The 230686-nt window shown below is 42.0% G+C and carries 212 protein-coding genes, 1 tRNA gene, 1 other RNA gene, 5 pseudogenes and 2 riboswitches (1 of these 221 cut by a window edge); of the genes and pseudogenes, 160 read left to right on the top strand and 59 right to left on the bottom strand.

Annotation, left to right across the window (positions count from 1 at the left end; translation table 11 throughout):
* Nucleotides 1–601, top strand: the 3' portion of a protein-coding gene (locus GOM48_RS07405) for a cation diffusion facilitator family transporter (RefSeq protein WP_235097011.1). The gene continues 290 nt to the left of window position 1, outside the view; the window shows 601 of its 891 coding nt (coding positions 291–891); its start codon lies beyond the left edge, outside the window; the stop codon is at nt 599–601.
* Nucleotides 602–634: 33 nt separating this feature from the next.
* Here GOM48_RS07405 and galR read toward each other — a convergent pair whose 3' ends face one another.
* Nucleotides 635–1639, bottom strand: coding sequence for a DNA-binding transcriptional regulator GalR (galR, locus tag GOM48_RS07400; protein WP_235097010.1), 1005 nt, complete (start codon nt 1637–1639; stop codon nt 635–637).
* A gap of 164 nt (nt 1640–1803) precedes the next feature.
* On the opposite strand from galR, the gene GOM48_RS07395 reads away from it, so the two are divergent.
* The 10 genes and pseudogenes from GOM48_RS07395 (at nt 1804) to pyrE (ending at nt 11069) form a co-directional block, all read left to right on the top strand.
* A complete protein-coding gene (locus GOM48_RS07395; RefSeq protein WP_235097009.1) occupies nt 1804–2982 on the top strand; it encodes a galactokinase in 1179 nt (392 codons plus the stop codon).
* Nucleotides 2983–2993: 11 nt separating this feature from the next.
* The gene (locus GOM48_RS07390) at nt 2994–3653 is read left to right on the top strand and encodes an HAD family hydrolase (RefSeq protein WP_235097008.1); all 660 of its coding nucleotides are present in this window, start codon (nt 2994–2996) and stop codon (nt 3651–3653) included.
* Nucleotides 3650–5137, top strand: coding sequence for a UDP-glucose--hexose-1-phosphate uridylyltransferase (locus tag GOM48_RS07385; RefSeq protein ID WP_235097007.1), 1488 nt, complete (start codon nt 3650–3652; stop codon nt 5135–5137). The genes GOM48_RS07390 and GOM48_RS07385 overlap by 4 nt, the downstream gene beginning before the upstream one ends.
* Before the next feature lie 69 nt (nt 5138–5206).
* Nucleotides 5207–5611 (top strand): PaaI family thioesterase, encoded by a 405-nt coding sequence (locus GOM48_RS07380; protein WP_000651199.1) that lies wholly within the window; start codon nt 5207–5209, stop codon nt 5609–5611.
* 70 nt (nt 5612–5681) lie between these two features.
* Nucleotides 5682–5855, top strand: a pseudogene (locus GOM48_RS07375) (ABC transporter ATP-binding protein); the annotation flags it as partial.
* 106 nt (nt 5856–5961) lie between these two features.
* Nucleotides 5962–7314: a UDP-N-acetylmuramoyl-L-alanine--D-glutamate ligase gene (gene murD / locus GOM48_RS07370; RefSeq protein WP_125416232.1), complete on the top strand. Its 1353-nt coding sequence runs from the start codon at nt 5962–5964 to the stop codon at nt 7312–7314.
* 1 nt (nt 7315) lies between these two features.
* Nucleotides 7316–8374, top strand: a complete 1059-nt coding sequence (locus GOM48_RS07365) for a UDP-N-acetylglucosamine--N-acetylmuramyl-(pentapeptide) pyrophosphoryl-undecaprenol N-acetylglucosamine transferase (protein WP_125416230.1) — start codon at nt 7316–7318, stop codon at nt 8372–8374.
* A gap of 9 nt (nt 8375–8383) precedes the next feature.
* The gene (locus GOM48_RS07360; protein ID WP_235097006.1) at nt 8384–9502 is read left to right on the top strand and encodes a cell division protein FtsQ/DivIB; all 1119 of its coding nucleotides are present in this window, start codon (nt 8384–8386) and stop codon (nt 9500–9502) included.
* A gap of 190 nt (nt 9503–9692) precedes the next feature.
* Nucleotides 9693–10394 (top strand): orotidine-5'-phosphate decarboxylase, encoded by a 702-nt coding sequence (gene pyrF / locus GOM48_RS07355; protein WP_235097005.1) that lies wholly within the window; start codon nt 9693–9695, stop codon nt 10392–10394.
* Nucleotides 10395–10436: 42 nt separating this feature from the next.
* Entirely contained in the window at nt 10437–11069 is a 633-nt protein-coding gene (gene pyrE, locus GOM48_RS07350; protein WP_235097004.1) for an orotate phosphoribosyltransferase, read from the top strand.
* Nucleotides 11070–11128: 59 nt separating this feature from the next.
* On the opposite strand, the gene GOM48_RS07345 is transcribed toward pyrE, so the two are convergent.
* Genes GOM48_RS07345 through GOM48_RS07330 form a run of 4 tightly spaced genes read right to left on the bottom strand, consistent with a single transcriptional unit; the run spans nt 11129 to nt 14083 of the window.
* Nucleotides 11129–11995 carry a cysteine ABC transporter substrate-binding protein gene (locus GOM48_RS07345; RefSeq protein WP_235097003.1) on the bottom strand — a complete coding sequence of 289 codons (867 nt, stop codon included), beginning with the start codon at nt 11993–11995 and terminating at the stop codon, nt 11129–11131.
* Between the two features lie 11 nt (nt 11996–12006).
* Nucleotides 12007–12765, bottom strand: a complete 759-nt coding sequence (locus tag GOM48_RS07340) for an amino acid ABC transporter ATP-binding protein (RefSeq protein ID WP_235097002.1) — start codon at nt 12763–12765, stop codon at nt 12007–12009.
* Nucleotides 12766–13443 carry an amino acid ABC transporter permease gene (locus tag GOM48_RS07335; protein ID WP_235097001.1) on the bottom strand — a complete coding sequence of 226 codons (678 nt, stop codon included), beginning with the start codon at nt 13441–13443 and terminating at the stop codon, nt 12766–12768.
* Nucleotides 13403–14083, bottom strand: a complete 681-nt coding sequence (locus GOM48_RS07330) for an amino acid ABC transporter permease (protein WP_235097000.1) — start codon at nt 14081–14083, stop codon at nt 13403–13405. The genes GOM48_RS07335 and GOM48_RS07330 overlap by 41 nt, the downstream gene beginning before the upstream one ends.
* Nucleotides 14084–14292: 209 nt before the next feature.
* On the opposite strand from GOM48_RS07330, the gene lctO reads away from it, so the two are divergent.
* From lctO to thiE, 8 genes are all read left to right on the top strand, one after another.
* Nucleotides 14293–15429: an L-lactate oxidase gene (lctO, locus tag GOM48_RS07325; RefSeq protein WP_235096999.1), complete on the top strand. Its 1137-nt coding sequence runs from the start codon at nt 14293–14295 to the stop codon at nt 15427–15429.
* A 148-nt stretch (nt 15430–15577) separates the two neighbouring features.
* Nucleotides 15578–15666: riboswitch (TPP riboswitch) on the top strand.
* Nucleotides 15667–15824: 158 nt separating this feature from the next.
* On the top strand, nt 15825–16385 hold the full coding sequence (locus GOM48_RS07320; protein WP_000915272.1) for an ECF transporter S component: 561 nt from the start codon (nt 15825–15827) through the stop codon (nt 16383–16385).
* Nucleotides 16386–17771 (top strand): ATP-binding cassette domain-containing protein, encoded by a 1386-nt coding sequence (locus GOM48_RS07315; protein WP_235096997.1) that lies wholly within the window; start codon nt 16386–16388, stop codon nt 17769–17771. It abuts the gene before it with no gap.
* Between the two features lies 1 nt (nt 17772).
* Nucleotides 17773–18423 (top strand): energy-coupling factor transporter transmembrane component T, encoded by a 651-nt coding sequence (locus GOM48_RS07310; RefSeq protein ID WP_235096988.1) that lies wholly within the window; start codon nt 17773–17775, stop codon nt 18421–18423.
* A gap of 10 nt (nt 18424–18433) precedes the next feature.
* Nucleotides 18434–19126, top strand: a complete 693-nt coding sequence (tenA, locus tag GOM48_RS07305) for a thiaminase II (protein WP_235096973.1) — start codon at nt 18434–18436, stop codon at nt 19124–19126.
* A gap of 3 nt (nt 19127–19129) precedes the next feature.
* A complete protein-coding gene (gene thiW, locus GOM48_RS07300) occupies nt 19130–19654 on the top strand; it encodes an energy coupling factor transporter S component ThiW (protein WP_235096957.1) in 525 nt (174 codons plus the stop codon).
* Nucleotides 19654–20457, top strand: a complete 804-nt coding sequence (locus tag GOM48_RS07295; protein ID WP_235096944.1) for a hydroxyethylthiazole kinase — start codon at nt 19654–19656, stop codon at nt 20455–20457. Before thiW ends, GOM48_RS07295 begins: the two co-directional genes overlap by 1 nt.
* Nucleotides 20450–21082 carry a thiamine phosphate synthase gene (thiE, locus tag GOM48_RS07290; RefSeq protein WP_235096943.1) on the top strand — a complete coding sequence of 211 codons (633 nt, stop codon included), beginning with the start codon at nt 20450–20452 and terminating at the stop codon, nt 21080–21082. The genes GOM48_RS07295 and thiE overlap by 8 nt, the downstream gene beginning before the upstream one ends.
* A gap of 45 nt (nt 21083–21127) precedes the next feature.
* On the opposite strand, the gene thiD is transcribed toward thiE, so the two are convergent.
* Nucleotides 21128–21919 carry a bifunctional hydroxymethylpyrimidine kinase/phosphomethylpyrimidine kinase gene (gene thiD, locus GOM48_RS07285; protein ID WP_235096937.1) on the bottom strand — a complete coding sequence of 264 codons (792 nt, stop codon included), beginning with the start codon at nt 21917–21919 and terminating at the stop codon, nt 21128–21130.
* Between the two features lie 83 nt (nt 21920–22002).
* A riboswitch (TPP riboswitch) is annotated at nt 22003–22101 on the bottom strand.
* A gap of 183 nt (nt 22102–22284) precedes the next feature.
* Between thiD and GOM48_RS07280 the strand changes: the two genes are divergently transcribed.
* From GOM48_RS07280 to manA, 7 genes are all read left to right on the top strand, one after another.
* Complete coding sequence (locus GOM48_RS07280; RefSeq protein ID WP_235096928.1) at nt 22285–22680, top strand: CopY/TcrY family copper transport repressor; 396 nt, start codon at nt 22285–22287, stop codon at nt 22678–22680.
* Nucleotides 22681–22690: 10 nt separating this feature from the next.
* The gene (locus GOM48_RS07275; protein WP_235096920.1) at nt 22691–23062 is read left to right on the top strand and encodes a cupredoxin domain-containing protein; all 372 of its coding nucleotides are present in this window, start codon (nt 22691–22693) and stop codon (nt 23060–23062) included.
* A 9-nt stretch (nt 23063–23071) separates the two neighbouring features.
* On the top strand, nt 23072–25315 hold the full coding sequence (locus GOM48_RS07270; RefSeq protein ID WP_235096912.1) for a heavy metal translocating P-type ATPase: 2244 nt from the start codon (nt 23072–23074) through the stop codon (nt 25313–25315).
* Between the two features lie 213 nt (nt 25316–25528).
* Complete coding sequence (spxB, locus tag GOM48_RS07265; RefSeq protein ID WP_007520383.1) at nt 25529–27304, top strand: pyruvate oxidase; 1776 nt, start codon at nt 25529–25531, stop codon at nt 27302–27304.
* A gap of 110 nt (nt 27305–27414) precedes the next feature.
* Nucleotides 27415–27762, top strand: coding sequence for a VOC family protein (locus GOM48_RS07260; RefSeq protein ID WP_235096906.1), 348 nt, complete (start codon nt 27415–27417; stop codon nt 27760–27762).
* A gap of 217 nt (nt 27763–27979) precedes the next feature.
* Nucleotides 27980–28240, top strand: coding sequence for an SWEET family sugar transporter (locus GOM48_RS07255; RefSeq protein WP_235096904.1), 261 nt, complete (start codon nt 27980–27982; stop codon nt 28238–28240).
* A gap of 251 nt (nt 28241–28491) precedes the next feature.
* Nucleotides 28492–29436: a mannose-6-phosphate isomerase, class I gene (gene manA, locus GOM48_RS07250; protein ID WP_235096890.1), complete on the top strand. Its 945-nt coding sequence runs from the start codon at nt 28492–28494 to the stop codon at nt 29434–29436.
* Nucleotides 29437–29476: 40 nt separating this feature from the next.
* Here the strand turns inward: manA and GOM48_RS07245 are convergent, their stop codons facing one another.
* Nucleotides 29477–30817 carry a sodium-dependent transporter gene (locus GOM48_RS07245; protein ID WP_235096881.1) on the bottom strand — a complete coding sequence of 447 codons (1341 nt, stop codon included), beginning with the start codon at nt 30815–30817 and terminating at the stop codon, nt 29477–29479.
* Nucleotides 30818–31068: 251 nt separating this feature from the next.
* Here GOM48_RS07245 and GOM48_RS07240 point away from each other — a divergent pair, with 251 nt between their 5' ends.
* From GOM48_RS07240 to GOM48_RS07205, 8 genes are all read left to right on the top strand, one after another.
* Nucleotides 31069–31809, top strand: a complete 741-nt coding sequence (locus GOM48_RS07240) for a MerR family transcriptional regulator (RefSeq protein WP_235096873.1) — start codon at nt 31069–31071, stop codon at nt 31807–31809.
* 242 nt (nt 31810–32051) lie between these two features.
* Entirely contained in the window at nt 32052–32615 is a 564-nt protein-coding gene (locus GOM48_RS07235; protein ID WP_235096870.1) for a TIGR01440 family protein, read from the top strand.
* Between the two features lie 2 nt (nt 32616–32617).
* Nucleotides 32618–38782 (top strand): ZmpA/ZmpB/ZmpC family metallo-endopeptidase, encoded by a 6165-nt coding sequence (locus tag GOM48_RS07230; protein WP_235096864.1) that lies wholly within the window; start codon nt 32618–32620, stop codon nt 38780–38782.
* A gap of 66 nt (nt 38783–38848) precedes the next feature.
* Nucleotides 38849–40564: an aminodeoxychorismate synthase component I gene (pabB, locus tag GOM48_RS07225; RefSeq protein ID WP_235096857.1), complete on the top strand. Its 1716-nt coding sequence runs from the start codon at nt 38849–38851 to the stop codon at nt 40562–40564.
* Between the two features lie 118 nt (nt 40565–40682).
* Complete coding sequence (locus GOM48_RS07220) at nt 40683–42314, top strand: Ltp family lipoprotein (protein WP_235096853.1); 1632 nt, start codon at nt 40683–40685, stop codon at nt 42312–42314.
* Between the two features lie 125 nt (nt 42315–42439).
* Entirely contained in the window at nt 42440–43399 is a 960-nt protein-coding gene (locus GOM48_RS07215) for an ROK family glucokinase (RefSeq protein ID WP_000078548.1), read from the top strand.
* 93 nt (nt 43400–43492) lie between these two features.
* Nucleotides 43493–43927: a GTP pyrophosphokinase gene (locus tag GOM48_RS07210; protein ID WP_235096845.1), complete on the top strand. Its 435-nt coding sequence runs from the start codon at nt 43493–43495 to the stop codon at nt 43925–43927.
* 52 nt (nt 43928–43979) lie between these two features.
* Nucleotides 43980–44819, top strand: a complete 840-nt coding sequence (locus tag GOM48_RS07205) for a thymidylate synthase (protein WP_235096843.1) — start codon at nt 43980–43982, stop codon at nt 44817–44819.
* Nucleotides 44820–44861: 42 nt separating this feature from the next.
* Here GOM48_RS07205 and GOM48_RS07200 read toward each other — a convergent pair whose 3' ends face one another.
* The gene (locus GOM48_RS07200; RefSeq protein WP_001051782.1) at nt 44862–45032 is read right to left on the bottom strand and encodes a DUF3042 family protein; all 171 of its coding nucleotides are present in this window, start codon (nt 45030–45032) and stop codon (nt 44862–44864) included.
* A 120-nt stretch (nt 45033–45152) separates the two neighbouring features.
* Between GOM48_RS07200 and miaA the strand changes: the two genes are divergently transcribed.
* The 18 genes and pseudogenes from miaA to GOM48_RS09785 form a co-directional block, all read left to right on the top strand.
* A complete protein-coding gene (miaA, locus tag GOM48_RS07195; protein ID WP_235096834.1) occupies nt 45153–46037 on the top strand; it encodes a tRNA (adenosine(37)-N6)-dimethylallyltransferase MiaA in 885 nt (294 codons plus the stop codon).
* A complete protein-coding gene (hflX, locus tag GOM48_RS07190) occupies nt 46030–47268 on the top strand; it encodes a GTPase HflX (protein ID WP_235096829.1) in 1239 nt (412 codons plus the stop codon). Before miaA ends, hflX begins: the two co-directional genes overlap by 8 nt.
* Complete coding sequence (locus tag GOM48_RS07185; RefSeq protein ID WP_235096821.1) at nt 47261–47884, top strand: cystathionine beta-lyase; 624 nt, start codon at nt 47261–47263, stop codon at nt 47882–47884. Before hflX ends, GOM48_RS07185 begins: the two co-directional genes overlap by 8 nt.
* Nucleotides 47885–47898: 14 nt before the next feature.
* The gene (rnz, locus tag GOM48_RS07180; RefSeq protein ID WP_235096819.1) at nt 47899–48828 is read left to right on the top strand and encodes a ribonuclease Z; all 930 of its coding nucleotides are present in this window, start codon (nt 47899–47901) and stop codon (nt 48826–48828) included.
* Nucleotides 48829–48848: 20 nt separating this feature from the next.
* Nucleotides 48849–49604 carry an SDR family NAD(P)-dependent oxidoreductase gene (locus GOM48_RS07175; protein ID WP_235096812.1) on the top strand — a complete coding sequence of 252 codons (756 nt, stop codon included), beginning with the start codon at nt 48849–48851 and terminating at the stop codon, nt 49602–49604.
* 246 nt (nt 49605–49850) lie between these two features.
* Complete coding sequence (gene bgaA, locus GOM48_RS07170; protein ID WP_235096804.1) at nt 49851–57092, top strand: LPXTG-anchored adhesin/beta-galactosidase BgaA; 7242 nt, start codon at nt 49851–49853, stop codon at nt 57090–57092.
* A gap of 677 nt (nt 57093–57769) precedes the next feature.
* Nucleotides 57770–59029 (top strand): preprotein translocase subunit SecY, encoded by a 1260-nt coding sequence (locus GOM48_RS07165; RefSeq protein WP_000680146.1) that lies wholly within the window; start codon nt 57770–57772, stop codon nt 59027–59029.
* Nucleotides 59030–59035: 6 nt separating this feature from the next.
* Nucleotides 59036–60634, top strand: a complete 1599-nt coding sequence (gene asp1, locus GOM48_RS07160; protein ID WP_061419228.1) for an accessory Sec system protein Asp1 — start codon at nt 59036–59038, stop codon at nt 60632–60634.
* A complete protein-coding gene (gene asp2, locus GOM48_RS07155) occupies nt 60621–62198 on the top strand; it encodes an accessory Sec system protein Asp2 (protein WP_125425076.1) in 1578 nt (525 codons plus the stop codon). The genes asp1 and asp2 overlap by 14 nt, the downstream gene beginning before the upstream one ends.
* Nucleotides 62195–63229, top strand: a complete 1035-nt coding sequence (asp3, locus tag GOM48_RS07150; RefSeq protein ID WP_125425077.1) for an accessory Sec system protein Asp3 — start codon at nt 62195–62197, stop codon at nt 63227–63229. The genes asp2 and asp3 overlap by 4 nt, the downstream gene beginning before the upstream one ends.
* The gene (gene secA2, locus GOM48_RS07145) at nt 63219–65606 is read left to right on the top strand and encodes an accessory Sec system translocase SecA2 (protein ID WP_000851050.1); all 2388 of its coding nucleotides are present in this window, start codon (nt 63219–63221) and stop codon (nt 65604–65606) included. The genes asp3 and secA2 overlap by 11 nt, the downstream gene beginning before the upstream one ends.
* Nucleotides 65607–65674: 68 nt before the next feature.
* The gene (locus GOM48_RS07140; protein ID WP_235096797.1) at nt 65675–68104 is read left to right on the top strand and encodes a hypothetical protein; all 2430 of its coding nucleotides are present in this window, start codon (nt 65675–65677) and stop codon (nt 68102–68104) included.
* Nucleotides 68105–68155: 51 nt separating this feature from the next.
* Nucleotides 68156–69331: a family 1 glycosylhydrolase gene (locus GOM48_RS07135; protein ID WP_235096777.1), complete on the top strand. Its 1176-nt coding sequence runs from the start codon at nt 68156–68158 to the stop codon at nt 69329–69331.
* Between the two features lie 255 nt (nt 69332–69586).
* Nucleotides 69587–70273 (top strand): hypothetical protein, encoded by a 687-nt coding sequence (locus GOM48_RS07130; protein WP_004246484.1) that lies wholly within the window; start codon nt 69587–69589, stop codon nt 70271–70273.
* Between the two features lie 14 nt (nt 70274–70287).
* Nucleotides 70288–71817, top strand: coding sequence for an accessory Sec system glycosyltransferase GtfA (gene gtfA, locus GOM48_RS07125; protein ID WP_235096760.1), 1530 nt, complete (start codon nt 70288–70290; stop codon nt 71815–71817).
* 27 nt (nt 71818–71844) lie between these two features.
* Entirely contained in the window at nt 71845–73173 is a 1329-nt protein-coding gene (gene gtfB, locus GOM48_RS07120; RefSeq protein ID WP_235096750.1) for an accessory Sec system glycosylation chaperone GtfB, read from the top strand.
* A gap of 68 nt (nt 73174–73241) precedes the next feature.
* Entirely contained in the window at nt 73242–73418 is a 177-nt protein-coding gene (locus GOM48_RS07115) for a hypothetical protein (RefSeq protein WP_000066117.1), read from the top strand.
* A gap of 438 nt (nt 73419–73856) precedes the next feature.
* A pseudogene (locus GOM48_RS09785) lies at nt 73857–73958 on the top strand (KxYKxGKxW signal peptide domain-containing protein); the annotation flags it as partial.
* A 340-nt stretch (nt 73959–74298) separates the two neighbouring features.
* Here the strand turns inward: GOM48_RS09785 and GOM48_RS07110 are convergent.
* Both GOM48_RS07110 and GOM48_RS07105 read right to left on the bottom strand, forming a co-directional pair.
* A complete protein-coding gene (locus GOM48_RS07110; RefSeq protein ID WP_235096740.1) occupies nt 74299–74484 on the bottom strand; it encodes a hypothetical protein in 186 nt (61 codons plus the stop codon).
* A gap of 28 nt (nt 74485–74512) precedes the next feature.
* The gene (locus GOM48_RS07105; RefSeq protein WP_235096733.1) at nt 74513–74902 is read right to left on the bottom strand and encodes a hypothetical protein; all 390 of its coding nucleotides are present in this window, start codon (nt 74900–74902) and stop codon (nt 74513–74515) included.
* A 1139-nt stretch (nt 74903–76041) separates the two neighbouring features.
* Here GOM48_RS07105 and GOM48_RS07100 point away from each other — a divergent pair.
* A complete protein-coding gene (locus GOM48_RS07100) occupies nt 76042–76197 on the top strand; it encodes a hypothetical protein (RefSeq protein WP_235096725.1) in 156 nt (51 codons plus the stop codon).
* A gap of 249 nt (nt 76198–76446) precedes the next feature.
* On the opposite strand, the gene GOM48_RS09780 is transcribed toward GOM48_RS07100, so the two are convergent.
* The 26 genes from GOM48_RS09780 to GOM48_RS09820 all read right to left on the bottom strand — a co-directional run bounded on the left by GOM48_RS09780 (nt 76447) and on the right by GOM48_RS09820 (nt 86752).
* Nucleotides 76447–76569, bottom strand: coding sequence for a hypothetical protein (locus GOM48_RS09780; RefSeq protein ID WP_265324767.1), 123 nt, complete (start codon nt 76567–76569; stop codon nt 76447–76449).
* A gap of 51 nt (nt 76570–76620) precedes the next feature.
* The gene (locus GOM48_RS07095; protein ID WP_235096709.1) at nt 76621–76779 is read right to left on the bottom strand and encodes a hypothetical protein; all 159 of its coding nucleotides are present in this window, start codon (nt 76777–76779) and stop codon (nt 76621–76623) included.
* A 370-nt stretch (nt 76780–77149) separates the two neighbouring features.
* Complete coding sequence (locus GOM48_RS07090; RefSeq protein WP_235096705.1) at nt 77150–77800, bottom strand: hypothetical protein; 651 nt, start codon at nt 77798–77800, stop codon at nt 77150–77152.
* On the bottom strand, nt 77800–77928 hold the full coding sequence (locus GOM48_RS09775; RefSeq protein WP_265324766.1) for a hypothetical protein: 129 nt from the start codon (nt 77926–77928) through the stop codon (nt 77800–77802). The genes GOM48_RS07090 and GOM48_RS09775 overlap by 1 nt, the downstream gene beginning before the upstream one ends.
* Nucleotides 77929–77971: 43 nt before the next feature.
* Complete coding sequence (locus GOM48_RS07085) at nt 77972–78121, bottom strand: hypothetical protein (protein WP_235096683.1); 150 nt, start codon at nt 78119–78121, stop codon at nt 77972–77974.
* The gene (locus tag GOM48_RS09770) at nt 78121–78249 is read right to left on the bottom strand and encodes a hypothetical protein (protein ID WP_265324766.1); all 129 of its coding nucleotides are present in this window, start codon (nt 78247–78249) and stop codon (nt 78121–78123) included. The genes GOM48_RS07085 and GOM48_RS09770 overlap by 1 nt, the downstream gene beginning before the upstream one ends.
* A 43-nt stretch (nt 78250–78292) precedes the next feature.
* Complete coding sequence (locus GOM48_RS07080; RefSeq protein ID WP_235096683.1) at nt 78293–78442, bottom strand: hypothetical protein; 150 nt, start codon at nt 78440–78442, stop codon at nt 78293–78295.
* Nucleotides 78442–78570: a hypothetical protein gene (locus GOM48_RS09765; protein ID WP_265324766.1), complete on the bottom strand. Its 129-nt coding sequence runs from the start codon at nt 78568–78570 to the stop codon at nt 78442–78444. The genes GOM48_RS07080 and GOM48_RS09765 overlap by 1 nt, the downstream gene beginning before the upstream one ends.
* Nucleotides 78571–78613: 43 nt before the next feature.
* Nucleotides 78614–78763, bottom strand: a complete 150-nt coding sequence (locus GOM48_RS07075) for a hypothetical protein (protein WP_235096683.1) — start codon at nt 78761–78763, stop codon at nt 78614–78616.
* Entirely contained in the window at nt 78763–78969 is a 207-nt protein-coding gene (locus tag GOM48_RS07070) for a hypothetical protein (protein ID WP_235096703.1), read from the bottom strand. The genes GOM48_RS07075 and GOM48_RS07070 overlap by 1 nt, the downstream gene beginning before the upstream one ends.
* A 39-nt stretch (nt 78970–79008) precedes the next feature.
* Nucleotides 79009–79161 (bottom strand): hypothetical protein, encoded by a 153-nt coding sequence (locus GOM48_RS07065; protein ID WP_235096691.1) that lies wholly within the window; start codon nt 79159–79161, stop codon nt 79009–79011.
* A gap of 43 nt (nt 79162–79204) precedes the next feature.
* Nucleotides 79205–79354 (bottom strand): hypothetical protein, encoded by a 150-nt coding sequence (locus GOM48_RS07060; RefSeq protein WP_235096683.1) that lies wholly within the window; start codon nt 79352–79354, stop codon nt 79205–79207.
* Nucleotides 79355–79431: 77 nt separating this feature from the next.
* Nucleotides 79432–79698, bottom strand: coding sequence for a hypothetical protein (locus GOM48_RS09885; protein ID WP_321159609.1), 267 nt, complete (start codon nt 79696–79698; stop codon nt 79432–79434).
* 201 nt (nt 79699–79899) lie between these two features.
* Nucleotides 79900–80052, bottom strand: coding sequence for a hypothetical protein (locus tag GOM48_RS09880; RefSeq protein ID WP_321159608.1), 153 nt, complete (start codon nt 80050–80052; stop codon nt 79900–79902).
* A 43-nt stretch (nt 80053–80095) separates the two neighbouring features.
* Nucleotides 80096–80245, bottom strand: coding sequence for a hypothetical protein (locus GOM48_RS09875; RefSeq protein ID WP_321159607.1), 150 nt, complete (start codon nt 80243–80245; stop codon nt 80096–80098).
* On the bottom strand, nt 80245–80523 hold the full coding sequence (locus tag GOM48_RS09870) for a hypothetical protein (protein ID WP_321159606.1): 279 nt from the start codon (nt 80521–80523) through the stop codon (nt 80245–80247). The genes GOM48_RS09875 and GOM48_RS09870 overlap by 1 nt, the downstream gene beginning before the upstream one ends.
* Before the next feature lie 201 nt (nt 80524–80724).
* Nucleotides 80725–80853: a hypothetical protein gene (locus tag GOM48_RS09865; RefSeq protein ID WP_321159605.1), complete on the bottom strand. Its 129-nt coding sequence runs from the start codon at nt 80851–80853 to the stop codon at nt 80725–80727.
* A 21-nt stretch (nt 80854–80874) separates the two neighbouring features.
* Nucleotides 80875–81003, bottom strand: coding sequence for a hypothetical protein (locus GOM48_RS09860; RefSeq protein WP_321159604.1), 129 nt, complete (start codon nt 81001–81003; stop codon nt 80875–80877).
* Nucleotides 80957–81115, bottom strand: coding sequence for a hypothetical protein (locus GOM48_RS09855; protein ID WP_321159603.1), 159 nt, complete (start codon nt 81113–81115; stop codon nt 80957–80959). The genes GOM48_RS09860 and GOM48_RS09855 overlap by 47 nt, the downstream gene beginning before the upstream one ends.
* A 209-nt stretch (nt 81116–81324) precedes the next feature.
* Nucleotides 81325–81483: a hypothetical protein gene (locus GOM48_RS09850; protein WP_321159602.1), complete on the bottom strand. Its 159-nt coding sequence runs from the start codon at nt 81481–81483 to the stop codon at nt 81325–81327.
* Entirely contained in the window at nt 81437–81595 is a 159-nt protein-coding gene (locus tag GOM48_RS09845; RefSeq protein ID WP_321159603.1) for a hypothetical protein, read from the bottom strand. Before GOM48_RS09845 ends, GOM48_RS09850 begins: the two co-directional genes overlap by 47 nt.
* Before the next feature lie 209 nt (nt 81596–81804).
* A complete protein-coding gene (locus GOM48_RS09840) occupies nt 81805–81963 on the bottom strand; it encodes a hypothetical protein (RefSeq protein WP_321159602.1) in 159 nt (52 codons plus the stop codon).
* Nucleotides 81917–82165, bottom strand: a complete 249-nt coding sequence (locus tag GOM48_RS09835; RefSeq protein ID WP_321159601.1) for a hypothetical protein — start codon at nt 82163–82165, stop codon at nt 81917–81919. Before GOM48_RS09835 ends, GOM48_RS09840 begins: the two co-directional genes overlap by 47 nt.
* 1007 nt (nt 82166–83172) lie before the next feature.
* Nucleotides 83173–83313 carry a hypothetical protein gene (locus GOM48_RS09830; RefSeq protein WP_321159600.1) on the bottom strand — a complete coding sequence of 47 codons (141 nt, stop codon included), beginning with the start codon at nt 83311–83313 and terminating at the stop codon, nt 83173–83175.
* Nucleotides 83314–84942: 1629 nt separating this feature from the next.
* Nucleotides 84943–85083 carry a hypothetical protein gene (locus GOM48_RS09825; protein ID WP_321159599.1) on the bottom strand — a complete coding sequence of 47 codons (141 nt, stop codon included), beginning with the start codon at nt 85081–85083 and terminating at the stop codon, nt 84943–84945.
* A gap of 43 nt (nt 85084–85126) precedes the next feature.
* Entirely contained in the window at nt 85127–86752 is a 1626-nt protein-coding gene (locus GOM48_RS09820) for a hypothetical protein (RefSeq protein WP_321159598.1), read from the bottom strand.
* A gap of 16 nt (nt 86753–86768) precedes the next feature.
* Here GOM48_RS09820 and GOM48_RS09815 point away from each other — a divergent pair, with 16 nt between their 5' ends.
* The 19 genes from GOM48_RS09815 to GOM48_RS06965 all read left to right on the top strand — a co-directional run bounded on the left by GOM48_RS09815 (nt 86769) and on the right by GOM48_RS06965 (nt 107695).
* On the top strand, nt 86769–87671 hold the full coding sequence (locus GOM48_RS09815; protein WP_321159618.1) for an LPXTG cell wall anchor domain-containing protein: 903 nt from the start codon (nt 86769–86771) through the stop codon (nt 87669–87671).
* 458 nt (nt 87672–88129) lie between these two features.
* Nucleotides 88130–90088: a peptide ABC transporter substrate-binding protein gene (locus GOM48_RS07050; protein ID WP_143989834.1), complete on the top strand. Its 1959-nt coding sequence runs from the start codon at nt 88130–88132 to the stop codon at nt 90086–90088.
* A 145-nt stretch (nt 90089–90233) separates the two neighbouring features.
* Nucleotides 90234–91328, top strand: a complete 1095-nt coding sequence (locus GOM48_RS07045; RefSeq protein WP_235096681.1) for a cystathionine gamma-synthase — start codon at nt 90234–90236, stop codon at nt 91326–91328.
* Between the two features lie 7 nt (nt 91329–91335).
* Complete coding sequence (locus GOM48_RS07040; RefSeq protein WP_235096677.1) at nt 91336–92502, top strand: MalY/PatB family protein; 1167 nt, start codon at nt 91336–91338, stop codon at nt 92500–92502.
* Between the two features lie 92 nt (nt 92503–92594).
* Complete coding sequence (locus tag GOM48_RS07035) at nt 92595–95690, top strand: DEAD/DEAH box helicase (protein ID WP_235096669.1); 3096 nt, start codon at nt 92595–92597, stop codon at nt 95688–95690.
* A gap of 47 nt (nt 95691–95737) precedes the next feature.
* On the top strand, nt 95738–96349 hold the full coding sequence (locus GOM48_RS07030) for a cystathionine gamma-synthase (protein ID WP_235096658.1): 612 nt from the start codon (nt 95738–95740) through the stop codon (nt 96347–96349).
* An 11-nt stretch (nt 96350–96360) separates the two neighbouring features.
* Complete coding sequence (murC, locus tag GOM48_RS07025) at nt 96361–97695, top strand: UDP-N-acetylmuramate--L-alanine ligase (protein ID WP_235096650.1); 1335 nt, start codon at nt 96361–96363, stop codon at nt 97693–97695.
* 9 nt (nt 97696–97704) lie between these two features.
* Entirely contained in the window at nt 97705–98172 is a 468-nt protein-coding gene (locus GOM48_RS07020; protein WP_235096643.1) for a GNAT family N-acetyltransferase, read from the top strand.
* Nucleotides 98169–98657 (top strand): GNAT family N-acetyltransferase, encoded by a 489-nt coding sequence (locus GOM48_RS07015; protein WP_235096633.1) that lies wholly within the window; start codon nt 98169–98171, stop codon nt 98655–98657. Before GOM48_RS07020 ends, GOM48_RS07015 begins: the two co-directional genes overlap by 4 nt.
* A gap of 62 nt (nt 98658–98719) precedes the next feature.
* Entirely contained in the window at nt 98720–100417 is a 1698-nt protein-coding gene (mltG, locus tag GOM48_RS07010; RefSeq protein WP_235096627.1) for an endolytic transglycosylase MltG, read from the top strand.
* 63 nt (nt 100418–100480) lie between these two features.
* A complete protein-coding gene (gene greA / locus GOM48_RS07005) occupies nt 100481–100963 on the top strand; it encodes a transcription elongation factor GreA (protein ID WP_038805600.1) in 483 nt (160 codons plus the stop codon).
* 77 nt (nt 100964–101040) lie between these two features.
* Entirely contained in the window at nt 101041–102405 is a 1365-nt protein-coding gene (locus GOM48_RS07000; protein ID WP_235096619.1) for an amino acid permease, read from the top strand.
* 98 nt (nt 102406–102503) lie between these two features.
* Nucleotides 102504–102914, top strand: a complete 411-nt coding sequence (locus GOM48_RS06995) for a GNAT family N-acetyltransferase (RefSeq protein WP_235096612.1) — start codon at nt 102504–102506, stop codon at nt 102912–102914.
* Nucleotides 102915–102973: 59 nt separating this feature from the next.
* Nucleotides 102974–103570 (top strand): HAD family hydrolase, encoded by a 597-nt coding sequence (locus GOM48_RS06990; protein WP_235096611.1) that lies wholly within the window; start codon nt 102974–102976, stop codon nt 103568–103570.
* A 146-nt stretch (nt 103571–103716) separates the two neighbouring features.
* Nucleotides 103717–103926: a helix-turn-helix transcriptional regulator gene (locus tag GOM48_RS06985; protein WP_001107495.1), complete on the top strand. Its 210-nt coding sequence runs from the start codon at nt 103717–103719 to the stop codon at nt 103924–103926.
* Nucleotides 103916–104404, top strand: coding sequence for a DUF6773 family protein (locus GOM48_RS06980; RefSeq protein WP_235096610.1), 489 nt, complete (start codon nt 103916–103918; stop codon nt 104402–104404). Before GOM48_RS06985 ends, GOM48_RS06980 begins: the two co-directional genes overlap by 11 nt.
* A gap of 116 nt (nt 104405–104520) precedes the next feature.
* Complete coding sequence (locus tag GOM48_RS06975; protein ID WP_235096609.1) at nt 104521–105981, top strand: nicotinate phosphoribosyltransferase; 1461 nt, start codon at nt 104521–104523, stop codon at nt 105979–105981.
* A complete protein-coding gene (gene nadE, locus GOM48_RS06970; RefSeq protein WP_235096608.1) occupies nt 105978–106802 on the top strand; it encodes an ammonia-dependent NAD(+) synthetase in 825 nt (274 codons plus the stop codon). Before GOM48_RS06975 ends, nadE begins: the two co-directional genes overlap by 4 nt.
* Nucleotides 106803–107149: 347 nt before the next feature.
* On the top strand, nt 107150–107695 hold the full coding sequence (locus GOM48_RS06965; protein WP_235096607.1) for a GNAT family N-acetyltransferase: 546 nt from the start codon (nt 107150–107152) through the stop codon (nt 107693–107695).
* Nucleotides 107696–107754: 59 nt separating this feature from the next.
* Here the strand turns inward: GOM48_RS06965 and GOM48_RS06960 are convergent, their stop codons facing one another.
* The 4 genes from GOM48_RS06960 to GOM48_RS06945 are packed head-to-tail and all read right to left on the bottom strand — an operon-like array spanning nt 107755 to nt 110840.
* Nucleotides 107755–108210 carry an 8-oxo-dGTP diphosphatase gene (locus tag GOM48_RS06960; protein ID WP_235096606.1) on the bottom strand — a complete coding sequence of 152 codons (456 nt, stop codon included), beginning with the start codon at nt 108208–108210 and terminating at the stop codon, nt 107755–107757.
* 10 nt (nt 108211–108220) lie between these two features.
* Nucleotides 108221–108742, bottom strand: a complete 522-nt coding sequence (locus GOM48_RS06955; RefSeq protein WP_235096605.1) for a DUF1697 domain-containing protein — start codon at nt 108740–108742, stop codon at nt 108221–108223.
* A 13-nt stretch (nt 108743–108755) separates the two neighbouring features.
* Nucleotides 108756–109937, bottom strand: a complete 1182-nt coding sequence (locus GOM48_RS06950; RefSeq protein WP_321159597.1) for an NAD(P)/FAD-dependent oxidoreductase — start codon at nt 109935–109937, stop codon at nt 108756–108758.
* A gap of 57 nt (nt 109938–109994) precedes the next feature.
* Nucleotides 109995–110840, bottom strand: a complete 846-nt coding sequence (locus GOM48_RS06945) for a DegV family protein (RefSeq protein ID WP_235096603.1) — start codon at nt 110838–110840, stop codon at nt 109995–109997.
* Between the two features lie 124 nt (nt 110841–110964).
* Here GOM48_RS06945 and GOM48_RS06940 point away from each other — a divergent pair, with 124 nt between their 5' ends.
* From GOM48_RS06940 to metK, 23 genes are all read left to right on the top strand, one after another.
* On the top strand, nt 110965–111522 hold the full coding sequence (locus tag GOM48_RS06940; RefSeq protein WP_084946898.1) for a TetR/AcrR family transcriptional regulator: 558 nt from the start codon (nt 110965–110967) through the stop codon (nt 111520–111522).
* Nucleotides 111523–111540: 18 nt separating this feature from the next.
* A complete protein-coding gene (locus GOM48_RS06935) occupies nt 111541–112008 on the top strand; it encodes a deoxycytidylate deaminase (protein ID WP_235096602.1) in 468 nt (155 codons plus the stop codon).
* A gap of 88 nt (nt 112009–112096) precedes the next feature.
* On the top strand, nt 112097–112726 hold the full coding sequence (upp, locus tag GOM48_RS06930; RefSeq protein WP_025169005.1) for a uracil phosphoribosyltransferase: 630 nt from the start codon (nt 112097–112099) through the stop codon (nt 112724–112726).
* A 178-nt stretch (nt 112727–112904) separates the two neighbouring features.
* Nucleotides 112905–113495: an ATP-dependent Clp protease proteolytic subunit ClpP gene (clpP, locus tag GOM48_RS06925; protein ID WP_000613467.1), complete on the top strand. Its 591-nt coding sequence runs from the start codon at nt 112905–112907 to the stop codon at nt 113493–113495.
* Between the two features lie 79 nt (nt 113496–113574).
* Complete coding sequence (locus GOM48_RS06920) at nt 113575–113844, top strand: YlbG family protein (RefSeq protein ID WP_093586633.1); 270 nt, start codon at nt 113575–113577, stop codon at nt 113842–113844.
* Nucleotides 113845–113931: 87 nt separating this feature from the next.
* Nucleotides 113932–115092 carry an ABC transporter substrate-binding protein gene (locus GOM48_RS06915; RefSeq protein WP_235096601.1) on the top strand — a complete coding sequence of 387 codons (1161 nt, stop codon included), beginning with the start codon at nt 113932–113934 and terminating at the stop codon, nt 115090–115092.
* 119 nt (nt 115093–115211) lie between these two features.
* On the top strand, nt 115212–116081 hold the full coding sequence (locus GOM48_RS06910) for a branched-chain amino acid ABC transporter permease (RefSeq protein WP_235096600.1): 870 nt from the start codon (nt 115212–115214) through the stop codon (nt 116079–116081).
* Between the two features lie 3 nt (nt 116082–116084).
* On the top strand, nt 116085–117041 hold the full coding sequence (locus GOM48_RS06905; RefSeq protein ID WP_235096599.1) for a branched-chain amino acid ABC transporter permease: 957 nt from the start codon (nt 116085–116087) through the stop codon (nt 117039–117041).
* Nucleotides 117041–117805 carry an ABC transporter ATP-binding protein gene (locus GOM48_RS06900; RefSeq protein WP_235096598.1) on the top strand — a complete coding sequence of 255 codons (765 nt, stop codon included), beginning with the start codon at nt 117041–117043 and terminating at the stop codon, nt 117803–117805. Before GOM48_RS06905 ends, GOM48_RS06900 begins: the two co-directional genes overlap by 1 nt.
* On the top strand, nt 117805–118515 hold the full coding sequence (locus GOM48_RS06895) for an ABC transporter ATP-binding protein (RefSeq protein WP_235096597.1): 711 nt from the start codon (nt 117805–117807) through the stop codon (nt 118513–118515). Before GOM48_RS06900 ends, GOM48_RS06895 begins: the two co-directional genes overlap by 1 nt.
* A gap of 353 nt (nt 118516–118868) precedes the next feature.
* Complete coding sequence (locus GOM48_RS06890; protein WP_235096596.1) at nt 118869–120647, top strand: phosphotransferase; 1779 nt, start codon at nt 118869–118871, stop codon at nt 120645–120647.
* Between the two features lies 1 nt (nt 120648).
* On the top strand, nt 120649–120834 hold the full coding sequence (locus GOM48_RS06885) for a hypothetical protein (protein ID WP_000805401.1): 186 nt from the start codon (nt 120649–120651) through the stop codon (nt 120832–120834).
* Nucleotide 120835: 1 nt separating this feature from the next.
* Nucleotides 120836–122263 carry a cytosine permease gene (locus tag GOM48_RS06880; protein WP_235096595.1) on the top strand — a complete coding sequence of 476 codons (1428 nt, stop codon included), beginning with the start codon at nt 120836–120838 and terminating at the stop codon, nt 122261–122263.
* Between the two features lie 460 nt (nt 122264–122723).
* Nucleotides 122724–124151, top strand: a complete 1428-nt coding sequence (locus tag GOM48_RS06875) for a cytosine permease (RefSeq protein ID WP_235096594.1) — start codon at nt 122724–122726, stop codon at nt 124149–124151.
* Between the two features lie 132 nt (nt 124152–124283).
* The gene (locus GOM48_RS06870; RefSeq protein WP_000268641.1) at nt 124284–124940 is read left to right on the top strand and encodes a CBS domain-containing protein; all 657 of its coding nucleotides are present in this window, start codon (nt 124284–124286) and stop codon (nt 124938–124940) included.
* Between the two features lie 110 nt (nt 124941–125050).
* Nucleotides 125051–126146, top strand: a protein-coding gene (gene prfB / locus GOM48_RS06865; protein ID WP_235096593.1) for a peptide chain release factor 2 whose coding sequence is annotated in 2 segments (ribosomal slippage) — nt 125051–125122 and nt 125124–126146 — 1095 coding nt in all. Because the reading frame shifts where the segments join, the coding sequence is not laid out codon by codon here.
* An 18-nt stretch (nt 126147–126164) separates the two neighbouring features.
* Nucleotides 126165–126857: a cell division ATP-binding protein FtsE gene (gene ftsE, locus GOM48_RS06860; RefSeq protein ID WP_000022257.1), complete on the top strand. Its 693-nt coding sequence runs from the start codon at nt 126165–126167 to the stop codon at nt 126855–126857.
* Entirely contained in the window at nt 126850–127776 is a 927-nt protein-coding gene (gene ftsX, locus GOM48_RS06855) for a permease-like cell division protein FtsX (protein WP_235096592.1), read from the top strand. Before ftsE ends, ftsX begins: the two co-directional genes overlap by 8 nt.
* A 218-nt stretch (nt 127777–127994) precedes the next feature.
* Complete coding sequence (locus GOM48_RS06850; RefSeq protein WP_235096591.1) at nt 127995–130181, top strand: PTS transporter subunit IIBC; 2187 nt, start codon at nt 127995–127997, stop codon at nt 130179–130181.
* A gap of 51 nt (nt 130182–130232) precedes the next feature.
* Nucleotides 130233–131048, top strand: coding sequence for an endonuclease/exonuclease/phosphatase family protein (locus tag GOM48_RS06845; RefSeq protein WP_235096590.1), 816 nt, complete (start codon nt 130233–130235; stop codon nt 131046–131048).
* A gap of 202 nt (nt 131049–131250) precedes the next feature.
* Entirely contained in the window at nt 131251–137544 is a 6294-nt protein-coding gene (locus GOM48_RS06840; protein ID WP_235096589.1) for an SHIRT domain-containing protein, read from the top strand.
* A 273-nt stretch (nt 137545–137817) separates the two neighbouring features.
* Nucleotides 137818–139161, top strand: coding sequence for a DEAD/DEAH box helicase (locus GOM48_RS06835; RefSeq protein WP_038804977.1), 1344 nt, complete (start codon nt 137818–137820; stop codon nt 139159–139161).
* Nucleotides 139162–139504: 343 nt separating this feature from the next.
* Entirely contained in the window at nt 139505–140695 is a 1191-nt protein-coding gene (metK, locus tag GOM48_RS06830) for a methionine adenosyltransferase (RefSeq protein WP_235096588.1), read from the top strand.
* Between the two features lie 66 nt (nt 140696–140761).
* Here metK and GOM48_RS06825 read toward each other — a convergent pair whose 3' ends face one another.
* From GOM48_RS06825 to GOM48_RS06810, 4 genes are all read right to left on the bottom strand, one after another.
* Nucleotides 140762–141061: a DUF1827 family protein gene (locus GOM48_RS06825; protein WP_173258722.1), complete on the bottom strand. Its 300-nt coding sequence runs from the start codon at nt 141059–141061 to the stop codon at nt 140762–140764.
* 58 nt (nt 141062–141119) lie between these two features.
* The gene (locus GOM48_RS06820) at nt 141120–141572 is read right to left on the bottom strand and encodes an NUDIX hydrolase (protein WP_000013078.1); all 453 of its coding nucleotides are present in this window, start codon (nt 141570–141572) and stop codon (nt 141120–141122) included.
* A gap of 131 nt (nt 141573–141703) precedes the next feature.
* Complete coding sequence (locus tag GOM48_RS06815; protein WP_235096587.1) at nt 141704–143962, bottom strand: ATP-dependent Clp protease ATP-binding subunit; 2259 nt, start codon at nt 143960–143962, stop codon at nt 141704–141706.
* 237 nt (nt 143963–144199) lie between these two features.
* Nucleotides 144200–144430: a DUF1797 family protein gene (locus GOM48_RS06810; RefSeq protein WP_000443579.1), complete on the bottom strand. Its 231-nt coding sequence runs from the start codon at nt 144428–144430 to the stop codon at nt 144200–144202.
* A 190-nt stretch (nt 144431–144620) separates the two neighbouring features.
* Here GOM48_RS06810 and GOM48_RS06805 point away from each other — a divergent pair, with 190 nt between their 5' ends.
* The 21 genes and pseudogenes from GOM48_RS06805 (at nt 144621) to GOM48_RS06705 (ending at nt 177565) form a co-directional block, all read left to right on the top strand.
* Complete coding sequence (locus GOM48_RS06805) at nt 144621–145304, top strand: amino acid ABC transporter permease (RefSeq protein WP_235096586.1); 684 nt, start codon at nt 144621–144623, stop codon at nt 145302–145304.
* Nucleotides 145304–146038, top strand: a complete 735-nt coding sequence (locus GOM48_RS06800) for an amino acid ABC transporter ATP-binding protein (protein WP_235096585.1) — start codon at nt 145304–145306, stop codon at nt 146036–146038. The genes GOM48_RS06805 and GOM48_RS06800 overlap by 1 nt, the downstream gene beginning before the upstream one ends.
* Before the next feature lie 33 nt (nt 146039–146071).
* A complete protein-coding gene (locus GOM48_RS06795) occupies nt 146072–146392 on the top strand; it encodes a TfoX/Sxy family protein (protein ID WP_235096584.1) in 321 nt (106 codons plus the stop codon).
* A gap of 149 nt (nt 146393–146541) precedes the next feature.
* On the top strand, nt 146542–147399 hold the full coding sequence (locus GOM48_RS06790; RefSeq protein WP_235096583.1) for a bifunctional methylenetetrahydrofolate dehydrogenase/methenyltetrahydrofolate cyclohydrolase: 858 nt from the start codon (nt 146542–146544) through the stop codon (nt 147397–147399).
* Between the two features lie 4 nt (nt 147400–147403).
* Complete coding sequence (locus tag GOM48_RS06785; protein ID WP_000673624.1) at nt 147404–148177, top strand: HAD hydrolase family protein; 774 nt, start codon at nt 147404–147406, stop codon at nt 148175–148177.
* A gap of 353 nt (nt 148178–148530) precedes the next feature.
* Nucleotides 148531–155847: an SIALI-17 repeat-containing surface protein gene (locus GOM48_RS06780; protein WP_235096582.1), complete on the top strand. Its 7317-nt coding sequence runs from the start codon at nt 148531–148533 to the stop codon at nt 155845–155847.
* Nucleotides 155848–155991: 144 nt separating this feature from the next.
* A pseudogene (locus tag GOM48_RS09760) lies at nt 155992–156078 on the top strand (YSIRK-type signal peptide-containing protein); the annotation flags it as partial.
* Between the two features lie 321 nt (nt 156079–156399).
* Nucleotides 156400–160902 (top strand): annotated as a pseudogene (locus tag GOM48_RS06770) (SIALI-17 repeat-containing surface protein); the annotation flags it as partial.
* A 126-nt stretch (nt 160903–161028) separates the two neighbouring features.
* The gene (locus GOM48_RS06765; protein ID WP_235096581.1) at nt 161029–161880 is read left to right on the top strand and encodes an NAD(P)H-hydrate dehydratase; all 852 of its coding nucleotides are present in this window, start codon (nt 161029–161031) and stop codon (nt 161878–161880) included.
* Nucleotides 161881–162079: 199 nt separating this feature from the next.
* Nucleotides 162080–164569 carry a bifunctional DnaQ family exonuclease/ATP-dependent helicase gene (locus tag GOM48_RS06760; RefSeq protein WP_414930191.1) on the top strand — a complete coding sequence of 830 codons (2490 nt, stop codon included), beginning with the start codon at nt 162080–162082 and terminating at the stop codon, nt 164567–164569.
* Between the two features lie 5 nt (nt 164570–164574).
* Nucleotides 164575–165798 carry an FtsW/RodA/SpoVE family cell cycle protein gene (locus tag GOM48_RS06755; protein WP_235096577.1) on the top strand — a complete coding sequence of 408 codons (1224 nt, stop codon included), beginning with the start codon at nt 164575–164577 and terminating at the stop codon, nt 165796–165798.
* A 10-nt stretch (nt 165799–165808) separates the two neighbouring features.
* Complete coding sequence (locus GOM48_RS06750; protein ID WP_235096575.1) at nt 165809–166363, top strand: DJ-1 family glyoxalase III; 555 nt, start codon at nt 165809–165811, stop codon at nt 166361–166363.
* A gap of 84 nt (nt 166364–166447) precedes the next feature.
* Entirely contained in the window at nt 166448–167011 is a 564-nt protein-coding gene (locus GOM48_RS06745; protein WP_321159596.1) for an HAD-IA family hydrolase, read from the top strand.
* A 13-nt stretch (nt 167012–167024) separates the two neighbouring features.
* The gene (gene gyrB / locus GOM48_RS06740) at nt 167025–168971 is read left to right on the top strand and encodes a DNA topoisomerase (ATP-hydrolyzing) subunit B (protein ID WP_235096570.1); all 1947 of its coding nucleotides are present in this window, start codon (nt 167025–167027) and stop codon (nt 168969–168971) included.
* Between the two features lie 80 nt (nt 168972–169051).
* Complete coding sequence (gene ezrA / locus GOM48_RS06735; protein WP_125450234.1) at nt 169052–170779, top strand: septation ring formation regulator EzrA; 1728 nt, start codon at nt 169052–169054, stop codon at nt 170777–170779.
* 105 nt (nt 170780–170884) lie between these two features.
* A complete protein-coding gene (pgdA, locus tag GOM48_RS06730; protein ID WP_125453978.1) occupies nt 170885–172276 on the top strand; it encodes a peptidoglycan-N-acetylglucosamine deacetylase PgdA in 1392 nt (463 codons plus the stop codon).
* Between the two features lie 81 nt (nt 172277–172357).
* Nucleotides 172358–173200 carry an aldo/keto reductase gene (locus GOM48_RS06725; protein WP_235096569.1) on the top strand — a complete coding sequence of 281 codons (843 nt, stop codon included), beginning with the start codon at nt 172358–172360 and terminating at the stop codon, nt 173198–173200.
* Between the two features lie 269 nt (nt 173201–173469).
* Nucleotides 173470–173841 carry a GFA family protein gene (locus GOM48_RS06720; protein ID WP_235096568.1) on the top strand — a complete coding sequence of 124 codons (372 nt, stop codon included), beginning with the start codon at nt 173470–173472 and terminating at the stop codon, nt 173839–173841.
* A gap of 208 nt (nt 173842–174049) precedes the next feature.
* Nucleotides 174050–174967 (top strand): glycine--tRNA ligase subunit alpha, encoded by a 918-nt coding sequence (gene glyQ, locus GOM48_RS06715; protein ID WP_000038739.1) that lies wholly within the window; start codon nt 174050–174052, stop codon nt 174965–174967.
* A gap of 261 nt (nt 174968–175228) precedes the next feature.
* Nucleotides 175229–177265, top strand: a complete 2037-nt coding sequence (gene glyS, locus GOM48_RS06710) for a glycine--tRNA ligase subunit beta (RefSeq protein WP_235096563.1) — start codon at nt 175229–175231, stop codon at nt 177263–177265.
* Nucleotides 177266–177307: 42 nt separating this feature from the next.
* A complete protein-coding gene (locus GOM48_RS06705) occupies nt 177308–177565 on the top strand; it encodes a DUF896 family protein (protein ID WP_000371291.1) in 258 nt (85 codons plus the stop codon).
* 82 nt (nt 177566–177647) lie between these two features.
* On the opposite strand, the gene GOM48_RS06700 is transcribed toward GOM48_RS06705, so the two are convergent.
* Genes GOM48_RS06700 through GOM48_RS06690 form a run of 3 tightly spaced genes read right to left on the bottom strand, consistent with a single transcriptional unit; the run spans nt 177648 to nt 180463 of the window.
* Nucleotides 177648–178892 (bottom strand): NAD(P)H-dependent oxidoreductase, encoded by a 1245-nt coding sequence (locus GOM48_RS06700; protein WP_000673672.1) that lies wholly within the window; start codon nt 178890–178892, stop codon nt 177648–177650.
* A gap of 17 nt (nt 178893–178909) precedes the next feature.
* Complete coding sequence (locus GOM48_RS06695) at nt 178910–179515, bottom strand: NADPH-dependent FMN reductase (protein ID WP_000915929.1); 606 nt, start codon at nt 179513–179515, stop codon at nt 178910–178912.
* Between the two features lie 18 nt (nt 179516–179533).
* A complete protein-coding gene (locus GOM48_RS06690; protein ID WP_235098758.1) occupies nt 179534–180463 on the bottom strand; it encodes an FAD:protein FMN transferase in 930 nt (309 codons plus the stop codon).
* A 297-nt stretch (nt 180464–180760) separates the two neighbouring features.
* Here GOM48_RS06690 and nox point away from each other — a divergent pair, with 297 nt between their 5' ends.
* The 3 genes from nox (at nt 180761) to pdxT (ending at nt 183750) form a co-directional block, all read left to right on the top strand.
* Nucleotides 180761–182140, top strand: coding sequence for a H2O-forming NADH oxidase (nox, locus tag GOM48_RS06685; RefSeq protein WP_235096556.1), 1380 nt, complete (start codon nt 180761–180763; stop codon nt 182138–182140).
* 152 nt (nt 182141–182292) lie between these two features.
* Nucleotides 182293–183168: a pyridoxal 5'-phosphate synthase lyase subunit PdxS gene (gene pdxS, locus GOM48_RS06680; RefSeq protein ID WP_235096547.1), complete on the top strand. Its 876-nt coding sequence runs from the start codon at nt 182293–182295 to the stop codon at nt 183166–183168.
* Complete coding sequence (pdxT, locus tag GOM48_RS06675; RefSeq protein WP_235096529.1) at nt 183169–183750, top strand: pyridoxal 5'-phosphate synthase glutaminase subunit PdxT; 582 nt, start codon at nt 183169–183171, stop codon at nt 183748–183750.
* Between the two features lie 19 nt (nt 183751–183769).
* On the opposite strand, the gene trhA is transcribed toward pdxT, so the two are convergent.
* Together trhA and GOM48_RS06665 are read right to left on the bottom strand one after the other, a co-directional pair.
* Nucleotides 183770–184417: a PAQR family membrane homeostasis protein TrhA gene (trhA, locus tag GOM48_RS06670; protein WP_001097971.1), complete on the bottom strand. Its 648-nt coding sequence runs from the start codon at nt 184415–184417 to the stop codon at nt 183770–183772.
* A complete protein-coding gene (locus GOM48_RS06665) occupies nt 184414–184860 on the bottom strand; it encodes a DUF1836 domain-containing protein (RefSeq protein WP_001087578.1) in 447 nt (148 codons plus the stop codon). The genes trhA and GOM48_RS06665 overlap by 4 nt, the downstream gene beginning before the upstream one ends.
* A 134-nt stretch (nt 184861–184994) precedes the next feature.
* Between GOM48_RS06665 and GOM48_RS06660 the strand changes: the two genes are divergently transcribed.
* The 7 genes from GOM48_RS06660 (at nt 184995) to trxB (ending at nt 189349) form a co-directional block, all read left to right on the top strand.
* Entirely contained in the window at nt 184995–185489 is a 495-nt protein-coding gene (locus tag GOM48_RS06660) for a GNAT family N-acetyltransferase (RefSeq protein ID WP_235096525.1), read from the top strand.
* Complete coding sequence (locus tag GOM48_RS06655) at nt 185486–186001, top strand: methylated-DNA--[protein]-cysteine S-methyltransferase (RefSeq protein WP_235096524.1); 516 nt, start codon at nt 185486–185488, stop codon at nt 185999–186001. Before GOM48_RS06660 ends, GOM48_RS06655 begins: the two co-directional genes overlap by 4 nt.
* Before the next feature lie 12 nt (nt 186002–186013).
* Nucleotides 186014–186370 (top strand): arsenate reductase family protein, encoded by a 357-nt coding sequence (locus tag GOM48_RS06650; RefSeq protein WP_000889070.1) that lies wholly within the window; start codon nt 186014–186016, stop codon nt 186368–186370.
* A gap of 156 nt (nt 186371–186526) precedes the next feature.
* On the top strand, nt 186527–187327 hold the full coding sequence (locus GOM48_RS06645; RefSeq protein WP_235096523.1) for an amino acid ABC transporter permease: 801 nt from the start codon (nt 186527–186529) through the stop codon (nt 187325–187327).
* The gene (locus GOM48_RS06640) at nt 187327–188070 is read left to right on the top strand and encodes an amino acid ABC transporter ATP-binding protein (RefSeq protein ID WP_235096522.1); all 744 of its coding nucleotides are present in this window, start codon (nt 187327–187329) and stop codon (nt 188068–188070) included. Before GOM48_RS06645 ends, GOM48_RS06640 begins: the two co-directional genes overlap by 1 nt.
* A 77-nt stretch (nt 188071–188147) precedes the next feature.
* A complete protein-coding gene (locus GOM48_RS06635; RefSeq protein WP_000926603.1) occupies nt 188148–188372 on the top strand; it encodes a DUF4059 family protein in 225 nt (74 codons plus the stop codon).
* Nucleotides 188373–188437: 65 nt separating this feature from the next.
* Nucleotides 188438–189349 (top strand): thioredoxin-disulfide reductase, encoded by a 912-nt coding sequence (gene trxB / locus GOM48_RS06630; protein WP_235096521.1) that lies wholly within the window; start codon nt 188438–188440, stop codon nt 189347–189349.
* 38 nt (nt 189350–189387) lie between these two features.
* Here trxB and rlmB read toward each other — a convergent pair whose 3' ends face one another.
* Complete coding sequence (gene rlmB, locus GOM48_RS06625; protein ID WP_084972590.1) at nt 189388–190116, bottom strand: 23S rRNA (guanosine(2251)-2'-O)-methyltransferase RlmB; 729 nt, start codon at nt 190114–190116, stop codon at nt 189388–189390.
* A gap of 44 nt (nt 190117–190160) precedes the next feature.
* The gene (gene def / locus GOM48_RS06620; protein ID WP_235096520.1) at nt 190161–190772 is read right to left on the bottom strand and encodes a peptide deformylase; all 612 of its coding nucleotides are present in this window, start codon (nt 190770–190772) and stop codon (nt 190161–190163) included.
* A 154-nt stretch (nt 190773–190926) separates the two neighbouring features.
* On the opposite strand from def, the gene GOM48_RS06615 reads away from it, so the two are divergent.
* The 4 genes from GOM48_RS06615 to ssrA all read left to right on the top strand — a co-directional run bounded on the left by GOM48_RS06615 (nt 190927) and on the right by ssrA (nt 194130).
* Nucleotides 190927–192234 carry a CapA family protein gene (locus GOM48_RS06615; protein WP_235096519.1) on the top strand — a complete coding sequence of 436 codons (1308 nt, stop codon included), beginning with the start codon at nt 190927–190929 and terminating at the stop codon, nt 192232–192234.
* Between the two features lie 23 nt (nt 192235–192257).
* Nucleotides 192258–193085: a Cof-type HAD-IIB family hydrolase gene (locus GOM48_RS06610; RefSeq protein WP_235096518.1), complete on the top strand. Its 828-nt coding sequence runs from the start codon at nt 192258–192260 to the stop codon at nt 193083–193085.
* Nucleotide 193086: 1 nt separating this feature from the next.
* Nucleotides 193087–193722: an SGNH/GDSL hydrolase family protein gene (locus tag GOM48_RS06605; RefSeq protein ID WP_235096517.1), complete on the top strand. Its 636-nt coding sequence runs from the start codon at nt 193087–193089 to the stop codon at nt 193720–193722.
* Between the two features lie 60 nt (nt 193723–193782).
* Nucleotides 193783–194130, top strand: a transfer-messenger RNA (tmRNA) gene (gene ssrA, locus GOM48_RS06600).
* A 134-nt stretch (nt 194131–194264) separates the two neighbouring features.
* Here the strand turns inward: ssrA and GOM48_RS06595 are convergent.
* A tRNA-Ser gene (locus tag GOM48_RS06595) sits at nt 194265–194352 on the bottom strand.
* A gap of 161 nt (nt 194353–194513) precedes the next feature.
* Between GOM48_RS06595 and GOM48_RS06590 the strand changes: the two genes are divergently transcribed.
* From GOM48_RS06590 to GOM48_RS06575, 4 genes are all read left to right on the top strand, one after another.
* Entirely contained in the window at nt 194514–195254 is a 741-nt protein-coding gene (locus tag GOM48_RS06590) for a DeoR/GlpR family DNA-binding transcription regulator (RefSeq protein WP_235096516.1), read from the top strand.
* Nucleotides 195251–196162 (top strand): 1-phosphofructokinase, encoded by a 912-nt coding sequence (gene pfkB, locus GOM48_RS06585; protein ID WP_235096515.1) that lies wholly within the window; start codon nt 195251–195253, stop codon nt 196160–196162. The genes GOM48_RS06590 and pfkB overlap by 4 nt, the downstream gene beginning before the upstream one ends.
* Nucleotides 196159–198111, top strand: a complete 1953-nt coding sequence (locus GOM48_RS06580) for a fructose-specific PTS transporter subunit EIIC (protein ID WP_235096514.1) — start codon at nt 196159–196161, stop codon at nt 198109–198111. The genes pfkB and GOM48_RS06580 overlap by 4 nt, the downstream gene beginning before the upstream one ends.
* 86 nt (nt 198112–198197) lie before the next feature.
* Entirely contained in the window at nt 198198–200504 is a 2307-nt protein-coding gene (locus tag GOM48_RS06575) for a DNA translocase FtsK (RefSeq protein ID WP_321159595.1), read from the top strand.
* A gap of 44 nt (nt 200505–200548) precedes the next feature.
* On the opposite strand, the gene GOM48_RS06570 is transcribed toward GOM48_RS06575, so the two are convergent.
* Entirely contained in the window at nt 200549–200974 is a 426-nt protein-coding gene (locus tag GOM48_RS06570) for a DUF6556 family protein (RefSeq protein WP_235096513.1), read from the bottom strand.
* A 137-nt stretch (nt 200975–201111) separates the two neighbouring features.
* Between GOM48_RS06570 and GOM48_RS06565 the strand changes: the two genes are divergently transcribed.
* The 10 genes from GOM48_RS06565 to GOM48_RS06520 all read left to right on the top strand — a co-directional run bounded on the left by GOM48_RS06565 (nt 201112) and on the right by GOM48_RS06520 (nt 211012).
* The gene (locus GOM48_RS06565) at nt 201112–202254 is read left to right on the top strand and encodes a cysteine desulfurase family protein (protein WP_235096512.1); all 1143 of its coding nucleotides are present in this window, start codon (nt 201112–201114) and stop codon (nt 202252–202254) included.
* Nucleotides 202255–202262: 8 nt separating this feature from the next.
* Entirely contained in the window at nt 202263–203477 is a 1215-nt protein-coding gene (thiI, locus tag GOM48_RS06560; protein ID WP_235096511.1) for a tRNA uracil 4-sulfurtransferase ThiI, read from the top strand.
* 136 nt (nt 203478–203613) lie between these two features.
* Nucleotides 203614–204438 carry an alpha/beta hydrolase gene (locus tag GOM48_RS06555; RefSeq protein WP_235096510.1) on the top strand — a complete coding sequence of 275 codons (825 nt, stop codon included), beginning with the start codon at nt 203614–203616 and terminating at the stop codon, nt 204436–204438.
* Between the two features lie 20 nt (nt 204439–204458).
* Nucleotides 204459–205202 (top strand): esterase family protein, encoded by a 744-nt coding sequence (locus GOM48_RS06550; protein WP_235096509.1) that lies wholly within the window; start codon nt 204459–204461, stop codon nt 205200–205202.
* 12 nt (nt 205203–205214) lie between these two features.
* Entirely contained in the window at nt 205215–206381 is a 1167-nt protein-coding gene (locus GOM48_RS06545) for an ATP-grasp domain-containing protein (protein WP_235096508.1), read from the top strand.
* 156 nt (nt 206382–206537) lie between these two features.
* Nucleotides 206538–207407, top strand: a complete 870-nt coding sequence (gla, locus tag GOM48_RS06540; protein WP_235096507.1) for an aquaglyceroporin Gla — start codon at nt 206538–206540, stop codon at nt 207405–207407.
* 123 nt (nt 207408–207530) lie between these two features.
* Nucleotides 207531–208256, top strand: coding sequence for a CppA family protein (locus GOM48_RS06535; protein ID WP_235096506.1), 726 nt, complete (start codon nt 207531–207533; stop codon nt 208254–208256).
* Nucleotides 208253–209188 (top strand): serine hydrolase domain-containing protein, encoded by a 936-nt coding sequence (locus GOM48_RS06530; RefSeq protein WP_235096505.1) that lies wholly within the window; start codon nt 208253–208255, stop codon nt 209186–209188. Before GOM48_RS06535 ends, GOM48_RS06530 begins: the two co-directional genes overlap by 4 nt.
* 9 nt (nt 209189–209197) lie before the next feature.
* Nucleotides 209198–210109: a DMT family transporter gene (locus tag GOM48_RS06525; protein ID WP_235096504.1), complete on the top strand. Its 912-nt coding sequence runs from the start codon at nt 209198–209200 to the stop codon at nt 210107–210109.
* Nucleotides 210110–210253: 144 nt separating this feature from the next.
* Nucleotides 210254–211012 carry a CPBP family intramembrane glutamic endopeptidase gene (locus GOM48_RS06520; RefSeq protein ID WP_235096503.1) on the top strand — a complete coding sequence of 253 codons (759 nt, stop codon included), beginning with the start codon at nt 210254–210256 and terminating at the stop codon, nt 211010–211012.
* 49 nt (nt 211013–211061) lie between these two features.
* Here GOM48_RS06520 and GOM48_RS06515 read toward each other — a convergent pair whose 3' ends face one another.
* On the bottom strand, nt 211062–212345 hold the full coding sequence (locus tag GOM48_RS06515; RefSeq protein WP_235096502.1) for a uracil-xanthine permease family protein: 1284 nt from the start codon (nt 212343–212345) through the stop codon (nt 211062–211064).
* Between the two features lie 235 nt (nt 212346–212580).
* Nucleotides 212581–213294, bottom strand: a complete 714-nt coding sequence (gene rsmG / locus GOM48_RS06510; RefSeq protein WP_235096501.1) for a 16S rRNA (guanine(527)-N(7))-methyltransferase RsmG — start codon at nt 213292–213294, stop codon at nt 212581–212583.
* 93 nt (nt 213295–213387) lie between these two features.
* Here rsmG and GOM48_RS06505 point away from each other — a divergent pair, with 93 nt between their 5' ends.
* The 4 genes and pseudogenes from GOM48_RS06505 to GOM48_RS06490 form a co-directional block, all read left to right on the top strand.
* A complete protein-coding gene (locus GOM48_RS06505) occupies nt 213388–213948 on the top strand; it encodes a LemA family protein (protein WP_235096500.1) in 561 nt (186 codons plus the stop codon).
* A 1-nt stretch (nt 213949) separates the two neighbouring features.
* A complete protein-coding gene (gene htpX, locus GOM48_RS06500) occupies nt 213950–214849 on the top strand; it encodes a zinc metalloprotease HtpX (protein WP_235096499.1) in 900 nt (299 codons plus the stop codon).
* A gap of 108 nt (nt 214850–214957) precedes the next feature.
* Nucleotides 214958–215557, top strand: coding sequence for a CPBP family intramembrane glutamic endopeptidase (locus tag GOM48_RS06495; RefSeq protein WP_235096498.1), 600 nt, complete (start codon nt 214958–214960; stop codon nt 215555–215557).
* Nucleotides 215558–215644: 87 nt separating this feature from the next.
* Nucleotides 215645–215767: pseudogene (locus GOM48_RS06490) on the top strand (zinc metalloprotease HtpX); the annotation flags it as partial.
* Between the two features lie 44 nt (nt 215768–215811).
* Here GOM48_RS06490 and GOM48_RS06485 read toward each other — a convergent pair.
* Both GOM48_RS06485 and GOM48_RS06480 read right to left on the bottom strand, forming a co-directional pair.
* Nucleotides 215812–217371 carry an ATP-binding cassette domain-containing protein gene (locus GOM48_RS06485; RefSeq protein ID WP_235096497.1) on the bottom strand — a complete coding sequence of 520 codons (1560 nt, stop codon included), beginning with the start codon at nt 217369–217371 and terminating at the stop codon, nt 215812–215814.
* A 331-nt stretch (nt 217372–217702) separates the two neighbouring features.
* Entirely contained in the window at nt 217703–218032 is a 330-nt protein-coding gene (locus GOM48_RS06480) for a helicase BlpT (protein ID WP_235096496.1), read from the bottom strand.
* Between the two features lie 156 nt (nt 218033–218188).
* Between GOM48_RS06480 and GOM48_RS06475 the strand changes: the two genes are divergently transcribed.
* The 7 genes from GOM48_RS06475 (at nt 218189) to GOM48_RS06445 (ending at nt 227187) form a co-directional block, all read left to right on the top strand.
* A complete protein-coding gene (locus GOM48_RS06475; RefSeq protein ID WP_235096495.1) occupies nt 218189–218731 on the top strand; it encodes a YceD family protein in 543 nt (180 codons plus the stop codon).
* The gene (nth, locus tag GOM48_RS06470; protein ID WP_235096494.1) at nt 218731–219360 is read left to right on the top strand and encodes an endonuclease III; all 630 of its coding nucleotides are present in this window, start codon (nt 218731–218733) and stop codon (nt 219358–219360) included. Before GOM48_RS06475 ends, nth begins: the two co-directional genes overlap by 1 nt.
* 208 nt (nt 219361–219568) lie before the next feature.
* Nucleotides 219569–220090: a bifunctional pyr operon transcriptional regulator/uracil phosphoribosyltransferase PyrR gene (gene pyrR / locus GOM48_RS06465; protein ID WP_061416553.1), complete on the top strand. Its 522-nt coding sequence runs from the start codon at nt 219569–219571 to the stop codon at nt 220088–220090.
* A 22-nt stretch (nt 220091–220112) separates the two neighbouring features.
* Nucleotides 220113–221036, top strand: a complete 924-nt coding sequence (locus tag GOM48_RS06460) for an aspartate carbamoyltransferase catalytic subunit (RefSeq protein WP_001293858.1) — start codon at nt 220113–220115, stop codon at nt 221034–221036.
* A 49-nt stretch (nt 221037–221085) separates the two neighbouring features.
* Complete coding sequence (locus GOM48_RS06455) at nt 221086–222168, top strand: carbamoyl phosphate synthase small subunit (RefSeq protein WP_235096493.1); 1083 nt, start codon at nt 221086–221088, stop codon at nt 222166–222168.
* Between the two features lie 291 nt (nt 222169–222459).
* Entirely contained in the window at nt 222460–225636 is a 3177-nt protein-coding gene (carB, locus tag GOM48_RS06450) for a carbamoyl-phosphate synthase large subunit (RefSeq protein WP_235096492.1), read from the top strand.
* A gap of 216 nt (nt 225637–225852) precedes the next feature.
* Nucleotides 225853–227187 carry an Nramp family divalent metal transporter gene (locus GOM48_RS06445; RefSeq protein WP_235096491.1) on the top strand — a complete coding sequence of 445 codons (1335 nt, stop codon included), beginning with the start codon at nt 225853–225855 and terminating at the stop codon, nt 227185–227187.
* A gap of 115 nt (nt 227188–227302) precedes the next feature.
* Here GOM48_RS06445 and GOM48_RS06440 read toward each other — a convergent pair whose 3' ends face one another.
* Nucleotides 227303–227545, bottom strand: a complete 243-nt coding sequence (locus GOM48_RS06440) for a type B 50S ribosomal protein L31 (RefSeq protein WP_000710762.1) — start codon at nt 227543–227545, stop codon at nt 227303–227305.
* Between the two features lie 92 nt (nt 227546–227637).
* Nucleotides 227638–228576, bottom strand: a complete 939-nt coding sequence (locus tag GOM48_RS06435; RefSeq protein WP_235096490.1) for a DHH family phosphoesterase — start codon at nt 228574–228576, stop codon at nt 227638–227640.
* Nucleotides 228577–228679: 103 nt separating this feature from the next.
* Here GOM48_RS06435 and GOM48_RS06430 point away from each other — a divergent pair, with 103 nt between their 5' ends.
* From GOM48_RS06430 to rplS, 5 genes are all read left to right on the top strand, one after another.
* Nucleotides 228680–229123 (top strand): flavodoxin, encoded by a 444-nt coding sequence (locus GOM48_RS06430; protein ID WP_001162125.1) that lies wholly within the window; start codon nt 228680–228682, stop codon nt 229121–229123.
* A 115-nt stretch (nt 229124–229238) separates the two neighbouring features.
* Nucleotides 229239–229505, top strand: a complete 267-nt coding sequence (locus GOM48_RS06425) for a chorismate mutase (protein ID WP_235096489.1) — start codon at nt 229239–229241, stop codon at nt 229503–229505.
* On the top strand, nt 229502–229876 hold the full coding sequence (gene crcB, locus GOM48_RS06420) for a fluoride efflux transporter CrcB (RefSeq protein ID WP_235096488.1): 375 nt from the start codon (nt 229502–229504) through the stop codon (nt 229874–229876). Before GOM48_RS06425 ends, crcB (GOM48_RS06420) begins: the two co-directional genes overlap by 4 nt.
* Nucleotides 229870–230199: a fluoride efflux transporter CrcB gene (crcB, locus tag GOM48_RS06415; protein ID WP_235096487.1), complete on the top strand. Its 330-nt coding sequence runs from the start codon at nt 229870–229872 to the stop codon at nt 230197–230199. Before crcB (GOM48_RS06420) ends, crcB (GOM48_RS06415) begins: the two co-directional genes overlap by 7 nt.
* 118 nt (nt 230200–230317) lie before the next feature.
* A complete protein-coding gene (rplS, locus tag GOM48_RS06410; protein ID WP_001068669.1) occupies nt 230318–230665 on the top strand; it encodes a 50S ribosomal protein L19 in 348 nt (115 codons plus the stop codon).
* Nucleotides 230666–230686 lie beyond the last annotated feature (21 nt).

The following is a 230686-nucleotide window of genomic DNA, read 5'->3' as shown; positions in this document are numbered from 1 at the left end:
AAAGATCGCTCACCCGCAACCCGTTAATGAGGAAGGGATTCTCTGGCTGGGAATCATTGCGGTAGCTATCAATGTGCTAGCTAGTCTGGTAGTTCGTAAGGGAAAAACAAAGAATGAATCTATTCTTAGCTTGCATTTTTTGGAAGATACTCTTGGTTGGTTGGCTGTCATTCTAATGGCGATTATTCTTCGATTTACGGACTGGTATATCCTCGATCCGCTTTTATCTCTGGTCATTTCCATCTTTATTCTGTCGAAAGCCATTCCACGCTTTTGGAGTGCACTAAAAATTTTCCTAGATGCTGTGCCAGAAGGGGTCGAGACAAGTGATTTGGAGAAAGATTTAGAGGCTCTACCCAATGTCAAAAGTGTTAATCAACTTAGCATTTGGTCCATGGACGGTCTAGAGAACAATGCTGTTGTCCACATTTGTATCTGGGATTGGGAACAGATGATGGAAACCAAAGAAGTGGTGCGACAATTTTTAGAAGAAAGAGGCGTGCAGAATATCACTATTGAAGTAGATAGCAGTCAAAGCAATCATGCGCAACATAGGCGGAAGGTGAGAGAGTTAGAGCAGAGGCATGGGCATCATCATTAGAAAAACGACCTCGCTAGAGGTCGTTTTGTTATCCTATTCATTCCTTGTACTTTCTCTCAATGTCAGTCTGGTTCCCAGCATGGTTAGGCTGGGAATTTTGCGACCGTGGAGAACTTCCTTGTTAAGAATATCCATACCTGCTCGGCCCATTTCTTCGGTATAAACGGTAATGCTAGAAAGAGGAGGATAGACCTGCTTGGTCAGGCTAGTGTCGTTAAAAGAAATGAGGCTGACGCGGTCTGGTAGGCTAATTCCAGCTTCTTGAAGGGCACGGAGGGCGCCGATGGCTAAACTATCGCTGGCTGCGAAAAAGGCTGGTGGGAGTTTATCACCCAACTTGTGAATGGCCTCCTTCATCAAGTCATAGCCAGACTGGGCAGTAAAGCTCCCTTGAAAGACCAGTTCTTCATGGTAGATTCCATTTGCTTGGGTATAGTCTTTGAAATTTTCTAGCCGCTTATCTTGGATAATTTCTTCTTGGTCGGTTGTTTCCTCAAGACCTGTGAGAATTCCGATACGGTTCATCCCTTGGCTGAGGAAATGGTCTACAACTTGTTTCACAGCAGTGTAAAAGTCAGTGATAATACAGGTATGACCTAGTGAGAGGGTATCGCTGTCTATAAAGACTAAAGGTTTTTGGTATTCTTCAAAGGCAGAAATCTGAGCTCGGCTGAACTTTCCAATACAGAGTATCCCGATTACTTCCTCACTCAGTGTAAAAGGATGGTCGTTAAAATAGCGCAAGATATCATAGTCCAACTCTTGGGCTCTTTTTTCAATACCAAGACGAATCTGATAGTAGTAGAGATCGTCCAGCTCCCCTTGTTCGCTGACCCATTGGATAATGGCAATCTTTTGCTTGGGTTTGTGGGATTCGCCTGTCTTGAGGTGCTTAGTATAGCCCAGCTCTTCAGCGACGGTTAAAATACGGTGTCTGGTTTCTTCTGTAACAGATAGACTCTGGTCGCGATTGAGGACACGAGATACGGTCGCGATAGAGACAGAGGCTAGCTGTGCGATGTCTTTTAAGGTAGCCATAAATCCTCCTTCTTTTAGGTTAGTATATCATATTTTTCTTCTTTTTACCTGTTGTTTAGTAAAATTTTAGTAAAAAGGATTGACCTTGGCAAATGCCTTGGATACAATAGAAGAAAACGATTACACGTTAAGGCGACTTAACGGACAGTCAAAGGAGAATTTATATGACACAAGATCTTACTACTGAAGCCCTTCGCAAAGACTTTCTTGCCGTTTTTGGTCAAGAAGCAGACCAAACTTTCTTTTCACCAGGTCGTATCAATCTGATTGGTGAACATACAGACTACAACGGTGGGCACGTTTTTCCGGCGGCTATTTCTTTGGGGACATACGGTGCAGCGCGCAAGCGTGACGACCAAGTCTTGCGTTTCTACTCAGCCAACTTTGAGGACAAGGGTATCATCGAAGTGCCTCTTGCTGACCTCAAATTTGAAAAAGAGCATAGCTGGACCAACTATCCAAAAGGGGTTCTACATTTCTTGCAAGAAGCTGGGCATGTGATTGACAAAGGGTTTGATTTTTATGTTTATGGGAATATCCCAAATGGTTCAGGTTTGTCTTCATCAGCATCTTTGGAACTTTTGACAGGGGTTGTGGCAGAGCATCTCTTTGGTTTAAAACTAGACCGTTTGGATTTGGTTAAAATCGGAAAACAAACAGAAAATAACTTTATCGGAGTCAACTCTGGTATCATGGACCAGTTTGCTATCGGTATGGGTGCTGACCAACGTGCCATTTACCTGGATACCAATACGTTAGAATATGACTTGGTGCCACTTGATTTGAAGGACAATGTTGTTGTTATCATGAACACTAATAAACGTCGTGAATTGGCGGACTCTAAGTACAATGAACGCCGTGCTGAGTGTGAAAAAGCTGTGGAAGAATTGCAAGCTGCCATGGATATTCAGACCTTGGGTGAATTGGATGAGTGGGCCTTTGACCAATACAGCTATCTGATTAAAGATGAAAATCGCTTAAAACGTGCTCGCCATGCTGTGCTTGAAAACCAACGTACTCTTAAAGCTCAAGCAGCACTTCAAGCAGGTGATTTGGAAACATTTGGTCGCTTGATGAATGCGTCACACGTTTCTCTAGAACATGACTATGAAGTGACTGGCTTGGAATTGGATACCCTTGTTCACACAGCTTGGGCCCAAGAAGGTGTTCTTGGTGCTCGTATGACAGGGGCAGGATTTGGCGGATGTGCCATTGCCTTGGTTCAAAAAGACGCTGTTGAGGCCTTTAAGGAAGCTGTAGGCAAGCACTACGAGGAAGTCGTTGGATATGCTCCAAGCTTCTATATCGCTGAAGTTGCAGGTGGCACTCGCGTTTTAGACTAGGAGAGAAGTAAATGGACGCTGTAATATTTGATTTAGATGGCTTATTAGCTGATACTGAGATCATTTCTCTAAAAGTTTATCAAGAATTGCTTAAAGATTTTGGAATTCCTTTCACAGAAGAAACATATTCTAGAGAATACAGTGGACATAGGGAAGAGGAGAATGTTCAACGATTTTTGGATACCTATGATTTACCTTGGAACTTTGATCAAACCTTGGAAAAAGTTTATGAACTGGAAGCTCGAATATTAACCAAAGGTGTAAATTTAAAAAAAGGTGCTAAAAATTTGCTTGCTTTTTTGCAAAGAGAAGGTATTCCAATCGCTCTAGCAACTTCAAGTGTTGAATCTAGAGCTAGAATGATTTTGGATAGTAATGGGATACTGTCCCTATTTGACCATCTAGTTTTTGCAAAAGATGTAAAGCGAAGCAAACCTTACCCTGATATATTTTTAAAGGCCTGTAGTGATTTGAATGTTTTACCAGAGAATTGCTTAGTATTAGAGGATAGTGAAGCAGGGATTGAAGCAGCGTATAGAGCTGGGATACCAGTTATTTGTATTCCAGACTTGAAAATGCCAGCACAGTCTTTCTTAAATAAAACAGAACAAGTTTTTCAGGATTTAGATGATGTCAGAGACTATTTAGAAAGTAAGAAGGAGAATCAATGAGTCAGGGAGTTCTAGATGCATTCATCACGGAAGTCATTGCTGAAAGTTCATTTGAGGAAATGGATCGAATCTACCTAACCAATCGTGTCTTGGCACGAGTGGGGGAAGGTGTTTTGGAAGTTGAGACGGATCAGGATGACTTGATTGACCTCAAGGACCAGCTTGTCGAGGAGGCCGTTCGATTAGAGACGATTGAGGATAGTCAGACTGCGCGTGAAATCCTTGGTGCTGAACTGATGGACTTGGTAACCCCTTGTCCAAGTCAGGTCAATCGTGACTTCTGGGCAACCTATGCCCAATCTCCTGAGCAGGCAATTGCGGACTTCTATCAACTTAGCCAGAAAAACGACTACATCAAGCTCAAGGCTATTGCTAAAAATATTGCTTATCGTGTACCATCTAACTACGGTGAACTGGAGATTACTATCAATCTGTCTAAACCTGAAAAGGATCCAAAGGAGATTGCGGCGGCCAAGTTGGTGCAAGCTAGCAATTATCCCCAGTGTCAGCTTTGTCTAGAGAACGAAGGTTACCATGGTCGAGTTAACCACCCAGCTCGCAGCAATCACCGCATTATCCGTTTCGAAATGGCGGGTCAGGAGTGGGGCTTCCAGTATTCGCCCTATGCTTATTTTAATGAGCACTGTATTTTCTTAGACGGCCAGCACCGTCCCATGGCCATTAGTCGTCAGAGTTTTGAGCGCCTGCTGGCGATTGTAGAGCAATTTCCAGGCTATTTTGCAGGTTCGAATGCCGACCTTCCAATCGTGGGAGGCTCTATTCTGACTCATGATCACTATCAGGGAGGCCGTCATGTATTTCCTATGGAATTGGCTCCCTTGCAAAAGACTTTCTCTTTTACTGGTTTTGAACAAGTCAAGGCTGGGATTGTCAAGTGGCCTATGTCAGTTTTGCGTTTGACTTCGGATTTCAAAGAAGATTTGATCAACTTGGCTGACAAGATTTTACAGGAATGGCGCCAGTATTCAGATCCTGCAGTGCAGATTTTGGCAGAGACAGACGGGACACCGCATCACACCATCACACCGATTGCTCGTAAACGCGACGGTCAGTTTGAGTTGGACTTGGTCTTGCGGGACAATCAGACATCGCCAGAGCATCCTGATGGCATTTATCATCCCCACAAGGATGTCCAACATATCAAGAAGGAAAATATCGGCTTGATTGAGGTCATGGGCTTGGCTATTTTGCCACCACGTCTGAAAGTAGAAGTAGAGCAAGTTGCCAGCTACCTCGTGGGAGATGGTGATATAGTTTCCGACTATCATCAGGAATGGGCAGACCAGCTTAAAGCCCAACATCCAGACCTAAAAGATAAAGAAAAAGCCTTTGAAATCGTCAAGGACTCTGTTGGTGCTATCTTTGCGCGTGTACTTGAGGATGCAGGAGTTTACAAGCAGACGGAGCAAGGACAGACAGCCTTTATGCGCTTTGTAGAACAGGTCGGAATTTTGTCAGACTAGGAGCTTTCTCCTTGCACAGTCCTATAAAAAGTAGTATCATAGTGTCGTTTGAAATATCAGGAGGAAACGATGAAAGATTTTCATTTTGACGCTATATCTGCCTTTGAAAATTACGAAATAGAAAAAATGAGAGATGGTCATGTTGTGGTGACGACGAAAGTGGTGGACTCGTCGCTCAACTACTATGGCAATGCCCATGGTGGCTATCTCTTTACCCTTTGTGACCAAATCAGTGGTCTAGTGGTTATCTCGCTGGGGCTTGATGGAGTGACGCTCCAGTCCTCTATCAACTACCTCAAGGCAGGAAAACTCGACGATGTACTGACCATTAAAGGAGAATGCGTCCACCAAGGACGTACCACTTGTGTAGTGGATGTCGATATTACCAATCAAGAAGGCAGAAATGTCTGTAAGGCAACCTTTACCATGTTTGTCACAGGACAAAGGTCAGAAGAAAGACAGGTGAGGATATAAAGTATTGAGAGTTGACCTGCACTCTAAGGGTTAGATATTTTTTGTCGAACTTTTGGAGTGCAGGTTAGTCTTGATTCTCGCAGATGAAGCAACCGCTTCACTAGACCCTAAAAACTCTGAGGAGCTACTTTCTATCCTAGAATCTCTAAAAAATCCGAATCGGACCATTATTATTGCGACCCACAATCCTCTTATCTGGGAGCAAGTGGATCAAGTCATTCGAGTTACCGATTTATCTCATTGATGATAAGAGAACATTAAGTTAGAAGAAAGAGTCACAAATACACTTTGTGGCTTTTTTATTTCCGTAAAAATGGTAAAATAGTAGGAGTAGAAATGGAGTTTGAGACATGAAAGTAATCGATCAATTTAAAAATAAGAAAGTCCTTGTTTTAGGTTTGGCTAAGTCTGGTGAGTCTGCAGCCCGTTTGTTGGACAAGCTAGGAGCCATTGTGACGGTAAATGACGGTAAGCCTTTTGAGGAAAATCCTGCTGCGCAAAGTTTGCTAGAAGAGGGAATCAAGGTTGTCACTGGTGGCCATCCTTTGGAGCTCTTGGATGAAGAGTTTGCTCTGATGGTAAAAAATCCAGGTATCCCGTATAGCAATCCCATGATTGAAAAGGCATTGGCAAAGGGGATTCCAGTCTTGACTGAGGTGGAGTTGGCTTATTTGATTTCAGAAGCGCCGATTATCGGTATCACTGGTTCAAATGGGAAAACAACCACAACGACCATGATTGGGGAGGTTTTGACTGCTGCAGGCCAACATGGTCTCTTGTCAGGGAACATTGGCTATCCTGCTAGTCAAGTGGCTCAAACTGCAACAGCCAAGGACACGCTTGTCATGGAACTTTCTTCTTTCCAGTTGATGGGTGTTCAAGAATTCCAGCCTGTGATTGCGGTCATTACCAACCTCATGCCAACTCATATCGACTATCATGGTTCTTTTGAGGAATATGTAGCAGCCAAGTGGAATATCCAGAACAAGATGACAGCAGATGATTTTCTTGTTTTGAACTTTAACCAAGACTTGGCAAAAGAATTGGCTACTAAAACACAAGCCACTGTTGTTCCATTTTCAACACTTGAAGAGGTTGATGGAGCTTATCTGGAAGATGGTCAACTCTACTTCCGTGGGGAAGTGGTCATGGCAGCTAGTGAAATCGGTGTTCCAGGTAGCCACAATGTAGAAAATGCCCTTGCGACCATTGCAGTAGCTAAGCTTTGTGGTGTAGACAACCAGACCATCAAGGAAACTCTTTCAGCCTTTGGTGGTGTCAAACACCGTCTCCAATTTGTGGATGAAATTCAGGGTGTCAAATTCTATAATGATAGCAAATCAACCAATATCTTGGCTACTCAAAAAGCCTTGTCAGGATTTGACAATAGCAAGGTCATCTTGATTGCAGGTGGTTTGGACCGTGGAAATGAGTTTGACGAATTGGTGCCAGACATCACAGGGCTCAAGAAGATGGTCATCCTTGGTCAGTCTGCTGAACGTGTCAAACGGGCAGCAGATAAGGCTGGTGTGACTTATGTAGATGCGACAGATATTGCTGATGCGACTCGCAAGGCTTATGAGCTAGCGACTCAAGGAGATGTGGTTCTTCTCAGTCCTGCCAATGCTAGCTGGGATATGTATGCTAACTTTGAAGTACGTGGCGACCTCTTTATCGACACAGTAGCGGAGTTAAAGGAATAATATGAAAAAAATTGTCTTTACAGGTGGGGGGACGGTTGGACACGTCACCCTCAACCTTTTGTTAATGCCCAAGTTCATCGAAGACGGCTGGGAAGTCCACTATATCGGAGATAAGCATGGAATCGAACACCAAGAAATCCTCAAATCAGGCTTAAATGTTACCTTCCATTCTATTGCGACTGGGAAGTTGCGTCGCTATTTCTCTTGGCAAAATATGCTGGATGTCTTTAAAGTTGGTTGGGGAATTGTCCAATCGCTCTTTATCATGTTAAGAGTTCGGCCGCAGGCCCTCTTTTCTAAAGGAGGATTTGTCTCTGTACCACCGGTTATCGCAGCATGTGTGTCAGGAGTGCCTGTCTTTATCCACGAATCGGACCTGTCTATGGGCTTGGCCAATAAAATTGCCTATAAATTTGCGACCAAGATGTACTCAACCTTTGAGCAGGCTGCTGGTCTTGCAAAAGTCGAGCATGTGGGAGCAGTGACTAAAGTTTCAGACCAAAAAATTCCTGAACCAGATGAATTGGTGGATATCCAAACCCACTTTAATCCTAAATTGCCAACGGTATTGTTTGTCGGTGGTTCTGCAGGTGCCCGTGTATTTAACCAATTGGTGACAGATCATAAGCAAGAACTGACCGAACGCTACAATATTATCAATCTCACTGGAGATTCTAGCCTCAATGAGTTGAGTCAAAATCTCTTTCGTATTGACTATGTGACGGATCTCTATCAACCTTTGATGGAGATGGCAGATGTGGTGGTGACGCGTGGTGGTGCCAATACGATTTTCGAGCTCTTGGCTATGGCGAAACTTCATCTCATCGTACCATTGGGTCGTGAAGCAAGTCGAGGAGACCAGATTGAAAATGCAGCCTACTTTGTTAAGAAAGGCTATGCAGAAGAGCTTCAAGAAAGTGACTTGACCTTGGAAAGCTTGGAGGAGAAACTCAGCCACCTGCTTAGTCACAAGGACCAATACCAAGCTAGCATGAAAGCTTCAACTGAATTGAAATCTCTTGCGGATTTTTACGATCTATTAAGAAAAGACCTATCATAAGGAAAACCAATGTCAAAGGATAAGAAAAAAGAATCAAACCAGAAGAAAGAATTGTCTGAATGGCAGAAACGAAACCAGGAATACCTGAAGAAGAAGGCTGAGGAAGAAGCTGCCCTAGCTGAAGAGAAGGAAAAGGAAAAACAAGCTCGAATGGGGAAAAACTCTAAGATGTTAGAGGAAGCCAAGAAATCATCGAGTGAGTCAGACGAGGAAGCCGCAAGTCCGAGCAAGGAACCATCCGAAAAAGAAGAAAAATCTCAAAAGGATGACCCTAAAGTCAAAGAGGAAAAAGAAAAGAAGAAAAAAGAAAAACCAGAAAAACCTGCCAAGCCTAAAATTGCTCCTATTCATATTTGGCGAGCTGTGAGTATCTTGGTACCGAGTGTTCTGGTTCTCCTCCTTTCTATCTATCTCTTGACCCCTCTTTCGACTATCAAGCATATCGAGGTTAAGGGAAATGTCCAGACTCAAGCGGATGACATTAAACAGGTTTCTGGCATTCAGGACAGCGACTATACCTTGTCTTTGTTATGGAACAAGGACAAGCACGCTGAGCAGATCAAGTCTAATCACTGGATCGAGTCAGCAAAGATTGACTACAAATTTCCGACTGACTTTACGATTGAGGTCAAGGAATTCGATATTGTTGGTTATTATGTGTCTGGTGAAGAACATTATCCTATTCTTTCTAGTGGTACAGTAGAGTCAACTCCTGTTGATCGCTTAAACCTGCCTGAGACCTACCTAACAGTCACCTTTAACGATGAGCAGCAGGTGAAGGATTTGATGACGGGTCTTTCTAGCATTAGTGAGGACATAAAGAGTCAAATTCAGAAGATTGAACTAGCGCCAAGTAAGGTAACTGCCGATCTTTTAAAAATTACTATGCAGGATACAGATGAAATCTTGGTTCCCTTGTCAGAATTGAGTAAGAAATTGCCTTATTACAGTAAAATCAAGCCACAGTTAGCAGAACCGAGCTTCATCGATATGGAAGCAGGAATCTATAGTACTAGCTTAGCTGATAAACGTTTAGAAGAAGCAGAGGAAAAAGCTAAACAAGAAGCTAAAGAAGCAGAGAAGAAAAAACAGGAAGAAAAAAAAGCTGAAGAAAGGAAACAAGAATAAGAATCTTCAGTTTTTACTTGACAAGTATCGTTATAAATAATAGAATAGTAGAAAACTTTTAAAGCAGTCCAGAGAGGCAGCTAAGGTTAGACAGTGAAAGGGTGGAGACTACCCATTTTTCGTGGAACCTAGCTGCTAGCAGGTTCCTTTTTTTGAGCAATGGACTGTCAGCAAAGAATAGGAGAAAAGAATGCGTGAGAGTCGCCCGGTCATTGCTCTGGATTTTCCAAGTTTCGAGGAAGCCAAAGAATTTTTAGCCCTTTTTCCAGCAGAGGAAAAACTCTATGTCAAAGTTGGAATGGAGATCTACTATGCAGTAGGTCCCGAGGTTGTGCGTTATTTAAAATCATTGGGACATAGTGTTTTTTTGGATCTCAAGCTACATGATATTCCAAATACGGTTAAATCAACCATGAAAATCTTGTCAAGTCTGGGTGTCGATATGACCAATGTTCAGGCTGCAGGTGGACTTGAGATGATGCAGGCTGCGCGTGAAGGCCTTGGTGATCAAGGGATTCTTATTGCGGTAACCCAATTGACCTCAACATCCGAGGAACAGATGCAAGACTGTCAAAATATCCAAACTAGCCTGCAAGAATCAGTAATTCACTATGCTAAGAAAACAGCTGAAGCTGGATTGGATGGAGTGGTTTGCTCAGCCCAAGAGGCACAGCTTATCAAAGAAGCTACAAACGAAGATTTTATCTGCTTGACACCAGGTATTCGACCAGCAGGTGCCGAAGCAGGGGATCAAAAACGTGTAGTGACCCCTGGTCAAGCCTATCAAATCGGTAGTGACTACATTGTAGTAGGCCGTCCAATCACACAGGCAGCAGACCCTGTAGCCGCCTACCATGCTATCAAGGAAGAATGGACACGCGACTGGATCTAAAGCGTATTTGATTATAGATTTAAGGATAAGAAGGAGTATACCATGACACTTGCTAGAGACATTGCTAGCCATCTATTGAAAATTCAAGCCGTTTACCTCAAACCAGAGGAGCCTTTCACTTGGGCATCTGGTATCAAATCGCCGATTTATACTGACAACCGTGTGACGCTTGCCTATCCAGAAACTCGTACCTTGATTGAAAATGGTTTTGTGGAAGCTATTAAAGCAGAATTTCCAGAAGTAGAAGTGATTGCAGGAACTGCGACAGCAGGAATTCCACACGGAGCTATCATCGCTGATAAGATGAACTTGCCTTTTGCCTACATCCGTAGCAAACCAAAAGACCACGGAGCTGGTAATCAAATCGAAGGTCGTGTAGCTCAAGGTCAAAAAATGGTAGTGGTTGAAGACCTCATTTCAACGGGTGGGTCTGTTCTTGAAGCCGTAGCAGCTGCAAAACGCGAAGGAGCCGATGTTCTTGGTGTCGTAGCGATTTTCAGCTATCAATTGCCAAAAGCAGATAAGAACTTCGCAGACGCAGGTGTGAAATTGGTGACTCTTTCAAACTACAGTGAGCTGATTCACCTAGCCCAAGAAGAAGGTTACATCACACCAGAAGGACTCGCTCTCCTAAAACGCTTTAAAGAAGATCAAGAAAATTGGCAGAATGCCTAAAATATTGAAAATCAGGTAGTCACTAGGATTACCTGATTTCTTTTTATTTTCGGGAAATATTAGTCAACTTTTCCATCTTCAACAACTAGATCATCTGCTTTAGCAGCGTCACCGTAGGTTGGGTGAAGTGTTTTTTCATAAGCCTTGTGGAAGAAGTTTTCTTTGCCTAATTTTTCAATATCTTTATTGATGAAGTCTAGCAATTCTTGGTTACCTTTTTGAACTGCTGGCGCAATGGTGTCTGGATCACCGAGGGAAGTAATTCCTACTTCAAACCCTTTATTTTCGAGAGCCCATGCTAGGACTTCCGTATTGTCAGTTGAGAATGCATCTCCGCGTCCATCAAGAAGAGCTTGGTAGGCATCGCTATATTGGTCGTATTTTTGAAGTTTGACTTCTGGGTGATTTTTCTCAAAGTAGGTTTCAGCAGTGGTTCCTTTTGTGACAATCAAGGTTTTGCCTTCCAGCTCTTTAACGTCTTTGATGACTTTATCTTTTGGTGACACAACACCGAGGGAAACTTTCATGTAAGGAAGGGCAAAATCAACTTGTTTCTTACGTTCGTCGGTAACTGTGAAGTTGGCAAGTGTGATATCCACCTTGTTTGAAATCAAGTATTCCGCACGGTTGGCAGCATCAACAGAGACGTATTTAACCTTTACTCCCAAGTCTTGAGCTAATTGGTTACCCAATTCGATATCGTAGCCTTGGTAGGAACCGTCGTTGTCAACATAACCAAATGGCTTTTTGTCTCCAAATACGGCGATTCGTAACTCACCGCTTTTTTTGATTTCTTCAATAGTTCGAGCTTTAGCAGTGGTTTTACCTGATGAAGCATCAGAGTTTCCACCTGAACTACAGGCTGTGACAAAGATAAGCGTAAAGGCAAGGGCAAAAACAGTTAAGAGTGGTTTGAGTAGTTTCATAAAAATCTCCTTTATAGATATGAGCCGAACTGGCTAAAGTCAAAGACGTTTAAAAATTCCTGTGCTCGTTTGGTTTGAGGATTAGTGAAGAATTCCTGAGCCGTTCCTTCTTCGGCAATTTTCCCTTGGTCAAGTAAGATAATGCGGTTCGCAATGGCTTGGGCAAACTGCATTTCGTGGGTTACCAGAATCATGGTACGCCCTTCTTGAGCCAAATCATTGATGAGTTCGAGAACTTCACGCACCATTTCTGGATCTAGTGAAGCCGTCACTTCGTCAAAGAGGATAATTTCTGGATGCATGAGAAGGGCACGGACAATTGCCACTCGTTGCTTTTGTCCACCAGATAATTGTCGAGCAAAGCTGTCTTTTTTATCAAGTAGTCCGACGCGTTCCAGTAATTGCAGTGCTTCTTCAGTCACCTCTTTCTTGTCCCGTCCTTGTGCCTTGATAGGACCTAGGATGAGGTTTTGCAGGACGTCCAGATGGGGAAAGAGTTCATAACTTTGAAAGACCATCCCAATCTTTTGGCGAACTAAGTGAAAGTCTTTCTGGTTTCCAATAATGGACTGGCCATCAAGAAGAATATCTCCACCTTGAATGGTTTCTAAGCCATTGAGACAGCGAAGTAGGGTACTTTTCCCGCAACCAGATGGTCCTAGAATGACGACAACTTCCCCCTTTTTGATATCCAGGGAAAGCCCTTGGAGGATGGGATTATCTCCGAAGGATTTTTTCAGATCCTTGATTTCTAATATAGTATCAGACATTTAGTTCCTCCAGTGTTTTTCTAAGTGAGTAGATAGTTTGGAAATGGGGAAGCAAACTGCGAAATACAAGACCAGAATGGTTCCGTAGATCCAAAAGGAAGCAGTTGGGATGGTCAAGCGATTACTATCGATGATTTGCTGTCCCACCTTGGTAACTTCAACGACCCCAATCAAAACAACCAAAGAGGTGGTTTTGATCATCCGAGTGACAAGGTTGATGGCTTGTGGTAGTAGTCTTCTCAAGACTTGTGGAATGATAATGTGATAGTAAAGTTGCAAGTTAGTTAAGCCCAGTGCCTGTCCGCTTTCAAACTGATGTTTAGGGAGGGAAGTGATGGCTCCACGTACCAAGTCTCCCATTTCAGCTGTTCCCCAGAGAGTAAAAACGATAACGGCAGAAGTCTCTCCAGAAATGTTGATATTAAAGTTTCGAGCTAATCCAAAGTATACGATGAAAAGTAATACCAGCTGGGGCATGATACGGATAAATTCCAGATAAAAGCGTGTTAAAAAACGAATAACTCTAGAATGGGAAGTCATGATGATTCCCATGACTGTTCCGAAAATCATTGATAGAAGGACAGAGAGAATGGAAATTCCAATCGTGACACCCAATCCTTGTAAGATTCGCAGGAGATTATTTCCCTGAAAGAGTACTTGCATTCCCGAATCCTGCATGGCGGAGCCTCCTTTCTATCCAGCTAAAGACTAGCGAGATGGGTAGCAGCATGATCAGATAAGCAACTACCAACATGGCCAGTGCAATGTCTGTCTCATAATAGAGTCCAATCAAGTCCTTGGCGACGTACATGAGATCGGCTAAGGCTACTGCAGAGAAAACTGAGGTTTCCTTAATCAAGAAAATCACGTTGGCACTGAAGGACGGCAGAGCCACTGCTGTAGCTTGTGGCAAGACTACGTAGCGAAAAACCTGAACGGGTGTCAGACCGATAGCTAAGCCAATCTCATGCTGGGTTTGACTAACTGCTTCTAGTCCGCTTCGGAAGGATTCCGCCATATAGGAGCCTCCTAAAAAGATGAGGCCAAGAGTTGCACAGACCTCTGAGGAGAGGACAATTCCTATTCGAGGCAGCCCGAAGTAGAGAAAGAAAAGTTGAATCAAAAGGGGTGTGTTTCGAGATAGTTCAATGTAAGCTGTCGCTAGTTGTGCCAAAACAGGGATGCGATAATGGCGGATGATACTAACGATTAGACCAACAAGAAAGGATCCCATAATTCCCCAAACTGCGATATGCAGGGTCAGAAAAAAAGCCTTTTGATATAGTGGTAGATATTGTTCAACAATGGACCAATCCAAAATAGAACCTCCTATCTAGGAATAATATAGCTATTGTAGCACTAAAGGGCATGTTTGGATAATATGAATTTTTTATCACAATGATAGAAAATATTTATCATGTCTGTGATTTGAAATTTCCAGACAAATTTTTTGAAAGGAATCTGAAAAAGGGTTAAGATAGTTTATGTAAGATAAAGTAAACGCTTACTTAATAAGGAGGACACTTTATGTCATATAAAACAAGCAATGCAGAAGGACCTGTAGATTTTATTAACACTTATGATTTGGAGCCAATGGCACAACAAGTCATTCCTAAATCAGCCTTTGGCTATATCGCTAGTGGTGCGGAAGATACTTTCACTTTACGCGAGAACATCCGTGCCTTTAACCACAAACTCATCGTTCCGCATACTCTTTGTGATGTTGAAAATCCAAGTACAGAGATTGAATTTGCTGGTGAAAAATTGTCTTCACCAATTATTATGGCGCCTGTTGCGGCTCATAAATTGGCAAATGAGCAGGGGGAAGTAGCTACTGCACGTGGTGTGCATAAATTTGGTTCTCTCTACACAACTAGTTCCTACTCTACTGTTGACCTTCCAGAAATTACGGAAGCTCTTCAAGGGACACCTCATTGGTTCCAATTTTACTTTAGTAAGGATGACGGGATTAACCGCCATATCATGGACCGTGTCAAGGCTGAAGGCTACAAAGCGATTGTCTTGACGGCGGATGCAACTGTAGGGGGCAATCGTGAGGTCGATAAGCGCAATGGTTTTGTCTTCCCGGTTGGCATGCCGATTGTTGAGGAATACCTGCCAGAAGGTGCTGGAAAATCAATGGACTTTGTTTACAAATCAGCTAAACAACGCTTGTCTCCACGCGATGTCGAATTTATCGCTGAATACTCAGGTCTTCCTGTGTATGTCAAGGGGCCACAATGCCGTGAAGACGTTGAACGTTCGCTTTCCGCAGGTGCTTCTGGTATCTGGGTAACCAACCACGGTGGCCGCCAAATCGACGGTGGGCCAGCGGCCTTTGACTCACTTCAAGAAGTAGCAGAAGCAGTTGATAAACGTGTGCCAATTGTCTTTGACTCTGGTGTTCGTCGTGGTCAGCACGTCTTTAAAGCTTTGGCTTCAGGAGCAGACTTGGTAGCTATTGGCCGCCCTGTGATCTATGGTTTGGCTCTTGGTGGTAGTGTTGGTGTGCGTCAAGTCTTTGAGCACTTGAATGCAGAATTGAAGACAGTCATGCAGTTATCTGGAACTCAGACTATTGAAGATGTCAAACACTTCAAACTCCGTCACAATCCATACAATCCATCCTTCCCAGTTGATTCACGTGATTTGAAGTTGTATTGATAAAGTAGAAAGTCTCCATTTGATGTGGAGATTTTTCTTCGTGTATAGAAAGATTAAATCGTTATCAGAAACTATATAAATATATTTTTCGGTCAAATATCTTGCTAGGGCTTTCAATTTCTGTTATACTGGTCCAGTAATAAAATAATAAAGACATTTGGGGTGCTTTAGGCTGAGATGATACCCATTGAACCTGATACAGTTAATACTGGCGAAGGGAAATGTGAAAAGGTTTTTTTCGTATGTCGAAAAGAACTGTCTAATCTTGTAAGGTAAACTCTAATTCTCGTTTGTAATTGGAGTTTTTTTGTTTATCAAAAGAGGATAGGCTTGACCGCAAGTCTTTTGGTAGCTCTCCTTGAATGCCCCACTTTTCTTTAAAAAAGGAGTTTTTTATGTTGAAAAAATGGCAGTTAAAAGATGTTATCTTACTTGCTTTCTTGTCTATCTTTTTTGGTGGCGTTTTTGTGGGTTCAGGCTATCTGTTTGATATCCTCACCCTAATCTTGGCCCCTCTTGGTTTGCAGGCCTTTGCCAACGAAATCCTTTTTGGTCTCTGGTGTATGGCTGCGCCCATTGCGGCCATCTTTGTTCCAAGAGTCGGAAGCGCAACGATTGGAGAAGTGCTCGCTGCGCTTGCTGAAGTCCTATATGGTAGCCAATTCGGTCTAGGTGCTCTTTTGTCTGGCTTGGTTCAAGGGTTGGGAAGTGAATTTGGTTTTCTTGTGACCAAGAATCGCTATGAAAGTTGGCTCTCTCTAACTGCTAATAGTATTGGGATTACGCTTTTTAGCTTTGTCTATGAATACATTAAATTAGGTTACTACGCCTTCTCCCTTCCTTTTGTCCTTTCCTTGCTGGTGGTGCGTTTTATTTCCGTCTTTTTCTTCTGTACCATTTTGGTTCGTGCCATTGTCAAACTCTATCATCAGTTTGCGGCTGGAGGAAAGGCGTAGATGGGGCTGGAACTACGGGGGATTCAGTCCCCAATCTTTTCGGAGCCAATTGATTTTACTTTTCATGCGCAAGCTTTTACCTTGTTAGTTGGGAGCAGTGGTTCAGGAAAATCCAGTCTCTTTCAAATCATTGCCCAGGTCACTTCCTTGCCCTATAGTGGTCAAGTCCTGATAGATGGGAGCGAGGTTAGTCAGCTTTCTACCGTTAAACGTGTTCAGACGGTTGGTATTCTCTTTCAAAATCCCAATCATCAATTTACCATGGAGAATTTGTTTGAGGAACTGATTTTTACCTTGGAGAATATCGGGCATCCCCTCCAAGAGATTGATACTAAAATAGCTGAGGCAGTCCGGCAATGCCGTTGCGAGGCAATCTTGCACCGTCCCATCCATCACTTATCAGGTGGGGAAAAGCAAAAGGCTGCGCTGGCTGTTCTCTTTGCCATGAATCCTAGGGTCTATCTCTTGGATGAGCCCTTTGCTTCTATTGACCGCAAAAGTAGGATAGAGATATTGGAGATTCTAAAGGAGTTGGCCTCTAATGGGAAGACAGTTATTTTGTGCGACCATGATTTATCAGACTATGAAGCCTATATCGACCATATGGTTGAGTTAATAGACGGACAGCTAAGGGAAGTGTTTCAAATCCCTTCCTCTGAAATGACACAGGTTGCTTCAAAGGAAGTTGCTTCTAGTCCAGAACTATTCCATATGGACCGTGTGACTTGTGAGCTGGGTAATCACCTTCTCTTTTCGATTGCGGATTTCACATTTTACCAAGGGATTTCCTGTATCCTGGGTGACAATGGCGTCGGGAAATCAACCCTCTTTCGCTCCATTCTTCAATTTCAAAAGTATAAAGGTCGCATTACTTGGAAGGGTTGGGTTCTTAAAAAGAAAAAGAGTTTGTATCGTGATCTGACGGGTGTTGTTCAGGAAGCTGAGAAGCAGTTTATCCGAGTCAGCCTGCGAGAGGAACTGCAATTAGATAGTTCAGACTCCGTGAGAAATCAGCGGATTCTCCAAGCATTACGATATTTTAATCTGGAGCAGGCGCTTGATAAGAGTCCCTATCAATTAAGTGGTGGCCAACAAAAGATTCTTCAGCTTTTGACCATCTTGACCAGCAAGGCTTCTGTGATCTTGCTAGATGAGCCATTTGCTGGTTTGGATGATAGAGCCTGCGACTACTTTTGTCAGTGGATGTTGGAGGAGAGCAATCAAGGAAGAAGTTTTTTGATCATTAGCCATCGTTTAGATCCCTTGATCTCTGTGGTTGATTATTGGATTGAGATGACTAGTGAGGGGCTCAGTCATCTCCAAGACGTGACCATCAGCAAACCTCTCCCCTCTCTGAACAATGATACTCTAGGGGAGGTGAGGTAGTATGATCAAAGTAGCAACCAAGACACCAGTTATCAGCCTCTTCTTTCTAATTTTATCCTTGGAAACATCTTTCATTCCTTCGATTGCTCTTAATCTTTCTGTAGTCGCATTTTGCATCCTCTTTATGCTCTATTATCGTCGATTTAAAATGTTAGCTTGGATGCTCTTGCTCGCCATTTTACCATCTTTGGCTAATTACTGGGCAATTCAGTTACATGGGGATGCTTCGCAGGCAGTGATACTTGGGACGAGGGCTTTTGTGACGGTTTGTATTGGTCTTGTCTTTGTTTCCAGTATTTCCCTAAAAGAGCTTTTCTTGTACTTGGCCCAAAAGGGACTATCGCGTTCTTGGGCCTATGCCTTGATTGTGGTATTCAATTCCTTTCCCCTCATTCAGCAAGAAATCAAGTCTCTAAAAGAAGCTTGCTTATTACGTGGTCAAGAACTGCATGTTTGGTCGCCCTTGATTTACAGCAAGGTTCTGATGACGGTCTTTAGATGGCGCCATCTTTATCTGAGAGCTTTGTCTGCGCACGGATATGACGAACATGCACAGTTGGAGAATCGCTATCGAACCTTTTATATTCCTCAAAGGACAACATTGATTTACCTACTTTACTTTTTATTGCTTCAAACCAGCCTATTTCTATAAAGGAGTTATTATGGAATTTACAGATATTGCGATGGAATTATCCAAGGAAGCTTGGCAGGCTTCCTTTCACCATCCCTTTGTTCTACAGTTACAAGAGGGAACGTTAGAACCTTCTATTTTTCGCTATTACCTGATTCAGGATGCCTACTATCTGAAGGCCTTCTCAGAAGCCTATCACCTCTTGGCTGATAAGACTTCAAACCAAGAGATGAAAAGACTCTTGAAACAAAATGCCCAGAGTCTAGTGGAGGGTGAGTTGTTTATCCGTAAACAATTTTTCAAGGAATTAGGAATCAGCGACCAGGAAATGGACGAACAACCGATTGCTCCAACCTGTTATCATTACATTTCTCATATTTATCGACAGTTTGCAGAGCCAAACTTGGGCATTGCTTTTGCTAGTTTGCTTCCATGTCCTTGGTTATACCATGATTTGGGCAAGGCACTTAATCGCAAACCATCCCCGAATCCTCTTTATCAACAGTGGATTGAAACCTATATCACCGATGAGTTAGAACAGCAGATTAAAGAGGAAGAAGCCCTGGTCAATCAGCTCTATCGCGAAAGCGACGAGACGGACAAACAAAAAATGCTAGAGGCCTTCCACCGAAGTGTCCACATGGAAGCCAAGTTTTGGGAGATGGCTTACCAACACCAAACATGGACGAGTGATTTGCAGTCCTTAGAAAAAGAGAAGAAATAGAAAATGAGAAACCACCAATTACAAGTTCACAAATTGACCATTTTATCCATGATGATTGCTCTTGACGTAGTTCTTACACCCATCTTTCGAATTGAAGGGATGGCACCGATGTCCAGTGTAGTCAATATTCTTGCAGGGATCTTGATGGGGCCTGTTTATGCCTTAATCATGGCTACAGTCACAGCCTTTATCCGTATGACGACTCAAGGGATTCCACCTTTAGCTCTTACAGGAGCTACTTTCGGAGCCCTCCTTGCAGGTCTCTTTTATAAGTATGGTCGGAAATTTCACTATTCTGCTCTAGGAGAGATTTTGGGAACAGGTATTATCGGTTCCATTGTTTCCTATCCTGTCATGGTTCTCTTTACAGGATCTGCGGCGAAGCTTAGCTGGTTTATCTACACCCCTCGATTTTTCGGAGCAACCTTGATCGGTACAGCGATTTCCTTTATTGCCTTTCGATTTTTAATCAAGCAGGAATTCTTTAAAAAAGTGCAGGGATATTTCTTTGGTGAAAGGATAGACTGATGCAGAAATTGACAAATCCTTTCCCTCTAGCAACCAGTTCCTTGATTCACTGTATTACCAATGAGATTTCTTGTGAGATGCTGGCTAATGGTATTTTGGCTCTGGGATGCAAACCTGTCATGGCAGATGATCCCCGTGAGGTTCTTGATTTTACCAAACAAAGCCAGGCTCTTTTCATCAATTTGGGACATTTGTCAGCCGAGAAGGAAAAAGCAATCCGTAGGGCAGCTTCTTATGCAAACCAAGCTTCTCTCCCAATGGTAGTAGATGCGGTTGGCATAGCGGCTTCCCCCATTCGTAAGGATTTAGTCAGAGATCTTTTAGACTATAGACCTGCGGTCCTTAAAGGAAATATGTCGGAAATCCGAAGTCTTGTTGACTTAAAACACCACGGAGTCGGGGTCGATGCTAGTGCTAAAGATCAAGAAACTGAGGATCTGCTTCAAGCCTTGAAAGACTGGTGTCAGCTTTATCCGAGTAAGTCATTCTTAGTCACGGGTCCCAAGGACCTCATCGTTTCAGAAAATCAGGTTGCTGTATTGGGAAATGGCTATGCAGAATTAGACTGGATAACAGGGACGGGAGACTTAGTTGGAGCCTTGACAGCCGTTTTTCTTAGCCAAGGAAAGACTGCCTTTGAAGCTTCTTGTCTAGCGGTTTCTTATCTCAATATCTCTGCCGAGAGAATTCTTGTCCAAGGAATGGGATTGGAAGAGTTTCGCTTTCAAACTCTCAATCAGCTCTCTCTCCTAAAAAGAGACGAAAACTGGCTAGAAGCCATCAAAGGAGACTTTTATGAATAGAGAAGCACTCAGACTATATCTGGTAACCAATCGCTACCAAGATTCCTTGGAAAGCTTTCTTGAAAAAGTTGAGACGGCCTGCCGTTCAGGTGTTACCATCATCCAACTACGAGAAAAAAAACTCACAACCAATCAATACTATCAACTGGCAAAACAAGTCAAGGAAATAACCGATACCTATCAAGTTCCCTTGATTATCGATGATCGTTTGGATGTTTGTCTTGCAGTTGATGCTGCTGGTCTGCATATCGGAGACGATGAGCTACCAGTTTCAGTTGCCCGCCAAGTCTTGGGACCTGACAAAATCCTCGGTGTCACTGCTAAAACAGTAAAAAGAGCCCTGGAAGCAGAAACATCGGGTGCGGATTACTTGGGAACAGGAGCCATTTTCCCGACTACGACCAAAGAAAATGCACCCATCACCCTGATTTCAACCTTGAAAACAATTTGCCAAACGGTCGCCATTCCAGTAGTTGCTATTGGAGGCTTGACGTCAGAGAACATTGACCAACTTGCTGCAACTGGTATCGCTGGTGTAGCTGTAGTACGTGATTTGATGCAGGCAGAAGATATAGAGGCAAAAACGCAAGCATTTTTAATAAAGCTGGATGACATTATTTCCTAATCAAAAACTCTCTAATTCCCTTAAAGTGGGAAATAGAGAGTTTTTTTAATCTTTAAAGCTTGTATGGTTGACTGGACCAGAACCATGACCGAGTTGAGGGGCGTCTTGGATGGCTTTTGTAATAAAGGCCTTGGCCTTATCTACTGCCTGATAGAGGGTCTTCCCCTTGGCTAGTTCAGCCGTGATCACTGCAGCAAAGGTACATCCAGTACCATGGGTGTGACAGGTTTGAATTCTTGGGCTTTCCCAGACAAATTGCTCATCCTTGGTAAAGAGGAAATCCTTGGCACCACCTTCAAGATGACCACCTTTGATAACCACAGACTGAGGACCAAATTCTTTTAAAATCAGGCGGCCAGCACGTTGCATATCTTCTGGATTATGAATTGAGAAACCAACAATTTCTTCTGCCTCAGGAAGATTGGGTGTAATAATAGTCGCAAGTGGAAGCAGGTTTGTTTTTAGGTAGGTTCTCGCACTAGTATCTATCAGGGTATCACCGCTTGTTGCGACCATAACAGGGTCAAGCACGTAGGGGCAGTCCAGCTTTTTAAGATAGGGTTGGATAATCTCCATGATTTCAGTAGTTGCCAGCATACCAGTTTTTACAGCCTGAGGCTTGATATCCGAAAAGACGCTCTCCAATTGGGCTTTCAACATTTGAGGAGAAACGTGCTCGATTAGCTGAACGCCTCTGGTATTTTGAGCGACAAGACTGGTCACAACTGCCATTCCATAGACATCTCTAGCTTGGAACGACTTCAAATCAGCCATAATGCCAGCACCGCCACTAGGGTCTGTCCCAGCAATGGTCAGAGCAACGGGTAAATAAGTCATCTAAAACCTCCCAACCAACTGAAGTTTGTATTTTTAAGAACAAGCAAGTCTGTTTTAGGAAGGAAATAGAAGACTGGTAGTCGACATTATCATTTCCACTTCCATCAGCTAGCATTACCTAGATTGAGTCAAAGGGATCTAACAGTCGTTAATCTCAGCTTTACGCACCCCTAGTGGTTGTTTTCTTTTTTCTACAGTATAGCATATTTTTATAGTATATATAGAAAAATTTGACTGCAAATCTCTCGTTACATGATTAGAATTCTATTTTTCGAAAAAATAATAAAAATTATAGTTGACAAATGTAGATTTTTGGAATATACTGATAACTGTAATCGACAAATGTAGATTTAGGAGGTGTGATTATGCAGATTTCAGATGCAGAATGGCAGGTCATGAAGATTATTTGGATGCAAGGAGAGCAGACCAGTAGGGATTTGATCAGGGTTCTGGCGGAGCGGTTCGACTGGTCCAAGTCAACCATTCAAACTCTTTTGGCTCGTTTGGTTGAGAAAGAGTGTCTGACAAGGGAAAAAGAAGGCAAGTCCTTTGTTTATTCAGCCCTTTTAACTCTGGACCAAAGTCGGGATTTACTTGTCCAAGATATCAAGGACAAGGTTTGTTCTCGTAGGATTAAGAACTTGTTGGCTGATTTGATTGCTGAATGTGATTTTACTCAGGCTGACTTGGAAGACTTAGAAGCTGTGATTTCTAAGAAGAAATCAAGCGCTGTAACAGAAGTAAGATGTAATTGTATGTAAAGGAGACGTCATGTTAAATAGTATTGTAACCATTATTTGTATTGCCCTTATCGCGTTTATCTTGTTTTGGTTTTTCAAAAAGCCTGAAAAATCTGAACAAAAGGCCCAGCAAAAAAAGGGTTACCAAGAGATTCGAGTGGAAGTCATGGGGGGCTATACGCCTGAGTTGATTATCCTCAAGAAATCAGTGCCAGCCCGCATTATCTTTGACCGCAAGGACCCTTCACCCTGTCTAGATCAGATCGTCTTTCCAGACTTTGGAGTGCATGCGGACTTGCCTATGGGTGAAGAGTATGTAGTGGAAATCACACCTGAGCAAGCTGGAGAGTTTGGCTTTGCATGTGGTATGAACATGATGCACGGCAAGATGATTGTAGAGTAGGAGGAGATGATGACAGAAATTGTGAAAGCAAGCCTAGAAAATGGCATTCAAAAAATCCGTATCCGAGCTGAAAAAGGCTATCATCCAGCCCATATCCAACTCCAAAAAGGGATTCCAGCTGAGATCACCTTTCATCGTGCAACCCCTTCAAACTGTTACAAGGAAATTCTTTTTGAAGAAGAAGGTATTCTAGAACCAATCGGTGTGGACGAGGAGAAGACAATTCGTTTTACTCCTCAAGAATTAGGCCAACATGAATTTTCTTGTGGTATGAAGATGCAAAAGGGGAGTTATACCGTAGTTGAGAAGACTCGAAAATCTCTATCACTTTTACAGCGTTTTTGGATTACTAGTATCTTTACTGTGCCTCTTGTGATTCTCATGATTGGGATGTCGACAGGAGGAATTAGTCACCAAGTCATGCGTTGGGGAACCTTTTTAGCCACAACACCGATTATGCTAGTAGCAGGTGGTCCTTATATCCAAAGTGCTTGGGCTAGTTTTAAAAAGCACAATGCCAACATGGATACCTTGGTTGCTCTGGGAACCCTAGTGGCCTATTTCTATAGCTTAGTTGCCCTCTTCGCTGGTCTCCCCGTTTACTTTGAAAGTGCTGCATTTATCTTCTTCTTCGTTCTTATGGGAGCCGTTTTTGAGGAGAAAATGCGGAAAAATACTTCCCAAGCTGTGGAGAAATTACTTGACTTGCAGGCTAAAACTGCAGAAGTCTTGCGTGAGGATAACTATGTTCAAGTCCCCTTGGAGCAAGTCAAGGCAGGTGACCTGATTCGAGTGCGTCCCGGTGAAAAGATTGCGGTTGATGGTATCGTAGTGGAAGGTGTCTCTAGTATTGATGAGTCTATGGTGACAGGTGAGAGTCTGCCTGTGGACAAGACAGTTGGAGATACCGTCATTGGTTCAACCATCAATAATAGTGGAACACTTGTTTTTAGAGCAGAAAAAGTTGGTTCAGAGACTGTTTTGGCTCAGATTGTGGATTTTGTGAAGAAAGCTCAGACAAGTCGTGCGCCGATTCAGGACTTGACGGATAAAATTTCAGGGATTTTTGTCCCAGCAGTTGTCATTTTAGGGATTGTGACCTTTTGGGTTTGGTTCGTCTTGCTCAGGGATAGTGTAGTTGTGCTTGGAGCGAGCTTTGTGTCTTCGCTTCTCTATGGAGTAGCAGTTCTGATTATTGCCTGCCCTTGTGCATTGGGACTTGCAACACCGACAGCCCTTATGGTGGGGACAGGTCGCAGTGCCAAGATGGGAGTTCTCCTCAAAAATGGAACGGTTCTACAGGAAATCCAGAAAGTCCAAACTATTGTTTTTGATAAGACAGGAACTTTGACGGAAGGGAAACCTGTGGTCACAGATATCATCGGCGACGAAGTAGAGGTGCTTGGATTGGCAGCTTCCTTGGAAGAAGCTTCTCAACACCCACTGGCTGAGGCCATTGTCAAGCGAGCGACTGAAACTGGACTTGAGCTTCACACTGTGGAAAATTTCCAAGCCTTGCACGGAAAAGGTGTGACTGGGATTATCAATGGGAAACAAGTCTTGCTGGGGAATGCTAAACTTTTAGCTGACCTTGCTATTCCACATGATTATCAAGAACGATTTGATTTGCTTGAGAAAGAAGCAAAAACAGTTGTCTTCCTATCCGTAGATGGTCAGTTAAAAGGCTTAATTGCCTTGCAGGATGTCCCTAAGGAAAATGCTCGAGAAGCCATTGCTAAATTAAAGAAACGCGGCCTCAGAACGGTCATGCTTACTGGAGATAATGTTGGAGTAGCCCATGCTATTGCAGAGCAAATTGGGATCGAAGAGGTCATTGCAGGTGTCTTGCCAGAAGAAAAAGCGCATGAAGTCCATCAACTACAAGAGGCTGGTAAAGTAGCCTTTATCGGAGATGGTATCAATGATGCGCCAGCCCTCAGTGTAGCAGATGTTGGGATTGCCATGGGCGCAGGAACCGATATTGCTATTGAGTCGGCAGGGATTGTTCTTACTCACAATGATTTGACAGGAGTGGTTCGAGCCTTTGATATGAGTAAGAGAACCTTCAATCGTATCTTGCTCAATCTCTTCTGGGCCTTTATCTACAATGTCATCGGAATTCCGATTGCAGCTGGTGTCTTTTCAGGGATTGGATTGGCCCTCAATCCAGAACTGGCTGGTCTAGCCATGGCCTTTAGTTCTGTATCTGTTTTAACCAGTTCACTCATGCTAAACTTTAGTAAAATAGACTAAAAGCGAGCTTACTCGCTTTTTTATTATAAAACAGTTTTCTAAAGCGTTTTCAATCTGTGCTGTAATAGAGAATGCAAACTTCTGAGCACATTCTTAGGATACTCAAAGTAAATGTGGTAAATTAGGATTGTAAATTTACTGAATCGCTTTCAAACAACATATAAAAGCGCTTTTTGTAAATGTATGAAATTATTTTGAAGGAGAGTTATCATTATGACTCAAGGGAAAATTACTGCATCTGCAGCAATGCTCAACGTATTGAAAACATGGGGCGTAGACACAATCTACGGTATCCCATCAGGAACACTCAGCTCATTGATGGACGCTTTGGCTGAAGACAAAGATATCCGCTTCTTGCAAGTTCGCCACGAAGAAACAGGTGCTCTTGCAGCGGTTATGCAAGCTAAATTCGGCGGCTCAATCGGGGTTGCAGTTGGTTCAGGTGGACCAGGTGCGACTCACTTGATTAACGGTGTTTACGATGCAGCTATGGATAACACTCCATTCCTTGCTATCCTTGGATCACGTCCTGTTAACGAACTCAACATGGATGCCTTCCAAGAATTGAACCAAAACCCAATGTACAACGGTATCGCTGTTTACAACAAACGTGTCGCTTACGCTGAGCAATTGCCAAAAGTAATCGACGAAGCTTGCCGTGCTGCAGTTTCTAAAAAAGGTCCAGCTGTTGTTGAAATCCCAGTAAACTTCGGTTTCCAAGAAATCGACGAAAACTCATACTATGGTTCAGGTTCATACGAACGTTCATTCATCGCTCCTGCCTTGAACGAAGTTGAAATCGACAAAGCTGTTGAAATCTTGAACAATGCTGAACGCCCAGTTATCTACGCTGGTTACGGTGGTGTTAAAGCTGGTGAAGTGATTACTGAATTGTCACGTAAAATCAAAGCACCAATCATCACAACTGGTAAAAACTTTGAAGCTTTTGAATGGAACTACGAAGGTTTGACAGGTTCTGCTTACCGTGTTGGTTGGAAACCAGCCAACGAAGTGGTCTTTGAAGCAGACACAGTTCTTTTCCTTGGTTCAAACTTCCCATTTGCTGAAGTTTACGAAGCCTTCAAGAACACTGAAAAATTCATCCAAGTCGATATCGATCCATACAAACTTGGTAAACGTCATGCCCTTGACGCTTCTATCCTTGGTGATGCAGGTCAAGCAGCGAAAGCAATCCTTGATAAAGTAAACCCAGTAGAATCTACTCCATGGTGGCGTGCAAACGTGAAGAACAACCAAAACTGGCGTGATTACATGAACAAACTCGAAGGTAAAACTGAGGGTGAATTGCAATTGTACCAAGTTTACAATGCTATTAATAAACATGCTGACCAAGACGCTATCTACTCAATCGACGTAGGTGACACTACTCAAACATCTACTCGTCACCTTCACATGACACCTAAGAACATGTGGCGTACATCTCCACTCTTTGCGACAATGGGTATTGCCCTTCCTGGTGGTATCGCTGCTAAGAAAGACAATCCTGATCGCCAAGTATGGAACATCATGGGTGACGGTGCATTTAACATGTGCTACCCAGATGTTATCACAAACGTTCAATACGACCTTCCAGTTATCAACGTTGTCTTCTCAAATGGTAAATATGCCTTCATCAAGGACAAATACGAAGACACAAACAAACACTTGTTTGGTTGTGACTTCCCTAATGCTGACTATGCGAAAATCGCTGAAGCGCAAGGTGCTGTAGGATTTACAGTTGACCGTATCGAAGATATCGATGCAGTTGTTGCAGAAGCTGTTAAATTGAACAAAGAAGGTAAAACTGTTGTGATCGATGCTCGCATCTCTCAACATCGTCCACTTCCAGTAGAAGTACTTGAATTGGATCCAAAACAACACTCAGAAGAAGCAATCAAAGCCTTCAAGGAAAAATACGAAGCAGAAGAACTCGTACCATTCCGCCTCTTCTTGGAAGAAGAAGGATTGCAATCACGCGCAATCAAATAATTCCTCTCATCGAAAATCAAATGTAAACGTTGTAGATTTTATTCTTTGATTTTCTTAGAGTAGAACTTGAAAAGATCGGAGCAATCCGGTCTTTTTATGGAGGATAGTAAATGAATTTAAATCAATTAGATATCATCGTTTCAGATGTTCCTCAAGTCTGTGCTGACTTGGAGCGTATTTTGGATAAAAAAGCCGATTATGTTGACGACAGTTTTGCTCAGTTTACTATTGGCAGTCATTGTCTTATGTTGTCAGAGAAACATTTGATTTCTTTGGAAAACTTTCAGTCAGGAATCATTCTTCACATTGAGGTTGAGGATGTAGAGCAGAACTACAAACGGTTGAAAGAGCTTGGTGCCGACATTTTACACGGTCCGGCTGTAACTGATTGGGGAACGGAATCGCTACTAGTTAAAGGTCCAGCTGGTCTAGTGATTGATTTTTATCGTATGAAGTAGGGCGCGTAGTCATTTGACGTTAACCTTAGCTATTTTTAAAACAGAAATTGAGAATGTGAATTATTAAAAGATCGGAGCAATCCGGTCTTTTTCTGTTTCCTCTTTCTTATCACAAGATTGTGATAGTTTACATCTTCATAACAAAAGCTACAAAGTCTTGATTGTCTTGAAAAAAGATTATAAAATATGATTCATAAAAATGAAAGAGGTTTTGAAAATGTCTGAAAAACAAATGAAAACTTTGGGTTGGGTAGCGACCTTCATGTCCGTTATGATGTATGTGTCTTACTTCCCACAAATCATGAACAACTTGGCTGGTCAAAAAGGAAACTTCATCCAACCCTTGGTCGCAGCCATCAACTGTAGTTTATGGGTTTATTACGGCTTGTTCAAAAAGGAAAGAGATATTCCCCTTGCTGCTGCCAATGCACCAGGTATCGTTTTTGGCCTAGTAACGGCTATCACGGCTTTGGTTTAAAAGGAGACTGGTTTCAGTCTGTTTTCTAGCAAAGTATAGTCTTAAGTGAAAATTTTATGGTGAGTTGAGGAAAACAGCCTATTGACAGCGAGCTTTCTGAGTGTTGCTTTAGAGGTTCCTCCATCAAGTAAAAGATTATTTCGTTACTATTTTTATAAAATCTTCTCCCTACTTTATAAGATGTGAAAAAGAGTTCAATTAGATCGAGCTTTTTGCTATAATGAGGGGAGAAAAACAGACAGGAGAATAAGATGTCAGAACCATTATTTTTACAATCAGTTATGCAAGAAAAAATCTGGGGCGGAACCAAGCTACGTGATGAGTTTGGATACGACATCCCAAGTGAAAAAATTGGCGAATACTGGGCTATCTCAGCCCACCCAAATGGTGTTTCCAAGGTAGCAAATGGTCGTTTTGAGGGAACAGACCTAGCTACTTTGTATGCGGAACACCGTGAATTATTTGGTAACCGTCCAGAGCCTGTATTTCCACTCTTGACCAAGATTCTCGATGCCAACGACTGGCTCAGTGTCCAAGTTCACCCAGACGATGCCTATGGATTAGAACATGAAGGCGAGTTAGGGAAAACAGAGTGCTGGTACATCATCGCTGCAGATGAAGGTTCAGAGATTATCTATGGCCATAATGCCAAGTCAAAAGAAGAACTCCGTAAGCAAATCGAGGACAAGAACTGGGATGCCTTGCTGACCAAAGTGCCAGTTAAGGCTGGAGATTTCTTCTATGTTCCGAGTGGCACCATGCACGCTATCGGAGCAGGCATCTTGATTCTTGAAACTCAGCAGTCTAGCGATACCACCTATCGTGTCTATGACTTTGACCGCAAGGACGACAAGGGCAACTTGCGTGAACTTCACCTTGAAAAATCCATCGATGTTTTAAACATTGGAGAGCCTGCCAATAGCCGTCCTGTAACTATCAAAGCTGATGATTTGCGTTCAACTCTTCTTGTGTCTAATGACTTCTTCGCAGTTTACAAGTGGGAAATTACTGGAAAAGTTGACTTTGAAAAGACAGCTGACTACAGCCTGTTCAGCGTCTTAGCTGGTCAAGGTCAACTGTCTGTTGATGGGACAAACTATCCAATCCAAAAAGGCAGCCACTTTATCCTACCAAGTGATGTTGAAGCTTGGACCTTGGAAGGGCAAGGTTTGGAATTGATTGTTAGCCATCCATAAAAAAGAAAGGGCCTGAGTTCATTACTCAAGTCCTTTTTGATTACATAAATTGGGCGATAAAGACCACAATGATGATGATAGGAATGATAAAACGAAGAAGGAAAAGCCAGACTTGGAAAAGTCCCTGTTTCCATGCTCTTTCATCGAGATGTAGTTCCTCCATAGCAAGAGCCTTTTTAAAGATGTAGCCTGTAAAGAGAGAAAGGCAGAGGGCTCCAAATGGCATGAGAAGATTGGAAACCAAGAAGTCCATAGCGTCAAAGAAGGTCTTCCCAAAGATATGAACGTCCGCCATAACACCGTAAGATAAGGCTGAAGGAATTCCAAAAACAAAGGTCAAGATTCCTAAAATGGCACTCCATTTAGCACGCTTGCTGTTGTCCTGATTGGTGATATTGCCCACATTGATTTCCAGCATCACTACGGAAGAAGTGACCGTCGCAAAGAGGAATAGCAAGAGGAAGAGGATGTAGAAAATGGTTCCAAAAGGCATCTTGTCAAAGAGTTGAGGCAAGACGATAAAGAGCAGGCTTGGTCCCCCTTCAGACTGGATATTGAAGGCTGACATGGCTGGGAAAATGGCTAGTCCTGCCATGATGGATACCGAGATGTTCATGGCTACGATGGAAATCCCTGACTGGACCAGATTGGTTTTCTTGTCCAAGTAGGAAGCATAGGTCAGCATAGCTGTCACCCCTAGTGAGAGGGCAAAGAAAGATTGTCCCAGAGCATAGAGGAGCCCAGCACTGGTTAGTTTTGAAAAGTCTGGTTTGAGGAAGTAGAGAACCCCTTCCATGGCGTTTGGCAAGCTGAGAGAGCGTCCAATAATCACGACAAAGATGATAAAGAGTAGCGGCATCATGACTTTTGAGGCTCTTTCAATCCCTCTTTGAACCCCACGTGATACAATAAAGATATTCAACAAGATAAAGGTAGCTTGTGCGCCGAGGGCAATGGCTGGATTTGAAATGATTGAAGTAAATAACTGAGCATAATCACCCGTTCCACCAAGTTGGAACAATTTCCCAAACTCAATGCCCAAATAGACTAGAATCCAACCTCCAATAACACTGTAAAAGGAGAGAAGGATAAAGAGGGCAAAGGCACCAATCCAACCGATAAAGTTGTACTTGCTATTGTTGCCCAGTTTTCCAAAGGCTTTGATAGCGGAAACGCCAGCACTACGACCAAGGGCAAATTCAGCAAGCAGGAGCGGGAAACCGATTAAAATGGTAGAAATGAGAAAGACTAGTAAAAAGCCTCCACCGCCATTAGCAGCAGTCATGTAAGGAAACTTCCAAACGGCACCAAGTCCGATGGCTGAACCAGCAGACGCTAGGATGAAGCCTAGTTTTGAGCCCCATTGCGATTTTTCTGACATAGTTGAAACTCCAATCTCGTTTTTTTAATAAGAAAAGGCTACTTGAGTTGTCAAATAGCCCTCTCTCAATGGCTCTTTATGAGCCTTCTGTTTGATTGATAGACTTGACTATCCTATCATGTTTTCTAAGGTCTGTCAAGAAAACCATTTTCAAGTTTTCACACCTTTCTCAAATAGTTAAAAATTTTTCGCAAAAACGCTTGACTCTGACCTAAGGGTAGGGGTTATACTATTCTTGTAAGGAGGAAATCATGTACCATATAAAAGAAGCTGCGCAGCTTTCAGGTGTCTCTGTCAAGACCCTGCACCACTACGATAAGATAGGACTCTTGGTTCCCTTAAAGTCGGAAAACGGCTATCGAACCTACAGTCAAGAGGATTTGGAACACCTGCAGGTCATTCTGTATTACAAATATCTAGGTTTTTCTTTAGAAAAAATAGCAGAGCTGTTAAAGGAAGAAAGGACAGATTTATTGCCTCATTTGACTAGGCAGTTGGACTATCTAACTCGAGAAAGGCAACATCTGGATACTTTGATTTCCACCTTGCAAAAAACCATTCAAGAACAAAAAGGAGAAATAGAAATGTCTATTGAGGAAAAATTTACTGGATTTAACTACCGAGACCATCAAAAATACCACCAAGAGGCGGTAGAGAAATATGGTCAAGAAGTCATGGGACAAGCGCTTGAACGCCAAAAAGGTCGCGAAGACGAGGCCACAGCCGCCTTTAACCAAGTTTTTCAATCCTTAGCACAAAACCTTCAAGCTGGTCTGCCTGAAACAGCGGCCAAAAACCAAGAAGAAGCAGCCAAACTCTTGCAAGCTATTCGTACTTATGGATTTGACTGCTCTATTGAGGTATTTGGCCATATCGGTAAAGGCTACGTCTACAACCCAGAGTTTAAGGAAAACATTGACAAATTTGGACCTGGAACAGCCCAGTACACATCAGATGTTATTACCCACTATGTTCAAACTCAGATAAAATAAGCATCGCTGGAGATTTGTCCTGCTCCGCTAAAAAAGCTAAATCTTCTGTTTAACTTTTTAGGGAGCAGGTCATTTTAGTTGTTATCTTTTTGGAAAGCATTCTGGTCCCAGACTCTTTACTTTGTTGCTAAAGGGAAATTCATTTTTAAAGTTTTTGCATTGTCAACTCTGAGTGATTAGTTCGCCTTGATAAAATCAGTAAAAAAAGATATGATAGTAGGAGAAAAATGAGGTCAAGAGTGATGGATAAAAATAGAATTGGAACAGAGACACAGCAGGTGCTTGAGGATGTTTTGGATAAGGCTGGATTGCGTGAGGGGGCTCTCTTTGTCCTTGGACTCTCGTCTAGTGAGGTTTTAGGTGGGCAAATCGGCAAGGATTCCAGCCAAGAAATTGGCGAAATTATTGTGAAGACGATTCTGGATATCCTAGAGGAAAGAGGGATTCACCTAGCTGTTCAAGGCTGTGAACACGTCAATCGTGCCCTCGTCGTTGAACGTCAGGTGGCAGAGCAGTTTGGTCTGGAAATCGTCAGTGTCCTTCCGACTCTTCATGCAGGAGGTTCGGGTCAGTTGGCGGCCTTCAAGTTTATGCAGGATCCAGTGGAGGTTGAATTTATCAAGGCTCATGCGGGATTGGATATTGGAGATACCGCAATTGGTATGCATGTCAAGCATGTGCAAGTTCCGATTCGACCAGTTTTGCGAGAGATTGGCCATGCCCATGTAACAGCTCTAGCTAGTCGTCCAAAGCTAATCGGGGGTGCGCGTGCGCAGTATCCACAAGATTCTATTAGAAAGATGTGAGAATGAAAAAAAGAAAAGAACAGTTTCAAAAAAACCTAAAGTATTCTATTCGTAAATTGACTGTTGGAGTTGGTCCTGTAGCAATCGGGGCCTTTCTTGTTGGTGCTAGTTTGTTATCAGCTGGTAGAGTCCAAGCAGATGAATTAGCTGAAGTGAATTCAGTCCATTACCGTTATCTGGCGGAACAAGAATTAACCGAATCTGAAAAAGCCTTGATTCATCATGAAGTTCCTACAGAATTTCAAGATGAAGATATTATTTATGTCGTTTATCGCAAGAAGGCAACTAACAGTCAAAAACTTCCCTATACAGGAAGTAAAGAATTTGCTTTAGCAGGTCTTGGTCTTGCAACAGCATCTTTAGCTGTTTTTTTGGTGTCTAAAAAACAGCGTCGGAAAGTTCTTGGAGTGCTTTTGATTGGTTCTCTTGGTGTCAGCAACTTCATTCCTTTTGCTACTTTTGCCTTTGAGAATAAAGAGTTACTTTCTTACAATCAAACGATCTCGGCCTCCTCAAATGAAGAATTAGCGAAAGGTGTGATCGATATTGAAGGATATGAGTATATTGGTTATTTTAAAGGAACTGATACAAAAGTAGCAAGTTTTTCTAAAAAAGGGAAATCTCTAGTCCAAGACAATGCCCCAGATTATACTGGGAAACTTGAAAGTAAAGGTACCCAAGAAGAAGGCAAAAAGGGTCAATCGCTTGTCCAAGACAATTCCCCAGCGTATACTGAAAAGCTTGCAAGCAAAGGCACCCAGGAAGCTGGTAAAGAAGGCGAGTCCCTTGTCCAAGATAGTTTGCCAACGTATACTGAAAAACTTGAAAGCAAGGGCACTCAAGAAGTAGGTAAAGAAGGCGAGTCCCTTGTCCAAGATAGTTTGCCAGCGTATACTGAGAAACTTGAGAGCAAGGGCACTCAAGAAGTAGGTAAAGAAGGCGAATCCCTCGTTCAAGGCAATTCCCCAACGTATACTGGGAAACTTGAAAGCAAGGGTACTCAGGAGTCTGGTAAAGAAGGCGAATCCCTCGTTCAAGACAATTCCCCAGCGTATACTGGCAAGCTTGAAAGCAAGGGCACTCAGGACCCCGGCAAGGAAGGCCAATCTCTAATTCAAGATAGTTTACCAGCCTACACTGAAAAGCTTGAGAGCAAGGGCACTCAGGAAACTGGTAAGGAAGGTCAATCTCTAATTCAAGATAGTTTGCCAGCGTATATTGACAAGCTTGAAAGTAAGGGCACTCAAGAACCCGGCAAGGAAGGCGAATCCCTCGTTCAAGATAGTTTGCCAGCCTATACTGGAAAACTTGAAAGCAAAGGCACTCAAGAAGTAGGTAAAGAAGGCGAATCCCTCGTTCAAGACAATTCCCCAGCGTATACTGGCAAGCTTGAAAGCAAGGGCACTCAGGAACCCGGCAAGGAAGGTGACTCCCTTGTTCAAGATAGTTTGCCAACGTATACTGGGAAACTTGAAAGCAAAGGTACACAATTCCCCGGCAAGGAAGGTGACTCCCTTATTCAAGAGGATCTTCCAGAATATACAGTAACTGAAGGAACAATTACTAAAGACACAATCGCAGAGATTGACTACCAGACGGAAATCATTGATGATCCTACAAAATACACTGACGAAGAAACAGTGGTTCAAAACGGTGAAAAAGGGATCCAAGTTACCAAAACGACTTATAAAACTGTCGAAGGTGTTGAGACTGACCAAGTTTTAAATACAACAACCACTGTCATCAAAGAACCAGTCACTAAAAAAATAAGCCGTGGTACGAAACCAATAGAAGGCACTCTTGTAGAAGAAAGTCTTGAAAAAATTCCGTTTAAGGAGATAGTCGAAGAAGATGCGCAACTGAAAAAGGGCGATAAAGTTACGGTCCAAGAAGGAAAAGACGGTCAGAAAAAGGTTATCAAAACCTACAAGACCATCAAAGGAATCAAGACGCAGGAAGCTCCTGAAATTCTTGAACAGGTCATCGAGTTAGCCCAAGACCGTATTGTTAAACTAGGTACCAAAAACTTCGAAAAGCCAGTGTTGACTTTTTCAAGGGTTGATATTCAGGATTTGAAACGCTCATCTCAGATTCACTATAATCTGGAAAATCCAAGTAAGGCAGCGGTTAAATCGATCACTTTAACCCTGAAAAAAGGCGACGAAGTCGTCAAAACCATGACGGTTTCACCGAATAACTTGACTGCAACTCTAACAGATTTGCAGTATTACAAGGACTATAAACTCGAAACAAAAATGGTTTATGATCGTGGTGAAGGAAACGAGGAAGAAATTCTCAAAGAAGAACCACTGAGAATTGATTTAAAAAAGGTCGAAGTTAAAAATATAAAAGAAACAAGCCTCATAAGTGTTGACGACAATGGCGTGGAAACGGATAGTAGCTTCTTAACCTCTGTTCCAAGTGATGTAAGGCCTTACTATCTAAAAATTGCTACACGTGATAATAAGATGACGCGTCTTGCGATTGACAAAATTGAAGAAGTGATAGTCGATGGAAAAACGCTTTATAAGGTCACTGCCAAAGCGCCTGACCTCGTTCAGCATACAGATGGCAACCAGCTCAGTGAAGAATACATTCATTACTTTGCCAAACCAAAAACTCATGAGGGGAATGTCTACTACGATTTCAATGAACTTGTAAAAGCAATGCAGGCCAATCCATCTGGTGAATTTAAAATTGGTGCGGACTTGAATGCGGTTAATGTTCCTGCAGCTGGTAAATCATATGTAACGACGAAGTTCCGAGGCAAGCTATCAAGTGTAGACGGTCAACGATACACGATTCATAACTTGGAACGTCCACTATTAGGTGATACCGAAGGCGCCCACATCCATGACCTTAACCTTGGTAAGGTAAACATTCATATGCCATGGGCAAATAGAGTTGCTCCCTTGGCTGCTGTTGTAAAAAACACAACGATCAATAATGTGAAAGTAACGGGTACAGTTGTTGGAAATAATGACGTATCAGGTTTGCTCAATAAAATTGATAATAACGGCAGATTAACAAATGTGGCATTCATTGGTAAGCTTCATGCTGGTGGGAATCAAGGCGCCTTTCTTGCTGGAATTGTTGGAGAAAACTGGAAAGGTTCTGTTGAGAAGGCCTATGTTGATGCACAAATAACGGGTAATAAAGCGAAAGTTGCAGGCATCGCCTATTGGTCACAAAATGGTGGGGACAACCATGCAGTTTATCGAGACGGAGCCATTAAAAAATCTGTAGCTAAAGGTACTATCGATGTCAGAGAACCGATTAGCGCGGGCGGTGTTGTAGGCAGTACAAATGCCTTGGGCTCCGTTGAAGATACTGTTTCAATGATGAAAGTTAAAAATGGTGAGATTTTCTATGGCTCATCTGATATTGATGATGATCCTTATTGGACAGGTGACCGCTTAAATCGAAACTTTGTTGTTACTGGTGTGAGTGAAGGAAAATCTTCATATAGATATTCTAAACAACAGCATCGTATTAAGCCTATTTCGCAAGAAGAAGCAGACAAGAAAATTGCTGCTTTGGGAATCACAGCGCATGAGTATGAAATCAATGAGCCTATTGTAGATAAATTAAACCGTTTGACACAGCGTGAAGACGAGTACAAGGCCACTCAAGACTACAGAGCTGACCGCGAACTTGCCTATCGCAATATTGAAAAATTACAACCATTCTATAATAAGGAGTGGATTGTCAATCAAGCTAATAAACTAAATGCTAGCTCAAACTTGGTGACCAAAGAAGTCCTTTCTGTTACTGGTTTGAAAAATGGACAGTTTGTAACAGACTTGTCAGCTATTGATCAGATCATGATTCACTATGCTGATGGTACCAAAGAAGAATTGGCCGTTACTGCCAAAGCTGACTCTGATGTAAAACAAGTCAAAGAGTACGAAGTGGCCAACCAGAATATCGTTTATACGCCAAATATGCTAGTGAAAGATCGTGCTGGTTTGATTGCAAAGGCAAAAGAAACATTATCCAGTGTAGAATTGATTTCTCCTGAGGTGCGAGCTCTTATGGACAAGCGGAACAAACCGCAAGAAAACACGGATGAACGAAAAAATGGCTATATTCGTGATTTGTTCTTAGAAGAAAGTTTTGTTGAAGTAAAACAAAATCTTGGAAACTTGGTGAAACAAATTGTTGAAAATGAAGATCATCAACTAAATGATGATGAAGCTGCTCAACGTGCTTTCATTAAGAAGGTTGAAGACAATAAGGCCAACATTATGATGGGGCTTGCTTATTTGAACCAATACTATGGCATTAAATATGATGGATTGTCGATCAAAGATATTATGATGTTTAAACCAGATTTTTATGGTAAGAACGTGAATGTCTTAGATCGCTTGATCACTATTGGCTCAAAAGAGAACAATCTTAAGGGCGACCAATCCCAAGATGCGTATAGTCGAGTGATTGCAGGTGCTACAGGTAAAGGAAGCCTCCATGAGTTTCTAACATATAACATGAAATTGTTTACAAATGAAACCGATATGAATGTTTGGTTTAAAAAGGCAATTGAAAAGAATGCTTATGTGGTAGAACAGCCATCATTGAACCCAGATTTTGCTCATAAGAAGTATCGTCTATATGAAGGGATTAATAATGGCGTGCATGGTCGGATGATTTTGCCTCTATTAAACTTGAAGAACTCGCATCTCTTCATGATTTCGACCTATAATACCATTTCTTTTAGTGCTTTTGAAAAATATGGTAAAAATACTGAGGAGGCTCGTGAAGCCTTCAAGAGTGAAATCAATAAGAGAGCAAAAGAGCAGGTGAACTACTTAGACTTTTGGTCAAAATTAGCTGCTGATAATGTACGTAATAAGCTCCTCAAGAGTGAAAATAGTGTTCCAACACCTGTTTGGGACAATCATGATGCGCCGGGTATCGGTTGGGCAAACCGATATGGTCACAAGGATGGGAAACCAGATTATGCTCCGATTCGAGAGTTCTTTGGACGGATCCATAAATATCATGGCTATCAGTATGGATATGGTGCTTACGCATATATCTTTGCAGCTCCAAATCAGCAAGATGCTGTCTACTTTGTTATGACAGAGTTGATAAGTGATTTTGGTACATCGGCCTTTACGCATGAAACGACTCACGTGAATGATCGTATGGCTTACTATGGCGGTTGGTATCATCGTGAAGGGACGGACTTAGAGTCCTTTGCGCAAGGTATGCTCCAGTCACCATCGTTGACAAATCCAAATGGTGAATACGGTGCCTTAGGTTTGAACATGGCTTATGAACGTCAGAATGATGGCACTCAAATCTACAATTATGATCCAAACAAGTTAAAGAACCGTGAAGAAATTGATCACTATATGAAGAACTATAACGAGGCTCTGATGTTGCTGGACCATCTAGAAGCAGATGCAGTTATTGGAAAACACTTGGACGACAACAGCAAGTGGTTCAAGAAGATGGACCGAGAATGGCGTACGAACGCTGACCGAAACAATCTGAAAGGCGAACCACATCAATGGGATAAATTGCGTGATTTAACGGATAATGAGAAAAAATTGACGATTACGAGCATTGATCAATTGGTTGATCATAACTTCGTTACAAAACATGGTATGCCAGGGAATGGACGTTATCGTTCGGAAGGTTTTGACAGTGCTTACCAAACCGTAAATATGATGTCGGGTATCTTTGGTGGAAACACCAGCAAGAGTACAGTTGGTTCGATTTCATTCAAACATAATGCTTTCCGTATGTGGGGATACTATGGTTATCTTAACGGGTTTATTGGTTACGCTTCAAACAAATATAAGGCGGAAGCTAACAAGGAAAACAAAGGGTTGTTGGGTGATGACTTCATTATCAAGAAAGTCTCTAATGGCCAATTTGATACTCTTGAAGCATGGAAGAAACATTGGTATAAAGAAGTCTATGACAAAGCTCAAAATGGCTTCATTACAATCGAAATCAATGGCAGATCTATCTCTACTTATGCTGAGTTGAAGTCCTTATTTGATGAAGCTGTTCAAAAAGACCTAGATAGCATGGAAAATCCAAATATAAAGAATCATTATAAAAATACTGAAGATCTTAAATGGAAGGTTTACAAACAGCTCCTTCAAAAATCAGATGGATTCTCTGGAAATTTATTTGCCAAAGCATCGTTATAAAGTCGAAATGACTAAAAAGGTGGATCAGCTTAAGCTGCATCTGCCTTTTTGTGCTATACTTAAGATATGCATAGAAAAACAGTGATTGATTTTAGAGCTTTGGGGGCGAGATACACCTTTACCCAACCGATTAAAGAGTTAAAAACGAGAGATTTATCAGAAGTGGCAGACTTGCTGGCACAAGTGGAAAACTACCAAGAGCAAGGCTATTATGTCGTGGGCTATGTCAGCTATGAGGCTGCACCTGCTTTTGAGGAAAAATTAACCGTTCACAAGCTTCCTCTACTGGGCGAGTATTTGCTTTACTTTACCGTTCACGATAGGGTGAAAACATCGCCTATTCCTCTGACTTATGAAGAAGTAGATCTTCCTTCAAAGTGGCAGGAAGAAACATCTGCAGAGGACTATGAAAAGGCTATTGCCCAGATTCACCATCATTTGCGACAGGGGGATACCTACCAGGTCAACTACACCGTCCAACTCAAGCAAGACTTAAGTGCCAATCCTTTTGCCATTTACAATCGTATGGTGGTAGAGCAGGAGGCGGGCTACAATGCTTATATTGAACATGACGAGATGGCAGTGATTTCCATGAGTCCAGAGCTCTTTTTTGAGCAAAATGACCGGGAATTAACAACTCGCCCGATGAAAGGAACAACCCAGCGGGGAGTGACTGACCAAGAAGACCTTGCCCAAGCTAGCTGGTTGGAGCAGGATCCTAAAAATCGCTCTGAAAATATGATGATTGTGGATCTCTTGCGCAATGATATGAACCGTATTTCTGAAGTGGGCAGTGAATATGTGGAGCGTCTATGTCAAGTGGAGCAGTATTCAACTGTTTGGCAGATGACGTCGACCATCAAGAGTCAGTTACGATTGGATGTGGACTTGGTTGCCATTTTTCGCTCTCTCTTTCCTTGTGGATCCATAACGGGAGCGCCGAAAATTGCGACTATGGAAATAATCAAGAACTTGGAACCCCAACCCAGAGGAGTCTACTGCGGAACGATTGGTCTCTTGCTTCCAAATGGGCGACGAATTTTCAATGTCGCCATTCGAACCATTCAACTGCATCAAGGGAAAGCCATCTATGGAGTGGGTGGCGGCATTACTTGGGATAGCACCTGGGAATCTGAATACCGTGAGGTTCATCAAAAGGCGGCAGTTCTTTATCGTAAACAAGCTCGTTTCCAACTTATTACTACAGGGAAAATCAGCCAAAAGAGTTTGCTGTTTGAAGAGCAACATTTGGAAAGACTGACAAAGGCGAGTCGTTATTTTGCCTATCCTTTTGATCCGAAAAACCTGAGACAAAAGATAGAGGAAGAGTGCAAAGTTTGTGATATTAATCAAGACTACCGTTTGCGAATTAGTCTCAGCAAATCTGGAGAGCTGGAACTCAGTCGCCAAGTATTAACACCCCTTAGTCCGACCTTCTGCCAAGCCAAACTTTGCCTGCAGGAAGCGGATTTGAATCAATCCTTTACCTACTTCAAAACCACTCACCGACCACATTTGAACCTAGGAGAACAGGAAATCATTTACCATAATGCAACAGGAGAGCTATTGGAAACCTCTATCGGGAATCTAGTTTTGAAAATTGCTGGAAAACTCTACACACCGCCTACCAACCTACGAATTTTGCCGGGGATTTATCGTCAGCATTTGCTGGAAAGAAAACAGGTAGAGGAAAAAGTCTTGACTTTAAAAGACCTAGCTCAGGCGGAGGATATCTACGGCTGTAACGCAGTCAGAGGCTTGTATGAGTTGGAAGTGATATAACTATGGATTTTTCAATTTAGTTTCAGATTTATTTGTTAATATTTAATATTTAATTTGAAAGAAAAATTAAGCATATGATATACTATGGGTATAAATCATTAAAAACATGGAGATTTTTATGAAAAAATCAAAAAAAATTTTAGTAACCAGCTTAGCAACTGCAACACTGGGACTTATTTCATTTGCAGATACAACTGGAGCCTTTCCTTTTTCGGCTCAGCATGTTTCTGCTCAAGAAAAGGACGCACCTAAAAATGGTAAGGTTGTAAAAGAGAATACAACTTCGGCGCCAAATCAAGCTGAGAAATCGAAAACACCAGCGCAAAATCCTGCTGAGAAACCGAAAACACCAGCACAAAAACCTGCTGATAAACCAAAAACACCGGCACCAAAACCCGCGTCGAAGCCAGCACCAAAACCCGCGCCAAAGCCAGCACCAAAACCCGCGTCGAAGCCAGCACCAAAACCCGCGCCGAAGCCGGCACCAAAACCCGCACCGAATCCGGCACCGAAACCCGCGCCGAAGCCGGCACCAAAACCCGCGCCGAAGCCGGCACCAAAACCCGCACCGAATCCGGCACCGAAACCCGCGCCGAAGCCAGCACCAAAACCAGCTGAGAAACCGAAAACGCCAGCACCGAAACCCGCTGAGAAACCGAAAACGCCAGCTCAAAAACCTGCTGAGAAACCAAAAACACCAGCACAAAAACCTGCTGAGAAACCAAAAACACCAGCACCAAAACCAGCTGAGAAACCGAAAACGCCAGCTCAAAAACCAGCTGAGAAACCGAAAACGCCAGCACCAAAACCAGCTGAGAAACCGAAAACGCCAGCTCAAAAACCTGCTGAGAAACCGAAAACACCAGCACCAAAACCAGCTGAGAAACCGAAAACGCCAGCTCAAAAACCTGCTGAGAAACCGAAAACGCCAGCTCAAAAACCAGCTGAGAAACCGAAAACGCCAGCTCAAAAACCTGCTGAGAAACCGAAAACACCAGCACAAAAACCTGCTGATAAACCAAAAACACCGGCACCAAAACCGACTGAAAAAGCTAAAGAAACAACTCCTAAACAGGATAAATCACAATCTAAAGTTCAGTCTGGCTGGGTAGGAAATTACTACCTCAAATCAGATGGAAAGAGAGCTAAAAATGAATGGGTAGATGGTGGTCGTTATTATGTTGATTCTGATGGAAAAAAGGTTAAAAGTGACTGGATTTATGATAAAAACTATGGTTCATATTATTATCTAACAGCAGAAGGAAGCTCTGCTCGCAATAAATGGGTAGGAAATTCTTATCTCAAATCAGATGGAAAGATGGCCAAGAATGAATGGGTAGATGGTGGCCGTTACTATGTTGATTCTGAAGGCAAAATGGTAAGGGAAAAATGGGTAGATGGTGGCCGTTACTATGTAGGATACGATGGTGTGCGGCAACCAAAACCAGCAGATGGGAACCAGTACAATGCTGCTTTAAGGAGAGCGAAAAGCTATAATTCGTGGGCAAATATGTCAAAAAAAGCTCTCTATGACCAATTAATGTTTCATGGTTTTTCAAGTTCAGCAGTGCAGTATGCCATCGATCACTTGAATGCAGATTACAAAGCAAATGCCTTAGCTAAAGCAAGAGAATACCGAAAATATAGTAATATCTCAAAAATTGAAATTTATGACAGGCTAACTTCTTCTTGGATTGGAAAATTTACAAAAGAAGAAGCAAACTATGCAATTCAACATTTAGGTGACTAATTTTTACAAATAGTGAAGCAAATGAGATGTTTTAATTTTGGCTTGTAGCCTGCAAACCTTTGCACAAAACAGACGATTCTGTTATACTATATCTGTAAGCATTTTCAATTAAAAAGGAGAAGACGATGAGTCAAAAGATTATTGGGATTGACCTTGGTGGAACATCTATCAAGTTTGCAATTTTAACTCAAGAGGGAGAAATCCAAGAAAAATGGTCTATTAAGACCAATATTTTGGACGAAGGAAGCCATATTGTAGATGATATGATTGAGTCTATTCAGCATCGTTTGGACTTGCTTGGATTGTCAGCTACAGACTTCCGAGGCATTGGGATGGGATCACCTGGTGTGGTTGACCGTGAAAAAGGGACTGTTATCGGTGCCTACAACCTAAACTGGAAAACCCTTCAACCGATTAAAGAAAAGATTGAAAAAGCCTTGGGTATTCCATTCTTCATCGACAATGATGCCAACGTAGCTGCTCTTGGTGAGCGCTGGATGGGTGCTGGTGACAACCAACCGGACGTTGTCTTTATGACACTTGGTACCGGTGTTGGTGGTGGTATCGTCGCTGAAGGAAAACTGCTTCACGGTGTGGCTGGTGCAGCAGGTGAGCTTGGCCACATCACTGTTGACTTTGACCAACCAATCGCATGTACTTGCGGTAAGAAAGGTTGTCTTGAGACAGTTGCTTCTGCAACAGGGATTGTCAACTTGACTCGTCGTTATGCAGATGAATACGAAGGCGATGCTGCCTTGAAACGCTTGATTGATGACGGTGAAGAAGTAACTGCTAAAACTGTTTTTGACTTGGCTAAAGAAGGGGACGACCTTGCCTTGATCGTTTACCGTAACTTCTCACGTTACTTGGGAATTGCTTGTGCTAATATCGGCTCCATCCTCAACCCATCAACGATTGTTATCGGTGGTGGGGTGTCAGCAGCTGGAGAATTCCTTCTCCAAGGCGTGCAAAAAGTTTATGATGAAAATACCTTCCCTCAAGTACGCACATCCACTAAATTGGCTCTTGCAACTCTAGGAAATGACGCTGGAGTTATCGGAGCAGCATCGCTTGTATTGCAATAAGATAGATTGATAATAGAGCTTGGTGTTTATCAAGCTCTTTTTTAGAAATCAAATAAAACGGAATAGGTTTAAATTTTGGGAAGGAGTCGCTAGATGAACACATCAAAACAGCCCATGCTTGAATTAGCATTATCTATCGCTATGGAAGCTCATAGAGGGCAATTTGATAAGGCAGGGATAGATTATATAGAACATCCAATTTTTGTTGCGAGCCAAGTTGATTCTGAAGAAGAGAAAGCAGTGGCTCTACTACATGATGTTATTGAGGATAGTTCTGTTACTGCTGAAGAGTTACTAAATGCGGGTTTACCAGAAACAGTAGTTGCTGCCGTTCAGGTTTTGTCAAAGAAAAAGGGACAAGACTATCAAACATATCTAGAAAATGTGAAATCTAATTCTCTAGCACGCGTTGTCAAATTAGCAGATTTAAAACATAATTCAGATTTATCGAGACTGAGTTCTGTCACTGACAAGGATTTGGAACGATTAGAAAAATACAAGAATGCGATTGATTATCTGAGTATGTAGAAAAGCTCTTTTTATGCTATACTAGTTAAGACTACAAAAGAGGTAAGCGTAAATGACAAAAGCAGATACGATTTTTAAAGAGAATATTGAACGAATCCTCAAAGACGGTGTCTTTTCTGAGCGGGCTCGTCCTAAGTACAAGGATGGGACTGTTGCCAACTCCAAGTACATAACGGGTGCCTTTGCGGAGTATGATTTGTCTAAGGGGGAATTCCCCATCACAACCTTGCGCCCGATTGCTATCAAATCCGCCATCAAGGAAGTACTCTGGATTTACCAGGATCAGTCTAATAGCCTAGAAGTGCTCAATGACAAGTACAATGTCCACTACTGGAATGACTGGGAAGTGGGAGAGACGGGGACCATCGGTGAGCGCTATGGGGCTGTGGTTAAAAAGCACGATATCATCAACAAGATACTCAAGCAGTTGGAAGCCAATCCTTGGAATCGTCGTAATATCATCTCACTCTGGGATTATCAAGCTTTTGAGGAGACGGAAGGCCTCCTTCCATGCGCCTTTCAGACCATGTTTGATGTCCGTCGTGTTGATGGGGAAATCTATCTGGATGCGACCTTGACCCAGCGCTCTAATGACATGCTAGTGGCCCACCACATCAATGCCATGCAGTATGTGGCTCTTCAAATGATGATTGCTAAACACTTTGGCTGGAAAGTAGGGAAGTTCTTCTACTTTATTAATAATCTCCATATCTATGATAATCAGTTTGAACAAGCAGAGGAATTGCTCCGTCGTGAGCCGTCAAACTGCCAACCACGTTTGGTCTTGAATGTACCAGATGGGACCAATTTCTTTGATATCAAAGTGGAGGACTTTGAGTTAGTTGACTATGATCCAGTCAAGCCACAACTGAAGTTTGATTTGGCTATTTAAGAAAATAAAAAGAAGTTGAGATTTCTCAACTTCTTTTGTTGCTTAATGTGATACGCGTCGGCGAGCTGCTTTTTTGCGGTTTTCTTCGATGAAAGCTGCTTTTTGCTCTTCTGGCTCAATCACTTTCTTTTTAATTGCGTATACTGCACCTGCAACGGCAGCGACAGTTCCTGCGACACCTGTTACAAGACCTTTAGCGAATCCTTTAGCCATGAGTCTTCCTCCTTTATCTTCCCGATCAGCCAGACTCCTCAAGAGGTAGCATTTTTCTGACTGACCTTTTTATGATATAATAATAGTAACGAAAAAATGGGAATTTTTCAAGGAAAAAAGATGAAAACAAAAATAATTGTGATTGTTGGGCCGACTGCTGTTGGGAAGACAGCCCTTGCTATTGAAGTAGCCAAGCGCTTTGGTGGAGAGGTGGTCAGTGGTGACAGTCAGCAAGTATACAGAGGGTTGGATATTGGGACGGCCAAGGCTAGCCCAGAGGAGCAAGCAGCTGTTCCTCATCATTTAATCGATGTTAGAGAGGTAACCGAGTCTTACTCGGCTTTTGATTTTGTTTCAGAAGCTAAGGCAGCCATAGAGGACATCCAAAGTCGTGGCAAGCTTGCTATTATCGCTGGAGGCACAGGGCTTTATATCCAGAGCTTGTTGGAAGGCTACCATCTAGGTGGGGAGACACCTCATGAGGAGATTTTAGCCTATCGAGCTAGTTTGGAGCCTTATTCAGATGAGGAATTAGCCCATCTCGTGAAGCAAGCAGGTCTTGAAATTCCCCAGTTTAACCGTCGTCGAGCTATGCGGGCCTTGGAAATCGCCCATTTTGCTCAGGATTTGGAGAATCAAGAGACCTTGTATGAACCATTGATTATCTGCCTGGATGATGAACGAAGTCAGCTTTATGAACGTATCAATCGTCGAGTAGATTTGATGTTTGAGGCCGGGCTTTTGGATGAGGTCAAGTGGCTTTTTGACCATTACCCTGATGTGCAGGCTGCTAAAGGCATTGGCTACAAGGAACTCTTTCCATATTTCCGTGGGGAGCAAACTCTTGAGGAAGCGAGCGAGAGTCTCAAACAGGCGACTCGTCGTTTTGCCAAGCGCCAGTTGACCTGGTTCCGAAATCGCATGCAGGTCACCTTTTATCAGATTGGAGATTCTGGCGTGCAGGACCGCATTTTAAGCCAGATTGAGGAGTTTTTAAATGATTGAAACGGAGAAAAAAGAGGAACGAGTCCTGCTCATTGGTGTTGAACTGCAGGGCATGGATAATTTTGACCTCTCCATGGAAGAACTGGCTAGTCTAGCCAACACTGCTGGAGCAGTCGTAGTCGATAGCTACAGACAAAAACGTGAAAAGTATGACTCCAAGACCTTCGTCGGTTCTGGTAAGTTGGAAGAGATTGCACTCATGGTAGATGCGGAAGAAATTACTACTGTCATCGTCAATAATCGTTTGACTCCACGGCAAAATGTCAATCTAGAAGAAGTTCTCGGTGTCAAGGTCATTGACCGTATGCAGTTGATTCTGGATATCTTTGCCATGCGGGCTCGAAGCCATGAAGGAAAACTCCAAGTTCATTTGGCTCAGCTCAAGTATCTCTTGCCTCGCTTGGTTGGTCAGGGGATTATGCTCAGCCGTCAGGCAGGGGGAATTGGTTCCCGTGGACCTGGTGAAAGTCAGCTGGAACTGAACCGTCGTAGTGTTCGTAATCAAATCACAGATATCGAGCGCCAGCTCAAGGTGGTTGAGAAAAATCGGGCGACAGTCAGAGAAAAACGTCTGGAGTCAAGTACCTTTAAGATTGGTTTGATTGGCTACACCAATGCTGGGAAATCAACCATCATGAACACCTTGACCAGTAAGATCCAGTATGAAGCAGACGAGCTGTTTGCGACTCTAGATGCGACAACCAAGAGTATCCATCTGGGGGGCAATCTACAGGTAACCTTGACTGATACCGTCGGCTTTATCCAAGACCTACCGACTGAATTGGTGTCCAGTTTTAAGTCAACCTTGGAAGAAAGCAAGCATGTGGATCTTCTGGTTCATGTCATCGATGCCAGCAATCCTTATCACGAGGAACATGAAAAAACGGTTCTGTCTATCATGAAAGACTTGGATATGGAGGATATTCCTCGCCTGACTCTTTACAATAAAGCGGATTTGGTGGAGGATTTCACGCCGACCCAAACGCCTTATGTCCTCATTTCTGCCAAGTCTGAGGATAGTCGTGAGCAGTTGCAAGCATTGTTTTTAGAGAAAATCAAGGAGATTTTTGAAGTCTTTACTCTGCGCGTGCCTTTTTCTAAGTCTTACAAGATTCATGATTTAGAAAGTGTAGCGATTCTGGAGGATCGCGATTATCAGGATGACGGAGAAGTCATCAGAGGCTACATTTCGGAGAGAAATAAATGGAGGTTAGAAGAATTTTATGACTGATATCAAAACTTTGGCCCTCAAGTATGGTGGCTATACAAGCTTAGACAAGCTTTATTTAGCTCAACTTCTAGCTGGTAAAACAGAGCAGGAGCAGCTAGCTCTCATCACACCTCCACCAAGTGTCGTCAATGCCTACTTTGCTGAACTCTACCAGAAAAAGAGTCCTGAAGCTGCGACGGATTATTTTGCAGAACTCAGTCATGAACTGAACCTCTACAATGCTGAGCCAAGTTTCACCTTTGAAAATAAGCCTTTTATTCGTCTTAATTTATCTGGCAAATCCTTTGGCTTTTGCTATGAGAGTAAGGGGCTGGGGCGGATTTTCTCTGAAAATGAAGAGGAAATCTCGGATGACTTGCTTTTTGAGATTGCGCAAATTTTCCCCCATCAACTCGTCTTTGAAGAGTCTGGAAAGATTTATATGAAGCATGTCGGGGACGAGGAAGTTGTTAGTGTAGAAAATCTCACAGCTTTGACAGACTTGGAAAACTTAGCAGATGGTCGCAAACGTCTCAAAGGCTATAGCCAAGAGGATTTACTGCAAGAAGCTGCTGCTTTTTCTGGCAAGCGCTATTTCCGATCGGAAAACCGCACAGCCATGTTATATATTGATTAATTAGAAAGTATCGAATGGATATTCAATTTTTAGGAACAGGGGCTGGTCAGCCCTCTAAAGCCCGCAACGTCTCTAGTCTCGCTCTGAAACTCTTGGACGAGATTAACGAAGTTTGGCTCTTTGACTGTGGAGAAGGAACGCAAAATCGTATTCTGGAAACCACGATTCGACCACGTAAGGTCAGCAAAATCTTTATCACCCACCTGCATGGAGACCACATTTTTGGTTTACCAGGTTTTCTCTCCAGCCGTGCTTTTCAGGCTAATGAAGAGCAGACAGATTTGGACATTTATGGGCCGCAAGGGATCAAGTCATTTGTCTTAACCAGCCTTCGTGTGTCAGGTTCTCGCCTGCCTTACCGTATTCGTTTTCATGAATTTGACCAAGATTCCCTTGGGAAAATCCTTGAGACCGATAAATTCACTGTGTATGCAGAGGAGCTGGACCACACTATTTTCTGTGTCGGCTATCGTGTCATGCAAAAGGATCTAGAAGGGACCTTGGATGCTGAGAAACTCAAGGCTGCTGGTGTCCCATTTGGCCCGCTCTTTGGAAAAATCAAAAACGGGCAAGATGTTGTTCTAGAAGATGGCACCGAGATCAAGGCAGCAGACTATATCTCAGCACCACGACCTGGTAAGATTATTACTATTCTGGGTGACACCCGAAAAACCAATGTCAGTGTGCGTCTGGCTGTCAACGCCGATGTCCTTGTCCACGAGTCGACTTATGGCAAGGGAGATGAAAAAATTGCTCGCAATCACGGTCACTCAACCAATATGCAGGCAGCACAAGTAGCAGCAGAAGCAGGTGCCAAGCGCCTCCTGCTCAATCATATCAGTGCTCGTTTCCTCTCAAAAGATATCAGTCAGCTCAAGAAAGATGCAGCAACTGTTTTTGAAAATGTTCATGTGGTCAAAGACTTGGAAGAAGTGGAAATTTAGAAGATTGAGAAAGGATAAATATGTCTACAATTCTCATTACAGGTGCCAGTGGTGGTCTAGCCCAAGAAATGGTCAAACTCTTGCCAGATGACCAACTCATCTTACTAGGTAGAAACAAGGAAAAACTGTTGGAGCTATATGGAAATCATCCCCGTGTAGAATTGATTGAAATCGATATTACTGATGACTCAGCCCTAGAAGATCTGGTAGCTGACCTCTATCTCCGTTATGGCAAGATTGATGTCTTAATTAACAACGCTGGCTATGGAATTTTTGAGGAATTTGACCAGATTTCTGATCAAGATATTCACCAGATGTTTAAGGTCAATACCTTTGCTTTGATGAATCTGTCTCGTCGTCTTGGAGCTCGCATGAAGGAAAGCCGAAAGGGGCATATTATCAATATCGTCAGTATGGCAGGTTTGATAGCGACTAGCAAGTCCAGTCTCTACTCAGCGACAAAGTTTGCAGCGATTGGATTTTCAAACGCTCTGCGCCTCGAACTCATGCCCTATGGTGTTTATGTGACGACAGTCAATCCAGGACCGATTCGTACTGCCTTTTTTAACCAGGCAGACCCGGATGGCAGCTACCTCAAGTCTGTTGATCGCTTTCTCTTGGAACCAGATGCAGTCGCTAGAAAGATTGTCAAAACCATAGGAAAAAACAAAAGAGAACTCAATCTCCCAGTTTTGTTGAACCTAGCCCATAAGTTTTATACTCTCTTTCCTAAGCTAGCTGATAAGTTGGCAGGGGGAGTCTTTAATTATAAGTAAAAGGAGTTCCTTACAAAAGGAACTTTTTTATCATGTTTTACTGAGTGTCAAAAATTGTTTGTTTTTGTTCTAAATCTACATTCACTTTTTTTGAATCTTCTACAAATTATAGAAAAAACAACAAAAATTATGATTTTTTAGTTTGGAGGATTGAAGTTATCTATATCATTTTATAGAATAAGTATAAAGTCCATTGAAGCGTTATCCGTTATCAAAAATGGAAGCGGTTACTAAAGGGAGGGTTTTATGGAAAAAGGCCATTGGAATCGTAAAATAGTCTACAGCATTCGTAAGTTTGCCGTAGGAGCTTGCTCTGTCATGATTGGAACCTGTGCGGTTCTATTTGGAGGAAGTGTCATTGGAGAATCACCAGTTTTCGCGGATGAAACTCCTATCGCCCACACTGTGGAACAAGCAAAAGAGGAAAGTCCGGCAGTGGAGGAAAAAGAAGATCAAGCCGTAGCAGAGCACAAGGATACTGCAAGTGTCGACCAGAGTCAAGCTGCTCCAATTGAAGCAAGCAAACCAGAGGTGAAAGAAGAGGAACCTGTAGCTCCAAAAGAGGAGAAAGCATCTCTAAAACCTGAAGAAACTGCTCCAAAGGTAGAATCTCAAGTTTCAAGTCAAGAAAAGCCTGTCAAGGAAGATTTGAAAGCTGCGACAAATGAAGAAGTGAATCAAATGATTGAAGATAGAAAAGTGAATTTTAATCAAAATTGGCACTTTAAACTCAATGCGAATCCTAAAGAAGCTGTGAAATCAGATGCCGATGTATCAACATGGCAAAAATTGGACCTTCCACACGACTGGAGTATCTTTAACGATTTTGACCATCAATCACCTGCTCAAAACGAAGGTGGACAGCTCAATGGTGGTGAAGCTTGGTATCGTAAGACCTTTAAACTTGATGAAAAAGACCTCAAGAAGAATGTTCGTTTGACTTTTGACGGTGTCTACATGGATTCTCAAGTCTATGTCAATGGCCAGTTAGTGGGACATTATCCAAATGGTTATAACCAGTTCTCATACGATATCACCAAATACCTTCACAAAGATGGTCGTGAGAATGTGATTGCTGTCCATGCGGTTAACAAACAACCAAGTAGCCGTTGGTACTCAGGTAGTGGTATCTACCGTGATGTGACCTTGCAAGTGACAGATAAGGTTCATGTTGAGAAAAATGGGACAACCATCTTAACGCCAAAACTTGAAGAACAGCAACATGGCAAGGTTGAAACTCATGTGGCTAGCAAAATCGTCAATACAGATGATAAAGACCATGAACTAGTGGCAGAATATCAAATCGTTGAACGCGGTGGTCAGGCAGTGACAGGTTTGGTTCGTACAGCGAGTCGTACCTTGAAAGCACATGAATCAACAAGCCTTGATGCGATTTTAGAAGTTGAACAACCAAAACTCTGGACAGTTTTAAATGATAAACCTGCCTTGTACGAATTGATTACGCGTGTTTACCGTGACGGTCAATTAGTCGATGCTAAGAAAGATTTGTTTGGTTACCGTTATTATCATTGGACTCCAAATGAAGGTTTCTCTTTGAATGGTGAACGCATTAAATTCCATGGTGTTTCCTTGCACCATGACCACGGAGCGCTTGGAGCAGAAGAAAATTATAAGGCAGAATACCGTCGTCTCAAACAAATGAAGGAGATGGGCGTTAACGCCATCCGTACAACTCATAACCCTGCAAGTCCACAGACCTTGCAAATCGCAGCAGAACTTGGTTTGCTCGTTCAGGAAGAGGCCTTTGATACTTGGTATGGTGGTAAGAAACCTTATGACTACGGACGTTTCTTTGAAAAAGATGCTACTCACCCAGAAGCTAGAAAAGGTGAAAAATGGTCTGACTATGATCTTCGTACCATGGTCGAAAGAGACAAAAATAACCCAGCTGTCTTCATGTGGTCTATCGGAAATGAAATCGGTGAAGCCAACGGTGATGCACACTCACTTGCAACGGTTAAACGCTTAGTAAAAGTGATTAAAGATGTTGATAAGACTCGTTATGTTACCATGGGAGCAGATAAGTTCCGCTTTGGAGATGGTAGTGGTGGTCATGAGAAGATTGCCGAAGAACTTGATGCAGTTGGTTTCAACTACTCAGAAGACAACTACAAGAAACTTCGTGCGAAACATCCAAAATGGTTGATTTACGGTTCAGAAACATCTTCAGCAACCCGTACACGTGGTAGCTATTATCGCCCTGAACGTGAGTTGAAACATAGTAACGGACCTGAACGTAACTACGAACAGTCTGACTATGGCAATGACCGAGTTGGCTGGGGTAAAACGGCAACAGATTCATGGACTTTTGACCGTGACAATGCTGGCTATGCTGGACAGTTTATCTGGACTGGTACGGACTATATCGGTGAGCCTACACCATGGCACAACCAAAACCAAACTCCCGTTAAGAGCTCTTATTTTGGAATCGTAGATACAGCTGGTATTCCAAAACATGACTTCTATCTCTACCAAAGCCAATGGGTTTCTGCCAAGAAGAAACCAATGGTACACCTTCTTCCTCACTGGAACTGGGAAAATAGAGAATTGGCATCGAAAGTTGAAGATGCAGACGGAAAAATCCCAGTTCGTGCCTACTCTAACGCTGCAAGCGTAGAATTGTTCTTGAACGGTCAATCTCTCGGCGTTAAGACCTTCAACAAAAAACAAACCAGCGATGGTCGTACCTACCAAGAAGGTGCCAATGCCAAGGAACTCTATCTTGAGTGGAAGGTTGCGTACCAACCAGGTACCTTGGAAGCTGTAGCTCGCGATGAAGCTGGAAAAGAAATTGCACGTGATAAGATCACTACTGCAGGCCAACCAGCAGGTGTTCGCCTCGTCAAGGAAGAACATGCAATCGCAGCAGATGGAAAAGACTTGACCTACATCTACTACGAAATCGTTGACAGTCAAGGAAATGTAGTGCCAACTGCCAATAATTTGGTTCGTTTCCAATTGCATGGACAAGGTCAACTGGTAGGTGTTGATAATGGGGAACAAGCCAGCCGTGAACGCTATAAGGCGCAACCAGATGGTTCTTGGATTCGCAGAGCCTTTAACGGTAAAGGTGTTGCCATTGTCAAATCAACTGAACAAGCAGGTAAATTTACACTGACAGCTCATTCAGATCTCTTGAAATCTGGTCAAGTAACAGTCTTTACTGGTAAGAAAGAAGGACAAGAAAAGACAGTTCTAGGAACAGAGGTACCAAAAGTACGTACTGTTATCGAGAAAGAACCAAAAATGCCGAAGACCGTAGCTTTTGTCTACAGTGATGGCAGTCGTGAAAAACGTCCAGTAACATGGTCTCCTGTAGATGTAAGCCAAGCTGGAGTTGTGACTGTTAAAGGTATGGCAGATGGACGTGAGGTAGAGGCTCGTGTCGAGGTTCTAGCAATTGCGAAAGAACTACCAACTGTTAAACGTGTTGCTCCAGGAACAGACTTGAATGCTGTTGATAAATACGTTTCTATCGCTGTAACAGATGGAAGCGTTCAAGAATACGAAGTTGATAACTGGGAGATTGCGGAAGCAGATAAAGCTAAACTTTCAGTTGCAGGATCACGTATTCAAATGACTGGCCAACTAGGAGGCGAAACCGTTCATGCTACTCTTGTGGTAGAAGAAGGAAATCCAACTGCACCTGTAGTGCCAACTGTAAGTGTTGGTGGTGAAGCCGTTACAGGCCTCACTAGTCAACATCCAATGCAATACCGCACTCTTGCTTATGGTGCCCAATTGCCAGAAGTCACAGCAAGTGCTGAAAATGCAACTGTTACAGTCCTTCAAGCAAGTGCAGCAAACGGTATGCGTGCAAGCATCTATGTTCAACCAAAAGATGGTGGTCCTCTTCAAACATACGCAATTCAGTTCCTTGAAGAAGCACCGAAAATTGACCACTTGAGCTTACAAGTAGAGCAAGCTGACGGTCTCAAAGAAGACCAAACAGTCAAATTGTCTGTTCGGGCTCAATATCAGGACGGAACGCAAGCAGTTTTACCAGCTGATAAAGTGACCTTCTCTACAAGTGGTGAAGGGGAAGTCGCAGTTCGTAAAGGAATGCTTGAGTTACATAAACCAGGAACAGTCACACTCAAAGCAGAATATGAGGGGGCTACAGGTCAAATCGATCTCACGATCCAGGCCAATACTGAGAAAAAAGTAGCCCAATCTATCCGTCCAGTAAACGTAGTAACAGACTTGCATCAGGAACCAAGTCTTCCAGCAACAGTAACGGTTGAGTATGACAAAGGTTTCCCTAAAGCCCACAAAGTCACTTGGCAAGCCATTCCAAAAGAAAAACTCGACCACTATCAAACCTTTGAAGTTCTAGGTAAAGTTGAAGGTCTTGATCTTGAAGCGCGTGCTAAAGTATCTGTAGAAGGTATCGTTTCAGTTGAAGAAGTTAGTGTGACGACCCCAATCGCAGAAGCACCGCAATTACCAGAAAGTGTTCGTACCTACGATTCAAATGGTCACGTTTCATCAGCTAAGGTTACATGGGATGCGATTCAATCAGACCAATACGCTAAGGAAGGTGTCTTTACCGTCACTGGTCGCCTAGAAGGTACGCAATTAACTACCAAACTTCATGTTCGTGTGTCTGCTCAAACTGAGCAGGGGGCAAACATTTCTGACCAATGGACAGGTTCAGAATTGCCACTTGCCTTTGCTTCAGACTCAAATCCGAGCGACCCTGTTTCAAACGTCAACGATAAATTGATTTCCTTTAATGACCGCCCAGCTAACCGTTGGACAAACTGGAACCGTAGTAATCCAGAAGCTTCAGTCGGTGTTCTATTTGGAGATTCAGGTATCTTGAGCAAACGTTCCGTTGATAATCTAAGTGTCGGATTCCACGAAGACCACGGAGTTGGTGTACCGAAGTCTTATGTGATTGAATATTATGTCGGTAAGACCGTTCCAACCGCCCCTAAAAACCCTAGCTTTGTAGGTGAGGAAAACCATGCCTTTAATGATCCTGCAAACTGGAAAGAGGTAAGCAATCTCAAAGCACCAGCTCAACTCAAGGCTGGAGAAATGAATCATTTCAGCTTTGATAAAGTTGAGACCTATGCGGTTCGCATTCGTATGGTTCGACTTGATAGCAAGAAAGGAACTTCTATCACAGAAGTACAAATCTTTGCGAAACAAGTTGCAGCAGCCAGACAAGGACAAACAAGGATCCAAGTTGACGGCAAAGATTTAGCAAACTTCAACCCTGATTTGACAGACTACTACCTTGAGTCTGCAGATGGAAAAGTTCCTGCAGTAACGGCAAGTGTTAGCAACAATGGTCTCGCGACTGTTGTTCCAAGCGTTCGTGAAGGTGAGCCAGTTCGTGTTATCGCGAAGGCTGAAAATGGCGACATCCTAGGAGAATACCGTCTACACTTTACAAGCAATAAAGACTTGCTCTCTCGTAAACCAGTTGCCACGGCCAAACAAGCTCGCTTGTTGCAACTAGGGCAACCTCTTGAATTGCCAACTAAGGTTTCTGTTTACTTCACAGGTAAAGACGGTTACGAAACAAAAGACTTGGCAGTGGAATGGGAAGAAGTTCCAGCAGAAAAGCTGACAAAAGCAGGTCAATTTACCGTTCGAGGCCATGTTCTTGGTAGTGACCTTGTTACTGAGTTTACTGTACGAGTGACAGACAAACTTGGTGAGGCTCTCTCAAACAACCCTAACTATGATGAAAACAGTAACCAAGCCTTTGCTTCTGCAACCAATGATATTGATCCAAGTTCACATGACCGTGTAGACTATATCAATGATGGAGACCACAATGAAAATCGTCGTTGGACAAACTGGTCTCCAACACCATCTTCTAATCCAGAAGTATCAGCAGGTGTAATCTTCCGTAAAAATGGCAAGATTGTCGAACGGACTGTTGCGCAAGCCAAACTCCACTTCTTTGCAGATAGTGGTACGGATGCACCATCTAAACTTGTTTTGGAACGCTATATCGGTCCAGACTTTGAAGTGCCTACCTACTATTCAAACTATCAAGCCTACGATGCAGCCCATCCATTCAACAATCCAGATAACTGGGAAGCTGTTCCTTATCGTGCGGATAAAGACATTGAAGCTGGTGATGAAATCAACGTAACATTTAAAGCTGTGAAAGCCAAAGCTATGAGATGGCGTATGGAGCGTAAAGCAGACAAGAGCGGTGTTGCGATGATTGAGATGACCTTCCTTGCACCAAGCGAACTGCCTCAAGAAAGCACTGCATCTAAGATTCTAGTAGATGGGAAAGAACTTCCTGATTTCGCTGAAAATCGTCAAGACTATCAAATCACCTATAAAGGTCAACGTCCAAAAGTCTCAGTCGAGGAAAGCAATCAAGTAGCTTCAACAGTTGTTGATAGCAGAGACGATAACCTTCCAGTACTTGTTCGCCTCGTTTCAGAAAGTGGAAAACAAGTTAAGGAATACCGTATCCAGTTGATCAAGGAAAAACCAGTTTCTGAGAAAACAGCCCCTGCTATTCAAGAAGAGAATCCAAGTCTTGAGGTTGTCGAAAAGGAACTTGCCTTCCAAACTGTTGAAAAAGAAGATCCAAGTCTATATGTAGGTGAAAGTCGTGTGGCTCAAGAAGGACAAGTTGGTAAGGAACGCATTCTTACATCTGTTAGTCCAGACGGAACTCGTGAAGAGAAACTCCGTGAAGTGATCCAGGCACCTATTAACCAGGTTCTTCTCGATGGAACTAAGCGAGGTACAGCCCAACCACTTGATGGAGCTGCAGGTTTAGTTCATGAAAAACCAGAACTTCTGGTTGAAGAAGAGGCAATTGATTTCCAAGCTCAAGAACGTAAGACTGACAAACTTTATGTGGGTGAAAGTCGTGTTCTTCAAGAAGGTCAAAAAGGTATTCGTGTCCACCTAGTAGAAGTCGAAAACGGTAAGCGTACATCGAAAGAAACCTTTGATAAGATAGTTGCGCAAGATCGTATCGTGGAAGTAGGAACTAAGCGAGGTACGGCTCAACCGCTTGATGGTGTCAAAGATTTGGTTCATCACAAGCCAGAGCTCCTAGTGGAAGAAGAGGAAGTTGATTTCCAAGTTCAAGAACGTAAGAACGATAAACTTCCAGTAGGGCAAACTCGTGTGATCCAAGAAGGCCAAAAAGGTGTACGTGTTCATCTCATCGAAGTGGACAATGGGAAACGCACTCTAAAGGAAACCTTTGATAAGGTAGCATCGCAAGATCGCATTGTGGAAGTGGGAACCGCTGTAGCACAAGAAGAACCAAATCCACAAGTTTCTGTCAATCCAGATGCGCACCAACTGGCTCAAACGGGAGCACAAACTCAAGAAGAAAAAGTGACACAAACTGAAAAAGGTCACCTTCCAAATACAGGAAGTGAGTCTCAGGTGTCAGCTTTAGCAGCAGGATTGGCTCTCTTGGGCTTAGGTGCAGGCCTTGCAGCTACTACTCGCAAAAAAGAAGATTAAGTTTAGTTACAAGCTAAACTGAACAGGAAAAGGCCAGAGTGACGCTCTGGTCTTTTTCGTCTGAGTTGTAATAGTAAATAAATGTTTGGAATAGTCATTCCTATTCCAAATGGATTTTGCTCAAAATTCATAAAGTGCTCTTCACACTTATAAAAAGAGAGGTCGTGTTTGAAAATAATTGATAAATATGCTACAATAGTAGGCACTGGTAATTTTTATAAATGATTTTTTAATGAGAAAAATCGGATAAAATCCATTCAACTTTCGAAAGATCATGATCAGATGAGAAAGCGTAAAATTCCTTACCCTTCAGAGATTTGGTATGGGAATGGTTTTTTAGATGTTAATCATGGTGACAGAGTTGATATACTTATAAAAATTTTAAGGATTAAGTAAATCCGTTTATGCATTTGATAATGTTCAAATAGAAAAAATGGAAGAACAGGTGTTCTCACATGAAAATATTCAAGGATAGAAGAGAAGCTCCAAGTAGATTTACACTCATGAGGTGCTCCTGTATTTCGTAGGTGAAATATCATGGTAAGCCAGTTAATCCTATCTTGATTATCAGTGGGATGAGCCTGTTTTCTTGAGTTGTCTTGCTGTTACGATGGTGCATGAACATTGCTAGAAAATGATCGCAAGACTTGCTAAATATAAAGAATAAAGGATGACAGATGAAACATTTCGGTCTTAAGAAACAGAAACGAACAAGTATTTTTTTCCGAAGAGCAATTTTTACAATTTTGATCATTGCGATCTATTTACTTGGTCGCCATATTTTACTTCCAGGATACAATGGCAATACAGGTTTTTCGCAAATAACTGAGCAAAATCCCTTGGCCTATTTGTATTCTTTGGCAGGAGTAGATGTCTCTCAGATTTCCATGTTTTCTCTGGGATTAGGTCCATGGATTACGACGATGATTGTCTGGCAGGTCATCAACTTGAATAAAAGTTGGAATATCCAGTCCTGGTCATTGAAAAAAGCGGATTTTGTGCAAAAGATTCTCACTTTAATTTTTTCCGTGTTACAAGGGATAGCTGTTATGTACACGGCTCGTTCGGAAAATGGACGCTTTTTGCTTCTTGTAGATGATTGGATTTATAATATGGCTGTACTAGCAACTGTTGTAGCAGGAAGCTTTGTTATTATCTGGTTGGCTGGTTTGAATGTTAGCAAGGGAGTAGGCGGGCAGACAATTATTATTATTTCAGGAATTCTGCTACAATTTGCTAACCAATTAGTGGTATTGATAGGACAATCTGTTTTTTCTAAAGAAGGATTAGCCTTTCTAGTAGGTGCGGCGATCTCATTTTTGCTCTTGGGCTATATCGCTGTGGTCTGCGAGAGAGCTGAAATTCGTTTGCCTCTAAATCGAGTCATGTTAAGTAGTCGTTACTATGGCAAATCTTACCTCCCTATCAAATTTCTTCCCTCTGGGGGAATGCCTATTATGTATGCCTCGAGTGTTATTATGTTGCTTCAGTTGGTATTAGACTGGTTTGGACATGGTTTTACAAAAAATTTTGGTAGTTTATTTGACTTTACAAAACCCCTAAGTTTAGCCTTTTACCTGCTTGCTATCTATCTTCTTGCAATTTTATTTGCCTATATCAACTTAGAACCAGAAGAAACAGCGAAACGTTTACAACGTCAAGGAGAATACCTAGATTATATCCAGCCTGGGAAAGCAACTTTAAAAGTTTTGAAACATTACATTTCCTTACAATCTAACGTAGGAGCACTCTACCTGATCGTTTTTATTGGTTTACCCTATTTCATTAATTTCTTCCTACCTCTTCCAAATTTGCTTTTGACTATACCAAGTACATTGATCATTTTAGTCAGTATGCTCTTGCCTTTGCATGAAGAAATACGTATCTTGAGAATTGGGACTTACTACCACAAAGAATTAGAATTTAAAGGAGAATAGAGGGATATGTTTTACTTTGTACCATCTTGGTATAGACAAGATCGGAAATGGTATTCTACCACCCTGCCTTTCTATTACGTGTCTAAAAATATGATGTTTGATGATGCGGTGAATTTGCTGCGAATGTTTCAGCAATCAGGAGAGGCAAATACCACTCTGATTTTGAACTATTCACCACATATTCGAACCTTTCTTTATCAGCAAAGAATATTGCCAGAAACTGTATGGAATCTATTTGATACCATACAAGGTCTGACGGATGTATCTGTACGTAAAATTCGTCTGGAAGATATTAAATGGCCTCAAGGAGTAGAATTCTTCTATACTCCTTTTATGATTGAGGTATATTTAAATCAAGAACACTATGCTAAAATTAACTTTTCACAAACAGGTAATTTCTTTGATATTACTTATTTTGAGGGTGGGCAGACAAATCATCAGCTAATTTTTGATGATCGTGGATTTGTTTCAAGTATCATCTATTTTGAAAATGATCAACCTTACTACCAAGATTATTTAAATTTACAAGGTACATGGCAGTTTAGGGAATTTTTGGGTACAGAAAATCATCAAGTGCTTATCAACCCTGAGGCGCAGGCTACATTTGCAAAAGAAGTTTACCGAGATATCGAAGAATTGATCAATGAAAAACTAGATCAGTATCTAACTTCTGCGCTAACCAAGGATGATACGATTGTGATTTCGTCAGATGTGCAGCACAATCACTTTTTCCAAAAAATTAAGGAAAACCATCATGTTATCTTGTCTTTTTTTGGAGATCGCTATCCAATTACAAACCAGGAGCAGCTGCTAACGGATTTGACAGACACGCCGTTCTTCGTTGTTGATAGTTTAAATAAAATTGAAACGATAGCAGCTAATGTGGATCTAGAACAGTTGCCAGGATTTTATGAGATTCCGCCTTATGATACTCATCTAAACCTAGGGCATAGTCAAAGAAAAAAAGAGTTAATTGTTTACGTCAATTACGACAATCTACCAGCAGATCAAATTCAATATGTGTTTACGACTTTGTTTGAAATGATGTTGAAAAATGAATGGATTGACTTGCTGGTTGGAACACAAAGTCAGGATTTTGGCCGAGAGGCCTATATAAAACAGGTACTAGAAAGCTATCGATCTCTTAAGCCAGAATATGAACAAGAATTGATTTTTGTTGATAAAGAGAAGAGAGCGAGAGGTGAAAACCGAGTTCTTGATGATGAAGAGGAGATTGTTCGCGAACGGATTGATATTGAGACCATTCATAGCGACAGCGATTTGATTAAAGTTCTGAAGTACGTTCGTATTATACTAGATTTGGGAACTCCAGCTGATGTGTTGACTCAAATCGCTGGCATTAGTGGAGGGATCCCTCAGGTTAACTTGTATAGTTCCTCTTATGTGAAGCATGGAGAAAATGGTTGGATTCTAGATGATATTTCAGATTTCGAAGAGGCACTCTTATACTACCTCACAAACTTAGAACATTGGAATCAATCTCTAGTTCACTCAGTCAAGAAGATTGAACAGTATACAAGGGGTGAGATTGTCGATATGTGGAAAAATACCATAAAGGAATTAAAAGGAAATGAAAAAAATTAGTGTTTTGCAAATTGCTGATGAAAATTGGCAGGAGCAATATGAAATTCCTAGTAATATAAAATGGACATTTGTCAAACCAGAAGACATCGTCTCTTTATTGCCAGAAGATATCGGGATCTTAAATAGAGAAGTTGAGGCGGAAAACGGGAAAAAAAAGAAAAAAGTAGACAGACCGTTTGATGTCGTGTTGGTAGATACTGCTGAATATTTAGAGTATGTCACTATCTTGGATCAGAAAATTCAGGTTTACCGTCTGTTCTATCATGAGCGTTGTCAAATCACTACAAAAACGCTGGAACGATTTCTTTTGCGCAAAAAAGCTGTGAAAACAAATTTTGAAAATCCAGAGCAGATGCTACATATATTTTCACGTGGTTTTTTCTCCAAGCAAAATGGAACGAAACTAAGTGTTAATCATCTAGTTGCTGCACCATCTTTTGAGGGTCAAATCAGTTATGAAGGGACAAACTACCTTCGTTTGTGTGGCCGATACGGCGAGGATTATCAGACTATTGCGACCTATCAACATAATGTTTTTCTGAGTGGGGAGATGCCCTTAGATCTGTGGCCTGAGTTCAGGGTTTCAGAAGGTTGTTCGATCCGCTACGTTGTCAAAGGTTTTCCAGCTGGAAATTCTCCCATGCAAGAATGGATTTATGATGAAACGAGCTTTGATCGGCCTCTGACGTTAGATGTAAATGATTCGTATTATTTGAGTATCAGTATTCAAGCAAAGGGACAAGGGATTGTAAAACTTGGTCCCTGCCACTATCGAGACTCCCATCTAGGCTATGGAGACTTGTTAGTCGGAGGAAAACGAATTAGCGATAAAAATAGAGAAGAACTGATTTATTTCTTCCATCCAGGAGATTTGAAACCACCGTTGAACATCTATTTTTCAGGGTACCGTCCTGCAGAGGGATTCGAGGGATACTGGATGATGAATAATTTGGGATCGCCATTCTTACTAGTAGGGGATCCGCGTTCAGAAGGGGGCGCATTCTATCTTGGATCGGAGGAGCTGGAACAAAAGCTTCTCCAAGTGGTTCATAACTGCTTAGATGAACTCGGTTTTACGAAGGAACAACTGACCTTGTCAGGTTTATCAATGGGTACTTTTGGCGCCCTTTACTATAGTTCTAAGTTGGAACCTCATGCCGTCATTGTCGGAAAACCTCTTGTCAACTTAGGAGATATGGCAGAAAATGAGTCAACTATTCGTCCGGGAGGATTTCCAACGTCACTGGATTTGGTGTACCGCACAATAGGGGAGTTATCAAGTGGAGCTACAGCTCAGCTTAACGAACGTTTCTGGACGGCTTTTGAGTCAGCTGATTTCTCAAGAACAAAATTCATTATCTCCTTTATGTATCAAGATGACTATGATATGTCGGCCTATCCTGATATGCTGGATGAGTTAGGACAGCGAGATTACCGCGTCAGCGTTATCAGTAAGGGATTGACTGGACGACACAACGACGATACACAAGGTATTGTCGAATGGTTCTTTAATCAATATAAAACGCTATTAATGAATAGTTTTGAAAGGGAGTTTAAATCGTGAGATACAAGGAAGAAGTCTATTTTGCTTATTGGGATATCCAAAGCGTATCTCAGTATCTATACGGTTCATCTGTCAAACTGTTAGATGGTGGTCATGTTTTGTATGAAAACCAGTTCATGCCTTCGGGGACAGTTATTCATGAATGGCATTCACGGGCAAACTATCAGGCCTTACGCAATACGAGTCAGCTTCCTGAATTGAAACGTGGGCAAAACTATATTTTTGGCAGTCATATAGAAACCATCCCAGAAAATTCAACATACTTAAAAGTTGAATTTATGGATGCTCGAGACGAAGAAATTTCGAATCAGATCATTAAACAGGGAGAGAGAGTCAGCGTATGCGTTCCAGATAATACACAATATTATAAGGTGCAGTTAGTCAGCTCGGGTTGTCATCGCTTCCTTTTTGAAGGGATTTATGTTGCTGAGGAGCAGTTGGCGGATTATACAGTGGATCGCTACTGGATTTCTGATTTGCTTCATCAGGATTCCGAGAAAGAAACGATGTATGTTTGCTTTACTGAACCTGAACTCAATCGAACAGGTTTTATTCCAGAACGTGTTCGTGAACATTTCTCAAATGTATTGATTGTTAATTCGTCTTATAGAGAAGCGCTCCTATACATGGAGGAACGTTTTTACGAAACCTTGCTTGAAACGATTGAAGAATTAGCGCAAGAGCATCTTTTTGAAAAAGTGGCTTTTGTTGGTTATGGAGCGATTTCTAATATTGCGGCCTTGCATTACTCCAAACAATTTGGAAATTCATACGCTCTTGTGACGGATGAGTTTTTAAGCGAACTAGACTATCAACGCTTGCTGGAACGTTACCGTAGTCGAGTAAATCCGCCTATTTTTAAAGAATTATTGCTACAGCAATTTAATCCGACAAAAGTTAAGGAATATGCGGACTTGAAGACTAGACCACGTGAACTAGCAAACATTGAATATTTATTAGATAAGTCATTTTTACTTCAAGCAATTGACTTGGAAAAGATTGAAGAGTGGATGAGAGAGAATGAAAACTAAACGATTCAATTTGACCAACTCCTATAAACTAATGCGTTACAAAAAGATTTTGGAGAAGGTTAATAAACTATCTGATAGTTATGCAGCTATGTCAAATGAGAAACTGCAAGCTCAGACAAAATGGTTTAAAGAACGCCTTTCTGGAGGAGAAAGCTTGCAGTCCATTTTGCCAGAAGCGTACGCAACCATTCGTGAGGCAGCCAAGCGTGTATTAGGATTATATCCTTATGATGTTCAGGTTTTAGGGGCCTTGGTTATGCAAGACAATCAGATTGCAGAAATGAGAACAGGGGAAGGAAAAACCTTGACAGCTATCCTTCCTTTATACCTAAATGCTTTGACGGAAAAAAGTACGATCCTAGTCACGGCCAATGAATATTTGGCAGCGCGTGATGCTAAACAAATGGCACCCGTTTTTCGATTTTTAGGAATGACAGTTGGGGTTGGTGTCTCGGACGATCCGACAAAAAAACTTAAAATTCCTCAAAAACAACAAATCTATAAGAATGATATTGTCTATACAACACATAGTGCGTTAGGGTTTGATTACCTAGAAGAAAACTTGGCGACATCTCAATCAAAGAAGTTTTTGCCAAAATTTTATTTTTGTTTGGTCGATGAAGTAGATGCAGCCTTGCTAGATAGTGCGCAGATGCCCCTAATCATTTCAGGTTCTCCTCGGGTTCAATCCAACCTCTTTCTCTCGTGTGATGAGTTTGTAAAAACTCTAAAAGAAGGGGAAGATTTTAATTTAGACTCCACTCGGACGTCTGTATGGTTGACGAGAAAAGGAGTAAAGGAAGCAGAGGTTTATTTCCGCGTTCAGAATGCCTATGATCCAGATAATTACCAGCTCATTCGTCAAATTAACCTAGCTTTGAGAGCTAACCACTTATTTGAAAAAGATCGTCAGTACACAGTGGATAATGGCGAAGTTAAACTGATGGATGAGGCGACAGGACGTCTCTTGGAAGGAAATAAACTCCAATCAGGACTGCACCAAGCACTAGAAGCCAGAGAACGTGTGAAAATCACATTGGAAACGCGTTCGATGGCCTCTATTACCTATCAAAATTTATTTAGAATGTTTCCCAAATTAGCAGGGATGACGGGTACTGGTAAAGTTTGTGAGGATGAGTTCAGAGACGTTTACGACTTGGGAGTCGTAGTTGTTCCTACACGAAAACCCAATTTACGAATTGATTATCCAGATGAAATCTATCTCACGATTCCTCAAAAGTTATATGCTTCATTGGAGTATATCAAAAAATTACATAAAAAAGGTCAGCCAGTTTTAATTGCGACAGGATCAGTTGGAATGTCTGAGATTTATTCTATGCTCTTACTCCAAGAGGGAATCGCCCATAATGTGTTGAACGCCCATAATGCAGCGAAAGAGGCTGAGATGATCGCCCTGGCTGGTAGACGTTCTGCAGTGACGGTAGCAACATCAATGGCAGGTCGTGGAACAGATATTATCTTAGAAGAAGGGGTTGCTGAGTTGGGTGGACTTGCTGTTGTTGGAACAGAGAGAATGTCCAGTGAGCGAGTGGATTTGCAGCTTCGCGGTCGTGCCGGACGACAAGGCGCTCCAGGGTTGAGCAAATTCTTTATTTCTCTTGAGGATGATCTTATTTCCAAGTCTGGTAGCAAATGGATTAGTGAGTACTATCACAAAGAAATTGCAAAACCAGAGGAAAAACAAAAGATTCATTTGACTTCTCGTCGTATTAGACATGCGGTTGAAGAGGCTCAGAAGAATAGTGATAACGCGTCAGCGGCTTCCAGACGTTCAACGGAACGATATGATGAAAGTATCCGTATTCAGCGACAGATTATCTACAATAAGCGTAATAAGCTCATCTCTCATCCAGACTTTGATTTGACTTATTTCTTGTCTATCCTATCGGATGCAGTGGACATTTATACAAGTAAAACACCGTTTAAAGAGCGGGCGGATTTATTTCGCTTTGTTTTGGATAACATTAGTTATTACTGCGAGGATATTCCAGATGATCTAGATGTCACGGATTTACGGCAAGTTAAAAAGTTTTTATCTGACCTCCTTGTTTCAGAATACCAGCAGAAAAAAGATAAAATCAAGGATTCAGAGTTGTTCAATCAATTTCAACGAACTGTCGTTTTGAGAGCGATAGATGACTGTTGGGTTGAGCAAGTTGACTATTTACAGCAATTTCAAGGTTTGGTATCTAGTCAAGGGTATGCCCAAAAAAATCCTGTCTTTGAGTTTCATAAAGAAGCTTTTAAATCATACAAAAGAATGAATGCAGATATAAATCTAAACATTATAAAAAACATGGCATTGAGTTACATTAATATTAAGCCTTCTGGGAAGTTAGAAGTTTTCTTTGGCTAATGCTTTGACAGATTCTGTTGTAGACTTTATAATGATGATATAACTGTATTTTTGGAGAAAATCATATTATGAGCAAAAATAATAACGAAGAGCTAAAGGGATTTAAACGTTTGATATCAAAGTTTAAGCAAAAGGGTAGGGAAGATAGTGATTACCGTAGCCTGGATGCAACTAAATCAAAGCCCGTTAGTCGAAAACTCAAAGAGCAAAAGGAAATTATTCTGAGTGCTAGTGAAGATCTTGAGTTACCAACAGAATCAGTTTCTGTCATGGAAGCCTTAGAAGACTTTCAGGAAAGGAACAGTCTGGGTGTAGCTGACTTGATAAGAGATGTTAGTCAGAGCTTGTCAACTAGCGCTTTAGCTTCCCTTAGCCTTTCTGTCGCAGATTCGTACAGTGAGTCGTTTAGCCAGAGTATATCAGCAAAAGGATTCTCGCTTCGAGAGTCCATGTCTGAGAACTACTCATTAGTGGTCTCTTCTTCAGAATCTGAATTTGAGTCCCTTTCCTTGGTTGATAGCCTCTCTGTTTCTGAGCATTTGACAGGGGAGTCCCTTTGTCAGGATACGGATGCATTCTCTTTGAGTGAAAGTCTTGCATACTCAGAGTCTCTTTCCTTGAGTGAATCGGAACAAGCGAGTCAGAGTGTTTCCGAGTCTGAGTTCTATAGCCTAAGTCAGAGTGAGTGGGAATCCGTTTCCGAATCCCAAATCTCTTCAGAATCAGAGTGGTGTAGTTCTTCCGAATCAGAACAAGCAAGTCAGAGTGTCTCCGAGTCCTATAGCCTGAGCCAGAGTGAATGGGAATCCATATCCGAATCCCAAAGTCACTCAGAATCAGAGTGGTGGAGCTCTTCCGAATCAGAGCAAGCGAGCCAGAGTGTTTCCGAGTCTGAGTTCTATAGCTTAAGCCAGAGTGAATGGGAATCCGTTTCCGAATCCCAAATCTCTTCAGAATCAGAGTGGTGGAGCTCTTCCGAATCGGAGCAAGCAAGTCAGAGCGTTTCTGAGTCTGAGTTCTATAGCCTGAGCCAGAGTGAATGGGAATCTATATCCGAATCCCAAAGCTCTTCAGAATCAGAGTGGTGGAGCTATTCCGAATCAGAGCAAGCGAGCCAGAGTGAGTGGGAATCGATTTCCGAATCTCAAAGCACTTCAGAATCAGAGTGGTGGAGCTACTCCGAATCAGAACAAGTAAGTCAGAGTGTTTCCGAGTCTGAGTTCTATAGCCTAAGCCAGAGCGAGTGGGAATCGATATCCGACTCCCAAAGTCACTCAGAATCAGAGTGGTGGAGTTCTTCCGAATCAGAACAAGCCAGTCAGAGTGTTTCCGAGTCTGAGTTCTATAGCCTAAGCCAGAGCGAGTGGGAATCCATATCCGAATCCCAAAGTCACTCAGAATCAGAGTGGTGGAGTTCTTCTGAATCAGAACAAGCGAGTCAGAGTGTCTCCGAGTCTGAGTTCTATAGCCTAAGCCAGAGTGAATGGGAATCCATATCCGAATCCCAAAGCTCTTCAGAATCAGAGTGGTGGAGCTATTCCGAATCAGAACAAGCGAGTCAGAGTGTTTCCGAGTTCGAGTTCTATAGCCTAAGCCAGAGTGAGTGGGAATCCATATCCGAATCCCAAAGTCACTCAGAATCAGAGTGGTGGAGCTATTCCGAATCAGAACAAGCCAGTCAGAGTGTCTCCGAGTCTGAGTTCTATAGCCTAAGCCAGAGTGAGTGGGAATCCATATCCGAATCCCAAAGTCACTCAGAATCAGAGTGGTGGAGCTATTCCGAATCAGAACAAGCCAGTCAGAGTGTTTCCGAGTCCGAGTTCTATAGCCTGAGCCAGAGTGAATGGGAATCGATTTCTGAATCTCTTTCCTTGAGTGAGATGATTTCTCATCTACTTTCTGAGTCCGAGTCGTTAAGTTTGAGCGAAAACCTCTATCTCAGCGAGTCCGAATCCTTAAGTCAAAGCCAACAAATATCTGAATCCTTGAGTCAAAGTCAGAGTGTAGCTGATTCGGTGAGTTTAAGGAAAGCATCCCTATCTCAATCCTATAGTATGTTAGAATCAGAATTTGGTTCCTATAGACAGAGTGTGGCGGAGACAGAAGTATTCGCGCATGACTTGCATGCTTCGGAACGTCTGTATAAGAGCCTCTCTGAACTGGATATGAGCCCTCTAACTCACCAGCAAAAAGTGCAAGAAGTGATGACACCTGAAATTTCTGAAGAGGGATTGTCTCAAGCACATATTGCTGAGGAGCAACAGGGGCTTGAAAATAGAGAGGAATCAATAAAGAATGTAGATTTGCAAGCCTCTCTGAAACATCTGTCTCACTATTCAGAATCAAATGGAACAAATTTAAGGATGACGGAACGCCAACTCTATCACCTACTCAGACCAGGTTCGCAACCCCTAGCACGTGACTTAAGAAATGTTGCAAGTGAATTGTCTGGTTTGGCTGCTATTACTCAAAAAAGGGAAGATGAGAAATCCTTCTAAACAGAACTTGCAATCATTAAATAGAAATAATAAAAATCAAAAGGAGCCACTATGATTAGAAATATGATGTCAAATAGTAACAAAGGTTTGGGTACTACAGATGTATTACCAGTTGACCAATCTCGGATAGAAGTTCTGAATGGAACAGTTGACTACAAAAATGTACCTTTAGGATCTTATGATATCCTAGGGAGATTTGCTTCAGTAGGTCAGAGAGATTATACGGAAGAGCTGAATTTAATTCAATCAATGGGTTTTAATGCCTATAGAATCTCGATTTCTTGGGCACGCATCTTTCCAAATGGTGAAGAGCTGCAGCCGAGTGAAGAGGGGTTGAAATATTATGAAGCAATCATCGATGACGTATTAGAAAAAGATATCGAACCGATTGTGACCTTGAGTCACTTTGACCTTCCACTGAATCTATACGAAAAATATGGAGCTTGGAAAAGCCGCAAGATGATCGAACTCTTTGAGCGTTACGCAGAAGCTGTCTTTCAGTACTTTAAGGACAAAGTGAAGTATTGGATTACCTTCAATGAGTTCAACGTTTTGCACCATTTGCCGTTTCTTGGTGGAGGATTGTCTTTTGGAGCAGATGACAATCAAGAACAGGTGATTTGGCAAGCAGCTCATTATCAATTAGTTGCTTCTGCACGTGCAATCAAGCTCGGAAAAGCAATCAACCCAGAGTTTCAGTTTGGTGGGATGATGGTTGTTAGTAAAAACTACAGTCAGCAAACTGAAAATGCTATTGATGTAATGGAAGCAGAAGTCAAAGATAGGGAAAATTATTTGTTTACAGACGTGCAAGTTCGTGGATACTACCCAAATCACTTTTTGCGTCGTTTGGAACGTGATCAAATCGCCTTGGATATTGAAAATGACGACCTCTTTGTCCTAAGAGATGGGAAAATTGACTTTGTCAGCTTCAGTTATTATGCATCAAGCAATTCCCAAGAAGTTTTTGTCAACAAATATGCAAGTAATGGCCAAAATCAAAATCGCATTGATTCTGTGGGACTTCGTCTCGTGATGAACAATCTTTACGATCGTTACCAAAAACCACTCTTCGTCGTGGAAGATGATGTGGTCTTGGATGATTCAAATAGCGTAGCAACTGAAGAATTGAAAACAAACATCCAAGAGATCGTGAAAACAGTCGAGTATGATGGTGTGGAATTGCTTGGCTATACACCGCTTACTTGGACGGAACTAAATTTTTAAAATAGGAAGTAATAACTGAATTTCTTCTACCCTAGAAGTAGTGTTCGTATTTTTACTTTTGAAAATGTCTGATCTATCAATCAGACATTTTTTTAGAAATAGATGGATTTTAAGCTAAGTTCGGATTTTGCTTGATAGCAGCTTAGGATATTTTCCTTGTTTGGAGCTTAGAAAAGAATAGCAATTTGCGCTATTTTATGCTACAATGGGGAGTAGTGGTGTAAATCAGAATAAGTAAGGAATAGAGGGAGCAAAATGAGACTGAAGAAAACATTGTTCGGTAACTACCGTGCTAAGGAAGTCGAAGATTGTATCGAAGCATTAGAGGAAGGATTCGATCGTGAAATTCAAAAGAAGAATGAAAAAATCGAATCTCTACGTAAAAAAATCGACTCTATGAAGAATCAAGAAAAAGAGATCGGTGAAGCAGTCATTTACGCCAAATCTCTTGTCATTGAAGCTCATGATAGGGCTGAAAAAGAAGCTAAAGAAGTTTTAGAAAAGGCACAAAAAGACTACTTGGATACGAGAGAATCTATTCTCGAAGAAATCGATACTCTGACCAAAAAACGGGCAGAGGCTGAGAGATTGTATAATTTACAAAAAGAAAAAATTAAAAATATTATTAGTCGAATTGATGATTTTCTAGAACTGGACGATATCGATGGTAAACCAAAAGATATCAAAAAAATTCAAGAATTGCGTAAAGAACTTGATAGACCAGAAGAAGTTGCTAAGGAGAAAGAAGAGGTGGTGCCTGAGAGAGAGAAAATCCATCTCGAACAACCCCTTGCAAAAACAGGAACAGATAGTACCATCTCTGTCAGCTACATCACTTCACGTCGCGCAAAACCTAAAAAGAAAGACGAAGATAAGCTAGATGATGATAAGGGCAAGAGAATCAAACGTCTTTCAAGAATTAAACGAGATAACTTTTTGTAAGAGGATAATCAAATATGACAATTTATAACATCAATTTGGGGATTGGCTGGGCGAGTAGCGGTGTAGAATATGCGCAGATCTACCGTGCAAAATTGCTTCGTAGTGTTGGCTTAGAAGCGAAGTTCATCTTTATGGATTTTATATCTGCTGATAACATTGAACATTTGACAAAGAATATCGGCTTTGAAGATTCTGAGGTTATCTGGCTTTATCAGTATTTTACAGATGTCAAAATTGCACCGACGACCTATACGTTAGCGCAGGTCTTAGCGAGTTTCGATAAAGAGCCTCTCGAAATTATCCGCGACACCGATATGAAGACGATTCGACTAGTATTTGGTGATGGTGATTTTGTAACTTGTTATGCCTGTGATATGGATAAAGAGTTGATTGAACGCGCCGAAATTGTTTCGCGTGGTTGTCTGATTCAAAAAGAGTACTACACTTATACGAAGAATTTTGTTGAGTATTTTAGTCCGATGAATGGTCATGCGCAATTATATCAACGTACCTGGCTCAATGAAGATGGTAGTGTGGCCTATGAAGAAATCATCAATGAAGTCGATGGTAGACAGGAAACGCAAGTCTATCGTTTCCCAAATCATGTTTTCTATTCTAAGCAAGAGTTTGTCGCGCATTTTATGAGAAGTCTGTCTCTGACGGACAAAGATTTGTTGATTTTAGATCGAGAGACAGATATTGGTCAAGCTATCTTTGCTAATAAGGGCGATGCAAAGCTAGTCGTAATCGTTCATGCAGACCACTTTAGTGAAAATCCTGCTGAGAAAGACTATATTTTGTGGAATAACTATTATGAGTATCAGTTTGAACATGCCGAAGAAGTGGACTATATCATTAACTCGACCGATGCGCAAACGAACCTACTCAAAGAACAATTCGCCCAATATACAACCATCAAACCAAAGGAAATCTTGACTATTCCAGTGGGAAGTTTGGATCAATTGCGTCATCCAGAAGGAGAGCGCAAGCCGTTTGGATTGATTACAGCTTCGCGCTTGGCCAGTGAAAAGCATATTGATTGGTTGATTCACTCTGTAGTGAAGGCACATGAGCAATTACCTGAAATTACTTTTGATATCTATGGTACGGGTGGCGAAAGAGCCATGTTGGAGCAGTTGATTCATGAGTTAAATGCAGAAGACTATATCCGTCTTATGGGGCATCACCACATGGCAGATGTGTATCGAAATTACTCTGCTTACCTCTCTGCCTCCACAAGTGAAGGATTTGGTTTGACCTTGTTAGAGGCAGTTGGCTCTGGTCTGCCAATTATTGGTTTTGATGTACGTTATGGAAATCCAACCTTTATCCGTGATGGGGAAAATGGTTACTTGATTCCTGAGGCACGTCCAGATGATCTGGATGCAATGACAACGGAATACGCAGAAAAGATTGTCCAGCTATTTACTCAACATTCCCAAGAAGATCTATCCCGTGTATCCTACGAGGTGGCAGAACCATATCTTGATGAGCATATCGCTCAACGTTGGTACGATCTGGTTCAATCTGCACAGCATCAGTAGGGATTCGAAAAGAAAGGCATAAACACTATGATTTGTTTATTTGAACGCTATGATCAAGCGAGTTTTGATTTACTACGTTCACTTAAGGCAGCTGGGCTAGACTGTCCTGTTGTCGTGATCCGAGACGATGGCTACCTCGCACCTGATGTCGAGTCGCCTTACAGTTACTTTACTGGAGATGTGGCCTCAGAGGACGATCTACCTCTTTATTTTAACCTTGTTCCGAAACCTCATTTGTGGGAAATTCGCTCGAGCAATGTTAATGGTGAAATCTTGGATATGGGTAAGAAACGTGCCAATATCTTTTACCGTCAACCGACACATGAACGTCGCGTTCGTGCAGTCGAGTGGTTGGATGATCAGGGTCGTGTACGCGCTGCAGACATTTACAATCGCAAGGGACGTCTCTTTGCACAGATTACCTATGATGATGCCCAACGTCCAACTCATACACGCTACTTTAATCAAGATAACGTAACGGTGATTATGGAAAATCATCTAACAGAGGATATTATCTTAACTCTTGATGGAAAACGCCATATTTTCAATTCTAAGCAAGAATTTGTAATCTTTTACTTGCGTTATCGTGGGTATGATACAGATCGCATTATCTACAATTCTCTAGCAACACCATTTTTAGTAGCCGTTGGTATGACTCCGAAAGAAGGACGAGCAGAGGATATTCTCTTCTGGCAGGAGCCAATTGGAGAGGAGTTGCCGGGTAACATGAAGGCAGCGATGCAGTTGCCTCATCGCAACATCCGTATCGCAGTACAGGACAAGCAAGTTTATGATAAAATCCTCAAGCTTGCGACACCAAAAGAGAAGAGTTACTTCCGCAATGTTGGTTATCTCTATCAATACCATCGCCTCAATAATATGAATCCAGAAGCTTTGATTCTGACGAATAGTGACCAAATCGAGCAAATTGAACCACTTTTGACTCAATTACCAAATGTTCATTTCCATATTGGAGCGATTACTGAGATGTCAAGTCGTTTAATGGAATTAAATCGCTATCCGAATATTTCCCTCTACCCTAATATTCGTCCAGCTAAGGTGAGTGAGCTCTTTGCTCGCTGTGACTTGTATCTGGATATCAATATCAGTGATGAAATTCTCAATGGTAGTCGAACAGCTTTTGAGAATAATATGCTGATTCTCAGTTTTGAGACGACTTGTCACAATCGTCGTTTCGTTGCAGAAAGCCACATTTATCCGGTGGAAAATGTATCAGCCATGGTAGGTAAGATTCAGGGAGTTCTCTCTCTTCCGTCTGAGATGGAGGCTGCCCTTGCTAAGCAAAAACAGGCGGCGAATCAGGCTGATCTGGAAGCCTACAAGTCAATTTTATAAGCTAATAAGACAAGGGCTTGCTTTCGATGAAAGCAAGTTCCTTTCTATCAACAGAAAAGGAGGAGCACATGTCTAACAAGGACAATAGCATTTTACAAGAACATATACGAGAACAGCTAGATAATCGAAAGAAACCCCTAAAAAGGGAGAAGCAAGATTTTAGCATGATTGCCGTGCTGGGCGGAGTTCTCTTTCTCGTAACTCTTTTGGTCACACTACTCATGCAGTTGGGACGCTTTTTTTAGGAACTTTTCTGGATGGAGGTGGTCTCCAGAAAAGATGAACCTTGACGATTTGCTCGTCAAGGTTTTTTTGTTCCTGTCTAACTGAACTAGTGTGAAAGGGTGGGGGAAGGAAGAGATTTCGAAAGATAATAAAACGTTTTCAATTATTTGATCCTTGAAAGCGAATTTTATGTAAAAATTATGTGTTTTCATTTGTCATTTCGAGTATAACTGCTTGAAAAGGAGGAGCTATTTTGATAGAATAATAAATGGTATATACTAGATAAAAACGACTGGTATATTCCAGATGGAATCTGCTTTTTCTGAGTCAAAGGGATAAAAACTGAGACTGACTGCGGTTTTTATTGGCTTTGGTTTTGAGAGGGTAGCGCAACTACGCTTTGTTAATGATCATGAGGTTAACAAAGGGTCGCATTTTGATGAAAAGAAAGGAAACAAATGTTTCGAAGTAAAAAGTTTAACAAAGATTTCGAGATCGTAGATGAGAAAAAGCGTTATAAGCTTTACAAGTCGGGGAAAAACTGGGTAAAAGCCTCGAACTCTCAATTGGATCTCTTCCGTATCGGTGGGATGGGCGAAGTTGTCTCTAGTACCCTATCAGACACTGAAGAACTTGATCACGCACACCTTAGTCTTAACACGCTAGCGGGTATAGGGGGAATCCTGGCCGCGGGGGCTGCAGGATTTGTGATGACTCAAGAGCAAACTGTATACGCAGATGAAACATCTGAGTATGCAGAAAAGGATAAAACAGTCATCGCTGCTGAACCAAAAGCAGCTGAAACAACTGAAACAAGTACTAACTCAATCATTGCTCAAGCGCAAGCAGAAGTAAAGAAAGCTCAAGCGGAACAAGCATCTGCCTCAGCTTCTGTATCAGTCAGTCAATCTGTTGAGGCTCAAGTGAGTGCGAGTCAGTCAGCATCTGTAAGTGCTTCAACATCAGCGAGTCAGTCAGCATCTGCAAGTGCTTCAACATCAGCAAGTCAGTCAGTATCTGCAAGTGCTTCAACATCAGCAAGTCAGTTAACTGCTCCAGCATCTGCCTCAGCGAGTCAATCAACATCAGCTCCTACCTCAGCGTCAGCGAGCGCTCAAGCTTCAACTTCACTAGTTGAGAGCACTAGTGCAACGAGTGGATCAGAAGTACAAGCATCTGTCTCAACTTCTACATCAGCATCACTCAATGCCGATACCAAACCTGCAGCTAGCTTAGCATCAAGCAAACTCGGTGACGCTTTGTCAAGCGCAACCCAACTCAGCAGCCAAGCAGCAACGACAAGCAACAATATCGCAGCTGGTGTGGTAGCAGATAAGAACCAAGCCCAAGGCAAGGATACAACCAAGCAAGCTGAGAAAAACCAAAAGGTTGACAATACTGTAGCGACTGCACCAAAGACAGGGTATTCTGGATTTAGAGCAAATCCGATCGATACTGGTTCAAAAGAGCCATTCTTTCTAAATACTGACCCATATAGTATCAATTCTCCAGAAACAAGTGGTCGTTTAAATAGACAACGGGTCTTTCTGGGACGAGCAGGTGTTCCTTTCTCGGTAACATATTATATGCATAAGTCTCAATTTGATGCGGACGAATATCCTTACGGTTCATATAAGGATAGTGAGTTTGCAGGACTTTCTCCAAGACAAACTCTAGAGACTCGAAACTGGCAAGAAGCACAAGAGAAATATAATATTACCTCGGAAACAGGTCGTGTGGAAGTGGCTCCTGGACGTTATATTCCATATGTAACTTTCAAGAGTGATAATCCAAAAGCATTTAGAAGTAGTATCAATCTGGATGTGACCTTTGATGGACGTAGCTTTCCTCAAACCAGCATATTCATGAACCTTACTACTACTCAGTTTAAGGGACCTGCTGTAACGTATGATGCCGAAGGGAAAAAAGAAGCACTGGCTCCTCTTGCAAAATATAAAGTAGGAGATAGAGTTAATGAAACTTTATATTTCCATAATGATAAACAGTATAGATATGAGCAAGATGCTAGAAATGCTATTACTTTGTACACTGGTAATGGTGGTTGGACCAAACCGATGGGCTTGAGGTTTGTTCAAGGAGTGGAAAGACGTGCTGATTTTACCTATGTTCCTAAAGTCACTGTTACGGGGACTGTTAAAACTGAAAATCCTAATTATCTTGTCAGACATAATGATGGATTGGGAGGTAAGGATGCTGAATTCTTTAGTTATCTAGGCCGTCCAGAAGAAGTTGTAACTGAGGCTGCGCAGGAGTCAATTATCAACAAGAGCAAAGACTCACTAATTCCTTCCCCTGAACCACTAGTTCCTGAGGTTGAAGTCGGTAAACGAGTTAATGAAACTTTATATGTTCATGATGGTAATAACAAAGGAGATAAGTCTGTTGGTTCTTGGCAAAGTTCTTACCTTGCAGATCAAGCGGTTGAACTGATTCATGGTAAGAAAGAACTAGAAGCTCTTGGATTAACAGTTACTACTAAAACCGCTGAACCAGGGGCTGGTAAAACTGGTTATATCCCATCTATCCAAATTTCTGGGACGCCTACTGGAACAGGAACTGTAACACTTAAAATTAAGATTACTGACGAAGCTGGACAGCTTAACTTTAAGGACATTCAAGTAAATGTTAAAGAAAGCGGATCCCTTAGCCAATCAGCTTCAGCTTCTGTATCTGCAAGTCAAAGCTCTTCAGCTTCTATCTCAGCAAGCATCAGTGCGAGCCAATCAGCATCAAGTTCAGCAAATGCGAGCCAAAGTGCCTCAGCAAGTGCGAGCGTGAGCAGTAGCGTATCCGCTTCTGTATCAGGAAGCCAAAGTTCAAGTGCCTCAGCTAGTGCATCGCTTAGCGCAAGTCGTTCAGCCAGTGCGTCAGCGAGTGCATCACTTAGCGCAAGTCGTTCAGCTTCAGCTTCAGTAAGTTCAAGTCGTTCGGCCAGTGCGTCAGCGAGTGCCTCACTTAGTGCAAGTCGCTCAGCTTCAGCTTCAGTAAGCTCAAGTCGTTCGGCGAGTGCGTCAGCGAGTGCCTCGCTTAGTGCAAGTCGTTCAGCATCAGCGTCTGTAAGCTCAAGCCAATCAGCTTCAGCATCTGTATCAGCAAGTCAAAGTACTTCAGCATCAGTAAGCGCCAGCCAAAGTGCTTCAGCTTCAGCATCTGTATCAGCTAGTCAATCAGCTAGTGCATCAGTAAGCTCAAGCCAATCAACTAGCGCATCAGTAAGCTCAAGTCAAAGCGCTTCAGCATCAGTATCTGCAAGCCAATCGGCTTCAGCATCAGTATCTGCAAGTCAATCAACTTCAGCATCAGTATCAGCAAGCCAATCAGCAAGCGCCTCTGTATCAGCAAGTCAAAGTACTTCAGCATCAGTAAGCGCCAGCCAAAGTGCCTCAGCTTCAGCATCTAACAACCAGAACTCAGCTTCTATCTCAGCAAGCGCGAGCCATTCTGCGTCAATTAGTGCAAGCCAAAGCGCTTCAGCATCAGTATCAGCAAGCCAATCAGCAAGCGCCTCTGTATCTGCAAGTCAAAGTGCTTCAACATCAGTAAGCGCGAGCCAAAGCGCTTCAGCTTCTATCTCAGCAAGCATCAGTGCAAGCCAATCAGCATCAAGCTCAGCAAGTGCAAGCGTAAGTGCTTCTGTAAGCTCAAGCCAATCAGCTTCAGCATCAGTAAGTGCAAGTCACTCAGCATCTGTATCAGCTAGCCAATCAGCCAGCGCATCAGAATCAGCTAGTCAAAGTGCTTCAGCATCAGTAAGTGCAAGCCAATCAGCTTCAGCTTCAGCATCTAACAACCAGAACTCAGCTTCTATCTCAGCAAGCGCGAGCCACTCTGCGTCAATTAGTGCAAGCCAAAGCGCTTCAGCTTCTATCTCAGCAAGCATCAGTGCAAGCCAATCAGCATCAAGCTCAGCAAGTGCGAGCCAAAGTGCCTCAGCAAGTGCAAGCGTAAGTGCTTCTGTAAGCTCAAGCCAATCAGCTTCAGCTTCAGCATCTAACAACCAGAACTCAGCTTCTATCTCAGCAAGCGCGAGCCACTCTGCGTCAATTAGTGCGAGCCAAAGCGCTTCAGCTTCAGCATCTAACAACCAGAACTCAGCTTCTATCTCAGCAAGCGCGAGCCACTCTGCGTCAATTAGTGCGAGCCAAAGCGCTTCAGCTTCAGTAAGTGCAAGCATCAGTGCAAGCCAATCAGCATCAAGCTCAGCAAGTGCGAGCCAAAGTGCCTCAGCAAGTGCGAGCGTAAGTGCTTCTGTAAGCTCAAGCCAATCAGCTTCAGCTTCAGCATCTAACAACCAGAACTCAGCTTCTATCTCAGCAAGCGCGAGCCACTCTGCGTCAATTAGTGCGAGCCAAAGCGCTTCAGCTTCAGTAAGTGCAAGCATCAGTGCAAGCCAATCAGCATCAAGCTCAGCAAGTGCGAGCCAAAGTGCCTCAGCAAGTGCGAGCGTAAGTGCTTCTGTAAGCTCAAGCCAATCAGCTTCAGCATCAGTAAGTGCAAGTCACTCAGCATCTGTATCAGCTAGCCAATCAGCAAGCGCGTCAGAATCAGCTAGTCAAAGTGCTTCAACATCAGTAAGTGCAAGCCAATCAGCTTCAGCTTCAGCATCTAACAACCAGAACTCAGCTTCTATCTCAGCAAGCGCGAGCCACTCTGCGTCAATTAGTGCGAGCCAAAGCGCTTCAGCTTCAGTAAGTGCAAGCATCAGTGCAAGCCAATCAGCATCAAGCTCAGCAAGTGCGAGCCAAAGTGCCTCAGCAAGTGCGAGCGTAAGTGCTTCTGTAAGCTCAAGCCAATCAGCTTCAGCATCAGTAAGTGCAAGTCACTCAGCATCTGTATCAGCTAGCCAATCAGCAAGCGCGTCAGAATCAGCTAGTCAAAGTGCTTCAACATCAGTAAGTGCAAGCCAATCAGCTTCAGCTTCAGCATCTAACAACCAGAACTCAGCTTCTATCTCAGCAAGCGCGAGCCACTCTGCGTCAATTAGTGCGAGCCAAAGCGCTTCAGCTTCAGTAAGTGCAAGCATCAGTGCAAGCCAATCAGCATCAAGCTCAGCAAGTGCGAGCCAAAGTGCCTCAGCAAGTGCGAGCGTAAGTGCTTCTGTAAGCTCAAGCCAATCAGCTTCAGCATCAGTAAGTGCAAGTCACTCAGCATCTGTATCAGCTAGCCAATCAGCAAGCGCATCAGAATCAGCTAGTCAAAGTGCTTCAACATCAGTAAGTGCAAGCCAATCAGCTTCAGCTTCAGCATCTAACAACCAGAACTCAGCTTCTATCTCAGCAAGCGCGAGCCACTCTGCGTCAATTAGTGCGAGCCAAAGCGCTTCAGCTTCAGTAAGTGCAAGCATCAGTGCAAGCCAATCAGCATCAAGCTCAGCAAGTGCGAGCCAAAGTGCCTCAGCAAGTGCGAGCGTAAGTGCTTCTGTAAGCTCAAGCCAATCAGCATCAAGCTCAGCAAGTGCGAGCCAAAGTGCCTCAGCAAGTGCGAGCGTAAGTGCTTCTGTAAGCTCAAGCCAATCAGCTTCAGCATCAGTAAGTGCAAGTCACTCAGCATCTGTATCAGCTAGCCAATCAGCAAGCGCGTCAGAATCAGCTAGTCAAAGTGCTTCAACATCAGTAAGTGCAAGCCAATCAGCATCAAGCTCAGCAAGTGCGAGCCAAAGTGCCTCAGCAAGTGCGAGCGTAAGTGCTTCTGTAAGCTCAAGCCAATCAGCTTCAGCATCAGTAAGTGCAAGTCACTCAGCATCTGTATCAGCTAGCCAATCAGCAAGCGCGTCAGAATCAGCTAGTCAAAGTGCTTCAACATCAGTAAGTGCAAGCCAATCAGCTTCAGCTTCAGCATCTAACAACCAGAACTCAGCTTCTATCTCAGCAAGCGCGAGCCACTCTGCGTCAATTAGTGCGAGCCAAAGCGCTTCAGCTTCAGTAAGTGCAAGCATCAGTGCAAGCCAATCAGCTTCAGCATCAGTATCAGCAAGTCAATCAGCTTCAGCATCTGTAAGCTCAAGCCAATCAGCTAGCGCATCAGTATCTGCAAGCCAATCAACTTCAGCATCAGTATCAGCAAGTCAATCAGCTTCAGCATCAGTAAGCTCAAGTCAATCAACTTCAGCATCTGTATCAGCAAGCCAATCAGCTTCAGTATCAGCAAGTCAATCAGCTTCAGTATCAGCAAGTCAATCAGCTTCAGCATCAGTATCAGCAAGCCAAAGCGCTTCAGCATCAGTATCTGCGAGTGAATCAGCTTCAGCATCAGTATCAGCAAGTCAATCAGCTTCAGCATCAGTATCAGCTAGCCAATCAACTAGCGCATCAGTAAGCTCAAGTCAATCAGCTTCAGCTTCTGTAAGCTCAAGTCAATCAGCTAGCGCATCAGTATCAGCTAGCCAAAGTGCTTCAGCGTCTGTATCTGCAAGCCAAAGCACTTCAGCATCAGTATCTGCAAGTGAATCAGCTTCAGCATCAGTATCAGCTAGCCAATCAACTAGCGCATCAGTAAGCTCAAGTGAATCAGCTTCAGCATCAGTATCAGCAAGCCAATCAGCTTCAGCATCAGTATCAGCAAGTCAATCAGCTTCAGCATCAGTATCAGCAAGCCAATCAGCTTCAGCATCAGTAAGTGCAAGTCACTCAGCATCTGTATCAGCTAGCCAATCAGCAAGCGCGTCAGAATCAGCTAGTCAAAGTGCTTCAACATCAGTAAGTGCAAGCCAATCAGCTTCAGCTTCAGCATCTAACAACCAGAACTCAGCTTCTATCTCAGCAAGCGCGAGCCACTCTGCGTCAATTAGTGCGAGCCAAAGCGCTTCAGCATCAGTAAGTGCAAGCATCAGTGCAAGCCAATCAGCATCAAGCTCAGCAAGTGCAAGCGTAAGTGCTTCTGTAAGCTCAAGCCAATCAGCTTCAGCATCAGTAAGCTCAAGTCAATCAACTTCAGCATCTGTATCAGCAAGCCAATCAGCTTCAGTATCAGCAAGTCAATCAGCTTCAGTATCAGCAAGTCAATCAGCTTCAGCATCAGTATCAGCAAGCCAAAGCGCTTCAGCATCAGTATCTGCGAGTGAATCAGCTTCAGCATCAGTATCAGCAAGTCAATCAGCTTCAGCATCAGTATCAGCAAGCCAATCAACTAGCGCATCAGTAAGCTCAAGTCAATCAGCTTCAGCTTCTGTAAGCTCAAGTCAATCAGCTAGCGCATCAGTATCAGCTAGCCAAAGTGCTTCAGCGTCTGTATCTGCAAGCCAAAGCACTTCAGCATCAGTATCTGCAAGTGAATCAGCTTCAGCATCAGTATCAGCTAGCCAATCAACTAGCGCATCAGTAAGCTCAAGTGAATCAGCTTCAGCATCAGTATCAGCAAGCCAATCAGCTTCAGCATCAGTATCAGCAAGCCAATCAGCTTCAGCATCTGTATCTGCAAGTCAATCAACTTCAGCATCTGTATCTGCAAGTCAATCAGCTAGCGCATCAGTATCAGCAAGCCAAAGCGCTTCAGCATCAGTATCAGCAAGTCAATCAACTTCAGCATCAGTATCAGCAAGTCAATCAGCTTCAGCGTCTGTAAGCTCAAGTGAATCAGCTTCAGCATCTGTATCAGCTAGCCAATCAGCTTCAGCGTCTGTAAGCTCAAGTGAATCAGCTTCAGCATCAGTATCAGCAAGCCAAAGCACTTCAGCATCAGTATCTACAAGCCAAAGCACTTCAGCATCTGTATCAGCTAGTCAATCAGCTTCAGCATCAGTATCTGCAAGTCAATCAACTTCAGCATCTGTATCAGCTAGTCAATCAGCTTCAGCATCAGTAAGCTCAAGTGAATCAGCTTCAGCTTCAGTATCAGCAAGCCAATCAGCTTCAGCATCTGTATCTGCAAGTCAATCAACTTCAGCATCTGTATCTGCAAGTCAATCAGCTAGCGCATCTGTATCAGCAAGCCAAAGCGCTTCAGCATCAGTATCTGCAAGTCAATCAACTTCAGCATCAGTATCAGCAAGCCAAAGCACTTCAGCATCAGTATCAGCAAGTCAATCAGCTTCAGCGTCTGTAAGCTCAAGTGAATCAGCTTCAGCATCTGTATCAGCTAGCCAATCAGCTTCAGCGTCTGTAAGCTCAAGTGAATCAGCTTCAGCATCAGTATCAGCAAGCCAAAGCACTTCAGCATCAGTATCTACAAGCCAAAGCACTTCAGCATCTGTATCAGCTAGTCAATCAGCTTCAGCATCAGTATCTGCAAGTCAATCAACTTCAGCATCTGTATCAGCTAGTCAATCAGCTTCAGCATCAGTAAGCTCAAGTGAATCAGCTTCAGCTTCAGTATCAGCAAGCCAATCAGCTTCAGCATCTGTATCTGCAAGTCAATCAACTTCAGCATCTGTATCTGCAAGTCAATCAGCTAGCGCATCTGTATCAGCAAGCCAAAGCGCTTCAGCATCAGTATCTGCAAGTCAATCAACTTCAGCATCAGTATCAGCAAGCCAAAGCACTTCAGCATCAGTATCAGCAAGTCAATCAGCTTCAGCGTCTGTAAGCTCAAGTGAATCAGCTTCAGCATCTGTATCAGCTAGCCAATCAACTAGCGCATCAGTATCAGCAAGTGAATCAGCTTCAGCATCAGTAAGCTCAAGTGAATCAGCTTCAGCTTCAGTATCAGCTAGCCAAAGTGCTTCAGCATCAGTATCAGCAAGTGAATCAGCTTCAGCGTCTGTAAGCTCAAGTGAATCAGCTTCAGCATCAGTATCAGCAAGCCAAAGCACTTCAGCATCAGTATCTGCAAGTCAATCAGCTTCAGCTTCTGTATCAGCTAGCCAATCAACTAGCGCATCAGTAAGCTCAAGTGAATCAGCTTCAGCATCAGTAAGCTCAAGTCAATCAGCTTCAGCTTCTGTAAGCTCAAGTCAATCAGCTAGCGCATCAGTATCAGCTAGCCAAAGTGCTTCAGCGTCTGTATCAGCAAGCCAAAGCACTTCAGCATCAGTATCTGCAAGTGAATCAGCTAGCGCATCAGTAAGCTCAAGTGAATCAGCTTCAGCGTCTGTAAGCTCAAGTGAATCAGCTTCAGCATCAGTATCTGCAAGTGAATCAGCTTCAGCATCTGTATCAGCTAGCCAATCAACTAGCGCATCAGTATCTGCAAGCCAATCAGCTTCAGCGTCTGTAAGCTCAAGTGAATCAGCTTCAGCATCAGTATCTGCAAGTCAATCAGCTAGCGCATCTGTATCAGCAAGCCAAAGCACTTCAGCATCTGTATCAGCTAGTCAATCAGCTTCAGCATCAGTATCTGCAAGCGAATCAGCTTCAGCATCTGTATCAGCTAGTCAATCAGCTTCAGCGTCTGTAAGTACAAGCCAATCAGCTTCAGCATCTGTAAGTGCAAGCGAATCAGCTTCAGCATCTGTATCAGCTAGTCAATCAGCAAGCGCATCAGTATCTGCAAGTCAATCAGCTTCAGCGTCTGTAAGTGCAAGCGAATCAGCTTCAGCATCTGTAAGTGCAAGCGAATCAGCTTCAGCATCTGTAAGTGCAAGCGAATCAACTAGCGCATCAGTATCTGCAAGCCTAAGCGCTTCAGCATCTGTATCAGCTAGCCAATCAACTAGCGCATCAGTATCTGCAAGTCAATCAGCTTCAGCATCTGTATCAGCTAGTCAATCAGCAAGCGCATCAGTATCTGCAAGTCAATCAGCTTCAACATCTGTAAGTGCAAGCGAATCAGCAAGCGCATCAGTATCTGCAAGTCAATCAACTTCAGCATCTGTATCAGCTAGCCAATCAGCTTCAGCATCTGTATCAGCAAGCCAATCAGCAAGCGCATCAGTAAGCTCAAGTGAATCAGCTTCAGCATCTGTAAGTGCAAGCGAATCAGCAAGCGCATCAGTATCTGCAAGTCAATCAACTTCAGCATCTGTATCAGCTAGCCAATCAGCTTCAGCATCTGTATCAGCAAGCCAATCAGCAAGCGCATCAGTAAGCTCAAGTGAATCAGCTTCAGCATCTGTAAGTGCAAGCGAATCAACTAGCGCATCAGTATCTGCAAGTCAATCAGCTTCAGCATCTGTAAGTGCAAGCGAATCAACTAGCGCATCAGTATCTGCAAGCCTAAGCGCTTCAGCATCTGTATCAGCTAGTCAATCAGCAAGCGCATCAGTATCTGCAAGTCAATCAGCTTCAGCATCTGTATCAGCTAGTCAATCAGCAAGCGCATCAGTATCAGCTAGCCAAAGTGCTTCAGCGTCTGTAAGTGCAAGCCAATCAGCTTCAGCATCTGTAAGTGCAAGCGAATCAGCTTCAGCATCTGTATCAGCTAGCCAATCAGCAAGCGCATCAGTAAGCTCAAGTGAATCAGCTTCAGCATCTGTAAGTGCAAGCGAATCAACTAGCGCATCAGTATCTGCAAGTCAATCAGCAAGCGCATCAGTATCTGCAAGTCAATCAGCTTCAGCGTCTGTAAGCTCAAGTGAATCAGCTTCAGCATCAGTATCTGCAAGTCAATCAGCTAGCGCATCTGTATCAGCAAGCCAAAGCACTTCAGCATCTGTATCAGCTAGTCAATCAGCTTCAGCATCAGTATCTGCAAGCGAATCAGCTTCAGCATCTGTATCAGCTAGTCAATCAGCTTCAGCGTCTGTAAGTGCAAGCCAATCAGCTTCAGCATCTGTAAGTGCAAGCGAATCAGCTTCAGCATCTGTATCAGCTAGTCAATCAGCAAGCGCATCAGTATCTGCAAGTCAATCAGCTTCAGCGTCTGTAAGTGCAAGCGAATCAGCTTCAGCATCTGTAAGTGCAAGCGAATCAGCTTCAGCATCTGTAAGTGCAAGCGAATCAACTAGCGCATCAGTATCTGCAAGCCTAAGCGCTTCAGCATCTGTATCAGCTAGCCAATCAACTAGCGCATCAGTATCTGCAAGTCAATCAGCTTCAGCATCTGTATCAGCTAGTCAATCAGCAAGCGCATCAGTATCTGCAAGTCAATCAGCTTCAACATCTGTAAGTGCAAGCGAATCAGCAAGCGCATCAGTATCTGCAAGTCAATCAACTTCAGCATCTGTATCAGCTAGCCAATCAGCTTCAGCATCTGTATCAGCAAGCCAATCAGCAAGCGCATCAGTAAGCTCAAGTGAATCAGCTTCAGCATCTGTAAGTGCAAGCGAATCAACTAGCGCATCAGTATCTGCAAGTCAATCAGCTTCAGCATCTGTAAGTGCAAGCGAATCAACTAGCGCATCAGTATCTGCAAGCCTAAGCGCTTCAGCATCTGTATCAGCTAGTCAATCAGCAAGCGCATCAGTATCTGCAAGCCTAAGCGCTTCAGCATCTGTATCAGCTAGTCAATCAGCAAGCGCATCAGTATCTGCAAGTCAATCAGCTTCAGCGTCTGTAAGTGCAAGCCAATCAGCTTCAGCATCTGTAAGTGCAAGCGAATCAGCTTCAGCATCTGTATCAGCTAGCCAATCAGCAAGCGCATCAGTAAGCTCAAGTGAATCAGCTTCAGCATCTGTAAGTGCAAGCGAATCAGCTTCAGCATCTGTATCAGCTAGCCAATCAGCAAGCGCATCAGTATCTGCAAGTCAATCAGCTTCAGCGTCTGTAAGTGCAAGCCAATCAGCAAGCGCATCAGTATCTGCAAGTCAATCAGCTTCAGCGTCTGTAAGTGCAAGCCAATCAGCTTCAGCATCTGTATCAGCTAGCCAATCAGCAAGCGCATCAGTAAGCTCAAGTCAATCAGCTTCAGCATCTGAATCAGCAAGCACAAGCTTGAGCAACAGCGTGTCTGCATCAATCAGTACTTCAGTATCAGCAAGCACAAGCTTGAGCAATAGCGTGTCTGCATCAATCAGTGCATCTGAATCAGCAAGCACAAGCTTGAGCAATAGCGTGTCTGCATCAATCAGTGCATCTGAATCAGCAAGCACAAGCTTGAGCAACAGCGTATCTGCATCAATCAGTGCTTCAGTATCAGCAAGCACAAGCTTGAGCAACAGCGTAAGTGCTTCAATCAGTGCTAGCCAATCAGCAAGCACAAGCTTGAGCAACAGCGTGTCTGCATCAATCAGTGCTTCAGTATCAGCAAGCACAAGCTTGAGCAACAGCGTAAGTGCTTCAATCAGTGCTAGCCAATCAGCAAGCACAAGCTTGAGCAACAGCGTGTCTGCATCAATCAGTGCATCTGAATCAGCAAGCACAAGCTTGAGCAACAGCGTATCTGCATCAATCAGTGCTTCAGTATCAGCAAGCACAAGCTTGAGCAACAGCGTATCTGCTTCAATCAGCGCATCTGAATCAGCAAGCACAAGCTTGAGCAACAGCGTGTCTGCATCAATCAGTACTTCAGTATCAGCAAGCACAAGCATGAGCAACAGCGTAAGTGCTTCAATCAGTGCTAGCCAATCAGCAAGCACAAGCTTGAGCAACAGCGTGTCTGCATCAATCAGTGCATCTGAATCAGCAAGCACAAGCTTGAGCAATAGCGTATCTGCATCAATCAGTGCTAGCCAATCAGCAAGCACAAGCTTGAGCAACAGCGTGTCTGCATCAATCAGTGCATCTGAATCAGCAAGCACAAGCTTGAGCAACAGCGTGTCTGCATCAATCAGTGCATCTGAATCAGCAAGCACAAGCTTGAGCAATAGCGTGTCTGCATCAATCAGTGCATCTGAATCAGCAAGCACAAGCTTGAGCAACAGCGTATCTGCATCAATCAGTGCTTCAGTATCAGCAAGCACAAGCTTGAGCAACAGCGTAAGTGCTTCAATCAGTGCTAGCCAATCAGCAAGCACAAGCTTGAGCAACAGCGTGTCTGCATCAATCAGTGCATCTGAATCAGCAAGCACAAGCTTGAGCAACAGCGTATCTGCATCAATCAGTGCTTCAGTATCAGCAAGCACAAGCTTGAGCAACAGCGTATCTGCTTCAATCAGCGCATCTGAATCAGCAAGCACAAGCTTGAGCAACAGCGTGTCTGCATCAATCAGTACTTCAGTATCAGCAAGCACAAGCATGAGCAACAGCGTAAGTGCTTCAATCAGTGCTAGCCAATCAGCAAGCACAAGCTTGAGCAACAGCGTGTCTGCATCAATCAGTGCATCTGAATCAGCAAGCACAAGCTTGAGCAATAGCGTATCTGCATCAATCAGTGCTAGCCAATCAGCAAGCACAAGCTTGAGTAACAGCGTATCTGCATCAATCAGTGCTAGCCAATCAGCAAGCACAAGCTTGAGCAACAGCGTATCTGCATCAATCAGTGCATCTGAATCAGCAAGCAACAACTCAAGTAGTACTTCAGTTTCAACAAGTACTTCAGTAAGCTTGAGTAACAGCGTAAGTACATCTGCATCACTTAGCAATAGCGTTTCAAGCAGTTTGAGTACAAGTGCGTCACAACAATCTAACTCATTCAGCTATAGTAAGGGTGAGCCAACAAGCGAATCTAAGCCAGAGTTTAACCTTCCTAGCTACCTTGAATCTGTAAGTGCAAGTGAGTCAGTTTCACTCAGCAAATCAGTAAGTGTGTCATTGAGCGATAGTACTTCAGCATCAATCAGCGCAAGTGAGTCAGTCTCAACAAGCGCAAGCTTGAGTGACAGCATTTCTGCCTCAATCAGTGCAAGCAACAACTCAGGTAGCGGTTCAGGTTCAACAAGCACAAGCAATGGCTCAGCTAGTCAATCAGCTAGCGCATCTGTATCAGCAAGCCAATCAGTTTCAGCTTCAATCAGTGCAAGCAATAACTCAGGTAGTGGTTCAGGTTCAGCAAGCACAAGCAATGACTCAGCCAGTCAATCAGCTTCAGCATCAGTATCTGCCAGTCAATCAGCTTCAGCGTCTGTAAGTGCAAGCCAATCAGCTTCAGCTTCAATCAGTGCAAGCAACAACTCAGGTAGTGGTTCAGGTTCAACAAGTACAAGCAATGGTTCAGGCGATGCCTCAACTTCAGCAAGTACTTCAGCAAGCATGAGCAACAGCGTAAGTGCTTCAATCAGCACAAGTGAATCAGTTTCAACAAGTACAAGCTTGAGCAACAGCGCAAGTACCTCAGCTAGCTTGTCTGACAGTGCTTCAATCTCAAGTGCATTGAACCACTCACAAGCTCCTGCCCAACAACCTGCTGGACCAGGACGTTCAAACGGTAGAAAACTTCCAAATACAGGAACTGCAAGTAACCAATTTGCTGGTCTTGGATTAGGAGTAGCTGCCTTGGCAACTGCCTCTCTTCTTGGCAAGAAGAAGAAATCAGCAGCTTCTGAAATGGATTTAGAAGACTAAGTCCCAAAAATCGACTAAAATGAAATTGTTGATATCATTTTAGCGATGAAAACAAGAACCCCAGATGACTCAAGGCTATCTGGGGTTTTTGGCTCTTTGTCAACTGTGGAGGGTGAGATCTAATTAAGCATGAGAGAGAATCAGATTGGTTCTCTCTTTTCTAATATTCAAAGTGACGAGAATTATCACTCTAAATGTTCTAAAGAACCTAATGATATCTTACTGGTTATTAATCACTACCAAAAAGAATATCCGAATTACAAGACAGCTTTTAAAGCACTTAGGAATAAGAGGTAAAAATATTACACTACTCATTGCATATACCTAACAAAATAGATAAAAATCTAAAATTTGTATAGAAAATAATATAATTTCGACCTTTTGTGACAGGAATTGCTTGACTAAATAAAACTAAAGCTGTATAATAAGGCAAATATCTAAAACAGGAGGTTCTGGAAATGAAAAAGTCTAAGGCCAAGTATCTGACACTGGCAGGTGTCGTGTTAAGCGCAGGTATCCTATTGAGCGCATGTGGGAACTCAGCAAGTTCATCTAAAACATATAACTATGTCTATTCTAGTGATCCATCTAGTTTGAACTATCTAGCAGAGAACCGTGCAACAACCAATGATATCGTTACTAATTTGGTAGATGGTTTGATGGAAAATGACCAATATGGTAACTATGTTCCATCTTTAGCGGAGGACTGGACCGTTTCCAAGGACGGTTTGACTTATACCTACAAACTTCGTAAAGATGCCAAGTGGTATACATACGAAGGTGAAGAATACGCACCTGTAACTGCTCAAGACTTTGTGACAGGTTTGAAATATGCGGCAGATAAAAAATCTGAAGCCTTGTACTTGGTTCAAGACTCTGTAGCAGGTTTGGATGACTATATCAACGGTAAAACAACAGACTTTTCAACTGTCGGTGTGAAGGCGATTGATGACCAAACAGTTCAGTACACTTTGACACGTCCAGAATCTTATTGGAACTCTAAAACAACTTCAACCATTCTCTTCCCTGTCAATGCGGATTTCTTGAAATCAAAAGGGGATGATTTTGGTAAAGTAGACCCTTCTAGCATTTTGTACAATGGACCTTTCTTGATGAAATCATTTGTTTCAAAATCTGTTATCGAATACAAGAAAAATCCGAACTACTGGGATGCTAAAAATGTCTTTGTGGACGATGTGAAATTGACTTACTATGATGGTAGTGACCAAGATGCCCTAGCTCGTAACTTTGTAGAAGGAGTCTACAGCTACGCGCGTCTCTATCCAAATAGCTCAAGCTTTGAAGGAATTAAAGAGAAGAACAAGGATAACATCATCTATAGTATGCAAACCGCAACTTCTTATTACTTGAACTTCAACTTGGACAGAAAATCTTATAACTTCACTTCTAAGTCCTCAGATATCGAAAAGAAATCAACACAAGAAGCAGTTCTGAATAAAAACTTCCGTCAAGCCTTCAACTATGCTTATAACCGTACAGCCTATGGAGCTCAATCTCAAGGGGAAGATGGAGCAACGAAGATTATTCGTAACCTAGTGGTACCTCCTACATTTGTAAGTATCAACGGAAAAGACTTTGGCGATGTTGTTTCAGAAAAGATGGTCAACTATGGTCAAGAATGGCAAGGAATCAACTTTGCAGACGCGCAAGATCCATACTACAATCCTGACAAGGCTAAAGCTAAATTTGCAGAAGCTAAGAAAGAATTGGAAGCTAAGGGTGTGCAATTCCCAATTCACTTGGATGTATCAGTTGACCAATCAGCTAAAAAAGGTGTACTTGAAGCAAGTTCTTTAAAACAATCCATCGAATCTGTTCTAGGAGCTGAGAATGTGGTTATTGATATCCAACAATTATCAACAGATGACTTCGATAATTCTAGCTACCTCGCTCAAACGGCAGCTCAAAAAGACTTTGATATCTATAATGGCGGTTGGAGTGCTGACTACTTGGATCCATCAAGCTATCTAGATATCCTAAATGTCAATAACGGCGGTATGTTGCAAAACCTTGGTCTAGAACCAGGTGAGGTCAATGACAAGGCTAAGGCAGTTGGTCTGGATACTTACACTCAAATGTTAGAAGAAGCTAACAAGGAGCAAGATCCAGCGAAACGTTATGAAAAATATGCAGAAATTCAAGCTTGGCTCGTTGATAGCGCCCTTGCAATTCCAAACGTTTCCCTTGGTGGAACACCTAGCTTGAGAAAGACAGTTCCATTCTCAGCACCATTCTCACAAGCTGGAAATAAGGGTGTAGAATCATACAAGTATCTCAAGTTGCAAGATAAGACGGTGACAACTGCTGAGTACGAAAAAGCTAAAGAAAAATGGCTGAAAGAAAAAGAAGAATCAAATAAAAAAGCCCAAGAAGAATTGGCAAAACACGTTAAATAACCAGTCTATTCAACAGGAAAAGCGATAGTTTCTCAAGGAACTATCGTTTTTGTATAGTTTGAAACTATAACTAGCTCTTGAAAAGAAGAAAATGAGTTGGCGAAAATAAGTGGTACAATAGTTACTATAGATTTGGAGGTATTGTATGAGCAAAGAACGACACATCAACACAATTTTGGCCCAGGCTGGGATCAAGTCAGATAAGGCGACAGGTGCCTTGGTGACGCCACTACATTTTTCAACAACTTATCAGCATCCAGAGTTCGGTCAGTCTACGGGATTTGACTATACTCGGACTAAAAACCCAACTCGCAGTAAGGCGGAGGAAGTCTTGGCTGCAATCGAATCAGCAGACTATGCCCTAGCGACGAGCTCAGGTATGGCTGCGATTGTACTGGCTTTTAGTGTTTTTCCAGTAGGAAGTAAAGTCTTGGCAGTGCGTGACCTTTATGGGGGTTCTTTCCGTTGGTTCAACCAAGTGGAGCAGGAAGGTCGTTTCCATTTTACCTATGCCAATACAGAGGAAGAGTTGATTACTGAGTTAGAGAAAGATGTGGATGTTCTCTATATTGAAACGCCGACTAATCCCTTGATGTTAGAATTTGATATTGCAAAACTAGCAAAACTAGCTCATGACAAGGGGGCTAAAGTAGTCGTAGACAATACCTTCTACAGTCCGATTTACCAACGTCCGATTGAAGATGGTGCGGATATTGTTCTTCATTCGGCTACCAAATACCTAGCAGGGCACAACGATGTTTTGGCTGGGGTAGTTGTGACTAATAGTTTAGAACTATATGAACAACTGTTTTACAATCTCAATACAACAGGTGCTGTCTTGTCACCATTTGATAGTTATCAGTTAATTCGTGGTCTTAAGACCTTGTCTCTGCGCATGGAGCGTTCTACAGCGAATGCCCAAGAAGTGGTTGCCTTTTTGAAGAATTCTCCAGCAGTCAAGGAAGTGCTCTACACTGGTCGTGGGGGAATGATTTCCTTTAAAGTAGTGGATGAGAAACGTATTCCTCATATTTTGAACAGCCTCAAGGTCTTCTCTTTTGCTGAGAGTTTGGGTGGGGTAGAGAGTCTGATCACCTATCCGACGACGCAGACCCATGCGGATATTCCAGCAGAAGTACGCCATTCCTACGGTTTGACAGATGATCTTTTGCGCTTGTCAATCGGGATTGAGGATGCTAGAGATTTGATTGCGGACTTGCGCCAAGCCTTGGAAGGATAAGACAGATATGGGAAAATATGATTTTACAAGCCTGCCCAATCGTTTTGGGCATCATACCTATAAATGGAAAGAGGCGGAAACTAATCGAGAAGTTCTACCAGCCTGGATAGCGGATATGGACTTTGTGGTCTTGCCTGAAGTTCGAGAAGCTGTACAAGCCTACGCGGATCAGTTGGTTTATGGTTATACTTATGCTAGCAACGCTTTGATTCAGTCGGTTCAAGAATGGGAAGCCAGCCAACACGGTTATCACTTTGACAAAGATGCTCTCGTCTTTATCGAGGGAGTGGTGCCAGCTATTTCAACAGCCATTCAAGCCTTTACAAAAGAAGGAGAGGCTGTTCTGATTAACACACCGGTCTATCCACCTTTTGCTCGCAGTGTCAAACTCAACAATCGCCGATTGATTACCAATCCTTTGGTGGAAAAGGATGAATTGTTTGAGATTGACTTTGATCAGTTGGAGAAGGATATGGTGGGAGAGGATGTGAAGCTTTATATCCTCTGCAATCCCCACAATCCTGGTGGACGTGTTTGGGAAAAGGAAGTATTGAAAAAGATTGGTTATCTCTGCCAAAAACATGGTGTATTACTGGTTTCGGATGAGATTCACCAAGATTTAGCCCTCTTTGGTCACAAACATCAGTCTTTTAATACCATTGATCCAGACTTTAAAAACTTTGCCCTCATCTTGAGCAGTGCTACAAAGACCTTTAATATTGCTGGGACGAAAAATTCCTATGCAGTGATTGAAAATCCTAAACTTCGTGTTGCTTTTCAAAAACGCCAGTTAGCCAATAACCAGCATGAAATTTCAGGTTTGGGGTATTTGGCGACAGAAGCTGCCTATCGATATGGAAAGGATTGGCTAGGAGAGTTAAAGGAAGTCTTTGAAGACCACATTAACTATGTAGTGGATGTTTTGGGCAAAGAAACCAAGATTAAGGTCATGAAACCGCAAGGTACCTACTTGATTTGGCTTGATTTTTCAGCCTATGACCTAACGGATGACCGCTTGCAAGAGCTTTTGAAGAATGAAGCTAAGGTTATCTTGAACCGAGGTTTGGACTTTGGAGAGGAGGGAACTCTTCATGCCCGCCTCAATGTAGCTATGCCGAAGTCAGTACTGGAAGAGGTTTGCCAACGCATCGTGACCACTTTTGCTACACTTTAAAAATCCAGCCTTCTAGGAGAAAAGTCTTCCTAGAAGGCTATTTTCGTAGGGGAAAATGTGGTATAATGAAAAGATAAGATAAAGGGGTAACTATGGCTAAATTGATTCCGGGGAAGTTGCGCATGGAGGGTGTTGCTCTCTATGAAACAGGCAACATTGAGATTATCAAGGAAAAAGGGAATCGCCTCTATACTCGTGTGGCGGGAGAAGACTTGCGCTACAGTTTAGAGGATGATCTGGTTTTTTGTGCTTGCGATTTTTTCCAAAAAAGAGGTTACTGTGTTCACCTCGCAGCGCTCGAGCATTATCTGAAAAATGATGAAGAAGGCCAGGTGATTTTACAAGCCTTAGAAAAAGGACATGAAGAGCAAGAAGAGGTCGAAACCAAGGTTAGTTTTGGTGGTAGTTTTTTGGAGCGTATCCAACCTCAGAAGAGAGAGAAAATCTACACTTTGTCGGCTCAAGGTCAGGTGGAAGCTGGGACCAATCGTCTCCTTTGGACTATCCGAATCGGTTTAGTTGATAGTCAAAAATATTATGTCATTCGTGACATCCCTCTCTTTTTGAAGGTCTTGATTCATCGAAAGCCATATATGATTGGGAAACACTATGAAAATGACTTGTCTTGGGATGCTTTTGATACAGCTAGTCAAGAAGTTCTTACTTTTTTATGTGGCTTGATTGAGGAGGGACTGAGTCAAGAGCTCTTTTTCCCCAATCAAGGTCGTCACCTCTTTTTCCCTCTGACCTTTTTTGAGCAGGGAGTGGAGTTGCTGATGAACTTGGAGGATTTTCATTTTGAACACCAGATTACAAGTTATGAAAATCTTCTCTTTCATGATTTAGATCCAGATGCAGAACTGTCCTCTTTTTCCGTGCAGGAGTATCCCGATTATTTTGAGATGGAGATTTCTGAAAGTGAGCGAGTCAACGTATTCTATGGGGGAGCAGTTCTATTTCGTAAGGGGAATCTTTATCTCTTAAATCCTAAACAAATCAGCCTACTAAAGGAAATCAAGGAGCTTCCTCAGGAGGAAAGAGGGAGAAAATGCCTCCAGTTTGACAACAGTGATCGTGACCGCCTAGCCGCCTGTCTGCCTTTGTTTGGACAGCTAGGAACAGTTTCTGCTCCTGAGCGCTTACAAATCAGACCCTTTTCACCAATCTTTTACTTTGATAGGGAGGATGACGGCCGCATCCGCTTGGATATCCAGTTTGACTATGGAGATGTTAAGGTGACTAGTCGTCAACAGCTGGAACAATTACCATTTTCAAGCGATGCCGTCTTGGAAAATCAGCTATTTCAAGTCTGTTTAGGGGCTGGTTTTGAGGCTGATTTTCAGTCTTGGAGACAGGCTTTGAAGCCAGAGGCAGTTTATTCTTTCTTTCATCATACGATTCCTGCTTTTGAGGAGTTTGGTCAGGTTTTCTTGTCTGATGAGATGAATCAGCTCTACAGCGTCCAAGCTCCTCAGGTTCAGATTGAGTCCAAGGGAGGATTGTTGGAAATCCAATTTGATTTCCAAGGGATTGCCCAAGAAGAGATTGATCAAGCTCTCAAAGCCCTGACCAGCAATCAGGATTTCTATATTAGTTCTTCTGACCAAGTGTACTTTTTTGATGAGGAAACCAAGCAGATCCGTCAGAATATGCAGGAACTGGGGGTTGAGCTAAAAGATGGTTCTTTTCAGGCTCGGAAATCTCTGGCTTACAGTCTGTCTCAGCTTTTTGAAGGTCGAGACAGGATCTCCTTCTCAGAGGAATTTCAGTATTTAGCTCATGATTTGACCCATCCAGAGGATTTTCCTTTGGGAGATATACGGGTGCAGGCGAGTTTGAGAGATTATCAGGAAAAGGGTGTTCGTTGGCTCCAGATGCTTCATCACTATGGTTTTGGAGGTATCTTGGCAGACGATATGGGACTAGGAAAAACGTTGCAGACTATTGCTTTTTTGACTAGTCAGGTGACAAAAGATACTCGGGTCTTGATTTTAGCGCCGTCAGGTTTGATCTACAATTGGGCAGATGAATTTAGAAAATTTGCCCCACAGTTGGATTTGGCTGTCGTTCATGGTTTGAAAGCGAATCGAGAAGCGATTCTTTCTGAAAATCACCAAATCTATGTGACTAGCTATGCCACCTTTCGTCAAGACAGCGAGCTTTATCAAGAGATGGCTTTTGATTTTCTCTTCTTAGATGAAGCTCAGGTCATGAAAAATGCCCAAACTAAGATTGCTCAGAGTTTGCGCCAGTTTGTGGTGCCAGCAGTTTTTGCTTTGTCAGGTACGCCCATCGAAAATCATTTAGGAGAGTTGTGGTCTATCTTTCAAATTGTGCTACCGGGGCTCTTGCCAAGTAAAAAGGAGTTTATGAAATTACCGGCTGACCGAGTCGCGCGGTTTATCAAACCCTTCGTCATGAGGCGTAAGAAAGAAGAAGTTCTTACAGAACTGCCTGATCTGATCGAAGTCGTCTATAAAAATGAACTGGAAGACCAACAGAAGGCTATCTATCTAGCCCAGTTGCAACAGATGCGAGACCGACTAGCGCAAGTGACAGATCAAGAATTCCAGAGAAGTCGGGTAGAAATCTTATCTGGTCTCATGCGATTGCGCCAGATCTGCGATACGCCAGCACTATTTATGGACGATTACCAGGGAGCTAGTGGTAAATTGGATAGTCTCCGAGATTTATTGCTACAAGTGGCTGATGGTGGGCATCGGGTCTTGATTTTCTCTCAGTTCAAAGGAATGTTGGAAAAAATCGAGCACGAACTCCCAGATTTGGGCTTGACTTCCTTCAAAATCACAGGTTCAACTCCTGCTCATGACAGACAGGAGATGACCAAGGCCTTTAACCAAGGGGAGAGAGATGCCTTTCTCATCTCCCTGAAGGCAGGTGGAGTCGGTCTTAATCTAACGGGAGCTGATACCGTCATCCTAGTGGACCTCTGGTGGAATCCTGCTGTCGAAGCCCAGGCTATCGGACGAGCCCACCGCATGGGACAGGAGCGGAAGGTAGAGGTTTACCGTTTGATTACTAGAGGAACCATTGAAGAAAAGATTCAAGAACTCCAAGAACAGAAGAAACACCTGGTTTCCCAAGTTTTGGATGGGACAGAATCGCGTGCGAGTCTCAGTCTGGCAGAAATTCGAGAAATTTTAGGGATTTCTGAAGCCAGCACTTGAAAAATTAAGACAATACGCTATAATGAAGTGTTGAAAGGAAATACAAAATGAAACAAGATCGATTTCCATTGGTGTCAGATGATGAGATCATGCTGACCAAAATGCCAGTCATGGACTTGTACGATGAGTCAGACTTTATTAGCAATATCAAAGGTGATTACCGCGATAAGAACTATTTGGAATGGTCTCCTATCAATGAGGAAGAAACCGTGGTTTCTCCAGTGGTTAATAAGGAGTCAAAGCCAAGCCCAGAACCTAAAAAAGTTGAAAAAACGTATGCTGAATTGGCTCGAGAAGAGGCGCGTGCGGACTTAAAGAAGAAACGTTCAGCCAAGTATTTGACTCAGGATGTTAGTCATACTAGACGACACAATGGTTCAACATTTGTTCGTCAAGGAAACCAACCAACAGCACCATTTCAAAAGGAAAATCCAGGCGAGTTTGTCAAATTTAGTAAAAACTTGAGCCAGTCTCACTATATCTTAGCTGAGGAGGTTGGCCAAGTGGCGAATCCAACTCCGAAAGCCCAAACGGGAAAAGCTAAAAAGAACAACTATGATTTTCTAAAGAAGAGTCAAATCTATAATAAAAAGAATAAGCAAACAGAACAGGAACGTCAGGTTGCCCAAGAGTTGAATCTGACAAGAATTACTGAGTAGGGGAGAAAAGCATGTCAAAAACATATCATTTTATTGGAATCAAGGGATCAGGGATGAGTGCCCTAGCCTTGATGTTGCATCAAATGGGACACAAGGTTCAAGGTTCAGACGTTGAAAAATACTACTTTACTCAACGTGGACTAGAGCAGGCAGGAATTACGATTCTTCCTTTTGATGAAAAGAACCTGCAAGGGAATCTTGAAATTATTGCTGGAAATGCCTTTCGTCCAGACAACAATGTTGAAATCGCCTATGCCGACAAAAATGGTATCAGCTACAAACGTTACCATGAATTCCTAGGTAGCTTTATGCGTGACTTTGTCAGCATGGGGGTTGCAGGAGCGCATGGTAAGACATCAACGACTGGGATGCTGTCTCACGTTTTGTCTCACATCACAGACACTAGCTTCTTGATTGGGGATGGAACGGGTCGAGGTTCTGAAAATGCTAAGTATTTTGTTTTTGAATCTGATGAATATGAGCGTCATTTCATGCCTTACCACCCAGAATACTCTATCATCACCAACATTGACTTTGACCATCCAGATTACTTTACTAGTCTAGAGGATGTTTTCAACGCCTTTAATGACTATGCCAAACAAATCACGAAGGGGTTATTCGTCTATGGTGAGGATGCTGAGTTGCGTAAGATTACAGCCAATGCTCCAATCTATTACTATGGCTTTGATGCTGAGGGAAATGACTTTGTAGCTAGCGACCTTCTACGTTCTACAACTGGTTCGACCTTTACAGTTCACTTCCGTGGTCAAGAATTGGGACAATTCCACATTCCAACTTTTGGTCGTCACAATATCATGAATGCGACAGCTGTTATCGGATTACTTTATACAGCAGGCTTTGATTTGAACTTAGTGCGTGAACAATTGAAAACATTTGCAGGTGTTAAGCGTCGTTTCACTGAGAAAATCGTTAATGATACAGTAATTATTGATGACTTTGCCCACCATCCAACAGAAATCATTGCAACCTTGGATGCGGCTCGTCAGAAATACCCAAGCAAGGAAATCGTGGCAATCTTCCAACCGCATACCTTTACAAGAACCATTGCCTTGTTGGATGAATTTGCCCATGCATTGAATCAAGCAGACGCCGTCTACCTAGCGCAAATCTATGGATCAGCTCGTGAGGTGGACCATGGTGATGTCAAGGTAGAAGATTTGGCTAATAAAATCAACAAGAAGCACCAGGTTATCACTGTTGAAAATGTTTCTCCACTCCTAGACCATGACAATGCTGTTTATGTCTTTATGGGGGCGGGAGACATCCAAACCTATGAATATTCATTTGAACGTCTCTTGTCTAACTTGACAAGCAACGTCCAATAAGGAAAACAGATGGAAATTCCAATCACTATAAGGCAAGCCACTTTATCAGATTTAGAAGAAATGTTGGCGATTGAAGAAGCCAATCCTTCGTTAGAAGAGGCACTTAGCCGCCAATCCTTAGAAGAGAGTATCCGCAAGACTGCGGGTACCTTTCTTGTAGCTGGGGATGAAAATCAGCTCGTGGGCTATGTTTTGGGAGAAGATCAGTCTATTCATCCCAAATGGATAGAAATAAAATCATTGACCATTCATCCTGACCGTTGGGGACAGGGGCTGGGAACTCTTCTTCTTGCAGCCTTGAAACAGGTGACAGTCGAACTAGATTATCAAGGTATTCTTTTGCAGAGTCCTGATGAGCTACTATCATATTTTGAAATGAATGGCTTTGTTGAGGAAGAAATGACAGGGAGTCAATATGACAGTGGTTCTTGTTGGTATCTGACTTGGGCTAATCCTTTTTATCAGGAGGAAATATGAAAATCAGACAAGCAAGATTTTCGGATTTAGATCGAATCTTAGAGATAGAGATAGAAAATTTTTCTCTTGAGGAAGCCATTCCTCGATCGGTCTTTGAGGCGCACTTACGTGAAATTCAGACCAGTTTTCTGGTAGCTGAAAAAGAGGGACGTATTCTTGGCTACATTGAAGGTCCAGTCGTCCCGCACCGCCATCTCCAAGATCAGTCCTTTACAGAAAAAATAAAAGACTATAGCCATCAACCTGGAGGTTATATTTCTGTGACATGCCTATCTATAGCTAAGGAGGCACAAGCCTTGGGCGTGGGAAAACGACTGTTAAGTGCTCTGAAAGAAGTCGCTTTAGAACATGAACGAGAGGGAATTAACCTGACTTGTCATGATTATCTTATCTCATATTACGAGAAACATGGTTTTGTCAATGAAGGACTATCCCAATCTACTTATGCAGGTGAGACCTGGTATAACATGGTTTGGAAGCCTTGAAAACAAGAAATATAGTTGGAGAAAGGTATATTTTGTTGCTTTTCTGCGACTTTTAAGATATAATGTTATGGATTGCCAACAAGGAGGTAAAGCTTTTGAGCGAGAAATCAAGAGAAGAAACGTTAAGCTTTAAAGAACAGATTTTACGCGATTTAGAGAGAGTCAGAGAGAGAGAAAGAAGAGAGAAAGAAGATGAAAGTCCGATCACCCCAACTCCATCTTCTCAAGTAACTCCACCCGCTCCTTCTGAACAAGAACCAAATCTTGCCACAGAAGGTTTAATGGTAGACTCTCTGTCAACTGTGGATAAAATTCTTAAAAATGCCCCAAGTGTGCCACCACGCCCAAGCTTTGAATCAAGCGAAGTGACAGCACCAGAACCAGAAGAGTCAAAACTAGAAGAGCCTGCACCAGCCAAGATTGATGCTGTAGAGCCTAAAAAGGAAGAGAAAGAGTTTAACACTATTCCAACTAAAGTGGCTGTTTCCTATAAAACAGATGACAAAAAAGAAGAATCAGTCCCTCCTGTTGTGGAGAATGTAGTGCCTGCTCCAGTTGAGAAAGTTGATAACCTAGCGGATGCTCCACGACGCAGTCGTCGTGAAGGAACAAAGCCAGCTAAGAAAAAGAAGAAATCAAAAGCTAAAGGTTGTTTGCTAACTTTCCTAGTATTCCTAGTTCTTGTAGGTATTGGTGGCTTCTTTGGTTATGGTTACGTTCAAGATTCCTTGAAACCAGTTGATGCGAGCTCTAAGGATTATGTAACGGTTCAAATCCCAGAAGGTTCAAATATTCAAGAAATTGGGAGCACTTTGGAAAAATCTGGTTTGGTAAAACATGGACTCATCTTTAGTTTGTATGCCAAGTATAAGAACTATTCTGACTTAAAATCAGGTTATTACAACTTGAAGAAGAGCATGAGTACGGATGAATTGATCCAAGAATTGCAAAAAGGTGGAACTCCTGAACCTCAAGAACCAGCTCTTGCAAGCCTAACAATTCCAGAAGGATATACATTAGAGCAAATCGCTCAAACAGTAGGGCAACTTCAAGGTGAATTTAAAGAGCCGCTTACTGCGGATGCTTTCTTGGCAAAAGCTCAAGATGAGACCTTTATCTCACAATTAGTCGCCAAGTATCCAAACCTTCTTGGAAGTCTCCCAACAAAAGACAGTGGCGTTCGTTATCGTCTAGAAGGTTACCTTTTCCCAGCAACTTATACCATCAAAGAAAGCACTACAGTTGAAAGTTTGATTGATGAGATGTTGGCTACTATGGATAAGACCATGTCATCATATTACGCCTCAATTAAAGAAAAGAATCTGACAGTCAATGAATTACTCAGTATCGCTTCTCTTGTTGAAAAAGAAGGTGCTAAGACAGAAGACCGCAAGAAGATTGCTGGTGTCTTCTATAACCGCCTAAATCTCGGTATGCCGCTTCAAAGTAATATCGCTATCCTGTATGCCCAAGGCAAGCTTGGTCAAAAGATTAGTCTAGCAGATGACGCTGGAATTGATACAACGATTGATTCACCATACAATGTTTACACACACCTTGGCCTCATGCCTGGACCAGTAGACAGTCCAAGTCTGGATGCCATCGAAGCAAGTGTAAATCAGATAAAGAGTGAGTACTTGTACTTTGTAGCCAATGTCGAAGATGGTAAAGTGTATTTCGCAACGACCAAAGAAGAACATGATCAAAACGTTGCAGAACATATCAATAGCAAACTAACCCAATCAAGTAGTTCAAACTAAAATTATGTGGTTTTCCACATAATTTTGTTTTAAAAACAAATTAAGAAAAGAAAGTTGAGAAAAATGGCAGAAAAAACTTACCCAATGACCCTTGAAGAAAAGGAAAAACTAGAAAAAGAATTAGAGGAGTTGAAACTCGTTCGTCGTCCTGAAGTGGTAGAACGTATCAAAATTGCTCGTTCATACGGAGACCTTTCGGAGAACAGCGAGTACGAAGCAGCCAAGGATGAGCAAGCTTTTGTTGAAGGACAAATTTCAAGTCTAGAAACAAAAATCCGCTATGCTGAAATCGTTAATAGCGATGCAGTTGCCCAAGATGAGGTAGCTATCGGTAAGACTGTAACAATCCAAGAAGTCGGTGAAGATGACGAAGAAGTCTATATCATCGTCGGTTCTGCAGGTGCAGATGCTTTTGCTGGTAAGGTTTCAAATGAGAGCCCGATTGGACAAGCCTTGATTGGCAAGAAGACTGGTGATACAGCGACCATCGAGACACCAGTTGGTAGCTATGATGTCAAAATCTTAAAGGTTGAAAAAACAGCCTAAATAGAATGAAAAAGGAGTAGTAGAGGCTTTGCCTTGCTCAACTCCTTTTTGGTTTTTTGAATAAAATAGGAGACTATATGAGTGAAAATAAGAAAAAAAATAAGATGGAACGTGGTCTAACCAATCGTCATGTTCAGGTGATGGCTATTGCGGGAACAATCGGAACAGGTCTTTTCCTAGGTGCCGGTCGCTCCATCAGCCTGACAGGCCCTTCTATCATCCTGATTTATATGATTACAGGAGCCTTTATGTTTTTGATGATGAGGGCTGTTGGAGAGATGCTGTATCAGGATCCAGAACAACATACTTTTATCAACTTTATCACCCGTCATTTGGGGAAAGGCTGGGGGTATTTCTCGGTTTGGTCTTATTGGTTGTCTGTCGTCTTTATCGGTATGGCAGAAATCACTGCGATCTCGCATTATGTTCAGTTTTGGTTTCCTAGCTGGCCTAGTTGGCTGATTCAGATTGTTTTTTTAACGATTTTGGCCTTGGTCAATCTGATTGCAGTTAAGCTCTTTGGAGAAGTCGAGTTTTGGTTTGCTATGGTTAAAATTGTGGCTATTTTAGCTATGATTGCAACGGGAGCCTTTATGGTTTTGACAGGATTTGAGACACCGCATGGTGCTGCAAGTTTGGCAAATATCAGCAATCAGTTCTCTCTTTTTCCAAATGGAGTCATGAACTTTGTCATGGCCTTTCAAATGGTATTTTTTGCCTATCTGATGATTGAATTTATCGGAGTGACAACTTCTGAAACCAAGAATCCTCGTCAGGTTTTGCCAAAAGCAGTTAAAGAAATTCCTCTCCGAATTGTCTTCTTCTATGGTGGAGCCCTATTGGCCATTATGTCTATTATTCCCTGGAGAGAACTTGCTTCTTCAGATTCACCATTTGTAACGGTTTTTGAGCTAGCAGGTATCAAGTGGGCGGCAGCTCTGATTAACTTCGTTGTTTTGACGTCGGCAGCATCTGCTCTTAATTCAACCCTCTATTCAACAGGGCGACACCTTTACCAGATTGCCCATGATTCACCCAATCGCTTCTTAAAAGCAATCAAGGCAGATACTCTTTCTCGTCACAATGTTCCGCAAAATGCCATTATTGCCTCAGCAATCTTAATTGCTCTAGCTGCCTTTATCAACGTTTTGCCAGGCGTTTCCGATGCTTTTGCTTTGATTACGGCGTCCTCATCAGGTGTTTACATCGCGATTTATATCTTGATTATGGTGGCACATCACAAATACCGCAAGTCACAAGACTTCATGGCTGACGGCTACCTCATGCCTCAGTATCGCTTGCTCAATCCCCTAACCATCCTCTTTTTCATCTTTGTCTTTGCAACCCTCTTTTTACAAGAGTCTACCTTCATGGGGGCAGTTGGTTCTGCTATCTGGATTATCGGTTTCGGAATTTATAGCCAGTGGAAATTTAGAAAATAAATCATGAACTCATCAACTCTGCTTGATGAGTTTTTCTAGTTTGACAGTTTATTGAAATAGGATTATAATCAAGCTGTAGCAGTTCTAAGGAGGTTTGGATGTACGTTAGATTGGAAAATAAGGAATCTCATAAAGCGCAAGAAATAGGGGATTTGATTCGTGCTTATAATCGTTCTAAAAGAGAAGAGTCTGAGAGCGAGCCACTGAATCTTTATCTCGAAGACGAAAAGGGTAATCTCATGGCAGGATTAGTAGCTGAGACTTTCGGAAATTGGTTGGAAATCGAGTATTTGTTTGTGAAAGAGGAATTGCGAGGACAGGGAATCGGTTCAAAACTATTGCAGCAAGCCGAAAGGGAAGCTAAGAATCGAAACTGTCGTTTTGCTTTTGTCAATACTTACCAGTTTCAAGCGCCAGATTTTTATAAAAGGCATGGCTACAAGGAGGTCTTTACCTTGCAAGACTATCCCTACACAGGGCAAAGATACTATTACCAAAAAGATTTGTAAGGTGAAAATGGAGAAATATAATAGAGAGTAATTCTTCACATAACCAAGGAGGTGGGCTAATGGACATAATACTAGATATGGGCAACGTCTTATTAGAATGGAACAAGGATAAGATTTTACAAGGCGTTTCGGATACGAAGAAAGATTATCTGATGTTAGATAAGACTATCTTTCAGTCGGGGCTTTGGGAAAGATTAGATCTTGGTACCATGACGAGACAAGAATTAGTGCTTAAAGTTGTGTCCATGATTGGAAGTACCTATCAAAAGAAGGTCGAAGAAGTTATCTGGAATTGGCCTAGCTACATTGATATCTATAGGGAAGTCTTTCCTGTCTTGTCAGAACTAAAGAAAAAGGGGCATCGCATCTTTGTCTTATCCAATACCTCAAAGGTATTTTATGGCTTGCTGGAAGAGCAACTATCTCCCTTAAAGGAGCTTTTAGATGGTTTTGTCCTATCCTGTGATATAAAAGCTATAAAGCCTGATTTGGCAATGTTTAAGGAGATTCTCGACAAATACCAGCTAAATCCTACAAATTGTGTCTTTCTAGACGATATTGAGGACAATACAATCGCAGCTGAGAAATTGGGAATCAAGGCCTATCAGGTCAAGAAAAGAAGTGATGTCGTCGATATTTTGAAATCCTATATTTAAAGGTAACACTCTCTATTTTCTGTGGTAGAGAGTTTTTTGTTAATAAAATCTTACAAAATGACATTTATATATTGCATTAAGTTAGATATATGGTATAATATTTTTAAAAGAAGCGCAACTTTTTAAAAATGTGAAGGAGGACGCTAGTGGCTAAAAATTTAAAATTAAAATTAGCTCGTGTGGAGCTTGACTTGACACAAGGGGATTTGGCAGAAGCTGTGGGTGTTACTAGGCAAACTATAGGCTTGATTGAAGCTGGAAAATACAATCCTAGTCTCTCCCTTTGCCAGTCCATTTGCAGATGCTTAGGCAAAACTTTAGATCAATTATTTTGGGAGGAAGAAGATGAAAAATAGATTTTTTTATTATCAATTACTAGACGAAAGAGAAGAACAACTGATCAACAAAGCTGGGACAGAGTCTTTTTATATGTTTATCGGGCTCATTCTGCTAAGTTATTTGGTGGCTGTATTAGCACCTGCTCTTTTTAATCCTAATATTCTTCTGGTTACCCTTCTTTTAGGAATCTTCTTCTTTTTCAATCGTGCACGACAACTTGGAGTGACCTACTATAGTCGTTTTCATTTTACGATTTTGGGATGCTTAGTAGTGACTCTTGCAATTACAGCCATCTTGATGCTACAGAACTACCAGTTCAATATTGAGATTTATCAGCATAATCCTTTGAATTTTAAATATCTGTCTGCTTGGATCCTTACTTATCTTCTCTATCTTCCATGGGTTTTTATTGGAAACCTTACTTTAAGAAATTTTGGCGAATGGGCTCAAAAAAAGTTTGAGCAAGATATGGAAGAACTGGAGAATGGAGAATAGCTTGTTAGCTTTTTATCAATCTCGGTAAAATGTGTTATAATAGTACTAATTTATCGGACGGTGTGAAAGTGGTAGAATACGTTCATACCTTTGTAAAGTAGGAAGAAGGAAAACAGATGTATCCAGATGATAGTTTGACATTGCACACGGACTTGTACCAGATTAACATGATGCAAGTTTACTTTGACCAAGGAATTCACAATAAGAAGGCGGTTTTTGAGGTTTACTTCCGCCAGCAACCGTTTAACAACGGTTATGCAGTTTTCGCTGGTTTGGAAAGAATTGTACATTATCTTGAAGACTTACGCTTTTCAGATAGCGATATTGCCTACTTGGAATCGCTTGGCTATCATGGGGCGTTCTTAGACTACCTCCGCAATCTCAAGTTGGAGTTGACGGTTCGTTCTGCCCAGGAAGGGGACTTGGTTTTTGCCAATGAACCGATTGTTCAAGTTGAAGGTCCTCTAGCCCAATGCCAGCTGGTCGAAACGGCTCTCTTAAACATCGTTAACTTTCAAACCTTGATAGCGACTAAGGCAGCACGTATTCGTTCGGTTATCGAAGATGAACCCTTGATGGAGTTCGGGACACGTCGTGCGCAAGAAATGGATGCAGCTATCTGGGGAACACGCGCAGCCGTGATTGGTGGCGCCAACGGGACTAGCAATGTGCGTGCAGGGAAACTCTTTGGAATTCCCGTTTTAGGAACCCACGCCCATGCCTTGGTACAGGTTTATGGAAACGACTACGAAGCCTTCAAGGCCTATGCGTCAACCCATCGTGACTGTGTCTTTTTAGTAGATACTTATGATACACTTCGCATCGGTGTGCCAGCTGCTATTCAGGTAGCGCGTGAGCTGGGAGATAAGATTAACTTTAAGGGTGTTCGTATCGACTCTGGGGATATCGCCTACATTTCCAAGAAAGTCCGTCAGCAACTGGACGAGGCTGGCTTTACAGAGGCTAAGATCTATGCTTCTAATGACCTTGATGAAAATACCATTCTCAACCTCAAGATGCAAAAAGCCAAGATTGATGTCTGGGGTGTGGGAACCAAGCTGATTACAGCCTATGATCAGCCAGCTCTTGGGGCAGTTTATAAGATTGTTGCGATCGAAGATGAAAATGGTCAGATGCGCAATACTATCAAACTGTCTAATAATGCGGAAAAAGTGTCTACGCCAGGTAAGAAGCAGGTATGGCGCATTACCAGTCGTGAAAAAGGCAAGTCAGAAGGTGACTACATTACTTATGATGGTGTGGATGTGAGTGGCATGACAGAAATCAAGATGTTCCATCCAACTTATACTTACATCAAAAAAACCGTTCGTAATTTTGATGCCGTTCCTCTCTTGGTGGATATTTTCAAAGAAGGAACATTAGTTTATAGCTTGCCTAGTTTGACTGAGATTCAGGCCTATGCACGTAAGGAATTTGACAAGCTTTGGGATGAGTATAAACGGGTACTCAATCCGCAACATTATCCAGTGGACTTGGCGCGTGATATTTGGCAAGACAAGATGGACTTGATTGATAAGATGCGCAAGGAAGCCCTTGGTGAAGGAGAGGAAGAATGAGTTTGCAAGAGACCATTATCCAGCAATTGGGTGTCAAACCAGTAATCGATGCCCAGGAAGAAATCCGTCGTTCAATTGACTTCTTAAAAAAATACCTAAAAAAACATCCCTTCCTTAAAACTTTTGTACTAGGGATTTCTGGGGGTCAGGACTCAACCTTGGCAGGGCGCTTGGCGCAATTAGCTATGGAAGAAATGCGGGCAGAGACAGGAGATGACAGCTACCAATTTATCGCTGTCCGCCTGCCATACGGAGTGCAAGCTGATGAAGCAGACGCTCAAAAAGCCCTCGCTTTCATCCAGCCAGATGTCAGCTTGGTTGTGAATATCAAGGAATCAGCTGACGCTATAACAGTAGCAGTTGAAGCGACAGGAAGCTCTGTTTCAGACTTTAATAAGGGCAATATTAAAGCGCGTAGCCGTATGATTGCCCAATATGCCCTTGCGGGTGCCCATAGCGGAGCGGTCATTGGAACAGATCATGCTGCGGAAAATATCACAGGCTTTTTTACCAAGTTTGGTGACGGTGGTGCGGATATTCTTCCTCTTTACCGCCTCAATAAACGCCAAGGAAAACAACTCTTGAAGGAACTTGGTGCGGACCCAGCCCTTTATGAAAAAATCCCAACAGCAGACCTAGAAGAAGAAAAACCAGGGATAGCTGATGAAGTAGCCTTGGGAGTCACTTATAAAGAGATTGACGACTACCTAGAAGGCAAAACAATCAGCCCAGAAGCTCAAGCGATTATTGAAAACTGGTGGCATAAAGGACAACACAAACGCCACCTACCAATCACCGTATTTGATGACTTCTGGGAGTAAAAACCTCCAGTGGAGGTTTTTACCCTGAGCCTAGAAATGAGAAAGCGAAGAAGGTCCGGGGGGCCTTTTTACCCCTAGTCTAGAAACAGGAAAACGAGGTAGATTCGGTAACTCGTAGAGTTCGATTTTCCTTGTCTCACCCCCGCAACGATGACTAGGTTTGAAAAAGCTTGGTAAAGCGCATTTCAAACCAGACAGCGACTGCGTCAAGGGACTAGATAAAACACTTGTTTCCTAGCTGTTACTGAGTATAGTCTTTTTACCCTGAGTTTAGAAATAAGAAAACGAAGAAGGCCCAGTGGACTTTTTTAGCTCGTTGCCTTAAGCTGAGAAAGCGAGGTAACATTATGAAAGCAATCGGTACGCAAATGTTACAGACAGAACGTTTGATTTTGAGAAGATTTGTGGAGAGTGATGCAGAAGCCATGTTTCAAAATTGGGCTTCATCTGCTGAGAATCTGACCTATGTCAGCTGGGAACCCCATCCTGATGTCGAGGTGACTCGAAACTCGATTCGAAATTGGGTTGCCTCCTATACCAATCCCAACTATTACAAATGGGCCATTTGTCTAAAGGAAAACCCAGAGCAAGTGATTGGAGATATCAGTATCGTTGCAATGGATGAGAATGATTCTTGTTGTGAAATTGGCTATATTTTAGGAAAAAAATATTGGGGCAGTGGAATGATGACGGAGGCCTTGAAAGCTGTGTTAGATTTTTGTTTTACTCAAGCAGGATTTCAAAAAGTCAGAGCTCGTTACGCCAGTCTCAACCCAGCTTCAGGCCGTGTGATGGAAAAAGCGGGAATGTCTTATCTAAAAACCATTACCAATGGTGTGGAGAGAAAAGACTACGTTGCGGACCTTATTTATTATCAGATTAAAAAGAACTAAGAAATGATCTGAGCTTCAAAAGTTAACTTTTGAAGCTCAGGTCATTTTTTTCTGCTCTTTTATTTTAACTCATAAAGCCAGTCGTCACCGTCTTTGTAGTAAAAGAATTCACTTAAATCGTCTTCTAAAAAAACACGCAGCATGTCTGACATATCCTCAGTTGCAAGTTTTAGACGAGAAAGATTTTCATATTCTTCCCACCAAACAGTACCTTCGTCTGAAGACTGGAGTTCACCAGTAAAGTGTTCTGTCTTGTAAAAGAGGACGACATACCGATAATCCTCGTCATCGTACCAGTTTTTGATACCACAAAGTTGAGGTTTGGATATGGTTAGTCCAGTTTCTTCCTTGACTTCTCTGATAACTGCATCGGTAAAAGATTCCCCACGCTCTACATGACCACCAGGAAAAGTGATGCCGGGCCAGTCGGGACTAACTCGATCTTGAACTAGAACTTTGTTTCCGTTTTTAATCATGCACATGTTGACAAATTCGACTAATTCTTGTCTGTTCATATTGTTTTTCCTATTTTGTTAGTAACTTTTCCACGACGTTTAACTTTCGCATGGTCAAATCCACGCCAAACAGCTTTTCAAGATAGTTGGTATTGAGCTTTTTTCGTTTTGCTGTTCTAGGAAGGTAGAGGTAGAGACAGTGATCGCCTATACAGATTTCTTCCTCACCGTAGTCAGCTTTCAATTTTTCTAGTGGCAGACTTTGGATAAATCCCTGATAAAGAATCACATGTACACGATCATGAAGATAGTCTTCTCTAAACGGGTTCTCATGAACAATCTTTTCAAGATCGTTCTTATTCTTGATAACCATTTTTAAGTCGGCCCCAATTTTTTCCTTTATCAGAGTATGAACGCGTTCTCGTATTTCTTCCAAGTCCAAGTCACTTTCAAGAATGATATTCCCGCTTTGAATATAGGTTCGAACGTGTTGAAAACCAGCTTCTGTCAAAACATCTACCAAATATGACATTTTCGGGATAGCATTTTTTCCATTAGGAGTAACACCTCTTAGTAAAATAATATGTTCCAAAGGACTTCCTTTCTTATTTGGTATTTATTGGATTTAAGCCTGCTACCCAGCCAGTGCAGAGGGCAGAAGTGATATTAAAGCCACCTGTGTGGGCATTGATGTCTAGTACCTCGCCAGCAAAGTGGAGGCCAGGAACGAGTTTGCTTTCCAGAGTTTTAGGATTGATTTCCTTGAGACTGACGCCACCTTTAGTAACAAAGGACTTGGCAAGGGACATTTTTCCAATCACAGGGATTTTGAGTGCTTTGATGGACTGGAGCAGTTGTTCCCGTTCTTTTTCAGTTAGCTGTTTGACTTTTTCAGGATAGCCTTGCACAAGAAATTCTGCCAAGCGTTCTGGAAGCAAAGTTTTTAAAGCATTTTTCAAGGATTTTTCTCGATTTTCTTCTAGAAAGGTTGCCAAGTTATTCTCAGAAAGTTGAGGCAAAACATCCAGTGAAATAACCTCCCCACCTTTGACAAAACTAGACATGCGCAGGGCAGCAGGGCCAGATAAACCAAAGTGGGTAAAGAGCAGATCATGAGTGATGACATGCTTGCCATAACTTAAAGTTACATCGTCCAGCGAAATCCCCTGAAGCGCTTTGTGAGGAAAATCTGTCAACAATGGACTTTCAGCGGCTTCAAGCTCGGTAATGGTATGTTTAAAATGACGGGCAATATCGTGGCCAAATCCAGTCGATCCAGTGGAAGGATAGGATTTACCACCAGTTGTCACAATCAGTTTGTCACAAGTGAAAGTTTGGTCTGCGGACTTAAGGACAAACTGGTTGTCTATCTTTTTAACCGAAACAATTTCTGTTTGAGTGAGAACTTGTCCGCCTAGCTCAGCGATTTTCTTTTCCAAGGCCTCGATAATGGTCCGAGACTTGTCACTAGCAGGAAAGACGCGGCCGTGGTCCTCGACCTTAAGTTTGACTCCATTTTCCGTAAAAAAGTTGATGATATCATGGTTATCAAACTGGGAGAAGACACTGTAAAGAAAGCGCCCATTTCCAGGGATGCCAGCTAATAGGTCATCTAAAGTTCCATTGTTGGTCACATTGCAGCGACCGCCGCCTGTACCGGCCAATTTTTTACTAAGTTTGCGATTTTTTTCGATGAGAAGAGTTTTCTGACCATAAAAGCTACTAGAAATCGTAGCCATCATGCCAGCAGGACCTCCACCGATGACAATAGTATCAAAATGTTTCATAGCTCTATTGTACCACAAAAAACAAGAGATGCTTGGCATCTCTTGTTGCTCATAATCTTAGTTAATTTCATATCCCATCAACAAACCGCCATCTTCTGCATAAAAACTGCAGAGACCAGAAGTTGGGAGGATTTTGATATTGGCTTGTGGGAATGTTTCCAGCAAGCGGTCTGACAATTGCTGACAGAATTTTTCATTGCTGCGATGAGCCATGACGATACGACCACCAGCATAGCCAGCCTTGATGAGTTCTTCATAGGCTGCTTGAAGGGACTTTTTAGCACCACGAGCCTTTTGAAGAAGCTCTAGGGTTCCAGTTTCACTTGCTTCCCCAACCATACGGATGTTGAGAAGGCCAACGACCGTACCGATAAGCTTACTTAAACGACCATTTTTCACCAAGTTATCAACCTTAGCAAGGACAAAGAGCAATTTTGTTTTTTCTTGGTAAGCTGTGATAGCTTCAACAATTTCCTCAAAAGCCAAACCCTGGTCAATCAAGTCATTGATTTTTTCGACAATCAAGTCAACTTCCCCACCTGCAGATAAACTATCAATCACATGAATCTGAGTGTCAGGGTGTTCTTCGAGGTAGATATTTTTAGCAAGTTGTGCACTGTTATGGCTACCTGAAAGAGTACCAGTGATGGTAACGACAAAGATATGCTTAGCACCTTCAAATGCACGCAAGTAATCATCTGGGCTAGGGCAAGCTGATTTTGAAGCCTCAGAAGTCGCATACATGGTTTTCATCATGTGGTCAATGTCGAGATTGGCATCATCGATAAAGACCTGATCAGCTACTTGAATGGTTAAAGGAACACTAACAAATTCAGTATCAATAGCAGGAGTTGCCAGTTGACGATAATCACAACCAGAGTCAGCTACAATCTTCCAAGTCATAGAAATTCTCCATCTTTGTCACTTATACATTGACAAAGGTTCTGTCTTTTTTTACAATTATATCATGAAAGCCCTTGAAACAAAAGTACCACCTCTCTGTTGTCACAAGTAGAAAGAAATTGTTATGTCTGAACGTAAAATATCTGAAAAATCTCTTGAAAATCTCAGAAAATCCAATCAAGAATCCAATTTTTTGACCAGAGAAGCAATTGAAACAGCGCTTTTGCAACTTCTAGAGAAAAAAGACTTGGCTAAGATCAGTATTTCAGAGTTGGTCAAGCGTGCGGGTGTCTCACGCGCTGCCTTTTATCGCAATTATGATTCTAAAGAAGCAATTTTAGAAAGTGTTTTTAAACGCAGTGTTCATAATATAATGGAACAGTTGAGCCACTACGATGTCAAAACCGACCTTTATCTAGTCTGGGTTCACCTTTTCCGCGCAGCCAAGAAAGAAGCCAAGGTTATCCAACTTGCTCTGGACTACCACTTGGAAAAGATTTTTGTCCAAGCTATGCAGGAATTTCTGGAAAAATACCACGGAAAATCAAAAGGTGTCAGCAGTTACCTTCATTCCTTTTGGAGTTCTGCGATCGTATCAGTTCTGCTCAAATGGATCAAGGATGGAATGAAGGTTCCAGCTGAAAAGATTGCGGATTTACGCTTGCCATTTTTCAAAAAATAGAGAACAAGGAGAAGACTTATGACAGAAAAAAGACTGGCTTGGGATGAGTATTTTGCAGCCCAGGCCTTACTGATTGCCAATCGTTCGACCTGTAAACGTGCCAAAGTGGGAGCTGTGCTCGTTAAGGATAATAAGGTCATTTCAACAGGTTACAATGGTTCTGTATCTGGAACGGAGCACTGTATTGACCACGAATGTCTAGTCATTGAAAGACACTGTGTCCGAACCCTTCACGCCGAGGTCAATGCCATCTTGCAAGGAGCTGAACGAGGGGTTCCCAGAGGATTTACAGCCTATGTGACTCATTTCCCTTGTCTGAACTGCACCAAACAACTGCTACAAGTTGGTTGCAAGCGCGTGGTTTATATCAACCAGTACCGAATGGATGACTATGCCCAGTACCTTTATCACGAAAAAGGCACTGAGTTGACCCATTTACCATTAGAGACTGTTCAGACAGCTCTCCAAGAGGCAGATTTGATTTAGAAATTAATAAAAATAAATGGTTTAGAAAGCTTTTTAAACCGTTTTTTGATATAATAAGAAGAATAAATTGAAAGAAGGAATTCAGAAAATGGGAAAAATTGAAGTCATTAATCATCCACTCATTCAACACAAATTGTCAATCTTGCGTCGTACAGACACTTCTACAAAAGCTTTTCGTGAGCTAGTAGATGAGATTGCAATGTTGATGGGGTATGAAGTGCTTCGTGATCTTCCACTTGAAGACGTGGAAATCGAAACACCTATCACAAAGACCGTTCAAAAACAATTGGCTGGTAAAAAATTGGCGATTGTCCCAATCTTGCGTGCAGGTATCGGGATGGTAGATGGGCTCTTGAGCTTGGTTCCAGCAGCAAAAGTTGGTCATATCGGTATGTACCGTGATGAAGAAACCCTTCAACCAGTTGAATACTTGGTGAAATTACCTGAGGATATTGACCAACGTCAAATCTTTGTCGTCGATCCAATGCTTGCAACAGGTGGATCAGCTATCTTGGCTGTTGACTCGCTTAAAAAACGTGGCGCATCAAATATCAAGTTTGTCTGCCTAGTAGCTGCTCCAGAAGGAGTGAAAGCTCTTCAAGCAGCTCACCCAGATGTCGAAATCTTTACAGCAGCTCTGGACGAACACTTGAATGAACATGGCTATATTGTTCCAGGTCTCGGAGATGCGGGAGACCGCTTGTTCGGTACGAAATAAGACTCAGATAGAGTCTTAAAGATGAAATTGGAGGATGTTTCTAATTTCGCAAGGAGGTTGAGTTTTTGTTTCTGTCGATAGTATAGAGCAAAAATTTGACCTTTTTTGACCAAAAAGATATAATAGTTCTGTATTGAGTCGTATGACTAAGAAAATTCAACATTAAAAGGAGAAATGAATGATTCCTGTAGTTATTGAACAAACAAGCCGTGGAGAACGTTCCTATGACATTTACTCTCGTCTTCTGAAAGACCGCATCATCATGCTAACTGGGCCAGTCGAAGATAATATGGCCAACTCAGTTATTGCCCAGTTGCTCTTCTTGGATGCCCAAGACAGCACAAAAGATATTTACCTTTATGTCAACACACCTGGAGGTTCTGTTTCGGCTGGTTTGGCAATCGTTGATACCATGAACTTTATCAAGGCAGATGTCCAAACAATCGTTATGGGAATGGCTGCATCCATGGGGACTGTCATTGCATCAAGTGGCGCAAAAGGCAAACGTTTCATGCTTCCAAATGCGGAGTACATGATTCACCAACCAATGGGTGGTACAGGTGGTGGTACCCAACAAACAGATATGGCAATCGCTGCAGAACACTTGCTCAAAACTCGTAAGACTTTGGAGCAAATCCTTGCAGATAACTCAGGTAAATCAGTTGAGCAAATTCATGCAGATGCAGAACGTGATTACTGGATGAGTGCCCAAGAAACGCTCGAATATGGCTTCATTGATGAAATCATGGCTAACAATTCTTTGAGCTAAGCAACCTAGAAAGCAAACTCGACGGAGTTTGCTTTTTTTGATATAATTAGGAGAAGATTTCTTAGAAAGAGGATTCACCATGTTTGAAAAGGTCAATCGTTCAGGATTAATCATCTATCTTTACTATAATCGAGATGCAAAAAAACTTCAGGAATACGGTGACATCTGTTACCATTCTAAGAAGCATCGTTACTTGCAGCTCTATGTTCCAACTGAGGAGCTAGATGACTTAGTTGAGAGATTAGGTAAGGAAAGATTTATCAAAAAAATAAGACGTTGCCACATTCAAGAGTTAGAAACTCCCTTTGTTGGCAATCTCTATCGCACCGAGGAAAACGTTATCATTTAAAAAATGAGATAAATGTGTTGACAATTTTCTGATAATTCGGTATATTCTTAACATACTATTTTTGAAACAACTATAAGGAGATTAAAAATGAAGAAAAAATTTGCCCTATCTTTTGTGGCTCTTGCTAGCGTAGCTCTTCTCGCTGCCTGTGGAGAGGTCAAGTCAGGAGCGTCAAATACAACTGGTAACCCAGTAGACGAAAAGACTATCAAAATCGGTTTTAACTTTGAAGAAACAGGTGCTGTAGCTGCCTATGGTACTTCTGAACAAAAAGGTGCTCAACTTGCTGTTGATGAAATCAATGCTGCAGGTGGTATTGATGGAAAACAAATCGAAGTTGTAGACAAAGACAACAAATCTGAAACTGCTGAAGCAGCTTCTGTTACAACAAACCTTGTTACCCAATCAAAAGTAGCAGCTATTGTAGGACCTGCGACATCTGGTGCAACTGCTGCAGCTGTAGCCAACGCTACTCAAGCAGGAGTGCCATTGATCTCACCAAGTGCGACTCAAGATGGATTGACCAAAGGTCAAGAATATCTATTTATCGGAACTTTCCAAGATAGCTTCCAAGGGAAGATTATTTCAAACTATGTGACAAACAAATTGAACGCTAAGAAGGTTGTTCTTTATACGGACAATGCTAGTGACTATGCTAAAGGTATTGCTAAATCTTTCCGCGAAGCCTACAAGGGTGAGATTGTAGCAGATGAAACGTTTGTGGCAGGTGATACAGACTTCCAAGCAGCCCTTACTAAAATGAAAGGGAAAGAGTTTGACGCTATCGTTGTTCCAGGTTACTACACAGAAGCAGGTAAAATTGTAAACCAAGCTCGTGGAATGGGAATTGATAAACCAATCATTGGTGGTGATGGATTTAACGGTGAAGAATTTGTTCAACAAGCAACTGCTGAAAGAGCATCAAACATTTACTTCATCTCTGGATTCTCAACCACAGTTGATGTTTCTGCAAAAGCTAAAGCTTTCCTTGAAGCATACCGCGCAAAATACAACGAAGAGCCTTCAACATTCTCAGCTTTGGCCTATGACTCAGTTTACCTAGTAGCAAATGCTGCAAAAGGTGCTAAAAACTCAGGTGAAATCAAGGACAACCTTGCTAAAACCAAAGATTTTGATGGTGTAACTGGTCAAACAAGCTTTGATGCTGACCACAATACAGTAAAAACTGCTTACATGATGACCATGAACAACGGTAAAGTTGAAGAAGCAGAAGTTGTAAAACCATAACATTAGAATAGTAATTGAAATGGGGAATGAGCCTTTGACTCACTCCCTGTTTCGGTGTTTATGAACTTGTGAAAATAATGAAATTTTCTAAAAAATAACGATAGAAAAGAGTGAATGCTATGCTCCAACAACTTGTGAATGGTTTAATTCTGGGTAGTGTTTATGCACTTTTGGCCCTGGGTTATACCATGGTTTATGGAATTATCAAACTCATCAACTTCGCCCACGGTGATATTTATATGATGGGAGCCTTTATTGGTTACTTTTTGATTAATTCTTTCCAAATGAATTTCTTTTTAGCTTTGATTATTTCAATGGTAGGAACCGCACTGCTTGGTGTTGTGATTGAATTTCTTGCCTACCGTCCTTTGCGACACTCTACACGTATTGCTGTATTGATTACTGCCATCGGAGTGTCTTTCCTACTGGAATATGGAATGGTCTACTTGGTCGGTGCCAATACTCGCGCCTTTCCTCAAGCCATTCAAACAGTTCGCTATGATTTGGGGCCAATCAGCTTGACAAACGTCCAGTTAATGATTTTAGCAGTTTCCTTATTCCTGATGATTTTATTGCAAGTGATTGTTCAAAAAACAAAAATGGGGAAAGCCATGCGTGCGGTATCAGTTGATAGTGATGCAGCTCAATTGATGGGAATTAACGTAAATCGTACAATCAGCTTTACCTTTGCTTTGGGTTCAGCCCTTGCTGGTGCAGCAGGTGTCCTCATCGCCCTTTACTATAACTCTCTTGAACCTTTGATGGGTGTGACTCCAGGTCTGAAATCATTCGTTGCGGCCGTTCTTGGTGGTATCGGGATTATTCCTGGTGCAGCTCTAGGGGGATTTGTGATTGGCTTGTTGGAAACTTTTGCAACTGCCTTCGGTATGTCTGATTTCCGTGATGCTATCGTATATGGAATCTTACTTTTGATTCTGATTGTTCGTCCTGCAGGTATCCTCGGCAAGAATGTGAAAGAGAAGGTGTAAACAATGAAGACAAATCTTAAAGTAAATATTCTCTGGTTATTCCTTCTGTTAGCAGTTTATGGGCTGATCAGTGTACTGGTTTCTGCTGGTGTTCTTAATCTATTCCATGTCCAAATTTTAGAACAAATTGGGATTAATATCATCCTTGCTGTAGGTTTGAACCTAATCGTTGGTTTTTCAGGACAATTCTCACTCGGTCATGCAGGTTTTATGGCGATTGGAGCTTATGCAGCAGCGATTATTGGTTCAAAATCACCAACCTATGGTGCCTTCTTTGGAGCAATGGTCTTTGGGGCCTTGATTTCTGGTGCAGTCGCTTTGCTCGTTGGGATTCCAACACTCCGTTTGAAGGGTGACTACCTGGCTGTTGCAACACTAGGTGTTTCAGAAATCATTCGTATCTTTATCATTAATGGTGGAAGTTTGACCAACGGTGCTGCTGGTATCTTGGGTATTCCAAACTTTACCAACTGGCAGATGGTTTATCTTTTTGTAATTATCACAACTATTGCAACTCTCAACTTCTTACGTAGTCCAATTGGACGTTCTACTCTATCTGTTCGTGAGGATGAGATTGCTGCAGAGTCCGTTGGGGTGAACACTACAAAGATCAAGATTATCGCTTTTGTCTTTGGTGCCATTACAGCAAGTATTGCTGGCTCACTTCAGGCTGGTTTTATCGGATCTGTTGTCCCAAAAGATTACACCTTTATTAATTCCATCAACGTGTTGATTATCGTTGTATTTGGTGGACTTGGATCCATTACTGGTACAATCGTTTCAGCGATTGTTTTAGGAATTTTAAATATGCTCCTTCAGGATGTAGCAAGCGTACGTATGATTATCTACGCTTTGGCTCTTGTATTGGTCATGATTTTCAGACCAGGTGGACTTCTTGGGACATGGGAATTAAGTCTATCACGTTTCTTTAAAAAATCGAAGAAGGAGGGACAAAACTAATGGCACTACTTGAAGTTAAACAGTTAACCAAACATTTTGGCGGTCTAACAGCTGTTGGAGATGTCACTCTTGAATTGAACGAGGGAGAATTGGTTGGTTTGATTGGACCAAACGGGGCTGGTAAAACAACCCTTTTCAATCTCTTGACGGGTGTTTATGAACCAAGTGAAGGTACGGTGACACTAGATGGTCACCTCCTAAATGGGAAAACTCCTTATAAGATTGCTTCACTTGGACTCAGTCGTACTTTCCAAAATATTCGTTTGTTCAAGGATCTGACAGTTTTAGATAATGTTCTCATCGCTTTTGGAAATCATCATAAACAACATGTCCTCGCTAGCTTTCTACGCTTGCCTGCTTTCTATAAGAATGAGGAAGAATTAAAAAGCAAAGCTTTGGACTTGCTGAAGATCTTTGATTTGGATAGTGACGCAGATACTCTTGCTAAGAATCTTGCCTATGGTCAACAACGTCGATTAGAAATCGTTCGTGCTCTGGCAACCGAACCTAAGATCCTCTTTTTGGATGAACCTGCAGCTGGGATGAATCCACAAGAGACAGCTGAATTGACAGAATTGATCCGTCGTATCAAAGATGAATTTAAAATTACCATCATGCTCATCGAACACGATATGAATTTGGTTATGGAAGTTACTGAGCGTATCTATGTTCTCGAATATGGTCGGTTGATTGCTCATGGGACTCCGGATGAGATCAAGAACAACAAACGCGTTATCGAAGCTTATCTAGGAGGTGAAGCCTAATGTCTATGTTAAAAGTTGAAAACCTCTCTGTGCATTACGGTATGATCCAAGCAGTTCGTGATGTAAGTTTTGAGGTTAACGAAGGTGAAGTTGTTTCCTTGATTGGTGCCAATGGTGCTGGTAAAACAACCATTCTTCGTACCCTTTCAGGTTTGGTTCGTCCAAGTGCTGGTAAAATTCAGTTTTTAGGAAAAGAAATTCAAAAGATGCCAGCGCAAAAAATTGTGGCAGGTGGTCTTTCACAAGTTCCTGAGGGACGCCATGTTTTTCCAGGCTTGACTGTTATGGAAAACTTGGAAATGGGAGCCTTTTTAAAGAAAAATCGTGAGGAAAATCAAGCCAACTTGAAAAAAGTTTTCTCACGTTTTCCTCGTCTGGAAGAACGCAAAAGCCAAGATGCAGCAACTCTTTCAGGTGGTGAACAGCAGATGCTGGCTATGGGACGCGCTCTCATGTCTACACCTAAGCTCCTTCTCTTGGATGAGCCGTCAATGGGACTTGCTCCTATCTTTATCCAAGAAATTTTTGATATCATTCAAGATATTCAGAAGCAAGGAACAACGGTTCTCCTAATTGAACAGAACGCTAACAAGGCCCTTGCTATCTCTGACCGAGGTTATGTGCTTGAAACAGGTAAGATTGTCCTATCAGGAACAGGAAAAGAACTCGCAGCATCAGACGAAGTCAGAAAAGCATATCTAGGTGGCTAAAAAGGTCCGGGGGACCTTTTTAGTCGGCAGATAGAGATTGCGTAGCAATCATCAGATCCAGTGGATTGTTTTAGTCGGTGGATGAGAGTTGCGGAAGCAATTCCCCTATAGTCCGAGGGACCTTTTTAGTCGGCAGATAAGGATTACGTAAGCAATTCTCCAATTCAGTGGATTGTTTTAGTTGGCATATGAATTTGAAGAGCTCCAAATTTGGGGTTCTTTTTTCGTTTGCTTACTATTTTGATGGGCCTGATTTGAGCATCCGTTTTCTTAATATAGAATCTAACTTGACAAAAGCACGTGTTCATCATATAATTAAATAAACAAAAATATTGAACAAAGAGGCTGAGGATATGCTATCAGAAAAACAATTTAAACTTTTACGTTTTTTGTTGACTCACAAAGACGAAAACTTTACGCAGAGACAATTGGCTGAACAGCTAGACATCGCTTTGGGGACGGTAAATAATCTTCTCAAGGAATGTAAAGAAGAGAAGTGGATCAGTGAGGAAAATCACTTAACTGACTTAGGTGAGGAGGCTTTGGCTCCGTATCAGGTGAAGAATGCCATTATCATGGCTGCAGGTATGAGTAGCCGCTTTGCTCCTTTGTCTTATGAGCTACCTAAAGGATTGCTTCAAGTTAAAGGTGAGCGTTTGATTGAGAGAGAAATCAAGCAATTGCAAGAGGCAGGGATAGAGGACATTACAGTTATTGTAGGATACCTGCAAGAAAAAATGTTTTATCTGGCAGAAAAGTTTGGCGTTAAAATTGTTGTAAATAATGATTACTACAAGTACAACAACTGTTCTTCTCTCATGCTAGTCAGAGATCAGCTTTCTAACACTTACATTTGTTCGTCGGATAATTATTTTGTGGAAAATCCGTTTGAACGATACATTTACAGAGGTTATTATTCTACAATATTTGCAGAAGGGGACACAGACGAATACTGCTCTAAGGAAGACTCCAATCACACGATTATCGATATTCAAATCGGTGGGACGAATACTTGGGCTATGGTGGGGCATGTTTATTTTGATCGTGCATTTAGTGAAAAATTCGTAGATATTTTAGAAACTGAATTTAAACATGAGCCGTATCGCGAACAGCTCTGGGAAGATTATTATAGTCGTCACGTCAAGGAACTTCCTTTGGAAGCTCGACATTATTCAGCAGACATTGTTAAGGAGTTTGATTCACTAGATGAGTTGCGTCAGTTTGATGAACACTATTTGGTGAATACTAATTCGGAAATCATTGATAACATCTGTAAGACATTAGGATGTATAGCTTCAGATATTGTCAATATCAAACCTCTAAAAGACGGTTTAACCAACACTTCGTTTTCATTTGACTGCCTAGGGAAGAAATATGTTTACCGTCATCCAGGTAGAGGAACGGAGAATTATATCGATCGTGCTAGTGAAGCGGCTTCCATGGAAATTGCTGCAAAATTGAAGATTGACCGTACTTTTGTCGCTATGAACAAGGATGAGGGCTGGAAAATTTCAGAATTTATCCCTAACGCCAAGCAACTAGATTATGATAATTGGGATGATGTAGCAAAAGCAATGGAACTCTTGAGACGTTTGCACCAATCTGGAGAAAAAACGGATCATTCTTTTGATCAATTTGAGGGAATTGATGATTTTAGACAAAAATTAAAGGCTAGCAATCGTTTTGAATTTGATGGGCTTGAAGAGTTGGATCAGAATGTCTCAGTTCTCGAGAAGCTTTTACAAGAAGATCAAGCGAAAAAGGTTCTCTGCCATGGAGATTCTTATAGCCCAAATTTCTTGTTGAATGAAGCTGGAGAAATGAGCCTGATTGATTGGGAATATTCTGGTATGGGAGATCCAGCAGGAGATTTAGGAACCTTTATCGGGTGTTCAAATTATACAGTGGAAGAAGCTGAAAAGGTACTTGAAATCTATCTACAAGAAGTTCCAGACAAGAAAACCAAACGTCACTATTTTGCCTATGTATCAGTGACTTCGTATTATTGGTTTTTGTGGGCCCTGTTCCAAGAAAGCGTTGGAAAACCAGTAGGTGAATTTCTCTACATCTGGTATCGTTATACCAAACAGTATGGAAAACTTGCATTAGATTTATATTTGGAGGAGAATTGAGATGAAGCCGACATCAGAAATTGAAGAATTAATAGCAAATGAAACGAAAAGAAGGCTAGAAGAAATGGAATCTCCAAACTATGTGTTTGCTCAGCCATTTCTAAAAAGTGATTTTATTATAGTCATTGGCTTAGTTCTAATTAACCTTATTCTGATTATCCTAGCCATGACAGGAGGTATTCAATAAAATGTCCAAGATGAATGACTTTATTCAACAGGAGACGATAACGGGTATTGTTCCCATGACCAACAAGGATCGTCAGTATTCTTTCTGGGATCTCTTCCTGTCGACAAGTGGTTTTGCCATTGCAACTTGGTGTTATACCCAAGGAGCCTATGTGGCTCAATATTTGACTTTTAATCAGATGTTGATTAATATTTTTAGTTTTAATATTATTTGGGTCTTTATTGAGTGTCTCCCAATTCTGTTTGCGGTTAAATATGGGATTGATTTGTGGATTTGGTTGAGAGCTGTCCTCGGAAAAAAAGGAGTAGCCCTGTTATCAACCATTATTAGTTTGGCTAACTTTGGCTGGTATGCCGTTGCGGCCAATCTTTTTGCCAGCTCCATGATTCATTTAGCAAATAATTTTGGTCTTGGTTTGGACAAGGGAGTATGGGCACCTATTCTTGGTACACTCTGTGTTCTTCTTGGAACTCTTATTGCTCTAGGGGGGCCAGAGGTGATTAAATGGACCAATCGATTCTTGGTTATCGCCTTGTTGATTGTCGGTCTGATTATCGTTGGAATCTGTTTTGTAGCTGTGCCTATCACTGACATTATGAACATTCAACCAGCTACCCAAGGAGATTTAACTCCATTAGAACGCTTCATGCTTTCTGGAGAAGGAAATGTAGCCTTTGCTTTCTCTTGGTCTACACAGGCATTGGTTTTACCGCGTTTAGCAAAATCAGAACGCAGTGGTTATTGGGCTACAGCCTTATCATACGGAGTTGTGGCTCCATTCTTCGTTGCGACAGGTGGAGTCATGGCTCTAGCCATGTTTGTCAAAACAGGTGTCTATGAAAGTGACCCAACAACCATGCTTTCAACTCTAAGCACACCAGCCTTTGCGCTTTTAAGTTTACTATTAGTAGCCTTTGCCAATATTGGAACTCAGGGTACAGGATCGTATGTGAATTGTATGATTGTTAAAAGCGGGATGCCAAAAGTAAGCTATAAACTAATGGTTTGGATTGCTATGATTTATGTGAGCCTACTTACCATCTGGGGAGGAGTGGAAGAGTACTTCGGTTCCTTTATCTCACTAGCCGCTTATATTCAAGGTCCCATTATCGGAATGATTGTTGTCGACTACTTTATCTTGAGAAAAAGAAAACTCGATTTGCGTTCAGCCTATTTCCTTGAGGGACATAAAGCTTATGAGTTTACTAAAGGATTTAACTTGGTTGGCTTGTCTTGCGTCTTTATCTCCTTGTTGGTTGCAGTACTATTTGTTTATAACCCTGTAACAGCACAGATTCAAAGCCCGATCTTTTTAATCACAACGGGTAGTGGCTTTACTGCGATTTTTGGAGGTTTATTGTACTGGCTAGCTAGCTTAACTCCGTTAAAACGCTATATGATCAATGATCGGGACTCTGTTACGATTTAAGGATAGAGGATTGCTTAGAAACGTCCCCCTTACTAGAGAATTTAGAAAATCTTTATTGATACGGTAGAATAGGCTGAACAGGTATTTGAAATTTCTGTAGAAGAAATTCCAAACGTGAAAACGAAATACAGCTATCTAGCTCAGGCGTTTGGAACATCATACTATCACTCTTTTGTGAGGGTTATTTTAAGTAAATCTATTAGGAAAGTTTCTCTATATTTAGTACAACTATAGTGGGCAGTATGGTCAACTAAAATTAATTTTTAGTCGGAGGACTGACAAAATGAGAATTGGTATTGAACTTGAACAATTAGTTGTAGGTGAAACTAAAAAATGAAAGCCTTAATCTATGTGTATTTATCCCCCCCTTTCTTAAAAGTTTATTTTACATAAGTAATTGATATGATTCTAGTCAATCATATTCTGATTATCCTAGCCATGACAGGAGGTATTCAATAAAATGTCCAAGATGAATGACTTCATTCAACAGGAGACGATAACGGGAATCGTTCCCATGACCAACAAGGATCGTCAGTATTCTTTCTGGGATCTCTTCTTATCGACAAGTGGTTTTGCCATCGCAACTTGGTGTTATACCCAAGGAGCCTATGTGGCTCAATATTTGACCTTTAATCAAATGTTGATTAATATTTTTAGTTTTAACATTATCTGGGTCTTTATTGAATGTCTCCCAATCTTGTTTGCGGTTAAATATGGAATTGATTTATGGATTTGGTTGAGAGCCGTTCTAGGTAAAAAAGGGGTGGCCGTTCTATCAACCGTGATTAGTCTGGCAAATTTTGGTTGGTACGCCGTTACCGCCAATCTTTTTGCCAGCTCCATGATTCATTTGGCAAATAATTTTGGACTTGGTTTAGACAAGGGAGTATGGGCACCGATTCTAGGCACCCTCTGTGTTCTCCTTGGAACGCTGATTGCACTTGGGGGGCCAGAGGTGATTAAAGGCACTAATCGCTTCCTGGTGGTTGCCTTGTTATTTGTTGGGCTAATCATCGTTGGAATCTGTTTTGTTGCGGTTCCGATTAGGGATATTATGAATGTCCAACCTGCTATCCAAGAAAATTTGACACCGATTGAACGTTTTATGATGTCAGGGGAAGGAAATGTGGCCGTAGCCTTTTCTTGGTCTACACAAGCCTTTGTCTTACCACGTTTGGCAAAATCAGAACGCAGTGGCTATTGGGCTACAGCCTTGTCATACGGGGTTGTTGCGCCATTCTTTGCTGCGACAGGTGGAGTCATGGCTCTAGCCATGTTTGTCAAAACAGGTGTCTATGAAAGTGACCCAACAACCATGCTTTCAACTCTAAGCACACCAGCCTTTGCGCTTTTAAGTTTACTATTAGTAGCCTTTGCCAATATTGGAACTCAGGGTACAGGATCGTATGTGAACTGTATGATTGTAAAAAGCGGGATGCCCAAAGTAAGCTATAAACTAATGGTTTGGATTGCCATGATTTACGTGAGCCTACTTACGATTTGGGGAGGAGTGGATGAATACTTCGGTTCCTTCATCTCGCTGGCGGCCTATATTCAAGGACCCATTATCGGAATGATCGTTGTTGACTATTTTATCTTAAGAAAACGAAAACTCGATTTGCGTTCAGCCTATTTCCTTGAAGGACATGACGCCTATGAGTTTACCAAAGGATTTAATCTGGTAGGATTATCTTGTGTAATCATTTCCTTGTTAGTTGCAGTACTATTTGTTTACAATCCTATAACAAAGCATATCCAGAGTCCTATGTTCTTGCTCACAACTGGTAGTGGCTTTACTGCGATCTTTGGTGGTCTATTGTACTGGCTAGCTAGCTTAACTCCTTTAAAATGCTATATGATTAAGGATAGAGATTCAGTTACTATTTAAGGATAGAGGGAACTTTGGTTCTCTCTTTTTTTGTGATTGAATGTTACAAAATCTTGAAAAAGAGATGAAAGCGTTTGATAGTTTTTGTAAGAAAGTGTATAATTATAGTAGCAATAAAGAAGGAGAAGTCTCATGGCAGTTAAAGATTTTATGACCCGCAAGGTAGTTTATATCAGTCCAGATACGACTGTAGCACATGCAGCAGATTTGATGCGCGAGCAAGGCTTGCACCGTTTACCTGTTATCGAAAATGATCAATTGGTTGGTCTTGTAACAGAAGGAACTATTGCTGAAGCCAGTCCGTCTAAAGCAACCAGTCTCTCCATCTATGAGATGAATTATCTTCTCAATAAGACCAAAGTCAAAGACGTCATGATTCGGGATGTCATCACAGTCTCAGGTTATGCTAGTCTAGAGGATGCGACTTATCTCATGCTGAAAAATAAAATCGGTATTCTTCCAGTTGTGGACAATCAACAGGTTTATGGTGTGATTACAGATCGTGATGTTTTTCAAGCCTTTCTAGAAATCGCTGGCTACGGCGAGGAAGGAATTCGTGTTCGGTTTATTACGGAAAATGAAGTCGGGGTTTTGGGCAAGATTGTGACCTTGATTGTAGAAGAAAATCTAAATATTTCACACACAGTCAATATTCCTCGCAAGGATGGTAAGGTCGTGATTGAAGTTCAAATTGATGGGACGATTGATTTAACCTTCCTGAAGGAGAAATTTGAAGCGCAAGGTATCCAAGTAGAGGAGATTGCTCGAACATCTGCTAAAAAGTTATAAAATGGAGGGTGAAAGCCCTCTTTTTTGTATACAATTTGAAATAACAAGCAAAATATGGAAAGAAATGAGAGAATGTGGTATAATGAAACGATGTGAATAAAGGAGTATTTATGGACATTTCAGAAATTCGTCAAAAAATTGACGCAAATCGTGAAAAATTAGCTTCTTTCAGGGGGTCTCTTTGACCTCGAAGGACTAGAGGAAGAGATTGCCATCTTGGAAAACAAGATGACAGAACCTGATTTTTGGAACGATAATATCGCGGCCCAAAAAACGTCGCAAGAATTAAATGAATTAAAAAATACCTACAACACCTTCCGTAAAATGGAGGAGTTGCAGGATGAAGTTGAAATTTTATTGGACTTTTTAGTAGAAGACGAGTCTGTACGTGATGAACTGGTCGAACAGTTGATAGAACTAGACAAGATGATGACCAGTTACGAAATGACGCTTCTCTTGTCAGAACCTTATGACCACAATAATGCAATCTTGGAGATTCATCCAGGATCTGGTGGTACTGAGGCTCAAGACTGGGGTGATATGTTACTCCGTATGTATACTCGTTATGGAAATGCCAAAGGCTTTAAAGTAGAGGTCTTGGATTACCAAGCTGGTGATGAAGCGGGCATCAAGTCTGTGACCTTGTCCTTTGAAGGCCCAAATGCTTATGGTCTTCTCAAGTCAGAAATGGGTGTTCACCGTCTGGTACGTATTTCTCCATTTGACTCTGCCAAACGCCGCCATACTTCATTTACATCCGTAGAGGTTATGCCTGAGTTGGATGATACCATCGAAGTGGAAATCCGTGAGGATGATATTAAAATGGATACCTTCCGTTCAGGTGGTGCTGGTGGACAAAACGTCAATAAAGTTTCAACAGGTGTGCGTTTGACACACATTCCTACGGGAACTGTCGTTCAATCGACAGTCGATCGTACCCAGTATGGAAATAGAGATCGTGCTATGAAGATGTTGCAAGCCAAGCTCTATCAGATGGAGCAAGAAAAGAAAGCTGCGGAAGTCGATTCCCTCAAAGGTGAGAAAAAAGAAATCACTTGGGGAAGTCAGATTCGTTCTTATGTCTTCACACCTTATACCATGGTAAAAGATCACCGTACGAGCTTTGAAGTCGCTCAGGTAGATAAGGTTATGGATGGAGATCTTGATGGTTTCATCGACGCCTATCTCAAGTGGCGAATCAGCTAAGAATAGAAAGGAACTCACATGTCAATCATTGAAATGCGAGATGTTGTCAAAAAATACGATAACGGAACGACTGCTCTTCGTGGAGTCTCTCTTAGTATTGAACCAGGAGAATTTGCCTATATCGTTGGGCCTTCTGGAGCAGGGAAATCTACTTTTATTCGAGCTTTATATCGAGAAGTAAAGATTGAAAAAGGGAGCCTAACAGTTGCAGGCTTTAATTTGGTTAAAATCAAGAAGAAAGATATCCCTCTACTCCGTCGCAGTGTTGGGGTAGTCTTTCAAGATTACAAACTCTTGCCTAAGAAAACTGTTTATGAGAATATTGCTTACGCAATGGAAGTTATCGGAGAGAACCGTCGCAACATCAAAAAACGTGTTATGGAAGTCTTGGACTTGGTCGGTTTGAAACACAAGGTTCGCTCTTTCCCTAACGAACTATCAGGTGGAGAGCAGCAACGGATTGCGATTGCTCGTGCGATTGTGAACAATCCTAAGGTATTGATTGCCGATGAGCCAACAGGAAACTTGGACCCAGATAATTCATGGGAAATTATGAATCTGTTGGAACGCATCAATCTCCAAGGTACTACTGTCTTGATGGCGACTCACAATAGCCAGATTGTAAATACCTTGCGCCACCGTGTCATTGCCATTGAAAATGGCCGTGTCGTTCGTGACGAAGCTAAAGGAGAATATGGATACGATGATTAGTAGATTTTTTCGCCATTTATTTGAATCACTCAAAAGTTTAAAACGAAATGGCTGGATGACAGTAGCAGCAGTGAGTTCGGTTATGATTACCTTGACTCTGGTTGCCCTGTTTGCATCTGTAATTTTTAATACAGCAAAACTGGCTACCGACATTGAAAACAACGTTCGGGTCATGGTTTACATTCGTAAAGATGTAGCGGATAACAGTGAAACGATTGAAAAAGAAGGTCAGACAGTTACTAACAACGACTACCACAAGGTTTACAACGCCTTAAAGGCTATGCCAGGTGTCAAAAATGTTACTTTTTCAAGCAAGGAAGAGCAGTATCAAAAATTGACAGAAACGATGGGGGATGACTGGAAGGTCTTTGAAGGGGATGCCAATCCTCTCTATGATGCCTATATCGTTGATACCAATACTCCGAGTGATGTTCCTAAAGTAGCAGAAGAGGCCAAGAAAATTGAAGGGGTATCTGAGGTTCAAGACGGTGGTGCCAACACTCAACGACTTTTCGAACTGGCTTCCTTTATCCGTGTTTGGGGATTGGTTATTGCAGGGCTCTTGATTTTCATTGCGGTTTTCTTGATTTCTAATACTATCCGTATTACCATTATTTCTCGGAGCCGTGAAATTCAAATCATGCGTCTAGTAGGAGCTAAAAATGGCTACATTAGAGGACCATTCTTACTTGAAGGTGCCTTTATCGGTTTATTTGGAGCAGCTATTCCTTCAGTCCTTGTATTTTTTGTCTACAATATGGTTTATCAATCTGTCAATAAATCCTTGGTAGGTCAAAACTTATCAATGATTACACCTGATGTGTTTATCCCTCTGATGACAGTCCTATTATTTATAATCGGAATTTTCATCGGTTCAATTGGTTCAGGAATTTCGATGCGTCGATTCTTGAAGATCTAGTAGGGTTTAAATGCAAATTGCAGTACAAATCAGAAAAATAATACATTTTTAAAAGAGAAGTTTTCGTAAACTTCTCTTTTTCCTTTTTAAAAATTGAAAAAATAGACAATTTTTTTATAAAAGCCTTTACAAAAAAAATAAAAGTGGTATAATTAATACATAACCAAATGCAAACGTTTTCGTAAAACGTTTGCCTAAATAAAATAAAGGAGATTTGAATGATGAAAGCTACATTCAAAAATGTCTTGTCTTTCGAATTTTGGCAAAAATTCGGTAAGGCTTTAATGGTGGTTATCGCCGTTATGCCAGCGGCGGGATTGATGATCTCAATCGGTAAATCAATCGTGATGATCGACCCAAACCTTGCTCCTCTAGTGATTACAGGTGGAATCCTTGAGCAAATTGGTTGGGGGGTTATCGGTAACCTTCATATCTTGTTTGCCCTTGCTATTGGGGGAAGCTGGGCAAAAGAACGTGCAGGTGGTGCATTTGCAGCCGGACTTGCCTTTATCTTGATTAACCGTATTACAGGTGCTATCTTTGGTGTTACAGGCGATATGTTGAAAAACCCTGAAGCAATGGTTACTACTTTCTTTGGTGGTTCAATCAAGGTTGCTGACTACTTTATCAGCGTTCTTGAGGCACCAGCGCTTAACATGGGGGTTTTCGTAGGGATTATCTCTGGTTTTGTTGGGGCAACAGCTTATAACAAATACTACAACTTCCGTAAACTTCCTGATGCCCTTTCATTCTTCAATGGTAAACGTTTCGTACCATTCGTCGTTATTCTTCGTTCAACTATTGCTGCAATTTTACTTGCTGCCTTTTGGCCAGTAGTTCAAACAGGTATCAACAACTTCGGTATTTGGATTGCCAACTCACAAGAAACTGCTCCAGTTCTTGCACCATTCTTGTATGGTACTTTGGAACGTTTGCTTTTGCCATTCGGTCTTCACCACATGTTGACAATCCCAATGAACTACACAGCTCTTGGTGGAACATACGAAGTGTTAACTGGTGCAGCAAAAGGAACACAAGTATTTGGTCAAGATCCACTTTGGCTTGCATGGGTAACTGACCTTGTTAACCTTAAGGGTTCAAATGCTGACCAATACCAACACCTTCTTACAACAGTCACTCCAGCTCGTTTCAAAGTTGGACAAATGATTGGTTCATTTGGTATCTTGATGGGTATCATCGTTGCTATCTACCGAAATGTTGATGCTGACAAGAAACACCAATACAAGGGTATGATGATTGCGACAGCTCTTGCAACCTTCTTGACAGGGGTTACTGAACCTATCGAGTATATGTTCATGTTCATCGCAACACCGCTTTACCTTGTTTATGCAGTAGTTCAAGGTGCTGCCTTTGCTATGGCAGATATTGTTCACCTTCGTGTCCACTCATTCGGTTCAATTGAATTCTTGACTCGTACACCATTGGCAATTAATGCTGGTATTGGTATGGATATCGTTAACTTTATCTGGGTAACTGTTCTCTTTGCGGTTATCATGTACTTCATTGCCAACTTCATGATCAAGAAATTCAACTACGCAACTCCAGGACGTAACGGAAACTACGAAACTGCTGAAGGAGCATCAGAAGAAGCAGCTCCTGGAACTCCAAAAGTTGCAGCAGCTTCTCAAGCCGTAAATATCATTAACCTTCTTGGTGGTCGTGCAAATATCGTAGATGTGGATGCATGTATGACTCGTCTTCGCGTAACTGTTAAAGATGCAGACCGCGTTGGTACTGAGGAACAATGGAAAGCAGAAGGAGCTATGGGTCTTGTCATGAAAGGACAAGGTGTCCAAGCTATCTACGGACCAAAAGCTGACGTATTGAAATCTGATATCCAAGATATCCTTGACTCAGGTGAAGTAATTCCTGAAACTCTTCCAAGTCAAATGACAGAAGCTCAACAAAATACTGTCCATTTCAAAGGTGTAACTGAGGATGTTTACTCAGTAGCTGACGGTCAAGTTGTTGCCTTGGAACAAGTGGAAGATCCAGTTTTTGCTCAAAAAATGATGGGTGATGGATTTGCAGTAGAACCAGCAAATGGTAACATTGTTTCTCCAGTTACCGGTACTGTATCAAGTATCTTCCCAACAAAACACGCTCTTGGTCTTGTCACAGACTCAGGTCTTGAAGTGCTTGTTCACATCGGTTTGGATACTGTAAGCCTTGAAGGTAAACCATTCACAGTTCACGTTTCTGAAGGACAAAAGGTTGCTGCTGGTGATCTTCTTGTCACAGCTGACTTGGATGCTATCCGTGCAGCAGGTCGTGAAACTTCAACAGTGGTTGTCTTCACAAATGGAGATGTTCTCAAATCTGTTAAATTAGAACAAACTGGTTCTCTTGCAGCTAAAACAGCAGTTGCTAAAGTAGAATTGTAATATACTTGAGGTTGGAAGCTGTTTTCCAACCTCTTGTTTTAGGAGAAAAGCATGAAATTTTTAACACTCAATACCCACAGTTGGATGGAGAAGGAAGCAGAAGAAAAATTCCAGCTCTTACTCCAGGATATTCTTGAAAAAGACTATGATTTGATTTGCTTCCAAGAAATCAATCAAGAAATTATTTCTCCAGAAGTGGAGGTTGATCATCTTTATCAAGCTTTGCCAGCGGCAGAACCCATTCATCAAGACCACTATGTCCGACTTCTGGTTGAAAAGTTGGCTGAGAAAGGGAAGAATTACTACTGGACTTGGGCTTACAATCACATCGGCTATGACCGCTACCATGAAGGTGTAGCAATCTTATCTAAAACGCCTATTAAGGCGCGTGAAATTTTAGTGTCTGATGTAGATGACCCAACGGACTACCATACTCGCCGTGTCGCCTTGGCAGAGACAGAAGTTGAAGGGAAGGAGCTTGCTCTTGCAAGCGTCCATCTTTCTTGGTGGAATAAAGGTTTCCAGGAAGAATGGGCACGATTTGAGGCTGTTCTGAAAGTTTTGAACAAACCTCTGATTTTAGCTGGTGATTTCAATAACCCAGCTGGTCAGGAAGGCTACCAAGCCATTCTAGCTAGTCCTCTAGAGTTACAAGATGCTTTTGAAGTTGCTAAAGAGAGAAGCGGTAGCTATACAGTTCCACCAGAAATTGATGGTTGGAAAGGCAACTCTGAACCGCTTCGAATTGACTATGTCTTTACAACGAAAGAGTTAGAAGTAGAAAGCTTGCATGTAGTTTTTGATGGTCAGAATAGTCCGCAAGTCAGTGACCACTATGGTTTGAACGCGGTATTAAATTGGAAATAAAAGCAAAAAATGAAAGGGAGCGATTCCTTTCATTTTTTTACAAAAATTCCTATAATTACTATTTTGGAGAAGAAGTTTTTTGTATATTTGTATATTATGAGGAAATATCCACAAATAAGTTTTTAAAAATTTACGGTCAAAAAATCGCTAATATTAACTATTTATGATAGAATGAAAATAATGAAATAAAAGGAGGACTGGAATGTTTTTTCAGGATAGAAAGATAAAATATTCAATCCGCAAATTGTCAGTTGCTACTGTATCCCTTGCGATTGGATTTTTGTTTGCGCCTGCGGCGCTTGGAGCCGCTCAAGTAGCTCAAGCTGATGAGCTTACGGCTACTGAACAAGTGGAGAATAAAGCAGAGAATCAGGTCTCGGTGGGCTCTTCTGCAGCAGAGCGAGCAGAATCCCAGAAAGAAAGCCAAGTTGCTTTGAAGTCTGCTGCACCTGCTGCGACAGAGACAAGTCAAGCAACAGATTCGACTGCTTTTAAAAATGCTCAGGCAGCTACAGGAGCTAGCCAGCCAGCTGCAGCCACTGCCACTGCTCAACCAGCATCAGTAAATGCTAGTCTAAACAAGAGCACTTTAGAGAACTACCTCAAAAACTTGCGCAGCAAGGACTTTTCAAGTAAGACAGACGATAGTCTAGAAATCTTGAATGGCGTAATGACAGCTGCTGATGGCGTGCTTCAAACTGCAACAAAGCAAGAAGAAATTGATAAAGTTTATCGCAATCTAGTGACTTTTGTTAATTCTGGTCTTCGTGATAAAAATCCGAAGTTCATCCCAGATCAGGATAAAACTCCTCATAGTGCACTTTATGAGTTTGAAAGTGCTACACCAGGAAAAACAACTCCGCTTACTCTGAACTACTTGAAGCCAGAAGACACAAAAATCTACAAAAAGGGCGATAAAGTAAAGGCCATCCAGCCAACTGAAACAACTTATGTAGAGTATGATGGAAGTGGTAGATGGACCTTTAAGGGCTATGACCATGATAGTCAGGTGATTGACAAAGATGATGTTTTCTTCACAGGTAAGTGGGAATATGCACCAACACCATACAAGGCTACCTATAGAGCGGTTAATGGCTCACCTGGAAAAACTCCGCCAGCTTATGTTGCAAACTGGAGTCCAGAAGATAAAAGAAGATTTGCTGAGGGTGAAGTAGTAAAGCCACAAGAATTTCACTATGTTTTTTATACTTCAGAAGAATATCCTAACCGAAAAGGCTATTGGGCTTTGACTGGCTTTGATGCTCCAAGTAAAGTGGCAAACAATGGCGATGTGGAGTTTGTAGGAACTTGGAAATACTTTGAGGATGTCATTGTATCCTACAAGGCTATGAACGAGTTTGATTTTGATAATTTTTATAAGTTACCAAGTAGTCCTAAGACTTCATTCTACGACAAATATAACTTACCTCTTCCTAAGGAGATAAAGGATCTAGAAAGTAAGCTATACGATTACAAGCTTTCTTTAAATCAGTTTGATAAACGCGATGAGCATTTACCTAAAGATTTAATAGATTCGAGAGTTGCTTTGACGGGCTACGATGAAGTTCAAAATGTCTACAAACCCTTTTATGATGCAGAACATGAAGGAAATTGGACGCACGAGGAAGATGCAATAGATTTAACGTACTCTCGTGAACTAGAGCGGGCGGCTACGTATGGGGAATTGCCAAAAGTTACGATCCCATTGATGTTTAAATTTACACCAGTTCCTCGGAAACCGACCTATGAGTTTATCAGTGGAACGGCTGGCAAAGCACTACCTGCTGAGATCAATAATCTGAAGCCGGTATATGCACCAAGTGAATGGAAATATATGGATAGGAAGACATATCCGAAAGGCAAGGATATAGTTCAGTCTGTTAAACCGCTTAATAATTCCTACTATGATGCAGCTAACGGTGGTACTTGGAACTTTTCGGGCTATGATTTTGATAAAAAACCAGTGAGCGACTGGGAGCACGATGGATGGAATCTCAAGTTCACAGGTACTTGGACATTTACACCGGGAACCTACCCAGGAAACTATAAGTTTGTCAGCAAAGACCCTAGCCTGTCTCTCCCAGAAGAAATCACGACTTATATTCCAAGCACTGGAGAAAACTATAGTAATGGCGATACTGTCCTTGCAAAAGCTCCCCTGAAGACGACCTACATGGACTTTGTCAACAAGGGAACTTGGAAATTTGAAGGTTATGACGCTAATAACAAGGTAGTTAATCAAGATAAAGTTCTCTTTACAGGTACTTGGTCTTTCACTCCATACCGCGATAAGACAGTTTCCTTTGACTTTGTCAGTGATACTCCAGGGAAGACCATTCCTGATGATTTGAAGGCACAAATTCCAGCTCCTATCACGACATCTCCAGATGAGTATTCTGATAATGTCTATAATGAAATTCAATATCTCAGTTCATATGTCGATAATGAAAATGATGGTACATGGGTTCCTCAGCAGATTCCTCAGCGAAAGGAGGACGTTGAGAAACCAGCTGACGATGAGGATTCTACCTACACTGTTCATTGGAAATTTGAACCGAACAGGCATAGTGTTTACTATGATTTCTATACAGATTCAAAAGATGATTCTGGTCAAACGATTTATCCGCCATCAACTTTGTATAATTTAATCACTTACGAAAGAGAATTTGTCAAGGGTGAAAAAGCTCGCGTTAAAATGCCGTCTAAAACAAGATTTGAGGATCCTGATGGCCGAGGGACTTGGGTATTTGATGATTACTATGAATATGATAATACGACTATTTCTCCACGTGTGAAAACAGTCGGAACAGAAGACATTACCTTTAGAGGAAAATGGATCTTGGTTCCTACCGATCAGGCGGATAAGATCTACCGACTAGAGTATAAGTTTACTAACTCGACTCCTGCTTATCCTCTTCCAAGTAAGATTCGCGATATGCTTCCAGCTGGCATTGATTTCGTTGCACGAGCTGACGACTACAAAGATGCAAGCAAACTTGACACATCCACAGTAACTGTTCCGACAGGTACATGGACCTTCCATGGTTTTGATGCAGATAGATACGGAAAAGCTATTGCAGGTACGCAAGTGAAGACTATCACAGGATCTTGGAGCTTTACGCCAAATGGTATAGACTATCAGTTCCAATCAACTAATCCTGATTTCGTATTACCAGATCATATCACCAAGTTGACTCCGAAAAACCCAATTGATTATAAGATGGGTGTGTTCCCTACAGAAGTAGATGCTGAGCAACCAAGTGAAACGACTTATGTTGATACAGCAAACAAGGTAACTTGGACATTTGCAGGATACGATAAAGAAAAAATCGTTGTAGCAAAAGGTAGACAGACTTTCCTTGGAAGCTGGGTGCCTACTCCAAATCCAGAATATGTATTCAAATCTTCTGACTCACGTGTTCCATTGCCACAAAGTATTTTGGGAATGCTTCCAAATGATGAGTCTTCTTATCAGGTTGGTGACACCATTGTAGCCAAACAACCTGCTAAAGAATCAGTAGTTGAAGAAGAAAAAGACTATGTCTGGACCTTCAAAGGTTATGATCAGAAGAATGCGACATATAATGGCAAGCGCGTGACATTCACAGGTATCTGGGAAGTAACGCCTAGACCGCATCATGTAAGCTATAATTTTGTAAGTGTTACATCAGGTGTTGCTTTGCCTGAATTTATCCAGAAGAAAGCACCAAAAGATAGCTCAAGCTATTACAACACGCAAAAAGTTGTACCAGAAGAGCCGACAACAAAGACTTACAAAGATGATGTGAACGACGGTACCTGGACTTTCGATGGTTACGATGCCAAAAGTAAGATTGTGAGAAAGGCTGATCTGACCTTCACAGGTAAGTGGAAGTTTAAAGCCAACAAGTACCAAGCAAGTTACCGCTTCGCAAGCGTAACAGCAGGTAAGGCTCTTCCAGCAGCCATCGCAGCCTTGACCCCAAGCGACAGTGCAAAATATGTGAATGGTGATTCTGTTTCAGCTCAACAACCAGCGCAAACGACCTACACAGATACTGTGAATGATGGCACATGGACCTTTAAGGGTTACGATGCAGCTAGCGCCGTTGTCAACAAGGCTGATGTAGAGTTTGTAGGTAAGTGGGCCTTTGTAGCCAACAAGTACCAAGCTACATACCGCTTCGCAAGCGCAACAGCAGGTAAAGCTCTTCCAGCAGCCATCGCAGCATTGACTCCAAGCGACAGTGCAAAATATGTGAATGGTGATTCTGTTTCCGCTCAACAACCAGCGCAAACGACCTACACAGATACTGTGAACGACGGCACATGGACCTTCAAGGGTTATGATGCAACTAGCGCCGTTGTCAATAAGGCAAATGTGGAGTTTGTAGGAAAATGGACCTTTGAAGCTAACAAGTACCAAGCAAGTTACCGCTTCGAGAGCGAGACAGCAGGTAAGGCTCTTCCAGCGGCCATCGCCGCATTGACTCCAAGCGACAGTGCAACATATGTGAATGGTGCCTCTGTTTCAGCTCAGCAACCAGCGGAAATCACTTACAAAGATGATGTGAACGACGGCACATGGACCTTCAAGGGTTACGACGCAGCTAGTGCCGTTGTCAACAAGGAAAATGTTGAGTTTGTAGGTAAGTGGGCCTTTGAAGCTAACAAGTACCAAGCTACTTACCGCTTCGAGAGTGAGACAGCAGGTAAGTCTCTTCCAGCAGGTATCGCAACGCTGCTTCCAAGTGACAGTGATTCGTATGTGAATGGTGCCTCTGTTTCCGCTCAGCAACCAGCTGAAATCACTTACAAAGATGATGTGAACGACGGCACATGGACCTTCAAGGGTTACGACGCAGCTAGCGCTGTGGTCAACAAGGCAAATGTAGAGTTTGTAGGAAAATGGGCCTTTGAAGCCAACAAGTACCAAGCAAGTTACCGCTTCGAGAGCGAGACAGCAGGTAAGGCTCTTCCGGCAGGCATCACAGCATTGACTCCAAGTGACAGTGCAACTTATGTGAATGGTGCCTCTGTTTCCGCTCAGCAACCAGCTGAAATCACTTACAAAGATGATGTGAACGACGGCACATGGACCTTCAAGGGTTACGACGCAGCTAGCGCTGTGGTCAACAAGTCCGATGTAGAATTTGTAGGGAAATGGGTCTTTGAAGCCAACAAGTACCAAGCTACTTACCGCTTCGAGAGTGAGACAGCAGGTAAGTCTCTTCCAGCAGCCATCGCAGCATTGACTCCAAATGACAGTGCAACTTATGTGAATGGTGCCTCTGTTTCCGCTCAGCAACCAGCGGAAATCACTTACAAAGATGATGTGAACGATGGCACATGGACCTTCAAGGGCTACGACGCAGCTAGTGCCGTTGTCAACAAGGCAAATGTGGAGTTTGTAGGGAAATGGTCCTTTGAAGCCAAGAAGTACCAAGCTAATTACCGCTTCGAGAGTGAGACAGCAGGAAAAGTACTTCCAGCAGAAATCAGCGCTTTGACACCAAGCGACAGTGCAACTTATGTGAATGGTGACACTGTTTCCGCTCAACAACCATCTCAAACCACATACACAGATACTGTGAACGACGGCACTTGGACCTTCAAGGCTTATGACGCAGCTAGCGCTGTAGTCAATAAGGCTAATGTAGTCTTCGTCGGTAAGTGGGAATTCAAGGCGAATCCGACAAATGCTGAAACTTATACGCCTCAAGTAACGGAAGAAACTATCAAGGTTGGACAAACACCTGACTTGACCGATAATGTGACGAACTTGTCAAGCCTTCCAGCTGGCACTAAGGTAGTTGATATCACACCTGCAGGTCAAATTGACACAACAAAATCAGGTACTTACACAGGTAAGGTACGAGTTGACTATCCAGATGGTTCTTCTACTGAAGTTCCTGTACCAGTTAATGTTTTGCCTGCACCAGTAACTGAAACCTATCAAGTGACTTACCGCTTCGAAAGTGCAACCGCAGACAACAACTTGCCAGCAGAAGTATTGAGCTTACTTCCACAAAGTGGAACATATACTACAAGTTCTTCTTCAGCGATTGCTTTTGTTCCAGAAGCACCGATGCCTGTAGAAGTTGCTGTTGCAAATGGTACATGGACATTCTTAGGTTACCAAGAAGTGGAAGAGGGGGCAAATCTAACCTTCGTCGGTAAGTGGGTCTTTGAAGCTAAGCAAGATCCTAGTCCACAACCACAGCCGGTTCCGCAACCAGTACCTCAACCAGCACCTCAACCAAATCCAGTTCCACCAGTGAAGCCAGGGGAAGAGCAGGGGGCTGATAATAATCAGGCAAATAGACTTCAACCAGAACAACCAAGAAAACCTGAAGAGAATCCACCAGCTCAAAGTCCAGCAGGAGAAAAGGCAAAACAAGCTACATTACCAAACACAGGTAGCACTGCACCGCTTTCACTCACTGGTCTAATGACTAGTTCTCTTCTTGCAGGTCTAGCAGCGTTGCTTCTTGGTCGCAAGCGTGAAGATGATTAAGCACTAATTTTATCTAGAAACTTTCGACTTTTAAAAGATTCTTAAGCACCTGCTTGATTGTTTAACAAATCTATCTGAATCGCAAGCTAAATGCTGAGAGAAGACCAATTTGGTCTTCTCTTTTTGCATTTTGGATAGAAAGCAAATGTGTGATCTCAAGTCTAAGATTGGTATTTGGAGAAATTGAGAGCCTTGTGATAGGTCAGATGAGTTGGACTACTGAAAATGTTCAAAATATGGTATAATGGTTAGATGAATAGAATCGAGGATAGTATGTCATTTACGAAATTTCAGTTTAAAAACTACATAGAAAAGGCTTTGGAGGAGTTGAAGTTTACAACTCCTACCGAAGTTCAGGAAAAGTTGATTCCTATTGTCTTGGCAGGTCGTGACTTGGTGGGCGAGTCAAAAACAGGTTCAGGAAAGACCCACACTTTCTTGCTACCCATTTTCCAGCAATTAGATGAAACTAGTGATAGTGTGCAAGCGGTCATTACGGCTCCAAGTCGTGAGTTAGCTACTCAGATTTACCAAGCAGCTCGTCAGATTGCGGCCCACTCAGATGTCGAAGTCCGTGTGGTTAACTATGTTGGCGGTACGGATAAGGCACGTCAGATTGAAAAACTTGCCAGCAACCAACCCCATATTGTCATCGGGACTCCAGGGCGTATCTATGACTTGGTCAAATCTGGTGATTTAGCCATTCACAAGGCTAAGACTTTTGTCGTAGACGAAGCCGATATGACCTTGGATATGGGATTCTTGGAGACAGTTGACAAGATTGCAGGAAGCCTTCCAAAAGACTTGCAATTCATGGTCTTTTCAGCAACTATTCCACAGAAGTTGCAGCCCTTCTTGAAAAAATATTTGTCAAATCCTGTCATGGAGAAAATCAAAACAAAAACAGTCATCTCTGATACCATTGAAAACTGGTTGGTTTCGACCAAGGGCCGAGATAAGAATGCTCAGATTTATGAGTTGACTCAAGTCATGCAACCTTATTTGGCAATGATTTTTGTGAATACCAAAACGCGCGCAGATGAATTGCATGCTTACCTGACTGCTCAAGGATTGAAGGTAGCTAAGATTCATGGAGATATTGCACCTCGTGAACGCAAGCGGATCATGAACCAGGTTAAGAACCTTGATTTTGAGTACATTGTCGCAACGGACTTGGCAGCGCGTGGAATTGACATTGAAGGTGTCAGTCATGTCATCAATGATGCCATTCCGCAAGACTTGTCCTTCTTTGTTCACCGTGTTGGACGAACTGGGCGCAACGGACTGCCTGGTACGGCTATTACCCTTTACCAGCCTAGTGATGACTCGGATATCCGTGAGTTGGAAAAATTAGGTATCAAGTTTACTCCTAAGATGGTCAAAGACGGAGAGTTTCAAGATACATATGACCGTGATCGTCGTGCTAATCGTGAAAAGAAGCAGGATAAGCTTGATATTGAAATGATTGGCTTGGTTAAAAAGAAAAAGAAAAAAGTCAAACCAGGCTATAAGAAGAAGATTCAATGGGCGGTGGATGAAAAACGCCGCAAAACCAAGCGTGCTGAAAATCGCGCACGTGGGCGTGCTGAGCGAAAAGCCAAACGCCAAACATTTTAAGGATAAAATTGGAGCTGAATGGCTCCTTTTTCTAACTTTGTTTTATGATTTTTCAAAAATACTGCAAAAAAAAGTAAAAAGTGGTATAATGATAAGGTTATATAGTCCCGATAAGATGGTAGAAATTTCTATCAGTACTTTGTAACTCGCAAAGAATGACGGCTCCAAAGTCGCTCGTCCTTCTACGGTTGCCGCTATAATGCGGTCACCCTATGCGCCTTACTAGCTTCAGAAATAAAAAAGTATCGTTTTTATTTCTTTCGTGTCGTAACTCTTAGACTATAGAAATACCTATCAGTACTTTGTAACTCTATAACAATATTTTTTAAGGGGGGACATTTTTATGTCAGAACGTAAATTATTCACGTCTGAATCTGTATCTGAGGGGCATCCGGATAAGATTGCAGACCAAATTTCAGATGCGATTTTGGATGCTATTTTAGCAGAGGATCCAGAAGCGCACGTTGCTGCTGAGACTGCTGTATATACTGGTTCAGTCCATGTTTTTGGTGAAATTTCTACAAATGCCTATGTGGATATTAACCGTGTGGTTCGTGATACCATTGCAGAGATTGGTTATACGAATGCAGAATATGGTTTTTCTGCGGAAACAGTTGGAGTTCATCCATCACTTGTTGAGCAGTCACCGGATATCGCCCAAGGTGTTAACGAAGCCTTGGAAGTCCGTGGAAATGCAGATCAAGATCCGCTTGATTTGATTGGAGCTGGAGATCAAGGTCTTATGTTTGGATTTGCAGTGGACGAAACAGAAGAGCTCATGCCATTGCCAATTTCACTCAGCCACAAGTTGGTTCGTCGTTTAGCAGAACTTCGTAAGTCGGGTGAAATCAGCTATCTGCGTCCAGATGCCAAATCGCAAGTTACAGTTGAGTATGATGAAAATGACCGTCCAGTACGTGTGGACACAGTCGTTATTTCAACTCAGCACGACCCAGAAGTTAGCAATGAACAAATTCACAATGATGTGATTAACAAGGTTATCAAAGAAGTAATTCCAGCTTCTTACTTGGATGAACAGACAAAATTCTTCATCAATCCAACTGGTCGCTTCGTAATCGGTGGACCTCAAGGAGACTCAGGTTTGACTGGTCGTAAGATCATCGTGGATACGTATGGTGGCTACTCTCGCCATGGTGGTGGTGCCTTCTCTGGTAAGGATGCGACGAAGGTGGACCGTTCTGCGTCATATGCAGCTCGCTACATTGCCAAGAATATCGTTGCAGCAGGTCTTGCTAAGAAGGCAGAAGTGCAATTGGCCTACGCTATCGGTGTTGCCCAGCCTGTTTCTGTTCGTATCGATACTTTTGGTACAGGAACAGTAGCTGAAAGCAAGCTTGAAAAAGCGGCGCGTCAAATCTTTGATCTTCGCCCAGCAGGAATTATCCAAATGCTTGATCTCAAACGGCCAATTTACCGTCAAACAGCGGCTTATGGACACATGGGACGTACAGATATTGACCTTCCGTGGGAACGTTTGGATAAGGTAGATGCTTTGAAAGAAGCTGTGAAATAAAATGAAAAAGCTTGGTAACATTACCAAGCTTTTTTGCAAAAGAAAACCAGCTTAGAGCTGGCTTTCTTATTTTGTAGGAATAGAAATTTCAATCAATTTATCTGAATAAAGTGTCTTGATATTGGCTTCATCGATTTTTTGTTTATCAATCTTACGCTTCATAAAGAAATCTTGAATGGTTTCGATTTCTGGTTCACGAATAGCGCGGTGTTTGTTGGAAATGAGGATTTCATAGTGAAGCGGAGCTTGTGTGAAAATCACATCTGTGTTTCCAGCAGAATAGACCTCAACAAGAGTTGCGTCAGTACTTTCTAATTGGCTTTTAACAAGTTGCGAGTGTGAATTAGTCGTGTTGATAAGCTTCATAATAGTTCCTCCGATTTTCTAACTCTATTATAGCACTTTTTGGATAAAATCGTGTATTTTAGTCAATTCTATGCTGAATTTTCCAAGCTTCTATTCCCCATTTATGGCTACCACGTTTGAGTTTTTCAATTGCTTCATCAATAGGAAACCAAGCAATATGATTAAAATCTTCTAATGGTTTTTGTACTTCTTGGAAAGAAGTGGCTTCATAGAGATAAGCTGGATTGTAGTAGTAGGTATCACGGTGACGAGAGTAAAAATACTCATCAGCTTGTCCGTAATAGGTTCCGATTTCAGCTGTAAAGCCAAGTTCTTCGATTAGTTCTCTCTTCAGTGCTTCTTGATGGTCTTCACCTGTTTCAATTTCTCCGCCTGGCAAGAACCAAGCACCATTGGGAGCTTGAACTAAGACAATTTGTTTTTTTTCAGGATCAGGAATAACTGCGTAAACACCATAGCGGGGCTGGTAGGTCACATTCTCTTTTTTATCACCAAAAGTTGGGTTTGCCATTGCATTTTCCTCATTCTCTAGTATCTTTATTATTATCATAATGGACGAGGGGCTAGCTGTCAAGAATAAACAGTTATTTTAGTAAAAAAAGGTGCAGAAATTGATGGACTTCCTGCACCTGTTAGATCGTTTTATTCTTCTTTTTCAGAAGCAATCTCTTCTGTTTTTTCAGTTTTTTTGGCAGATTTGATTTGAATCTTACCATTGCTTGTCATAACTGCCTTGAGGTCTTTCTCACTTGGATTTTCAAGGTAGAAGTCAGTGATGGCATCCTCGATATGGTCTTGAATGGTACGGCGGAGTGGGCGTGCCCCCATTTTTGGATCATATCCCAAGTCAACCAACTTTTCCTTGACCTTGTCTGTCACATCGAGGTGGATATTGTTGCTAGAGAGGCGTTTGTTGACATCTGCTAGCATGAGTTCGACGATTTGGAGAAGGTTGTCCTTGCTGAGAGCTTTGAACTCGATGATGCCGTCAAAACGGTTCATAAATTCAGGGCTAAAGAAGTTGCCGAGTTCACCGAGAACAGAGTTGGTTCGACCTTCACGAGCAGCTCCAAAACCAACGCTGGCTTCGACCTTACCAGTACCCGCATTTGAGGTCATGATAATGATAGCATCCTTAAAGCTAACTGTTCGTCCTTGCCCATCTGTCAAACGACCATCGTCCAAGACTTGAAGGAACATGTGCATGACATCTGGATGGGCTTTTTCGACTTCATCGAGAAGGATGAGAGAGTAAGGATTGCGACGAACTTTTTCAGTCAGCTGCCCAGCTTCATCGTAGCCGACATAACCTGGAGGGGCACCGACTAATTTAGCCACGCTGTGTTTTTCCATGTATTCACTCATATCAAAGCGAATCATGCTATCAGCAGAACCAAAAAGTTCAATGGCTAGTTGTTTGGAAAGTTCTGTTTTACCGACACCAGTTGGTCCGACAAAAAGGAAGCTTCCGATTGGCCGGTTAGGAGTTCCAAGTCCAACACGATTACGACGGATGGCTTTGGCAATCTTATCGACAGCTTCATCTTGACCAATGACATGAGTTTTGAGGTCGTCTGCTAGATGGATAAGCTGAGATTGTTCCTTTTCTTTGAGTTCTCCAACAGGGATATTGGTTTTCTGCTCAATGATATGTTCAATGGTTTTCTCACTGATGATAGGAGTATCCTGATCGGTCACCTTGTTCTTTTGCATTTCCTTGTACTTGGCAATCTGATCACGGAAATAAGCAGCCTTTTCAAAGTCTTCCTCTCGTGTAGCCTGAGCCTTGAGATTCTCAGCTTCAATTAAACGCTGGTCAATCACTTTAGGATCAACAAAGTTCAGTGTCAGATTCATCTTAGAACCAGCTTCATCCAACAGGTCAATAGCCTTGTCTGGCAAGAAGCGGTCTTGGATATAGCGGTTGGAAAGATTTGCAGCAGCTTCGATAGCAGCGTCTGTGTACTTGACATGATGGTAGTCTTCGTATTTCTTTTGAATCCCTTTGAGGATAGTAATGGTTTCTTCAACAGTTGGCTCATCTACCTTGACAGGCTGCATACGGCGCTCTAGAGCAGCATCTTTTTCAATGATACGGTATTCATTGAGAGTAGTGGCACCGACCAGTTGCAATTCACCACGGGCAAGGGCAGGTTTGAGGATATTTCCTGCATCCATATTGCCATCGCCAGCAGATCCTGCACCAACAATTTCATGGATTTCATCGATAAAGAGAATGATGTCCTCGCGTTTGCGGATTTCTTCCATGAGCTTTTGCATACGCTCTTCAAATTGACCTCGAATACCTGTTCCTTGAACTAGACTGACCACATCCAAACGGATAACTTGCTTACCTTGGAGTTTATGGGGAACATCGCCATCGACAATTTTTTGAGCCAGACCTTCGACAACGGCTGTTTTACCAACACCTGGTTCTCCGATGAGGACAGGATTGTTTTTTGTTCGACGGTTGAGGATTTCGATAACACGGATAATCTCCTCATCTCGACCGATAACAGGGTCAATATCCCCACGACGGGCAATCTCAGTTATGTTGATACCATATTCCTCTAGGAGTCCTCTTTCTTGGCTAGGAGGTGTTTGAAGTGGACCGCGGTTTTGAAGTCCATAACCCCCATTTCCACCGTGACCATCACCTGATTGAGTGGGAGGGATGTTATTAGAAGAAGGTCTGAAATTGTTCAAATCATTGAAAAAGTCTCCGAAAGGATCAAAGTCACGATTGTTTAGGTCAGTCATTCCTTTAAAGAGGGTATTGTTTGGGTCTGTTTTGATAATTTTATAGCAATTTTGACAGAGATCAATTTGCTTTTGCTGTCCATTGATATTGGTATACAGATGAATTGTTGAGTCGTTAATTTTACAGTTTTGACAGAGCATACATCTACCTCATTTCATTCTTATTCTTGGTCTAAGAAAAAGGTCAAGAATAGTCAAAGTTTTATACTCTCATTATAGCATGATTAAGGTGTAAAGCAAGTAAAAAGATTGGGAAGTGATCGTTTTTAAAAGAGGGATTTATGGAGAATTAAGCGACTTGAAGGTAAGAAAAAATCCCATTTGTGGTGACAAAAAGGATTCTCGTTCATCAGTCAGGTTTTCCCTGCTGCTTTTTTATTAGTAAAGGAGTTCGTAGATCTCCATTGCAATCAAATCAATGCTATCAAAGGTATAGGTTTCACGCGCTTCAACATCGCGAAGGGTGAAGAGTGATCCATTTTCTTCGTCATAGCTGTATGCAACTTCTGCAACAACAACTCCTTCACGTTCAAAATTACGTTTTAGATTTCCGCCATCTTTTGTCATAGCTTCTAGGCGGTTGATGATTCTAACCAAATGTGATTCCATTATGATTCTCCTCCATTTCTTATCGTTACTATTTTACCATAAACCACGGGGACTTGACTAGAAAAAACTAAGATTTCTCACTATTTCTCTTTTGCATAAAATTATTGGTGAAAATCAGTGAAAAAATATTGAATTTTAATTCAAGATATGTTATAATCATACAATCTAATGTTTAGAAAGCTGAGTTTATATGAATTTTTCCTTTTTACCAAAGTATTTACCTTATTTTAATTACGGAGCTCTTATCACTGTAGTGATTTCAATTCTGGTAGTCTTTTTCGGTACCATTCTAGGTGTCTTATTGGCCTTTACTCAACGCTCACGTTTTAAACCTCTTGTCTGGTTTGCGAATATCTATGTATGGATTTTCCGAGGAACACCGATGATGGTGCAAATCATGATTGCATTTGCCCTCATGCATATCGATGCGCCCACTATTCAAGTAGGGATTTTAGGTGTGGACCTTTCCCGTTTAATTCCAGGTATTCTGATTATCTCGATGAATAGTGGTGCCTATGTGTCTGAAACCGTTCGTGCAGGGATCAATGCAGTTCCTAAAGGGCAGTTAGAGGCAGCTTATTCCTTGGGTATTCGTCCTAAAAATGCTATGCGTTATGTTATTTTGCCACAGGCAATCAAGAATATTTTACCAGCATTGGGAAATGAATTTATCACCATTATCAAGGATAGTTCGCTTTTGTCAACAATCGGAGTCATGGAACTTTGGAATGGAGCTACGACGGTAGCAACGACAACCTATCTACCTTTAACGCCTCTCTTATTTGCAGCCTTTTATTACTTGATTATGACTTCTGTTTTGACAGTGGCTTTGAAGGCATTTGAAAATTACATTGGACAAGGAGACAAGAAATAATGACAGAAACCTTGATAAAAATCGAAGGCTTGCATAAGTCTTTTGGGAAGAATGAAGTCTTGAAAGGGATTGACCTTGAGATTAAACGAGGAGAAGTTGTGGTAATTATCGGTCCGTCAGGGAGCGGGAAATCAACTCTCCTTCGTTCGATGAATCTTCTCGAGGAAGCAAGTAAGGGAAAGGTTATCTTTGAAGGAGTCGATATTACGGATAAGAAGAATGATCTTTTTGCTATGCGTGAAAAGATGGGCATGGTATTCCAACAATTTAACCTCTTTCCCAATATGACGGTGATGGAAAATATCACCTTGTCACCAATAAAAACCAAAGGAGAAAGCAAGGAAGTAGCGGAGAAAAGAGCCCAAGAACTGCTAGAAAAAGTTGGTCTACCAGATAAGGCAAAGGCCTATCCGCAGAGTTTGTCAGGTGGCCAGCAACAACGGATTGCTATTGCGCGTGGTTTGGCTATGGAGCCCGATGTTTTGCTCTTTGATGAGCCGACTTCAGCTCTAGACCCTGAGATGGTTGGCGAAGTTCTAGCTGTTATGCAAGACCTTGCTAAGTCGGGGATGACCATGGTGATTGTGACTCATGAAATGGGCTTTGCGCGTGAGGTGGCAGACCGTGTCATCTTTATGGCGGATGGAGTTATTGTCGAAGATGGAAGGCCAGAGGAGATTTTTGACCAGACCCAAGAACAACGGACCAAGGATTTTTTGAGTAAGGTTTTGTAAGACCTCATTTTTAGAAGAAATGGAGTAGGCATTATGGCTTCCAGTAAAGAATATTTAGATTTTATTCTTGAACAGCTATCAGAGCTAGGGGAGATAAGTTATCGTCCAATGATGGGAGAGTATATCCTTTATTATCGTGGGAAGATTATTGGGGGAATCTATGATAATCGTTTGTTATTGAAGCCTGTGAAGGCGATCATGGGTCAACTGGGCCAGACAAGACTTGAACGTCCTTATGAAGGAGCCAAGGAGATGATTTTACTAGAAGACCTTGAAGACAAGTTATTTCTAGCGAGACTAATCAAGGATATGTACGAAGTTTTGCCTGCTCCCAAGGTCAAAAAGAAAGCATGATAGACTTGCCTAAGATAAATAGGCACTAAAAGCTCGATAAGGGCTTTTTCTTATAGTTTCAAACTATAAGGTCTATTAGTCAAGAAGTGTTAGAATGCCAAGTCATTTTTTGATATAATAGAAGATATTTGATAGAAAAGAGAAGAAATATGGCACAGATTATTGATGGGAAGGCTCTTGCAGCTAAGTTACAAGGACAGTTAGCTGAAAAGACGGCTAAGCTAAAAGAAGAAACAGGTATAGTTCCAGGATTGGTGGTGATTTTGGTGGGGGACAATCCTGCCAGCCAAGTCTACGTTCGCAACAAGGAACGGTCAGCTCTCGCTGCTGGCTTCCGTAGTGAAGTAGTGCGAGTTCCTGAGACCATTACCCAAGCGGAATTGTTGGATTTGATTGCCAAATACAATCAAGATTCAGCTTGGCATGGGATTTTGGTTCAGTTACCTTTACCCAAACATATCGATGAAGAGGCGGTTTTATTAGCCATTGACCCAGAAAAAGACGTGGATGGTTTCCATCCGCTAAACATGGGACGCCTCTGGTCAGGTCATCCAGTCATGATTCCTTCGACACCTGCAGGAATTATGGAGATGTTTCATGAATATGGGATTGAGTTGGAAGGTAAAAATGCGGTTGTTATCGGTCGTTCGAATATTGTTGGAAAGCCGATGGCTCAGCTTCTTTTGGCTAAAAATGCGACTGTGACTTTGACTCACTCACGCACCCATAATCTTGCTAAGGTTGCTGCTAAGGCAGATATTCTTGTCGTTGCAATCGGTCGCGCTAAGTTTGTGACTGCTGACTTTGTCAAACCAAGAGCGGTTGTCATTGACGTTGGGATGAACCGAGATGAAAATGGCAAGCTTTGTGGAGATGTTGATTATGATGCTGTTGCACCACTGGCTAGTCACATCACACCTGTACCTGGTGGAGTTGGTCCTATGACGATTACCATGCTAATGGAGCAAACCTATCAGTCAGCGCTTCGAACACTAAACAAGGACTAGGAAAATGAAATTCGTATTTGACCTGGATGGAACGCTATCTTTTGACTACATGACCATAGACGAGGAGATTCAGCAGGTTCTTTTAAAGGCTGAAGATTATGGGCATGAGCTTGTGTTTGCCTCAGCTCGCTCTTATCGGGATTGTTTGGGTTTATTAGGTTCCGAACTCAGTCAGCGCTTGGTCATAGGGTTGAATGGAGGCGTAGCCTATCATCTGGGGAAGGCTATCTTCGAAAGGAATCTCGATGCTAAAGTTTATCAGGCGCTAGTGGATTATTGCCAGACTTATAATCTCCCTTTCTTTGTAGATGATTGCTTTGACTATAGTGGTCAGATTGTGGAGAAGATTCCATTTTTCTCCAGTGTGGACCCCCTAAAGGTAGCTCGTCATCAGAAACTCGAGGACTTAGGGACTCCGATTAAGATAGTCGTTTATATGGGCGACCACGAGGATTTGCTTGATGATCTGCTTGGTCAGTTAGAAAGACTGGGGCAGGCTCATCTGTCCTATCATGCGCATGAAAAGTGTCTTTATGTCAACCCCTTAGATACTCACAAGGCTACAACAGTTGAAACGTTATGTGGGGAAAACTTCATCGCCTTTGGAAATGATCAAAACGATATTGAACTGTTTAAGACATCTCTTTATTCAGTTCAGATAGGAGACTTTGCTGGCCTTACTCCATATGCAGATGAAACGTTAGAGCTAAAAGGAGCTCCTTCTCCAGCAGTAGCAGCCAAAATCTTACAGACTTTTGCGGAATTTAAGGGAAAATAGTGTAGAAGGAGGTAGAACAAGGTTCGCCTTCTTTTTATGTAGAGTAATGCAGTCTATAAACTATAAATTTGAAGTTTGAAAAAGATATTAATGGAATTCAATTTGTAGTAGAAAGAGTCTAGAACCGAAAGCTATTTTCATTGCAACTATTCCTTTTAAATGACCCCTTCTTATATATCATTTTATTGGGTTAAATTAATGGAAAATAATTGCAATTTAAGGTGCGTTTTGATATATTTAATATATAAAATATATTATAAAACTTGGTACTTGTTTGTGTATTCAGAAGGAGGTTATTTTTTAAAATAAAGTAAACGCTTACTTTGTATCAAGAAAAAGAAATGAGGATTTCAATGAACAAAAGACTTTTTGATAAACGTTGTCATTATAGCATTCGTAAATTTGCAATAGGTGCGGCATCTGTAATGATTGGGGCTAGTATATTTGGTATTTCTGCTGTACAAGCTGAGGAGGTGGCTTCATCCAATGCTAAAACAGAAGAAACAACTGTTCATCAAGCTCAACCTTTAGATAAGCTTCCCGATGATGTGGCAGCTGCTATTGCAAAGGCTGATGAGAATGGTGGGCGTGAGTTTGTAAAACCAAAAGCTGAATCGGCAGAAGACAAAGTGACTAAGGATACAGAACCTACTACACCTACTAACGAGAGTAGTCGTGAATTGGTTAGTCCTAAAGGGGAAACTCCAAATAAAGTAGAAGAAGGAAACAAGGCTGATAACAAACAGAAATCTGAAGATGCAAATCCAAAGCCTGTTGAATCTGCAGTAACAGCTGGAACAGAAGTGAAAGAGGATTCTAAAAAAACTTCTGAAAAGGACCAAGTGAAAGCAGACACAGAGATTAAACCTTCTTCTGAAAAATCGCAAGTGCTGTCTAGAGAGTCAAACAAAGCCGAAGTTGAAAAGGAAAAACAGCTATTATCGGAACGAAAACAAGATTTTAATAAAGATTGGTATTTTAAACTAAATGCCCAAGGAGATTTTTCAAAAAAAGATGTGGATGTTCATGATTGGTCTAAATTGAATCTTCCTCATGATTGGAGTATTTATTTTGACTTTGATCACAAGTCTCCCGCTCGTAATGAAGGTGGGCAGTTAAATGGTGGAACAGCTTGGTATCGTAAGACTTTCACATTAGACGAAGCAGACAAGAATAAGGATGTTCGTATCAATTTTGATGGGGTTTACATGGATTCAAAGGTCTATGTAAATGGTAAATTTGTCGGACATTATCCAAGTGGCTATAATCATTTTTCATATGATATCACAGAATTTTTAAACAAGGATGGTAGTGAAAATTCAATTACTGTTCAAGTGACCAATAAGCAACCAAGTAGTCGTTGGTATTCAGGAAGTGGGATTTATCGTGATGTAACCCTTAGTTATCGTGATAAAGTCCATGTTGCCGAAAATGGTAATCATATCACTACTCCAAAACTTGCTGAGCAAAAAGAAGGGAATGTTGAAACACAGGTTCAAAGTAAGATTAAAAATACGGATAAGAAGGCTGCTAAAGTCTTTGTGGAACAACAAATTTTTACTAAGGAAGGTAAGGTTGTTTCAGAATTAGTCCGCTCTGAAACGAAGAATTTAGCAGAAAATGAAACTGCAGATTTCAGACAAACAATCCTAGTTAATAAACCAACTCTTTGGACGACAAAAAGTTATCATCCTCAACTGTATGTGTTGAAAACAAAGGTTTATAAAGAAGGTCAACTAGTTGATGTAACAGAAGATACATTTGGTTACCGTTATTTCAATTGGACTGCTAAGGAAGGTTTCTCTCTGAATGGTGAACGCATGAAATTCCACGGAGTAAGTATTCACCATGACAATGGAGCCTTGGGGGCAGAAGAGAATTATAAGGCTACCTATCGTAAATTAAAACTCTTGAAAGATATGGGGGTTAACTCTATTCGAACAACCCACAATCCAGCGAGTCCTCAGTTACTTGATGCTGCAGCTAGTTTAGGTCTTTTGGTTCAAGAGGAAGCTTTTGATACTTGGTATGGTGGCAAGAAGACTTACGACTATGGACGGTTCTTTGATCAAGATGCAACTCATCCGGAGGCTAAGAAGGGTGAGAAGTGGTCTGATTTTGATCTCAGAACAATGGTAGAACGTGATAAGAACAATCCGTCTATCGTCATGTGGTCTCTTGGAAATGAGGTAGAGGAGGCAAATGGTAGTCCTCGTTCTATCGAAACTGCTAAACGCTTGAAGGCAGTTATCAAAGCGATTGATACTGAGCGTTATGTAACCATGGGGGAAAACAAATTTAGTCGTGCGGCGACAGGTGATTTCTTGAAACTCGCAGAAATTATGGATGCTGTCGGTATGAACTATGGTGAACGTAATTATGATGCTGTTCGTAGAGCGCATCCAGACTGGCTCATTTATGGTTCTGAAACTTCTTCAGCTACTAGGACGCGTGATTCTTATTATAACCCTGCTCAAATCCTTGGACATGACAATCGTCCAAATCGTCACTATGAACAATCTGACTATGGTAATGACCGTGTTGGATGGGGAAGAACAGCTACTGAATCATGGACTTTTGACCGTGATCGTGCTGGCTATGCTGGACAATTTATCTGGACAGGAATTGACTATATTGGAGAACCGACTCCATGGCATAACCAAGATAGTACACCTGTCAAGAGCTCTTACTTTGGTATTATTGATACAGCTGGTTTACCAAAGAATGATTTCTACCTTTACCGTAGTGAATGGTATAGTGCTAAAGAAAAGCCAACTGTTCGCATTTTACCACATTGGAACTGGACTGAAGAGACCCTTAAGGATCGCAAGATGCTGATTGATGGAAAGGTTCCGGTTCGTACCTTCTCAAATGCTGCAAGCGTCGAATTGTTCTTAAATGGAGAGTCGCTTGGTAAAAAGGAATTTACTAAGAAAAGGACAGAAGATGGACGTCCATATCATGAGGGAGCTAAACCAAGTGAATTGTATCTTGAGTGGCTTGTGAAATACCAACCAGGCACACTGACTGCGATTGCTCGAGATGAAAATGGCAACGAAATTGCGCGTGATAGTGTGACAACTGCTGGGGAGCCAGCAAGAGTTCGTCTGACTAAAGAAGAGCATGTTATCACTGCAGATGGAAAGGACCTATCCTACATCCATTATGAAATTGTTGATGGCGATGGTAATGTGGTTCCTACAGCTAACAATCTTGTTCATTTCAATCTTCATGGTCAGGGACAAATCGTTGGTGTGGATAATGGAGAACAAGCTAGTCGTGAACGCTACAAAGCTCAAGCAGATGGAACATGGCAAAGACGTGCTTTCAATGGTAAAGGGGTTGTCATTGTAAAATCAACAGAAAAAGAAGGTAAATTTACTCTTTATGCAGATTCTGCTGGTTTGACATCTGATAGCGCAACGGTCGCAACGGTGTCTGGTAAGAAAGAAAATCGTCACTTTGTAGCCTTTGCTCCTGTAAAAGCAACAACTGATGTGACGACAAATCCTGAATTACCTCAAACAGTAACAGCTATTTATAGTGACGGTAGTGTTGAGGAAAAGACTGTAACTTGGGAAATGCCATCTGACTTGCTTACAAGCGCAGGTGAGAAAAAAGTATCTGGACGTGTAGAAGGTTTGGAAACTAAAGCTGAGGCACTTGTTAAAGTGATTGCTTTAGATAGATGGTTACCAAAAGTTGCTACAGTCCCAGTTGGAACGAATGCGGCTGATTTGGATAAAACGGTCACAGCTGTTCTGACAGATGGTAGCTTGATTGATACTGATGTTGTTTCTTGGACCTTGAAAGACCCTGCTGCTTTGAACAAGGAAGGTGGACGTACGGAGGCTACTGGTAAATTGGTAGATGACGACCGTGAAGTGACTGCAACCTTTATCGCAAGTAGTAAGGAAACAACAAGTAGCATTACAGGACTTACTGTTGGGGATAAAGCTCTTGAGAATTTTGAGTCTGGCAAGACCTATTACCGTGTATCCCTTCCTTACACTGCAACTATTCCAAGTGTTGAAGCTCAGACTACCGGATATCAAGTAACTGTTCAGCAAGCTTCTGCTTATAATGGTTATCAGGCTTCTGTCTTCTTGAGTGACCAAAAGGGTGACTTGGTTCAAACTTACTTAATTCAGTTTGTGAAGGAAGCTCCTGCTTTGAAACGTTTGGAAGTGGTTGTAGAAGGAAAAGAAACTGCCACTGAAGATCAAGTATTAACTTATCACGTCATTGGTCGTTATGAGGATGGTTCACAAACAGAGTTTTCGGCTTCAGATATTCACTTAGAAGCTAAATCATCTGATGGGGGACATCTTGAGGTGAATGGTCAGAATCTATTGCTCTATACTAAGGGAAGAGTGACTTTGACACCTCGAATCGATAATCAAACAGAGAAAACAGAATCTGTAACCACTGAAGTGGTGATTAAAGAAAATAAAGTCAGCAAGAAGATTGTGAAACTTCATCCTGTGTTTGTTTCTACAGATATCAATCAGCAACCGAATCTACCTAAAGAAGTTGGAGCAGAATTTGATAAGGGCTTGCCACGCAAAGTATCTGTAGCTTGGGATAAGGTAGATGAAAAAGAGTTGGGGCACTATCATAGCTTTACGCTTAAAGGACATGTGAAAGGCACAGATATTGAAGCTAAAGCGACTGTAACGGTTGAAGGATTGCAAGTTGCAGAGGAAATCAGTCTCACAGTACCTAAGGGTGAGACGGTTCAATTGCCAGCTAATGTCCGGGCTTACCATTCTAACGGAACAACTATCTACAAAGATGTTGTTTGGGATCAGGTTCCAGCCAACTTTAGTCAAATTGAAGGGGTCTATGAAATCAATGGTCGTTTAGTAGGTAGCAATCTGACAACTAAAGCTCATGTTCGAGTGTCTAGTCAAGTGGTTGCTGGAAATAATATCTCTAAACAATGGACAGGTTCACAATTACCAGCTGCCATTGTATCCAATACAGGAGGAGATGACACAGCCAACACCTTGAACGATTTGACTGTATCAAGAACGCCATCAGATGCTAAAAATAGATGGACTACTTGGAGAACAAATACTGATAATGACTGGGCTTCTATCTTATTTGGTAATTCAGGAGACTTGACGAAGCGTTTTGTCAACAATTTGTCGGTTGATTTCTATACTGATGGAGCAATTGGTCTTCCAAAAGAATATGTAGTTGAATATTATGTAGGTAAAGAAATTCCAGATTTACCAAGTGATGTCAGTCATGCGCAACGAGATAGCAATCATCCATTTAATAATCCAGACAATTGGAAAGCAGTTGAAAACTTACATGCTCCAAGTCAGCTGTCTGCAACTCAAACCAATCACTTCACATTTGACAAGGTCGAAACCTACGCTGTTCGTATTCGTATGAAGAAAGCAGATGGAACATCAGGTGTTGGTCTGACAGAGCTAACTGTGCTTGGAAACAAGGTCTTAAGTGAAACAAGTTCAGAGATTTCTATCAAGGTAGATGGCAAGGATCTTGAACATTTTAATCCATCTAAGACAGATTACTATATTCCTCAATCTAGCAAAGAAATCACAGCAACAGCTAGCAATAATGGTTTGGTAACAGTTGTTCCTGCAACAAGTCCAAAAGGTGCAACACGTCTCATCTTGAAAGCAGAAGATGGTACGGTGTTGAAAGAATATCGAATTTTCCGCAATGATGAGAGAGAAACTAGTCAACCTCTTGCTGCAGAAAACAGTGCTAAAATCTTGAATGTTGGAGACAATCTTCAACTTCCTTCAGAAGTAAGTGTTTATTATCCAACTTCAACTAATTGGACTACAGATAAACTTGCAGTGAAGTGGGATGCTATTCCTGAACATGCGACAGAGCATGAGGGAACATTTGAAGTTACCGGTCATGTCATTGGTACAAATCTAACGACTAAAATGCAGGTGACAGTTGTTTCTAAAGGCAATCAAGTCATTTCAGAAAATCCAAGCAACAATGAAACTGATTCTAAAGCCTTTGCTTCGACAACGAACGATACTCAAGCAGCTTCACATGATCGAATTTTCTATATCAATGATGGAAAATACAATGAAGATGGACGTTGGACAAACTGGTCTCGTACTCCGAAAAATCAAGAAACTTCTGTTGGATTACTCTTTAAGAAGGATGGAAAAATTGCTTCTCAATCTATTGGGAAAGTAGCCATTCAGTTCTTTAAAGATAGTGGCACAGATGCTCCAGAGAAAATGGTTCTAGAAAGATATATTGGTCCTGCTTTTACAGAACCAAGTACGATTTCTCGTTACGAAGAAAATGCCGATCATCCATTTAACAAGGCAGAAAATTGGGCACCAATTTCTTACAAAGCTTCTGGAGAATTAGTAGCTGGTAAACCAATCGAGTTTAACTTTGAACCGGTTCAAACGACAGCTATTCGTGCGCGCATGACTCGTAAGGCTACCACCAATGGTCTTGCACTTGTAGAATTTACAGCCTACTCTGCAGGCAAGGGATCAGAAGTGGAAACACCATCAGCGACTATTTCGATCGACGGAAAAGCATTGAAAAACTTTGATCCAAATGTGACAGATTACACTCTAACAACAATGGGTTCAAAACCAAAAGTCACTGCAACAACTAGTGGACATGGAGTAGTTACAGTTGTGGATTCTGGAAATGCCAATCTTCCAACACTGGTTCGTCTTGTTTCCAAAGATGGAAATCTGGTGAAAGAATATCGTTTACACTTTAAGTCTACCTTCCAAACAACACCAACAGAAGGCGTTAAGAACTTAGTAGCAGAAACTCCAAGTTTGGAAATTGAAAAGACTCCGCTTCCGTTTAAAGAAGTTATTCGTGAAAACCCTGAACTTGCTCAAGGTCAACGTCGTATCGTTTCTGAAGGACAAGATGGAGAAAAAGTTGACTATATTCAAGTTTTGGGTACTACTAGAAGTCTTGTTCATTCTGAAGAAAGAAAGGCTCAGGATCGCATTGTTGAAGTAGGAGTGAAAGCATCTATTTCAAGTAGTAAAGGCGAGGAGCCAGCTCCAGTCAATGAAGTTCCAGAATTCAAAGGAGGTGCTAACTTTGTAGAAGCAGCAGTCAATGAAGTTCCAGAATTCAAAGGAGGTGCTAACTTTGTAGAAGCAGCAGTCAATGAAGTTCCAGAATTCAAAGGAGGTGCTAACTTTGTAGAAGCAGCAGTCAATGAAGTTCCAGAATTCAAAGGGGGTGCTAACTTTGTAGAAGCAGCAGTAAACGAAGTTCCAGAATTCAAAGGAGGTGCTAACTTTGTAGAAGCAGCAGTAAACGAAGTTCCAGAATACACAGGAACTCTTGCTACTGTAGGAGATCAAGCGGCACCAAGCGTTGAGAAACCTGAATTTAAGGGTGGCGTTAATGCTGTAATGGCTCTAGAACATAAACTTCCAGAGTATCATGGTGTTCTAGCCACGGTAGGAAATGAGGAAGCGCCTGTTCTTGAAAAACCAGATTATCCAGTAGAGCTATTAGCTCATGACCAGACTATAAAACCAAATGTTTCAGTAGTAAAAGAAGAGCAAAATAGATTACCAGAAACAGGTGAGGGAGAATCTGAAACAGCCATTTTCTTGGCAGGTGTTAGCTTGGCCTTGTCAGCAGCCTTGTTAACTGCAAAACGAAAAGAGGATTAGTTTGTGCGTCTAATGCTATCCTATTGGTATAGCTTGGTCGATGATAAAAAATCACATTGATAAATGAGTTGAAGAGATGGAGAGGACTGATTAGGCCTCTCCGTCTTTACTAGTAAAAATGGAATCGTTTACTTTCGCGTTTGGATGAAAGGAGATAAGATAAAGATGGATAAAAATTTTTTCAATAAACGTTGTCATTACAGTATTCGTAAATTCGCTATTGGAGTAGCTTCTATTATGATTGGTGCCAGTATCTTTGGTGTTAATTTAGTAGAGGCAGCAGAAACAGGTAGTGTAGGAGATAAAGAGGGAACTATAACTCAAGCTCAGCCATTGGAAAAGTTACCTGATGAACTTGCAGCAGTTTTGAAGAAAGCAGAAGAAAATGCTGGGAAGGAAGCTAGCTCGACAGTTGGAAATGGAGAAACTACAGGAACGATTGGTTCTACTGATTCGACAAATAATCTTAAACCAGCTGAAGCACCTGGAATTCCAGAGAATGAAACAAAGCCGTCTGAAGCCATGAGTGGAGGACAAAATGATAAAGAAATCGCTAAACCTAGTCAACCAATTACACCTGAAACTCCAAAAGTAGAGCAAACAGGTGATGGAACAGTTGAATTGTCCAATCAATTTACGGCAAGCAAACCAGCTAGCGAAGCCAGTATTGAAGCTGCCAGCAAGAGCTCAGACTATCTCAAAAAAGAGTACAAGGTCTTTCCAACTCCACAAAAAGTGACTTATGGAGAAGGTGTCACAGCCCTTCGTAAGCAAGTCAATCTGGTAATGGGCGATCAACTCGATATCTATACTCGCAATCGCTTGAAGAGCGTTTTGCAGGACAATCAAGTATCTTACAAAACTAGTAAAACGGCCGTTTCTGGCGCAACTAATATCTATCTTGGAGTGCATGGACAAGGTTCACAAGCAGAACAAAACTTGTCCAAGGTTTCCGCAGGTCTCTTTGACAAAATTGATGCTTATGCTCTGACCATCAAGGACAACTCTATCTCCATCGTCGGAAAAGACACAGATGCGGTCTTTTATGGTTTGACAACCTTGAAACATATGCTCAAGGAAAGTCAAGTGCCAGTCCTTCGCAATGTGACAGTGGAAGATTACGCTGAAATCAAGAACCGTGGGTTTATCGAAGGTTACTATGGAAATCCATGGTCTAATGAAAATCGTAAAGAATTGATGCGTTATGGAAGTGAATTGAAGTTAACTCAATACTATTTCGCACCAAAAGATGATCCATACCACAATAAGAAATGGCGTGAACTTTACCCAGAAGAAAAACTGGCTGAAATCCGAGAACTTGCACGTGTCGGTAATCAAACGAAAACACGTTATGTTTGGACCATCCATCCATTTATGAACAATCGTATCCGCTTTGGCAATGAAGCGCATTACCAGGCTGATCTTGCAACCATAAAGGCTAAGTTTACTCAGTTGTTGGACGTGGGAGTGCGTGAATTTGGTGTGCTTGCAGATGATGCACCAAGCCCAGTTGGTGGTTACCATAGTTATGTTCGCTTGATGAAGGATATCACAAATTGGTTGACTGAAAAACAAACAGCATACAGTGGTCTCCGTAAAGATATGATTTTTGTTCCTGCCTGGTACATGGGGCAAGGAACTGAAGCTGAACTTCGAACCTTGAATGAACATCTTCCTGAAAATGTCCATTTAACTCTTACTGGTGGAAAGGTCTGGGGGGCTGTTGACCAAACATTCTTAACGAACTTAAAGAAAAATTTAACAGAAGGTGGTAAGACTTACCGTCCAATTCAGTTCTGGATTAACTGGCCATGTAATGATAATACAAAACCCCACCTAATTCTTGGAGGTGGTGAAAAATTCTTACATCCAAATGTTGATTTATCACTTGCACAAGGAATTATGCTAAATCCAATGCAACAATCTGAAGCATCTAAAGTGGCACTTTTTGATATGGCTCAGTATGGATGGAAACAATGGAGAAGTGTAGAAGAAGCAGAACAAATCAACGATATGGCCTTTAACTATGTAGTTAATGATCATTTTGAAGAAAGCAGTGTTTCGAAGGCTTTTCGAGAACTCGGAAAACACATGCGCAATCAAAATAGACCTCCCCATGTCACTAAATTAGAAGAGTCTGTAGAATTGGCTCCAAAATTGACAGAATTCTATAACAAACTCAAATCTGGTCAAAATCTGGATACTGAAAGAAAAGAGTTGAGGGAAATTTTTACTGGTTTGAAAGCCAATGCTCTATTACTTAAAGAAAAAGGTGATCAGAAATTAATCGAACAAATTCACTATTGGTTAGAGAATACAGTAGATCAAATGAACGCGCTTGAAGCTTTCCTAACAGCTACAGAAGGTCTTACTGAAAAGAATGATGCCAAGGTGTGGGAGTATTATCAGGCCGGAGTCAAACATTATGACCAGTCAGTTAAGTATGCCTTCTTTTACGTTGACCATTATGAATACGCAGAATTTGGTGTCCAACATATTCGACCATTTATCAATAATCTCAAAGAATACTTAGCCTTACATATCCAAGCAATGTTGAATCCAGATAAATTTGTGACAACATTTATTACGAATCGTGCTGGAATAGAAGGCGGATTGAAAGAAGTCACAGATGGTGACTTTGATACACATGTGATTGCCAAAACAACCATTGTGATTGAGAGAGGCGATTATGTAGGCTTGCGCTTTAATAAGGCAATTAAAATACACAAATTAGGTTTCGCTACGGGTACTAATACGGCCGATAATTATACCTTTAGTAATGCTCTTGTTGAATATCAAAATGAACATGGAGAATGGGTAGCCATAACGAGCCCCGCTTATACTGGTAGAGAACGTATTCTGGAATTTAATGACCTCGATATCACAGCTCAAGCTGTTCGTATGATAGCAACAGCTAAGAAGGATAATGCTTGGCTTGCCATGCGTGAAATTGCTGTTAACAGACCCCTAGAATTGGGTAGTAAGAAGGTTAGGGGCACTATTAGTTTAAGTCCAAACCTTGTTTACAAATATGGAACAAGTGTTGTTCAGATGCAAGATGGTCGAGAAAACACAGAATCCATGATGGCACATGTTGATCAGACCAATGTCACACCAGCGCAAGCCTGGGTACAAATGGACTTAGGTGGACTGCACAAAGTAAAACGAGTTCATCTGATGCAAGGGGAACGAGACAAACTAGCATCTGGTGTCATCGAATATTCTGCAGATGGTACAAATTGGACAACGCTTCAAAATTTATCAGGGCAACGAACTTCTGATATTGTGAAAGAATTTACAACTCGTTTTGTTCGCATTCGCAATACACAAACCTTAAATAAGTGGTGGAGAATTGCGGAATTTACAGTAGATGTCGATAGTCCAAATCTTGACTTAACAGACACCAACGTGGATGCCTTGAAGGAAACACCAGTAGTGGATAGTTTGGGCAGTTACGAGCTTCAAATTCCAGCTGGAACCAAACTCCCTGCTCATAGCTATCTAGGTATGAAGCTTGATCGTATCCATCAAGTCAAGAGCATCCAGCTCCAAGGCCAGGCTAACTCAGCACTCAGCCTAGAATACTCTGTAAATGCGCAAGAATGGACACCAGCTAATAGATCTGTAGCGACCCACTTGGTACGTTACGTTCGTCTTGTGAATAAAACAGACAAAGAGCAGGCTGTTCCATCTACTTCACTCCTAGTAACTACCAAAGAAGTCCAACCAACTAAACTAGAATCAACAACAATGGGCATTCATCCAATATACGGAAGCAATGATGTTCGTAAACTGAACAACCTAGATCAACTATTTGACGGTGTTTATAACAACTTCGTTGAGTTTTCAGACTATGCCCATAAAGATGGTCATGTAACCTTGAAACTTGGTAGCGAACGCACGATTAAGAAAATCAGAGCCTACATCCAAGACGGAACTCAAAACTACCTTCGTGATGGTAAGATCCAAGTCAGCCAGGACGGTAAAACTTGGACAGATGTTGTGACAGTAGGAGATGGTGTGGCTAATAGTCCACACGATGATTCGTTGACAGATGGCTGGACACATGATTCTAAGATGTCAGGAAATCGCTACATCGAAGGTGAATTGACGACACCAGTCAAAGCCAACTATCTTCGTGTCTTCTATACAGCTGACTATGATGCCCGTTTTGTAGGATTTACAGAATTGGTGATCAATGATGGCGAATTTGTCAAACCAATCAATGATCCAACTGTAGAAGGAAATGGTGGCGAAAGCCAAGGCAACCTTTATAATAACCTTGTAGACGGCAAAGTCTTGACCAGCTACAAGTCTGAAAAAGACAAGGGCGAATTGGTGTATCACTTATCTGAGCCAACCAATGCCAACCACCTTCGTCTCGTTTCCAGTCTTCCTGAAGGAGCGAAAGCACGTGTTCTTGCTAGAACACTCAAGGATGGTCAAGACAGTTGGACAGACCTCGGTGCCATTACATCTAGTCTCCAAACCTTTGCTATCCGAAATGGTGGCTCTCTTCTAGACGTCAAATTAGTCTGGGAAGGTGGCAAGGCTGAGTTTTATGAATTGGCGAGCTTCTATCAAGAATTAACGGAAGAAGCTGTTCAATCAAGCAAGGGTGAAGAAGAACCACCAGTTTTGAGCAAACCGGACTTTACAGGTGGTGTGAACGCGGTAGAAGCAGCAGTACATGAAGTACCAGAGTACACAGGTCCACTTGGAACAGCCGGAGATCAGCCAGCACCGATAGTTGAGAAACTAGAGTTTACAGGTGGTGTGAACGCGGTAGAAGCAGCAGTACATGAAGTACCAGAGTACACAGGTCCACTTGGAACAGCAGGAGACCAACCAGCACCGACAGTTGAAAAACCAGAGTACAAGCTAAGTTCGTTAGAAAAAACTCAGACTTCAGGAGCACCAGTTCAAATTGCCAAAGAAGACAAGAGATTGCCAGAAACTGGTGAGAAACAGTCAGAAACAGCTATTTTCTTGGCAAGTGTTGGACTAGCTCTATCTGCTATCTTTGTCGCAAAAAGTAAAAAAAAAATTAATTGACTTTGAAAAAAGAGATATTTCGTAGAGGGGCTTTGTCCCCTCTTTTTCTATATGAAGGAAGAGATTTATGTTTAAGATGCAAGGTCAATAAACTTTATAGTATAATGAATAGAGAGGAAAAAAACGATGAAAGTGATTGATCAAACTTTACTAGAAAAAGTCATTATTGAACGTTCTCGTAACAGCCATAAGGGAGATTACGGTCGTCTGCTCTTGCTGGGAGGGACCTATCCTTATGGGGGAGCTATCATCATGTCAGCCATTGCAGCTGTTAAAAGTGGGGCAGGTTTGGTGACTGTTGGTACGGATAAGGAGAATATTCCGGCTCTGCACAGTCATTTACCTGAGGCCATGGCATTTTCTCTTCAAGACCAGCAATTGTTAGAAGAACAGTTGGAAAAGGCAGAAGTTGTCTTGTTAGGTCCGGGTTTGCGAGAGGATGCATTTGGAGAAGAACTCGTAAAACGGGTTTTTGATAGTCTTGGAAGAGACCAGATTTTGATTGCAGATGGTGGTGCTTTGGGCATCTTAGCAAACGGCCAGTTACCATTTCCTTCTAGTCAGCTTATCCTAACTCCCCACCAAAAGGAATGGGAAAGACTGTCTGGTATAGTTCTTGACCATCAAAATACAGAGACGACTGCTAGAGCTCTTTCAGCTTTTCCTCAAGGAACGATTCTAGTCGAGAAGGGTCCAGCGACTCGTATCTGGCAAGTCGGTCAGCCTGAATATTATCAATTAGAAGTCGGAGGCCCCTATCAAGCAACTGGTGGGATGGGAGATACACTTGTTGGGATGATTGCAGGTTTTGCAGGTCAGTTTCACCAGGCCAGCCTCTATGAGAGAGTGGTGGTAGCGACCCACCTTCATTCAGCTATAGCGCAGGAACTAGCTCAAGAAAATTACCTTGTCTTGCCAACAGAAATTAGCAAGGAACTTCCGAAAACAATGAAAAGAATATCTCAAAAAGGCAGCTAATACCTTAGTTGTCTTTTTATGTTGATGTAGCTTTGTTGATAAGGTTTTCAAATACTTCAGAACCAGCAATCAACTGCTGAACTTGCGTGAAATTCTCACTTTTAAGGTCTTGATTTTTACTCAAGTTCGCAAGTGAAGCCAGATTGTTATCAAAGTTGAGGGGTGTCAAATCATGCTTTTTTTGATATAATTTTTAATGATGAATGCGAGAAATGATCGGTATGTGGTCGTTGATTTAGAGGCGACCAGCACCGGAAGCAAGGCAAAAATTATTCAAGTAGGCATTGTGGTGATTGAGAATGGTGAAATCATCGATCAGTATGCGACCGATGTCAATCCCCACGAACCCTTGGATTCTCATATCAAAGAATTAACGGGTCTGACCGATCAGCGTTTGGCTGCGGCACCAGAGTTTTCTCAGGTGGCTGGAAAAATTTTTGAATTGGTTAAGGACGGTATTTTTGTTGCGCACAATGTACAGTTTGATGCTAACCTTCTTGCAGAATTTCTCTTTTTTGAAGGATATGAATTGCGCACACCGCGAGTGGATACAGTTGAGCTTGCCCAAGTTCTGTATCCTCAGTTTGAAAAGTATAACTTAGGTATCCTTTGTCAAGAGTTGGGCATTGAGCTGGAACATGCCCATACTGCCCTGTCAGATGCTCAGGCAACGGCTGAACTCTTGCTTTACATGCGTCAAAAACTTTTTGAGCTACCTAAAGGGCTTTTAGAAAGCTTATTAAACCTTGCAGACAACCTTCTCTATGAAAGTTATCTGGTGATTGAGGAGGTTTACCAGCGACAATCTCTCTTGTCTTCGCCAGACTTGATGGAACTCCATGGGCTTTTCCTCAAAAAGGAAAGTCAAGACTTAGCACCACGGAAGTTATCCAAAGATTTTGCTAAAAACATTTCTTTATTGGGGCTGGAGGAGCGACCGCAACAGATGGAATTTGCGGAAAAGATTGAGCAATTATTGGAAGAATACCATACTTTTTTTATCCAAGCTAAAACGGGATTGGGTAAGACATACGGCTATCTCCTCCCGGCTTTGAACTTGGAGAGTCAAGCAGGTATCCTAGTGAGTGTTCCGACCAAAATTCTTCAAAATCAAATCATGCAAGAAGAAGGACAGCGTTTAAAAGAGGTCTTCCATCTGGAAATTCATAGTCTCAAGGGGCCTCAAAATTACTTGAAATTGGATGCTTTTCACCAAGTCCTCCATCGGCCGGAGTCCAATCGCCTTTTCATACGTTTTAAAATGCAACTGCTCATCTGGCTAACGGAGACAGAGACTGGTGACTTGGACGAAATCGGCCAGCTTTATCGCTATCAACACTTTCTGCCAGAACTAGTCCACGATGGCAAGCTTTCAAAGAAAAGTTTATTTGCTACAGAGGATTTTTGGAAACGAGGGCAGGAAAAGGCCAAGATCAGTCGCGTTCTCTTGACTAATCATGCCTATCTGGTCACTCGTTTGGAAGACAATCCAGAGTTTGTCGACAACCGTTTGGTGATTTTGGATGAAGCTCAAAAAATGCTACTAGCTCTCGAAAATCTAGCCCAGCAGGCTTATCGCCTGGAGGAACTTGTAACCCAGCTTGATAAGTCCTTAGAGTCAGTGGAGAATTTGGTTCAGAAGCGCTTGCTTGAGAGTATTGGCTTTGAATGTCGTTACTTGATGGAGCAGTATCAGTCAGGTCTGAAGAATGGGAAGTGGTTGGATTCTCTCGAACACTTGCGCCAACATTTTTCGGAGCTAGTGCTCCCAGAGTATCGAGAAATTGCAAACTTTTTCACCTCTGACCGTGAATTTTGGATTGCTACAGCAGAGAAATCGAGCAAGGATGTGTTGATTTGTTCAAGCAAAAAAGGCCGTTTTATACTAGCAGACCTATTGCCAGAAGATTGCAGGCTCCTAGGAGTATCGGCCACTCTTGAAATCAGCAATCGGATTTCCTTAGCAGATTTATTGGGATTTCCTGATGCTCCGCTTGTTAAGCTTGATGTAGCAAAACAGGAGCAACAAGAAGTCTTTCTAGTCAATGACTTTCCTCTTGTGACAGAAGTTTCGCCTTTTGACTATGCTAGTGAAGTGGCTTCTGTCATTCGAAGCTTACAAGCCTTTCAAGAACCTATATTGGTCTTGTTTACTTCAAAAGAGATGTTGCTGGCAGTTTCGGACCTGCTCGACCAACCGCATCTAGCTCAGTATAAAAATGGGGAACCAAGCCAACTGAAAAAACGTTTTGAAAAAGGTGAACGCCAGATCTTGCTTGGAACAGGTAGTTTCTGGGAAGGAGTCGATTTTTCAACCCATCCTTGCGTGATTCAAGTGATTCCGAGATTGCCTTTCCAAAATCCCCAAGAACCTTTAACCAAAAAATTAAACCAAGAACTGCGTCAAGAAGGGAAGAATCCTTTCTATGATTATCAGTTACCGATGGCGATCATTCGGCTAAAACAAGCCCTTGGGCGTACTGTTAGACGGCCCGACCAAGGTTCGGTTGCTGTGCTTTTAGACAGCCGTGCCGTCAGCAAGCGCTATGGCAAACAAATCGCCCAGGCCTTGTCAAAAGAAAGAGATGTTCAAGTCCTTTCTAGAGAAAAGCTAGAGCCTGCTGTAGCTGATTTTCTCCAATCCCGTCGCGATAAAATGAAAGAAAAATCCAAGAAAGAGAAAAGGTAAAAAATATGAAACGTTCCTTCGACTCTCGAGTCGATTATAGCCTTCTCCTACCAGTGTTTTGTTTACTGGTGATTGGAGTAGTGGCCATTTATATAGCAGTTAGTCATGACTATCCCAATAATGTACTTCCAATTCTAGGTCAGCAAATCGCTTGGATTGCCTTGGGTCTTGTCATTGGATTTGTCGTCATGTTCTTCAATACCGAATTTTTATGGAAGGTGACTCCCTATCTTTATGGCTTAGGCTTGGCCTTGATGGTTCTCCCTCTTGTTTTTTACAATCCGAGTTTGGTAGCTTCTACAGGTGCTAAAAACTGGGTATCAATCGGGGGAACCACGCTCTTTCAACCATCTGAGTTCATGAAGATTTCCTACATCTTGATATTGGCTCGAGTCATTGTACAATTCACTCAAAAACACAAGGAATGGCGACGGACTATTCCCTTGGATTTCCTATTGATTGGTTGGATGATTGCCTTTACCATCCCAGTGCTGGTCCTTTTAGCCCTACAAAGTGACTTAGGGACTGCCTTGGTCTTTGTAGCTATTTTTGCAGGCATGGTTCTTCTTTCAGGGGTTTCGTGGAAGATTATCATTCCTGTTTTTGCGACAGGAGTGACTGCAGTTGCAGGCTTCATGGCAATCTTTATAAGCAAGGATGGGCGTGCCTTCTTGCATCAGATTGGGATGCCAACTTACCAGATCAACCGCATTTTAGCCTGGCTCAATCCCTTTGATTTTGCGCAAACAACGACTTACCAACAGGCTCAGGGGCAAATTGCTATTGGGAGTGGTGGCTTGTTTGGACAAGGTTTCAATGTGTCCAATCTCCTCATTCCAGTACGTGAGAGTGATATGATTTTCACAGTGATTGCTGAAGACTTTGGCTTTATTGGTTCGGTCTTTGTCGTTGCCCTGTACTTACTTCTTATTTACCGGATGTTGAAGATTACGCTCAGGTCAAATAACCAGTTCTACACCTACATTTCGACTGGTTTTATCATGATGTTGCTCTTCCATATCTTTGAAAATATCGGTGCCGTGACAGGCTTACTTCCTTTGACAGGGATTCCTCTACCTTTTATCTCTCAAGGGGGCTCCGCAATTATTAGCAACCTCATTGGTGTCGGTCTCCTCTTATCTATGAGTTACCAGACCAACCTAGCGGAGGAGAAAAGTGGAAAAGTTCCATTCAAACGAAAGAAAGTCGTCCTAAAACAAATCAAATAAGGAGGCCACTATGGCAAAAGTAGCAGTTATTTTAGCCCAGGGTTTTGAAGAAATCGAAGCCTTGACAGTAGTTGATGTCTTACGTCGAGCAAACATTTCATGTGATATGGTAGGATTTGAAGAGCAGGTGACAGGATCACATGGCATTCAGGTAAAAGCCGACCGTATCTTTGATGGTGATTTGTCTGACTATGACTTGGTAGTTCTTCCAGGTGGCATGCCAGGCTCAGCTCACCTACGGGATAATCCAGCCCTCATTTCTGAGATTAAAGCCTTTAATCGAGCAGGAAAGAAAATTGCTGCCATCTGTGCAGCCCCAATCGCTCTTCATCAAGCAGGTGTCCTGAAAGACAAGCACTTCACCTGTTATGACGGTGTTCAGGAGAACATCAGTGATGGAATTTATCAAAAGCAAACAGTGGTTGTGGATGGCAATCTAACAACTAGCCGAGGACCGTCAACCGCACTTGCCTTTGCCTATGAGTTGGTAGAGCAGTTGGGAGGAGATGCCGAAAGTTTACGAGTCGGTATGCTCTATCGAGATGTCTTTGAAAATCAACAGTAAAACGAGGGTTAAACTCTCGTTTTTTACTTGGAAAAATCTAGGAAATCATCGCTTTTTTCATAAAAAAATGGTATAATGAAGGGTATGAAATATCACGACTACATATGGGATTTAGGTGGTACCCTATTGGATAATTACGAGACTTCTACAGCAGCCTTTGTAGAAACCTTAGCCCAATACGGAATTGAGCAAGAACACGACCGTGTTTACGAAGCCTTGAAGGTTTCGACAGCTTTTGCCATTGAGAAGTTTGCTCCAGATATCGAAGATTTTTTAGAAAACTACAAAGAAAATGAAGCGCGTGAGCTAGAGCACCCAGTCTTGTTTGAGGGAATTCCTGAGTTACTCAAAGACATCTCTGACAAGGGTGGTCGTCATTTCTTGGTTTCTCATCGAAATGACCAAGTGCTAGAACTTCTTGCCAAGACGCAGATAGCGAACTACTTCACAGAAGTCGTGACTGCCAGTTCTGGCTTTAAACGAAAACCAGATCCTGAGTCCATGATTTATTTACGTGATAAATATCATATCTCATCCGGTTTGGTCATTGGAGACAGGAATATTGATGTAGAAGCAGGGAAAGCTGCCGGCTTAGGTGCCTATCTTTTTAAAAACGTTGTGACACTGAGACAAGCAATAGACATGTAAGAAAAGGGAAAAAATGACAGAAGAAATCAAAAACCAACAGGCACAGGATTATGATGCCAGCCAAATTCAAGTTTTGGAGGGGTTGGAAGCTGTTCGTATGCGTCCAGGTATGTATATTGGGTCGACTTCAAAAGAAGGCCTTCACCATCTAGTCTGGGAAATCGTTGATAATTCAATTGATGAAGCCCTAGCAGGATTTGCTAGCCATATCCAGGTCCTTATTGAGCCAGATAATTCCATCACCGTTGTGGATGATGGACGTGGTATTCCTGTTGACATTCAGGAAAAGACAGGACGTCCTGCTGTTGAGACCGTCTTTACTGTTCTTCACGCTGGAGGAAAGTTCGGCGGTGGCGGATACAAGGTCTCAGGTGGATTGCACGGTGTGGGTTCATCAGTAGTAAATGCCCTCTCAACTCAACTAGATGTTCGGGTTCATAAAAACGGAAAAATTTATTATCAAGAATACCACCGTGGGAATGTCGTTGCTGATCTTGAAGTGGTTGGAGATACGGATAAAACTGGAACAACAGTTCACTTCACACCAGATCCAGAGATTTTTACAGAAACAACGACCTTTGACTTTGAAAAATTAAACAAGCGTATTCAAGAACTAGCCTTTTTGAACCGAGGTCTTCGAATCTCCATCACAGACAAGCGTGAAGGTCTCGAACAGACTAAACATTACCACTATGAAGGTGGAATTGCTAGCTACGTTGAATATATCAACGAGAACAAGGATGTTATCTTTGATACACCAATCTACACAGACGGTGAGATGGATGATATCACAGTTGAAGTAGCCATGCAGTACACAACGGGTTACCACGAAAACGTCATGAGTTTCGCCAACAATATTCATACCCATGAAGGTGGTACGCATGAGCAAGGTTTCCGTACAGCGCTGACGCGTGTTATCAACGATTATGCCCGCAAGAATAAACTGCTAAAAGACAATGAAGACAACCTGACAGGGGAAGATGTCCGTGAAGGATTGACTGCAGTTATCTCAGTTAAACATCCAAATCCGCAGTTTGAAGGACAAACCAAGACCAAACTGGGAAATAGCGAAGTGGTTAAGATCACCAATCGCCTCTTCAGTGATGCCTTCTCTGATTTCCTCATGGAAAATCCACAGATTGCTAAGCGCATCGTGGAAAAAGGGATTTTGGCTGCCAAGGCTCGTGTAGCTGCCAAGCGTGCGCGTGAAGTCACTCGCAAGAAATCTGGTTTGGAAATTTCCAATCTTCCAGGAAAACTAGCAGACTGTTCTTCGAACAACCCAGCTGAAACCGAACTCTTTATCGTTGAGGGAGACTCAGCTGGTGGGTCAGCTAAATCTGGTCGTAACCGTGAATTCCAAGCTATCTTGCCAATTCGTGGTAAGATCTTGAACGTTGAAAAAGCTAGCATGGATAAAATCCTTGCCAACGAAGAAATTCGGAGTCTCTTCACAGCTATGGGAACAGGATTTGGTGCAGAGTTTGATGTCAATAAAGCGCGCTATCAAAAACTCGTTTTGATGACCGATGCCGATGTTGATGGAGCCCATATTCGAACCCTCTTACTGACTCTGATTTACCGCTACATGAAACCAATCTTAGAAGCTGGTTATGTTTATATTGCCCAGCCACCGATTTATGGGGTTAAAGTCGGAAGTGAGATTAAAGAATACATCCAGCCAGGTGCAGATCAAGAAATTAAACTCCAAGAAGCCTTAGCACGTCATAGTGAAGGGCGTTCAAAACCAACCATCCAACGTTATAAAGGTCTGGGAGAAATGGATGACCACCAATTGTGGGAAACAACCATGGATCCAGAACATCGCTTGATGGCGCGTGTTTCGGTAGATGATGCTGCCGAAGCAGATAAAATCTTTGATATGTTGATGGGAGATCGAGTAGAACCTCGTCGCGAATTTATCGAAGAAAATGCCGTTTACAGTACCCTTGACGTCTAAAAAATGTGGGAAATAGTTCCCATGACCTAAAAAATATGATATAATCAATACGATTGTTTCTAGTATAAAAGGAGTTTGATATGTCTAATGGACAACTAATTTATCTAATGGTTGCGATTGCAGTCATTTTGATTCTAGCTTATGTAGCGGCAATCTTCCTACGTAAGCGTAATGTAAGTAGATTGACGGCCCTCGAAGAAAGAAAAGAAGAACTCTACAACCTTCCTGTAAATGATGAGGTTGAAGCGGTTAAAAACATGCATTTGATTGGTCAAAGTCAGGTAACCTTTCGTGAATGGAATCAAAAATGGGTTGATTTATCCCTTAACTCATTTGCTGATATTGAAAACAACCTGTTTGAGGCTGAAGGCTACAATAATTCTTTTCGCTTTTTCAAAGCGACTCACCAAATCGATCAAATCGAAAGTCAAATTGATTTAATTGAAGAAGACATTGCGGCGATTCGCAATGCGCTTTCAGAGCTTGAAAAACAAGAGTCTAAGAATAGTGGACGTGTTTTGCATGCTTTGGACTTATTTGAAAATCTGCAACATACCGTAGCAGAAAATTCGGAACAGTATGGTAAAGCCCTTCCTGAAATTGAGAAACAATTGGAAAATATCCAGTCAGAGTTTTCTCAATTTGTAACCTTGAACTCTTCAGGTGACCCAGTTGAAGCTGCAGCAATTCTTGATTCAACTGAAAATCATATTCTCGCTTTGACACATATCGTTGATCGTGTTCCATCTCTCGTGAAGACTTTGTCAACAGAACTTCCAGAACAATTGGAAGATTTGGAGGAAGGCTACCGTAAACTCTTGGATGCTAATTATCACTTCACTGAAACGGACATCGAGTCACGCTTCCAACTTTTACATGAATCCTTGAAAAATAATCAAGAAAATATCCGTCAGTTGGAATTGGATAATGCAGAGTATGAAAATACACAAATCCAAGAAGAGATTAATGCGCTCTACGATATCTTCACGCGTGAAATAGCTGCCCAAAAGGTCGTTGAAAGTCTCCTTTCAACGCTGCCAACCTACCTCAATCACTTGAAAGAAAATAATCAGGTTTTGGTTCAAGACCTTGAACGCTTGAATAAAACTTATCTTCTCCCAGAAAGTGATGGGAACCATGTCCGCCGTCTTCAAGCTGAATTGTCAGGGCTTGATACAGCGATCACAGAGGCAACTGAAGATCAGACAGAACCTACTCAAGCCTACTCTGTTTTAGAGGAGCAGCTTAATTCACTTCAAAGTAATCTAAAAGACATTGAAGACGAACAAGTTTCTGTTAGTGAACGCCTAGCTCAAATCGAAAAAGACGACATCAATGCTCGTCAGAAAGCCAATGTCTATGTGAATCGCTTGCATACTATCAAACGCTACATGGAAAAGAGAAACTTACCGGGTATTCCTCAAAGTTTCTTGAAACTTTTCTTTACTGCAAGCCATAACACAGAAGATCTGATGGCAGAGTTAGAACAAGCACAAGTTAATATTGAATCAGTTAAACGAATTCTTGAAATTGCGACCCATGACATGGAGGCTCTTGAAACAGAAACCTACAATATTGTTCAATACGCGACCTTGACGGAGCAACTCTTGCAGTATTCAAACCGTTACCGTTCATTTGATGAGCGTATCCAGCAAGCTTTCAATGAAGCACTTGAAATTTTTGAAAAAGAATTTGACTACAAGGCATCATTTGAGAAGATTTCTCAGGCCTTGGAAGTTGCAGAACCAGGAGTCACAAATCGCTTTGTTTCTTCTTATGAAAAAACACGTGAAGCGATTCGCTTCTAATACCTGAAAAGCTTAGATCATCTAGGCTTTTTATTATTTCTTTCAAAAATAGAAGAATATCGATTTATCATTGAAATTATAGTTCTGATTTGATATGATGGAGGTATGAAGAAAAATAGAGAGAAGCGTGTTTCCCACGATAAAAAGAGAAATGTATTACTGGTTTTAGTAGGTATTTTAAGTCTTGCTATGATCTGCCTAGGTGGTGTCATTGGTCACAAGGTTCTACAAAAGCAATCTTATGAACAAAAAATTGAAGCGCTAAAAAGTGAAAAAGATCAACAATTCAACGCAGGTAGTCAGAAAGACCATTTCCGAAAAGGTCAAGCCGAAGTGATTGTCTACTACCCTCTTCAAGGAGAAGAAGTCATTGCATCTGTTAGAGAAAAAATCAACCAGGATATTAAGGAAAAGCTGGAAGATAAAGAAGATTTGGTTTTTTATTATACGGAGCAGTTGGATCCTGTTTTAAAGGGAGTTGTGGCTCGTAATATTAGTAAGCAAGTTTACGATTTGTCTGCTTCAAAAGTGGAGGAAAAAGAAAAGACTTCTTTAGGAAAAGTTTTCTTGACTGAAGATGGGAAAATTTTTGATCTGAGTAAACTTTTCAAAGATGCAAGCAAGGCCAAGGAACTCTTGCTGAGTCAAATCAAATCAACTCTAGAAGATAAGAAACTTGACCAGACAAAAATGGATCAGGTTCTAAAAAACTTCACAGACCAAGAATTGACGTCTTGGAGCTTTGACTATAAAGATAGCCAACTCATCCTTTATCCAGCGAACTCAGGAGAGGCTCTGGAGGAAATTGCTTTACCAATATCCAGTTTCTTTGATGTTATTGAGTCATCCTATCTGCTTGAGAAAGATGCTGAACTTTACCAAGCTTACTTTGCTCAGAAAAATAAAAAAGTTGTAGCCTTGACTTTTGATGATGGTCCAAATCCATCTACAACTACTCAGGCTTTGGATACCTTGGCTAAGTATGGTGTAAAGGCAACCTTTTTTGTACTTGGTAAAAACATCTCGGGTAATGAAGAACTTCTGAAACGAATGAAATCGGAAGGCCATGTTGTAGGAAACCATAGCTGGGATCATCCCGTTCTTTCCAAATTGTCTCTGGAAGATGCTAAAAAACAAATCACGGATACAGAAGATTCCTTGACCAAAGTTTTAGGTTCGAGTTCTAAACTTATGCGACCTCCTTACGGAGCGATTACAGATGATATTCGTAATAGTCTGGATTTGAGTTTTATCATGTGGAATGTAGATAGTTTGGACTGGAAGAGCAAGAATGAAACTGCTATTTTAACAGAGATTCAGCATCAAGTTCGTAATGGATCGATTGTTCTTATGCATGATATTCATGGCGCTACAGTTAATGCTCTTCCAAAGATTATAGAATATCTGAAAGAGCAAGGTTATACATTTGTGACTATTCCGGAATTGCTCAATTCTCGCTTGAAAGCTCACGAGATCTATTACGATCGTGATCAATAATTGTTAAAATCTAAAGGGGCAAGTGTTCTGATAATCAGGATTTTGTTTCTTTAGATTTTCTTCACATAGAAAGGTAAAACGATGAAATCTTACACCCTTAATAATGGAATTTCAATTCCTGTTCTAGGATTTGGAACATGGAAAGCTGAAAATGGAGAGGTAGCCTACCAAGCCGTTTTAGAAGCATTAAAAGCTGGCTATCGACATATCGATACTGCGGCTATCTATCAAAATGAGGAGAGCGTTGGCTGTGCTATACGAGATAGCGGTATTCCACGCCAAGAAATCTTTGTAACGACCAAACTTTGGAATACCAATCACAGCTACGAAGAAGCTCGCCAAGCTTTTGAGGAATCAATGGAAAAACTGAGATTGGATTATCTAGACTTGTACCTTATCCATTGGCCAAATCCAAAACCATTAAGAAAAAACGACGAATGGAAAACTCGTAATGCTGAAGTCTGGAGAGCGATGGAGGACCTTTACAAAGAAGGCAAGATTCGTGCTATCGGCGTTAGTAATTTCCTTCCTCATCATTTGGATGCCTTGCTTGAGACAGCAAGAATTATTCCAGCGGTCAATCAGGTACGTTTGGCACCAGGAGTTTATCAAGAGGAAGTGGTTGACTACTGTAGAGAGAAAGGAATTCTCTTAGAGGCTTGGGGACCATTTGGGCAAGGAGAGTTGTTTGAACAGAAGGAAGTCCAAGAAATTGCTACTAAGCATGGGAAATCAGTGGCTCAAATTGCCTTGGCTTGGAGTTTGGCAGAAGAGTTTTTACCGTTACCCAAGTCAGTAACAGCCTCTCGCATCCAGAGCAATCTTGACTGTTTTGGGATTGAACTCAGCAAAGAAGAGCGAGAGATCTTAAAGACGATTTCAGTGACTTCTGGCGCACCTCGTGTGGATGAGATGGATTTTTAGAAAGTAAGAAAAAGAATTGTAAATTTTCTCTCTTTCTGATATAATAATCAACAAGAAAGAAAGTCTTATGGCGTTCTTCAAGCGAGCTTGGGATAGTGGGAGCCAAGTAGGACAAGGTAAGAAACTGGCGCTTTCTGTCGTATTTTAAAAAACAATGAAGTAATAAAATAGGGTGGAACCGCGTTTCTGACGCCCCTAGTCGCAAGACTTGGGTGTTGAAATTCGGTTCTTTTTGAATTTCGTCTAATACCTAAGTAGAAAGGAGCATAATGCTTAAAGGATCTTGTTTATGTAAAGCAGTCACCTACACTTTAGATGAGGAATTGTCGGAATTAGTTTTTTGTCATTGCTCATTCTGTCGGAAAGCAACTGCATCTGCTTATACAGTGAATGCCAAAGTTAGCAGCAAAAATTTAGTATTGTATGGAGAAAAGAATTTAGTTACTTATAGTTCATCTCCAGGGAAACAACGCTATTACTGCCAGAACTGTCACAGTCAAATTTTCACTATTCAAGAAGATGTACCAGAAGTTTGTGCTTTGAAATTGGGTACAGTAGATGAATGCAATCAGAATTTACAAACTGTTCCTAAACGTCATATTTTTCAGGATCTAGCTTTTTCTTGGTTGCTTGATAAATAAATTTAAAAAGATAATATAAACTAAAGGAGTAAACAATGTCTAAGAAATTAACATTTCACTGCGTCAGTGGCAGAGACCTCCTTACAGTCGGGCTGCCCCACGTTCAGCACTAGGGTGCTGAGCTAGACGCAGTACTAACTCGTCTTGCCTCGGATAATCGACGAGGCAGACTCGTGTCGCAAGTAATTTATAAAAAAAGGAGTAAATAATGTCTAAAAAATTGACTTTCCAGGAAATCATCCTTACTTTGCAACAGTTTTGGAATGACCAAGGTTGTATGCTCATGCAGGCTTATGATAATGAAAAAGGTGCGGGGACAATGAGCCCTTACACTTTCCTTCGTGCTATTGGGCCTGAGCCATGGAATGCGGCTTATGTAGAGCCATCACGTCGTCCTGCTGACGGTCGTTACGGAGAAAACCCTAACCGTCTTTACCAACACCACCAATTCCAAGTGGTCATGAAGCCTTCTCCATCAAATATCCAAGAACTGTACCTTGAGTCTTTAGAAAAATTGGGAATCAACCCTTTGGAACACGATATTCGTTTCGTTGAGGACAACTGGGAAAACCCTTCTACTGGTTCAGCTGGTCTTGGATGGGAAGTTTGGCTTGATGGGATGGAAATCACTCAGTTCACTTATTTCCAACAAGTTGGTGGATTGGCAACTGGCCCTGTGACTGCGGAAGTTACCTATGGTTTGGAACGTTTGGCTTCTTACATTCAAGAAGTGGACTCTGTTTATGATATCGAGTGGGCCGATGGCGTAAAATATGGAGAAATTTTCATCCAGCCTGAGTACGAGCATTCAAAATATTCATTTGAAATTTCAGACCAAGAAATGTTGCTTGAAAACTTTGATAAGTTTGAAAAAGAAGCTGGTCGTGCATTAAAAGAAGGCTTGGTTCACCCTGCCTATGACTATGTTCTCAAATGTTCACATACCTTTAACCTACTTGACGCGCGTGGTGCCGTATCCGTAACAGAGCGCGCTGGCTATATCGCTCGTATCCGTAACTTGGCCCGTATCGTAGCTAAGACCTTTGTCGCAGAACGCAAACGCCTAGGCTATCCACTTTTGGATGAAGCAACACGAGCTAAACTCTTAGCAGAAGACGCAGAATAGTAAGTAATACTGTGCTCTAAAATCGTTAGAGGCAAGTCGAAGACTTGCTAGAGGGATATGGCGCCGCCGTACTGTTGTGTGGGGATTTTTGAAACCTTGGGTTCAAAAATCAGTCAGCTAAATCCACTTTGATGAGACTGTTGGAAATCTTAGTTTATTTGGTATAAGATTTCCTTACAGACTCACAAAAGTTAGTTAGCGACGTCCCCAGTACCTAAGGTGCATATCAAAAAAGATTGAAGAAAATGTAAAGGAAAAAACATGACAAAAAACTTATTAGTAGAACTCGGTCTTGAAGAGTTACCAGCCTACGTAGTAACTCCTAGTGAAAAACAACTAGGTGAAAAAATGGCAGCCTTCCTCAAGGAAAACCGCCTGTCTTTTGAAGCCATTCAAACCTTCTCAACACCACGTCGTTTGGCTGTTCGTGTGACTGGTCTTGCAGACAAACAGTCTGATTTGACAGAAGATTTCAAGGGTCCAGCAAAGAAAATTGCCTTGGATAGCGATGGAAACTTCACCAAAGCAGCTCAAGGATTTGTCCGTGGAAAAGGCTTGACGGTTGAAGATATTGAATTCCGTGAAATCAAGGGTGAAGAATATGTCTATGTTACCAAGGAAGAAGTGGGGCAACCAGTTGAATCTATCGTTCCTGGTGTAGTAGATGTCTTAAAGTCATTGACTTTCCCTGTTAGCATGCACTGGGCTAACAATACTTTTGAATATATCCGTCCTGTTCACACTTTGACTGTTCTTTTAGATGAAGAAGAGTTTGATTTGGATTTCCTTGATATCAAGGGCGGTCGTGTAAGCCGTGGCCATCGTTTCCTGGGACAAGAAACCAAGATTCAGTCAGCATTGAGCTACGAAGAAGACCTTCGTAAGCAGTTTGTAATCGCAGATCCTCGTGAACGTGAGCAAATGATTGTTGACCAAATCAAAGCAATCGAAGCTGAACATGGCGTACGTATCGAAATTGATGCCGACTTGCTGAACGAAGTCTTGAACTTGGTTGAATACCCAACTGCCTTTATGGGAAGTTTTGATGCCAAATACCTTGAAGTTCCAGAAGAAGTTTTGGTGACTTCGATGAAAGAACACCAACGTTACTTCGTTGTTCGTGATCAAGATGGCAAGCTCTTGCCAAACTTCATTTCAGTCCGTAACGGAAACGCAGAGTATTTGGAAAATGTCATCAAGGGGAATGAAAAAGTCCTAGTTGCCCGCTTGGAAGACGGTGAATTCTTCTGGCGTGAAGACCAAAAATTGGTCATTTCAGATCTTGTTGAAAAATTGAACCATGTGACCTTCCACGAAAAGATTGGTTCCCTTCGTGAACACATGATTCGTACGGGGCAGCTTGCCATTCTCTTGGCAGAAAAAGCTGGTTTGTCAGTGGATGAAACAGTTGACCTAGCTCGTGCAGCAGCCATTTACAAGTTTGACTTGTTGACAGGTATGGTTGGTGAGTTTGATGAACTCCAAGGTATTATGGGTGAGAAATATGCCCTTCTTGCTGGGGAAACTCCAGCAGTTGCGGCTGCCATTCGTGAACACTATTTGCCTACATCAGCCGAAGGAGAACTTCCAGAGAGCAAGGTTGGAGCCATTCTAGCCATTGCAGACAAATTGGATACGATTTTGAGTTTCTTCACAGTAGGCTTGATTCCTTCAGGTTCTAATGACCCTTATGCCCTTCGCCGTGCGACTCAAGGTGTAGTTCGTATCTTGGATGCTTTTGGTTGGCACATTGCTATGGATGAGTTGATTGATAGCCTTTATACTTTGAAATTTGACAGCTTGACTTATGAAAATAAAGCAGAAGTCATGGACTTTATCAAGGCTCGTGTTGATAAGATGATGGGTTCTACTCCAAAAGACATTAAGGAAGCAGTTCTCGCAGGTTCAAACTTTGTTGTGGCGGATATGCTAGAAACAGCAAGTTCTCTTGTCGAAGCAAGCAAGAAAGAAGACTTCAAACCATCTGTTGAATCCCTCTCACGTGCTTTCAACTTGGCTGAAAAAGCCGAAGGAACTGATACTGTTAATCCTGCTCTCTTTGAGAATGAAGAAGAGAAAGCCTTGGCGGAAGCAGTAGAATCACTTGTTTTATCAGGTACTGCAAGTCAGCAATTAGAACAACTCTTTGCACTTAGCCCAATTATTGATGCTTTCTTTGAAAATACCATGGTAATGGCCGAAGATCAGACTGTCCGACAAAATCGCTTGGCTATCTTGTCGCAATTAACCAAGAAAGCCGCTAAACTTGCACGTTTTAACCAAATTAATACTAAATAAAATTTGATAAACGGACTTTGACTTATCACAAAGGAGAGAAACATGGATCCGAAAAAAATCGCTCGTATCAACGAGCTTGCTAAAAAGAAAAAAACAGAAGGCTTAACTTCTGCTGAAAAAGTGGAACAAGCTAAACTTCGTGAGGAGTACATCGAAGGCTATCGTCGTTCTGTTCGTCACCACATTGAAGGAATTAAAATTGTGGACGAGGAAGGAAATGACGTCACACCAGAAAAGCTACGCCAAGTACAACGTGAAAAAGGTTTGCACGGCCGTAGTTTAGATGATCCAAACTCATAAAATGAAAGGGGGCTGTAGATGATTTACAAGCCCTTTTTCTGTTGTAATAAAAGAAGGAGCCAAGTGGCTCCTTTTTGGTTTCTTAGTTGCTTGCGCCAGAAGTAGCGTCAGCGTCACCACCGTGGCCTCCAGCATCCCCTGAATCAGAAGCGCCAGAAGTAGCATCGGCGTCTCCATGACCTCCAGCTGCAGGAGCAAATGGTCCGCTACCACCCACCAAACGTTGACCAGTTTCTTTTAGGTACCAGTCAAGCCATGGTTGGAAGTTAAAGACGATTTCATTGATACCAGCGTATGATCCATCAGGATAGTACATTGCTTGGTAGTTGTGGGTGTTGATGACACCTGCAGGAGAACCTGGAACAATCGTACGAACGTATTCTTGGTTTCCGTTGCGAAGTGTTCCGATAACCCACTCTACGTTCTTCATACGTGCTGGTGGGAGGGATCCATGAACAGTCGACATACGGCTACCTGATTGAGGTGGTACACGTTTAGCGAACATAGTGTCTGGATCTTGGTGAGCGTTGTTGTAGTAGAGGAATTGGTTGTTGTCGTCAGCGTATGTCAATTCAAATGGCATAGCTTTCAAGAACATATCAATTTGGTTAACTGTAAGGATACCGTGGTCCAGTTTGACATAGGTATCACCAGAAACAGCTCCAGTGATTGCTGCAACTTTTTCTACCCATTCTGGATCGTCAGGATCAACTTCAGTAATGGTTGTAGCAATTGGTTTTCCACAATCCAAGTCTTCTGGTTCGATTGGTTTTGGTTTTTTCAATTTCGAAACGACTCCTACGTATTTTACAAAGTTATCTAAGCAAGTTTCAAGGAATTTAACAGTTCCTTCGTTAGTGATATTTCCGTTGTTATCAAAAGCTTCCTTAGCTTTACCAAGAAGGAATTCGTTACCTGGAAGCGTGTAGGCATTGACACCTGGAGCATCAAGGATTTTACGAAGGTGAACTTGGGCACGTGATGTTCCTTGGTCATAGTATGATGCACCCACAATCATAACAGGCTTGTTTTCAAATGGATGAACTTCGTATGAAAGCCATTCAAGTACAGATTTGAGAGAAGCTGAGATAGTGTGGTTGTGCTCAGGAGTAGCGATAATGACACCATCAGCACGTGTAATCTTGTTATACAAGAAACGCAATTGGAAGCTTTCGTCCCATTTTTCGTCTTGGTTAAACATTGGAACTTCGTCAATTTCAAGAACTTCTAATTCAAATTTGAATTTGAAATTGCGACGGATAAATTCCAAGAGTTTGCGGTTATATGATTGATCGTAGTTTGATCCAACAAGTCCAACAAATTTCATTCTTTCGGTCTCCTATCTTACAAATTTTCCCAGTCAAATTCTTCTGCATCTTTGCGAAGCAATTCTTGTGCATTACGCAATTTTTCAGTAATTTTCACAAAGATACGGAAGTCATCAAAGATGGCATCCAATTTCTTGATGACGTCAAGGTCAACCAAGTCACCACTTGGGTTAAATGCTTGAAGAGAGTGTGAGAGCAAGAATTCATCTGGAAGAACATTTGCCTTGATTTCAGGAGCATTCAAGATTTGACGAAGTTGTAATTGGGCACGAGATGAACCAAGTGTACCATAGGAAGCACCAGTGATCATGATTGGTTTGTTCAAAAGTGGGTAGATACCGTAAGATAGCCAAGCGAGAGCGCTCATCAAAACTGCAGGGATAGAGTGGTCGTACTCAGGAGTACCGATAATCACACCATCAGATGCTTCGATTTTGGCTGCAATTTCAAGAATTTCAGCAGGAAGAAGTTTATCTGCTGGTTTGTTGAAAACAGGGATGTCCTTGATTTCAACGAGTTCAATTTCAGCTTTATCCGCAAAGTGTTTTTGCATGTATTGGAGCAATTGGCGGTTTGTAGAACGTTTAGAGTTCGTTCCAACAATGGCAATAAGTTTTAGCATGAGATTTCCTTTCTCTTTTTACATAATACAATTTTGAAGGCCTGAAGAACAAGCAAGGCGTCCCTCTTTGTCGATGAGGATGGCTTCAATCCCATCTATACTTTCGACTTGCCAGAGGATAGAAGCGCTTCGTTCTCCGAAAAGGCGTGTTGTCCATATCTCACCATCAACGGATTTATCAGAGACAATCGTTAGGCTAGCAAGAACGGTTTCGACAGGAAAGCCTGTCTCACTATCAAAGATATGGTGATAGTCTTTTCCATCTACTGTCAGGTGGCGTTCATAAATACCTGAAGTGACAACGGATTTGTTAGAAGCAGGGATAGTTAGGAGATGATTGCCACGCGGATTTCGCGGATCTTGAATACCAATCTGCCAGGCATTCCCTTCTTTGGCTTGGTTATTCCCGATAGTGAGGATATTTCCTCCGAGATTGATCAAGGCAGAGGTGACACCGTGCTCTTTCAAATACTGGGCAACCTTATCTGCACTATAGCCCTTGGCTAAACAACCTAAATCAAGCTTCATTCCTTTCTTCTCTAAAAAAACAGTAGAGTTAGTCGGATCCAACTTGATAAAATGTGGGTCAACTAGAGGCAAGACGGCTTCGATTTCGTTTAGCTCTGGGAGCCGTGCATCTGCAAAGCCGATTCGCCAGGTTTGAATCAAGGGGCCAATACTGATATTGAGGTGGCTAGATGGAGCTAGACTATGTTCTAATCCAAGAGCAATCAGTTCAAATAGGTCAGGATGGACCTTAACAGGCGCGATTCCAGCCTGGTAGTTGATTTCCATCAGTTCGGATTCTTGACTGTTGGCGTTGAAGCGGTATTCGAGCTCTTTGAGCAAGTCAAAAGCACCTTGAAGCAGGGTTTCTGCCTGCTCATCTACTAATGAAATAGTGATAGTTGTTCCCATCAGCCGTTCAGAACGAGAACGAAGAGGCAAGCTACCAACTCCTTTCTTCTTGTAGGAAATCATTCAAGATAAGTTAGATTAATAGAAAATTTAACCCCTTACATTTTCTTTCCATGTATCTAGCATACCATAAAGTCAGCGTTTTCACAAATAAATTTTAACAAAAGTCAAGAAATATGCTTAAAAATTGGAAGGAAATGAAACAAACAATATAATAAAGAATAATTTTTTCTGAAAAAAAGAGAATTCCAAGCAAATACCTTGTAAACGCTAACAGTAAATGATATACTAGGAGGGTAAATTAAATTTTAAAGGTGGAATTATTCTATGAGTAAAATCGTTGTAGTTGGTGCTAACCACGCTGGTACAGCATGTATCAACACTATGTTGGACAACTTTGGACATGAAAATGAAATCGTTGTATTTGATCAAAACTCAAATATTTCATTCCTTGGTTGTGGAATGGCGCTTTGGATCGGGGAACAAATTGATGGAGCAGAAGGCTTGTTCTACTCTGATAAAGAAAAATTGGAAGCAAAAGGTGCTAAAGTGTACATGAACTCACCTGTTCTTTCAATCGACTATGACAATAAAGTTGTGACTGCAGAGGTTGAAGGTCAAGAACATAAAGAATCTTACGACAAATTGATCTTTGCTACTGGTTCAACTCCAATCTTGCCTCCAATCGAAGGTGTTGAAATTGTTAAGGGCAACCGCGAATTTAAAGCAACACTTGAAAATGTTCAATTTGTTAAATTGTACCAAAACGCTGAAGAAGTTATCAACAAACTTGCTGACAAGAGCAAACACCTTGAGCGCATCGCTGTTGTTGGTGGTGGTTATATCGGTGTTGAACTGGCTGAAGCTTTCGAACGTCTTGGCAAAGAAGTGGTGCTTGTTGATATCGTAGATACTGTTTTGAACGGCTACTACGACAAAGACTTCACTCAATTGATGGCGAAAAACTTGGAAGACCACAACATCCGCTTGGCTCTTGGTCAAACAGTTAAAGCAATCCAAGGTGATGGTAAAGTTGAACGCTTGGTAACAGACAAAGAAACATTTGATGTGGATATGGTGGTTCTTGCTGTTGGTTTCCGTCCCAATACAGCTCTTGCTGACGGTAAGATTGAACTCTTCCGCAACGGTGCCTACCTTGTAGACAAGAAACAAGAAACATCTATCCCAGGTGTATACGCTGTTGGTGACTGTGCGACTGTTTATGACAATGCTCGTAAAGACACTAGCTACATCGCTCTTGCATCTAACGCTGTACGTACTGGTATCGTTGGTGCTTACAATGCTTGTGGACATGAATTGGAAGGAATCGGTGTGCAAGGATCAAACGGTATTTCAATCTATGGTCTTCACATGGTTTCAACTGGTTTGACTCTTGAAAAAGCAAAAGCAGCAGGTTACAATGCAACTGAAACAGGCTTTAACGATCTTCAAAAACCAGAATTTATGAAGCATGATAACCACGAAGTTGCGATTAAGATTGTTTTTGATAAAGACAGCCGTGAAATTCTAGGTGCGCAAATGGTGTCTCGTGATTCTGCAATCAGCATGGGAATCCATATGTTCTCACTTGCTATCCAAGAGCATGTGACAATTGACAAGTTGGCTTTGACAGACTTATTCTTCTTGCCACACTTCAACAAGCCATACAACTACATTACAATGGCTGCACTTACAGCTGAAAAATAGAAATGGATGAACTATCTGGCCTTAACTGAAGGTCAGGTAGTTTTTTTTGTCAATCTGTACCCAGACAAATATTATTTTTCTATCTTGTACTTCACTCTGTTCTGACTTAAAATGAAATGGTAGCTACCAATACAAATGATGAGGAAAAAGAAATGACTGAAAATCGTTATGAACTAAATAAAAACTTGGCACAGATGCTCAAAGGTGGGGTTATCATGGACGTTCAGAACCCTGAACAGGCTCGTATCGCAGAGGCTGCTGGTGCGGCAGCTGTTATGGCCTTGGAGCGAATTCCAGCTGATATTCGTGCAGCTGGAGGAGTTTCCCGTATGAGCGATCCAAAGATGATTAAGGAAATCCAAAAAGCGGTCAGTATTCCAGTGATGGCCAAGGTTAGAATCGGGCATTTTGTTGAAGCTCAGATTTTAGAGGCTATTGAGATTGACTATATCGATGAGAGTGAAGTGCTGTCTCCAGCTGATGACCGTTTCCATGTGGACAAGAAAGAATTCCAAGTTCCTTTTGTCTGTGGTGCTAAGGATTTGGGTGAAGCCTTGCGTCGTATCGCTGAAGGAGCTTCTATGATTCGGACAAAAGGAGAACCGGGTACAGGAGATATCGTCCAAGCTGTTCGACATATGCGTATGATGAATCAAGAAATTCGACGGATTCAAAACCTACGCGAAGATGAACTCTATGTGGCTGCAAAGGACTTGCAAGTTCCTGTTAAATTGGTCCAATACGTCCACGAACATGGAAAATTACCAGTTGTCAACTTTGCAGCCGGAGGTGTTGCAACACCAGCAGATGCTGCTCTGATGATGCAATTGGGGGCAGAGGGCGTCTTTGTCGGTTCAGGTATTTTTAAGTCAGGAGATCCTGTTAAACGAGCAAGTGCTATTGTCAAGGCCGTAACCAACTACCAAAATCCTCAAATTCTGGCTCAAATCTCTGAAGACCTAGGGGAAGCCATGGTTGGTATTAATGAGAATGAAATCCAAATTCTTATGGCAGAGCGAGGAAAATAGATGAAAATCGGAATACTAGCCTTGCAAGGCGCCTTTGCAGAACATGCAAAAGTGCTAGAAAAGTTAGGTGTTGTTAGTGTCGAAATCAGAAATTTAGATGATTTTCAACACCATCAGAGTGACTTGTCCGGTTTGATATTACCTGGCGGTGAGTCTACAGCTATGGGCAAGCTCTTGCGTGACCAGCAGATGCTGCTTCCCCTAAGAGAAGCTATTCTCAATGTCTTACCAGTCTTTGGAACTTGTGCGGGCTTAATCTTGCTGGCTAAGGAAATCACTTCTCAGGAAGAAAGTCATCTTGGAACTATGGACATAGTAGTTGAGCGCAATGCCTATGGGCGCCAACTAGGAAGTTTTTATACAGAAGCAGAATGTAAGGGAGTTGGTCAGATTCCGATGACCTTTATCCGTGGTCCGATTATCAGCAGTCTTGGAGAGGGTGTAGAAATTCTAGCAACTGTAGACGATCAAATCGTTGCAGCTCAAGAACAGAACATGCTGGTAACCTCTTTTCATCCAGAATTGACAGATGATGTTCGCTTGCACCAGTATTTTATCAATATGTGTAAAGAAAAAAGTTGAGAAAAGATTCTCAACTTTTTTACATGAAATAAACAATAGCAATGTACTGGAGTGCAGATGCTGCTAGGATAAAGAGATGCCAAATCATGTGGAAATAGGGTTTTTTCTTAGCGTAAAATCCAGCTCCAACTGTATAACAGAGTCCGCCAGTTACCATGAGACTCCAGAAAATTGGCGTCGTTTGACTGATAATGGCAGGAATGATAGCCAGAACCAACCAGCCCATAATCAGGTAAAGGGCAAGGCTGAATTTCTCATTGACCTTTTTAGCAAAAATTTTATAGAGGATGCCAAAGATGGTCGTTCCCCACTGAATGGCAATGATCAGATAGCCAAACCAGTTATTCATCAAGGTCAAGACGACCGGCGTATAAGAGCCTGCGATAGCCACATAAATCATAGAATGGTCGATGATTCGTAAGACGTATTTGTGGGTCGAACCATAGGCCATAGAGTGGTAAATGGTTGACGAGAGGAACATGAGAAAGAGACTGATAACAAAGATAGAAACGCCAAAAGATGACAAAAATCCGTGTGCTTCATAACTATAGGTGGATGAAATAGGGAGCAAGATGAGCATGATAACGGCACCGACAGCATGTGTCACGCTATTGGCAATCTCCTCTCCAAAACTGAGTTTTTTACTGAGTTTTAGACTGGTATTCATTGGATTTCCTCCTCTTCTTTGATAAGGATTAAGTCTAGAGTTTGATGATAGAGTTTAACCGTTTGACAGCTGGTTTGGATAATAGGATTTTCTGGATCAATCCCATGGTTCATGTAGTCCACAAAAGCGTCGTAGAGCTGGTCTGAGCTTGCTTGAGTTTGCAGAGTATTGAGGGTCTGAGCGATTTCTTGGATCGAAAAGACAGACTTGAGAGTGGTGATGGCAATCAAACGGGCAATCTGTTTGCGTTGGTATTTTTTCTTGTCTGGCTTTGTCAGGTAACCATGTTTGACATAGTTATTGACCATGGATGCTGTTAGCCCCTTGTCTTTATCTGGAGAGATAGGGGCACAGACTTGATTGACATAAAGCAAAACCTGATCCAGATAGAGGTCAATGTTTGGAATGTCTTCCCATTTTGGGTAGGAAAAGTTAGAATTCATTTCCAACTCCTTTTTATCTAGTTTAGATAACTAGATTATAAAATAATAAAAAACAAAAGTCAAGTTTCAACTGCTTGTAGAAAGCTTTAAATTATGCTATGATGAGAGAAACTAGTTAGAAATGAGGGGAAAAGATGGAGATTCGTTTAGCTTTTCCAAACGAAGTAGATGCGATTATGCAGGTGATGGAGGATGCCAAAAAGTGCTTAGCTGAGTCTGGTAGCGACCAGTGGCAAAATGGCTATCCAAATGCCGACATCATTATTGATGATATCATCTCTGGTCAAGCTTATGTGGCCTTGGAAGAAGGAGAACTGCTAGCCTATGCTGCTGTGACCAAGTGCCCAGAGGAACCCTATGAAGCTATTTATGAAGGAAGTTGGCAGGGGGGAGAATCAGAATATCTGGTCTTTCACCGTATCGCTGTGGCAGCAGATGTCCAAGGACAAGGTGTTGCTCAGACTTTCCTAGAAGGCTTGATTGAAGGTTTTGATTATCTAGATTTTCGTTCAGATACGCATGCAGAAAACAAGGCCATGCAGCATATTTTTGAAAAGCTAGGATTCCAGCAGGTCGGAAAAGTTCCAGTTGATGGGGAACGCTTGGCCTATCAGAAATTAAAAAAATGAAGCAGAATAAGTACGCAAAGATGCTCTACCCGTCGCCAATTGGAACCTTATCCTTAGTTGCTGACAAGCAATATCTATATGGCATTTGGGTACAGAACCAAACTCATTTTGAGAGGGGACTAGGGGATGAAACGATAGAAGAAGTTGGTAGTCATCCTGTATTAGAGCAAGTTATTTCCTATTTAGATACTTACTTTGATGGATGTGCTCAAGATTTGTCTTCCTTACCTCTGGCTCCCATTGGAACGGATTTTGAAAAGCGGGTCTGGGCTTACTTACAGGCCATTCCTTATGGTCAAACAGTAACTTACGGACAAATAGCTCAAGACTTGCAAGTGGCTTCTGCCCAAGCGATTGGTGGAGCAGTGGGACGTAATCCTTGGTCCATCCTCGTACCCTGTCATCGTGTGCTGGGATCAGGCAATCGCTTGACAGGCTATGCATCTGGAGTCGAAAAGAAAGCTTGGCTCTTGCAACATGAAGGTGCAGCATTTCAAGAAAATAAAAAATAGAAAGAAAAGAAGATGCTAGAATTTATCGAATACCCAAAATGTTCAACTTGTAAGAAAGCCAAAAATGAACTAGACCAACTCGGACTTGACTACCAAGACGTCCATATTGTAGAAGAAACACCAAGTGAAGAAGTGATTTTGAATTGGTTGGAAACTTCTGGTTTTGAAGTGAAACAATTTTTCAATACCAGCGGGATTAAATACCGTGAACTGGGTTTGAAGGATAAGGTGGGAAGCTTGTCAAAACAAGAAGCAGCTAAGCTTCTGGCTAGTGATGGCATGTTGTTAAAACGTCCAATTTTGGTGGAGAATGGTGCTGTTAAACAAATCGGCTATAGAAAAAGCTATGAGGACTTAGGTTTGAGATAGTTTTTATCTATCTCCTTGATAGGTAAAATATATAGCCTCCCTGTTTTAAAGTGTGATAAACTAGAAGATAGACAAAGTCTGATTAGCCCGTAGCAAATAATTTGCTTGCGAGCAGAAGTATGATAGAATGAATCATTATCAGGAGAGGATGTTTTTATGACTGTTACAACATTTTTAGCATCAGATTGGTACCAAAGTTTGATGCAGCTGATTCCAGACGGTAAGCTCTTTAGCTTGCGTTCGGTTTTTGATGGGATTCCAAGGATTGTCCAACAACTGCCTACAACCTTGATGTTGACTCTTGGAGGTGCGATTTTTGGTTTGGTCCTGGCTTTGATTTTTGCCATTGTTAAGATCAATCGTGTTAAGATATTGTATCCCTTGCAGGCTTTTTTTGTCAGCTTTTTAAAAGGTACCCCAATCCTAGTTCAACTCATGTTGACCTACTACGGAATTCCTTTGGCACTGAAAGCTATCAACCAACAATGGGGAACTGGTTTGAATATCAATGCGATTCCAGCGGCACTTTTTGCGATTGTGGCCTTTGCCTTTAATGAGGCGGCTTATGCCAGTGAAACCATTCGTGCAGCCATCCTTTCTGTCAATCCAGGTGAGATTGAGGCAGCACGCAGTCTTGGTATGACACGAGCGCAAGTTTATCGTCGTGTGATTATTCCAAATGCAGCGGTGGTAGCAACACCGACCTTGATTAACTCCCTTATCGGTTTGACCAAGGGAACTTCACTAGCCTTTAGTGCGGGTGTTGTGGAAGTCTTTGCCCAAGCTCAGATTTTAGGTGGAGCAGATTATCGTTACTTTGAACGTTTCATCTCCGTTGCCCTTGTTTATTGGGTAGTCAATATTGGAATTGAAAGCCTCGGCCGTTTCATTGAGAGAAGAATGGCTATCTCAGCGCCGGATGCGGTATCTACAGATGTGAAAGGAGACCTTCGTTAATGATTAAGATTTCGAATTTAAGCAAATCCTTTTCAGGACAGACAGTCTTGAATCATCTGAACTTGGAGATCCAAAAGGGAGAAGTAGTGGCCTTGATTGGTTCATCTGGAGCAGGGAAATCAACCTTTCTTCGTAGTTTGAACTACCTTGAAACTCCAGATAGTGGAACGATTCAGATTGACAATTTTAAAGTTGATTTTTCTCAGATTAGTCAAGAGGAGATTCTAACCCTTCGTCGCAAGTTGTCCATGGTTTTCCAACAGTTTAATTTGTTTGAACGCCGAACAGCCCTTGACAATGTTAAGGAAGGTTTGGTTGTTGTTAAGAAACTATCGGACGAGGAAGCAACAAAAATTGCCAAGGAAGAGTTGGCTAAGGTCGGTCTTTCTGACCGGGAGCAACATTACCCTCGCCATTTATCAGGTGGACAGAAGCAACGGGTTGCCCTAGCGCGTGCCCTCGCTATGAAACCAGACGTCTTGCTCTTGGACGAGCCAACTTCAGCCCTTGACCCAGAATTGGTCGGAGAAGTGGAAAAGTCTATTGCAGACGCCGCCAAGTCTGGTCAGACCATGATCTTGGTTAGTCACGATATGTCTTTTGTGGCTCAAGTGGCAGACAAGGTTTTATTCCTAGATAAAGGGAAAATCATCGAGTCTGGCACACCGGATGAAATCATCAATTATCCGAAAGAAGAACGGACAAAAGAATTCTTCGCTAGTTACAAACGGACTTATATTTGATATAATAGAAAAAGGAAAACTCAGTTAGTTGGACTAGCTGAGTTTACTCTTTAAAAAAGATAGAAACGAGAGAGATCATGCTGCTGCAACTATTTTCTTTGTATTTCGAGAGTTTGATCTTAACGACCATTCTCGTCGTGATTTTTTTAGGGATTTGGATTGGATTGCGAGCTATGTCTGGTGTGGACAAGACAGCCAAGGCTCGTCAAGCCCATCTCTATGATATGATTATGATTGGAGTTTTGGTAGTTCCGGTGTTATCCTTTGCCGTTATGAGTTTGCTCTTGGTTTTCAAGGCATAATCCTTGCGTGACTAGCAAGAATAAGTTAGAATAAAGACAGTTACAACAAGAAAGAAGGAATCGAAATGTACGATACGATTATTATCGGTGCTGGACCTGCGGGAATGACAGCTGCCTTATATGCTGCTCGAAGCAATCTGAAAGTGGCTTTGATTGAAGGTGGTCTGCCAGGTGGGCAAATGAACAACACATCTGATATCGAAAACTATCCTGGATATGCCAATATTAGTGGACCTGAATTGGCAGAGAAGATGTTTGAACCTCTTGAAAATCTTGGAGTAGAACACCTTTATGGATTTGTTGAAAAGATTGAAGATCATGCTGATTATAAGAAGGTCATCACTGATGACCAAGTTTATGAAACCCGTACTGTCATCGTGGCAACTGGGTCTAAACACCGTCTTTTGGGTGTTCCTGGAGAAGAAGAACTAAATAGCCGAGGTGTTTCTTACTGTGCGGTCTGTGATGGAGCTTTCTTCCGTGACCAAGACTTGCTCGTAGTCGGTGGTGGAGATTCTGCGGTAGAAGAAGCTCTTTTCTTGACTCGCTTTGCCAAATCTGTCACGATTGTTCACCGTCGAGATGAACTTCGTGCTCAAAATGTTTTACAAGACCGTGCCTTTGCAAATGAGAAAGTCAACTTTATCTGGAATTCTGTAGTCAAGGAAATCAAAGGTGAAAACCGAGTAGAGTCAGTTGTATTTGAAAATGTGAAAACTGGTCAAGTGACAGAGCAAGCCTTTGGAGGTGTCTTTATCTATGTTGGACTAGACCCTGTTAGTGATTTTGTTAAGGATTTGAATATTCAAGATCAGTCAGGCTGGATTGTAACAGATAATCACATGAAGACTGCCGTTGATGGTATCTTTGCGGTTGGGGATGTTCGTCAGAAAGACCTTCGCCAAGTGACAACAGCAGTTGGTGATGGGGCTATCGCTGGGCAAGAAGCCTACAAGTTTATTACCGAACATAGTTAATCATAAAAAAGTTTCCAATCAGGTTGATTGGAAACTTTTTATAGCCGGTTTCGGAAAACTTCGTACATGAGAATGGCTGCAGCAACACTGGCATTAAGGCTTTGAACATGTCCATTCATGGGAATGGTAATCATCTCATCAACCTGCTTTTTGATGTTGCTCGAGATGCCTTTTCCTTCATTTCCAATGATGAGGGCGATTTTCCCTTTTGTATTCCATTTGTGGCAAGGAGTACCGTTCATATCCGTTCCAAAGGTCCAGAAACCTTCATCCTTGAGTTTATCTAAGGTTTGACTAAGATTGGTTACTCGGGCAATCGGTACGTGCTCAATGGCACCTGTGGCCGTTTTGGCAACGACAGGAGTAACTCCGACAGCACGGTGCTTGGGAATGATGACACCTGAAACATTGGTCGCATCAGCAGTTCTCAAGATAGAACCCAGATTATGGGGATCAGTTAACCCATCCAGAATCAATAGCAAAGGATTTTCTTCTTGCCGCGTTTTGGCAAGGATTTGATCGAGCTCGCTATAGGCAAATTCAGATACTCTAAGGACAAATCCTTGATGGACGGCACCTTCGGTCATTTCAGAGAGGGATTTTTTTGAGGTCCAAGAGATGGACACCTTTTTCTCAGCAGCCAGTTCCTTGACTTTCTCAACATTCTTCCCCCTTAAATCTTCTTGGAGGTAGAGTTTGTTTCCGGTGTTTGCAAGCAGGGCTTCAGTAACGGCATGGACGCCATAGACAATATCATTTGTTTTCATGCCTCTATTATAACACAAAACCCCGTTTTGCAACGGGATTTTCTTTATTCAAGGATGAGGAGTCCTTCTTTGACAGCAAATGGGTCTTTTTCATTGATACGATCGTAAAACATGATTCCGTTTAGATGATCAATTTCATGCTGAACAACGATAGAGTTGTAGCCTTTGAGTTTGATACGGTGTTTTTCGCCGTCCTTGTCAAAGTAATCAACAGTGACACGGGCATGGCGGACAACATAGCCTGGCACGTTACGGTCAACAGATAGGCAACCTTCTCCTTCGCCAAGAGCAGCGTCCTGAACAGAGTGGGATACGATTTTTGGATTGTACATAATGGCTTGCAAATCGTAGGCTTCCTGTGGAGTTTCGCCTTCTTCTACAATATTTGGGACCAAGACGGCAATAACGCGTTTTGAGATATCGAGTTGGGGAGCGGCCAATCCAACCCCACCGCGGAGCCCCATCTTTTCAGCCATAACAGGATCTTGGGAATGTTTGAGGAATTGCATCATCTTTTCACCAAGGATGATTTCCTGGTCAGACAGTGGGAAAGTGACATCATCAGCAACTGCGCGTAGAGTTGGATTCCCCTCGCGGATAATATCGTTCATATCAATTAAATGAGCAGCTTTTGTAATACGTTCTATAGCAGACATTTTCTCTCCTTTCATTACCTCTACATGATAACACAAAATAGGCGAGAAAGAAAGTCGCAGAAGTTTCTAAAAAATAATATAATAAACGATATTCCCCTTTTGTCTGTGGTATAATAAAAGAAAAGACTTGCAGTAAAAGCAAGGGGGGATAAAGATGGAAAAGCGACAAGATCGACGGCCTCATGGTCCTATTTTTGGATTGTTGAAGAGTAGTATTGGTTTCCTTCGGAACTATAAATCTTGGACAAATGCCCAGTTTATTATTGTGTTATTGCTTGCAGTTGCCTTGTCCATGGGATTGAACTTGCTGGTTCGAACAGTACAAGGCAGCAAGGGAACAAGCCCTAACAGTCAGACTACGACGTCTAGCCAGTCCAAAGAAAATGAATCTGGTGAAACGACGGCGCGTATCATGGCAAATGGTGACCTCCTCTACCATATCCCTATCTACCGAACAGCTCTTAAAGAAGATGGAACTTATGATTTCCATGAAAATTTTGAGTATGTAAAACCCTGGCTCAAACAAGCTGATTTGGTGATTGGTGATTTTGAAGGAACGGTGAACAAAGACCACTACTTGGCAGGTTACCCTCTCTTTAATGCACCTGGAGAAGTCATGGATGCGATCAAAGATGCAGGCTATCAAGTTCTAGACTTGGCTCACAATCACATCTTGGATTCTCAGATAGAGGGAGTGGTTTCAACGGCTCAAGCTATTGAAAAGGCTGGAATGACACCCATCGGAGTCTACACACATGAATCCCGTGACCAAGCCCCTATAGTTATCAAGGAGGTCAATGGTATCAAGGTAGCTCTCTTGGCCTATTCCTACGGTTTTAATGGCATTGAGCAGTATATCTCTCAAGAGGACTATAATCGCTATCTTTCTGATTTGAATGAAGATAAGATGAAGGCAGAAATCGAGCGTGCAGAGAAGGAGGCGGATATTACTGTCATCATGCCTCAGATGGGAATTGAGTACCAGCTAGAACCAACGGAGGAACAGAAAACACTGTACCACAAGATGATTGACTGGGGAGCTGATATTATCTTTGGAGGGCATCCTCACGTCGTTGAACCTGCTGAAACAGTTGAAAAAGATGGTGACAAAAAACTGATCATCTACTCCATGGGAAATTTCCTCTCAAACCAGCGCATTGAAACCATGCAAGATGAGGAAAATGCCAAGTGGACGGAGCGCGGTGTTCTCATGGATGTGACCATTAAGAAAAAAGATGGCAAGACTAGGATTGAAACGGCCAAAGCGCATCCTACTTGGGTCAATCGAACACCCAAAGGGACTTACTCTCCAGAAGGTTATCCGCTCTTCCTCTATCAGACCTATATCCTAGAGGACTTCATCGAGGGAGGCAGTCACCGTGACAAGTTGGACGAGGCGACCAAGGAACGAATTGACACGGCCTATAAAGAAATGAATGAGCATGTAGGGTTGAAGTGGTAGGTACTCGCCCTAAAGGAGACAAGATGACGATTAAATTGATTGCAACGGATATGGATGGAACTTTGCTGGATCCAAGAGGGCAACTGGACTTGCCACGTTTAGAAAAGATTTTAGACCAATTAGATGAACGAGGTATCCGTTTTGTCATTGCGACAGGGAATGAAGTTCACCGTATGAGGCAATTACTGGAGCACTTGGCGAGTAGAGTAGTTCTAGTCGTTGCCAATGGGGCACGTATTTTTGAAAACAATGAACTGATTCAAGCGCAGATTTGGGATGATGCTATGGTTGACAAGGCTCTCCTTCATTTTAAAGGGAGGGAGTGTCGAGATCAGTTTGTCGTTACCAGTATGAATGGGAGTTTTGTCAAGGAAGGAACGGTTTTTACAGACCTGGAAAAATTTATGACTCCAGAGATGATTGAAAAACTTTACCAAAGGACAAATTTTGTGGATGAGCTAAACTCAGACCTCTTTGGAGGAGTTCTAAAGATGAGCATGGTCGTTGGTGAAGAACGTTCTAGTTCAGTTTTGCAGGAAATCAATGACCTTTTTGATGGTTGTGTAAGGGCTGTTTCTAGCGGTTATGGCTGTATTGATATCCTGCAAGCTGGTGTTCACAAGGCTTGGGGATTGGAAGGATTACTCAAGCGCTGGGATTTGACATCAGAACAAATTATGGCTTTTGGTGATAGTGAAAACGATGTCGAAATGTTAGAGCTGGCTGGAATTGCCTATGCTATGGAAAATGCTGATGATGAGGTCAAGGCAGTTGCGACTGCCCTAGCACCAGCTAACAGCCAGGCGGGCGTCTATCAAGTTCTAGAGAATTGGTTAGAGAAAGAGGGATAGGGTGGCAGTACAGTTATTAGAGAATTGGCTCCTAAAAGAGCAGGCAAAGATTCAAACCAAGTATCGTGAATTGAATCAAGTATCTGTTCTAGAGCCAGATATCATCTTTATTGGTGATTCGATTGTGGAATATTACCCTCTTCAAGAGTTGTTTGGGACGGCCAAGACGATTGTCAATCGTGGCATCCGAGGCTACCAGACGAGACTTTTATTAGAGAATCTAGATGCCCATCTGTATGGTGATGCTGTCGATCAAATTGTTCTCCTAATTGGGACAAATGATATCGGAAAAGATGTTTCTATGAATGAAGCTTTGGAAAATCTTGAAGGTGTGATCCAATCGATTGCTCGAGAATATCCGCTGTCACAAATAAAGCTTGTTTCTATTCTGCCAGTCAATAAAGGAAAAGAATACAAGCAGACAGTTTATATTCGTACCAATGAAAAGATTAGGGAGTGGAATCAAGCCTATGAGGCTCTGGCATCTGCCTATATGCAGGTAGATTTTGTGCCTGTTTATGATAGTTTGACAGATTCAGAAGGACAGCTTCAATCAGCCTATACAACGGATGGTCTCCATCTAAGTGTAGCCGGTTATCAAGCCTTATCGGAAGCCTTAAAAGGGTATCTTTTCTAAAGAGGTGGCTTGATTTTGCATTTTTTATGAAGATAGGTTATAATGGTTCTATCGTCTTTTGGGGTCGTTACGGATTCGACAGGCATTATGAGGCATATTTTGCAACCCGTGTGGCGACGTAAACGCTCAGTTAAATATAACTGCAAAAAATAACACTTCTTACGCTCTAGCTGCCTAAAAACCAGCAGGCGTGACCTGATTTGGATTGCTCGTGTTCAATGACAGGTCTTATGATTAGCGAGATACGATTAAGCCTTGTCTAGTGGTTTGATAAGAGATTAATAGACTCGCAGTTCCTAGGCTTGAGTTATGTGTCGAGGAGCTGTTAAAACAATACATAACCTATGGTTGTAGACAAATATGTTGGCAGGTGTTTGGACGTGGGTTCGACTCCCACCGGCTCCATTATTCTTTTGCATTTCTTGGTAAAACGTTGTTAAATCAACGTTTTTTGTTTTTGCCTTTTGTATTCTTTTGTAAAAAAAGAATACAAAAAAAGATACAACAGATGTCGTATCCTAGAAATTGTTTTGGTTTTTCTACGGAAGACATGGGATTCGAACCCACGCACGCTGTTACACGCCTACCGCGTTTCCAACACGGCCTCTTAAGCCTCTTGAGTAATCTTCCAATGCTTACTAAAATAGTCTACCATAAAGCGCTTCATCTTGCAATAAAAATTCCAGAATTGGCAAAAATGATAGTTTTTGAAAGAAAATGATAAAAAATGCTTGACTTTGGTAGAAAATGTGCTAGAATGAATAGTGTAAACGATAACAGGAGGTGATTTGGTGTTAAAAACTGAGCGGAAGCAACTGATTTTAGAGGAGTTAAATCAACATCATGTAGTTTCCCTAGAAAAATTGGTTAGTCTATTAGAAACATCAGAATCAACGGTACGAAGAGATTTGGATGAGTTGGAGACAGAAAACAAGCTTCGCCGTGTACATGGTGGAGCCGAATTACCTCACTCCTTGCAGGAAGAAGAAACCATCCAAGAAAAATCTGTCAAAAACCTTCAAGAGAAGAAATTGCTTGCTCAGAAAGCAGCCTCTCTTATCAAGGAAAAAGATGTTATCTTTATCGATGCTGGAACGACAACTGCCTTTTTAATCAAGGAATTGGTTAATAAGAATATTACCGTTGTGACCAACTCCATTCACCATGCGGTTCAGTTGGTTGAAAAACAGATTCCAACTGTCATGGTTGGAGGAAGTGTCAAGATGGCAACAGATGCATGTATCGGCGGTGTTGCTCTTAACCAAATCAATCAATTGCACTTTGACCGTGCCTTTATCGGGATGAATGGTGTCGACGATGGTTATTATACGACTCCTGATATGGAGGAGGGAGCCGTTAAGCGTGCTATTTTAGAGAATGCCAAACAAACCTATGTCTTAGTCGATTCGTCAAAGATTGGTCAAACTTGCTTTGCCAAGGTAGCACCACTTAAACGCGCCATTGTCATCACAAGTCAAGGGCATGAGCTCTTGCAGGCTATTAAGAAGAAAACGGAGGTAATAGAAGTATGATTTATACAGTCACACTCAATCCATCCATAGACTATATCGTTCGCTTGGACCAAGTTCAAGTCGGCAGTGTCAATCGTATGGACAGTGATGATAAGTTTGCTGGTGGGAAAGGAATCAATGTCAGTCGTGTCTTGAAACGCTTGGATATTCCCAATACAGCGACGGGATTTATCGGAGGCTTTACTGGTAAATTTATCACAGATACATTGGCAGAGGAAGAAATCGATACACGTTTTGTCCAAGTAGCAGAAGATACTCGTATCAATGTTAAAATCAAAGCAGACCAAGAAACAGAAATCAACGGAACGGGTCCAAATGTGGAACCAGCTCAGCTAGAAGAATTGAAAGCTATTTTATCTAGTCTGACAGCAGATGATACGGTTGTGTTTGCGGGTTCGAGTGCTAAGAACCTAGGCAATGTTATCTACAAAGATTTGATTGCCTTGACACGCCAGACTGGTGCACAAGTGGTTTGCGACTTTGAAGGACAGACCTTGATTGATAGTTTGGACTACCATCCACTTTTGGTCAAGCCAAACAATCACGAACTTGGAGCTATCTTTGGAGTGAAACTCGAAAGTTTAGATGAAATCGAGAAATATGCTCGAGAATTGCTGACTAAAGGTGCTCAAAACGTCATTATCTCTATGGCAGGTGATGGTGCTCTTCTTGTCACATCTGAGGGAGCTTACTTCGCCAAACCTATCAAGGGAATTGTGAAAAATTCAGTCGGAGCTGGCGATTCTATGGTTGCCGGATTTACAGGTGAGTTTGTCAAATCAAAAGATGCGGTAGAAGCCTTCAAATGGGGAGTGGCTTGCGGAACAGCAACTACCTTCTCGGATGACTTGGCAACAGCGGAATTTATTAAAGAAACATATGAAAAAGTTGAGGTAGAAAAACGATGAAAATTCAAGACTTATTGAGAAAAGATGTCATGTTGCTGGATTTGCAGGCAACTGAAAAAACAGCAGCTATTGAAGAGATGATTCATAGCTTGGTAGATCACGGTTATGTGACGGATTTTGAAACCTTTAAAGAAGGAATCTTAGCGCGTGAAGCTCTCACTTCCACTGGTTTGGGTGACGGAATTGCTATGCCTCACAGCAAAAACTCTGCTGTCAAAGAAGCAACGGTTCTCTTTGCTAAGTCAAACAAGGGTGTTGACTATGAGAGTTTGGATGGGCAACCAACAGACCTCTTCTTCATGATTGCTGCTCCAGAAGGTGCAAATGATACTCACTTGGCTGCCTTGGCAGAATTATCTCAATACTTGATGAAAGACGGTTTTGCAGACAAACTTCGTCAAGTAACATCAGCTGACCAAGTCATCGAACTTTTTGACCAAGCTTCAGAAAAAGCTGAGGAGCCTGTTCAAGCACCTGCCAATGAATCTGGCGACTTTATCGTAGCTGTTACGGCTTGTACGACAGGTATTGCCCACACTTACATGGCCCAAGAGGCCCTTCAAAAAGTGGCTATTGAAATGGGTGTTGGGATTAAGGTTGAAACCAACGGTGCCAGCGGTGTTGGGAACCAACTAACATCAGAGGACATCCGCAAGGCTAAAGCCGTTATCATCGCAGCAGATAAGGCAGTAGAAATGGATCGTTTCGATGGCAAACCATTGGTTAATCGTCCAGTTGCAGACGGTATCCGTAAGACAGAAGAATTGATCAACTTGGCTCTTTCTGGGGATGCTGAAGTTTACCATGCTGCTAATGGAGCAAAAGCTGCAACAGCATCTAAGGAAAAACAAAGCCTTGGTGGTGCCTTCTACAAACACTTGATGAGTGGTGTATCTCAAATGTTGCCATTCGTTATCGGTGGTGGTATCATGATTGCCCTCGCCTTCTTAATCGACGGAGCTTTTGGTGTGCCACAAGATAGCCTTGGCAATCTCGGATCCTACCATGAGCTAGCTTCCATGTTCATGAAAATTGGTGGCGCGGCTTTTGGCTTGATGCTTCCGGTTTTTGCAGGATACGTAGCCTACTCTATCGCTGAAAAACCAGGTTTGGTAGCTGGTTTTGTGGCTGGTGCTATTGCAAAAGAAGGTTTTGCTTTTGGTAAAATTCCTTATGCCGCAGGTGGTGAAGCAACTTCAACTCTTGCAGGTGTATCATCTGGTTTCCTAGGTGCCCTTGTTGGTGGATTTATCGCAGGTGCCTTGGTTCTTGCTATCAAGAAATATGTTAAAGTACCTCGTTCACTTGAAGGTGCTAAATCAATCCTTCTCTTGCCACTTCTTGGAACAATCTTGACAGGATTTGTTATGTTGGCTGTTAACATTCCAATGGCAGCAATCAACACTGCCATGAATGACTTCCTAGGCGGTCTTGGAGGAGGTTCAGCTGTCCTTCTTGGTATCGTTCTTGGAGGCATGATGGCTGTTGACATGGGTGGACCAGTCAACAAAGCTGCTTATGTCTTTGGTACAGGTACGCTTGCAGCGACTGTTTCTTCAGGTGGTTCTGTAGCCATGGCAGCAGTTATGGCTGGAGGAATGGTTCCACCACTTGCAATCTTTGTCGCAACTCTTCTTTTCAAAGATAAATTCACTAAGGAAGAGCGCAACTCTGGTTTGACAAACATCATCATGGGCTTGTCATTTATCACTGAGGGAGCGATTCCGTTTGGTGCAGCCGACCCAGCTCGTGCTATTCCAAGCTTCATCCTTGGTTCTGCGGTGGCAGGCGGACTCGTTGGTCTTGCTGGTATCAAACTCATGGCACCACACGGAGGAATCTTCGTCATCGCCCTTACTTCAAATGCCCTTCTTTACCTAGTCTTTGTCTTGATTGGAGCAATCGTAAGTGGTGTGGTTTATGGTTACCTACGCAAACCACAAGCATAAAAAAGTATCAAAATAGAAAGATTGTACCCTTTGGTGCAATCTTTTTCTCTGTTCGAAATGACTGTGAAATATGTTATAATAGAAGAATGGCAAACAAGAATACTACAAAAACAAGACGGAGACCGTCTAAAGCAGAACTTGAAAGAAAACAGGCTATTCAGAGGATGTTGATTTCCTTAGGGATCGCCTTGTTATTGATTATTGCAGCCCTCAAACTCGGTGCAGCAGGTGTCACACTTTACAATCTCATTCGATTGGTGGTTGGAAGTTTGGCCTACGTGGCTATAGGTGCCCTTCTCATTTATCTTTTTCTATTTAAATGGATACGCAAGCAGGAGGGGGTTCTGTCAGGATTTCTCTGTATCTTCGCTGGCTTGCTCTTGATTTTTGAGGCCTACTTGGTATGGAAATATGGCTTGGAGCAGTCAGTTCTAAAAGGGACCCTGTCTCAAGTTATGACGGATCTGACTGGTATGCGGGTGACTAGCTTCGCTGGTGGAGGCCTGCTTGGTGTTGGACTTTATATCCCCATTGCCTTTCTTTTCTCAAATATCGGGTCGTACTTTATTGGAGTTCTCTTGATTCTAGTCGGGGCACTCTTGGTTAGTCCTTGGTCTATTTATGATGTTGCAACCTTTATTGGAGCTCGGTTCAGATCCTTCATGGAAAAACAGGAACAGAGAAAACAAGAACGCTTCATCAAGAGAGAAGAAGAGAAGGCTCGTCAAGAAGCTGAAGAAGCAGCAAGAATCAAGAGAGAACAAGAAGAACAGGATGCATTACCGCTTCCTCCTGTAGATCCTGAAACGGGAGAAATCTTATCAGAGGTACCAGACTACGATTTCCCACCAATTCCTGAGGAAGAATGGATCGAACCGGAGATTATCCTCCCTCAAACTGATTTTGACGTTCCAGATATGGAGGAAGATTTTGAGGATGAAGAGGTACAGGTTGATTTTTCTGCCAAGGAAGCCCTCGAATACAAGCTACCAAGCTTGCAACTCTTTGCGCCAGATAAACCCAAAGATCAGTCCAAGGAAAAGAAGATTGTTCGAGAAAATATCAAAATTCTAGAAGAAACCTTTGCTAGCTTTGGTATCAAGGTGACGGTGGAACGGGCTGAAATTGGGCCATCAGTTACCAAGTATGAAGTCAAGCCAGCAGTTGGTGTACGGGTTAACCGTATTTCCAATCTGGCAGACGACTTAGCGCTTGCTCTGGCGGCCAAAGATGTTCGGATTGAGGCTCCAATCCCTGGTAAATCCTTAGTCGGAATTGAGGTTCCTAACTCTGAAATTGCGACCGTTTCCTTCCGTGAACTCTGGGAACAGTCTCAGACTAAACCAGAAAATCTCCTCGAAATTCCTCTAGGGAAGGCGGTTAATGGAACGGCTCGCACCTTTGACCTTTCCAAGATGCCCCACCTACTCGTTGCAGGTTCGACGGGATCAGGGAAGTCAGTCGCAGTTAATGGTATTATCGCTAGCATTCTTATGAAAGCAAGACCAGATCAGGTCAAGTTTATGATGGTGGATCCAAAGATGGTTGAGTTGTCTGTTTACAATGACATTCCTCACCTCTTGATTCCAGTTGTGACCAATCCACGCAAGGCCAGCAAGGCCCTGCAAAAAGTTGTGGATGAGATGGAAAACCGTTATGAACTCTTTGCTAAGGTTGGTGTGCGAAATATCGCTGGTTACAATGCTAAGGTCGAGGAATATAATAGCCAATCTGAGTACAAACAAGTACCGCTGCCTTTGATTGTTGTCATTGTAGATGAGTTGGCAGACCTTATGATGGTGGCCAGCAAGGAAGTGGAAGATGCCATCATTCGTCTTGGGCAGAAGGCGCGTGCTGCAGGGATTCACATGATTCTCGCAACGCAACGTCCATCGGTTGATGTCATCTCTGGTCTCATCAAAGCAAATGTCCCCTCTCGTGTGGCTTTTGCAGTTTCATCAGGTACAGATTCACGAACCATCTTGGATGAGAATGGAGCAGAAAAACTGCTTGGTCGAGGAGATATGCTCTTTAAACCAATTGATGAAAATCATCCAGTCCGTCTGCAAGGGTCCTTTATCTCGGATGATGATGTTGAACGTATCGTAAACTTCATCAAGGCTCAGGCAGATGCGGACTACGATGACAGCTTTGACCCAGGAGACGTCCCTGAAAATGATGGAGATTTCTCTGACGGCGAAGCTGGTGGCGATCCGCTTTTTGAAGAAGCTAAGGCTTTGGTTATCGAAACCCAGAAAGCCAGCGCTTCGATGATTCAGCGTCGTTTGTCGGTTGGATTTAACCGTGCGACCCGCCTGATGGAAGAACTCGAACTGGCAGGTGTCATCGGTCCAGCTGAAGGAACCAAACCGCGAAAAGTATTGCAACGATAAAAAAATAGCTTCTTTCCAAATTTGGAAAGAAGTTATTTTTGTGCTTACTGGTTCGTTTTAGTTTCAGAACTCGTCGTATTTGACTGTGTTCCGTTATCGCTTGTTTCTTTATTTGTAGCTGGTGTAGAAGAGTCCTGAGTTGTTGTTTTTTGTTCTTCTTTTTTCTCCTCTTTCTTGTTGGATTGAGAAGTTTCTTCTTGCGGGGTATTTTCTTTAGTAGAAGTGTTGTCCTTGTTAGGAGTAGTATTTTCCTGAGGGGATTCCTTTTGAATTTCCTTGACAACAGTTGTTTGGGTTGTTGTCGGTTCTTTTTTGTTGTTTTTGTTATTATCCATGGCGTTCATGATGGTGATACTAGCGGTGATTAGGCCTAGGATACTACCGATGGTAGCAATCGTTTTTTGAAAGACAGTGAATCCCTTTTTGATGTGTTCTGTTTTTGGTTTTGAAGTTCTACGATAGTTAGACATGATACTCTCCTTTAATTATGATTTATTATACCTCATTTCTTTAAAAAAATCTTAAAAAAAGAGAAACTTCGCTTTCTTGTCGTAAGCTTCGTTTCATGATAAAATAGAAGGAGTGATTTTAGAAAGCGTGAGAAAACATGATCTACTTTGATAATTCGGCAACGACCAAGCCTTATCCTGAAGCACTTGAGACCTATATGCAGGTCGCTTCAAAAATTGTAGGAAATCCATCCAGTCTCCATCGTTTGGGAGATCAGGCAACACGAATTTTAGATGCTTCCCGGCAGCAAATTGCAGATTTGATTGGCAAGAAGAGTGATGAAATATTCTTTACCTCCGGTGGAACAGAAGGAGATAACTGGGTCATCAAGGGTGTGGCCTTTGAAAAAGCTCAGTTTGGCAAGCACATCATTGTATCAGCTATTGAGCATCCAGCAGTCAAGGAGTCAGCCCTCTGGCTGAAAAGTCAAGGTTTTGAGGTGGATTTTGCTCCGGTTGATGAGAAAGGATTTGTGGATGTTGAGGCTATAGGAGCTTTGATACGACCTGATACGACCCTCGTCTCCATCATGGCAGTTAACAACGAAATTGGCTCTATCCAGCCTATTGAGGCCATCTCAGAACTGTTGGCAGACAAACCAACCATTTCCTTCCACGTTGATGCAGTTCAGGCACTCGCTAAGATTCCGACTGAAAAATATCTGACAGATCGAGTGGATTTTGCGACCTTCTCGAGTCATAAGTTTCACGGTGTTCGAGGTGTTGGCTTTGTCTATATCAAGTCTGGCAAGAAGATTACGCCTCTTTTGACTGGTGGTGGTCAGGAGCGCGATTATCGTTCGACAACTGAAAATGTGGCAGGAATTGCCGCAACAGCCAAAGCTCTCCGTTTATCTATGGAAAAGTTAGATATCTTTGCTAGTAAGACAGGACAGATGAGATCAGTCATTCGCCAAGCGCTTTTGGACTATCCAGATATTCTTATCTTTTCAGATGAGGAAGACTTCGCCTCCCATATCCTGACTTTTGGGATTAAGGGTGTTCGTGGTGAAGTCATCGTTCACGCATTTGAAGACTATGACATTTTCATCTCCACAACCTCTGCTTGTTCATCCAAGGCTGGAAAACCTGCGGGAACCTTGATTGCTATGGGAGTGGACAAAGATAAGGCCCAGTCAGCTGTTCGCCTAAGCCTAGACCTTGAAAATGATATGAGTCAGGTTGAGCAGTTCTTGACCAAACTAAAATTAATTTACAATCAAACTAGAAAAGTAAGATAGGAGCATTCATGCAGTATTCAGAAATTATGATTCGCTACGGAGAGTTGTCAACCAAGGGTAAAAATCGTATGCGTTTCATCAATAAACTTCGTAATAATATTTCAGATGTTTTGTCCATCTATCCCCAAGTTAAGGTAACCGCTGATCGCGACCGTGCCCACGTTTACCTCAATGGAGCTGACTACACAGCAGTGGCAGAATCTCTCAAACAAGTCTTCGGAATTCAAAATTTTTCTCCAGTATATAAGGTTGAAAAGTCAGTTGTAAGGCTTAAGGCTGCTGTTCAAGAGATTATGCAGGACATCTACAAGGAAGGCATGACCTTTAAAATCTCTAGTAAGCGTAGCGATCACAACTTTGAACTCGACAGTCGTGAACTCAACCAAACGCTTGGTGGAGCTGTTTTCGACGTAATCCCAACTATTCAAGCTCAAATGAAAAATCCTGATATCACTCTTCAGGTGGAGATTCGTGAGAAGGCGGCCTATCTTTCCTATGAAACTATTCGGGGAGCAGGTGGTTTGCCAGTGGGTACCTCTGGTAAGGGGATGCTCATGTTGTCAGGAGGGATTGACTCACCTGTAGCAGGTTATCTAGCTCTTAAACGTGGAGTGGATATCGAGGCCGTTCACTTTGCCAGCCCACCATACACTAGCCCTGGAGCTCTCAAGAAGGCCCAAGATTTGACCCGTAAATTGACCAAGTTTGGTGGCAATATCCAGTTTATCGAAGTTCCTTTCACAGAGATTCAAGAAGAAATCAAGGCAAAGGCGCCAGAAGCCTATCTCATGACCTTGACGCGTCGCTTTATGATGCGCATTACTGACCGTATCCGTGAGGTGAGAAAGGGTCTGGTCATCATCAATGGTGAAAGTCTAGGTCAAGTAGCGAGCCAGACCTTGGAAAGTATGCAGGCTATCAACGCTGTGACCAATACTCCCATCATCCGCCCTGTGGTTACTATGGACAAGTTGGAAATCATTGACATCGCTCAGGAAATTGATACCTTTGAAATTTCTATCCAGCCGTTTGAAGACTGCTGTACTATTTTTGCACCTGACCGTCCTAAGACCAATCCTAAGATAGAGAATGCAGAGCAGTATGAAAAACGCATGGATGTTGAAGGTTTGGTTGAGCGAGCGGTGGCTGGAATTATGCTTACTAAGATAACTCCTCAGGCTGAAAAAGATGTTGTCGATGAGTTAATTGACAACTTCCTCTAATCAGAAAATCCAGAAGAATTTAGAATGTTAAGTGAGAAAAGTTAGTTATTTATCCTTAAAATGGACAATTACTGACTTTTTTTCTATTTTTATGGTATAATAAGATAAAATTTTGAATATAGAGAGTTTTCTGACAATGAATCATTCCTACTTTTATTTAAAAATGAAAGAACACAAACTTAAGGTGCCTTATACTGGAAAAGAGCGTCGTGTGCGTGTTCTTCTTCCTAAGGATTATGAGAAAGATACAGACCGTTTTTACCCCGTTGTTTACTTTCATGACGGGCAAAATGTCTTTTACAGCAAGGAGTCTTTCATTGGTCATTCATGGAAGATTATTCCGGCTATTAAGCGGAATCCTGACATCAGTCGCATGATTGTTGTAGCCATTGACAATGATGGTTTGGGGCGGATGCATGAGTACGCAGCTTGGAAGTTTCAAGAATCTCCTATTCCGGGCCAGCAGTTTGGCGGTAAGGGTGTGGAGTATGCCGAATTTGTCATGGAGGTGGTTAAGCCCTTTATCGATGAGACCTACCGTACCAAAGCTGATCGCCAGCATACGGCTATGATTGGTTCGTCTCTAGGAGGTAATATTACCCAGTTTATCGGACTGGAATACCAAGACCGAATTGGTTGTCTAGGTGTCTTTTCATCTGCCAACTGGCTCCACCAAGAAGCCTTTAACCGCTATATCGAGCGCAAGAAATTGTCGCCTGATCAGCGCATTTTCATTTATGTAGGAACAGAAGAAGCAGACGATACGGACAAGACCTTGATGGCTGGCAATATCAAGCAAGCCTATATCGACTCATCGCTTCGCTATTACCATGATTTGATTGCAGGTGGAGTAGGCTTGGATAATCTTGTCTTAAAAGTTCAGTCTGGTGCCATCCATAGTGAGATTCCATGGTCGGAGAATTTACCAGACTGTCTCCGATTTTTTGCAGAGAAATGGTAAGTTAAGAAAGGAGAAAGCCAATGCATATTGAAAACCTCAGCCACTGGAGTGGCAATCTTAATCGTGAAATGTACCTCAACCGTTATGGACATGCTGGGATTCCAGTTGTTGTTTTTGCTTCATCTGGTGGCAGTCACAATGAATACTATGATTTTGGCATGATTGATGCCTGTGCTTCCTTTATCGAGGAAGGGCGTGTCCAGTTCTTCACTCTATCCAGTGTGGACAGTGAGAGCTGGTTGGCTACTTGGAAAAATGGTCATGACCAGGCAGAGATGCATCGTGCCTACGAACGCTACGTGATTGAGGAGGCGATTCCTTTTATCAAGCATAAGACAGGTTGGTTTGATGGCATGATGACGACAGGTTGCTCAATGGGTGCCTACCATGCACTCAACTTTTTCCTCCAGCATCCAGATGTCTTTACCAAGGTGATTGCTCTCAGCGGTGTTTACGACGCGCGTTTCTTTGTCGGCGATTACTACAATGATGATGATGCTATTTACCAAAATTCGCCAGTAGATTATATCTGGAATCAGAATGACGGCTGGTTTATCGATCGTTACCGTCAGGCGGAGATTGTCGTTTGTACGGGACTTGGTGCCTGGGAACAAGACGGTCTACCATCTTTCTACAAGCTCAAAGAAGCCTTTGACCAGAAACAAATTCCAGCCTGGTTTGCTGAATGGGGACACGATGTCGCCCACGACTGGGAATGGTGGCGTAAACAAATGCCTTATTTTCTTGGACACCTGTATCTATAAAAGGAGTTGCCTATGAATTACCTTGTTATTTCTCCCTACTATCCGCAAAACTTCCAACAGTTTACAATCGAGCTAGCTAATAAAGGCATCACAGTCTTGGGAATTGGTCAGGAGCCTTACGAACAACTAGATGAACCTTTGCGCAATAGCTTGACCGAGTATTTCCGTGTGGACAATCTTGAGAACATAGACGAAGTCAAACGTGCAGTAGCCTTCCTTTTCTACAAGCATGGTCCAATCGACCGCATCGAGTCCCACAATGAATACTGGCTTGAGCTAGACGCAGCCCTTCGTGAGCAATTTAATGTCTTTGGTGCCAAACCAGAGGATCTCAAAAAGACCAAGTTTAAGTCTGAAATGAAGAAACTTTTCAAAAAAGCAGGTGTCCCTGTGGTACCTGGAGCTGTTATACAGACAGAAGCAGATGTGGATAAAGCTGTGAAAGAAATCGGTCTACCAATGATTGCCAAACCTGATAACGGAGTGGGAGCAGCAGCAACCTTTAAGCTTGAGACAGAAGACGATATCAGTCACTTCAAGCAAGAATGGGACCATTCAACCGTGTATTTCTTTGAAAAATTTGTCACTTCTAGCGAAATCTGTACCTTTGACGGGCTTGTGGACAAGGATGGCAATATCGTCTTTTCAACGACTTTTGACTATGCCCATACACCACTTGATCTCATGATTTATAAGATGGACAATTCCTACTATGTGCTCAAGGATATGGATCCTAAACTGCGCAAGTATGGTGAGGCCATAGTCAAGGAATTTGGAATGAAAGAGCGCTTTTTCCATATCGAATTCTTCCGTGATGGGGACGACTACATTGCCATTGAGTACAATAACCGTCCTGCAGGTGGTTTTACCATTGATGTTTACAATTATGCCCACTCTTTTGACCTCTACCGAGGTTATGCGGCTATTGTCGCGGGTGAAGAGTTCCCTACATCAGAGTTTGAGCTCCAGTATTGTTTGGCTACATCACGTCGTGCCAATGCTAACTATGTTTATTCAGAAGAGGACTTGCTTGCCAAATACAGCCAGCAATTCAAGGTCAAAAAAATCATGCCAGCAGCCTTTGCAGAGCTACAAGGGGATTACCTTTATATGCTGACTACTCCGAGTCGCCAAGAGATGGAGCAGATGATTGCAGACTTTGGTCAGCGTCAAGAGTAACGAAAAGGATGAAGGGAGTTTGACTTCTTTTGTCCTTTTCTTAAAGATAAGTTAAATAAAGCGTTTTCCATAGATTCTTTTAGAAAATCTGTTGCTAAAAGGTCTAAAAATTGATAGAATAAGGATTGTCTAAAAAAATTAAGGAGAATCTATCAAATGGATTTTACATGGGCTATTAAATATGCCACTGAATTTTTGGGAACTGCCATTTTGATCATTCTTGGTAATGGTGCAGTTGCTAACGTTGAACTTAAAGGTACGAAAGGTCACCAAAGTGGCTGGCTCGTTATCGCGGTTGGTTATGGTATGGGGGTTATGATCCCAGCCTTGATGTTCGGTAATGTATCTGGTAACCACATCAACCCAGCCTTCACACTTGGACTTGCTGTTAGCGGACTTTTCCCTTGGGAACAAGTGCCATATTACATCCTTGCGCAAGTTTTAGGAGCGATTTTTGGTCAAGCTATGGTTGTGGCAACTCACCGTCCTTACTACTTGAAAACAGAGAATTCTAATAACATTTTAGGTACTTTCTCAACGATTTCAAGTGTTGATCACGGTACAAAAGAATCACGTTTCGCAGCAAGTGTAAATGGTTTTATCAATGAGTTTGTCGGTTCGTTTATTTTGTTCTTTGCAGCCCTAGGAATGACTAAAAACTTCTTCGGTGCTGAGGTTCTTCAATACATGAAACAAATGGCTACTCAAGCTGGTCAAACTGTTGACTTAAGTGAATTGGCAGTAAAAGCTCAAGTAGCACCACACACAGCTGCTGGTCTTTCAGTTGCTCACTTGGCACTTGGTTTCCTCGTGATGGCCTTGGTAACTTCACTCGGTGGACCTACTGGACCTGGTTTGAACCCAGCTCGTGACTTTGGACCACGTCTTCTTCACGAACTCCTTCCAAAATCAGTTCTTGGTCAACACAAGGGTGATTCAAAATGGTGGTATGCATGGGTTCCAGTTGTAGCACCAATCGCAGCTGGTATTGCAGCAGTAGCAGTCTTTAAACTACTTTACCTATAATAAAATGAAACTGGGGAACCCCAGTTTTTTTATCGGAAATTTTTGTAAAAAATTCTAGAATTTAAGTGGAATAGCTTGTAAAAAATCCTAAAATCCTTTAAAATAAAAGAGTTGGAGGAAGCTATGAATGCAAATCAAATGATACAAATTATTCCGACTTTGAAGGTCAATAACCGAAAATTAAATGAAAAATTTTACATTGAAACTCTTGGGATGAAGCCCTTATTAGAAGAATCTGCTTTCCTTTCACTTGGTGACCAAACAGGTGTTGAAAAGTTGATTCTTGAAGAGGCTCCCAGTATGCGTACTCGGAAAGTTGAAGGGCTTAAGAAACTAGCTAGACTCTTGATCAAAGTAGAAAATCCTTCAGAAATAGAGGCTCTTCTTTATCAGATGGAGTCCCTTCCTCGCTTGTTTAAAGGAAGCTGTGGGTATGCTTTTGATATTGTTTCTCCTGAACAGGATGTGATTCTTGTTCATGCGGAAAATGATATAAGAGATTTGGTTCCACTGGAAACTGTTCCTGAATTTTCTTCAAATAAAAGTACAAAATACTTGAGTCAATTTGAGATTTCTATGGAGTTGCGTTTGCCTGAGGGGACGGAGAGTATACTCGATCCTGAAAAAGTTGGGACAGTTATCACCTTTACGGAAGGGCAAGGTCCAGATTTGACTGTTGAAAACAACGTCACTTGGGATTTATCTATGATAAAATTTTTAGTGAAGGATTTAGATTTAACCAGTCTTCGTCAGAAATTTGAAAAGACAGGCTACTTTGTTCCTAAGTCTGAAAAATTCTTCCTTGGTAAAGATACCAATAACATCGAATTGTGGTTTGAAGAAGCATGAAGTTGGAAAAAATTCAAAGAAAAATAGAAGATCAAATTGAGGCAGGGGTCTATCCCGGGGCCTCTTTTGCGTATTTTAAGGATGGTGAATGGAGAGAGTCTTATCTAGGATTGAGTGATCCAGAACGGGGCTTGAAGACAGAGGACGGGCTAGTCTATGACCTGGCCAGTGTGAGTAAGGTTGTGGGAGTAGGGACGGTTCTTACCTTCTTGTGGCAGCAGGGCATATTAGATATTGATCGACCGGTGACGAATTTTTTAGCTGAGTGTGATTACCCAGATATTACTATACGGCAACTTCTGACCCATGCTACAGACTTAGATCCCTTTATTCCCAATCGGGATCTCTTGACAGCTACTGAATTAAAAGAAGCCATGTTTTACCTCAACAGACGAAATCAGCCTGCCTTCCTCTATTCAGATGTTCACTTTTTACTCTTGGGCTTTCTTTTAGAAAAAATCTTTGAACAAGACTTGGATCAGATTATAGAAGAACAAGTTTTGAACCCATGGGGAATGACGGAAACCAAGTTTGGCCCCGTAGAGCATGCTGTACCAACAGTGAGAGGAGTGAAGGCCGGAATCATTCACGATCCCAAAGCTCGTCTATTAGGGAAACACACAGGAAGTGCTGGTTTGTTTTCGACTGTTAAGGATTTGCAGATCTTTCTGGAACATTACTTGAAAGATGATTTTGCTGAAAACTTGAGCCGAAATTACTCTCCCTTAGATGATAAGGAGCGTTCTCTAGCTTGGAATCTGGAGGGAACCTGGCTCGACCATACGGGCTATACAGGTACCTTCATCATGTGGAATCGAGAGAAACAGGAAGCCGCTATCTTTTTATCCAATCGAACGTATGAGAAGGATGAACGCGCTCAGTGGATAGTTGATCGAAATCAAGTCATGGATATGATTCGTAGGGAAGAGTAGGGAGAAAGCATGTCAAAAACCGTAAAAGGAACGTTATTCACAGTGGTTGCAGGGATTGCTTGGGGCTTGTCTGGAACTAGTGGCCAATACCTGATGGCGCACGGGATTTCCGCTCTAGTCTTGACCGATCTGCGACTTATCATTGCAGGATTGGCTCTGGTATTTTTAACCTATGCGACTGCAAAGGATAAACTCTTTGCTTTTTTAAAAGACAAAAAAAGTCTACTATCTCTGTTGCTATTTGCAGTGTTTGGACTTTTCTTAAACCAGTTTGCCTATCTTTCTGCCATTCAGGAAACCAATGCTGGAACGGCTACGGTTCTCCAGTATGTATGTCCTGTTGGAATATTGATTTATACTTGTATCAAGGACAAGGTGGCACCAACACTGGCTGAGATTGTTTCGATTGTTTTAGCAATCGGAGGGACTTTTCTTATCGCGACTCATGGGGAACTTGACCAGTTGTCTGTCACACCTGCTGGTCTTTTCTGGGGTCTCTTTTCTGCCTTGACCTATGCCCTCTATATCATCCTTCCTATCACTTTGATTAAGAAGTGGGGAAGTATGTTGGTGATTGGTGTGGGCATGGTTATTTCTGGAGTAGTGGCTATTCCCTTCACAGGAGTTTTGCAGGCCAGCATACCGACCAGTTTGGATTTTCTCTTTGCATTTGCTGGGATTATCATTATCGGAACTGTCTTCGCCTACACCGCTTTTCTAAAAGGAGCTAGTCTGATAGGACCAGTTAAGTCTAGTTTATTGGCTTCCATAGAGCCAATTTCAGCCATTTTCTTTGCCTTTCTGATTATGAAGGAACAATTCTACGCGATTGACTTTGTTGGTATGGCCATGATTTTACTTGCAGTAACCATTATTTCTTTGAAAGATTTGTTGATAGAAAACAAACGGAAGATTGAATGAGAAACTAGTTACTCGTAAAAAGTGGTTGGTTTGAATATCCTATCGAAATATTGATTAAGGATAAGGAATGGGAGTGGAATTTTATAGAATTTTAAGTTTCTTTTCTTACAATAAACCAATCTTTAACTGCTAGAAGGAGGAGATATGAAAATTTTACAAAGCATTCACCCGACTAAGCCCCTGCGCTACTTGAGATGGTTTGACATTTTGATTATCACAGTTCTAATGTTTGGCCTGTTTATCATTCGTTCAACGGAGCTCTTTTTAGCAAGTATGTTTCCGACAGGTTTGTCAACTACAATGGATACGGCAAGTAATACTGTCGGCGAAGGAGCAGCCTATTCGAGCAACTTCACCTTGCAAGTGATACTTCTGACCTTGGCCTTGCTTTACCTTTTGATTCGGAATTATGATTTCAAACAACTTCCTATTCGTTGGACCTGGTCCCTTCTCTTTTGGGTTCCTTTTATATTTGCTATTGTGGGATTGTTTGGAGACTTGGTGACGACACTAACTGGTGAATACAATTACTTAAATCCAGCTCTTTTTGTCCACATAGATCCCATGGAAGTTATACGGAAATTCCTAGCTCTTAGTCCGATGGCAATTGCCTATGCCTTGCTAAACGGCTTCTATGAAGAGTTTTTCTTTCTAGGGTTGTTGACCTCAGTGAAAGAAAAGCACAAGTGGCGGGTTTTGTTTTATTCTACCCTCATTCGGATTTCTTTTCACACTTATCAAGGATTGGTGTGGGCACTGGTTATTGGTGTAGTTTATGGTTTATTCTATTATTTTCTATACAAGTATAAGGTTAAAAGTCTTTTGCCATTTTTCTTCATACATGCTCTGGCAGACATGTTTGGTTCTAGCCTCATGTATCTCTTGATTGCGTGGGGAAGGTAAGAAATCAGAAAAATCCACTCAACTGAGTGGATTTTGTGTGTGTAGATGACTAGTCTTTATTTTCGTATGGTAAGATCAAGTTTAATATGATACCTGTCATAGCTGATAGGGCAGTACCTGAAAGGGTAACTGGTCCTACTTTGAGGATGGCTCCACCAAGTCCAAGAACCAACATAGCACTAGCAATGATGAGGTTACGCATTTGACTGAAGTCAACACGTTCCTTAATCAAAACTTTTAGACCGTTGCTGGCGATAACTCCGTAGAGAAGGATGGACATCCCACCAAGCACAGCATTTGGAATAGTTGAAATCAAGGCAGTGAATTTACCTAGGAAGCTAAGAGCAATGGCGATAAAGGCTGCGTTACGGATAACAGAGACAGAAGCGATACGAGTCATCCCGATAACCCCTGTATTTTCACCGTAAGTCGTATTAGCTGGTCCACCGAGGAAGGCAGATACAGATGTCGCGATACCGTCACCGAGAAGCGTACGGTGAAGTCCTGGTTCTTTTAGGAATTGACGGCCACAGATTTGGCTCAAAACTGTGTGGTCTCCGATGTGTTCAGAAATGGTTACAATAGCGATTGGCAAGATGGCGATTGTTTCAGGACCGAAGTACAAGTTGTACTCTTTAAAGGCTCCACCTGTACTAAATGGCAAGTAGAAACCAGGAATTTCAAACCAGTTGGCTTGAAGGACTGGGGTAAAGTCAACCAAACCAAGCATCATAGCGAAGATATACCCACCGATGATGGCAAAGAGGAAAGGAATGATACGAAGGAAACCTTTTCCTTTTGTATTGATAAAAGCGGCAATCAAGAACGTCACGACGGCTACAAGGGCGTTTTTCCAGTTTCCGTCTGCTACGAGTCCAGCATTCGTTACAGCAGAACCAGCAAGACCAAGACCGATAACGATAATCATAGGTCCGATAATGATTGGGGGCAAGAGTTTATCAATCCATTTCGTACCTGCAAAACGAACACTTGCTGCTACAAGGACATAGACCAAACCAGTCAAGATAACTCCAGTTTGAGCAGCAGAGACATCGCCTCCCATTTCTTTCATGGCTAGAGACATAGCTGTGATAAAGGCGAATGAAGAACCTAGATAAACTGGAACCTTAAAGCCAGTAGAAATCATGTAGATAAGTGTTCCAATACCGGATGCAAAGAGAGCAACCGATACGGGCATTCCCAAAATTAAGGGAACGAGAATGGTTGCACCAAACATGGCAAAAACGTGTTGGAAACTAAGGAGAATTCCTTTTCCAGCTGAAGGACGTTGGTCAACGTCTAGTAACAAATCAACAGTTGATTCTTGTTTCATATAAACCTCACTTTTGGGCATCAAAAAAGAGCCCATTATTTTACAGCAATAGGCTCTCAGAGTAAGACTTCTTTAAAATAGATTATTCCATTCTTAAAGAACTTCATATATATCCGCGTCTTCGTCACCTCACAGGATGACATTAAAAACCTTTGCTTGTGATAGTATAGCAGAAAAAAATGATTTTGTAAATCATTTTTACTCAACTTTAAACAAGGGCGCGCTATTGATAGGATTAAAGCGGGCGTTTGTTAGGCATGCCAGCCTTACGTGGATATTTGTTAGGCGTCTCCTTTTTCTTTTCTACCACAGTGATGTAGCGCGGATCTCCATTTGGCAGGGCATAGCTGAGATTGTCTTCTACTTTACTAAAAAGGAGGTTGAGGGCATTCTTAGCTTCTAGCAATTCCTCAGGAGCATTGCTGGCCTTGAGTGCCAATAGTTTTCCGCCGACTTTAAGATAAGGGATAGTCAATTCAGATAAGACCTGCATGCGAGCAACCGCGCGAGCCGTCACTATATCAAACTGGGTGCGGAAGTTCTTGTCTTGGGCAAAGTCTTCTGCACGACCATGGTAGAAGTGAACACCATCCAGCTCCAGCTCTTGAGCCAAAAGCTGAAGGAAGTTGATGCGCTTATTTAGCGAATCAATGATGGTCACATCTAACTGAGGGTAGAGAATTTTCATGGGCAGACTAGGAAATCCTGCCCCAGCCCCGATATCAAGAAGTTTGATAGTTTCATTTGAAATCATGCCTTGCAGGATGGGTGCAATCGAATCATAAAAATGTTTGAGATAAACTTCTTCCTTGTCTGTAATAGCCGTCAAATTAATCTTTTCATTCCACTCGACCAAGAGTTCAAAATACCGTTCAAATTGGTTCTTTTGCTGGTCAGAAAGTGGAATATTTTGCTCAGTTAGTAGGCTGTAAAATGTTTCTGGTTTCATAGTTTTTTCCTTCTCTAGTATCATCTTATTTTACCATATTCATTAAAATTTTGATATACTGGTATTAATCTAAAAGCAGAAAGGAATAAGATTATGACTTGGATTATTCTTGGAGTTTTGGCTCTGATTGTTATTTTTGTGATTGTTAGCTATAACGGTTTGGTTAAAAATCGTATGCAGACCAAGGAGGCTTGGAGTCAGATCGATGTTCAATTGAAGCGTCGTAATGATCTCCTCCCAAACTTGATTGAAACAGTCAAAGGCTATGCGAAATATGAAGGTTCTACTTTGGAAAAAGTAACAGAACTTCGTAGACAAGTAGCTACAGCAACTTCACCGGCAGAAGCTATGAAGGCCAGTGATGCTCTTACTCGCCAGATTTCTGGTATCTTTGCAGTAGCAGAGAATTACCCAGAGTTGAAGGCTAGTGCTAACTTTATCAAATTGCAAGAAGAGTTGACTAATACAGAAAATAAAATTTCATATTCTCGCCAACTCTACAACAGTGTTGTCAGCAACTACAATGTAAAACTTGAAAGCTTCCCAAGTAACATCATCGCAGGACTATTTGGCTTTAAAGCTGCAGACTTCCTTCAAACACCTGAAGAGGAAAAGGCAGTTCCGAAAGTCGATTTTAGCGGTTTAGGTGACTAAGATGTTGTTTGATCAAATTGCGAGCAATAAACGAAAAACCTGGATTTTGTTGCTGGTTTTCTTCCTACTCTTGGCCTTGGTTGGTTATGCGGTTGGCTATCTCTTCATGCGCTCAGGTCTTGGTGGCATGATTATTGCCTTGATTATCGGCCTTATCTACGCTCTGACCATGATCTTTCAATCAACAGAGATTGTCATGTCTATGAATGGGGCGCGTGAGGTTGATGAACAAACAGCACCAGACCTCTACCATGTAGTAGAAGATATGGCCATGGTCGCTCAGATTCCCATGCCGCGTGTTTTCATCATTGAGGATTCTTCTTTAAATGCCTTTGCAACAGGTTCAAATCCTCAGAATGCAGCAGTTGCAGCAACGTCGGGTCTTCTAGCTATCATGAATCGTGAGGAGTTAGAAGCTGTTATGGGCCATGAGGTCAGCCATATCCGAAACTACGATATTCGCATTTCGACCATTGCTGTTGCCCTTGCCAGTGCCATTACCCTTCTGTCTAGTATGGCAGGACGGATGATGTGGTGGGGTGGCGCTGGTCGCAGACGAAGTGACGACGATCGAGATGGAAATGGTTTGGAGATTATCATGCTTGTTGTCTCGCTCTTAGCCATTGTTCTAGCACCTCTCGCAGCAACCTTGGTGCAACTTGCCATTTCCCGTCAGAGGGAATTTCTGGCGGATGCATCCAGTGTGGAGCTGACTCGCAATCCTCAAGGGATGATCAATGCCTTGCGTAAGTTGGACAATAGCGAGCCGATGCATCACCATGTTGACGATGCCAGCAGCGCTCTTTATATCAATAATCCTAAGAAAGGTGGCGGGCTTCAAAAACTCTTTTATACCCACCCACCTATCTCAGAACGAATCGAACGTTTGAAACACATGTAAAAAAAATCCAGAGGTCGTCTCTGGATTTTTGCTTTTAGTATCTCGCTTTTAACTTGTTATCTCACCAAAAAATAGTATAATATATGTAATTCTATATTATTGAGGTGAATGATGTATAAGCGCTGGATGACGTTTTTCTTGATTTTGATTTTTATGCCAATTCATTTGAGTATAGCAGAGAAAATCATGCGAATAAATTCATTAACGCTATCCATCCTTTTTACCCTTGTTGAACTTGCAATATTTTTATATGTAGGAAAAAAGTATGACTTGTTTCACATTCGGAAAATCCGCCTAAAAGATATTCTTAAATGTTTTCTTTCATACGCCTTGCTTTTCCTCTTTTATATTTTGGTCAATTTTTTAGGCCCTACCCAATCAGACACAACTCAAGCTGTGCAAAGTTTATCACTTTCATGGTCTGTACTTTTTGTGGATCTCTGTGTTTTGGCACCTGTCACGGAAGAAATCTTTATGCGAGGTATGTTACAGGGGATAGTATTTAAGAATACATATTTTGGATTGTTTGCCACATCGCTTCTTTTTGCTTATCTTCATGGTCCCTATACTATTCCTAGCTTTATCAGCTATTTAGGTATGGGATTTGCATTTGGGGTAAGGTATAAGACTTCTGACAACCTATGGAATTCCATTCTTTTGCATGTCCTCAATAATCTGGTTGCATTTTGCTTTTTGTACATGAGATAATGCTACATTAGAATGCTTTGAGCTGTAAGATAGTAAAAAATGATTTCTAGCTTATACAATTTAAACAAAAGTCAGAGCATAATCTGTCACGTAAAAGACGCCAGCAGCGCTCTTTATATTAATGATCCCAAGAAAGGTGGGGGGCTACAAAAACTCTTTTATACCCACCCACCTATCTCAGAACGAATCGAACGCTTGAAACACATGTAAAAAAATCCGGAGAAATCACTCTGGATTTTTGCTATGTTCAACATTTATAAATCTTGTAAATCAACGACTTCCAAGCCATTTTCTGTCAAACGATAGATACTCGTACAGACCTCTTTTAAGAAGCGTCTGTCATGCGAAACAGTGATTAGACCGCCGGGATAGGAGGCAAATAGTTTTCTGATTTCGGGTTGAGAGGTGGGAGAAAAGTTTCGTGTGGGCTCATCCAGAAGAAGAAAGTTCGGTTTGCGCAACACTAAATCCAAAAGTAGGAGTTTACCTTGTTGCCCGCCAGATAGGGAGCGGATTTGGTGGTGCATCTCTGGATAGCTGAAATTGAGACTGGCTAGGAGAGATTGGATTTTCTGTAGTTCCTCTTTTTGTCCAGTTTGGCTGAGGTAGTCTACTGGAGATAAATCCAATTGCAGTTTTTTATGGTAATCTTGTGGCATAAAACCAAGCGAAATTTCTCTTTTGGCGCTGAGCAGTTGTTGCAACTTGGCTAGCAGAGTTGATTTCCCAATACCATTAGGCCCGATGATACCGATTTTATCTTGGCCACGGATATTTAGTTGAAGTCCTTGAACCAAAACGCGCTCACCAATGGACAAATTTTCTTTTTCCAGTTGGACTAAGACTTTAGAAGCCGCTAATGGTTGGATATCTGAGAAGAAGAGTTGGATTTGTTCTTCTTCAAGTGGCTTTTGGGTCATGGACTGAGCTTCCTTTTCAAAGCGTTTTTCTTGAGAGAGAACATTTTTCATCTTTTTAGCCAATAGGCGACCGGCAACATCATTTTTAGTGTTACGTAAGGCAGTTTCTACATTTTGCTTAACTCGGCGATGTTTTTCCATGGTTTTGTCATAGGCTCTCTGGTCGTTAGCAGCTTGCTGACTTTGTCTGGCAAAACTAGCCTTTCTCTGCTCACTATAGCGATCATAGTCTAAATGCTCGACTAGCGTTTCCGCTTCTTTCCGATGCTTGACCAGTCGCAAGTGGACAATAGTATCAGCCGTTTGAGAAAGAAAGTCTTCATCATGGGAAATGAAAATAACAGTTTGCCTAATCTTTCGAATCTGACCTTTTAGCCAATCAACCGTCTCAAGGTCTAGGTCATTTGAAGGTTCATCTAAAAATAGAATCTCAAAAGGTTTTGCTAACTCGTGAATGAGCTGAATTTTCAAAGCTTCGCCCCCTGATAGACTGCCAATTTCTTGGTCGCTAGCAAAACGGTCGCTATCAAAGTGCAACTCCTCAGCCAAACGATAAAGAATGCTGTAGTCCAAATCAGCAGAATCCAAAAAGAAGTAGTCGTGTAGAGTCCTATTTTTCAGGATTTCAGGGAATTTTTGAGGAATGTAGGCCAGTGATTGACAATCAGAATGGATATCGCCCTTGATAGTAAAATCAGGTAATGCTTCCCCCATTAAAGCTCGTAGTAAAGTCGATTTACCATTTCCTTCTTCTCCGATAATAGCAACCTTTTCCCCGTCTTGGATGGTCATGGTTAGGTCAGATACAAGGTCTCGTAAATCTTTGTTTTGCGTGATAGTTAGATGATTAATTTTTATCATATTGTTGCCCTTTCTAGAATGTCCATAGTGCATAACAAAAAGCTCTACTTTATCTAGTAGAGCCCAAAGTCACTGTCAAAACTCTATTATCCTCGTTGAAAAGTTCGTCAAACTAGCTTGGAGCTGCCTAACCCAACTCAAGAGGAGCATAGCTTTCTAGTTTTTTGATTTTCAATGAGAATAAAGTACCAGAAAATCCAGTACAAAAAGAGCACACAAAAAGAGACAAAAACAAGATCTACTAAATAAAGTTTCTTTATTTGATAGACTTAGTTGTTCATGTCTCCCTTACCTCCGAGTATTAGTACCTCTATCCTATACCTTTCAGGAAATTTTGTCAATAGAAAACAAGTAATTTCAAGCTCTAAAAACCAAAAACAGGTCCATAGAGAGTCAATACGTGTTTGACATGTTCGTAGTGGAACTTGTCATAGTTGCGCCAAGCGGTGCGTGCTTGATCATTCAGTTTTAGACTACCTAGTCCAATCAGAAGACTGGTACGTTGGTAAAATTTCTCAAGGTTGATTAAGATACTGTTGTCAATCTTTTCTGCTTTTTTAAGTTCCTTAAGAGTGGTGTTCAGCAGCTCTTGCAGTCGAAGATCATCGGCTGTTCCTTGTTTGCAGCTTTGGTAGCTTTTATTTAACTCGGAAAGGAGTTGGTAAGCTTCGTTAATCAGGGCTTTGTCTTCCATATGAGCATCCTCCTTGCTTGCCTATAGTATAGCACTAATCAGAAAATATGTCATAGTAAATATGTTAAAAAATTCGAATTTTAATTACAAAGTTTGGGAGGCTGACTTATAGCTTTTCATGGTATAATCAAGTGAGTAAATCTTTATGGAGGAAATATGAAGTTAAACATTCAAGAAATTCGTAAGCAGCCTGAAGGCCTACACTTTGAACAAACTTTGGACCTTGTCGCAGACTTGCGTACCCGTAATCAAGAAATTTTAGATGTTAAAGATATCCTAGCAGTGGGAAAGATCCAGTACGAAGACCGTATGTATTTCTTAGACTATCAGCTATCTTATACCATTGTCCTTGCTTCCAGCCGCAGTATGGAGCCAGTTGAGTTGGAGGAGTCTTATCCAGTGACAGAGGTCTTCATGGAAGGAGCAACCAACCAACTGGATCAAGAAGTTTTAGACGATGACTTGGTCTTGCCTATCGAAAATGGGGAAATCGACCTTGCTGAGAGCGTTTCCGATAATATCTTGCTAAACATTCCAATCAAGGTCTTAACAGCAGAAGAAGAAGCTGGTCAAGGTTTTGTGTCTGGAAATGACTGGCAAATCATGACTGAGGAAGAATACCAAGCCCAACAAGCAGTCAAGAAAGAAGAAAACAGTCCATTTGCTGGCTTGCAAGGACTATTTGACGGAGACGAATAATGGTCTTGTCAAAAAAACGAGCACGAAAGGTGCTAGAAGAAATCATTGCCCTCTTCCCAGACGCCAAACCCAGCCTTGATTTTACCAATCATTTTGAACTCCTGGTTGCGGTGATGTTGTCAGCTCAGACAACAGATGCTGCTGTCAACAAGGCTACACCAGGTCTCTTTGCAGCTTTTCCAACGCCTCAAGCCATGTCTGTCGCGACTGAAAGTGAAATTGCCTCACATATTTCCCGTCTAGGACTTTATCGCAATAAAGCTAAATTTCTTAAAAAATGTGCCCAGCAACTCTTGGAAGATTTTGACGGTCAAGTACCTCAAACTCGTGAGGAATTAGAAAGCCTAGCAGGTGTTGGACGCAAAACAGCCAACGTAGTCATGAGCGTGGGCTTTGGAATTCCAGCCTTTGCAGTGGATACCCATGTTGAACGTATCTGCAAGCACCATGATATCGTTAAAAAATCAGCTACGCCCTTTGAAGTAGAAAAACGTGTCATGGACATTCTGCCACCAGAGAAATGGTTGGCAGCCCATCAAGCCATGATTTACTTTGGACGGGCCATCTGTCATCCAAAAAATCCAGAATGCGATCACTATCCACAATTATATGATTTTAGTTCGTTATAAGATGAAAATTTTATGTTTTTTTCTTGCATTGCTCCTTTCTTTGTGATATAGTAATAACAATAAAATATTCCTTTAAACCTGTCCCGTGAGGCAGGCAAGGAGTCGGATCAATAGATAGCAGAAGTCTATACTCTTTACAGTAGGGCTGGCTTGGCTATACATTCTGAAGTCTCCTTGTTAAGGAGACTTTTCTTTTTGGAGGTTTGTCATGAGGACAAAAGAAGTTGTAGACGAATTGACCGTCAAACGAGCGATTACTCGGATTACCTACGAGATTATTGAGCGAAACAAAGATTTGAATAAAATCGTTTTGGCTGGTATTAAAACGCGAGGTGTTTTTATCGCTCGTCGTATCCAAGAACGCTTGGAACAGTTAGAAAATATCGCTGTTCCAGTGGTAGAACTAGATACTAAACCTTTCCGTGACGATGTCAAAAGTGGAGAAGATACCTCTGTAATCTCTGTTGATGTGACAGATCGGGAAGTCATCTTGGTGGACGATGTACTCTACACTGGTCGGACTATCCGAGCTGCTATTGACAATATTGTTAGCCATGGTCGCCCTGCTCGTGTGAGTTTGGCAGTCTTGGTTGATCGTGGCCACAGAGAACTTCCAATCCGTCCGGACTATGTTGGAAAAAACATCCCAACCAGTCGTTCTGAAGAAATCATCGTAGAGATGACAGAACTAGATGGACAAGACAGAGTACTAATCACAGAACAAGCCTAAAACACTAAAAGGAGTAAAAAAAATGTCAGAAAATCAACAAGCTTTGCAACATGTCGTTTCTATGGAAGACCTTACTGTAGAACAAGTAATGAAATTGATCAAACGCGGAATTGAATTTAAAAATGGAGCGAGTGCTTCTTATGAGGAACAGCATATCGTTTCCAACCTTTTCTTTGAAAGTTCAACTCGTACCCACAAATCTTTTGAAGTGGCAGAACTGAAACTTGGACTTGATCTACTAGATTTTGATGTGAAGACCAGTTCAGTGAACAAGGGTGAAACACTCTACGACACCATTCTAACTTTGTCTGCTCTGGGAGTAGATGCCTGTGTCATTCGCCATCCAGAAGTGGACTACTACAGAGAATTGATTGCTAGCCCAACCATCACAACTTCGATTATCAATGGTGGGGACGGTTCAGGGCAACACCCTAGCCAGAGCTTGCTTGATTTGATGACAATTTATGAAGAATTTGGACATTTTGAAGGTCTTAAGGTGGCTATTGCTGGCGACCTAAACCACTCACGGGTAGCTAAGTCTAATATGCAAATCCTTAAACGCTTGGGAGCGGAGCTTTACTTTGCAGGTCCTGAGGAATGGAGAAGTGAGGAGTTTGAACATTACGGTCGCTTTGTATCAATTGATGAGGTGATTGATCAAGTAGATGTTATGATGTTTCTTCGTGTGCAGCATGAACGTCATGAAATTGTGACAGGATTTTCAAAAGAAGACTATCATATCCAGCATGGTTTGACACAAGAACGCTATGACCGCTTGAAAGAAAAAGCAATCCTCATGCACCCAGCTCCAGTCAATCGTGATGTTGAAATCGCAGACCATTTAGTTGAAGCACCAAAATCACGTATTGTTCAGCAAATGACCAACGGTGTCTTTGTCAGAATGGCAATTTTAGAATCTGTGCTGGCCTACAGAAAAGCCAAATAAGGCACAAAGCGTTAAAAGATATCTGAGAGTATCAACGAGAGGTGAGTAGATGAAAAAACGACTTCTAGTATTAGAAGATGGGACAGTATTTGAAGGCCAGGCCTTCGGAGCAGATATTGATGTAACAGGGGAAATCGTCTTTAACACAGGGATGACTGGTTACCAAGAATCCATAACAGACCAGTCTTATAATGGACAAATCTTAACCTTTACCTACCCTTTGGTGGGAAATTATGGAATTAACCGTGACGACTACGAGTCCATCAATCCTACCTGTAAAGGAGTAGTAGTTTTTGAAGAAGCGCGTAGAGCCAGCAACTGGCGCAATCAAATGACCTTGGATGAATTTTTGAAAGCTAAGAAAATTCCAGGTATCTCAGGAATTGACACACGGGCTCTGACAAAGATCATCCGTAAGCATGGTACCATGCGTGCCACCCTTACGCATGTTGGTGATACCATGGACCATATAACAGACCAGCTCCAAGCGACAGTTCTACCGACAGATAATATCAAACAAGTCTCTACAAAGACAGCTTATCCTGCTCCTGGAGTTGGATTGAGTGTCGTACTGGTAGACTTTGGTCTTAAACACTCAATCTTACGCGAACTTTCTAAGCGTAATTGTAATGTGACCGTGGTTCCATACACAACCACTGCAGAAGAAATTCTCCATCTCCATCCTGACGGGGTCATGTTGTCAAATGGTCCAGGTAACCCAGAAGATGTTCCCCAAGCACTGGACATGATTCGTGGTGTGCAAGGAAAAATTCCAATCTTTGGTATCTGTATGGGACACCAACTTTTTGCTATGGCAAATGGAGCCAAGACCTACAAGATGAAGTTTGGTCACCGTGGATTTAACCATGCAGTGCGTGAAATTGCAACAGGCCGAGTAGACTTTACTAGCCAGAACCATGGTTATGCGGTTAGCCGTGAGGATTTGCCAGAGCATTTGATTATTACCCACGAAGAAATAAATGACAAGTCAGTTGAAGGTGTGCGTCACAGATACCAACCAGGTTTCTCTGTGCAATTCCACCCAGATGCAGCTCCAGGACCGCACGATGCAAGCTATCTCTTTGATGAATTTATCGAAATGATGGAGTCGTTTAAATCTGCTAATCGCTGATATAAGAAACTCTGTCAGAGGCTTGTCGAATGAAAAGGCAAGTCCTTTCTTTTAGTTGAGCAAAGAGATATTGAAATGTTTTACACTCGATTTATTATTGAAAAATCATCGGAGAATTTATTTAATGTCGCCCTGTGAGGCGACGAATAGAAAGGAGAAGATACATTGTTCGCGGAAGTGAACACGCCCTAAGAACTGTGTGAAAAAGATAAACATCGTTTTGACGCTGAAGGCGTCTGCACCGAGTTTCCTATTTTCACTTTGTTCTTGACGGGCTTTGTATCATAAACTATGCCTAAACGTACTGATATTCAAAAAATTATGGTGATTGGTTCTGGTCCGATTATTATTGGTCAGGCTGCTGAGTTTGACTATGCTGGGACCCAGGCCTGCTTGTCTTTGAAAGAGGAAGGTTATGAAGTTATCTTGGTGAATTCAAACCCTGCCACTATCATGACAGATAAGGAGATTGCGGACAAGGTCTACATCGAACCGATTACACTCGAGTTTGTGACGCGTATTCTCCGTAAGGAACGTCCAGATGCCTTGCTCCCAACCCTTGGTGGGCAAACAGGTCTCAATATGGCCATGGAATTGTCTAAAAACGGAATTTTAGATGAACTTGGTGTAGAACTTCTCGGAACTAAATTGTCTGCCATTGACCAAGCAGAGGACCGTGACCTCTTTAAACAATTAATGGAAGAGCTTGAGCAACCAATCCCTGAATCTGAAATTGTCAACACAGTGGAAGAAGCTGTTGCCTTTGCGGCGTCAATCGGCTACCCAGTTATCGTCCGTCCAGCCTTCACCCTTGGTGGTACTGGTGGTGGTATGTGTGCCAATGAGGAAGAATTGCGTGAAATCGCTGAAAATGGGTTGAAACTGTCACCCGTTACCCAATGTTTGATTGAGCGCTCCATTGCCGGTTTTAAAGAAATTGAGTACGAGGTCATGCGTGACTCAGCTGACAATGCCCTCGTTGTTTGTAACATGGAAAACTTTGACCCCGTTGGGATTCACACAGGGGATTCCATTGTATTTGCCCCTGCGCAAACTATGTCAGACTATGAAAACCAAATGCTACGTGACGCGAGCTTGAGCATTATCCGCGCTCTCAAGATTGAAGGTGGGTGTAACGTTCAGCTGGCCCTTGATCCGCATAGCTTCAAGTACTATGTTATCGAAGTAAACCCTCGTGTATCGCGTTCGTCAGCCCTTGCTTCTAAGGCAACTGGTTACCCAATTGCCAAATTGGCAGCTAAGATTGCTGTCGGTTTGACCTTGGATGAGGTCATCAACCCAGTCACAGGTTCAACCTATGCCATGTTTGAGCCGGCCCTTGACTACGTCGTTGCTAAGATTCCACGTTTCCCATTTGACAAGTTTGAAAAAGGTGAGCGTCGTCTTGGAACTCAGATGAAAGCGACTGGGGAAGTCATGGCCATCGGTCGTAACATCGAGGAATCTCTTCTAAAAGCCTGTCGTTCACTTGAAATTGGCGTTCACCACAATGAAATGCCTGAACTGGCAACCGTTTCTGATGATGCCTTGATTGAAAAGGTTGTCAAGGCCCAAGATGACCGTCTCTTCTACGTATCAGAAGCTATTCACCGTGGTTACACACCAGAAGAAATTGCTGAATTGACTAAGATTGATCTCTTCTATCTGGATAAACTCTTGCACATCTTTGAAATTGAGCAAGAGTTGGGTGCCCATCCACAAGATCTAGAAGTCTTGAAAACAGCTAAACTCAATGGATTTTCAGACCGTAAGATTGCGGAGCTTTGGGAAACAACAGCTGACCAAGTTCGCCAACTACGTTTGGAAAACAAGATTGTTCCAGTCTATAAGATGGTCGATACCTGTGCGGCAGAATTTGACTCTGAAACACCATACTTCTATTCAACCTATGGTTGGGAAAATGAATCTATCAAATCTGACAAGGAATCCGTTCTAGTACTAGGTTCTGGTCCAATCCGTATCGGACAAGGGGTTGAGTTTGACTACGCAACTGTTCACTCTGTTAAGGCTATTCAAGCTGCTGGTTATGAGGCCATCATCATGAACTCAAACCCAGAGACCGTTTCTACGGACTTCTCTGTATCTGATAAGCTCTACTTTGAGCCATTAACTTTTGAAGATGTCATGAATGTTATCGACTTGGAGCAACCAAAAGGCGTTATCGTTCAGTTTGGTGGTCAAACAGCCATCAACCTTGCGGAACCTTTGGCAAAAGCAGGTGTGACCATTCTTGGTACCCAAGTAGCTGACTTGGACCGTGCCGAAGACCGTGACCTCTTTGAGCAAGCTCTGAAAGACTTGGATATTCCACAGCCACCAGGACAAACAGCAACTAATGAAGAAGAAGCTGTGCTTGCTGCTCGCAAGATTGGTTTCCCAGTCCTCGTTCGTCCATCTTATGTCTTGGGTGGACGTGCTATGGAAATCGTTGAAAACGAAGAAGATCTTCGTTCTTACATGCGTACCGCTGTTAAGGCCAGTCCAGACCACCCAGTCCTTGTTGACTCTTACATCGTTGGTCAGGAGTGTGAAGTTGATGCCATCTCAGACGGGGAAAATGTCCTCATCCCTGGTATCATGGAGCATATCGAACGTGCCGGTGTCCACTCAGGTGACTCAATGGCCGTTTATCCTCCACAAACCTTGTCTCAAAAGGTGCAGGAAACCATCGCAGACTACACCAAACGCCTAGCAATCGGTCTTAACTGTCTTGGGATGATGAACATCCAGTTTGTCATCAAGGATGAAAAAGTCTATGTTATTGAGGTCAATCCACGTGCCAGCCGTACGGTGCCATTCCTTTCTAAGGTAACTAATATTCCTATGGCTCAGGTAGCGACCAAGCTCATTCTTGGTCAAAGTCTTGAAGAACTTGGTTACCAAGATGGACTTTATCCAGAAAGCACTCGCGTTCATATCAAGGCACCTGTCTTCTCCTTTACGAAACTAGCTAAGGTAGATAGCTTGCTTGGTCCTGAAATGAAGTCAACAGGTGAAGTTATGGGTTCTGATACTACTTTGGAAAAAGCCCTCTATAAAGCCTTTGAAGCTTCTTACCTACACTTGCCAACCTTTGGAAATGTAGTCTTTACTATCGCAGATGATGCCAAAGAAGAAGCCTTGGACTTAGCTCGTCGTTTCCAAAATATCGGTTATGGTATCCTTGCGACAGAAGGGACAGCAGCCTTCTTTGCTAGTCATGGACTGCATGCTCAACCTGTTGGTAAGATTGGTGACGATGAACAGGATATTCCAAGCTTTGTCCGCAAAGGGAAAATCCAAGCGATCATCAATACTGTCGGAACCAAACGAACTGCTGACGAAGATGGTGAGCAAATTCGCCGTTCGGCTATTGAACACGGTGTGCCACTCTTTACAGCCCTAGACACAGCAGATGCCATGATCAAGGTGCTAGAAAGTCGTAGTTTTGTCACAGAAGCAATCTAGTTGAGAAAAAATTTTCACAGTTAAAAAGCCAGCGCTAGAAAACGCTGGCTTTTGCAATACATATATTGCTTATTTTAACTATCATTCTTTCCTTAAGAATCATTCTAAAATGTGATATAATAAGGAAGAATTGGAAATAGGAAACTATTTTCATGATATTTTCAAAAATTCCATTAAGAAAATAGGTAAAGACAGATTAGAAAGTGTAAAATTCCGATGTCTTCTTACAAAAAAGTCTCTCTTTCTGAGATCAACCAATCTATTGAAACTCCGAATAACAATCATTTTTGGCAAAATCTAAAAGCATTTTTAGGACCTGGAGCCCTTGTAGCAGTTGGTTATATGGATCCTGGAAACTGGATTACCAGTGTGGTTGGTGGTGCTTCCTACAAATATAGTCTCTTATTTGTTATTTTGATTTCCTCCATCATTGCTATGCAGTTACAACAGATGGCTGGAAAGCTCGGTATCGTGACTAGGATGGACCTAGCACAGGCAACAGCTCATCATGCTCCCAAATGGCTTCGCTATAGTTTATGGGTGATTTTAGAATTGGCTTTAATGGCGACAGACTTAGCTGAGGTTCTAGGCTCAGCGATTGCCTTAAATCTTTTGTTTAAAATACCAATTATGGTCGCTATCCTCTTAACCGTTTTAGATGTATTTCTTTTGTTGTTGTTAATGAAATTTGGCTTCAAAAAAATTGAAGCCATTGTTACGACTCTTATTTTAACCATATTAGCCATCTTTACCTATCTGGTGGCCTTATCCAGTCCAAGTATTCAGGGTATCTTTGGTGGTTATTTACCGACTCCTACATTATTTGAAACACCATTGCCAGGCCATGAAAGCCAATTGACCTTGGCTTTAGGAATTGTAGGAGCGACAGTCATGCCCCATAATCTCTATCTTCATTCCTCTCTATCCCAAACAAGGAAAATCAATCACAAAGATAAGAAGGATGTTCGAAAAGCAGTTCGCTTTATGACCTGGGATTCAAATCTTCAGTTGTCCTTAGCCTTTATTGTCAATTCCTTGCTTCTCATTTTAGGTGCCTCCCTCTTTTTTGGTCATGCATCTGAAATTTCAGCTTTTTCTCAAATGTACAATGCTTTACAGGATTCAACAATAGCAGGAGCGATAGCCAGCTCAACTCTGTCAACTTTATTTGCTCTAGCTCTCTTAGCAAGTGGCCAAAATTCGACTATTACAGGTACCTTGACAGGACAGATTGTCATGGAAGGTTTCTTACATCTAAGATTGCCTCAGTGGATTATCCGTATTGGTACACGTATTTTTGCCTTGCTCCCTGTGATTATTGTAGCCGTCTCGTTTGGACATCAAGAAAAAACCTTGGATCAGTTATTGGTCTATTCACAAGTCTTTCTGTCAATCGCTCTTCCGTTTTCAATCTTCCCCTTAATCTATCTGACTTCTAAAAAGTCACTGATGGGAGAATTTACCAATGCTAAGTGGAACACAATCCTAGGCTACGCAGTTTCCATTATCTTAACCATTCTCAATATCAAGCTTCTTTTCGATATTTTTTAAACTTGTTCAAATTAGTTCTCGGCACTAGCTTGAAGCTTGATTTTGAGATAATAGTAGTGGTTGATTCATAAAAAGAAGTAAAAAAAAGAACAGTTGAAACTGTTCTTTTTTTTTATTATTTGAGACCGTATTTTTTGTTGAAACGATCCACACGTCCATCTGCTTGAGTGAACTTTTGACGTCCAGTGTAGAATGGGTGTGAGTCTGATGAAATTTCCACACGGATCAATGGGTAAGTTTCGCCTTCGAACTCAACAGTTTCGTTAGAGCGTTTTGTTGAACCGCTAAGGAATTTGTAACCAGTAGTTGTGTCCATGAAGACAACTGGGCGATATTCTGGATGGATATCTTTTTTCATTTTGCAATATTTCCTTTCTGCCATGGTCTCTTTGCGAGCCATAGATTGTTACCTTAATAGTCTATCAGATTCTGATAAATTTGGCAAGTCTTTTATTTGTTTTTAAGCAAGTTTTTTAGTTTTTGGTAGATAACTTCATTTTCCTCTAAGCTATAGGAATTAGCACCACTTGCAAGAGGGTGTCCCCCACCATCATGTTCTTTTGCAACTTCATTGATAGGGACTGATTTGCTTCGTAGACGAACACGATAATGGCCGTCAGCTTGTTCTACAAATATTCCCCAGAGACTGACATCTACAATGCGACCTGGGGCACCGACAATCGCTGCGGTTTCAGCGTCGGTAACATTATACTCTTTCAAGATTTCTTGACTGAGAAGAACGCGAGCAGCTCCGTTTTCATCAACTTCTAGATGATCGTAGATGTAGCCTTGAAGTTTTGCAATCTTATAGCTAATGGTATCCATCTTGCGTGTCAAACTTGCAAAGTCAAAGTTATACTCTCTCAAGGAAGAAGCGATACGAAGGGTTCGGGCAGAGGTAGAAGGATAAAGGAAACGCCCTGTATCCCCAACGATACCTGCAAATAGGAGTTCAGCAGCTTGATCCGACAGGTTTAGTTGAGTATTTTCTGCAAATAGGGCGATCATCTCACTAGCACTGCTTGAACTAGTATCGACCCAAGACAAGTCACCGTATACATCATCGTTAGGATGGTGGTCAATCTTAATCAGGAAGTCACCTTGATGATAACGCTTATCATCGATACGAGCAGTATTGGCTGTATCGCAGACAATGACAAGAGCTCCTTGGTAGTCACTGTCTTGGGCAGTATCCATTTCTGCCATCCAAGTTAAAGTCGGTTCATTATAGCCGACGGCTTTGATGGTCTTTTCTGGAAAATGGTGGTTGAGCAAGGCTTTCAAACCTACCTGACTTCCCAAGGCATCAGGGTCTGGTTTCATATGACGGTGAATGATAATGGTATCGTATTCTTTGATTTTCTCTAAAATTTGCTGGCAAATTTCCATAAATAACCTCAATTCTTTCTCATTTCATTGTAGCACAAGAATTTTTATTTTTAAAATGAAAAAGATATGATATAATGGAGAAAGATAAATTGAGGAGGACGATATGGCATTAGCAAAAATTGTATTTGCCAGTATGACCGGTAATACCGAAGAAATTGCAGATATTGTAGCAGATAAATTGCGTGACTTGGGTTTGGATGTCGATGTTGATGAATGTACGACTGTTGACGCTTCAGACTTCTTGGAAGCAGATATCGCAATCGTTGCGACCTATACTTATGGCGATGGAGAATTGCCAGATGAGATGATGGACTTCTACGAAGACCTAGCAGACCTCAACTTGAATGGCAAAATCTACGGAGTGGTCGGTTCAGGTGACACCTTCTACGACGAATTCTGTAAGGCTGTCGATGATTTTGATCGCGTTTTTGTAGCGACAGGAGCAGAAAAAGGGTCAGAGTGTGTTAAAGTTGATCTTTCTGCTGAAGAAGAAGACATCGAACGCTTGGAACAATTCGCAGAAGAATTGGCTGCAAAAGTAGGATAAGAATCAAGCTGCGCTGACTGGAAGGAGTCAGTGCAGTTTTTAGTAGTTTAACTAGATTTTACTAGCCTATTTGGTGGCTTTTTGATACAATAATTCAAATAAAGGAGGAGAGACTATGGATTTAGATAGTATTCGGCAAGAAATTGATCAAATCGATGACCAAATTGTTAAGCTCTTGGAAGAACGAATGCATTTGGTTGAGGATGTAGTTGCCTATAAGAAAGCCTCAGGAAAACCTATTTTAGATAGCAAGCGAGAAGAAGTCATTTTTGAAAAGGTAAGAAGTCGTGTAACCAATAAGAATTACCAAGAAACTATTGTTGCGACTTTTTCAGATATTCTCAAACGTTCGCGTGATTATCAGGGTCAAAACATCAAATGAAAAAAGAACAATTTTATCCGCTAGGGATTTTTTTAGCTGCTATATTGGGAGGCCTTGTCCGCTATTTTGTATCTAGTCAGTTGCCAGCCAGTCCCGACTTTCCTTGGGGAACCCTCCTTGTCAATTATCTGGGAATTTTCTGCTTGGTCTATCTGGTAAAAGGCTATCTGGTCTATAAGGGAAGCAGTAAAGGTTTGATTTTGGCGCTGGGTACAGGCTTTTGCGGTGGTTTAACAACCTTTTCTAGTCTGCTTTTGGATGCTGTGAAATTGCTCGATACCGAGCGTTATCTTAGTTTGGGCATCTACCTACTTTTGAGTATTGGCGGAGGCCTGCTTTTGGCTTATTATCTAGGGAGGAAGAAATGGTAATCGTCTATCTTGCAATCGCCTGCGGCTTCGGAGCCCTAGTGCGGTATTTCTTTTCCCGATACAATCAAGCTTCTAAATTTCCCCTAGGAACTCTCATAGCCAATCTTCTCGGTTGTTTTTTGATTGGCTTGCTCTACAATCATGTGGAGTCCAAGGAAGTCTATGCTATTCTAGCGACAGGTTTCTGTGGTGGGTTGACGACCTTTTCAACTCTGAATGACGAGCTGCAAAAACTGTTAAGTGACAAGAAGGTATTTTATAGCTATTTAGTCTTAACTTATATAGGCGGTTTTCTAGCAATTTTTTTAGGAATTCTGCTATAAATTCCTTTACTTTTAGGTGGAAATTTGGTAAACTGTATCTTGTGTGTAATGGACGCACAAAAATACAGTTTATCCGCTGAGGAGGATTCCTCAAGATTGACAAAGATAGGAGAATAAAATGAATCCATTAATCCAAAGCTTGACTGAAGGTCAACTTCGTACAGATATCCCATCATTCCGTCCTGGTGACACAGTTCGTGTACACGCGAAAGTTGTCGAAGGTAACCGTGAACGTATCCAGATTTTTGAAGGTGTTGTTATCGCACGTAAAGGTGCTGGTATCTCAGAAAACTACACAGTTCGTAAAATCTCTAACGGTGTAGGTGTTGAGCGTATCTTCCCAATCCACACTCCACGTGTTGAAAAGATCGAAGTTGTTCGTTACGGTAAAGTACGTCGTGCGAAATTGTACTACTTACGTGCACTTCAAGGTAAGGCAGCTCGTATCAAAGAAATCCGTCGTTAATTCGACTAAAAAACTCTGCTT

Origin of the sequence: Streptococcus oralis (assembly GCF_021497885.1) — a bacterium.
Taxonomy (GTDB): Bacteria; Bacillota; Bacilli; order Lactobacillales; family Streptococcaceae; genus Streptococcus; species Streptococcus oralis_BQ.
The sequence above is the reverse complement of the archived record's forward strand: the minus strand, read 5'-3'. Positions and strand labels throughout refer to the sequence as shown.

Excerpts from the sequence above, each read along its gene's own strand:
- galR (WP_235097010.1), bottom strand. The coding sequence starts at position 1,639 with ATGGCTACCTTAAAAGACATCGCACAGCTAGCCTCTGTCTCTATCGCG.
- GOM48_RS07395 (WP_235097009.1), top strand. The coding sequence starts at position 1,804 with ATGACACAAGATCTTACTACTGAAGCCCTTCGCAAAGACTTTCTTGCC.
- GOM48_RS07390 (WP_235097008.1), top strand. The coding sequence starts at position 2,994 with ATGGACGCTGTAATATTTGATTTAGATGGCTTATTAGCTGATACTGAG.
- GOM48_RS07385 (WP_235097007.1), top strand. The coding sequence starts at position 3,650 with ATGAGTCAGGGAGTTCTAGATGCATTCATCACGGAAGTCATTGCTGAA.
- GOM48_RS07380 (WP_000651199.1), top strand. The coding sequence starts at position 5,207 with ATGAAAGATTTTCATTTTGACGCTATATCTGCCTTTGAAAATTACGAA.
- murD (WP_125416232.1), top strand. The coding sequence starts at position 5,962 with ATGAAAGTAATCGATCAATTTAAAAATAAGAAAGTCCTTGTTTTAGGT.
- GOM48_RS07365 (WP_125416230.1), top strand. The coding sequence starts at position 7,316 with ATGAAAAAAATTGTCTTTACAGGTGGGGGGACGGTTGGACACGTCACC.
- GOM48_RS07360 (WP_235097006.1), top strand. The coding sequence starts at position 8,384 with ATGTCAAAGGATAAGAAAAAAGAATCAAACCAGAAGAAAGAATTGTCT.
- pyrF (WP_235097005.1), top strand. The coding sequence starts at position 9,693 with ATGCGTGAGAGTCGCCCGGTCATTGCTCTGGATTTTCCAAGTTTCGAG.
- pyrE (WP_235097004.1), top strand. The coding sequence starts at position 10,437 with ATGACACTTGCTAGAGACATTGCTAGCCATCTATTGAAAATTCAAGCC.
- GOM48_RS07345 (WP_235097003.1), bottom strand. The coding sequence starts at position 11,995 with ATGAAACTACTCAAACCACTCTTAACTGTTTTTGCCCTTGCCTTTACG.
- GOM48_RS07340 (WP_235097002.1), bottom strand. The coding sequence starts at position 12,765 with ATGTCTGATACTATATTAGAAATCAAGGATCTGAAAAAATCCTTCGGA.
- GOM48_RS07335 (WP_235097001.1), bottom strand. The coding sequence starts at position 13,443 with ATGCAGGATTCGGGAATGCAAGTACTCTTTCAGGGAAATAATCTCCTG.
- lctO (WP_235096999.1), top strand. The coding sequence starts at position 14,293 with ATGTCATATAAAACAAGCAATGCAGAAGGACCTGTAGATTTTATTAAC.
- GOM48_RS07320 (WP_000915272.1), top strand. The coding sequence starts at position 15,825 with ATGTTGAAAAAATGGCAGTTAAAAGATGTTATCTTACTTGCTTTCTTG.
- GOM48_RS07315 (WP_235096997.1), top strand. The coding sequence starts at position 16,386 with ATGGGGCTGGAACTACGGGGGATTCAGTCCCCAATCTTTTCGGAGCCA.
- GOM48_RS07310 (WP_235096988.1), top strand. The coding sequence starts at position 17,773 with ATGATCAAAGTAGCAACCAAGACACCAGTTATCAGCCTCTTCTTTCTA.
- tenA (WP_235096973.1), top strand. The coding sequence starts at position 18,434 with ATGGAATTTACAGATATTGCGATGGAATTATCCAAGGAAGCTTGGCAG.
- thiW (WP_235096957.1), top strand. The coding sequence starts at position 19,130 with ATGAGAAACCACCAATTACAAGTTCACAAATTGACCATTTTATCCATG.
- GOM48_RS07295 (WP_235096944.1), top strand. The coding sequence starts at position 19,654 with ATGCAGAAATTGACAAATCCTTTCCCTCTAGCAACCAGTTCCTTGATT.
- thiE (WP_235096943.1), top strand. The coding sequence starts at position 20,450 with ATGAATAGAGAAGCACTCAGACTATATCTGGTAACCAATCGCTACCAA.
- thiD (WP_235096937.1), bottom strand. The coding sequence starts at position 21,919 with ATGACTTATTTACCCGTTGCTCTGACCATTGCTGGGACAGACCCTAGT.
- GOM48_RS07280 (WP_235096928.1), top strand. The coding sequence starts at position 22,285 with ATGCAGATTTCAGATGCAGAATGGCAGGTCATGAAGATTATTTGGATG.
- GOM48_RS07275 (WP_235096920.1), top strand. The coding sequence starts at position 22,691 with ATGTTAAATAGTATTGTAACCATTATTTGTATTGCCCTTATCGCGTTT.
- GOM48_RS07270 (WP_235096912.1), top strand. The coding sequence starts at position 23,072 with ATGACAGAAATTGTGAAAGCAAGCCTAGAAAATGGCATTCAAAAAATC.
- spxB (WP_007520383.1), top strand. The coding sequence starts at position 25,529 with ATGACTCAAGGGAAAATTACTGCATCTGCAGCAATGCTCAACGTATTG.
- GOM48_RS07260 (WP_235096906.1), top strand. The coding sequence starts at position 27,415 with ATGAATTTAAATCAATTAGATATCATCGTTTCAGATGTTCCTCAAGTC.
- GOM48_RS07255 (WP_235096904.1), top strand. The coding sequence starts at position 27,980 with ATGTCTGAAAAACAAATGAAAACTTTGGGTTGGGTAGCGACCTTCATG.
- manA (WP_235096890.1), top strand. The coding sequence starts at position 28,492 with ATGTCAGAACCATTATTTTTACAATCAGTTATGCAAGAAAAAATCTGG.
- GOM48_RS07245 (WP_235096881.1), bottom strand. The coding sequence starts at position 30,817 with ATGTCAGAAAAATCGCAATGGGGCTCAAAACTAGGCTTCATCCTAGCG.
- GOM48_RS07240 (WP_235096873.1), top strand. The coding sequence starts at position 31,069 with ATGTACCATATAAAAGAAGCTGCGCAGCTTTCAGGTGTCTCTGTCAAG.
- GOM48_RS07235 (WP_235096870.1), top strand. The coding sequence starts at position 32,052 with ATGGATAAAAATAGAATTGGAACAGAGACACAGCAGGTGCTTGAGGAT.
- GOM48_RS07230 (WP_235096864.1), top strand. The coding sequence starts at position 32,618 with ATGAAAAAAAGAAAAGAACAGTTTCAAAAAAACCTAAAGTATTCTATT.
- pabB (WP_235096857.1), top strand. The coding sequence starts at position 38,849 with ATGCATAGAAAAACAGTGATTGATTTTAGAGCTTTGGGGGCGAGATAC.
- GOM48_RS07220 (WP_235096853.1), top strand. The coding sequence starts at position 40,683 with ATGAAAAAATCAAAAAAAATTTTAGTAACCAGCTTAGCAACTGCAACA.
- GOM48_RS07215 (WP_000078548.1), top strand. The coding sequence starts at position 42,440 with ATGAGTCAAAAGATTATTGGGATTGACCTTGGTGGAACATCTATCAAG.
- GOM48_RS07210 (WP_235096845.1), top strand. The coding sequence starts at position 43,493 with ATGAACACATCAAAACAGCCCATGCTTGAATTAGCATTATCTATCGCT.
- GOM48_RS07205 (WP_235096843.1), top strand. The coding sequence starts at position 43,980 with ATGACAAAAGCAGATACGATTTTTAAAGAGAATATTGAACGAATCCTC.
- GOM48_RS07200 (WP_001051782.1), bottom strand. The coding sequence starts at position 45,032 with ATGGCTAAAGGATTCGCTAAAGGTCTTGTAACAGGTGTCGCAGGAACT.
- miaA (WP_235096834.1), top strand. The coding sequence starts at position 45,153 with ATGAAAACAAAAATAATTGTGATTGTTGGGCCGACTGCTGTTGGGAAG.
- hflX (WP_235096829.1), top strand. The coding sequence starts at position 46,030 with ATGATTGAAACGGAGAAAAAAGAGGAACGAGTCCTGCTCATTGGTGTT.
- GOM48_RS07185 (WP_235096821.1), top strand. The coding sequence starts at position 47,261 with ATGACTGATATCAAAACTTTGGCCCTCAAGTATGGTGGCTATACAAGC.
- rnz (WP_235096819.1), top strand. The coding sequence starts at position 47,899 with ATGGATATTCAATTTTTAGGAACAGGGGCTGGTCAGCCCTCTAAAGCC.
- GOM48_RS07175 (WP_235096812.1), top strand. The coding sequence starts at position 48,849 with ATGTCTACAATTCTCATTACAGGTGCCAGTGGTGGTCTAGCCCAAGAA.
- bgaA (WP_235096804.1), top strand. The coding sequence starts at position 49,851 with ATGGAAAAAGGCCATTGGAATCGTAAAATAGTCTACAGCATTCGTAAG.
- GOM48_RS07165 (WP_000680146.1), top strand. The coding sequence starts at position 57,770 with ATGAAACATTTCGGTCTTAAGAAACAGAAACGAACAAGTATTTTTTTC.
- asp1 (WP_061419228.1), top strand. The coding sequence starts at position 59,036 with ATGTTTTACTTTGTACCATCTTGGTATAGACAAGATCGGAAATGGTAT.
- asp2 (WP_125425076.1), top strand. The coding sequence starts at position 60,621 with ATGAAAAAAATTAGTGTTTTGCAAATTGCTGATGAAAATTGGCAGGAG.
- secA2 (WP_000851050.1), top strand. The coding sequence starts at position 63,219 with ATGAAAACTAAACGATTCAATTTGACCAACTCCTATAAACTAATGCGT.
- GOM48_RS07140 (WP_235096797.1), top strand. The coding sequence starts at position 65,675 with ATGAGCAAAAATAATAACGAAGAGCTAAAGGGATTTAAACGTTTGATA.
- GOM48_RS07135 (WP_235096777.1), top strand. The coding sequence starts at position 68,156 with ATGATTAGAAATATGATGTCAAATAGTAACAAAGGTTTGGGTACTACA.
- GOM48_RS07130 (WP_004246484.1), top strand. The coding sequence starts at position 69,587 with ATGAGACTGAAGAAAACATTGTTCGGTAACTACCGTGCTAAGGAAGTC.
- gtfA (WP_235096760.1), top strand. The coding sequence starts at position 70,288 with ATGACAATTTATAACATCAATTTGGGGATTGGCTGGGCGAGTAGCGGT.
- gtfB (WP_235096750.1), top strand. The coding sequence starts at position 71,845 with ATGATTTGTTTATTTGAACGCTATGATCAAGCGAGTTTTGATTTACTA.
- GOM48_RS07115 (WP_000066117.1), top strand. The coding sequence starts at position 73,242 with ATGTCTAACAAGGACAATAGCATTTTACAAGAACATATACGAGAACAG.
- GOM48_RS07110 (WP_235096740.1), bottom strand. The coding sequence starts at position 74,484 with ATGTTGATTGACTCGCTGAGGCAGATGCTGGAGCAGTTAACTGACTTG.
- GOM48_RS07100 (WP_235096725.1), top strand. The coding sequence starts at position 76,042 with ATGTTAAAGAAAGCGGATCCCTTAGCCAATCAGCTTCAGCTTCTGTAT.
- GOM48_RS09780 (WP_265324767.1), bottom strand. The coding sequence starts at position 76,569 with ATGCTGAAGCTGAAGCACTTTGGCTGGCGCTTACTGATGCTGAAGTAC.
- GOM48_RS07095 (WP_235096709.1), bottom strand. The coding sequence starts at position 76,779 with ATGCTGAAGTACTTTGACTTGCTGATACAGAGGCGCTTGCTGATTGGC.
- GOM48_RS07090 (WP_235096705.1), bottom strand. The coding sequence starts at position 77,800 with ATGCTTGCACTTACTGAAGCTGAAGCGCTTTGGCTCGCACTAATTGAC.
- GOM48_RS09775 (WP_265324766.1), bottom strand. The coding sequence starts at position 77,928 with ATGCTGAGTGACTTGCACTTACTGATGCTGAAGCTGATTGGCTTGAGC.
- GOM48_RS07085 (WP_235096683.1), bottom strand. The coding sequence starts at position 78,121 with ATGCTTGCACTTACTGAAGCTGAAGCGCTTTGGCTCGCACTAATTGAC.
- GOM48_RS09770 (WP_265324766.1), bottom strand. The coding sequence starts at position 78,249 with ATGCTGAGTGACTTGCACTTACTGATGCTGAAGCTGATTGGCTTGAGC.
- GOM48_RS07080 (WP_235096683.1), bottom strand. The coding sequence starts at position 78,442 with ATGCTTGCACTTACTGAAGCTGAAGCGCTTTGGCTCGCACTAATTGAC.
- GOM48_RS09765 (WP_265324766.1), bottom strand. The coding sequence starts at position 78,570 with ATGCTGAGTGACTTGCACTTACTGATGCTGAAGCTGATTGGCTTGAGC.
- GOM48_RS07075 (WP_235096683.1), bottom strand. The coding sequence starts at position 78,763 with ATGCTTGCACTTACTGAAGCTGAAGCGCTTTGGCTCGCACTAATTGAC.
- GOM48_RS07070 (WP_235096703.1), bottom strand. The coding sequence starts at position 78,969 with ATGCTGAGTGACTTGCACTTACTGATGCTGAAGCTGATTGGCTTGAGC.
- GOM48_RS07065 (WP_235096691.1), bottom strand. The coding sequence starts at position 79,161 with ATGCTGAGTGACTTGCACTTACTGATGCTGAAGCTGATTGGCTTGAGC.
- GOM48_RS07060 (WP_235096683.1), bottom strand. The coding sequence starts at position 79,354 with ATGCTTGCACTTACTGAAGCTGAAGCGCTTTGGCTCGCACTAATTGAC.
- GOM48_RS09885 (WP_321159609.1), bottom strand. The coding sequence starts at position 79,698 with ATGCTGAAGCTGATTGACTTGCTGATACTGATGCTGAAGCTGATTCAC.
- GOM48_RS09880 (WP_321159608.1), bottom strand. The coding sequence starts at position 80,052 with ATGCTGAGTGACTTGCACTTACTGATGCTGAAGCTGATTGGCTTGCTG.
- GOM48_RS09875 (WP_321159607.1), bottom strand. The coding sequence starts at position 80,245 with ATGCTTGCACTTACTGATGCTGAAGCGCTTTGGCTCGCACTAATTGAC.
- GOM48_RS09870 (WP_321159606.1), bottom strand. The coding sequence starts at position 80,523 with ATGCTGAAGCTGATTGACTTGCTGATACTGATGCTGAAGCTGATTCAC.
- GOM48_RS09865 (WP_321159605.1), bottom strand. The coding sequence starts at position 80,853 with ATGCTGAAGTTGATTGACTTGCAGATACAGATGCTGAAGCTGATTGGC.
- GOM48_RS09860 (WP_321159604.1), bottom strand. The coding sequence starts at position 81,003 with ATGCTGAAGCTGATTCACTTGAGCTTACAGACGCTGAAGCTGATTGAC.
- GOM48_RS09850 (WP_321159602.1), bottom strand. The coding sequence starts at position 81,483 with ATGCTGAAGCTGATTCACTTGAGCTTACAGACGCTGAAGCTGATTGAC.
- GOM48_RS09840 (WP_321159602.1), bottom strand. The coding sequence starts at position 81,963 with ATGCTGAAGCTGATTCACTTGAGCTTACAGACGCTGAAGCTGATTGAC.
- GOM48_RS09830 (WP_321159600.1), bottom strand. The coding sequence starts at position 83,313 with ATGCTGAAGTTGATTGACTTGCAGATACTGATGCGCTTGCTGATTCGC.
- GOM48_RS09825 (WP_321159599.1), bottom strand. The coding sequence starts at position 85,083 with ATGCTGAAGCTGATTGGCTTGCACTTACAGACGCTGAAGCTGATTGAC.
- GOM48_RS07050 (WP_143989834.1), top strand. The coding sequence starts at position 88,130 with ATGAAAAAGTCTAAGGCCAAGTATCTGACACTGGCAGGTGTCGTGTTA.
- GOM48_RS07045 (WP_235096681.1), top strand. The coding sequence starts at position 90,234 with ATGAGCAAAGAACGACACATCAACACAATTTTGGCCCAGGCTGGGATC.
- GOM48_RS07040 (WP_235096677.1), top strand. The coding sequence starts at position 91,336 with ATGGGAAAATATGATTTTACAAGCCTGCCCAATCGTTTTGGGCATCAT.
- GOM48_RS07035 (WP_235096669.1), top strand. The coding sequence starts at position 92,595 with ATGGCTAAATTGATTCCGGGGAAGTTGCGCATGGAGGGTGTTGCTCTC.
- GOM48_RS07030 (WP_235096658.1), top strand. The coding sequence starts at position 95,738 with ATGAAACAAGATCGATTTCCATTGGTGTCAGATGATGAGATCATGCTG.
- murC (WP_235096650.1), top strand. The coding sequence starts at position 96,361 with ATGTCAAAAACATATCATTTTATTGGAATCAAGGGATCAGGGATGAGT.
- GOM48_RS07020 (WP_235096643.1), top strand. The coding sequence starts at position 97,705 with ATGGAAATTCCAATCACTATAAGGCAAGCCACTTTATCAGATTTAGAA.
- GOM48_RS07015 (WP_235096633.1), top strand. The coding sequence starts at position 98,169 with ATGAAAATCAGACAAGCAAGATTTTCGGATTTAGATCGAATCTTAGAG.
- mltG (WP_235096627.1), top strand. The coding sequence starts at position 98,720 with ATGTTATGGATTGCCAACAAGGAGGTAAAGCTTTTGAGCGAGAAATCA.
- greA (WP_038805600.1), top strand. The coding sequence starts at position 100,481 with ATGGCAGAAAAAACTTACCCAATGACCCTTGAAGAAAAGGAAAAACTA.
- GOM48_RS07000 (WP_235096619.1), top strand. The coding sequence starts at position 101,041 with ATGAGTGAAAATAAGAAAAAAAATAAGATGGAACGTGGTCTAACCAAT.
- GOM48_RS06995 (WP_235096612.1), top strand. The coding sequence starts at position 102,504 with ATGTACGTTAGATTGGAAAATAAGGAATCTCATAAAGCGCAAGAAATA.
- GOM48_RS06990 (WP_235096611.1), top strand. The coding sequence starts at position 102,974 with ATGGACATAATACTAGATATGGGCAACGTCTTATTAGAATGGAACAAG.
- GOM48_RS06980 (WP_235096610.1), top strand. The coding sequence starts at position 103,916 with ATGAAAAATAGATTTTTTTATTATCAATTACTAGACGAAAGAGAAGAA.
- GOM48_RS06975 (WP_235096609.1), top strand. The coding sequence starts at position 104,521 with ATGTATCCAGATGATAGTTTGACATTGCACACGGACTTGTACCAGATT.
- nadE (WP_235096608.1), top strand. The coding sequence starts at position 105,978 with ATGAGTTTGCAAGAGACCATTATCCAGCAATTGGGTGTCAAACCAGTA.
- GOM48_RS06965 (WP_235096607.1), top strand. The coding sequence starts at position 107,150 with ATGAAAGCAATCGGTACGCAAATGTTACAGACAGAACGTTTGATTTTG.
- GOM48_RS06960 (WP_235096606.1), bottom strand. The coding sequence starts at position 108,210 with ATGAACAGACAAGAATTAGTCGAATTTGTCAACATGTGCATGATTAAA.
- GOM48_RS06950 (WP_321159597.1), bottom strand. The coding sequence starts at position 109,937 with ATGAAACATTTTGATACTATTGTCATCGGTGGAGGTCCTGCTGGCATG.
- GOM48_RS06945 (WP_235096603.1), bottom strand. The coding sequence starts at position 110,840 with ATGACTTGGAAGATTGTAGCTGACTCTGGTTGTGATTATCGTCAACTG.
- GOM48_RS06940 (WP_084946898.1), top strand. The coding sequence starts at position 110,965 with ATGTCTGAACGTAAAATATCTGAAAAATCTCTTGAAAATCTCAGAAAA.
- GOM48_RS06935 (WP_235096602.1), top strand. The coding sequence starts at position 111,541 with ATGACAGAAAAAAGACTGGCTTGGGATGAGTATTTTGCAGCCCAGGCC.
- upp (WP_025169005.1), top strand. The coding sequence starts at position 112,097 with ATGGGAAAAATTGAAGTCATTAATCATCCACTCATTCAACACAAATTG.
- clpP (WP_000613467.1), top strand. The coding sequence starts at position 112,905 with ATGATTCCTGTAGTTATTGAACAAACAAGCCGTGGAGAACGTTCCTAT.
- GOM48_RS06920 (WP_093586633.1), top strand. The coding sequence starts at position 113,575 with ATGTTTGAAAAGGTCAATCGTTCAGGATTAATCATCTATCTTTACTAT.
- GOM48_RS06915 (WP_235096601.1), top strand. The coding sequence starts at position 113,932 with ATGAAGAAAAAATTTGCCCTATCTTTTGTGGCTCTTGCTAGCGTAGCT.
- GOM48_RS06910 (WP_235096600.1), top strand. The coding sequence starts at position 115,212 with ATGCTCCAACAACTTGTGAATGGTTTAATTCTGGGTAGTGTTTATGCA.
- GOM48_RS06905 (WP_235096599.1), top strand. The coding sequence starts at position 116,085 with ATGAAGACAAATCTTAAAGTAAATATTCTCTGGTTATTCCTTCTGTTA.
- GOM48_RS06900 (WP_235096598.1), top strand. The coding sequence starts at position 117,041 with ATGGCACTACTTGAAGTTAAACAGTTAACCAAACATTTTGGCGGTCTA.
- GOM48_RS06895 (WP_235096597.1), top strand. The coding sequence starts at position 117,805 with ATGTCTATGTTAAAAGTTGAAAACCTCTCTGTGCATTACGGTATGATC.
- GOM48_RS06890 (WP_235096596.1), top strand. The coding sequence starts at position 118,869 with ATGCTATCAGAAAAACAATTTAAACTTTTACGTTTTTTGTTGACTCAC.
- GOM48_RS06885 (WP_000805401.1), top strand. The coding sequence starts at position 120,649 with ATGAAGCCGACATCAGAAATTGAAGAATTAATAGCAAATGAAACGAAA.
- GOM48_RS06880 (WP_235096595.1), top strand. The coding sequence starts at position 120,836 with ATGTCCAAGATGAATGACTTTATTCAACAGGAGACGATAACGGGTATT.
- GOM48_RS06875 (WP_235096594.1), top strand. The coding sequence starts at position 122,724 with ATGTCCAAGATGAATGACTTCATTCAACAGGAGACGATAACGGGAATC.
- GOM48_RS06870 (WP_000268641.1), top strand. The coding sequence starts at position 124,284 with ATGGCAGTTAAAGATTTTATGACCCGCAAGGTAGTTTATATCAGTCCA.
- ftsE (WP_000022257.1), top strand. The coding sequence starts at position 126,165 with ATGTCAATCATTGAAATGCGAGATGTTGTCAAAAAATACGATAACGGA.
- ftsX (WP_235096592.1), top strand. The coding sequence starts at position 126,850 with ATGATTAGTAGATTTTTTCGCCATTTATTTGAATCACTCAAAAGTTTA.
- GOM48_RS06850 (WP_235096591.1), top strand. The coding sequence starts at position 127,995 with ATGATGAAAGCTACATTCAAAAATGTCTTGTCTTTCGAATTTTGGCAA.
- GOM48_RS06845 (WP_235096590.1), top strand. The coding sequence starts at position 130,233 with ATGAAATTTTTAACACTCAATACCCACAGTTGGATGGAGAAGGAAGCA.
- GOM48_RS06840 (WP_235096589.1), top strand. The coding sequence starts at position 131,251 with ATGTTTTTTCAGGATAGAAAGATAAAATATTCAATCCGCAAATTGTCA.
- GOM48_RS06835 (WP_038804977.1), top strand. The coding sequence starts at position 137,818 with ATGTCATTTACGAAATTTCAGTTTAAAAACTACATAGAAAAGGCTTTG.
- metK (WP_235096588.1), top strand. The coding sequence starts at position 139,505 with ATGTCAGAACGTAAATTATTCACGTCTGAATCTGTATCTGAGGGGCAT.
- GOM48_RS06825 (WP_173258722.1), bottom strand. The coding sequence starts at position 141,061 with ATGAAGCTTATCAACACGACTAATTCACACTCGCAACTTGTTAAAAGC.
- GOM48_RS06820 (WP_000013078.1), bottom strand. The coding sequence starts at position 141,572 with ATGGCAAACCCAACTTTTGGTGATAAAAAAGAGAATGTGACCTACCAG.
- GOM48_RS06815 (WP_235096587.1), bottom strand. The coding sequence starts at position 143,962 with ATGCTCTGTCAAAACTGTAAAATTAACGACTCAACAATTCATCTGTAT.
- GOM48_RS06810 (WP_000443579.1), bottom strand. The coding sequence starts at position 144,430 with ATGGAATCACATTTGGTTAGAATCATCAACCGCCTAGAAGCTATGACA.
- GOM48_RS06805 (WP_235096586.1), top strand. The coding sequence starts at position 144,621 with ATGAATTTTTCCTTTTTACCAAAGTATTTACCTTATTTTAATTACGGA.
- GOM48_RS06800 (WP_235096585.1), top strand. The coding sequence starts at position 145,304 with ATGACAGAAACCTTGATAAAAATCGAAGGCTTGCATAAGTCTTTTGGG.
- GOM48_RS06795 (WP_235096584.1), top strand. The coding sequence starts at position 146,072 with ATGGCTTCCAGTAAAGAATATTTAGATTTTATTCTTGAACAGCTATCA.
- GOM48_RS06790 (WP_235096583.1), top strand. The coding sequence starts at position 146,542 with ATGGCACAGATTATTGATGGGAAGGCTCTTGCAGCTAAGTTACAAGGA.
- GOM48_RS06785 (WP_000673624.1), top strand. The coding sequence starts at position 147,404 with ATGAAATTCGTATTTGACCTGGATGGAACGCTATCTTTTGACTACATG.
- GOM48_RS06780 (WP_235096582.1), top strand. The coding sequence starts at position 148,531 with ATGAACAAAAGACTTTTTGATAAACGTTGTCATTATAGCATTCGTAAA.
- GOM48_RS06765 (WP_235096581.1), top strand. The coding sequence starts at position 161,029 with ATGAAAGTGATTGATCAAACTTTACTAGAAAAAGTCATTATTGAACGT.
- GOM48_RS06760 (WP_414930191.1), top strand. The coding sequence starts at position 162,080 with ATGAATGCGAGAAATGATCGGTATGTGGTCGTTGATTTAGAGGCGACC.
- GOM48_RS06755 (WP_235096577.1), top strand. The coding sequence starts at position 164,575 with ATGAAACGTTCCTTCGACTCTCGAGTCGATTATAGCCTTCTCCTACCA.
- GOM48_RS06750 (WP_235096575.1), top strand. The coding sequence starts at position 165,809 with ATGGCAAAAGTAGCAGTTATTTTAGCCCAGGGTTTTGAAGAAATCGAA.
- GOM48_RS06745 (WP_321159596.1), top strand. The coding sequence starts at position 166,448 with ATGAAATATCACGACTACATATGGGATTTAGGTGGTACCCTATTGGAT.
- gyrB (WP_235096570.1), top strand. The coding sequence starts at position 167,025 with ATGACAGAAGAAATCAAAAACCAACAGGCACAGGATTATGATGCCAGC.
- ezrA (WP_125450234.1), top strand. The coding sequence starts at position 169,052 with ATGTCTAATGGACAACTAATTTATCTAATGGTTGCGATTGCAGTCATT.
- pgdA (WP_125453978.1), top strand. The coding sequence starts at position 170,885 with ATGAAGAAAAATAGAGAGAAGCGTGTTTCCCACGATAAAAAGAGAAAT.
- GOM48_RS06725 (WP_235096569.1), top strand. The coding sequence starts at position 172,358 with ATGAAATCTTACACCCTTAATAATGGAATTTCAATTCCTGTTCTAGGA.
- GOM48_RS06720 (WP_235096568.1), top strand. The coding sequence starts at position 173,470 with ATGCTTAAAGGATCTTGTTTATGTAAAGCAGTCACCTACACTTTAGAT.
- glyQ (WP_000038739.1), top strand. The coding sequence starts at position 174,050 with ATGTCTAAAAAATTGACTTTCCAGGAAATCATCCTTACTTTGCAACAG.
- glyS (WP_235096563.1), top strand. The coding sequence starts at position 175,229 with ATGACAAAAAACTTATTAGTAGAACTCGGTCTTGAAGAGTTACCAGCC.
- GOM48_RS06705 (WP_000371291.1), top strand. The coding sequence starts at position 177,308 with ATGGATCCGAAAAAAATCGCTCGTATCAACGAGCTTGCTAAAAAGAAA.
- GOM48_RS06700 (WP_000673672.1), bottom strand. The coding sequence starts at position 178,892 with ATGAAATTTGTTGGACTTGTTGGATCAAACTACGATCAATCATATAAC.
- GOM48_RS06695 (WP_000915929.1), bottom strand. The coding sequence starts at position 179,515 with ATGCTAAAACTTATTGCCATTGTTGGAACGAACTCTAAACGTTCTACA.
- nox (WP_235096556.1), top strand. The coding sequence starts at position 180,761 with ATGAGTAAAATCGTTGTAGTTGGTGCTAACCACGCTGGTACAGCATGT.
- pdxS (WP_235096547.1), top strand. The coding sequence starts at position 182,293 with ATGACTGAAAATCGTTATGAACTAAATAAAAACTTGGCACAGATGCTC.
- pdxT (WP_235096529.1), top strand. The coding sequence starts at position 183,169 with ATGAAAATCGGAATACTAGCCTTGCAAGGCGCCTTTGCAGAACATGCA.
- trhA (WP_001097971.1), bottom strand. The coding sequence starts at position 184,417 with ATGAATACCAGTCTAAAACTCAGTAAAAAACTCAGTTTTGGAGAGGAG.
- GOM48_RS06665 (WP_001087578.1), bottom strand. The coding sequence starts at position 184,860 with ATGAATTCTAACTTTTCCTACCCAAAATGGGAAGACATTCCAAACATT.
- GOM48_RS06660 (WP_235096525.1), top strand. The coding sequence starts at position 184,995 with ATGGAGATTCGTTTAGCTTTTCCAAACGAAGTAGATGCGATTATGCAG.
- GOM48_RS06655 (WP_235096524.1), top strand. The coding sequence starts at position 185,486 with ATGAAGCAGAATAAGTACGCAAAGATGCTCTACCCGTCGCCAATTGGA.
- GOM48_RS06650 (WP_000889070.1), top strand. The coding sequence starts at position 186,014 with ATGCTAGAATTTATCGAATACCCAAAATGTTCAACTTGTAAGAAAGCC.
- GOM48_RS06645 (WP_235096523.1), top strand. The coding sequence starts at position 186,527 with ATGACTGTTACAACATTTTTAGCATCAGATTGGTACCAAAGTTTGATG.
- GOM48_RS06640 (WP_235096522.1), top strand. The coding sequence starts at position 187,327 with ATGATTAAGATTTCGAATTTAAGCAAATCCTTTTCAGGACAGACAGTC.
- GOM48_RS06635 (WP_000926603.1), top strand. The coding sequence starts at position 188,148 with ATGCTGCTGCAACTATTTTCTTTGTATTTCGAGAGTTTGATCTTAACG.
- trxB (WP_235096521.1), top strand. The coding sequence starts at position 188,438 with ATGTACGATACGATTATTATCGGTGCTGGACCTGCGGGAATGACAGCT.
- rlmB (WP_084972590.1), bottom strand. The coding sequence starts at position 190,116 with ATGAAAACAAATGATATTGTCTATGGCGTCCATGCCGTTACTGAAGCC.
- def (WP_235096520.1), bottom strand. The coding sequence starts at position 190,772 with ATGTCTGCTATAGAACGTATTACAAAAGCTGCTCATTTAATTGATATG.
- GOM48_RS06615 (WP_235096519.1), top strand. The coding sequence starts at position 190,927 with ATGGAAAAGCGACAAGATCGACGGCCTCATGGTCCTATTTTTGGATTG.
- GOM48_RS06610 (WP_235096518.1), top strand. The coding sequence starts at position 192,258 with ATGACGATTAAATTGATTGCAACGGATATGGATGGAACTTTGCTGGAT.
- pfkB (WP_235096515.1), top strand. The coding sequence starts at position 195,251 with ATGATTTATACAGTCACACTCAATCCATCCATAGACTATATCGTTCGC.
- GOM48_RS06580 (WP_235096514.1), top strand. The coding sequence starts at position 196,159 with ATGAAAATTCAAGACTTATTGAGAAAAGATGTCATGTTGCTGGATTTG.
- GOM48_RS06575 (WP_321159595.1), top strand. The coding sequence starts at position 198,198 with ATGGCAAACAAGAATACTACAAAAACAAGACGGAGACCGTCTAAAGCA.
- GOM48_RS06570 (WP_235096513.1), bottom strand. The coding sequence starts at position 200,974 with ATGTCTAACTATCGTAGAACTTCAAAACCAAAAACAGAACACATCAAA.
- GOM48_RS06565 (WP_235096512.1), top strand. The coding sequence starts at position 201,112 with ATGATCTACTTTGATAATTCGGCAACGACCAAGCCTTATCCTGAAGCA.
- thiI (WP_235096511.1), top strand. The coding sequence starts at position 202,263 with ATGCAGTATTCAGAAATTATGATTCGCTACGGAGAGTTGTCAACCAAG.
- GOM48_RS06555 (WP_235096510.1), top strand. The coding sequence starts at position 203,614 with ATGAATCATTCCTACTTTTATTTAAAAATGAAAGAACACAAACTTAAG.
- GOM48_RS06550 (WP_235096509.1), top strand. The coding sequence starts at position 204,459 with ATGCATATTGAAAACCTCAGCCACTGGAGTGGCAATCTTAATCGTGAA.
- GOM48_RS06545 (WP_235096508.1), top strand. The coding sequence starts at position 205,215 with ATGAATTACCTTGTTATTTCTCCCTACTATCCGCAAAACTTCCAACAG.
- gla (WP_235096507.1), top strand. The coding sequence starts at position 206,538 with ATGGATTTTACATGGGCTATTAAATATGCCACTGAATTTTTGGGAACT.
- GOM48_RS06535 (WP_235096506.1), top strand. The coding sequence starts at position 207,531 with ATGAATGCAAATCAAATGATACAAATTATTCCGACTTTGAAGGTCAAT.
- GOM48_RS06530 (WP_235096505.1), top strand. The coding sequence starts at position 208,253 with ATGAAGTTGGAAAAAATTCAAAGAAAAATAGAAGATCAAATTGAGGCA.
- GOM48_RS06525 (WP_235096504.1), top strand. The coding sequence starts at position 209,198 with ATGTCAAAAACCGTAAAAGGAACGTTATTCACAGTGGTTGCAGGGATT.
- GOM48_RS06520 (WP_235096503.1), top strand. The coding sequence starts at position 210,254 with ATGAAAATTTTACAAAGCATTCACCCGACTAAGCCCCTGCGCTACTTG.
- GOM48_RS06515 (WP_235096502.1), bottom strand. The coding sequence starts at position 212,345 with ATGAAACAAGAATCAACTGTTGATTTGTTACTAGACGTTGACCAACGT.
- rsmG (WP_235096501.1), bottom strand. The coding sequence starts at position 213,294 with ATGAAACCAGAAACATTTTACAGCCTACTAACTGAGCAAAATATTCCA.
- GOM48_RS06505 (WP_235096500.1), top strand. The coding sequence starts at position 213,388 with ATGACTTGGATTATTCTTGGAGTTTTGGCTCTGATTGTTATTTTTGTG.
- htpX (WP_235096499.1), top strand. The coding sequence starts at position 213,950 with ATGTTGTTTGATCAAATTGCGAGCAATAAACGAAAAACCTGGATTTTG.
- GOM48_RS06495 (WP_235096498.1), top strand. The coding sequence starts at position 214,958 with ATGATGTATAAGCGCTGGATGACGTTTTTCTTGATTTTGATTTTTATG.
- GOM48_RS06485 (WP_235096497.1), bottom strand. The coding sequence starts at position 217,371 with ATGCACTATGGACATTCTAGAAAGGGCAACAATATGATAAAAATTAAT.
- GOM48_RS06480 (WP_235096496.1), bottom strand. The coding sequence starts at position 218,032 with ATGGAAGACAAAGCCCTGATTAACGAAGCTTACCAACTCCTTTCCGAG.
- GOM48_RS06475 (WP_235096495.1), top strand. The coding sequence starts at position 218,189 with ATGAAGTTAAACATTCAAGAAATTCGTAAGCAGCCTGAAGGCCTACAC.
- nth (WP_235096494.1), top strand. The coding sequence starts at position 218,731 with ATGGTCTTGTCAAAAAAACGAGCACGAAAGGTGCTAGAAGAAATCATT.
- pyrR (WP_061416553.1), top strand. The coding sequence starts at position 219,569 with ATGAGGACAAAAGAAGTTGTAGACGAATTGACCGTCAAACGAGCGATT.
- GOM48_RS06460 (WP_001293858.1), top strand. The coding sequence starts at position 220,113 with ATGTCAGAAAATCAACAAGCTTTGCAACATGTCGTTTCTATGGAAGAC.
- GOM48_RS06455 (WP_235096493.1), top strand. The coding sequence starts at position 221,086 with ATGAAAAAACGACTTCTAGTATTAGAAGATGGGACAGTATTTGAAGGC.
- carB (WP_235096492.1), top strand. The coding sequence starts at position 222,460 with ATGCCTAAACGTACTGATATTCAAAAAATTATGGTGATTGGTTCTGGT.
- GOM48_RS06445 (WP_235096491.1), top strand. The coding sequence starts at position 225,853 with ATGTCTTCTTACAAAAAAGTCTCTCTTTCTGAGATCAACCAATCTATT.
- GOM48_RS06440 (WP_000710762.1), bottom strand. The coding sequence starts at position 227,545 with ATGAAAAAAGATATCCATCCAGAATATCGCCCAGTTGTCTTCATGGAC.
- GOM48_RS06435 (WP_235096490.1), bottom strand. The coding sequence starts at position 228,576 with ATGGAAATTTGCCAGCAAATTTTAGAGAAAATCAAAGAATACGATACC.
- GOM48_RS06430 (WP_001162125.1), top strand. The coding sequence starts at position 228,680 with ATGGCATTAGCAAAAATTGTATTTGCCAGTATGACCGGTAATACCGAA.
- GOM48_RS06425 (WP_235096489.1), top strand. The coding sequence starts at position 229,239 with ATGGATTTAGATAGTATTCGGCAAGAAATTGATCAAATCGATGACCAA.
- crcB (WP_235096488.1), top strand. The coding sequence starts at position 229,502 with ATGAAAAAAGAACAATTTTATCCGCTAGGGATTTTTTTAGCTGCTATA.
- crcB (WP_235096487.1), top strand. The coding sequence starts at position 229,870 with ATGGTAATCGTCTATCTTGCAATCGCCTGCGGCTTCGGAGCCCTAGTG.
- rplS (WP_001068669.1), top strand. The coding sequence starts at position 230,318 with ATGAATCCATTAATCCAAAGCTTGACTGAAGGTCAACTTCGTACAGAT.